Here is a 230,686-nt window from a genome sequence, read left to right as displayed (position 1 = left end):
GGTGGTTCTGCAGCAGCACGACCACATCGGCCTGGGCTACCGCGGCATCGAGGTCCTGCTCGGACTCCAGGTCACCTTCGCTGAGGTGCCAGGTGCTGACGTGGGGATCGTGGAAACGGATATCGGCGCGCTTAAGCCGCAGCCCATCGGCCACCGGCACTGCCGGGGACTCCCGCTGGTCAGCGATGTCCGGCTTATAGGTGACCCCGAGCAGCAGCACCTTCGCCCCGTTGAGCGCCTTGCCGTCCTCATTGAGGAGGTCACCGATGCGCTCGACCACGTAGTTCGGCATCGAATGGTTGATCTCCTGAGCAAGCTCGACGAACCGGAAGGGGTAGCCGAGGGTCTTCTTCACCTGGAAGCCGAGGTAGTTCGGGTCGATGGGGATGCAGTGACCTCCCACCCCGGGACCGGGGGTGAAGCGCTGGAACCCGAACGGCTTAGTGGAGGCACCCCGGATGACCTCCCAGATGTCGATGTCGAGATCGTGGCAGAACCGTGCCATCTCGTTGACCAGGGCGATGTTCACGTGCCGGTAGGTGTTCTCCAGCAGCTTCGCCGTCTCGGCCTCCTTGGTGCCGGCCATGGGCACCACGGTGTCGATGAAGCGCGAGTAGAACGCTGCGGCGGCTTCTGAGGCCTCGGGGGTGAGTCCGCCGACGAGTTTGGGCGTGTTGACGATGCCGTAGTGCTGCGAACCAGGGTCCACCCGCTCTGGAGAGTAGGCCAGCAGGAAGTCGTGCCCGTGGCGCAGCCCGGATTCTTCCAGCAGCGGCAGCACGACGCCGTCTGTGGTTCCCGGGTAGGTGGTGGACTCCAGCACGACCACGGTATCCGGGCTCAGGTGCGCCGCGATGGTCTTCGCTGTGGCCTCCACCGCCCGCAGATCCGGGCCTCCCTCATCGCTGAGCGGAGTGGGCACGCAGATGACAACGACGTCGGCATCGCCGATCACCGCGGGATCTGCGCTGGCCCGGTAGCCCTGCTCGATCATGGCGGCGACGTCGGCGTCGGAGAGATCATCGACATGCGAGCGCCCGGAGTTCAGCCGCTCGGCGAGCTCTGCAGAGATCTCGAACCCGGTGACGGCCACGCCGGCGGCGCAGGCCGCCTGGGCCAGCGGCAGGCCGACGTAACCTTGCCCGACGATGACGGCGTGCTGGGGGGAATCGGATTCAGTCACCAGTGCTCTCCTCCTGTGGGCGTGGTGCCGGAACGACGCGGTCGAGCATCGATGCCGTGCTGAGGCACCACACTACCGGGGTGATGGGCAGTATCCTGCGAAGCGTCGTGGCATGCACACCGCCCATCATCGGCATCTCCACTGAGGACACGACCTCCTGCTTGTACAGCAGGTCCCCGCTGCGCAGGCATGGAATGCTAAGTTCGGCAGATCGAGGAGTCGGCGCACACCGGCGTCGATCCCACCGCGACATCCGGCATCGCAGCCTCCGACGCCGCGGCATCCAGCATATGAAGGAGCCGATGTATGAAGGAGCCGATCATGAGCACCGGCAAGACGGTCCCGGGGAACCAGCCCGACGCACCAGCCCACGCCACCCGCCTGGCGAAGAACCTCAAGCCGCACTGGGTGTGGGCTATCGCTCTTGGATCAGCCGTCGGCTGGGGCGCCTTCGTCCTGCCCGCCGACTGGATGGACACGGCGGGACCTCTGGGCGCCCTGCTGGGATTGGCCATCGGCGGAGCGCTGATGATCGTCGTCGGCGTCAGCTACGGATTCCTCGCCAAAGTGTTTCCGGTCTCCGGGGGCGCCTTCGCCTACACGCTGGTCGGATTCGGGCGCACCCACGCCTATATCTGCGCCTGGTTCATGACACTGGGCTATGTCTCCATCGTTGCGCTCAACGCCTCAGCCCTGGGTCTGCTGGCGAAGCGAGTGGTGCCGCAGATCGCCGAGATCGGGTACCTGTACACGATCGCTGAGTGGGACGTATATCTGGGCGAGGTGCTCATCGCCACCGCCGCGTTGGTGATCTTCGCGGTGATCAACATCGGGGGAGGCGGAAACTCCGCCCGTCTGCAGTTCTACATGTGCCTGCTGATGCTCGGCGCCGTCGCGGTGATCTTCGTCGGCGTGCTGGCCTCACCGCAGGGGCAGGCCAGCAACATGGAACCACTGTTCTCCCCCGATACCGCTGCAGTGGCCGGAGTACTGGCTATTGTGGCGATCGCCCCGTGGGCGTTCATCGGTTTCGACAACATCCCCCAGACCGCAGAGGAGTTCAGCTTCTCAGCCTCGAAGGCGTTCCGGCTCATCGTGTGGTCGCTGATCGCCGCCACCCTGCTCTACCTGGCTATGATCGTCGCCACCGCCGCCGGTGCCCCGTGGCAGGATGAACTGGCGGAACAACCGCTGTGGCTGACCGCCGACGTCGTCTCCGGTGCACTGGGGCCGATCGGCCTGGTGCTGCTGTGCCTGGCCGCGTTCATGGGCATCGCCACGGGGCTCAACGGCTTCTATGTGGCTGGTTCCCGCGTGCTGCTGGCGATGGGCCGGGCGCAGATGATTCCCTCGGCATTCGCCCGGGTCCATCCGAAGCACGGCACACCCAGCGTGGGGATCTGGTTCGTGCTGGCGGTATGCCTGATCGCACCGTGGTTCGGGCGCACCGCGCTGAGCTGGATCGTGGACATGGCCTCGATCGGGTTCACCTTCGCCTTCGCCTACACCTGCCTGTGTGCCTACCGGATGTTCCGCTGGTCCGGTCAGCCCGAAGACGTCGAAGGTGCGGCCTCCACCCCGCGCAAGCTCGCCGCGGCCGCCGGCGTGGTGGTCGCACTGATCTTCACGGTGCTGCTGCTGGCACCGGGGTCACCGGCCCAGCTGACGATGCCGTCCTTCGTCGCCATGGGCGCGTGGATTCTGATCGGCGTGCTGTTCTTCATCTCCCGTCGTCGTCACCTGAAGAACGTCAGCGAAGACGAGATCGACACCGCAGTGCTGGGGGCACCGCGCCCACAGTGGCTGCGGGGAGGCTGAATACAGCTTCCGCACCAGAGCTCTTCCGCACTAGAGCTGAAGTCTGAGGAGCTCACTGCCCCACGGTGCGACGCGCTGACTCCGAAACCACACGATCAGCGAGCAGTGCTGCCGGGTCGATGAGCGGCTTCGGCGCGGATGCCGCATCCACGGCCAGGGGGATCTCCGTGCACCCGGCGATGATCACATCAGCGCCTGCAGCGGCCATGCGCTCGGTGACCTCCTGCACCCGCTGGCGTTGGCCTGCAGTCAGCGTCCCGGCTTTGACCGCGAAGATCGCTGACATCACCGTCTCCTGATCAGCGGGTTCGGGCTGTACGACATCTACCTCATGGGCCAGCAGGGCCTGTTGATACAAACCTGCTGAGAGCGTCGCGTCAGTGGCCAACAGCCCTACTGCACGTACATACGGCAGTGCCGCGATGTGGTCAGCCGTCACCTCGATGATGCTCAGACACTCAAGGTCCACCTGCTCACGGATACGTGGCAGAAACGCATGGGCACCGTTGCAGGCGATGACGTAGAAGGCCGCCCCCGCCTCCTGGAGTTTCCTCGCCCCCGCCACCAGGTAGGGGGTAGGGTCTTCTCCCCCGCGTGTCAGCGCCAGAGTACGGTCCGGGACGCGCGGATCAGCCCAGATCATTACCCGCAGATGTTCTTGGTCCGTTGAGGCAGGAGTGGCTGCAATGATCTTGGAATACAGATCCGCCGTCGCCGCCGGACCCATGCCGCCGAGGATGCCGACCACCGGCGACGGACTCACCGACGGCGCCTCACTGCTGGCTCGACCCGCCGTGTCATCGGCCTGCGCGACCCGCTCGGTATATCCAGGCGTCGTCGATGAGGGGGGTTGAGAGGATTGATCCATGCCCCAAGCCTAGTCGTCTTCCCGCCCGGCGCTCAGAGACAAGGAACCACTCGAGCCATCTCAGGAATCTCATCGACCATAAGACCCCCGATGATCTTCGACTGCATCAGGGCAAGATCACTTGGCCGCCCTTCCAGTGTTCCTCGGACCTCTCGGAAGCCCGGGTCTTCCAGAGAACCGTCGATCAGAAGGCCTGAAAGCTCTGGCTGCAGAGCATCGATGAGTGCCGCTGTGTCTCCCACCTCTGAGAACTCCACGTTGACTCGCAGCCGTCCTCCTGTGGGTTCTCTGCGCACCGGGCGCCGGTCGAGCTCCGCGTCCATGATCTGACCTGCGAGATAGGCTCCCCACGAAGGATCCCCATCTTCCGCCGTCAGGTCCACCTGCGGCTCGAGGGACAGCACACAGCACTCATCAGCAGTTTCTGTGGGTCTCGGGCACACCATACGGAGCGTCATGGAAACCAAGGGAGGAACGGTGTGCGCTATTCGACGAACAAGCTCCAGGACGTCAGGATGGAATGATTCCGAGACTTTTTGCACGCCGAGCACCGATGAGGTCACCAGCGCCGTCTCCTCTACACCTGCGCTCCGCCGCATCAGAGGACGGACTGCGACCACACGCCCAGCCACAACGTCGAAAGCGTATTCAGGGCCGGCGACGAACTCTTCGACAAGGAACCGCGCCCCCGGCCGCAGCCGTCGAGTGAGACGGTCCCACTGCTTCTCGAACGGCTGTGGCTCACGCACTGCCGTTGCTGAAGAAGAGTTGCGGGACCTCTGACTTGATTTCAGGAGCACGTCACCTGGCACCCCCGCGGCAAAACGCTCAGCGTCTGCTCGAGCCTCCGCATCGACGATGAGTGCTCTCGGCACCGGGACACCGGCGGCACGCAGTCTGTCATACCGATGGATGCGAGACTCGCAAAAGTGAATTCCCGCATGGGTCGACGTCGTTGATCGGCCCTCGTGAAAGGCAATAGTCCCACCGGTGGGGTCTTCTGCAAGAAACGTCTGTGGGCGCAGCCTCGTCGTGCTCAGGCCGCGATCGAGGGCTGCCGTTTCGAGCAGCACCGTTGCGGCCCCAGAGACTCTCTGCTCTCCGGGAGCTGCTGAGATAGCTGATCCGGAATGACTCATCGCATCTCCTGGAACTCTGCGGTGACCGGTTCGTTCGTGGGGACGACCATGACCATCGAAGGCCGGCGGCGTATCGGCCCAACCGTCGTCCCCGAGATCAGTCGCATGACCACCGGCGCCGGACCAGCGACGACTGCAGCGATCGGCACCTGCGCATCACCTTCAGCAGCAGTCTCCACCCCGCTGATCATGTGCCCCCGAAGCCCTAGACGTCGCGCCTGCCGGCTCAGCCAGCGGGCTGCCGTCCGAGCATCAGGAACTCCATCACACCTCACACGCACGCAGAGGTCATCAACCGGTGGCATAAGTTCCATGCCTCGCTCATCAGCAGCACGTTCGACGACACGCGCTGCTACCGGCTGCGTCGGCCCGACGAACGGTGCCTGGCTCGCCATCAAAGAGGCCAAGGCGTTGATTTCGCATACTCCCCCGCCCTGGCCCTCGACCGGCTGGGTGTGGTCTTGCATGAGGAAATCAACGCCTGCCTGGTGCAGTCCCGGAATCGCCTTCACCGCCCCGACTGCTGCCTGCAGCAGGCTGGGATGCGTCTGGTCGATGACCTCGATCGAGTCTCCGCCTTGGGAGATATTCGCAGCGGAGGCCAGCACCACCTCACGGCCCGCCGTAGGCACGGAACTCCAGGACAATTCCTGGCGCTGCAGCATGCGCTCGGCGGATCTGTCGGCCTTCATCAGCCGCGTCCGGGTATGGGTGCTCTGCAGGCGCAAGGCGTTCTTCGCCGCCACCAGCTCGGCCACGGAGCGTGTGCCGTCCCCGATCACCGAGGCCGGACGTCTGAGCACAACGGAGACCGCCTCACCGAATGCCACGTAGATGCGGTAGTCCTGTCCCTTCAGATGGCGTTCCACAATGAATGGGGCATCGTGCTGAGACCCAACGGTCAGCGACGAGATCGCTTCGCGCAGCTCCTGGGCATCAGAGATGTCAGTCACCACACCGCGCCCCTTACGACCCTTCTGGGGTTTCACCACCACGGGGTACTGCAGTGATTCGGCATACTCAACGGCAGCCTCTACCCCGGCTTGATCGAACACCCGGCCCTGGGCAGTGGGTACACCCGCGGCGAGTAAGAGACTCCGCGTGAGCTGCTTGTGGTCGCAGAGAAACTCGGAAACGGGAGATTCGGTATCAGCCAATGAGCGCCAGAAGGTCAGTTCGGCGCCCTGCTGATCCCAGGCCACAAAGTCCCCCCGCGTGTAACGCACAGTGCCCATACCCCGTCGGAGGGCTTCCTGCTGGAGCAGGAAGCTCGAGTAGGACAGGGAGGAGCCCGCAAGGTCGATCTGAGCATCATGATCGTTGACCGATAAGCCGTTCGGAGTCTGGGGCGGACTGAGTCGCGGGCTCCAGACACGCCGCCGGATCTTGTGAAGCACCTTGGGGTACTGAGAGACCCGGAGCCCGTCATCCTCGCGGTCGTGACGACACAGATCTGCCGCTGAGGAGATCAGCGCCTTCCGAACGGCTGCACTTTCCGGACCGTCCGGAAGAAGATGTCGCAACTGGGTTTCGACGTCCCTGCCTGCATGGAGCGTCCGGACGTCCCGCCGGAGCCTCCGTATCGCCTGGGTCAGGGCGCGCCAAGCCTGACGTTGCTGCTCCCGGTCACCAGGTGAATCCGTCGCCCCCATACCTTCGCCGATGACTTCCTCTCCCAGCGGAGTGCGTCCATGCAGACGTACCAGGAAAGTCGGCCCCTCTCCGGGGATGTCAGAATCTGTCGCATCGAACTCCACCGCATGGGCCCGCTCCACAGTGATCTCAGCTGCGGAGAAGTCCTGGCTGCGGAGTTCCGCAGTGCCGATGTCTTCGGCATCATCTGCTGCGAAGTGGTCTGCGGACAAGACCTCGATATGACGGCGAACGATCTCGCCGGCAAGGTTCCTGGGAGCCCCTTCCCCAGGGTGCTCGAAGAGCGCGAGAGTCGGCTTGGCCCGGACGATGCCGACCCAGTGATCATCCCCTTGCGTCGCAGTCAGGGGATCGCGGACGATCATCTGTACTTCGCAGACATCCAGACCAGGGAACGCAGCGGCAGCTCTCACAGCAGTCTCGGCATAGCCCTCAGCGAGGTCATCGGTGATGTCCTGATAACCCCGTCCCTTCCGAAGGACGACACCGAGGACCTCTCCATAGGCAACGAGGACGCGCAAGGACTGTCCGGCGGGTCGCTGTTCCACCACGATGGATCCATGTTCTCGAGAGAGCCTCCGCCAGGTGTCACGGAACCTCTTCTCATCTCCGGCCGGAATGAGATGCGGCTCTAACGTTTGGCACCTGAGTGAGACATCACCGAGACCTTGGGCGAAGGCCAGCGCCTCTGTCCCTCGGGTGAAGCTCTGAGGACTGCTGTCCGCGAGGAACACCGCCTTGCGTAATTGCGGAACTCCACGGCGAGTCAACATCACCTCTGCATTGCGTGGGCTCCGCGTCGTCACCAACGCGTTCTTCCCGGTGAAATGTGTGTAGGTCCCCCAGATGGTGGTCTGCAGACCACCACGTTGTGCCACGAAATAGGAGCGGTTAAGCCATATGACGTCGAAGCCGAGGGCCTCGAATTCCTCCGCCATACGCGAGGCATCCGGCTCCCTGTCCTCCGTGGGGATGTCACGTGACAGTTCGTGGGGGATAGGGCGTTCCGGGCGAGTATCAGTCCGCTCGGCCATCACGAGATCGACTAGAGCACCCCCCACATTGCGCGGTTCACCGTGGACAGGGAAATGATGCCCACCGATCCCGGGCTGACTGTTGAGCTCAAGAATGATGTGGTTCTGCGGTGAAGCCGGCTGCTCGAAGTCCTGCAGAAGTATGTCGACCCCTGAGACCGGAAGTCCCGGTATCGCAGCGGCAGCACCAGCTGCCACCTCAAGATAGGACGGATGAACCAGGTCGGTCACGTCTTTGCTGTCAGCACCAGTCGAGAAACCGCCCTTGTAATCGATGATGTAGTCCTGCCCATCTTCCAGCACAGACTGCAGTGTCAGACCAGACTTCTTCAGCCGGTTCAGTCGTGCTGAGTCGAACACGATAGGCCGGTTCGCCAAGTGCGGGTTCGTGCGACGTTGTCGGTTCTTCTCGCTGACGAGCTCCCTCAAGGTGCTCTGCCCATCCCCTGTCACATAAGGGGGAAGTCGGAGCGCCGCCGCTATACAGGTTCCACCGACGACGAGGAAACGCACTTCAGTCCCGCGAAAGTGCTCCTCCACGAGCACTCCCCCAGAACCCGAGTTGAACGCGTGTGTCCAGGCCTCCCGGAAGCCATCCTCAGTGTCGATATCAACAGTGACACCTCGCCCTTTAGTTCCTCGTACCGGTTTGACCACCACGGAAGACAGATTTCGAAAAAAATCTAACCCCTCATTGATATCTTGTTCGACATTAAATTGCTGACCCCGTGCAACGGATATTCCTGCAGACTGAAGAACTGTTCTTGTGACATCTTTGTCATCAGTGACCATGGCCGCCGTCTGAGCAGTGCGGGGAGAGCTCGTCACGTGAAAAGAAAGTTCTCCCCCAGCATGCTCTGTCACGAAGGAGTTCGCAGAGGTCCATTCCGAGGCGATTCCTCGCCGCTGAAGTTCGTGCCGCAAGATCAGTGAATTGATCCCGTGATGCGGATCGAAGTCGAACGTCGATTCCTCACCATCCCAGGACACACTGACGTCCCTCTGTGAGGCCCGCCGTAGCGGGACCCGTCCCGTCGGCCTCAGCCGCAGGGAGAAGTATGTGCCGTGCTCGTCAGTGCGCATGACGACGTTATCCAGAAAGGATTCTGGGTCGGATGAAAGACGCAGAGCCCGTTCATAGGAGTCAGGGTCCGCAGCTGCCAGGCGAATACGGATCTCTAGCCGGTTCCCGATGCGATGCAACCACACCTCATCCGCCGGTGCTGACGTTCCTGTCCCGTCCCAGCTGGTCCGGCCGCCGTTGAGAACGTCTCCAGCTCGTGTCTCTCCGCCGAGGCGAATGAGCACACGTCGACGATGAAAATCGACCGTGGTCTGCTCAGCATCAACCTGGGAAATCACGAGTCCAGCACCGGCAGCAACAGCACGAGACGCCGACAACCTCGGCAGGGCGGGCGACTGGAGCAGGACCAGCAGGCAGTTCTGATACTCTCTGGCGACGCTTCGCAGGTGATCGGTAGCCGTTCCACCGTCGAGCACTTCAGGCTCCGGAAGGCGCACGTCAGCTGCTGTCAACGGAACGACGTGGAGTGCCTGTGCCTGTATCGCGGAGTCTGACGTGCCCTGCCGCAGCGGGTGGAGGGCATGGCCTTCTGAGGCGAGTGACGTCGACGAAGCCACAACGATACGAGTCGTCGCTGTCCTCTGATCAACCGACATACGTGCTGCTCCTCCTGTCATGCTGGGCACCGGCACCCTGCGCTCTCGGCTTCTAGCGCAGATTTCCGGGTCTCAGGAATTATCCCGAGTGCGACGGATCGTCCGTGTGGGACGTTGCCGGAATCCAGACTCAGGAACAGTCTCCACCACACGCGACGTGACCCGATCGACCGACGCCCTGGGTGGCCCAGTATGTGCTGCCGCAATAAGAGCACGAACAGTATCTTCATTGCCGTGCATCAGCATCTCGACACGTCCATCGCTGCGATTACGGACCCAGCCATCAAGCTGACGGCGCTGAGCTTCATCGCGAATCCAACGTCGGTAGCCAACACCTTGAACTGCCGGGCCAGAGACGACGAGCCTCCATGAACGTGGGGACTGCGGAGAGGGCTGCTCAGCCCATGCCTTGACCACTCGATCCAAGCCTGTTGAGTGTGACGATTTCACCAACACCGCGTCCGCCTCCTGCAGTTCCTCAGGAAGCACCGCAAGCAGCTGGTCCACACTCATCATATGAGCACCGCGCTGAGCATCATCGAGTGCGGCCCAGAGAGAACTCATCAACGGTCCCATGAGGAATACCTTCTCCGCACCCGAGCGTGCGACTGCATCAGCCAAAGCACCATGCATTTCCGCCGCGTCAGGTCCGAGCTCCTGCATGTCACCGAGAACCAAGATCCGACGCCGATCCGCGTAGCGCCTGCCGAATCCCTCGATTGTTGCTCGCATAGACGTCGGGTTGGCGTTGAAGGACTCGTCGACGAGGGTGACACGACGGCCCCCCACTGTCATCTCCTGGGTCTCTCCACGCCCCTCAACCGCAGCGAATTCGGCAATGGCCTCCATGTATCGTGACCGGTCTCGACCCAGACCCTTCAGGACAGCGATCGCCGCCAGGCTGTTGAGCGCGTTGTGCTCACCTGTCATGCCGATCGAATAAGAGAACTCGTCACCATCGCAGGAAGCAGTAATCGCACCAGTGCCAGGCTCATAGCTCAGCAGGCGCACGTCAGCAGATTCGGAAGTGCCGTAGGTGATGATATGGCTGGTCTGTTCTCGGGCGACGTTGAGGATGACGTCCGAATGTGGTGCGTCGATATTGATCACCGCCACACCTTCTGCATCCAGTCCACGCAGGAGCTGGGACTTCGCCCGAGCTGTGTCCTCCATCGTCCCGAAGTCCTCAAGGTGCGCTTCCGCGATCGCGGTCACCACAACCACCTTCGGCGCAAGAATGCGCTCCGCGCCTGGCAGCCCAAGGCGCGAGACCTCGAAGACAGCTGAGTCCTCGTCACTCAGAGAGAACAGATTGGCACGGGCGGTCAGCAGATCGTTATGAGTCGTCCGGGCGATGTGCGTCCGCTCATGGGCACCAAGCGTGTGTGCCAGCAAACGCGATACCGTCGTTTTCCCGACGCTCCCCGTCACTGCCAGCACAGTCCCCTGGAAGAGTGCTCGGCGGGCCTGGGAGACCTGTTCCAGCGCACGATCCACATCGGGGACCCGAAGCATCGGGAAGGCCGAATCGGGGACTTCACCGGTATCCGGTACCAGCAACGCCACATGGTGGGGATCCACATCAGAGGCCGCAAGTCGCTTCAGGGACCGAAGCGGGTCCTTCGACGATGTCAAGACACTCGATTGAACCCGACGTCCGCGGCGCAGGACCCGCCGCACAGACAACAGCGCTTCCGGACGCCACTGAGGCTCTGGCATTCGCGTCCAGGTTCCGCCGAGCAGCTGGGCCAGATCGGCGGCATCTCCCACTGCTGCCCGACGTTCGGAGGTCACCGCAACCGGTTCTTCACTGCTCCGGTCCACGGACTGAACCCGAGAATCCGGCGCGCCCTCTGTCACAGCGGTCTTCAGAACAGAGGCTTTTGGAATAGGGGCTTTCGACGCCACGCTCGTCACGGTTGGGCTCCCCTGCGCCGAGGGAGCTTCAGTCGGAGTCCACTGCGCGGCGCCCTGGATGATGACGTCGAGAATATCGTCGAGCGCTCCGGCGAGAACCAGATCAGTTGACTCAAATTCGGGGCGTATAGACATCATCTCTACGAGGGCAGGCTCTTGTGTGTCAGCTGTGACGTCTGCGGGTATCACAACGTCGACGACGGCCCACCTGAGCTGCGGCACAGCGCGCACTGCACGAACGGCAACTCTGGACGCCTGCGACAACTCTCGAGGGCTCAGAGCCGAGGCATCCTCCGGAGCTGCCACCACAGTGAGGGCAGCTTCCTCCGTCGCCGCCACTCGAAGCCGCAGACCCGCAGGCCGCACCTGAACACACCAGCTGTCCTGGCCGGTGGGCAGCGTGGCAGGCAGGCTCTGCTCAGCACCGATGACTCGCGGCACTCCCCCTGGCTGATGACCATCCACCTTGAGCAGCGCCACATCTGCGGAGTGCTCGGCTCGGAACGTTTCCAGCTGCTCGACGTCACGGATACGACGGGCCGGCGGTCGAGGTACCCCCTGCCTGCGTAGTGTCTGCCGCTGCTGCATGTAGCGCCGCAGATGGCGATGACTCAGCAGCAGGTCGCTGCCTGTCGTACAGCCGGAGAACCACAGGTCAACGCCGTTATGAGATGCGCTGATGATGCGACCCCCGCGGGCCTGCACTGTGTAGTCACGCCTTTTCAGGTCTTCAACGAGCATGCCGAACAAGTCGACGCGGCCCGTCCTCGTCGAGATCGGCTGCGGAGTCTCCACGAGCTGAGCGACAAGCGGCTCGGTGCTGATTTCGGGTCGGGAATTCGCGTACTTCTGCTGCCATACCAACCCTCCGAGATCACGCGGTGTCCCATACACCGGGAAGGTCGAACCATTGATCGCCGCATCGGTGTTGATCTCCATCACATACGGGTCACCAGTGGAGCGTTCCACGAGGATGTCGGCACCGGCCCAGTCCATCCCCGGAATAGCAGCCACGGCATCAACCGCAATCTGTTTGAGCGCTGCGCTCGCGGTGTCAAAGCACTCCACCGAATCACCACCACTGGTGATCCCGTTGACGTCACGAACGACGATTCGCTGCCCCGCATCGATGACAGAGTCCCAGGACATACCCCGCCGACGCAGGTACCCCTCCGCCACATCATCCATGGGGATGGGGTGACGAGTCGTCGAAGGGTTCTTCTTGCGGAACTCATTCTTCGCGCGGACCAGTTCAGCGATCGTTGAGGAGCCGTCTCCCATGACGTTGGGAAGAATACGCCGAAAAACACCGACACACTCCCGATCATTGGCATGGACTCGGTACTCGAGTCCGTCGACGAACTCTTCGACAAGAACATCTCTGCCCTGTTGCCGGGCGCGGCGGTAAGCGGCCTCGAGGTCACGCGGTTCAGTGACATTGACTGTGACGCCGCGGCTCTGCAGACCATAGCGCGGTTTGACCACCACGGGGCGTCCCAATTCCTGCTGGGCGGCTACCGTGTCTGCTGCCGAGGTCACGAGCCGACCTGAAGGCACTCGTACCCCACCGCGTTCCATCAGCTCCTTGGCTAATGTCTTGTCTGCAACGATCGCTGTGCTGAGGCTGGACTCCGTGGCGCAATGCGCAGCGATAGGAATCCGTCGGTCTTCAAAGGTCGCCCAGACATCACGACCTGACAACCACTGCAACCTTGCTCCGTGGCGTGTGGCCGCAGCAGCGATGGCTAACGTGCCCAGATTCCTGTGCTGTTCTCCATGCTGACGGATGATCTCCAGCGATTCCGGGTCTGAGTACGAATTCGGGGCCTGTTCCTCAGCAGCCTTCCCATCTGACACAGGTCCAGACGGGTTCTCTGAATCTGATCGCATAAGACATGTCCTTTCATCAGGCCGCACCACGACGGCTCCATGCCGCCGAGCACGACGGGCAGCGCCTCCCGGCTATCCAGTCCTCGAATCGGATTCCACGATAGACCCCGGCACAGCGGCTGAGGTGATGAGTCGCTCTCAGCGGCTTCCGTGTGTCGCACATCTATGTCTCCGGACACCTCAGCCTAGACTCACCCACCAAGTAGAGAATGAAACTCTCGCGACACACTGACTCGAGGAGAAGTCCCGGACATGCGCGTCGAGACGCTGATCAACTCGTTGCCGACTAATGTCACCTTCGAATACGAAGGCAAGATGCGGACGATCTTCGGCGGTGTCTCCGTGAATCATCGAAGCACAGACCTTAAACACCGCTTCTTCGCCCTAACTCCGCGCACACTCCGGAAATTGCCGCCACGAGACGACGAGAACTGGGATGCTGCCTTCTCCCGGCTGATACGCAGGATGAGACGTCGCGGTGCCTCCGTCTCGTCGACTACGACCCAGTCACACGCAGGGTGACGGCCCAGATCGGCCAGGAACAGTTGGTTTACACAGTGGGCGCCGACGGGCGGCACATGGCGTTGAACAGCCTCGCCGTGATCGCTACATTACGTTCCTACCGTCTCCGGAACTGGCGGGCAGGAGTAGATGCCCAATCCACCTTCGGCGCATTAAAGGGCCGTGGTGAGACGACTGTAATCCAGACGTTTGAGGGTGGTGAGGTGACACTCATCGACGAGGCCTACAACGCGAACCCGGGATCGATGCGCGCTTCCCTTCGCGCTCTGGCGGACCGGCCTAGGCTGACCAGTGAGGGACGGAAGGTCGCAGTTCTAGGCGACATCCTCGAGTTAGGGAGTCACGCCCACGAACTTCACCTTGAGCTCGCTGAGGATATTCTGGTTGCGGCACCTAATGAACTTCATCTCTTTGGTGAAAACATGGGTGCTCTTCATCACGAACTTGCAAAACGCGGCGCCATTTCCCGCCACTATGACGATCTGGACGATCTCACGACAACGGTACGTTGGTACGGTCTCAGCTTCGCGCAGGTGATCTCATACTGGTGAAGTCCTCCCACGGCACCGGCCTGCATCACGTCGTCTCAAGCCTGCAGGCAGATACGCAACTGGACGACGTGGATGTTTCGCCACAGCCTCAGACAGCACCGGACTGACTCAGCGTGCACAGCATCGCCCGCTGACCGTCGATCCCTTCGTCCAGCAAAGTCTCTGCCAGCGCCGCGAGGCTGTCCGAAGCACCCTCAGCAACACCGCCGATCCGCCCCATCGCCTGGTCGGTGACGGCCACATCCAGCTGTACTCCGTTACGCGAGTATGTACTCAGTGCCTGGACCATGGCCTGCGGATCGACCGCACCTTCCAGTGCGATCTCCGCACGGATCGCCTCTGCCCGAGGTGCCTCGGACAGCTCCGGGATGCTGTGGTGCAGCAGCCTCTGTGCCACACGAGCTGCCACATCCGGTGCGGCCTCATCGTAGAGCCCCAGCCACGGGCGCTCCGAATACTCGGCGATCACCGCCCTGCGGGCCGGTGTCTCAGCAGTGTGGTCCGGGACCACCAGGTCCACTGCGCTGAGCGGCACACCCGGCACCGCCGCGGCCGCCCCCACCGCGATCTCCGACACACTGGAATGCACCATCTCGGTCACATCCACGATCTGCTCACCGGTGCTGTTCACCCCGTCAGCGAACAACAGCACCGCGAGCACCTCGCCGTCGAGGATCAGCGCCCGCAGGTACTGGCCCTTCGGCTGCTTCTCCACGATGAAGCGGTACCCGGGAGGCACGATCACCCGACCATCCTCGTCCACACCCGGCTCACGCAGCTCCGTCAGCGCGTAGGCCGCGCGCGTGTACCCGGGACGGTCCGCAGGCGGTGTGACGTAACTGTCCACCGCCTCAGCCAGCTGCTCCGCATCAGCGATCCCATCGATGACTTCACTCATGTTGTCACCGATCGCGGGCTTGATCATCACGGGGAACCCGACGCGCTCGGCATAACGACGCGCCGCCCGCCGGCTGCGCCCCACCGAGAACGTGGCCCCCTTGACCACCCGGTACCCAGCCTTCGACATCAGATCCCGGCGCATCCGCTTGTCCTGGGCGAAGGTCGCACCGGCCAGGGTTGTGTCCTGGGGCACTCCGTGGGAGAACGCGGTGCGCCCCACAGTGCCCTCCCCCTCGCCGACGAGCATCACCTGGCGCGGCAGCAGCACCACATCCAGCCCGGCCGCGAGCGCGGCCCGGTGCACCTCATAGCCGTCGCGCAGCGCATGGGGTATGGCAGCAGTCCCGGCATCCTGGGAGGTCATAGGTCGGTCCGTCCCTCTCTGAGCGATGTCCTTCTGAGCGCTGTTCTCAGTCATCCTCGTCCTCCGTGGCACCAGTCGAGGCCTCAGTTCCGGCCGTGCCCTGGGCATCGCGGATCTCGAAACCGGCGAAGGACTGATGCGGCAGATGCTCTGCCGCGTACGTCGTCGGCAGGGCGCGCTTGGGGCCGAGGATCAGCGACGCCACCAGCGCCGTCGTCGCAGCCGTCGGACCGCTGAGCACCGTCTCCATCGTCTTGTCATCGACGTTGCGCACCCAACCGGACACGCCGGTGTGCAACGCCCGCCGGCGCAGCCACCGGCGGTACCCCACACCGGTGACCTTCCCGCGGACCTGCACCTTCACCGTGATCTCCGCCGCCGGCTCATCGGCGGTACGGAGTCCGTAATGATCCACCACCGCGCGCATCAGCGTCCGCGCCACCGGCCGCGGCGTCCCATACATGGGGTACTCGCAGTTACCGATCGCGGCATGGGCATTGAGCTCACAGATCCCGGCGTCCTGCTCATCGAGCGGGCGCGTGTGGTCCTCCAGCAGGAAGTCCACACCGCAGTATTCCAGGCCCGGGATAGACCGCACCGTCTTCACACAGGCCTCAATGATGGAGGGATGCATCTCATCGAGCACATCGACTGAATCCCCACCCTGAGAGAGCGAACAGGTGTTGGCCAGCTGCACCCGGCGGCCCGGCTCCGGCACCGATTCCAGGGTCAGCCCGGCCCGGTGCAGCTCATACCGAGCAGCGGCGTCATACTTCGCCGGACGCGCCCACAGATGCGGATTCCGCCGGCGGGCGACGTTCTTATCGATCATCAGCTCCGCCACAGTGCGCTTGCCGTCGCCGAAGACCGAGGCCGGTTCACGCAGAATGGCCGCAACCACGCGGTCCCCGATCACCACGATGCGGTAATCACGACCGGAGACGTGCTTCTCCACAATGAAGTCCTGATTGCCCAGCTTCGAACCGGACATCAGCTCGAACGCGGCATCGAGCTGCTCATCATCCTGAATACCGGCGACCACACCGATCCCCCGGACACCCATCGCAGGCTTGACCACCACCGGATAGCCGATCCGCTGGGCGAAGGCCTTGGCCGTGGTGAAATCACCGTTGGTGAACGTCCTGCCCTGCGGCACCGGCACACCGGAGCGCTGCAGCTGCAGCCGGGTGCCCTCCTTATGCGTGCACAGCGCCAGAGACACCGCACTGGAGAGCGGGTTGCGGCTCCACTTGAACGGGATCGGCGGGTGCTCGCCGTCTGTGGCGGTGAAGGCACCCTTCGAATAGCGGATCGTGTTCAGCCCCAAGGCCAGCGCCTCACGCTCCAGCAGGTGCCCCTTGGAACCGTTGGGGCCCAGCGGGTGGAGGTTGTCGACGTCGTCGTAGATCGTCGGGCTCAGCCCCTCGTACTGGACGACGGGCTGAGCGGGGTAGCTGACCATGTTCTCGATCTCACCGACCATCGAGTTCAGCGTCAGCACCACCCCCAGACCCGCCGCATCAGGGTGGCCGAACTGACGGAACCCGGGTTCTTCCAGGTCCTCGGAGTCCTCGTCATCATCGCTGTCAGATTCGGCAGACTCGGCGGACGCGGCAGACACAGCTGCCGGCGCCGACGACGGCGTCTGCTCACCGTCATCATCGTCATCGGTGTCCTCCGACTCACGCAGCGCCCCATCAGCCACGCTTCGTTCCTCGGCGGCGTCGAGGCCCTCAGCAGCACCGGGCTCGTCAGCTGCGCGCTCACCTGCCACGGACAGGTACTCCACATCCGTCAGCGGCAGCGCGTTCTCCACCACAGCGATGACCCGCGCCTCGTCGATCCGCGGCAGAGCCAGGGCCAGATGCCGCAGCGAGCCCGCCGTCAGACGGCTGCCGCCGACCATACGGCTGAGGAAGATCTCCGTGTCCGGATGCCGCCTCAGCGCCTCCTCGGCCAGGTCCACTGCTGCCAACAAGCCACCGACCTGGGCCGGGCGGATGTTGATCGCCCGCAGCCCACCATCGGCGTCCAAGCGTTCGAGGCTGGCTTCGTCCCACACCGACTCATCACCCATGATGCGCACATCAAGCTGCGAGTCTTCAGGGATCTCGGCGTCGACGAGGCGCTGCAGCTGTGCCAGATGCAGCCCCTCGCTGGCGCGTACCGGCTCCTCGATGAGGATGGTGCCGGGCAGCGTACCCTCCGCTGCGGCGGCCACCACCAGGCGTACGAACTCCTCAGCCTCCGCCGGCTCCAGGCTGCGGTCGAAATCGATCCAGAGCTTATGCTGGCGCTGATCAGCCGCGATGCGCCGCTCCACAGTGTTCATCAGGCCCACAAAAGCCATCACACCGGTATCAGCAGCCTCCGGGCGCAGATTGATCCGTCGGTACCGGCCATCGGCCTCCGCACCCGCTTCCGGCCTCCACCGGGTGGAATCTCCCAGCCGCAGCGTCTCCGGGACACCGATGACCTCCTCACGCCGCTGCCCCAACAGCTGCGCCAAAGGCAGTCCATGGGCCCGAGAGAGCAGGTCCAACAGGGCGACCTCGACGCCGAGCAGAGTGCCGCGGAAAGGCCGGACATGCTCCGGATCCAGGGAGAGCTCCTCGGCCAGGGTGCTGAAATCCGCGGTGAGGTCACGCACGGCCTGCAGCGAACCGGCCAAATCCTGAAGGGGCAGCTCGAGACCCTCGAGCCGACGGGTCAGCTCCGTGAGATAGTTCCAGCTCGACTGCGGGGCATCACCGGTACGCCACCCGCGGGGCTGGCCCTCACCGAGCCCGACCACAGTGCTGCCGTCAGGCCTGTGGGCCGTCAGCTCGACGACGAAGTTGTACTTGGCCCCCCGCGTAGTGACCTCGGCGGGGACGCGGTACGACATCCCCCGGGCGCGGGAGATCCGGAGCGCGGACGATGAGCCGGGAACCGGCTCCTGAGTCACTGCGGGCTGTGAGTTATCCACCGTCGATACGCCTCTGTCACCTCGGGGTCCATGTGGTCGACTGAGCCTCCACGGCCGACGGCTGAGGAGCTGTTCTGCTGCGACGGGCCCGACCTGGCGGCTCGCCGCATCTTATCACCGGCGCGCACCGGCACCCCGGAGGGCATCCGCCGCGCGGGCCGCACGTGAGAGAGCCCGGCGGCCCAGACGACGCGCCCGGCGCAGCGCCTTCCGTCCGGTCCCGGCTGGCCCCCGGTCCGCGGGCGGCAGCACCTCAGCGGCGGCACGCCGACGCGCCTGGCGCACTCCCCGGGCCAGCACCGCACGTTCGGCACCGATCCGGGCGACGGCCTCGGCATGCAAGACGGCATCGTCTGTGGCCAGATGCGTGGCCAGCCCCGCGAGCGTGGAGTCCGCGTCCCCCGCCTCCTCCAACCACAGGAGCACACGCACTCCGCGGCGTTCGCAGTCGATGAGCAGCTCGACCGTCGCCTCATCCAGACCACCGTGCTCGGCAACAGTGACGACGATAGTCCGTACGCGGCCGAGAACCGGCGTGGCTGTGATCATGCGTGTACTCCCCTCACCCGTTCCACAGCTCCGAGAGATCCGCATCGGCCACCCGGCTGTGGTGCTCGCCCCACCACAGCGCCAGCAGCGCCAACCCGCGGATCACATGCTGACCGCCGGTGACCTCCAACTGCCGCTGCCAGTCCCCCGCCGAGCCCTCAACCAGCCGGGACCCCACCAACTGTGCAGCCGGGGAGTCCATCACCACACCGCGATACCAGCGGGCTGTCTCGATCGTCGCACCGCGGCGCTTATGCTGACGCACCCCGGTCAGATCAGCCGCCGTCGGAATCTCACGGAACTGCGGGTGGACCGCCGCCATCAGATCCGGGTACCACGCGCCGTCGCGCCTGGCCTCATGCGGCACGCTCAACGCACGCGAGACCACCTCATGAGACATGATCGGCACCGCCGTCGGACGTACAGAACCCAGCACTGCCGCCGGGGCCATGCTGATCCCCGGTAACGTACGGGTCAGGTACGCGGTGAGCGTAGCCCCCTGAGGATGCTCGGCATACCGCTCGGCGGTCTGCATGAAGTCTTCCCGCGCCCGGGCGGTCACCACCTCAGCGGCCTCAGGCCGCAGCAGCTGATGCACCGCACCGAGATATTTGCAGGCCCGGGCGAAGCGGTCCTCCACCAGCTGCGCACCGGTGGGCCGCCGGGCCAGCAGGGCGGCCTCATCGGCGAACCCGCCGCCGAGGAAAATCCCCCCGCCCAGGCCGTCGAGCACAGTGCCAGGCTGCGCGGCGAGCTGCCGAGCCACCGGCATCAGCCACACGTGGAAGGACGCCTGAAACCCCGTCGCCCGCGCATAGTCCAGAAAATCAGCGGCGAAGCCGTCCTGCCGACCGGTGACGATGCGCTGCTCGACGCCCAGCAGCCGGGCGATCCGCGCCCCGGTAAGCTCCTCCAAGGTATGCCCGATATCCGAACTGGTGGACCAAGCGCTCAACCGCCCGGCACCACCACTCTCAGCTGCCAGTTGCGCCGCCAACCCCGCCAGCATCCGGGAGTCCCGTCCACCTGAGAGCATCGGCTGCCACGGGGCATCGGCGATGGCGGCTACCTGCGCGCGCAGCGCACCGATGGTCTCCTCAGTGAACCCGCGGCGCCTGACCTGCTCCAGGCTCAACCCCGGCTCCGGGAGCACGTCTTCCCATTCCCACCCCGCCTGTTCCCGGCGGATCCTGACCTGGGGCTGACCACCGGGCGCCTCAGCGGAGTCGCCGAGGGCACCGATGCCGGCATCACCGCCGATACCAGCATCACCGCCGACATCGACCGTCACCGACTCCATCGGCGCGAGCCGCCGCACCCCTTCGACGGTGGTCCGCCCGGCCATCGGCGCCCCCGCACCCAAAATGGCCGCCCAGGCCGAGGCATCGGGCCGCAGCGCCGTGCTCGCAGTCCGCACGAGTGCTTCGAGATGCGTGGAAAACCAGACGGCGCCGTCGAGGATCTGCACATACAGCGGCTGCACACCCGAGATGCTGGCATGCAGGGTGAGCCTGCCCTCAGGACTGAGCACCACACCGGCGACGTCGGCGTCACGGGCGGCCTGCTGCCACGGCACCGGGGCCGTGGCCCACCGGTGCGGCGAGGGCGTCGCGGTGCTGAACATCCAGGCCTGCCCCTCAGCGGCGGGGCGGCGCACGATGCCGGCACCGACGAGTCTCAGGTGCAGGCTCTGATGAACTGCCGCGTCAGTCCCCAGTCCGAGGAACTCCGCCATCGCCCGGACACGGGCGGGATCACCGGCGCCGAGGACACCGCAGACACGCGTCGCTTCCGACACCGGTTCAGCGCTCAGCTCAGGGACAGCTTCGGAGACCGCATCAGACACGGCGGGACCCCAGCATCTCAGCTCCTCCCTCGGCCGACGGTTCACACCCCACGATTCGCACCCCACAGTTCACCGCGCTCACACAGCCGATCACACGTCAGACCGCCAGAGACATCCGACTGGGTATCCGACTAGAGATCCGGCCGGGCATCCGGCACTGAGAATCCGATGATCGCCATGCGGCGGTTGGTAGGATCCTAACAGTCCACATCCCCGGCACCGGAGGCTTCGACCCGGATGGCATCCACCCCGACGAACCCGTCACCCGAAGAGCCCTCCGACGCTCCAGGAGCCCCGGCAGCACGCGGAACCGTCGGTTCCGCCGCACAGGCCAAGAACCAACTGGCCAAGAAGGTGCTGCGCCGGTCGAAGAACGCCGTACGGCGCGCCGAGGAACAGCGCAAAGGCTGGCGGCGGAGCCTACGGCGCAGCAAACGGTTCCGCGAGGACTACTGGAAGTTCCTGCGCAAGGAGTTCCGCTGGGAGACCTCCTTCCGTCAGCGCCAGCCGCTGTGGTGGGGCCGCGGGTTCCTCTCCCGCTCCGCGACCCTCTACAACCTGGAGCAGAACGACCCCGGCGACTACGTCTCCGACGTCCAGCGCTACACGCGCACCCGGCACATGGTGCACCCGCACCTACAGGACGTGCTGCACAACAAATTCACCTTCTTCCTGCTGATGAGCCAGCTGGGACTCGACTCCGACACCGTCCCACTGCTCGGCGTCCACTACCGCGGTGACGTCCACGTCTTCCCCGGTGACGAGCAGATCCCGCTGGCCGATTTCCTCCGCGAGCACCTCGACGTCGGCCAGAAGGTCTTCGTCAAGCCCTTCCGCGGCGCCGAAGGCAAGAACGTCCGTGCCGTACGGCGCACCGGTGAGGACAGCTTCGTCATGGACGGCGAGCCCGCCAGCTTCGAGCAGGTCCACGATTGGCTCGCCGGACGGCCACGGCCGATGGCGATCGAGACCGCCGTCGCCCAGGCCCCGGCCCAGGCCGCGCTGAACCCGGAGGCCACCAACACCATCCGTGTGCTGACCATGCCGGACATCACCCGCGGCAAGGAGCCGTTCATCGTCATCGCAGTCCAGCGCATCGCCACGGCGAAGTCCAACCACGTGGACAACTGGACCCGCGGCGGGCTCAGCGCGGAGATCGACCTGGAGACCGGGAAGCTGGGCAAGGCCAGCCGCCTCCCCGACGGCCGTGAACTGGAGTGGTTCTCCGTCCACCCCGACGTCGGCTCGCAGATCGAAGGGGCCCAGGTGCCGTTCTGGGAGGAGACCAAAGCCCTGGTGCTCGAGGCCGCCCAACGGCTGAACTTCCTGGAATACATCGGCTGGGACATCATCATCAGCCCCACCGGACCGGTGATCCTGGAAGGCAACGTGAACTCCGGGATGAACGTGCTGCAGGTCCACCGCCCGCTGCTGACCGATCCGCGGGTGCGGCGCTACTTCGAGAAGCGCGGCGTTGTCTGAGCCGGTCAGAGGCAGTGGATACGATGGCCGGGTGAGCACCGCTGCGCAGAAATCCGCCCCGATGTCGTTGTCCCGTCGGCTCGTCCGCAAAGCACGGCAGCTGGCCCGGCGGGCTCGGCAGGACCCGCGCCTGCTGCGCCAGGACTACCGGCTGGCCAAACGCTATGCCGAGGACTACCGGAAATTCCTGCGCAAAGAGTTCCGGTGGGAGACCAGCTGGGACCAGCGCCGTCCCACGTGGTGGCGCCGCGGATTCCTCTCCCGCTCGGTCACGCTCTACGACCTCGAGCATAATGACCCACGGGACTATATCTCTGATGTGCAGCGCTATACGCGCACCAAATACATGGTCCACCCGGACCTGCAGGAGATCCTGGACAATAAGTTCAGCTTCTTCCTGCTGATGAACCAGTTGGGCCTGGATTCCGACACTGTCTCCCTGCTCGGGCTCTACTCCCGCGGGGCCGTGCACGTCTTCCCCCATGACGATCGCGTCCCGCTGCAGGAGTTCCTCGATGCCCGCGTGGAGGTGGGCAGCCGCATCTTCATCAAACCCGTCCAGGGCGCCGAAGGCCGCTGGGTGCGCGCCATCCGCCGCACCCCGGAAGGGTATGTAATGAACGGGGAACCCACTGAGGTCTCGGAGATCCGGGCCTGGATCGAGCGGCTGAAACGACCGATGCTCTTCGAAGCCGCCGTGGCCCAGGCCCCGGAGCAGGCCGCACTGAACCCGCAGTCGACCAACACCATCCGCATTCTGACCATGCCGGACCTCTCCCGCGGCAAGGAGCCGTTCATCCTCACCGCAGTCCAGCGGATCGGCACCGCCCAGTCCAACCACGTGGACAACTGGACCCAGGGCGGGCTGAGCGCGGAGATCGACGTCGAGACCGGCACACTGAGCCGCGCGGCCCAGCTTCCGGAGGACCGGACACCGGTGTGGTTCACCCACCACCCGGATTCCGGAGCCCGGATCAAAGGTGCGCAGGTGCCGCACTGGAAGGCGACCAAAGCCATGATCCTGGATGCGGCGAAGCGGCTGAGCTTCATGGAATACGTGGGCTGGGACATCATCATCAGCCCCAACGGGCCGGTGATCCTGGAGGCGAACATCAACTCCGGGATGAACGTGCTGCAGGTCCACCGGCCACTGCTGGCCGACCCCCGCGCCCGGGAGTATTTCCTGCGCCGGGGCGTCGTCCGTGCCCGCGACCTGCGCTGAAACTCCCCCGCTTCTGGCTCCTCCTCCGCACGTCCTGCCCATCCCGTGAGTACGGGCAGGCTCATCAAGCAGGCAGGCGCGGGGTGCGGGGAGGTTCCCGACGCCGATGCCCCGTGGCCTCGAAAGCGGCAGCGATGCGCAGCAGCCGCATATCGTCATAGGCGCGGCCGGCGATGGTGATCCCCACCGGCATACCGGTGTCCTCCATGATCCCCATCGGCACGGTCACCGTCGGGATGCCCAGATGCCGCCAGACCAGATTGCCGTGAGCGACCCACACACCGTTGCGCCAGGCCAGATCCGCCGAAGCCGGGTTGATATCAGCATCGGCAGGCCCGACGTCGGCCACCGCCGGGAACGCGATCACATCCAGTCCGAGATCATCCAGCCAGTCCTCGAAATCGATCCGGCGCGTGGCCTCCAGTCCGTGCAGCCCCTCTTCCATCCCCGGGATCTCGGTGAGCGAACTGATCGGATGGTTCCGGATGAACTCCGGGTAGGCGGCGATGTCATCTTCGAACTTCTCGTACCTGTCCGGCAGCGCCGCCGGGTCCGGTGGGAAGATCTGCGCACCGTCAACCAGCTGAAGACGGTCCAGGGCGGGATCGCCGTTGGCACGCAGGAAGTCATCCCAGGCGAAGGCCGCGAGGTCCAGCAGCTCCCGGCGGAGATAGTCCGGGCTCACCAGGCCGCGGGTGGCGATCGTCGGCTCACCGGGACGGTCCCCCTCATAGCGGCTGACCACCGGAAGGTCGGTCTGCTCCACGTCCGCTCCGTGGGCGGTGAGGTCAGCCCGGGCGGCGTCGAAGAGCGCCAGCACGCTGGGCCGCGGGTGGATCCGCCGGCCGGTGGGGCCGCCGATCCCGGGGTCCGATGCCGTTCCGGCCAGCTCATCGGCGCCTAAGAACATCGCCGGTGTTCCGATCCGCAGTCCCTCCAGCACCGCCGTCGGGGCGGACTGTGCCTGGTGCACCATCGTCGTCACCGATTCCGGTCTGATCTGCGAGGTCGCCGGCACGTTGAGCCAGGGCTGGGTGCGCCAGAAGTCCCCGTGCGTCTCAGCGTCATCGACGAGGAGGACCTCGAGAAGCTCACCCATATCGGTCATCGTGCGGGTGTGCGGGACCACCACATCCATCGTGGGCACCAGCGGCCAGTTCCCCCGGATCGAGAGCACACCCCAGGACGGCGTGTACGCGCAGAGTCCGTTGTTCGACGCCGGCCCCCGCCCCGAGGACCAGGTCTCCTCGGCCAGGCCGAAGGAGGCGAAGCTCGCCGCCGTCGCCGTGCCGGAACCGTTGGAGGATCCCGAGGCGAAGGCCGAGGTGAGGAAGTCGGCGCTGTACGGGCTCTCCGCCCGGCCATAGACTCCGCGCTGCATCCCGCCGTTGGCCATGGGCGGCATATTCGTCAGCCCCAGCAGCACTGCCCCGCCGGCCCGAAGACGCCCCACGGTGAACGAATCCCGCTGAGCCACGAGATCCGCGAAGGCCGGTGAGCCGGCGGCCACAGTGAGCCCCCGGGCCATGAAGCTGTCCTTCGCGGTGTAGGGAATGCCGTCCAGCGGCCCCAGAGTCTCGCCGCGGGCACGGCGGGCATCTGAGGCCCGGGCCGCGGCCAGCGCATCAGGATCCTCGACGACGACGGCGTTGAGCTGCGGACCAGTGCGGTCATAGGCGGCGATCCGCGCCTGATACGCCCGCACCAGCTCCTCACTGGTGACACGCCCCTCTTCCAGGGCCGCCCGCAGCTGCGGGATGGTCGCCTCGACGACGTCGAACTGTCCCGTCATCACTGACCTCCTGGCATCATCTGTGTTCTGGCCTCATCTGTGCTTCTGTCCCCGATGTTTCTGCCCCTGAACCCCGAGCGGCCGAGGCTGCTGCTGGGTGATGCAGTGGATACCGCCGCCGAAGCGGAAGATGTCCCGGGCATCGACCAGCTCAACCGCGCGGCCCGGGTAGGCCTCCGCCAGGATCTCCGCGGCGACGGCGTCCTGCGGGTCATCGAAGGCGCACAGCACCACCACACCATTGGCCACGTAATGGTTGATATAGGACCAGTCCACGAACTCCCCGTCCTCATCACGCAGAGCCTGTGGCGCGGGCACCTCGATGATCCGCAGCGGCTGACCCTCGGTCTCCCGGGCGCGGTCAAGCACTTCGCGCAGTTGCTCGCCGACCTCGAAATCCGGGTGGGCTGGGTCCTGCTGGCGGTGCAGCAGCAGGGCACCCGATTCGGTGAAGGAGGCCACGATGTCCACACGGCCGCGGGTGCCGAACTCGCCGTAGTCCCTGGTGAGCCCACGAGGCAGCCACACCGCCTGGCGTGTGCCCAACCGGGTATGGATCTCCGCCTCGACCTCCTGGCGGCTCCACTGTGGGTTGCGCCCGGGATCCAGTTGGACGGTGTCGGTGAGCAGCACGGTACCGCGTCCATCGACGTGAAACCCACCACCCTCGTTGACCAGCGTGCTCGGGATCCGCGGGACGCCGGCGAGCGGGGCCATCTTCCCGCCGACGGCGGCGTCGGCTTCCCAACGCGCCCAGCCCTGGGCACCCCAGCCGTTGAAGATCCAGTCCACGCCGTGCACCGCCCCGGCGGCATCGTGGACGAAGGTCAGACCCAGGTCCCGCATCCAGGCATCATCCAGGGCCACCGGCACCACAGTGATGTCCGCACCCAGCATCTGCTGGGCAGTCTCGAGATCCTCGGGATCTGCGACCACTGTGACCGGCTCGTAGGCGGCGATGGTCTGCGCGACCCGGACCCACGCGGCCCGGGCCCGGTCCAGGGACTCGTCCCCGAGTGCACCGAAGGTCTCATTCGCGGGCGGAAACGCCATCCACGTGCGCTCATGCGGCGCCCATTCCGGGGGCATCACAGGCCCGAAGGCAGTCATCCCTGCTCCTGTGCAGCCGAACTCAGCAGCCCCGCGACGGTCTCCGCCGTCTCACGGCCCTGTCGCAGCGCGCCGTCGACGTGCTGGTACCCCTCGGCCGCGAGGTCCGAACAGGCCCAGTGGATCGGCCCGACCGGCGTGGACTGATCCGCGCCGTAGCGGTGCAGTCCGCCGAGGGAATAGCTGGAGGCGTAGGCACCGCGGGTCCACTCTTCCGAGGCGAAATCCGATTCGAAGTACACGCTCGGGCTCAGCGCCTCCTCCCCCAGATAGCGGGCCAGGGACTCCAGAATCAGCCGCCGGCGCTCCTCGGGCGCCAACCGGAGCATCTCATCGGCAGACTCGTCAGAGACGAAACCGACAAGCGTGCCACGGGTGTCACCGTAGTTGGTGTTGTCATAGACCTCCTGGCACAGCTCGGCCGCACCGAACCCGGTGCCGGAGAGCCCCTTCTCCCGCCAGAACGGGGTTTCGTAAACCGCGTGGACCTTGATCACCAGGCCCATGGACTGGTGCTGGTGCATCTGCTGCTGCAGCCACGGCAGCGGCGGGTCGAAGGAGATCCGCGAGTACAGGTTCGGCGGCACCGCGAGGATCACCTTCCTCGCTACCACGGTGACCGTGTCGGAGACCAGGACTGCGCCCTCGGAGTCTCCGGCACTGCGCGTGATGCGCCGGACCGGCGAGTCCAGATGCACTGTCCCCGGTATGAGCCGATCAGCCAGCGCCTCCGAGACCGACTGCATCCCTCCTACCACCCGGCGGTCGAGGATGAAGTCCTCATCCACCAGGTGGGAGAAGCCGCCGGCCGAGGCGGCCATGAGCACGGCCTGCAGCGCGGAGAAGGCGTGGGCCGGTTTGGTCAGCATGCCTCCGGCGAGGAAGATCCCGATGTTCTCCCGGGCCGCGGCGTCATCACTCTGGGCGCGCAGCCATTCGGTGAAGGTGATCGTATCCAGCTCGCGGGCCCGCGGATGCGCCCAGGGCTGATGCGGGCCGATCTCGGCGGCGAGGTCATCCAGCGCCGCGATGATCCGGCGCATCTCCGCCTCAGTCTGCTCACCGGCGGGGAACATGTCCCCGGTGTATTCGTAGCGGGTGCCCTCAGCATCCAGGTAGACCGAGGCGCCCTCGCGGTACCGGGGAAAGGTCTGCATGCCCAGTTCCTCGAGCAGGCCCAGCAGCTCGGTCTGATCCGGTGACACCCATTGCCCGCCGATCTCCAAGAAGGCGCCGTCGATCTCGCGGGACCAGGTCCGCCCGCCGACTCGGTCACGCGCTTCCAGCACCACGACGTCGAGGCCACGGGACTGGAGCGTGCGGGCGGCCATGAGCCCTGCGGGACCGGCCCCGACGACGGCGACGTCGACAGTGAGGTCCGCGTCACTCGCGACGTCTGCGTCGACAGCGCTCTGACCTGTCTGGCCACCGGCCTGCATCACTCTCTGACTCATGAAAGGCCTCCTCCGTGAAATGAAGTGAGTTCATTTATTAGGGTGTAGCATGGCCGCGATCACACCAACCTGTCAAGCGGTCAGCACTGACGAGGCACGCGCCCCGCGTGGAACACCGAGAACAGGAGTCACCCCGTGCCGACACCACCCCGCCGCGGCCGAGGCCGCCCCGCGGCTCCGGTCCTCTCCCGCGAGCGCATCGCCGAGGCAGCCATCGGCCTCGTCGAGGAGAAGGACTACCGGCACCTGACCATGTCCTCGCTGTCTAAGCGCCTCGGCGTGTCCACCTCAGCCCTGTATAACCATGTCGCTTCCAAACGGGACGTCATGGTGCTCATCCAGGACCGGCTCAACGCTGAGATCGACTGCTCCGGCTTCGACGCCGCACCCTGGGACGAGGCCCTGCGCCTCTGGGCCCGCTCCTATCGGCGCTGCTATATCCGCCACACCGCGCTGATCCCCATCATGGCCGTGCTTCCGGTCGCCGATTCCCCGGAGACCCTGCAGATGTACGAGCGCGTCGCCCACGGCCTGGAGCAGGCCGGGCTCGACGGCGCCGCCGTCGTCGATGTGATCGTCGGCGTCGAGGCGCTGGTCTTCGGCGCCGCCTATGACGCCTCCGCCCCGGCCGACATCTTCGACCCCGGAAGCCTCGCGGAGCTGGCGCCGACCTTCACCCGCCTGGCCGCCGCCCGCGCCGAGGAGCCCGGGGACAGCGCAGAGAGGGCCTTCGAGCGCGCGCTCGAGGCCCTCATCCGCGGACTCGACGATCAGCTCAGCGCAGAGGTCACTGGCCCAGTGCGTGCATGACGTGCTTGACCCGGGTGTACTCCTCCACTGAATACAGCGAGAGATCCTTGCCGTAGCCCGAGTCCTTGAACCCGCCGTGGGGCATCTCCGCGACCAGCAGCACGTGAGTGTTGACCCAGACGCAGCCGAAGTCCAGCTCACGGGTCAGCCGCATCGCCGTGCCGTGATCCGAGGTCCACACACTGGAGGCCAGTCCGTAGGCCACCCCGTTGGCCAGGGCGACAGCCTCGGCCTCATCGCTGAAACTCTGCACGGTGAGCACCGGAGCAAAGGTCTCCTCCTGGATCAGCTCGTCATCCTGACGCAGCCCGGAGATCACCGTCGGGGGCACGAAGTACCCCGCACCACCGGCCTCCGGCACCCCGCCGGTGACCACAGTGGCATGGGCGGGCACCCGGGAGAGCTTCTCCCGCACCGTCTGGAAATGGCGGCTGTTGTTCAGCGGCCCGTAGTCGTTCTTCGACTCGTCCGCCTCACCGGTGGTCAGCTCGGCGGCGGCACGGGCGAGCATCTCGACGAACTCGTCGTGCACGCTGTGCTCCACCAGCACACGGGTCACCGCCGTGCAGTCCTGCCCGGCGTTGAACGTGCCGAACTCGACCAGCGCCTTCGCCGTCGCCTCGAGGTCCGCATCGGCGAAGACCACTGCCGGGGCCTTGCCGCCGAGTTCAAGATGACTCTGCTTCAGCCCGCGGGCAGCCGTGGCGGCGACCTGCCGCCCCGCCCGGACGGAACCGGTCAGCGAGACCATCGCCGGGGTCGGGTGCTCCACCATGAGCTGGCCGGTGCCGCCGTCGCCGAGGACGACGTTGACCACACCCGCGGGCAGGATGTCACCGAGCAGCTGCGCCATGACCAGCGTGGACTCCGGAGTGGTGTCCGAGGGCTTGAGCACCACAGTGTTGCCCGCGGCAAGTGCCGGGCCGAGCTTCCACACCGCCATCAGGAAGGGGTAGTTCCACGGGGTGACCTGCGCGACGACGCCGACCGGCTCACGGCGGATGTAGGAGGTGTGGCCCTCCATGTACTCCATGGCGGCCCGGCCTTCGAGCGTGCGGGCAGCACCGGCGAAGAAGCGCAGGTGGTCCACGCCCATCCCGATCTCCTCCTGGGTGATCATCCACCGCGGCTGGCCGGTGTTGCGGTGCTGGGCCTCGACGAGCTCCTCGGCGTGGGCCTCCACCGCGTCGGCGAAGTCCAGCAGGGCCTTCTGCCGCTCCGCCGGGGTTGTCCGGCCCCAGGTGGTCGCCGCGCGCTGGGCGGCAGCGAAGGCGGCGTCGACGTCGGCGGCGTCGGAGATCGGGGAGACGGCGACCTGCCGCCCGTCGGTCGGATTGATGATCTCGATCGTGTCCTGGCCGTGCGCCTCGACGAATGCGCCGTCGATGAAGTTCTGCAGCCGGCTGCTCATGGAGACCTCCTGGTCATACTTCGTTAAATGACGTATATTCATATTATTCTCCGATAAGGTGAGCTGCAACACGTCAGGACCGTCTGCTCAGACGTCTCCTGCCTCACCCCTGACCTGTCACCGGAAGGGAACCCATGACTTCGCTGATCATTCACCATGCGACCCTCCGGACGATGACCGAGGACGCCCGATTCGCCGCTGATGAGCCGCAGGCGCCGACCGCACTGGCCGTGACCGACGGGATCATCACCGCCCTGGGCAATGACGAGGAGATCCTCGCCCTGGCCTCCGCTGACACCGAGATCATCGACGCCGAGGGTGGCGTGCTGACTCCCGGGCTGATCGATTCCCATATGCACCCGGTCTGGGGAGCACAGCTCACCGACGGAATCGACCTCGGCGGGCTCTCCACGGTAGACGAGGTGCGCGAGGCCATCGCGACTGCGGCCGCGCAGCTGCCCGAGGACGCCTGGGTCCGCGGATGGAATCTGGACTATAAGGTCTTCAGCGAACACGGCGCAGAAGGTGGCGGCGCTGAGAGCGGTGCGCAGGTCTCTGGCGAACAGATCCGCGGCGACCTCTTCGATGAGGCCGCCGGAGGCCTGCCCGTCGCACTGGTGCTGATGGACCTGCACACCGGAGTCGGCAATGCCGCCGCACTGGCGGCAGCAGGCATCGACGGCACCGAAGAGTTCGAGGACGAGAGCCTCGTCGTCGTCGACGAACACGGCCGGCCCACCGGTGAACTGCGCGAGATCCCCGCCTATATGATGCTCATCGATGCTGCCCCTGCCTTAAGCCAGGCGGCCACGGTGGACCGCGTGGTCGAGGCACTGGGCCAGACCGCGGCCAGCGGCGTCACCACCGCCGGGGTGATGGATGGTCGGCCGCAGACCATCGAAGTCCTCGAAGCCGCCGAGAAGCAGCCCACCGGGCTCCCGGTGCGGCTGCAGATCGCCATGTGGCACCAGCCCGGCGACGACGATGCGGCTGTGGAGGAGCGCATCGGCCTGCTGGGCACCCGCGGGGCGCGTTTTGAGGTCTCGATGATCAAGATGTTCATCGACGGCGTCATCGATTCCGGCACCGCCTGGCTGCACACCCCTGACGCCGAGGGCGAATCCCAGCACCCCTTCTGGCCGTCGGTCCAGCGGTACCGCGAGGTCTCCCGGCGCTACCACCAGGCCGGGTTCCAGCTGGCCACCCATTCCTGCGGCGACGCCGGTGCCGCAGCCGCCGCGCGGCTCTACGCGCAGCTGGGTCCGCGGGTCACCGACGGGGCGCCCCACCGGGTCGAACACCTGGAGACCCTCACCGACGAGGACGTCGCGCTGCTCGCCGAGACCGGCACCGTGGCTTCGATGCAGCCGCTGCACATGCAGTGGCGGGAGGCCGACGGGTCCGATTCCTGGAGCCGCCGCCTGGCCGGCGAACGAGCTGACCATGCCTTTCGCGTCAAGGACATCATCGACGCCGGCGGGAAGATCTGCCTGGGGTCGGACTGGCCTGTCGCGCAGTACGACGCCCGGATCGGGATGGCCTGGGCGCGGCTGCGCCGTCGACCGGGGGATCCCCAAGCCCCTGTCTTCGAACCGGACCAGCGGCTGAGCGGCGAGGAAGCACTGCTGGGCTATACCCGGTGGGCCGCCGAGGCGCTGGGCCGGGCAGATCTGGGAGTGATCGCCGTCGGCGCCCGGGCTGACCTGGCCCTGTGGGAACGCGATCCGGTGACCACGGAGCCCGATGACCTGCTCTCCACCCGTGTGCTGCTGACCCTGATCGACGGCCTCGTCTCCCACCACGCAGAGGACTTCTCATGACCGGAACACCCCACTCAGCGCCCGGCAGCGACACCGGACACGAGCTGCCCGACATCGGCGCCGGCATCGGCGGGGCCTCCACGCTGCGGCGAACCCTCGGCCTGCCCTCGACGGTGATCTTCGGGCTGGCCTATATGGTCCCACTGACGGTGTTCACCACCTACGGCATCGTCACCACTGTCACCGGCGGACACCTGCCCACTGCCTACCTGTTCACTCTGGCCACGATGCTGGTCACGGCGCTGGCCTACGCGAATATGGTGAAGGCCTATCCCCTGGCCGGATCGGCCTATACGTATACCGAGAAGTCCTTCGGTCCGGGGCTCGGCTTCATCGCCGGATGGGCGCTGCTGCTGGATTACCTGTTCCTGCCGATGATCAACTTCATGGTCATCGGGCTGTACCTCAATGCGGCCCTGCCGCAGGTCCCCACATGGCTGGTCATCCTGGCCGCGATCATCCTGGTCACCGGGATGAACGTGCTGGGAATCAAGGTCGCAGCCGGACTCAATGGGCTGCTGCTGGCGGTCCAGGCGGTCTTCATCATCACCTTCGCGGTGATGAGCGCGCTCACGCTCTCCGGCGCGGCCGGCGTGGTGGACCCGCTGGCACCGTTCTACTCCGAGGGCATCTCCTTCACCGCCGTGGCGGCCGGCGCAGCGATCCTCTGCCTGTCCTTCCTCGGATTCGACGCGGTCTCCACGCTCTCCGAGGAGACGAAGAACCCGACGCAGACCATCCCGCGGGCCATCCTGATCTGCACGCTGGGAGCCGGACTGCTGTTCATCCTCCTGTCCTGGATCGGGCATCTGGTGCTGCCCGACTGGGAGAGCTTCACCGACGTGGACACCGCCAGTGTCGATGTGATGCGTGAAGCCGGCGGGGCGTTCCTCGTGGCGTTCTTCACCGCAGCCTACGTCTCCGGATGCATCGCCTCGGCGGTGGCTTCCCAGGTCTCGGTCTCGCGGATCCTGTTCTCGATGGGCCGTAACCGGCTGCTGCCGCCTCGGATCTTCGCGGTGCTGCACGGGCGGTTCCGCACCCCATACCTGGCGGCGATCGTCGTCGGCGTCGTGTCCCTGTTGGCACTGGTAGTTTCGCTGGATGTGGCGGCCTCGGTCATCAGCTTCGGGGCGCTGATCGCCTTCAGCGCGGTGAACCTGAGCGTGATCAAGCACTATGCGATCGATCAGCGGCGGTTCCGCGGCTATGACGCCGTGAAGTACGTGGCGCTGCCGAGCCTCGGCGTCGTGCTGTGCCTGTGGCTGTGGACCTCGCTGACCACGCTGACGTTCATCGTCGGCATCGGGTGGACATGCCTGGGGCTGATCTGGCTGCTGATCATCACCCGCGGGTTCCGCCGCCCAGTGCCCCAGCTCGATCTCCGCGAACAGGCCTGATCCCGGGGTTCTGGGTTCTGGGTTCTGGGTTCTGGGCTCTGGGCTCTGGGCTCTGGGACCGACCCACCCACTCCCCTCCCCATCGAGGGAGAGAATCTGGTCACGACACCCCGAGAACCAGGACCACTTTCTCTCCCTCGCTGCACCCATCCGCGCCACCCTCCGCCGAGGGAGCATATCTAGTCGCGACACGCCGGGCAGGGAGACCACTCTTGCTCCCTCGACGGCGGCGGCCAGCTCCACCCGTCGAGGGAGAGAAAATTACCGCGACACGCCGAAATTCGGAACCAGATTCTCTCCCTCGATGAGGGGTCCCCGAGCACAGTTCAGCGAAGGAGCAAGAGTTACCGCGACACGCCGGGTGGGCAGACCAGATTCTCTCCCTCGGTGGAGGGGAGCTGGGGCTGAGACTCAACCGGAACTATGAGCCCCACCCGCCACCGGGGCCGGAACAGTGGGAGACTCAGGACGGCTCAGCAGCTCATCGGTTCAGGAGTCGAAGCCGAGACCGACCTTGTCCATCGCCTTCAGCCACAGACTCGGCCGGCCGGTGGCGTCCTCACGCGCCCGTGCACCGATCGACAGCCGGATGCCCGCCCAAGCCAGCGGCTCAGGCGGGAAGGGCAGCGGACGACGACGCACCATCTGCAGCTGCGTACGCTCAGTGTCCTCGCCGGCGAGCCGATCCAGCATCACGTCGGCGGCGAAGCGCGTCGCACCGACGCCCAGCCCGGTGAAACCCACCGCGTAGGCCGTGCGGCCCCCGTGTGCCTGCCCGAACATCGCGCAGAACTGAGTCGACGTGTCGATCACTCCGGACCAGCGGTGAGTGAACCGGATCCCGTCCAACTGCGGGAACGTCTCACCGAAATGCCGCGCCAAGGTCTCAAACGTCTCCGTGCGGTCCTCCAGCTCCGGACCGATGGCCTTGCCGAAGTGGTATATCGCGTCATAGCCGCCCCACAGGATCCGGCGGTCCGGGGTCACCCGGTAGTAGTGGAACTGATTGGCGCAGTCTGAGACTCCGACGGCGGGGTCCCAGCCCAGCTGCTCCAGCTGCTGCTGAGTCAGCGGCTCCGTGGCCAACACATAGTCATAGACTGGGACCGTGTCCAGACGGGCCCTGCGCAAGGGGTTCGGGAACGCATTGGTCGCTATCGCCACTCGGCGAGCGCGGATCCTCGCCGCACCGGTCGTGGCCACCACATGCCCGCCCTCACGGCGCAGCGACTGCAGCCGTGTCCGCTCGGCGATCCGCACCCCGTGATCCTCCGCAGCATCGGCCAGCCCCCAGGCGAGCCGGGCCGGATCCAGCACCGCGCACTCCTCTGGGACGAATCGCCCCGCCAGATACGTCGGGGAATCAACCAGCTGCCTAGTCGCGGCAGCATCAAGAAATCCCGGCTCTTCAGGCTCCAGGTCAGGAATCTGGTGGTCACGGGTGGCGACGACGAGCGCCCCGCCGCGCGCGAAGCCGCAGTCGATCCGGTACCGCTCCACCGTCTCAGCGATCCCGGTCAGATTCTCCATCCCCAGCCGGTGGATGGTCTCGTACTCCTCAGGCCACCGGGCCCGGCCGTTGGCCTCGCCGTGGGTCAGACTGGCCTCGCAGAAACCGCCGTTGCGGCCTGTGGCGTGCTCAGCCAGACGGTCGGCTTCCACCAGCAGTACCCGGCGCCCCGGATCGCGCTCCACCGCGCGCAGAGCAGTCCACAACCCCGCGAATCCACCCCCGACGACGAGCAGGTCCGTCTCATGCTCACCGATCAGCGTGGCGCGCGGCTCCGGGCGATCCTCCGTGTCCAGCCACAGCGGCCGCAGCACGGAGTCATCCAGTCCACTCAAGGGCCAGGGCCGGGGAGAGTCTGCGGAGGTCACTGCTGCTCTCCGATGTAGCTCATGACGTGCTTGATGCGGGTGTAGTCCTCCAGCCCGTACATGGACAGATCCTTGCCGTAGCCGGAATGACCGAACCCGCCGTGGGGCATCTCGGAGAGGTACGGGATGTGCGTGTTGATCCACACGCAGCCGAAGTCCAGGTCCCGGGAGGCGCGCATGGCGCGGCCGTGATCGGTGGTCCACACACTGGAAGCGAGCCCGTAGACGACGTCGTTGGCCAGCTGCAGCGCTTGGGCCTCCGCCTCGAAGGACTGGACGGTGATGACAGGACCGAAGACTTCGTGCTGGATGAGGTCATCATCCTGACGGAGCCCGCTGAGCACCGTCGGCGCGTAGAACCAGCCCCGATCCCCCACAGTGTGGCCACCGGTGAGCAGCTGCACATGGCTGGGGCGAGAGTCCACGGCGTCGACGATCTTCGCCAGATGCTCCGGGTTGTTGATGGCGCCGTAGTCCGCTGCCTCATCCTCCGGACCGCCGACCCGCGTCCTCTGCGCGGCGGCCACCAGCGCCTGAGTGAACTCCTCGCGGATGCTCTCGGCCACCAGCACACGGGTGGCGGCGGTGCAGTCCTGCCCGGCGTTGAAGAACCCGGCGGCAGCGATGCCCTCAGCGGCCGCGGCGACGTCGGCGTCGTCGTAGACGATGACCGGGGCCTTCCCGCCGAGCTCCAGGTGGACGCGCTTGAGGTCATCCGCCGCGGCCCCGGCGACCTCCCGGCCGGCACGCACAGAACCGGTGATCGCGACCATGTCCGGTCGGTCATGGCCGACCAGAGCCCGCCCCGTGTCCCGGTCACCGCAGACCACGTTGAACACTCCGGGCGGGAGGAACTCCTGGCACAGCTCGGCGAACAGAGTCGAGCTGGCCGGGGTGGTGTCGCTGGGCTTGAGCACCACCGTGTTGCCGCCGGCCAGGGCCGGAGCGACCTTCCACAGCAGCATCGGCAGCGGATAGTTCCAGGGCGTGACCTGACCGACCACACCGACAGGCTCACGCCGAATGTAGGAGGTGTGGTCAGCCATGTACTCACCGGCGGCACGGCCCTCCAGCAACCGCCCGGCACCGGCGAAGAAGCGCAAATGGTCGATATTCGGCGGCATCTCTTCCGCGGCCGTCAGGTGTTCCGGCTTTCCGGTGTCCTGGGATTCGACGCGGACGAACTCCTCGCTGCGGGCTTCCAGCGCTTCGGCGATCTTCAGCAGCGCCTCACCGCGCTGCTGCGCAGTGGTGCGGCGCCAGGCGGGGAAGGCCCGGGCCGCAGCGGAGTAGGCGCGGTCGATGTCCTCCGCATCGGAGAGCGGCGCCTCGGCGTAGATCTCCCCGGTGTGCGGGGCGTAGACCTCGTAGCGCTTCCCGTGATGCGCGGGGACTGCTTCACCATCGATGACATTGTTCATCTGCTCTGTGGCCATGTGACCGAGCATACAGAAACAGGGTGCTGATTCATATGGTGTGAACCCTCACTGATTGCGGATTTCGCAGGATATTGAGGCTTACAGCGCGGATTCTCTTGAATGATTCGCATCCGCCGGGGAAGATGGTGGGCATGAACGATGACGCTCGCCTGCAGCACGCTGCGAAGAACCACCTCTGGATGCACTTCACCCGTCACGGCTCCTACGCGGAGGCGGACGTACCGATCATCACCCGCGGTGAGGGCTGCTATCTCTACGACAGCGCCGGCCGCCGCTACATCGACGGGCTCGGCGGGCTCTTCACCTCTCAGCTGGGGCACGGACGCCGCGACCTCGCCGAGGCCGGAGCTGCGCAGGCCACACAGCTGGAGTACATGCCGCTGTGGTCCTACGCCCACACACCCGCCCTGGAGCTGGCAGAACGCATCGCCGGCTATGCACCAGGGGATCTGAACCGGGTGTTCCTCACCAACAGCGGCAGCGAGGCTGTCGAGACCGCGTGGAAGCTGGCCAAGCAGTATTACCGCCGCACCGGCCGCCCGGGCAAGCACAAAGTGATCAGTCGCTTCACCGCATATCACGGCACCACGCACGGGGCGCTGTCCATCACCGGTATCGCCGGGCTGAAGCAGGACTTCGAGCCCCTTGTGCCCTCCACCGCGCACGTGGCCAACACCAACGCCTACCGCGCCCCGGAGATCACCTCCGGCGCACTCAACGTCACCGATGAGGCCTCGCTGGAGACCTTCGGCCGGTGGGCGGCCGATCAGATCGCCCACGCGATCGAGGCCGAAGGTCCGGAGACGGTGGCGGCGGTGTTCTTGGAACCGGTGCAGAACGCCGGCGGCTGCTTCCCGCCGCCTCCCGGGTACTTCCAGCGCGTGCGCGAGATCTGCGACGAATACGACGTGCTGCTGGTCTCCGACGAGGTCATCTGCGCGTTCGGGCGTCTGGGGCGTATGTTCGGTGCCGAGCGCTACGGCTACCAGCCTGACATCATCACCACCGCCAAGGGCATCACCTCCGGCTACGCTCCCCTGGGCGCGATGATCGCCACCGACGCCCTGATGGAGCCGTTCCTGGAGGACGGGGCCATGTTCGGCCACGGGTACACCTTCGGCGGTCACCCGGTATCCGCTGCGGTGGCCTTGAAGAACCTGCAGATCTTCGAGGACGAGAAGATCCTCGAGCATGTCCAGCAGAACGAGGAACGCTTCCGCTCCACTCTGGAACGCCTGAAGGACCTGTCCATCGTCGGCGATGTGCGCGGTGCCGGGTACTTCTACGGCATCGAGCTGGTCAAGGATAAAGAGACCAGGGAGTCCTTCAGCGCGGAGGAGTCCGAGCGGATTCTCTACGGCCACGTCTCCAAGCAGCTCTTCGCTGAGGGGCTCTACTGCCGGGCCGACGATCGCGGCGACCCCGTCATCCAGCTGGCCCCGCCGCTGATCGCCGACCAGCAGCTCTTCGAGGACATGGAACAGATCATCCGCAAGGTGCTGACGGAGGCCAAGGCGATGATCTGACGGGCCGCCCGGCTTCTGGCCCACCTCCTCAGTGCACGCTCTCAGTGAATACTCTCAGCGCACGCTCTCAGTGCATGTCTTCAGCGCACGATGGTCTTCACGATCGCCGTGGAGCTCTCCCCCGAACGGCGCAACACCAAGCCCACCACGGCCAGGGCCAGCAGGGTCAGCACCAGCATCACCGTGGACATCGCCGCGACCTCGGGCCGCAGCGCCACGCGCACCGAGCTGAAGATGTACACCGGCCAGGGGGTGTAGCCAGGCTGCTGGACGAAGCTGGAGAGGATCGTGTTGTCCAGGCTCAGCGTGAACGCCATCAGCGAACCGGCCAGGATCCCCGGCGAGGCCACCGGTAAGGTCACGCTGCGGAACGCCTGCCAGCGGGTGGCCCCGAGGTCTGCCGCCGCCTCCTCCAGACGACGATCAGCCCCGGCCATCCGAGCTCGGACGATGAAGGTCACCACGGCCACAGAGAACATCGTGTGCGAGACGATCAGCCGCACCATACCGTTGTTGAACGGCCCCAACCCGGCGTCGACCCCCAGGGTGACGAACCACGGCAGGAAGGCGATGCCGTCGACGATCTTCGGGGTGATCATGGTGACCGCGAGCAACCCCGTCAGTGCGGCCGCCCACCACAGACCGGCGCGCGCCCGGGCCAGGGCGATGCCGCCCAGGGTTCCCAGCACCGTGGCCAGCAGTGCGGTGCCGAGTGCGGCCTGCAGGCTGGTGATCACCGAGGAGACGATGACGTCGTTGTTGATCGCAGCCACATAGGACCGGAAGCCGAAGCCCTGCCAGGAGGCCAGCACCCGTCCGGTGTTGAACGAGTAGGCGACGATCACCGCAATGGGCAGAAACAGGAACGCGAAGACCAGCACACCCCAGACCCTCAGCCCGAGGTCCGTCTTCCGTATCCGTTCAGTCCGCGCCATCAGTGCCTCCCTTCCGCTGTCACACCGCGCTGCGTAGTGCTCTCGGCAGCACTCGGCGGCACCGCCAACGGTGTGCTGTTCCACCACGCAGCCAGCCGCTGCCCCGCCCACAGGGCCACGCCCACCACAGCGACCACCAACAATGTGGTCGCCATGAGGATCACGGCCATCGCCGCCCCCAGGGCCCAGTTCTGCGCGGTGTTGAACTGCGCGGCGATCAGCTGACCGACCATCGAACCACTGGCGCCACCGAGCACTGTCGCCGTCACGTAGTCACCGGTCAGCGGGATGAACACCAGCAGGCAGCCGGAGACCACTCCGGGCATCGCCAGCGGCAAGGTGACCTTGAGAAACGTCGTCCAGCGCGGGGCACCGAGGTCATAGCTGGCCTCACGCAGGGATCGTCCTGCCCGGTCGATGGCGACGAACAACGGCAGGATCATCAGCGGCAGGTAGTTATAGACCACACCGATCTGCACGGCAGTGCGCGTGTAGAGGACGTCGAAGGCCGAGTCGATCAGCCCGGCGCCGATCAGCCACTGATTGAGGAACCCCTCGGGAGACAAGGTGATCTGCCAGCCCAGCGTACGGACCAGGAAGTTCGTCCAGAACGGCACCAGCACCAGGGCGATGAGCAGCCCGCGCCACTTCGGCGGGACCTTCACCGCCAACCAGTAGGCGAAGGGCAGCGAGATCACCAAGCACAGCAGCGTGCCCAGGATGGAGATCCGCAGTGTGGCACCCAATGTGGTGATGAAAGCACCGCTGAGCGCCTCCCCATAGCGGTCGAAGCTCAACTGATCAGTGGCCACCGCGGTGAACTCATCGGGCTTATGACCGAAGCTGTAGAACAGCACCAGGAAGACCGGGATCACGAAGAAGAACAGCGCATAGGCCCAGGTGGGAAACGCCAGCGCACCGGGACCGAGTACCTTGTTAAACAACCGTCTCATGCCCCGCTCCTCGCCTGCGCGGCCCCGAGGATCTCGACCCGGGTCTGCTGCGCCTCGTTGTACTCCGAGGCTTCGAGACGATCGAGAACCTCCTGATCGGGGAAGATCAATCCCAAATCCTCCAACTCGGCCTGCCGCGCCTGATCCTCCAGACCACGGGTGCCGACGGGGTACCCGATGTAATCGACATTGGCGATCGCCGACTCGGGGGTGAGCATGTAGTTGATGAACGCATGCGCGGCATCCGGGTGCGGGGCGCCGGTGGCCACACACCAGTTGTCCATCCAGAGGTTCGCCGACGGCGTCGGGAAGACGAAGCGCCAGCTGTGCCCCTCACCGGCCTCCAGCATCCCCTGCCGCGCATCTCCGTTGAACGCCTGCAGCAGAGACACCGTCCCCTGAGCCATACCCGTGGCCGCATTGCCCAAATAGGCGCGGATATGCGGGGCCAGCTCAACGACGATCCGCCGGCACTCTGCGAGCTCGCCGTCATCCGTGGTGTTGAGGCTGACACCTTGGGAGGCGAGCGCGATGGAGCACACCTCCCAGGGATCCTCCAGCAGGGCGGTCCGCCCATCGGCCTCGTTCTGCGCGGCCTCGATGAAGTCGCTCCAGGATTCCATCGGCCGAGTGATGACTTCGGTGTCGTAGACGAACCCCGTGGTTCCCCAGGCCTTACAGATGGAGTAGGTGTTGTCCGGATCGAAGTACTGACCGGCGAACTCCGGATCCACGTGGGAGAAGTTCGGAATACGCTCCCTATCCAGAGGCTGGAGCAGGTTATGCTCGACCATCTGCGGGATCATCAGCCCAGTGGGCACGACGATGTCATACCCCGAAGTACCCCGGGCGGCGGCCAGCTTGGCGATCATCTCCTCGTTCGAGCCGAAGGCATCCACCTGCAGGACGAGGTCCTCGGAGTCCTTGAAATCGTTGAGCAGATCGGGGTCATCGTAGTCACCCCAGGTGTAGAGATTGAGCTTGTTCTCCACCGTGCCGTCCGGCGCGGGCGAACTGGCCATACGGTCCGTGCTGGCCGTGCAGCCGGTCAGCGCCCCGAGACCGAGTACGCCCATACCGGCCAGCAGATGCCTCCGGGACACCCGCTGGGCCACCCGACGGGCCACCGGCTCCGGGCCGAGGAAACGGATCGGCTCACTCATCGCCGAAAACCTGCACGGCATCGCCCTGCCAGCTCAGGCGCACTTGGGAGCCTTCCGGCATCGCCTCAGTGCTGTAGGCCGAGCCGCGCACCAGCATCTCCGCCCCACCCGGGGTGCGGATCAGGTGCTGCACCACATCGCCGAGGAAGGAGACGGCCACAACGCGCCCGACGACCGCGTTGACCTCCGGGGCGCTCTCGCCCCCGCGGGCCCCCGTAGTCTCTTCCGGCCTTGGAAGTTCCCGCCCTGGGAGTTCCCCGGCTGAGAACCGTCCGAGGGTGATCGCCTCGGGACGAATGGCTACAGTCGTCGTCGATACTTGAGTCGCCGGTGAGACCTCAGCCGTCGATGCCGTGGCAGTCGAGCTCTTCGTACTCGGCGCGAAGAGGAACTCACCGTCCGCAGAGGCGAGCATCCCCGCATCACGGCCCTGCCCGGTGACGGGAATGAAGTTCTGACGCCCAATGAACCCGGCGACGAAACGGCAGTTCGGTGCCGAGTAGATCTCCTCCGCCGTGCCCAGCTGACGGATCCGCCCACCCTCCATCACCGCGATCCGGTCGCTCATGGCCAGCGCCTCTTCCTGGTCATGGGTGACGAAGACGAAGGTGATCCCCAAGTCCTGGTGCAGACGGGTGAGCTCCAGCTGCATCTCCTCACGGAGCTTGCGGTCCAGCGCGGACATCGGCTCATCGAGCAGCAGCACCTGGGGCCGGTTGACCACGGCACGGGCCAGCGCGATCCGCTGCTGCTGGCCGCCGGAGAGCTGGTCGGGCTTGCGCTCGGCGTAGTCTTCCATCCGCACCAGGGCCAGGGCTTCCCGCACCCGCTCGCCGATTTCCCGACGGGGCACTTTGGCCTGCCGCGGCCCGTAGGCGATGTTGTCCGCCACGCTCATATGCGGGAAGAGCGCATAGGACTGAAAGACCGTGTTGACCGGCCGGCGGAACGGCGGCGTGCCGACCAGATCTGTCTCACCGAGAGTGATCCGTCCGCGCGTCGGTTCCTCGAACCCGGCGATCATGCGCAGCAGAGTGGTCTTACCGCAGCCGGAGGGACCCAGCAGGGAGACGAATTCGCCGGGTTCGACCTCAAGATCGAGATCTTCGATGGCGACGTGGTCGCCGAAGCGCTTCTGCACCCCGGAGATCACCAGTCGCCCGGCCGGGCCAGTCGAATCTGTGCGCATAGGTCCCCTCGTGTCGAACATGGGGCCTGCGCCCCGTCGATACCGGTGGTCTCACTGCCCGCTCAGGTGCTATGGAGGACGACCGGTGAGAGACAGAGTGCCACGGGGAGACGTGAACCACAAGAGGGAATTCGTCGCGAAACGAGAATTTAACAACAGATCCGATGGTACGTGATCCTCATATCGGATGAATCGAGGATCACAAGGTGTCTTCAGAACGTTTTCCGCATACGCTCAGCGCACACCCCAGCTGTAGGTCTGCTTCCGCAAGCTCAGGTACATGAAGGTCTCCGTCGCCGTCACCCCGTCAATGGTGCGGATCCGGTGGGAGAGGATGTCGAGCAGATGTTCATCCGACTCGCAGACCACCTCCACCAGAAGATCGAAGGCCCCTGCCACGATGACCACGTAGTCCACCTCGTCATAGGCCTCCAGCTGCTCGGCCACCGGCTCCAGCGGACCCTCCACTTTGATGCCGACCATCGCCTGCCGTGGGAACCCCAGCTCCAGCGGATTGGTTACGGCGACGATCTGCATCACGCCGCTCTCCAGCAGCTTCTGCACCCGCTGCCGGACCGCCGCCTCAGACAGTCCGACCGCCCGGCCGATCGTGGCGTAGGAGCGCCGACCGTCCTGCTGCAGCTGCTCAATGATGGTCTTCGAGACGTCGTCCAGCTCATCGGCGGCGACGGAATTCCTCTTACTCATGCAGCTATATTCTCAGACCCGAGGGCCGTATCTCCCGATCTGGCAGACCTCACCTCGAGGCTGCGCAACCCTGACCTGCAGCTACTCCTCCGCGCGCCCCTGCCTCAGGCACCCTCGATGCGCGCATAATAACCCCATGTCATCGTCGTCTTACCGTCTGCTGCTGCTCGGCGAGCTGCCCGCACCGCACCCCGCACGCCGCCGCGCATCTGCCGACAGGGCAGGGTCATCCGAGCTGCTCGACGCCGAGGCACGACTCCTCGACCTCGCCCAGTCAGCCGACACCCTCGTCCTGGGCAGAGTCCCCGCCGATGTCACCGCAGCAGTGCGCCATCGGGCACGCGGCCCGCTGGCTCGCCTGCGCCGCCGAGCTCGCCTGAAGCGAGCGGTGGACGGCTACGGTGCCCTCGGCGTCGACGCCGTCGACCTCGGCAGCCTGGTCGAAGATCAGGTGGGCGAGCAGACGGACGGGCAGACGGACAGTCAGGTGGACGGGCAGGGCTCAGCAGCTCCGGCCACCATGCAGCAGACCTCCGCGCTCATCAGCGCGCTGCACACCGGCGGCATCGTCAGCTTCGGCGGCAGTTCCCCGACGGCGACCCATCGGATCACGCTGCCCGCCTGGTGCGGCGCGCGGGATCTTCTGCTGCACAGCGCCCCGGCCCACCCGGACCGCGGGAACGCGCTGCCCACCTGCGCCGTCGACCGACAGGCCTGGAACATCGTTCTCACCCGGGACGGCAGCCACGACTCCGCGGCACCTGGATGGTTCCATATGGTCCAGCATCTGCTCGATCAGCAGGCGGATCTGGTCCTCGGCCTCGACCCCGGCTCGGGCTCTCGCGCCAACTCCGGCGCCAACTCCGGCGCCAGCTCCGGCACCAACGGAGCCGGCGACCACCGTCTGGTGCGCAGCCGACGTCGTTGGGCCCTGCGCCTGGGCTCGACGCCGACGCCCGGTGCCCGGCAGCCCACCGACGCCGGGGCGGGTTCGTACCTGAGCACCCGTGTGGGTTTCTGGTGTGTGCTGCAGATCGACCGCGCCCCGAGCCCCGAGCCTCAGATCACCCTGTCGATGATGCTGTACCCGGTACACCTCGACGACCTCGGCCTCCTGGCTCCCCTGCCTGATCTGGCCTCAGTCTCCCGGATCCGCGAGGAGCTGCAACACCGTGGCCTCAACGGCTGGACCTTCAGCCCACCGGCATGTCAGCTGGGGCAGGATCAGTGGGGACCGCATCTGCAGATGCCGCTGGGCACCTGGCAGGCCGACGGCCCTCCGGACCGGGCGGTCGGGCTGCTGCCGGAGGCAGAGGATCAGCCGCGGCAGGATCCGGATGAGACGGCGCCCTTCCGCGCGCACGCTGAGATCCGACGGGGACTCGAGGCCTTCTCTGCCTCACGCCACCTCGGAGCCTCACTCTGGGCCGAAGCGGCCGAACGCGGCGGCGCGCGGCTGCAGTGGGTCTCCAGCCGCATGGCGATAGCCCACACTGAGGCCGGGCCCCTGCTCATCGACGGCTATCTGGGGCACAGCTCCGCCCTGGGCGCGGGCATCTCCACAGATAAGCAGCAGACCCACCGGCTGCTGCGCCACGCCGGAGTCCCCGTGGCCGAGGCGGTCTCGGTGAGCTCCGCCGAGCAGGCCTGGACGGCGGCCGCCGCGATGCCCGGTGCCGTCGTGGTCAAACCTGCCGACCGGGAGAAGGGCGTCGGAGTGAGCCTCGGGCTGGAGTCCCGGGAGCAGGTGCATCAGGCCTATCACCTGGCCCGGCGCTACAGCCGCCGGGTGATCGTCGAAGAGTATGTCGACGTCGAGACCGAGCTGCGCGCTATGGCCTCTGATCAGAGCTGCGTGTCCATCACTGAACGCACCCTTCCGCAGGTCCTCGGTGATGGGATCTCGACGGTGGCGCAGCTGGTCACCGAGCGCAATGCCTACCGCAGCACGATCTTCAGCCTGGCAGGGATGGACGCCGTGCTCGATGACCCCGCCCTGGAGGTGCTCCGCGCGCAGGGCTTGGCAGCTGATTCGGTGCCGGACCGGGGCGAGCTGGTGACCGTGGGCGCAGTCGGCGGGCAGAGCAGCGGAGGAGATATCGCCGAGCTCTCAGATGTGGCGCAGCAGCAGCTGCGTGATACGGCCGTGGCTGCGGTCGCTGCGGTGCCGGGGCTTCGCTGGGGTGGAGTGGATCTGATGGTCGAACGCGGCACAGGCCGGGTCTTGGTGCTGGAGGTCAACTCGCGCGCCGGGTTCGGCAGTGCGACGTTCCCCTCCGCAGGCCGCGCACGCGACGTGGCCGGTCTGATCTGGCCGCTGCGGGTCGCCCATGCCGCCGAGTCCGGGCAGCCGGGGCACCACAGCGACGGCAGCACTGGTTCCGATAGCACCGGCTCACCCGGCAGCACCGGTTCTGACAGCACCGGTTCTGACAGCACTGACGGTGCGGCGCTCCCCGTACCTCACACGGCCCCGCACCCTGTGGCTGAACTTTCCGGTGCACCGAAGAAGAAGGCGCCGTTGCCCAGGATGCTCTTCGCCTACGCCGAGCAGAGGTCGATGACGGTGACCCGCCGCGGACCGCGGCTGCGTGAACTCAGCAGCGGCGCCCAGACCGTGGCACCGCGCCCGAGGCTGCTCACCTCACGCGGGCTCGGCACTGAGGATCTTGCCATCGCATGCCGCACGGTGGACCGTATCGGCCCGCTGCGCCAGCTGCTGCGGCACCAGGGTGTCCCGCTGGTGGCGGGGACCGTGGTCAGCGATCACCACGGGCTGAGCAAGACCGAGGGGTGGCGTGGCGGCGCCGCAGCAGCACCCGCGGAGACACCAGTGAAGGCACAGGCGAAGGCACAAGTGGAGGCACAGGCCGGGACGCCGACGTCGGGGTCGGCGTCGGGGTCAGCGCCACCCCGACCCCGGGACCTGCTGGCGACTCCCTACTCTGCTGCCTGGGGCGGCCGCCGGACCCGGCTGATCGACAACCCAGCGGCCTTCGACTGGGACCGCGCCACCCGCTGGATGGTCCAGCTACGCCCCGAGGGGCTCCGGCTGCGGCTGCTGAGCCTGCCGGACCGTGTGCTGACAGTGCTCCACCTGGCCGAATGCCCGGGAGGAGTAAAGCAGGTGTGGACCGCTGACGAGGCGCGGCCGTGCGCTCTGCCGGACAGAGTCCCAGACGACTTGTCAGACGGGGTGCCAAACGACTTGCCAGGCGGGGTGCCAGGCGGCTTGCCAGGCGGAATGCCAGACGGGGTGCCAGACAGGGCGCCGCACGGATTATCGGCCAGCCTGCTGGCCGAATGCTCGGCAGTGGCCCGTGCTGCGGTGTCCGCCGTCCCTCAGCTGCGCTGGGCGGCGGTCGACGTCGTCGTCACCTCAGGCTCACCGAGCACAACCGCTGACACCGCCGCGCCGGGGGTAGCTGGGCCGACCCGATCGGGGCCGACCCAGCTGCCAGCGGGCGCCACCGTGTTAGTGGAAGGCATGAGCATTGCTCCGACCCTCCACCCGCAGGACAGGATCATCGCCGGAGACCTCACCGTGTTCTTCGACCACCTGCTGGCCCCCACCACTACTTGACCGGCGTGGGTGGGAACGGGTTCAGGCCGTGGCCTGGTGGATGGTGGTGAGCTGGGACAGGACCTCCACAGTGCGCTCAGCGTCGAACTGAGCCGAGGGCCCATAGGACATCAGCATCTCGTGTGGAGCGCCGTCATCGCCCAGATGCACCACCGCATCGAGGCCGCGGTCAGCCGCGCGCTGAACATTCGACGGCGCGCCCGCCACAAACAGCGCCGGGCCGCCAGCCCCCAGAGCCTCCACCGCCGCGCGGATCGCCGTCTCCAGGCCACCCTGCACCGCAGCGGCATCGCCTTCCTCCACCTCGAAGGACACCGTCGCATAGCCGGCCTGACGGCCCAGCCCGAGGAAACTCTCCACTGCCGCACCGTGTGGGCCGATGAGCAGCCCCGCATCACCGGCCCCGCCGGCGGATTCAGGCCGGTCGACGACGAACCGCAGCCGCGCGCCGTCACCCACGTCCACGCCAACGTCCACGCGCACTGTGCTGCGGCCAGAGCCCAGCTGCGACCACCAGCCGCGGACGGACTCAACCCGACGCGAGGACAGCGCCATCGTCTCCCCCAGACCGTCGAGCTCCTCCTCAGCCAGACTCGCCGCGGTCTGCCGCACCTTCTCCGGGGCCACGAACGCCGCACCCAGACGCGCGACGGCCGCACGCACCTGATCCGGCGTCTCCGGGGCGAGCACCCACGATGCCCCGTACTGCCGCTGCGCCCAGGCCAAGTGCTCGGAGGCCTGGACGAGCCAGTTCTGCGTGGAGATCTGCGACCACTGGGCCTCCGGCATCGTATGCTCCAGCGCCCAATCCACCTCGGCGGCCTCGAACACGGAGACCTCATCGGTGAACAGCACCGCACGGAATCCGTAGGTCGATTCCCGCAGCAGCTCCACCGCACGGAACATGGCGCGATGCAGCCGCCGCGTCGCCCGGGTCATCACCAGGATCACCACCGGAACCTCGAAGAACGCCCGGGGACGCTGGGTCCCCAGCGGCGCGAAGTCCATCGTGGTGTCCACCGGGATCACCTGCTCGGACCACCGCGCCCGCGCCCAGGCCTCCAACCTGGCCGACCAGGATTCGGCGGGGACGACGGAGATGTCCTCGGAGATGTGCATCGCTGCTCTGCTTCCTGTCAGTGGAGTGTTTTCCCTGCTCGGCCTAGCGGTGACCGGCGATCTGCCGGACCAGAGCGTCGAGATCTTCGGCCTCTTCTGCGGAGAACACTCTGGTGAAGCGGCCGGTGCTGGCCATCTGCTCCTCGTCGAGCGCACCCGAATCCGGGGGCCGTACCCAGAAGCGGGAGCTTGCCGCCGTCTGTGCCGCGCGCAGCGCACCGGTGTGGAACCTCGCCCCGACGATGACCACCCGCCCGGGCCGCAGCGCACCGATCAGCTGACTCAGCCGCTGAGCCAGGTACTGCTGCCAGGCCGAGTCCGTCATGCGCAGCGCCTGCGCATCCAGGACCGTCACCGCAGCACCGGCCGCGTGAGCATCCGGGCGCTCCGCGACCTGCACCCAGGCGGTGGGACGTCGTGGTGTGCGCAGCCGCTCCGCCAGCTCGGCGGCAGTGGGCGCAGCCGCCGCATCGGTGCTGAGCAGCAGCGTCGGCCCGCTCAGCCGAGCCGGAGTGGCCAGGACGCGGTCCTGCGGCGGCTGGGCCGGGGCATGGACGTCGAGCGCAGCGAGCCGATCGATGTGCATCTGCGGGCGGAACGCGCGCGCGAACTCCTGGGCGCGCAGGGACTGCTCGAGGAACCGCTGCGGGTCCTTCCAGAGGGAATCCACGATCCCGGTGACCTGCTGCGGTGTGGCGTAAAGCGCGGCGTCGCCGAAGAGCTCCTTCATATACGGCGGCATGATGGCCACACAGCCCGCGGCCAACGCCTCCATCGCCGCACGCCCGAAGGCCTCCTTCAGATCCGGGTGATGCATATAGACCCAGAAGTCGATGCGCTGTAGAAAACGCATCGGGTCTTCACCGCCGAAGGGGATCACATGCCAATGCTCGGGGCGCCCGCGCAGAATCTTCTCCGCCGCCCACGCCCCGCCGAGGATCTCCACCCGGTACTTCTCGGAGTTCGGGTAGGCCGCCCGGATGTCACGGCGAGTGGCCGGCCACTTCCCCGGCTCCGGGCGGGAGTGGCGTCCGATGATCGGCACGTCCCCGAGGAATCCGGTGCGCTCCTGCACCCCCTCCGGGGTGCGGAAGATGTTGACCCAATCCTGGTCGCGCAGCGGCACGCGGGTGGTCTGCTCCAGCACGGTGCCGCGAACCACCGGGCCGATCGGTGCCCAGATCGGCTCCTTGCCGAAGAGCTCGCGCACCCGGCGGTCAGTGTCCTCCACCGGGTAGTGCCGGGTGCCGGCGGCGTCGACGGCGGCATGGTTGACCACGATGACGACCTCGTCGGCGCTGAGGTGATCGAACGTGGCCCGCGTGGACCAGATCACCGTGGGGTGCCTGATCACCAGCAGCTTCGCGTGCAGACGCTCGCGATGCGTGGCCACCTGCACATGCGGCAGGTCGAGGATCCCGCGGATATGTGCGCTCCACGGGTGAGGATGATTGGTGATGGTCCCGGCCGCGTGCACCAGCGCTGTGCTGATGCCTGCCTCGGACTGGGCGCGGACCTCCTCGGCGATGCTGCTGGTGGTCCCCCCGGGCAGACGGAAGTCCGAGAGCTGGATGACGTCGACGTCGTAGCGTCCGTCGGTGCGCTGCGGTGTGCTGGCCATGGGGACGTGAGCTCAGCCTCGCACGGTCTCTGCCGCAGTGTCCGGGCCGTGTTCCTGGTGCCCGCCGGACTCAGGCGCCCGCTGCTGTAAGGGCTGCCGCTGCGAGGCCTGCTGTTGTGAGGACTGCGCTGCGGAGACCCGCACACCGGGCATCTGCGTGAAGGTCTCCGTGAACAGTGACCGGCGACGCTGCACGGTGGCCTCGCGGTGGGCGGTGAGGAGCCGGCCCAGCTGCTGTTGCTGAGACGTGGTCGCAGAGAGTTCACCGCGCAGTGCTTCGACGATGTCCTCCGTGCTGGCACCACGTGGAGCAGGCTCGGCCTCGGCCTGCGCGTTCGGCCCCGGCGTGCGCAGCAGCAGGGCCCGATAGAGCACGACGGCAGCACCGGCGACCAGCCCCTGCGTGGCGAGCAGCATCACCAGCAGTCCCCAGGTATGCAGGCCGAACAGGAACAGGATGAGTCCGATCAGCGTGATCCCCGCCGCTGCGAGGATCACCCCGGCGAGCAGCTTCATCTGCCTGATCAGGCGACGGATCTCATCCATATGCTGCTGGTCCCTTCACCGTGAAAGCGTCTGATCGGCAGTGGAGCGGCTCACCGGGAGACGGCCTCGGCCTCGCGGCCCTGCCCCGTGTGCTCAGCGGCATCACTGCGCGCCTCGGCGTCGCGGCTGTGCGCATACGGTGAGTCCGTGTACTCGGCGTCCTTGTTCAGCTCCTCGACGAGCTTCTCGCGGCGTACCGCGAACACCTCCTCGAGGCGCTGACGACGACGCGCCCGGCGGGCCTTGGTCGGCCAGGTGACGATCAGCGCGATCAGCGCCATGATGACCACCAGGGCGAGCACGGCGATGGCGGCGTCGATCCAGAACTGCTCCGGGTAGAGGCGGATCAGCGTGTCCTCCGCATCGAAGGTCCAGGTGCCCTCGGCGAAGAAGATCCGGTGGAACCCGTCGAAGAAGTCCTGCCAGGCCAGGATCGCGAAGACGGCCAGGGCGATCATCAGGCCGAGGACGACCCACGCCCCGGCGAACACTCCGCGGGCAAACCCGCCCGGGCGCCACTTGCGCAGCATGAGCCCGAAGAGGACCGCCAGCAGGAGCAGCAGCACGCCGGCGGCCATCGTGATCAGCACGACGATCTTCACATCGGTCATGTGGCTGACCTCGGCGTCGGTGAACAGGGCCTCACCGTTGACCGAGAGCTCGGCCAGATAGCGGGAGTTCGCCGCGTTGGTCAGATAGTCCATGCCGTAGGAGCCGTAGACCTCACGGTCTCCGGTGGAGAAGGTGTCATCGCCGGGGAAACCGGGGCGGCGATAGGCGACCCACAGGAACACCGGGGAGGCGACCATGCGGATGGCGGCGACGACGAGCAGCACGGGCACGAAGATCGCCAGCAGCACCTGCAGGAAGCGGGAGATGCCCCGCTTGTCCTTGCGGACCTCCTCGTCGAGATCCTGATCGGTGATCTCCTCGCCGGTGCGGTGCCCGGCTTCTCGGTGCCCGGCCTCTCGGTGTCCGGCCTCGCGCTCATGCACCGGCGCCGCGGGGGCAGGTGCAGGGTAGGTTGCCGCAGCGGGCTCAGTGCGGTCTTCTGTCGCGGCCTCGGCGTGGTGGTCCGCGTCATTGTGAGCGGCGTGGTCGGCGTGGGAGTCAGCCTCCTCCGGCGCCTGGCGGTCCTGACGGTGACCCTGATCCACGGCGGAGAGATGCGCCGTGTCCTCTTCACTGGCGGGGCGTTCCTCGACCTCACCGGTGGCTGCAGCACGCTCATCGGCACTGATCGGGCGGGTGGCGTGCTCGGCGTCGTCGCCGTCAGTGCGGCTGATCGGGCGAGTGGCCTGGTCCTCCAAGCCGTCATCACCGACGGGCACGGGAGCGGGGACAGGCGTCGTGGCCTCAGAGTCGGGTCCGACCCCGGAATCAGTCTCCATCTCGGCCCCCGTCTCGGCCCCTGTCTCAGCCTCTGTCCCAGCGGCCGCCGCGGGCCATGCCTCAGACTCTGCTGCAGGCTCTGCCACCTGCTCAGCCGGTACCTGGGCTGCTTCGTCGAAGACCAGCGCGTCCTCATCGTCGAGGGAGTCTCCCGGCTCGACAGGCCGATCGGCCCCGGCATCGGGCGCCTGATCAGCGGGCGCCGGGCTCGGCTCAGGCTCCTGCTCGAAGACCATATCGTCCTCGGCGGAGACGTCCTCCTCCGCGCGGTCCTCACGCTCCCGGCGCTCGTCAGCCGGGACCCGGTGCGAATTCGCCGGGGCCGGAGCCGCATCCGGACGGTCCTCCGGGAAGGTCGCACCCTCATCGGCGAAGGCGCCGTAGTCCAGGCCGGACTCGAAGTCCTCACCCGCGCCGCGCCCGTGAAGGTCGCGGTGATCGTTCTCGCTCATGGATTCACTCCCCGTCTGCCGCAGCACGCATAGGTTCTCAGCATCGAGGGTACGCACCACAGCCCGTTGTGACCGGCTGATTCCTCGGAGTGCCGCGGAATCAGCGTGTGAGAATGCACTCAGCACCACCGGCACGAGGCTGCGCTCAGACCGTCAGCTCATGCTCCCCGGAATCATAGCGGCCCACGTCCCCGGTGACTCCAGCCCGATAGGCACGCCCCCCGAGAACCAGGGTATACGCCCAATAGGCGGCGAGCACCAACGCCCCGATGGTGATCTTGGCCCAGGACGGCAGCACCGGGCTCGGCGTCACGAACCCCTCCACCAGCCCCGAGATCAGCAGCACGATGACCAGACCGATCGCCACCGTGATCAGCCGACGCCCCTCCCGGGCCAGCGAGGTCAACCGCCGCATCTGACCCGGCGCCACCCAGGCCCAGCAGATCCTCAACCCGGCAGCTCCGGCGATGAAGATCGCCGTGAGCTCCATCAGCCCGTGCGGCAGGATGTTCACCCAGAACACGTCCCCGGCGTCCTGCTCGTACATCATCCCCGCTGTGATGCCGATGCTGGAGGCATTAATGAACAGGATAAAGGGCACCCACACACCTGTCACACCGAAGGCGACCATCTGCGCGGCGATCCACGCATTATTCGTCCACACCTGAGCGGAGAACGAGGAACTGGGATGCTCGGAGTAGTAGTTGACGAAGTCCTCCTCCGCCAGCTGACGGCGCATCTCCTCGGAGGCCAGCAGGTCGATGTCAGGGTGGGTCGCCGCCCACTGCCCGAACCACACGGCGACGAGCACGAAGGCCGCGCCCAGGATGAGCGTCAGCCAGCGCAGGCGGTAGAAGGCCGCCGGCAAGGTCTGCGCGAAGAAGTAGGCCACCGAGACGAAGACGTTCTCCCCCACGCCGGTCAGCTGCGTCCGGGCCCGGCCCAACCGCGAAGAGAGCCCCGCGGCCAGGGGTCCACCCGGGTCCACCGCCTGGACCATGGAGAGATGCGTGGAGGTGCGTTCATAGAGACGCAGCAGCTCGTCGGCCTCCTCGGCAGTGAGCCGCCGATGATCGGAGAGCTCGGCGAGCCGATCCCACTCCGATTGATGTACGGCGACGAACGCATCGGTGTCCACGCCGCTGAGACTACCGCAGAGCCGCTGCACCGTGGGCGGGGGGCCGGAAGGCATGTCTGACCCATACGTTAGCGTGATACTCATGAGCACAGTCGTCACCGGTGAGGCAGTCCGGCTTGATCTGCCGAGCGCCTCCGTGCTGACCCGCGGGCTCTCGGCGATGATCGACTGGTTCGTCCTGATGGTGCTGCTCTCGGTGACCACAGCGTTCTTCGGGGGAGCTGCTGAGGGCACCGGCTTCGCCACTGACCCGGCGATGGCCGCGGCAGTCATGCTCGGCACCACAGTGCTGGTCCTCGTCGTGCTGCCGGTCAGCGTCGAGACGCTCTCCCGAGGCCGTTCTTTGGGCCGGCTCATCATGGGCGTGCGGATCGTGCGTGACGACGGCGGCACGATCCGCCTGCGCCACGCCGTGATCCGCGGGCTGCTCGGTCCCCTGGAGTTCCTGATGAGCCTCGGGCTGATCCCCTTGCTGTGCGGGGTCTTCAGCGCGAAGGGCAAACGTCTCGGAGATATGGTCGCCGGCACCCACGGAATCCTCACCCGCCAACCGCCAGTGCCGCCGATGATGCTCCCGGTGCCGCAGCATATGAGCTCCTGGACCCAGGTGGTCGACGTCGGACGGGTCCCAGACCCACTGGCACTGCGGGTCTCGCGGCTGCTGCGCACTGCCGAGCGCGCCGGACGCGGGGGCAACCAAGTCGTGCTGCAGCGCACCGCCGATGCGCTCGCCGCCGAGGTCCGCCCCTATGTCTCACCTGCCCCGCCGCCCTCCAGCTCTCTGGACTTCCTGGTGGCGGTCACCGCCGAACGGCGCAACCGGGAATTCCGGCGGATGCGGCGCAACCAGCAGCGCGCCGATGAGCTGAACCGGCGGCTGCACCGGATGCCGTACTCCTGAGCTGCTCGGGGGTACCCGCAAGGTAATGGGTGTAGCCACAGCCCCGTCGTTCAGGACTTTCTGTGACGTCCTCAACCCTCGGCTCTGGCACCCCGCGATAGGGTGGGCGCAGACTGCGCGAGCCCCCGCCGGTGCTGTGATTCACCGGTTCCGCCGCCGGGTTTCCTCCCCGAGACGCGCAGAATGACCGTGCCTGTACCTCCACGAAGGAGCCCGCTGACGATGAGCCTCGAGCACCGCATCGCCGATATCTCTCTGCACGAAGCCGGCCGTCACCAGATTCGCCTGGCCGAGCACGAGATGCCGGGGCTGATGGCCCTGCGCGAGGAGTACGGCGACGCCCAGCCGCTGGCCGGGGCGCGCATCGCCGGCTCCCTGCACATGACTGTGCAGACCGCGGTGCTGATCGAGACGCTGACCGCGCTGGGTGCTGAGGTCCGGTGGGCCTCCTGCAACATCTTCTCCACGCAGGATGAGGCCGCCGCCGCCGTGGTGGTCGGTCCGCACGGCAGCGCAGAGGACCCCCAGGGGGTGCCGGTGTTCGCGTGGAAGAACGAGACGCTGGAGGAGTACTGGTGGGCTGCGGCGAAGATCTTCGAATGGCCCGGTGTCGATGAGGACGCCTCCCGCGGAGCGAATATGATCCTCGACGACGGCGGCGATGCCACCATGCTGGTGCACAAGGGGGTCGAGTTCGAGGCCGCCGGTGCGGTGCCCTCAGCCTCGGCAGATGACCCGGAGGAGTACCGGATCGTGCTGGAGACGCTGCGCCGCTCACTGGGTGAGAACCCGCAGCGCTGGACGCGGATCGCCGCACAGATCCGCGGCGTCACCGAGGAGACCACCACAGGAGTCAACCGGCTTTACCAGCTGGCCCGGGAGGACGCGCTGCTGTTCCCGGCCATCAACGTCAACGACTCGGTCACCAAGTCCAAGTTCGACAACAAATACGGGATCCGCCACTCTCTGCCTGACGGGATCATGCGCGCCACTGACGTGCTGCTCGGTGGCAAGACCGCCGTCGTCGCAGGATACGGCGACGTCGGCAAGGGCGCGGCCGAGGCGCTGCGCGGTCAGGGCTCCCGGGTGATCGTCACCGAGATCGACCCGATCAACGCGCTGCAGGCGGCGATGGACGGGTATCAGGTGGCGCGGCTCGATGACGTCGTCGGCTCGGCGGACCTGTTCATCACCACCACCGGGGGCAAGGACATCATCTCCGCCGAACAGATGCGGCAGATGAAGGACAAGGCGATCGTGGGCAATGTGGGGCATTTCGACAATGAGATCGATATGGCCGGCCTCGCCGCGCTGCAGGGCGTGCAGAAGGTGGAGATCAAGCCGCAGGTCCACGAGTGGGTGTTCCCGGAGGGTCACTCGATCATCGTGCTCTCCGAGGGGCGGCTGCTGAACCTGGGCAATGCGACTGGGCACCCGTCGTTCGTGATGAGCAATTCCTTCGCGAACCAGACCATCGCGCAGGTGGAGCTGTTCACCAAGACCGGCGACTACGCCGGTGCTGACCGCTATGACACTGATGTCTACGTGCTGCCGAAGATCCTCGACGAGAAGGTCGCGCGGCTGCACCTGGGAGCGCTGGGCGCGGAGCTGACCGAGCTGACCAAGGAACAGGCCGAGTACCTGGGCGTCGACGTCGCCGGGCCGTATAAGCCCGAGCACTACCGCTACTGAGGCAGTGACCGGCCCTGACCCACAGATCACCTCACCGAGGGAGAGAATCTGGTCCCGCCGATCGGCGTGTCGCAGCAAATTTCTCTCCCTCGATGGCTGGTTCCAAGTGACCCCTCCGTCGAGGGAGAGAATCTTGTGGCGCTCATCGGCGTGTCGCAGCAAATTTCTCTCCCTCGGTGAGGTGGCCGGGGGTGGGTGGTTCTTGAGGGAGCACAAGCTGTTGCGTGACCCGGGCCGGCCAGGCCGGAGAGTCAGTCGTCGCGGAGCAGGCGCAGATGTCCGCGGACCAGAGAGGCATCGGACTGCGGCGGCTCCAGGCGGCCGCGGGATTCGCGGGCCGCTGCCTGAGCTGACTCATCGCCGGGGGCCAAGCCCGACGACGGCGGCACCGTGGGATTTTCCTGCGTACGCACAGCATCTGCGACGGCGAGCAGATCATCAGGGGCCTCCGGCGGCGCGGAGGGGTAGTCCAGCCGCATCACCTCCCACCCGCGCGGCGCGCTGAGCGTATCCGCGTGCGGAGCACAGAGGTCATAGGTGTGCGGCTCGGCATAGGTGCTCATCGGCCCGACGACGATCGTCGAATCGCCGTAGCTGTAGGTCAGCGTGGCGACGGCGGGGCGATCGCATCCGCTGCGCGTGCAACGTCGTGAAGAATCCACAGTCCACTACTGTAGCCCGGCCGCCCTCGGGCCACGGGGCGATCACCCGCCGTGTCTGGCCCCACCACCGCGGATACCCGGCGCTCACGCGGATACCCAGTGTTCAGCCCACCACCAGGACCACGGAATCGCCCAGTCTCGCCAGGTCCGTGGAGCAACCCAGCCCACGAGACCGCTCAGTCCCCGAGGCGAACCGGCACGGAGCCGGCCGGGTCATCGACGGCGCGGACCGGCAGCATGCTGAAGGTATCGTCCTCACCGGTCAGCCGCAGTGAACCCACCACTTCAGTCGCAGGCTCCTCGAACACCACGGCCACGGGTTCATCCACCTCATCGACGGCGAACTGTTCAGCTTCCACTGTGGCCGCACCGCCGGTGGGGACCTCCACGCTCTGCGGCGCCGAGGTCTCCCCGTCCGCGCCCAGCACCCGGTAGGTGACTTGCGTGCCGGCCTCGGGCGCGAAGAGCCTCAACTGCGCCTCCACACTGTCCGGATCCACACCGTCCGGATCCGGCAGCACGACGCCGTAGCCGTCGCGCAGCGGGGTCGCACCGGCCAACCAGGCGAAGTCCAGCCGATCCTGCTCCCCCGGTTCAGTACCGTAGGACTTCACGGCCACATCGCTCGGGCCTTCTGTGGTGACGATGAGGTCGTAGGTGCCCGCCTCCAGTCCGGAGAGGTCGATGCTGTCGACGTCGCCGCCCTGCACACTGAACACCGAGGCGTTCTCCAACGGCACCGGGCCCTCATCGGAGTAGACCTGTACCTCCACTGTGGATTGGCCGGTGCTGGCTGAGCGGATCCACAGCTCTGTGGGGAACGCCGCAGAGTCCTCCTGCGAGTCCGCAGCCACGGGGATACCGGCCAAGACGTGCCGTTCGGCGTCGCTGGACGAGGACGGCAGGAACTCCACGCCGATCCCCGTGCCGTCGGAGGCTCGCGAGGACTGCAGAGAGGCACTCACCGGCGCCTGGGAGGCGTTGACCTGGACCCCGTTGACCGGGTCATCCCCGGCGATGGAAGCGATGTTGACGGTCCGGGTGCTCTGCGCGGGCACCACCTGGGTGCGGACTCCGGAGCCGGAGCGGGCGCCGTCGGAGTCATAGGCGGTGACCTCCACCGTGGCCTGCCGGTTCGAGGGATTGGCGAGCGTGAGCAGACCCGTGCCGCCCTCACCGATCTCGGGGCCGAAGAACCAGTGGCTGCGCTGCGGGGGCCGGCATTCGGCGGCGGCCGTGCCGGCCACCGGCCCGGAGTCGGCGGTGTAGAGGTACTGCGCCGCTCCGGCCAGTGTGGCAGCGGCGTCCTGGGTGTTCAGCCGCAGCAGCGGGGCCTCAGTCTCATCGGTCAGTGCGGCCGAATCATGCCGCCAGGAGGGGGAATCATCCTGCGGGTTCTCGGTCATCCCAGGGCTCAGTGCAGCGGTGTCGAGTTCCTGGTCCTGCTCATAGCCGTCCTGGCCGAGCAGTCCCAGCTCCGCACCGATATCAGCGTCAGCCTCATCAGACGATGAGCCCTCAGCCTCCCGGGGGCTGAGCACCACACCGCGTGCCTGCGCGGCGGCCGAATCATCACGGCTTCGGTAGTCCAGCAGCCCCTCAGTGCTGACCGAATCCGGCAGTCCGGGCATCGGCGGGCAGACCAGAGCGGTATCGGAGACGACGGCAGCGGTGTCCACCGGCGCGACGGCCCGGGGCTGGGCGACGTGACCGGAGACGTCCATCGCCAGCGATCCGCCGGCCACGGCGAGCACTCCGAGAGCGGCGGCCACGGCTCCGGCTCGCAGGCCCGGGGCGATCAGCGGAGTGCGCGCCGGTTCAGCTCCCTCAGGGTCCGCTGGCTCCGGCTGTTCGGGGGCTGGTTGTTCACTGTCTGGTTGTTCGGTGTCTGGCTGATCGGAGGCAGACTGGCCAGTGTCGGGGCGTTCGGCATCGGACTGGCTGGTGTCGGACTGTTCAGCATCGGGCTGACCAGTGGCGGACCGATCAGCGTCAACCCGTTCGGGATCCGGCTGATCACCCTCAGGCTCCTCACCCTCAGGCTGCTCCGCCTCAGGTGTCTCAGGCTCCTCAGCCGTCGGCTCCTCCACCGGTTCTTCGGCCGACCCCACAGCCGACCCCACAGCCGGTTCGTCGAAGACCGCGTCGTCCCCGAGCTGCTCATCAGCGACCACGTCCTGCGGTTCCGCCGCCTGGTGCTCCTCAGCAGGGCGGGCGTGCTCCTGACGACGCCGAGCGGCCTCCTCCTGCGAGGCCTGACGCCGCTGGGCACGCACCGCCTCACGCTGTTCACGACGGCGCTGTCGCTGCAGCTGGCGGATATGCCTGCGGACCTTCTTCGCGCTCATCAGTCCCTCTCCCCCGGCACCACCGGCAGCATCCGCATCGAACGGGGCAGCGGCACCGCCACAGCCACCATCAGCAGCAGGAACCCAGCCACTGCGATCAGCAGCGGCAGCTGGACCACGCTGCGGTGCCCAACACTGAGCTCACCGTCATCAAGATCCTCGGGCAGCACGAACCGCTGAGCCCAGGTGGTCTGTCCTTCCTCCTCACCCACGGATTCGACGCGGAGCTCCTCACCGTCGAGCTCGGCCCGCCACCCGGCGGCGGCCGCGGTGGAGAGCTGAAGCACCAGGGGCCCGGCGGCGTCATCCTCAGCCGCCACCTCTGCCAGAGTGCGGCCCTGCGCGTCCTGCGCCTGCGCGAGGTCAAGCTCCACCGCACCGGCGTCGCTGGGCAGCAGCGCCACTGTGGAACCCTGTGCATCGAGCACCCGCGCCCATGCGGTGTCCGCGCCGATCACCCCGGTGCCGAGCCCGGGAGCCGTCTGCTCCTGGTCGGCCGCGCGCCAGAACAGCCCGTCGTCGGTGGCACCGACGGAGACCACCCCGGGGGCGGTGTCCACGGCATCGGTCAGAGCCGTCTGCGCGCCGGAGGGCACCAGGACGAACCCGACGGCGAGCTCCTCCATGAGCTCCTCGGCCTCACCAGAACCCGGTGTCACCAGCGCGGCGATCAGCTGCGCCAACCGTTGCTGCCCCGGCGTCAGCTCAGCGCTCCACGCCTCCCCCTCGGCACCCAGCCGGGTGTCGGCCAGCAGCGGCGTGCCGCGGCCGCTGTCCGCACTGCGCACCGAGTCCAGAGTGCGGCCCTCCCCGGAGACCAGCTGACCGGAGACCCCACCCTCATCGGCCGCGAGCACCAGGGTACGCAGCTGAGCGGGGCCGAGCCCCTGATCAGCCGCCGTGGCCGGCACCTGACGCACTGTGCCCCCGAGCACCGGCGCCGGGGTCTCATCGACCGCGCTCAGCGGCTGCACGGCCGTGGAGTCGGCGATGATCCGCGGAGCCGCCCAGAATCCCAGGGAGGCGATGACGGAGAACACCAGCAACGTGGCGGTGACCGGGGTGATGACCCCGCCGACCCGCGGCAACGCCCGCGGCAGCCGCTGCAGCGAACTGATCGCCGCGGTCAGCACGCAGTACCAGATGACGACTACCACGGGCCCCAGCCCGACGGCCACCACCTGAGTGCCGTCCTGCCCCGCGGCGAGCACACCCAGCAGCGCCGACCACACCAGCGCACCCAGCAGCACCGCGGAGGACACCACGGTGGGAAGGTCTCTGCGCCCGGCGGTGAGGATGCAGAGCAGGGCGACCACCAGCAGCGGCAGTCCGATGACCAGGGCCAGGCGCAGCGCCCACCACTCACCGGCGAAGTACTCGGTCAGCCATCCGCCCGCCGCAGCCCCACCCACACCGGCGGACGGGTCGAAGCTGCGGTCGTGGCCGAGCAGCTGCTGCCACAGCGGGGCTGTGGGCGCGGCGACGAGCCGAGTCGGCGCCGAGAACAGCGAGGCCAGCACGTTGCCCCCGGCCGCCACCGCGGTCAGCAGCATCGGCACGCAGACCACCAGCGCCGGAAGCGGCACCAGCCAGAGCGGGCGGCCGCGGCCGCCCAGGCTCAGCGCGGCCACGACGGTGAGGACCAGGGCGAAGGGCAGCAGCGCCGGAGCGGAGGCGACGATGACGGCCAGCAGGAGCCCGGCCAGCGCCGCGTGCTCCCAGGAACCGGTCGAGGCGAGCTGCTGGGCACCCTGGCCACCCTGAGCCCGGCGTCCGGTGCGGGCGTGAGCCGGCCGCGGTCCGACGGCGCGCACCACCGCCAGCACCAGCACCGGCAGCAGGATGTGGACGATGACCGTACCGATCCGGCCCTCTCCCAGGGCGACGTGCAGAGTGGGCACTGAGGTCCAGAGCAGGGCTGCGACGATGCGCATCAGCGCCGCCGAGGTCCACAGCTTCGCCGCCCACCAGGAGGTCACAGCGGCCAGCGGCAGAGAGAGGATGGTCAGCCACACCAGAGCGGTGGAGGCGTGGCCGCCGGTGAGCGCCGAGAGGACCAGCAGCACCAGGTTGAACGGGTCGGCGGCGGCGAGCTCGCCGAGCTGGTCGGAGGAGACGAAGCTGACCGTCTGGGCGAAGACGGCGTCAGTACTGGAGGACACCGGCAGGGCCGCCCCGCCGATCAGTGCTTCTGCGGTCAGCAGGCTGCGATGAGCCAGCAGGGAGACTCCGGTCAGGGCCAGCAGTGTGAGCAGCAGCACCAGCCGGTCACCGGAGCGCCGGGAGGGCATCTCGTCGAATTCGCCGTCGGCGGCGCCCACGGCGAGCAGTGCGTCGTAGTTGTCCTCGCCGTCGGCGCGTCCTCCGGCGACACCGAAGCCCTGGGAGGCTGGTGCCACCGATTCGGAAGTGGCAATGCGACGGCGCAGCTCCCGCAGATCCGAGGAGCTCAGCTGCAGCGCGTCGTCCTGGGCTCGGCCGGTGCGGACCCGCTGCCGGGCGGCACGGCGTTCGGCCCGCACTGTCTGCTTCGACGGCAGCTCCTCGTCGAAGGAAGCCTGCCGGGCGGCCGCGGCACGGCGTCCGAACGCGGCGAAGCGCCGGGTATGGACGATGGCTCCGAGCCCGAGCAGGGCGCGCAGTGAGGCACCGGCCTGCCGCAGTCCCGCATCGGGTGCTTTGACCGCGGTGAGCCCGAGCAGGCGAAGCACCGCTGCCAGCCACATCCCCACCCAGAGCACCGGCGTCACCGGCACCGGTGCCTCGGCCAGTCGACGTCGGATCTGCCCGATCCGCTGCGCCGGCGGCAGGTACAGCATCCCGCCGAGCCGGTGCACTTCCTCACGCGGCGGCGGTGCGGTACGCCCGATCCGCGCCTGCGGGGCGAGGACGATATGGGCACCGGCCTCTCGGGCTCGCCGGGCGAAATCCCCGGCGGCATGGTCTTCGTCAAGGGTTGGGGCGAACCCGCCGAGGTCGCCGAAGAGGGCGGCATCGACGAGCATCCCGTGGGCGGAGACCGCGCTGGCCTCGTCGATGCCGTCGTACTGCCCCTGGTCCAACTCCCAGGGGTCGGTGGTGCTCATCGTCTCTCGGGACCGGGCCACGCCGAGACCGACGTCGACGAGCCGCGGACGCCTCTCGGTGCCTTCTGCCGCACCGTCCGCTTCCGCGTGGAGCTGCTTCGCCCCGACCACCCGGATCCGGGCATGGGTGTCCTCATCGGTGACGGTGAGCAGACGCTCCTCGAGCATCTCCAGCGCATCGGGGGCGGGCACGCTGCCCGCCGGGAGGATCCATAGCCACTGCCCGGCGGTGAAGCCTGACGGCAGCTGCCGTTCCAGTGTGCGCCACAGGCTGGTGACCGGGACGCCTGAGGGGCTGCGCCGCACGGATTGGGCGGCGTCACGGCGGTCAGCCAGCAGCTCCGAGCGTAGGGAGCGCGAGAGATCCGCCGCGCTGCGGTAGCCGGGCCCGGAGAGTTCGACGACGGCGTCCGGGCTCCTGCTCTGCGCGGCCAGCGCCTGCTGGGTATGCCGCAGCGCAGCACCTCCGGAAGCGGAAGCGCCGCCGTCGTGCAAGACGACGGCGGCGATTCTGTGTACGGAGGTAGCCTCGATCAGCCTGCCCGCTTCCGGAGCTTCCGGCGTTCACGCTCGGAGAGGCCGCCCCAGATGCCGAAGCGCTCGTCATTGGACAGCGCGTAGTCCAGGCATTCCTGACGCACGGTGCAGGCCCCGCAGACCTTCTTGGCGTCACGGGTGGAACCGCCCTTCTCCGGGAAGAAGGCCTCGGGGTCGGTCTGAGCGCACAGGGCGTCGACCTGCCAGGCCAGTTCCCCTTCGATCTCCTCGGCCGGCACCAGCGAGGGGATGCCCAACCAGGTGGTGTCCCGGGGTGCCTCGTGCCCAGCGCGGCGGGAAGGAGCCTCGCTGAGCGCGCGCTGCTCGGAGGCCTTCTCGGCCTCTTCGTGCGCGGTGAGGAATGCTGTGGCCTGGTCCTCCAGGCTCCGGCCGTGCTCCAGTTCCTGACCGGAGCTGGGATCCACCGGATCCACGAACCAGTCCGCGGGGACGTCGATCCCTGCTGCGGTGCCGGAACGGTGTGCAGAGCGGGTCATGCCCCGCTCTTCGTCGCTCAGCCGTTCTGCGTTCCCCATGAAGGGCCTCCCCCGGTCTGGTTCATCATCTCGTCGTCCGTGCTAGTCCGTATTACAGGGCGCGTTCCGCGCGCCGGACGTGGTGCGGGCTATGAAGCCCGATGTCACCCATAATTACACTGGCGTAAGTCACCATCCGTCAAGTGAGGGGCCCTCCCTCACAGAGACGGCAACGAGGAGGTCATGGCCATATGCCACCGTTGAATCTCGGACCGCACTCGGCGCCTGTGGCCGAGGATCACCCCGGCCTGCTGCGCCTGTTGGCCGCACGGCCCGGCCCGGCGCTGATCTGGCATGACCCGGATGCGACGTCGTCACCGCGCGTGGAGCTCTCGGGCCGTGTGCTGGAGAACTGGACGGTGAAGATGATCGGCCTGTTCACCCAGGAGGCAGATCTTCAGGCTGGGGATCTGGTCCTCATCGATGCAGCACCCCACTGGAAGGCCGCGGCCGCACTGCTCGCCGCCTCAGCACTGGGGTGCCAGGTGCGCCTGGTGTCCGGCTATCATCGGGCTGAGGCCGCAGAGCCGGCGCTGGTGCTCACCGATGCCCCGCAGCTGTGGGAACATGCCCAGGCGCTCGGCGAAGCCGAGTTGGCGGCCTTCTCCCCCGGGCTGCTCGATGCCTCCTACGAGGACGCGGTGGGGGAACCGCTGCCCAGCTGGGTGATCGACGTCTCCGCTGAGGTGCGACAGCAGCCGGATCAGCTGCTGATTCCACTGCCTGATATCGGGCTGCCTGACGTCACGCCGCCAAATGTCACGCGGCCAGATGTCACGCTGCCTGAGGCGGCCCGGTCCGATGCTGCTCCGGCCGGGCGCGTACCGGCGACACGGACAGGGTGCCTCGTCGTCGAGGATACGGCCCCGGGTCTCACCGACGGTGCCGGGTGGGCCGTGCGCCGTTGGTGGGACGATGATCTGCCCGCACTGATGCTGGGCACCTGGGCCCAGTCCGGGCGGGCGGTGCTGTGGCGAGGCGCCACCACTGATGCCGCCGGTCAGCCGCGCCCGCAATGGCGGCGCATGCTCGAAGAGGAGTCGGTGCCCTCCTCAGGGCCCTCCTCGGTTCCTTCCTCCCCCTCCTCGGCAGAACGGCCTTCCAGCCGCTGAGCCTGCGGCAGGCCGCGACCGCCCCGAGCTGACAGCTGCTCAGAGCCGACCAGACCCGCTCAGAGCTACTGTGCGTCACCGCCGGTGCGGAGGTCAGACTCACGGAGCTCAGACCCACGGAATTCAGACTCACGGAATTCCGGCCCACGGGAGCCACGCTCAGCGCGATCTCGGTGACGCATCTCCTCTGTGACCACCGGCAGGTCCCCGGTAAGCAGCTCACGGTCAGAGAGCAGATGCGGTCCGGCGTCGTCGGATTCCCCGGTGCCCGGCCCGGCGCTGGGAGTCTGGTCCCCGGTGAAGACCCACAGCTTATAGGCCACGAATCGGAAGGCCGTGGCCAAGACCAGACCAATGACGTTACCGGCGATGAACACCTCCGTCACCGAGTCCAGGCCCAACAGGTATTTGCTGATCCCCACACAGCCGGTCTGGATGCCCAACCCGATGGCGTTCATGAACAGGAACATCATCAGCTCCCGGGCTTTGGCCCCGGTCCTGCGGTGCCGGAAGGTCCAATACCGGTTCGCGACCCAGGAGAAGAGCGTGGCCACCACACCGGCGACGACCTTCGCCTTCAGCTGTGAATCGTCCATCGGCCCGCGGATGAGCCAGATGAACACGCCCGAGTCGATGATGAACGCCAACCCGCCGACGACGCCGAACTTCGCGAGCTCACGCCACAATCTGAGGATGAGGCCGCGGAGCCGCGTGACGAGCGTGGTGAGCATAGACGAAACCGCTTCTGTGTGGGAGTGCTGCGGAGGGGTGCCGCACCTGACGGACGCTCCGGCCACGAGCCGGATGCCGGTGCGGACGGAGGCCGCGGTGCATGAAAAGGAGGCACACATGGCACGGACCGCCGATGACGGGCGTCAGCACCTGCGACGATCCTTCATCCGGGCCTTCACCCAGTGTACGGATGTTCCTGAAGGAAGCCTGGAAGGCAGCCAGGAGGCCTACATCACCCCGGGCGATATGCGCTGATGATTTTGTCCTGGTGACACTCCTGGTGACACTGCGCTCATCACACTGCCGACAGCGCATCTGGTACCTCAGACGGTGCTTCCGACCCTCCAGGTGTGGTTTCCGACCCTCTCGGTGTGGTCGTCCGGCTGGTGTTCGGTCCGATGACTCATAATGAGGAACTGTGACTGACCCACCCCTTCCCTCTGACCTGCCCGATGAGCCCTCTGCCGGCACCGTTGCCCCGGCAGCGACGCCCCGCGACGGGCGCACCTTCCGCGTCGGGATCATCGGCGACGGGCAGCTGGCCCGGATGACCGCTCCGGTGGCCACGGAACTGGGCATCGAGCTGCATCTGCTCGCCGGGTCCTGGCTGTCCTCGGCCGCGCAGGTCATTCCGCGCACCATCATCGGTGATTACCGCCACACTGACGACGCCCTGCGGCTCGCTGAGCGTGTCGACGTCATCACCTTCGACCACGAGCACGTCCCCGCCGAGGTGCTCACCGCGCTGCAGGACGCCGGGGTGGCGCTGCACCCGGGCCCACAGGCGCTGCGTTACGCGCAGGACAAGCTGGCCATGCGTGCCGCCGTCGAGGATCTGGAGCTGCCCAACCCGCAATGGCGTCAGGTGAGCACCGCCGCTGAACTCACCGAGTTCGGTGACGGAGTCGGGTGGCCGGTGGTGCTGAAGACCCCGCGCGGCGGCTACGACGGCAAAGGGGTGCGAGTGCTGCACAGCGCCGCCGACGTCGAGGCCACCGCAGACTGGTTCGCCCGCGCCGCTGAGGAAGGCACCGGCCTGCTCGCTGAAGAGAAGGTGCCCTTCACCCGTGAGCTCTCCGCCCAGGTGGCCCGCTCCGCCACCGGTGAGATCCGCGCCTACCCGGTGGTACAGTCCGATCAGCGCGATGGTGTCTGCGATCTGGTCACTGCCCCGGCGCCTGCCACGGAGCCTGATCTGCTGGAACAAGCCGCTGAGATCGCTCTCACGCTCGCTGAGCGTCTGGACGTCACGGGCATGCTGGCTGTGGAGCTCTTCGAGATCTCTGACGGCGAGCGCCGTGGAGTGTTCGTCAATGAGTTGGCGATGCGTCCGCACAACTCCGGGCACTGGTCCATGGATGGGGCGGTGACCGGCCAGTTCGAGCAGCATCTGCGTGCTGTGCTCGGCCTGCCTCTGGGTGAGACCGGGTTGGTCACCGGAGACGGCGGGTTTACGGTGATGAAGAACATCTTCGGCGGCGCGGTGCCGCAGCTGCATACCGCCCTGGCCGAGGCGATGCGCCTGGCGCCCGAGGCGAAGGTCCATCTCTACGGCAAGGCCCCGCGTGCCGGGCGGAAGGTCGGGCATGTCACGATCGTCGGCGCGAGCCCGCAAGCCTCAGCCGCGCAGAGCCCTGCAGAGGCCGGTGCGCAGGCCCTGCAGCAGACACCTCACCAGGAAATACGTACCGCACAGGACCGTGCCACTGAGCTCGCCCACCGGCTGAGCGAAGGAGGAACCCCCTGATGAACTCCGTGCAGGAGCAGACCGAGACCCCGCTGGTCGGACTGGTGATGGGGTCGAACTCCGATTGGCCCACCATGCGCGCCGCCGCTGAGACCCTCGACGAGTTCGGCATCGCCTTCGAAGCCGACGTCGTCTCTGCCCACCGGATGGCCTCCGAGATGATCGACTACGGCCGTGCCGCCCATGAGCGGGGCCTGCGGGTCCTCATCGCCGGGGCCGGAGGGGCGGCCCATCTGCCGGGGATGCTGGCCTCGGTCACACCGCTGCCGGTGATCGGCGTCCCCGTGGCCCTGAAGCACCTCGACGGCATGGACTCGCTGCTCTCGATCGTGCAGATGCCCGCCGGAGTGCCGGTGGCGACCGTCTCCGTCGGTGGGGCCCGCAACGCCGGGCTGCTGGCGGTGCGCACGCTGGCGGCCGGCGGTGACGCCCTGGGTGAGCGGCTGCGCACGCAGATGGTGACCTTCCAGCAGGAGCTGGCCGAGGCCGCCCACGCCAAAGGTGCCATGTTGCGCGAAGAGGCCTCCGGCCTGTCCGCCTACCGCAGCCGAGGCGGCCGGTGACACGACCTCAGTACACCAGAGTCCCGGACCTTCGGCCCTCCGGGTACCGGGAGGGCGCCGACGTCGACGCGGACGGGAGCCAGGCAGCGCAGAGCCCGACCGCGCAGGGTCAGGTGGCGCAGGGTCAGGTGGCCGGGGTCCGCGAGGACGTGCTGCTCGACCCGGCTCGGGGCACCCAGGCCCAGCGCCGACGGCGGGCTCTGGTGCTGCTGCTGCTGACCCTGCTGGTTCCCGGTGGCGCGCAGATCGTGGCCGGGTCACGGCGGCTCGGCCGGATCGCACTGGCGGTGACCGTCGGTGTGTGGAGCACGGTGCTGCTGCTGGTGGTGCTGATGCTCGGCCTGCGGCGGCTGACCTTGAACCTGCTGGCCAACCCGTTCATGCTCGGGCTGCTGAGCGTGGTCTGCGTGCTGGTCGCCGTGGGATGGCTGCTGCTGTGGGTCGATACGATGCGGCTGATCCGCTTCCACCTGCTGGAGGGACGGTGGAAGCCCGGGCTCGCCATCGCCCTGGCTGTGCTGATGGTGCTGTCCTCGGGTGTGTTCTTCTACGGCGGCCACATCTTCAACCAGTCACGGGACACCCTGGGCGGGATCTTCTCCGCCGGGCCGCCGATCGACGCAGTGGACGGCCGGTACAACATCCTGGTGATGGGCGCCGATGCCGGAGAGGGCCGTGAGGGGCTGCGCCCGGACTCGATCCACGTGATGAGCGTCAACGCCGATACCGGGGAGTCGCTGATGATCTCGGTGCCCCGGAACCTGCAGAGTGCGCAGTTCCGGGAGGGCTCTCCGCTGTGGGACGTCTACCCGAACGGCTACGACTGCGGTGACGAGTGCATTATCAACTTCCTCTACGCCGACGTCATGGAGGACCACCCCGATCTCTACCCCGACGCCGAGGACCCCGGAGCCGAGGCGATGATGGATGCGGTCTCCGGCAGTGTGGGACTCGATATCCGGGGCTACGTGATGATCGATATGGACGGATTCAGCGATTTCATCGACGCGATGGGCGGTGTGGACATCGACTCCGGCGGCTGGGTGCCCTACCGGGGGCCGCGGGAGGACGGCACCTGGGGTGATGTGTGGCTGGCTCCGGGCGAGTACACGCTCTCCGGGGATCAGGCGTTGGCCTATGCCCGGTCCCGTGAGTTCTCCTCGGACTACAACCGGATCCAGCGTCAGCAGTGCATCCAGCAGGCGATGATCTCCCAGTTCAGTCCGCAGACGGTGCTGACGAAGTTCACCGATCTGATGCAGGCCGGTGAGCGGCTGGTGGAGACGAACCTGCCGCGGAATCAGCTCGGTTCCTTCCTCGACCTCGCCGTGGATGCCCAGGACCATGAGCCGCAGCGGCTGGTTCTCGGCGCCCCGGACTTCGGGGAGGCCTCGGATCAGTTCTCCACCTACCCGGACTTCGATCAGGTCCATCAGCGGGTGGAGGAGCTGATCGGTCAGGAGGAGGGTGGCTCCGGCTGGTTCGACTGGTTCGGCACCGGCTCTGCGCCATTGTCGGCACCGCTGACCGCCGCCGCCTCGGTGGGTACCGCGCTTCCTGCCTCATCGCTGCCCGTCTCACGGCTGGCCCCGGCAGTCCCGGCGGCTTCTCTGGAATCCCGTGACGCCCCTGCCGAGGACGAGCCGAACATCGAGGAGGACGTCCCGGAGCCGACCCAACCTGACGGCTCGGCACTGACCGCACAGTATCTGCAGCAGGCCCAGGACGCCGGGGAGACCCGGATCCTGGAGGAAGCCGCCCAGGGCAACTATGACTGCACGCCGGGCTGAGCTGATGAGGCTGCCTGCTGTGCAGCCGATGGTGTTGCCGACGGTATTGCCGTCGGTGCTGCCGATGGTCAACCCGGTACAGCATTACGCCTGGGGATCGTCGACGGCCTTCGCTGAGCGTTTCGGTTGGCCGGTGGATGAGCAGCCGCAGGCCGAGATCTGGATGGGGGCGCACCCGAAGGCGCCGTCGTCGGTCGTGCTCCCCGGTGCTGAGCCCAGTGCCGTATCCCTGGATCAGCTCTTGGAGGACCGGCCGGAACTGGCCGGGGCCTCCGGGCAGCTGCCGTTCCTGCTGAAGGTCTTGGCGGCGGCACAGCCGCTGTCCATCCAGACACATCCCACAGCGGCACGGGCTGCCGCCGGGTTCGCCGCGGAGGAGCAGGCGGGGGTGCCGCAGGAGGCCCCGGAGCGGATGTACCGGGATCCGCACCATAAGCCGGAACTGATCGTCGCGCTGGAGGACTTCACCGCGTTGTGCGGGTTCCGTCCGCTGCGCGAGTCCGCGGAGGATCTGTCCGCGCTGACTCGGCTCCTCCAGGCACAGGGCGAGTCCGAGGCCGCAGAAGTCCTGACGGGGCTTGTCGAACAGCTCTGCGTGCAGGTGGAGCCGGGGACGGTTCTGGAGCAGGTGGTCGCTGATGTGCTGGGGGCGCGGCGTCAGGAGTTCTGTGAGGTGGCCTCGGCGCTGGGGCGGGCTGTGGGTGCCTTGCCCGAAGGGCAGGCGCCGACGTCAGGTGTGCCAGAGTCCGATGCTTCGGTGCCCGATGCTTCGGTGCCCGGTGTCTCTGCGGCGGTCGTTGACACCGTACGCCGCGCGACGACGGCGTTTCCGGAGGATCCGGGGGTGGTGGTGGCGGTGCTGCTGAACCGGCTGGACCTCTCCCCCGGTGAAGCGCTGTACCTGCCGGCGGGGAACCTGCATGCCTATCTCCACGGTCTCGGTGTGGAGGTGATGGCGAGCTCGGACAATGTGCTGCGCGGCGGGCTGACGGCGAAACACGTCGACGTCGAGGAACTGTTGGAGGTCACCGACTGCGCGGTGCTGCCGACGCCGTACTGCCGGCCGGTCGCGGTCCAGCAGACTCCGGTCCGGCAAGTGTCCTATCGGCCAGACTGTGCGGAGTTCCAGCTCGATCGCTTCGACGTCCCGGCTGAGGCTTCATCAGCTGCGGTGGCATCGGCTGATGTTTCATCAGCTGCGACCGCCGATCACGCGGAGAGCACGGTGGTCATGGGCGCACTCGAGCTGCCCGCGGCGGCGGTACTGCTGTGCACATCGGGGACGGTGGAGCTGAGCGCTGCGGCCGGGGCCGAGGGCTCGACCCCGGAGCCGACACAGCACACGGTGAGGCTCCGCCCCGGGGAATCGGGGCTGCTCACCGCCGGGGCGCAGGTCACGCTGCAAGGGGTACCCGGGTCACAGGCCTTCCTCGCCCAGCCCGGGAATCCCTGAACCCTGGGCGCCTGCCCTTCCCGGAGGAAGGCTCAGACGGGCGGCCATGCCACCAATCAGCGGCGGGTGTAGGACTTCCATTTCCGGGCCTGGTGCTCGGCCTCCACGGTGCGCACAGTGCCGGACTTCGCCCGCATGACGATCGACTGCGTGGTCACCGTCTCACCGTGGTACCGGACTCCGCGCAGCAGATCACCGTCGGTGATCCCGGTGGCGGCGAAGTAGCAGTTGTCCGAGGTCACCAGCTGATCTGTGGTCAGAATGGCCTCAGGGTCATGGCCGGCATCCCGGGCGGCCTGGCGTTCCTCATCGTCCGCCGGTGCCAGCCGGCCCTGGATCACGCCTCCGATGGCGCGGATCGCGCAGGCGGTGACGATCCCCTCCGGGGTGCCGCCCACACCCATCAGTGCGTCCACACCGGAGCCCTCACGGGCGGCGGCGATTCCGCCGGCGACGTCGCCGTCCATGATGAACCGGGTCCGGGCCCCGGCGGCACGGATCTCGTCCACCAGCTGGCTGTGCCGGGGGCGGTCGAGCACGACGACGGAGAGCTGGCTGATCGACTTGCCCTTGGCCTTGGCGATCAGATGCAGGTTCTGCTTCACCGGCAGGCGCAGGTCCACCATATCGGCGGCCTCGGGGCCGGTCACCAACTTGTCCATGTAGAACACGGCTGACGGGTCGAACATCGACCCCCGCTCGGCCACCGCCAGCACAGAGAGTGCGTTGTTATAGCCCAGCGCGGTCAGTCGGGTGCCGTCGATGGGGTCCACGGCGACGTCGGCCTCCGGCCCGGACCCGTTGCCCACCCGCTCACCGTTGTAGAGCATGGGCGCCTCATCCTTCTCGCCCTCTCCGATGACGACCACGCCGTTGAGGTTGACCGTGTCCAGCAGGGATCGCATGGCATCGACGGCGGCACCGTCTGCTGCGTTCTTATCCCCGTGGCCGACCCAGGCACCGCCGGAGATGGCCGCGGCCTCGGTGACCCGGACCAGTTCCAGCGCGAGGTTCCGATCAGGTTCGGCATCGCCGACGGACAGGCGGGGTGAGAGCTCCGAGAACTCGGCTCCCGGGGAGGCCGGGGCATCCTGGGCGGTGTGGGTGGAGGGTGCGGACGATTCCTGGGACATAACGGTTCCTCTCGCCGTCAGGAGTGCGGCGTCATTGCCGCGGGGACTGGCATCTGTTGATCATAGTCGGCACGAGCAGGGGGCATCACTGCTCAGGTGACCTCATCGCCAAGGATGAAGTCGGCGCCGGTCTTCTCCCGGAGCGCTGCGACGTCGACTCCCGGGGCCAGCCGCCGCAGCACCAGGCCCCGCCACCGGCGGCCGTCATCGTGGGTGAGGGATTCGACGTCGAAGACGCAGAGATCGGTGACGATGCGGGAGACGACTCCCACGCCGGTGCGCGGAAGTGTGCAGGATTCCACGATCTTCGGTGAGCCGTCCTTCGCCACGTGGGTGGTCATGACGACGACTTTGTCAGTGCCGGCCACCAGGTCCATCGCCCCTCCCATCCCTTTGATGAGCTTGCCGGGGATCGCCCAGTTGGCGAGGTCACCGTCACCGCTGACCTGCATGGCGCCGAGGATGACGGCGTCGAGGTGGCCGCCTCGGATCATGGCGAAGCTCTGGGCGGAGTCGAAGGTCGCGGCGCCGGGGACGACGGTGACAGTCTGCTTACCGGCGTTGATGAGGTCGGCGTCCTCCTCTCCCTCATAGGGGTAGGGGCCGGTGCCCATGACGCCGTTCTCGGAGTGGAGCCAGACGCTGACGCCTTCGGGAATGTGATTGGCGACCAGGGTCGGCATGCCGATGCCGAGGGTAACGTAGTCGCCGTCGTGGAGCTCCTCGGCGGCGACAGCGGCCATCTCATCGCGGGTCCATGACATGGTCAGGTTCCTCCGTTCCGCCGGACGTGACCGCCCGGCCCAGCGTGTCAGCTCGTTTCTGCCGGGCGGGGCCGGGTGGTGCGCTGTTCGATCAGCTTCTCGCGGTCGGTGCACTGGATGAGCCGGTCCACGTAGACCGAAGGGGTGCGGACCCGGTCCGGGTCGATCTCCCCGGCTTAGACGATCTTCTCGGCTTCAGCGATGGTCGTCCGCCCGCAGGTGGCCACCAGCGGGTTGAAGTTCTCTGCGGAGAGCCGGTAGGTGAGGTTGCCCCAGGGGTCTGCCATATGGGCGTGCACCAGGGAGAGGTCAGTGGTGATGGCGCGTTCCATCAGATAGGTCTCGCCGTCGAAGACCTCCTGGCGCTTGCCCTCGGCGGCGACGGTGCCGACTCCGGTCTTGGTGTAGAAGGCGGGGATGCCTGCGCCTCCGGCACGCACCCGTTCGGCCAGGGTGCCCTGCGGGGTCAGCTCCACTTCGATCTCACCGTCCATATAGAGCTGAGCGAAGAGCTTATTGCCTCCCACGTATGAGGAGATGACGCGGCGGACCTGACCGGATTCCAGCAGCAGGCCGGGGCCGGCGCCGTCGATACCCATCACGTTGGACACCACGGTGAGGTCTCGGACCCCGGAGGCGACGACGGCGTCGATGAGGTCAGAGGGGATGCCGCTGAGGCCGAAGCCTCCCAGGGCGATGGTCATGCCGTCGAAGACGACGTCCCGGACGGCATCAGCGGCGTTCGGGCGAAGCACAGACACGTGGGGCTCCTCTCGTCACCCCCACCCTATCCGTGGAAACACAGTTGTGGGTGTGCTCCAGATGTGGGATGGCACTCACTGTGCAGGACTGCCGTCCACTGCCTCAGCTCAGGTCAGTTCGGGATCGACCTCGAAGTCGGGCTCGGTGACCTCACGGACGGAGTCCACGGTCACACCGGGCGCGAGCCGCCGCAGGACCATCCGCCGGGCTCCTGCGGGGTTCTCGGCATCGACGGGTTCGATGTCGAAGACGGCCAAGTTGGTGACGATCCGGTCCACCACGCCCACACCGGTGCGGGGTAAGGAGCATTCCTGAACGATCTTCGGCGTGCCGGACTTCGCGGTGTGGTCCATCACGATGATCACCCGCGGCGTCCCGGCGACCAGGTCCATCGCCCCGCCCATCCCCTTGACGAGCTTGCCGGGGATGGTCCAGTTGGCGAGATCGCCCTGGTCGGTGACCTCCATGGCGCCGAGGACAGCGGCTTGGACGTGGCCACCGCGGATCATGGAGAAGCTGGTGGCCGAATCGAAGATGGAGGCCCCGGGCAGCAGAGTGACGGTCTGCTTGCCGGCGTTGATCAGGTCGGCGTTCTCTTCTCCTTCGTAAGGGAAGGGACCGGTGCCCAGGATGCCGTTCTCCGACTGCAGGGTGATGTGGACGCCCTCGGGCAGGTGATTGGCCACCAGGGTGGGGATGCCGATGCCGAGGTTGACGTAGTCGCCGTCCTGGAGCTCGGCCGCGGCAACGGCAGCCATCTCATCACGTGTCCATCCGACCTCGGGACGCTGGGCCTCCTCCGGCGACGGCTGAGACTGCTCACCGGGCTGCTCAGTGCTGAATCCTGCCGGCGCTGGCCGCGGCCGGGTGGTGGTCTTCTCGATCAGTTTGGCTCGCCCGGAGGAAGGCACCAGGCGCTGGACGAACACCGAGGGGGTCATGACTCGGTCCGGACGGATCTCGCCCACCGGGACGATGTTCTCCGCCTCCACGATGGTGGTACGGCCACAGGTGGCGGCCAGATGATTGAAGTTTCCGGCGGTGAGGTTGTAGACGAGGTTGCCGTACTCATCAGCAGTATGGGCGTGCACCAGCGCGACGTCGGCGACGATGCCCTCCTCGAGCACGTAGGTCTCCCCGCCGAACTCCTGATGCTGCTTGCCCTCGGCGATCTGCGTGCCGACACCGGTCTTGGTGAAGAACCCGGGAATGCCCGCGCCTCCGGCGCGCATCCGCTCGGCCAGGGTGCCCTGCGGATTGAATTCGACGTCGACCTCTCCGGCGAGGAACATCTCGGCGAAGAGCCGGTTCTCCCCCACATAGGAAGCCATGATCTTCTTCACCTGGCCGTTCTCCAGGAGCAGGCCCAGGCCCGCGCCGTCGATACCCATGTTGTTCGAGGCGATGGTCAGGTCCTTCACCCCTGAGTCTCGGACGGCCTCAATCAGATCTGCGGGAATCCCGCACAGGCCGAACCCGCCGACGGCGAGGGTCATGCCGTCGAACAGCAGGCCCTCCAGAGCCTCTGCCGCACTGCTGTGTCGCTGAACCATTGATGCTCCTCTTCTCCGTTGCCTCGTGCAGGTCCTGTGCCGTCGAGCATGCTCGGTGACTCATACCCCGGCGCGGACGTCGTCCACTTGACCTTCGGCCAGCAGGTCCACGGCCTTCTCGCGCATCTCCACTTTGCGGACCTTTCCGCTGATCGTGGTCGGCAGTTCATCGACGATGACCACGTACCGGGGGATCTTGTACTTCGTCAGTTGCCCCGTGCAGTACTCACGCAGACCCTGAGCAGTCAACGGCTGCGCACCCTGGCGCAGTCGGACCCACACCATGAGCTCCTCGCCGTACTTCTCATCCGGGACGCCGATCACCTGGGCGTCGAGGATGTCCGGGTGGGAGTAGAGGAACTCCTCGATCTCCCGGGGATAGATGTTCTCACCGCCGCGGATGACCATGTCCTTCAGACGCCCTGTGACCTGCACATACCCATCCGAATCCATACGGGCGAGGTCCCCGGTATGCATCCAGCCCTCGGCGTCGATCACCTCGGCAGTCTTCGCCTCGTTGTCCCAGTAACCCTTCATCACCGAATAGCCGCGGGTGCACAGTTCACCGTCTTGATCGATGCCGAGGGTCTGTCCGGTGACCGGATCGATGATTCGGACCTCCACATGCGGACCCACCCGCCCCACGGTGCTGACTCGCCGGTCCAGGGAGTCATCGGTCCGGGTCTGCGTGGACACCGGGGAGGTCTCGGTCATGCCGTAGCAGATGGTGACCTCTTCCATGTGCATCTCTTTGATGACCCGGCGCATGATCTCCTCCGGGCACGGTGAACCGGCCATGATGCCGGTGCGCAGAGTACTGAGATCGAACTCGCTCAGCGTCTCCAGGCTCAGCTCGGCGATGAACATCGTCGGCACCCCGTAGAGGCTGGTGCAGCGCTCCTCCACCACGGCGCGCAACGTCGCCTCCGGCTCGAAGGAGGGCGCTGGGATGATGACGGCGGCACCGTGGGAGGTCGCCGCGAGGTTGCCCATCACCATGCCGAAGCAGTGATAGAAGGGCACCGGCACACAGATCCGGTCCTGTTCGGTATAGCGGCACACCTCGCCGACGAAGAACCCGTTGTTGAGGATGTTCCGGTGGGTCAGCAGCGCACCCTTGGGGAACCCGGTGGTGCCGGACGTGTATTGGATGTTGATGGGATCATCCGGTGACATCCCCGCAGCGACCTGCTCCAGCAGCTCGACGTCGAGATCAGCGGTGACCAGATCTTCCCATTCCGGAGTGTCCATGACGACGGCCAGCTCGACGGTACCGACCTCGCGCTGTGCCCGCGCCAGCATACTGGGATAGTCCTGATCCTTGAACTGCGGAGAACAGATCACAGCGGTCATCCCAGACTGTTCCAGCACATAGTTGAGCTCGTGCTGGCGGTAGCTGGGGTTGATATTGACCAGAATGGCGCCGATCTCCGCCGTCGCGTACTGGGTGAGCATCCAATGCCAGGAGTTAGGCCCCCAGATGCCCACACGGTCCCCCGCACGCACACCGGCCCGGTGCAGACCGACGGCAACACGGCGGACATCTTCGCGGAACTGAGCGTAGGTCCACCGCCGCCCGGCGGCGACATCGACGAGGACCTCCCGCTCTGGGAACCTCTCCGCTGTGCGGCGCAGGTTCTCCGAAATGGTCTCTTCGAGGAGCGGCACATCGATGGGGCCCTGATCATGGGCGACCGTGAGACGGCCGCCTTCCCCTGACTGGCTGCCGCTCAGCTGCTGATCCTGTGCCTGCATCGGTGGTCTTCCCTTCCGAGGTCGACGGACGCCGTCGCACCGCTTCCGGCCGTTCACAGTGACGGCCAGTTTCAGTTAACGGTGCTCAACTCACTCAACATTGCCCTCAACGTAGCATCAGGTGACCCAGCTCACAACAGCATCTCGCGCCTGCGGGGCGGAGACCCGCCGCTCAACTGAGCATCTGCGCCGCCACCGTCTCCCGCAGGATCTCCGACGTACCGCCGAAGATCGTCAGCAGCCGCACCGCCAGATACGCCTGAGCCACCGGATACTCCAGGATGTATCCGTAGCCCCCATGCAACTGCAGGCAGATATCAGCAGCCTCTTTGGCCCGTTCGGAGGCCCACATCTTGGCCTTGGAGGCGGCGACGACGTCGAGCTCACCGGCATTGAACCGGCGCACCGCTTCTGCCACATAGTGCTGGGTCGCCTCGAGGGTGACCTGCTGCTCCGCCAGGCGGAACCGGGTGTTCTGATACTCGGTCAGCGCAGCATCGAAAGTGCTCCGGTCCTTCACGTACTGCACAGTGTCCTGGAGCACCTGCCCACTGACCACCACCGAGGCCGCCGCGACGGCCAGCCGGCCCTGAGGCAGCAGGTGCTTGATCATCTCCAGCCCCTGCCCCTCCTGACCCAGGCGATTCCGCAGCGGCACCCGCACCTCATCGAAGAACAGCTCTGCCGTGTCAGAGGCCTTCAGCCCCATCTTGTCGAGCTGATTCCCTGCCCGGTACCCCGGGTTGCCCTCCTTCTCCACCAGGAACAGCGAGAACGAGTCCTCCGCCCCGCGGCCGGAGGACCCATCAGTGCGCGCGAGCACCAGTGCCCCGTCACCGGTAATGCCGTTGCCGATGAAGGTCTTCTGACCGGTGAGCAGGTACCCCTCGCCATCGCGGACAGCCTTGGTCCGCACAGCACGCAGGTCAGAGCCGGCTCCGGGCTCCGTCCACGCCACGGAAGTGACGAAGGAGCCATCGATGAATCGGGGCAGCCACGCCTCCTTCTGCTCCGGAGTGCCGTAAGTCATCACCGCCGGGAGCACCCAGTCGTCATGGAGGTGGAAGGCCAACGCCACGGCCAGGGCATCAGCCCGGGCCAGCTCCTCGTCCAGGACCATCCGGTACCGGTAGTCATCCAGCCCCATACCGCCGTGCTCCTCCGGCACCGCCAGCCCGAGCAGACCGTTCTCAGCGGCCGACTCCCATACGCTGCGGTCCATGCGATGCTCGGCATCCCAGCGCCGGTAGTGAGGCGTCACCTCGCGGGCGACGAACTCGCGGACGACCTCGCGGAACTCCTCGTGGATCTCCTCATAGAAGCCGGTGAACATGCTCATCCCTCTCCTGTCTCTGATGACTGCTCTGTCTGCCATGACCGTCATCGGCGTGGATCGCGGCACGGGCCATCGACCGCAGCAGCCGTGCGCTCTCGCCGGCCTCCTGACCGCCCGCCTGGCGTAAGTGCCGCATCGAATGCTCTGTCGAGTTGATCAGCCCGAACACCGCATGCACCCGGGTGCGCAGCTCCAATGCGCCTGCCTCGGGGTGGAGCTGGCGCAGCGCGGCGGACCAGATATCGACGTACTCACGCTGCATCCGCCGCACACGGCGTCGATCGTTGTCACCCAAACGCAGCAGCTCCTGCTCATGGATGCGGATGACGTCCGGGCTCTCCAGAGCGAAATCCACCTGATGGGCGATCAGCCGATCCAGCCGTGCCGCCGGATCAGACTCCTGCCCGCGGATGGTCCGACCGGCGTCGAGCAGCCGCTCTGAGACACCGAGCAGCAGCTGACCCAGCAGATCCTGCTTTCCGGCGAAATGCCGGTAGATCGCCTGACCGGAGACCCCTACCTCACTGCCGATCTCGTCCAGAGCCACCGCGTTGTACCCATAACGGCCGAAAAGCCGCCCCGCGGCGGCGAGGAGATCACGACGACGCTGTGCCTTCTCCGCCTGCCGCCGGGTCAGGGCTGCGGGGTAGTCGATCTCCGCCGGACCGGAGGCCGAGAAGTCGACCGTCTCCGCTCTGGACATCTGTGACCTCCCCCACTAGGTTGGACTTGAGTGAACGATGATTAACTCAAATCGATCAACTCAAATCTACGCCTCCGGGCACGATCCGTACAGCCCCGGTCACATCACCGTTCATGATCGATCCAGCCACGGCCAGCCCGAACCTCATCTCAGGACACCCGCCCATCTCACGACCCAGTGGAGGATGACCCACCCTATGGAGATCCTCTCCGGCATGACCGACACCCGCTCCGAGGAGTTCGGCGCCAACGCAGAGACGAACCGCGCGCTGGCCGCTGAGCTGCAGAAGAAACTGGATCAGGCCGCCCTCGGGGGGCCGGAGAAGTCACGGCGCCGCCACATCGAGCGCGGCCGCCTGCTCCCCCGCGAGCGCGTGGAGCGCCTGCTCGACGCGGGCAGCCCGTTCCTCGAGATCAGCGCCCTGGCCGCCGACGGCCTCTACGATGACGCCAGCCCCGGTGCCGGTCTCATCGTCGGCATCGGGCTGGTCCACGGGCGGCAGGTGATGGTGGTCTGCAATGATTCCACGGTCAAGGGCGGCACCTATTTCCCGATGACGGTGAAGAAGCATCTGCGCGCCCAGCAGATCGCTGAGGAGAACCGGCTGCCCTGCCTCTACCTGGTCGACTCCGGCGGGGCGTTCCTGCCGATGCAGGACGAGGTGTTCCCGGACCGTGAGCATTTCGGCCGCATCTTCTACAACCAGTCCCGGCTCTCCGCGCAGGGCATCCCGCAGCTGGCGGCCGTCCTGGGCTCCTGCACCGCCGGCGGCGCCTATGTCCCGGCGATGAGTGATGAGTCCATCATCGTCCGCAACCAGGGCACCATCTTCCTGGGCGGCCCGCCGCTGGTGAAGAGCGCCACGGGCGAGGTGGTCACCGCTGAAGAGCTCGGCGGGGCGAAGGTCCACACCTCAGAGTCCGGGGTCGCTGACCATATCGCCGAGGACGATGACCATGCCCTGCAGATCCTGCGCGATATCGTCGCCACGCTGCCGGCCCCTGGGCCGCGAGCCTGGCCGGTCCGTGAGCCGTTGGAGCCCCGGCGCGCGGCTGAGGAGCTCTACGGGATCATCCCCACCGATGTGAACCGCCCCTATGACGTCCACGAGGTGATCGCCCGGATCGTCGACGACGGCGCCTTCCACGAGTTCAAGCGCGACTACGGCACCACTCTGGTGACCGGTTTCGCGCATATCGACGGCCATCCGGTGGGGATCGTGGCCAATAACGGCATCCTGTTCTCCGAATCCTCCCTCAAGGGTGCGCATTTCATCGAGCTGTGCGACCAGCGCGGCATCCCGCTGCTGTTCCTGCAGAACATCTCCGGGTTCATGGTCGGCCGGGAGTACGAGGCCGGCGGCATCGCGAAGAACGGCGCGAAGATGGTCACCGCCGTCTCCACCACCCGGGTGCCCAAGATCACTGTCATCATCGGCGGGTCCTTCGGGGCGGGCAACTACTCGATGTGCGGACGGGCCTACTCGCCACGGTTCCTGTTCATGTGGCCCAACGCCCGGATATCGGTGATGGGCGGGCAGCAGGCCTCCTCCGTTCTGGCCACCGTCCGCCGGGACCAGCTCGAGGCCGCCGGTGAGGAATGGTCCTCCGAGGATGAGGAGGCCTTCAAGGCGCCGATCCGTGAGAAGTATGAGGAGCAGGGCATCCCCTATTACTCGACCGCAAGGCTCTGGGACGACGGGATCATAGATCCTGCCGACACTCGACGGGTGCTGGCGATGGCTCTGGAGACCTGCTCGCGGACCGAACTCCCCGACCCCGGCTTCGGCCTGTTCAGGATGTGAGGCACCGGTGACCACGACGAGCGACCCTTCCACCCCATTAACTGCACCCCCATCACAGGCGCCGGCATCCCAGGCGGCACCATCACAGGCACCACGCGGCCTGTTCTCGACTGTGCTGATCGCCAATCGCGGAGAGATCGCCTGCCGGGTGATCGAGACGCTGCACCGGCTCGGCGTCACCGCGGTGGCGATCCATTCTGAGGCTGACGCCGGGGCCAGGCATGTGCGCATGGCCGACGTCTCGGTCTGCGTCGGCCCGGCGGCTGCCGCAGAGTCATACCTGGATATCGAGGCGGTCATCGAGGCCGCTCGGCGCACCGGGGCGGAGGCGATCCACCCTGGCTACGGGTTCCTCTCGGAGAATGTCGCCTTCGCCCGGGCCTGCACGGAGGCGGGGCTGGCGTTCATCGGCCCGGACGCCCACGCCCTGGAGGTCATGGGCGATAAGATCCGCTCGAAGAACCACGTCGCCGAGGCCGGGGTCCCCATGGCCGACGGTATCTCCGAGCCGGGGCTGGACGATGAGGCGCTTATCGCCGCCGTCGCGGCGATGACCTACCCGCTGCTGATCAAACCTTCCGCCGGTGGCGGCGGCAAGGGTATGCATGTGGTCGAGCGCCCCGAGGACCTCCCCGAGATGCTGAAGACCGCCCGTCGGGTGGCGGCGTCCTCCTTCGGCGACGACTCGCTGCTGATCGAGCAGCTCATCCGTTCTCCGCGGCATATCGAAGTCCAGGTCCTCGCCGATGCCCACGGCTCCGTGGTGCATCTGGGGGAACGCGAATGCTCTCTGCAGAGGCGGCACCAGAAGGTCGTCGAGGAGGCCCCGTCCTCCCTGCTGGACGCTGAGACCCGCGAGCGCATCGGTCAAGCAGCTTGCGACACTGCGCGCAGCGTCGACTACCGGGGCGCGGGGACCGTGGAGTTCTTGGTCTCGGACGAGGACCCGGAGCGGTTCTACTTCATGGAGATGAACACTCGCCTGCAGGTCGAACACCCCGTGACGGAGCAGGTCACCGGTGTTGACCTGGTGGAGCAGCAGATCCGGATCGCCGCCGGACTCCCTATGACGCTGACCCAGGACGACATCGTCCTCCACGGGCATTCAGTGGAGGCCCGGGTGTATTCAGAGGTGCCGGAGGCAGGGTTCCTGCCCAGCACGGGCACCGTGCTGGCGCTGCGTGAGCCCTCGGGCGAGGGCGTCCGGGTGGACTCCGGGCTGCGGACGGGCACGGTGATCGGCACTGACTATGATCCGATGCTGGCGAAGATCATCACCTGGGGAGCCGACCGCGAGCAGGCTTTCGCCCGGTTGGAGCATGCACTGGGCGAGACCGTCGTACTCGGTGTCGAGACGAATCTGTCCTTCCTGCGTTCCTTGGCCGCCGATCCTGACGTCCGAGCCGGGCGGATGGACACCACGATGATCGACCGGATGGTCCCGCAGATGGCTGCCCCGGAGCCGGACGCCCAGCTCGCCGAGGCCGCCGCACTGTGGGTCTTCGGCGAGGATCAGGCGGCCGCTGTCGGCCCGGGACCGGCGGGATGGCGGCATGACGGCTGGCGAACTGGAGGCTCCGCGTGCCCGTCGTATCTGGTCCGCTACACCCCCGCGTCACCAGAAGCCCCGCCGGTCACCTATTCCGTGTTGCTGAACGGGTCCTCACAGGTGGAGGACCTCGGCCCCGCAAGCCCGACCACCGGCATCCTCGACAGCGCCGGGCCGGAGGGAGCCGGCCGGGTGGTGCGCCTCAGCAGGGACGGCACCTCAATGCCTTATGTGTTCGTCCGCGGAGCCACTGGTCCTGAGGGAGCCGAGGTGTGGGCCTGGTCCGCGGATTTCTCCGGGATGCTGACCGTTCTGGACCGCAGGGCCCAGACGCTGGGACGGTTGGCCCAGCTCGAGGCCGAACAGGTGACCGCCGCCCCTGAGGTAACCGCGCCGCTGCCGGGAACTGTGGTCGCCGTGGAGGCCGCCTCCGGGGAGACGGTCAGCGCCGGTGCAGGGCTGGTCACGATCGAGGCGATGAAGATGGAACACCGGCTCACCGCGCCGATGGACGGCATCGTACGGATCAGCGTCGACGTCGGGGAGACCGTCAGCCGCGGACAGGTGCTGGCCGCCGTCGAGGTGGCCGAGGCAGACCAGACAGCAGAAGCATCAGGTGGGCCGGCGGAGGAATCCGACGGCTCGCACGAGAGAGAGGCATGAGGACGATGACGGCAGAGTTCCAGCTCGACGAGGAGCAGCAGGCGCTGGTGGAGGCGGTGCGTGAGTTCACCCGGGAGGTGGTCGCCCCGGTCTCCGCCCAGCATGACCACGAACATTCGTTCCCTTATGAGGTCATCTCCCAGATGGGCGAGATGGGCCTGTTCGGGCTTCCCTTCCCCGAGGAGTACGGCGGTCAGGGAGGAGACTATTTCCATCTCTGCCTGGCGCTGGAGGAGCTGGCGAAGGTCGACCAGTCGGTGGCCATCACATTGGAGGCCGGAGTCTCTTTGGGCGCGATGCCGATCTACCGTTACGGCACCGAGGAGCAGAAGCAGGCCTGGCTGCCGAAGCTGACCAGCGCCGAGCAGCTGGCTGGGTTCGGCCTCACCGAGGCGGAGGCCGGTTCCGATGCCGGCGGCACCCGGACCAAGGCGGTGCTGGAGGACGGTCAGTGGGTGATCAACGGGACCAAGGAGTTCATCACCAATTCCGGCACCGATATCTCCACCCTGGTCACCGTCACCGCGGTCACCGGTGAGCAAACCCGCGAGGACGGCTCCGTGAAGAAGGAGATCTCCACCCTCTTGGTCCCCACCGACACTGAAGGCTTCACCGCCGAGCCGGCCTACGACAAGGTCGGGTGGAACGCCTCGGATACTCACCCGCTGACGCTGAAGGACGTGCGGGTACCGGAGGAGAACCTGCTGGGTGAGCGTGGCCGTGGCTATGCGAACTTCCTGGGGATCCTCGACGAGGGGCGGATCGCGATCGCGGCCCTGGCCACCGGCGCGGCTCAGGGCTGTGTCGATGAGTCGGTGCGCTACGCGAAGGAGCGGGAGACCTTCGGGGCGCCGATCGCGAAGAACCAGGCCATCTCCTTCAAGATCGCCCGGATGCAGGCCCGCGCCCACTCGGCACGGCTGGCCTATTACGATGCGGCGGCGAAGATGAACGCGGGGCTTCCCTTCAAGACCGAAGCCGCCATCGCGAAGCTGATCGCCGGTGAGGCGGCGATGGACAATGCCCGCGATGCCACCCAGGTGTTCGGCGGCTACGGATTCATCAACGAGTTCGTGGTCTCCCGGCATTACCGGGATTCGAAGATCCTGGAGGTCGGTGAGGGCACCACTGAGGTGCAGCTGATGCTCATCGCCCGCAGCCTGGGCCTGCTCTGAGAGGATACGCGATGAATGGACACGCGGAGAGCAACGAGCCGTCGAAGGTCATCGTCCAGCGGGGCCTGTACTTCGATGAGATCGAGGTGGGCACCGTGTACCGGCACGCGCCCGGGCGCACGGTGACCGAATCTGACAATGTCTCGTTCACCACGATGACGATGAACACCCAGTCTCTGCACTTGGACGCCCACTGGTCAGCTTCGCAGCCGTTCGGGCAGCCGCTGGTGAACTCCATGTTCACGCTGGCCACGCTGGTCGGCGCTTCGGTCGCCCAGCTCACTCAGGGCACGATCGTGGCGAACCTGGGCTTCGACACTGTGAAGTTCCCGCATCCTCTCTACCACGGGGACACCCTGTACTCGGAGTCGGAGATCCTGGAGAAGCGCGCGTCAGCATCGCGGCCAGGCCAGGGGATCGTGACGGTGCGGCACATCGGACGGAACCAGGAGGGCACTGTGGTGGCCGAGTGTGTCCGTCATGTGATGCTCTGGGAGTCTGCGGCCGCACCGAAGGGAGCCTCATGACCGATCGACCGCCGTTCGACCTGGGACCGAGCCTGCTGTTCTGTCCGGGTGATCGCCCGGAACGGTTCGCCAAGGCCGCTGAGCGCGCCGATGCCGTGATCCTGGATCTCGAGGATGCTGTCGCAGCCTCTGATAAATCAGCGGCACGTGCGCATCTGGCTGCCCACTTCGGTGTGGACGGTCCAGCTGGCCGGGACCGGGAATTGCGGCACCGCACCGTGGTGCGAGTCAATGCCGGTGATTCTGGGGAGCTGGCCGCAGACCTGCAGATGCTCGTGGGCACCGGAGTGGAGTTCGTGATGCTCGCCAAGACCGAATCAGCTGAGGATGTCGCCCAGGTGGCCTCAGTGTTGGGAGGTGTCGGGGTCATCGCCCTATGTGAGACGGCGGCCGGGGTGGTCGCAGCGGAGGAGATCGCGGCGCATCCGGCCACGGTGGCCCTGATGTGGGGGGCGGAGGACCTCATCGCCTCCATCGGCGGCAGCTCCTCCCGGCTTCCGGATGGCACCTACCGTGACGTGGCACGTCAGGCCCGGTCCCGTGTGCTGTTGGCTGCTGCGGCGTACGGCGCGGCGGGCATCGATGCGATCTATGCTGACATCGCCGACGTCGACGGTCTCGCCGCTGAATCCGCTGATGCGGTGGGCAGCGGGTTCGCGGCCAAGGCCTGCATCCATCCCTCCCAGGTGACGGTGATCCGCAGCGCCTACGCGCCCACTGAGGAGGAACTGGAGCACGCTCGGGCACTGCTCGAAGAGGTCTCCCAGCACGGGGGTGCCTTCCAGTTTCGCGGGGCGATGGTCGATGCGCCGCTGATCCGGCACGCTGAGCGAGTGGTTCAGCGCGCCGAGGCCACCGGAGCCGACTGAACGGTTCCCGGTGTCACCGGTGGTGCTGGGAGCCGGGCAGCGGTCGCTGTGAGGTACCGCGCCAGGCGCGGTAGGCCCAGACTGTCATCACGATCACCACTGTCCAGGCCACCGCGACAGCGATGCCGCTGAGCAGTTCTGGAGCGGAGACGAACGCGCCGATGGCTACGAGGGAGGCTTGCCCCGGGACCGAGGCGATCAGTGAGGCGACCACGAAGTCGCGCTGCCCGACCCCGAAGGCACCTGCCCCGTAGTTCAGCGGCCAATACGGCAGACCGGGCAGCAGTCGCAGCATGAACACCGCTTGGAATCCGGCTTCGGAGAGGTGCTTCTCCACACGAGGCCCATAGCTGCCGAGCAGTCTGGAGATGGTCTCGTGGCCGAGCCCGCGGGCTGCCCAATACGCACCCCAGCAGCCGATCATCACGCCGATGACGGAGAGGATGCTGCCCTCGACGACGCCGAAGAGCACTCCCCCGGTGATCGCCATGATGGAGACCGGGATCGGGGTCATGGCGATCACCGCGTTGAGGCCGACGAACCCGAACCGTGCGCCCCAGCCCAGCGATTCGATCCAAGCACGCAACGTGCCCAAAGACGGCAGGCTGACGTTGAAGGCGACCCAGACCATCCCCAGGGCCAGGAGGAGCAGCCCCGCTCCGCGCAGGACGGTGCCCCAGGCGGGGCCGTCGGCGTCGACGGCGGACCGCTGATCTTCTCGAGGGGTATCGCTCACCCCACTACTGTAGGCGGCAGGCCAGCCGGGGCACGAGTGATACGCGGTCTGCCGGGCAGCCGGTGTTCTGAGAGAATACCCGGGTGAACGAGTCCCGTACCCCTGAGCCTGATGAACCGCACGCCGAAGCCTCTCCTGAGCCGACCCCTGAGGGATCTGAGCCGTCGGCCTCAGAGGATGAGTCGGCGTCAGAGGATGAGCAGCCCACACCGCAGCTGACCCAATCCCAGGTCACCCGTCTGCGTCAGCCGTTGGTCGGGATGGTGGTGACCGTGGTGGTCACCTTCGCTGCTGTGGGTGCGTTTCTGATGATGAACCCGGAGCCGACCCCGGATGAGCATCAGCGTGATGAAGACGTCGTCGCCGAGGCATATTTCGCCGCTGGGACTGCGGATTTCACCCCGATCGCGCCTGAGGTCGCCGAAGGATGGACCGCGAACTACGCCCGCTGGGAGGGCTCGGGAGAACACGGCGTGCCGTATTGGGAGGCCGGGTACACCACCGATGAGGTGTCGTTCTTCGGCTTCACCCAGACCGACCATGCGAACCCGACGTGGTTGAGCGCCGAGATCGCCAATGCCTCCCCGGCAGGCACTACCGAGTACGCCGATGTCGAGTTCGATGCCTTTGAGGGTGAGGATGAGCGGCGCTATTTCGTGCTGGAGGGTGACGCCAATGAGGTCGATGGCACTACTGTGGTGATCAACACCGATGCCTCTGAGGAGGAGGTGGCCTCCGGGATGGAGGCGGTGGTCGAGTCCCTCGGCCAGGAGGTGGAACTCGACGGCGACGAAGACGGGGCCGCTGACGGCGAAGACGTCGTGGAGTCGGAGGTCCCAGAGGAGGACTGATGACCCAGCAGCCCGGCTCCATCGAGCCTTTGGCACCGGCTGATGTGTGGGAGATCCTGCGCAGCGGCAATGAGCGGTTCGTATCAGGGGCGGTGGATCACCCGAACCAGAACGCCGAGCGGCGCAGTTCATTGACTGAATCCCAGCACCCGATGGCGGTGATCTTCGGCTGCTCCGACTCGCGCTTAGCCGCAGAGATCATCTTCGACGTCGGGTTGGGTGATGTCTTCGTCGTACGCACCGCCGGTCAGGTGATCGACGATGCGGTGCTGGGTTCCCTGGAGTTCTCAGTGGAGGAGTTGAAGACGCCGCTGATCGTCGTGCTGGGCCATGACTCCTGCGGTGCTGTGAAAGCAACCATCGAGGCGACCTCTTCGGGCACCACTCCTCCGGGCTATGTGCGCAGCCTGGTCGAGCGCATCACTCCCTCGGTGCTGCACGCCCGGCGCAACGGTTTCGAATCGGTCAATGACACGGTCGAGGAGCACGTCAAGCAGACTGCCGACCGGATCGTCGACAGCTCCCGGGTGCTGCATACGGCTATGCAGGAAGGGCGCGTGGCGATCATGGGGGTCACCTACCGGCTCGCTGAAGGTCGCGCCGACGTCGTCTCCTCTCTCGGCGAGGTCTGAGCCGCACTCACCTCCGTCCGGTCAGTCGCCGGGGCGGTCGTCCCGGAGGATCTCGGGCGGCTCGTCGCCGTCTTCCAGCTCCACCGGTCCGTCGCAGCCCCATTGGTCCTGGTGCTCGCATTCGCCGGAGACGTGCCGGCTCGAGGCTCGCCAGATGTCAGCCTCGCCCGGTGACGACTCCAATACGGCCGTGCCCTCGATCTCGGTCCAGTCCTCACCCTCGAGACGGAACTCGGCCACGAACTCCGTTGTCACCGTCACCGGGAACCTGCCCGTCTCGGTATACACGTGTGAGGTCACAGTCTCGGTATCAGTCAGGTTCACCGGCTCACCGCCGGGCCCAACCTCCGGCAAGGGACCACCCGACTCAGAAGTGGCCGCCGTGGCCCCGTCACCATAGTCCCAATGAAACTCTGTCGGGGTCGCTCGGATCTCGACCTGCTCCCCCAGGACTTCCTGAGTGACCGTCTGCTGATCGACCTCAGCATAGATATTGGTATGGCGATCGACATATCCAAACCCGAGCAGATCGGGCTCGAACTCCACCGAGGCCGGCTCCATCCCCAACTCCGCGAACCCTTCGCTGACCTGCACGGCGTCCCTGACGTAGGCGGCCACGTTCTCCTCCGTGACAGGTGTCCCGGCCGGTGCAGGAACCGACACCGGAGCTCCACCGCCGTCCAAGCCTCGGAACAACGCAGAACCTGCCGACTCGCCGAAGACCGTACCTGCAAAATCGAAACCGGTCTCCACTTCCGGAACTTCAGAATCCTGCGCTCCAGGCTCTGACTCCCCTAGCTCAGGAGCCGCAGGAGCTGGTGGCTCATAATCACCAGGTTCCTCCAGCTCAGCGTTAGGACGGGCATCTACCTCGAAGGATGTGTCTTCAGGTGCCGCCTCAGACGGTGACCCGGAAATCTCGGTGCGAACATTCTGCCGTTCATGGTCTTCGGCGCCCCCTGCCCCGCTGTCCTGAGTCTGAGGCGGTCTGGGAACTTCCTCGCGCTCAACTTCGATACGCACATTTCTGTCATCGATATCGGCACGATGGCTGTCGAAGACAGACTCCGGCGACAAAGAGACCGACAGTACGAAGGCCAACATCTCGATCATTCTTCAGGCTCGTCCATGATCTCCAACTGCAGGACTGACCACTGACCATCGAAGGCAAGATCGGCCTCCATACTCAGATCAGATTGTCCTTCGACCTCTTCTTGAAGGCCCTGGTCCGTATACGACTCGAACGCACCAGACGTCAGAGAGAACGCGACGACGACGATCTCATCCGTATCGCCCCAGATGTCTGTCATGTTCACTGAATATTCGTCCTGCACCCACCACGCGTCCTGTTCGTATACTTCTGTCGTCACATCGATCTCGTTCTTGCAGATCGCGCAGTCTTCTCCCGACACCTCCCGAACAGGGCCCGTATCACCCGTGTTGCGCGCGTGGTGAAGTCCTGCCCACCAATACTCCAGCGCTGCCACAGCGCCCTCTTCGGTGTCTTCGAACATGGCATCGGGTTTCTCCGGTTCGGGCCAGTTCTCTGCCGGACCACTAGAAGACGCCGGAACAGGCTCACGAGAATCAGCGCCATCGTCACTGCTGTCTTCGTCGTCTGAGCGCTCTTCAGCGGCATCATCTTCAACCGAGTCCTCATCAACCGCTTCGGCAGGCGCGGTGGACTCAGCATCACTTTCATCGGGTTCGCCTTCATCCCCGCAGCTGATCAGTAGTAGGCCCAGCGCTACAGCCGATGCCGCGGTGCGCAGCCGCCAGGTCATAGTCCGCGTCTCCTGACGCCCTCTGCCACGAGTTCCCCTCACAGCAGCGCTTTCCTCAGTCATCCATCCCCCAAGCCAGTCACATCTGTGCTCACGTAGGTTCTGTGTCAATACCGCCGAAGAGTGTGACCACACCCGACACCCCGGTTCCATCGCAGGCACCTGACCTGTGGAGAAACGCCGGAGCACAGACACTCTGCCCTTGATAGATGTGACGCTTGCCATATCTGTCGCAGTCGAGTAACGTCTCAGCTCAGATCCAATTCATCCGATCAATTTTGTTGAGTCTCGCCCTTTGCTGAAGGAGCCGCGCAGTGACCACTCACCCCAGCGTCGAGTCACCACCACCCGCCTCAGACACCGAAAAGTCCCGGGCCTTCCTCCATCCGGGCCTGAAGGTGCCGTTCATTCTGATCGTGGCCTGCTTCGCCGCCTGGGGCCTCGCCGGAAACCTCACCGATCCCCTCGTCTCCGTCTTCGGCTCAGTGTTCTCTATGAGCGCGCTGCAGTCCTCGCTGGTCCAGTTCGCCTACTACGGCGCCTACTTCGCGCTGGCGATCCCCGCCGCGTGGATCAACGCCCAACTCGGGTATAAGGGCGGCGTCCTCATCGGACTGCTGCTGGCCGCCACCGGAGGCCTCCTCTTCTTCCCGGCCTCCCAGGTGATGACCTACACGATGTTCCTCATCGCCCTGTTCACCCTCGCCGCAGGCCTCTCGATCCTGGAGACCTCGGCGAACCCCTTCGTCATGGCCATGGGGCCGGAGCACAACGCCACCCGGCGGCTGAACTTCGCCCAAGCCTTCAACCCGGTCGGCTCGAACCTCGGGGTGCTGCTCGCGGCGATCTTCATCCTTCCCCACGTCAACCCGGCCACCGCCGAAGACCGCGCCGCGCTCACCCAGTCCGAGCTGGAGACCATGCAGTCGGCAGAGCTCCAGGCCGTCATGGGCCCCTACATCGTCCTCGCCCTGCTCTACATCGCCTTGGCCATCGCCATCGGCATGGCCCGCCTACCCAAGCACCGCCCCCTGATGGCCGACCCCAAGGGCGAGGCCCAGGTACTCCCCGGCAACCGGCTGGTACGCCTGATGAAGAACCGCCGCTACTCCTTCGGCGTGATCGCCCAGTTCTTCAACATCGCCGCCCAGACCTGCATCTGGACCTTCACCCTGCACTACATGATGGAGAACATCGGCGCCGACGCCACCGTCGCCGGATACTGGCTGCAGGCCTCGCTGCTGGTCTTCCTGGTCTCCCGCTTCGTCATGGTCGCCCTGATGGGCCGCTTCGACCCGCGCCGCCTGATGACCATCATGTGCATCGTCGGCGTCGGGCTCTCCGTGATCGCCGTGGTCTCCGGCAACATCATCGGCGCCGTGGCCATCGTGCTGCTCAGCGCCTGCATCTCGCTGCTCTTCCCGACCATCTACGGCATCGCCCTGCAGGGACTCGGCCCGGACACCAAGTACGGTGCGGCCGGACTGGTCATGGCCATCGTCGGCGGCGCGCTGGTGCCGCTGATCCAGGGATGGGTCATCGACATCTCCTCGGCACAGGTGAGCTACCTGGTGGTGACCGTCTGCTTCCTGGTGATCGTGGCCTACGGGTTCTACGTGCTGAAGGTCGCACCGCTGGCCAGCGAGGAACCACCGGCCGAGGCGGAGTCCGCCGGCCTCGACTCGCCCAGGGAGTGATCCTCCAGCAGGGGCTAGTCCTCCAGGTCGACGGCGACCTGCGCGAGGTGGGTATGCATCGCCGCCCGCGCGGAGACGGGATCACCGGCCGCCACGGCGTTGAGCACCGCTCGGTGCTCGTGGTGGGTGATCTCCAGCCGCCCCGAACGGTGGATCGACTGCCACATACGCATCCGCAGCGTCGGCCGCGAGAGCGCGTCCAGCAACGCAGTGAGGATGGGGTTCCGAGAAAGCTCCGCCAGCCGGAGATGGAATTCCAGATCCACTGCCAGGGCCGCCTCGTGGTCGACGTCGCGGATGGCCGGCTCCGCGGTCTCCAACAGGTCACGCAGCCCCTCCACGTCCTCCTCAGAGCGGCGCACAGCAGCGATACCGGCGGATTCGACCTCCAGGGACCGGCGCACCGTGTGCAGATCCTGTGAGGACTTCCCGCCCTGGATGCTGGTCCAGAACACCAGAGGCTGCAGCAGCAGATGCGGATCCAGGGAGGTCACCGTGGTCCCGGACCCTTGGCGGGTCTCCAGGATGCCCATCGCCACCAGGGCTCGAACACCCTCCCTGAGGGAGCCGCGGGAGACCTCGAAGCGTTCGGCGAGCTCCGGCTCGACGGGCAGCCTCTCCCCGGGGCTGATCTCCCCACTGACGATCATCCCTTGGATCCCCTGGACGACGACGTCGTGCTGGGACGGCCGGCGGCCTGATTCCGACGGGACACTCTGCTGACTCACCGGCTCCTCCTCCACAGGCGATGACCCTCGGCCGGAGCCGACGGGGATGACACAAGCGAATAGTAGACTAGACTCCAATACATCTGATGAATCAGGAGGTTCACGGTGAACACCATCACGTCGATCGATCTGATCGATCTCCGCTTCCCCACCTCGGAGAGCCAGGACGGCTCGGACGCGGTGAACAAGGATGCGGACTACTCCGCCGCCTACCTCCGCCTGGTCACTGATGACCCCGCCGTCTATGGCTGCGGGTTCACCTTCACCATCGGCCGCGGCAACGACATCTGCCTGCAGGCCGTCGAGGCCATGGCCTCGACCCTGATGAACCGCCGCGTGGCCGACCTGTGCGACCACCCCGGGGAGATCTACCGGGAACTCGCCGCTGACTCGCAGCTGCGCTGGCTCGGGCCGGACAAGGGTGTGGTCCACCTGGCCCGTGCCGCGGTGATGAACGCGATCTGGGATATGGCCGCCCGCCGGGCGAAGAAACCGCTCTGGCAGTTCGTCTGCGATATGGAACCCGAGGCGCTGGTCGATGCCCTGGACATGACCTACCTCTCCGATGCCCTGACCCGCCAAGAGGCGGTGACTATGCTCCAGCAGCAGCGCCCGCAGCACCGCGAACGCATCAGCACGCTGCAGCACGAGGGTTTCCCCTGCTACACCACCTCCGCCGGGTGGCTCGGCTATTCGGACGAGAAGCTCGCCCGGCTCTGCCGTGAGGCCCTCGACGAGGGCTACCGTCACATCAAACTCAAAGTCGGCGCCGACGCCGCCGATGACGAGCGCCGCCTGAGCATCGCCCGTTCGGTGATCGGCCCCGAGACCCACCTGATGATCGACGCCAACCAGATCTGGGACGTCCCCGAGGCGATCGCCCGCGTCCGTGCTTTGGCCCATCATGATCTGCTCTGGATCGAGGAGCCCACCAGCCCGGACGATGTCCTGGGTCACCGTGCCGTGGCGGAGGCCGTGCGTCCTGAGGGCATCGGAGTGGCCACCGGCGAGCACGGCATGAACCGGGTGCTGTTCAAGCAGCTGCTGCAGGCCGATGCGGTGGACTTCGTGCAGATCGACTCCTGCCGTTTGGCCAGCATCAACGAGATCATCCCCGTGCTGCTGCTGGCGAAGAAGTACGGCAAACCGGTGTGTCCGCACGCCGGCGGCGTCGGGCTCTGCGAGTTGGTCAACCACCTGGTGATGATCGACTACATCGCCGTCTCCGGGCCGGTGGAGGGCCGGGTGGCTGAGTTCGTCGATCACCTCCACGAGCACTTCGTGGATCCCAGCATCGTCCGCGACGGCGCCTACACGCTGCCCCAAGCACCGGGGTACTCCTCCGAGATCCGCACTGAATCCCTGGCGGCCTGGGCCTGGCCCCACGGTACGGAGTGGGTCCGGCGCACTCAGGAGGCACCGGCGTGATCCGCGGCCCGCTGACCCACCCGGGGCTGCTCGGCGCGCTGGCCGCGGCCGGGCACGGCTCGCAGGTGCTCATCGCCGATGCCCTGTATCCGCATGCCACCGGTGCCTCACGGCACGTCCCGCGGGTGTATCTGAATCTCACGGCAGGGCTGGTGCCCGCGGCGGACGTCCTGGGCCTGGTGGCTGAGACGGTGCACGTGGAGGCTGCCACCTTCATGCTCACCGCCGACGGCGGCACATCTGCGCCAGTGCGTGAGTTCCAGTCGCAGCTCCAGGACCGCCGCCATGGCAGCGGGGAGCACGTGGCGTGGTCCGGACTTCCCCGCAATGAGTTCTACGCTGCCTGCCGCGGCGAGGACCTCTGTCTGCTCATCGCCACCGGTGAAGTCCGGCCCTACGCGAACCTGCTGCTGACAGTGGGGGTGCCGTGATGATCGACGCGCATCTGCACATCTGGTACACCTCCGAGGTGAGCATCGGCTGGATCGCCGAGGCTGGCCTTCCCGCCCGCGCAGAGATCCCCGAGAGCCCGGCCGACCACCGGTTCATCCTCGTCGAGGCCGATGCTGACGATCCGGCACAGGAGGCTCAGTGGCTGATCCACCGTGCCCAGAACGACCCTCGCGTGTATGGGATCATCGCAGGCGTCGATCCCCGGTCCGCGCACGCCGCGCAGACGATCCGTCAGCTGGCGCAGGTACCGGATGTCGTGGGCATCCGTCATGTGCTCCAGGACGACGCGCTGCTGAGTGAGGCCGCAGAAGGTCCCGGGGGATCATCTGCCCTGCACCAGCTGCTGGGTGTCGTGGCCGAGGTCGGCCTGCCCTTCGACGCCTGCGTACGGGCCTGGGAGCTTCCCGCACTGACCCGAGTCCTCACAGATCACCCCGAGGTCACCGTCGTCTTGGACCACCTCGGCAAGCCACCGCTGCAGCAGGGAACGGCACTGGATCAGTGGTTCGAGGATCTCGCCCGGCTCGCGGAACTTCCGCAGCTGCGGTGCAAACTCTCCGGGCTCCCGGCGGAGGCCGCAGATCGGGCTGCCCTAGACGAGTTCACCGCACCGCTCATCGAGCACGCGATCGAGGTCTTCGGACCAGAGCGCTGTCTGACCGGCAGCGACTCCCCGGTCAGCGGGGAGGCCAGGGAATGGTTCTTTCGCCTTGACGGGCTGATCCCCTCACCCTGGCGAGAACAGATCACCGAGACCACGGCAGCACTGACCTATCGGAGGCGAGGATGACCAGCACCCACGAACCTAACGCCTCTGACACGGCACGGTCTGAGATTCTCCGCCGGCTTCCGGCCAAGGTCCGCACGGCGTTCAGCACGCTCGGAGTCGGCGCCGCGCAATTCGGCAACCTCGGGCGCCCCACCGAGGAGGACTCCTGTCTGCAGGCTGTTGAGCTCGCCTGGGAACGCGGCCTGAGGTACTTCGATACCGCACCGCACTACGGCCTCGGGCTCTCCGAACGACGTCTTGGCCGGGCTCTGGCGTCTCGGCCCCGCGAGGAATCCGTAGTCTCCACCAAGGTCGGGCGTCTGCTGCGGGAGAACCCCGCCCCCACCGGTTCCGATGCACACAATGGATTCCACGTCCCCGACGACCTGCTCCGGGTCAGGGACTACACCGCTGAGGGCACTCTGCGCAGTCTTGAGGAGTCCCTGCTCAGGCTGGGCACCGACTCCGTGGACATCGTCTGGATCCATGACCCGGAGGAGCCTGACGACCGCTTCGATGAGGCACTGACCGGTGCAGTGCCGGCCTTGGAGCGGATGCGGGACGAGGGGGTGATCAGTGCCTGGGGCGTCGGCTCCAAGGATGCGGCGATGCTGCGCCGCTTCGTCGATCATGCCTCCCCGGATCTGCTCATGGTCTCCGGCCGATACACACTGCTTGAGCAGGAGCAGATCGGGCTGATGTCGGCATGCCTGCGTGAACAGGTGGGCGTGGTCGCGGTCAGCGTGTTCAACTCGGGCCTGCTGGCCCGAGAAGAACCGCCTGCTGAGGCATGGTACGACTACGGTCCGGCCCCGCAGCACATGCTTGACCGCGCCCGAGAGCTGGCAGCCGTCGCCCGAGAGCACGCGGTCACGCTGCCGGGTGCCGCCCTGGCCTTCCCGATGCGGCATCCGGCGGTGGTCAATGTGATGGCCGGGATGCGCAGTCCGGCACATGTCCAGCGCAATCTGGACCTTTTCGACACCCCCATCCCCGAGGATTTCTGGAACGACCTGCAGGCACGCGGCCTGCTGAAGGAGGACGCATGAGACTGTTCAGACGCGGTGCCCGCGGGCAGGAGACACCGCTGGCCGAGATCGACGGCACACTCTACGATGCCTCACCGGTCGGCGACTTCGGCCCGGCGTTCTGGGCCGGAGACGGTCCGTCACGGCTGCGGACCCTGGTGGCCGAGGGCGCGCTGGCAGAGGTGGATCCACAGACACTGTCCCGATACGGCTCCCCCGTCACCGCACCCTCTGCGGTGATCTGCATCGGGCAGAACTATGCCGCCCATGCGGCCGAATCCGGTGCGGAGCCGCCGCAGCGGCCCATCATCTTCCTGAAGACCCCGAACACCGTGGTCGGACCGGATGATGAGGTGACGATCGCCCGGGGTTCTCAGAAGACCGACTGGGAGGTGGAACTGGGCATCGTCATCGGTGCACCGGCCGAATACTGCACCTCACGGGATGAGGCCGCGGCCTGCATCGGTGGTTACGTGCTGGCCAATGACCTCTCCGAGCGGACCTTCCAGCTGGAGGACTCCGGCGGACAGTGGAGCAAGGGCAAGTGCAGCCCCGGCTATATGCCGCTGGGCCCGTGGATCGCCACCGCCGACGAGTTCGATCCCTCCGACGTCCGGCTGCGTTCCTGGGTCAACGGCGAGCCCCGTCAGGACTCGCGCACCTCAGACATGATCTTCGACTGCGCCGAGATCGTCCGGGACCTTTCCCAGTACATGCGCCTGGAGCCCGGAGATGTCATCTCCACGGGCACCCCGCAGGGTGTGGCGCTCTCGGGTCGCTTCCCCTACATCGGCGACGGTGATGTGGTCGAAGTGGAGATCGAGGGGCTGGGCCGACAGCGTCAGCAGTACCGTCAGTGGGAGGAGACCCGATGAGTACACGTTTCACCGGACGGTCCGCAGTCGTCACCGGAGGCGCCTCGGGCATCGGGGCCGCCATCGCCGAGCTCCTTTCCCAGGAGGGTGCGACGGTCACCGTGCTCGATCTTGTCGCCCCTGACGCCGCCTCGACTGCGCACCGGTGGCAGCAGTGCGACGTCTCCGATACCGAGTCTGTGGAGCGTGCCGTCGCCGCGGCCGCTGAGGAGGCCGGTGGGATCGATATCGTGGTCAACAACGCCGGCATCGGCGCCCAGGGTGATGTCACCGCCAACTCCGATGAGGAGTGGATGCGCGCCTGGAACATCAACGTCGTCGGCATGGCACGGGTGGCCCGCGCGGCACTGCCCTCTCTGCGCCGCTCCGACGCCGCCTCGATCACCAATACCGCCTCCATCGCCTCCACTGCGGGCCTGCCCCAACGGGTGCTGTACTCGGCGACGAAGGGAGCGGTGCTGTCGATGACTCAGGCGATGGCCGCCGATCACGTCCGCGAGGGCATCCGAGTCAACTGTGTGGCTCCGGGCACTGCTGATACCCCGTGGATCGGCCGGCTGCTCTCCCAGGCGGAGGACCCGGCGGCCGAACGGGCCGCGCTGGAGGCTCGCCAGCCGCACGGCAGGCTTGTCAGCGCCGAGGAGGTCGCCCGCGCAGTCGCCTATCTGGCGGATCCACAGAACCGCTCCAGCGTGGGGGTGTGTCTGGCCGTCGACGGCGGGATGGATGCGCTGCGTCTGCGTCCGCAGTGAACTGAGACCGCGTAGCCGGTGGTCGCTGCTTCGCCGCTTCAGGGTAGTGCCGACTTCACAGTGGCACTACGAGGGGTGGCGACCACCGGACACCTCCATAGAATGGCCCTATGACTGAGAACTCAGCTGAGACCGAATACCGTATCGAGCACGACACGATGGGCGAGGTGAAGGTTCCCGCCCACGCGCTCTACCGCGCACAGACCCAGCGCGCGGTGGAGAACTTCCCGATCTCCGGGCGCACTCTGGAGCGCGCCCACATCGAAGCCCTCGCCCGGGTGAAGAAGGCCGCGGCCCGCGCCAACGTCGAACTCGGCGTCCTCGATCAGGAGCTGGCCGAGGCGATCGCCTCCGCCGCTGAGCAGGTCGAGTCCGGAGCCCTCGACGAGCACTTCCCCATCGACGTGTTCCAGACCGGCTCCGGGACCTCCTCCAATATGAACACCAACGAGGTGCTGGCCACGCTGGCTAACCGCTCGCTGAAGGCGAAGGGCTCGGACAAGGAAGTCCACCCCAACGACCACGTCAACGCGTCCCAGTCCTCGAACGACGTCTTCCCCACCTCAGTGCACGTGGCGGCCACCTCGGCACTGATCAATGACCTCACCCCCGCCCTGACCCACCTGGCCAAGGCGCTGGAGGCCAAGGCCGAAGAGTTCAAGGATGTGGTGAAGTCCGGGCGCACCCACCTGATGGATGCCACCCCGGTCACTCTCGGCCAGGAGTTCTCCGGCTACGCCGCGCAGATCCGCTACGGGATCGAACGCATCAACGCGGCCCTGCCGCGGGTGGCCGAGGTCCCGCTGGGCGGCACCGCCGTCGGCACCGGCATCAACACCCCGATCGGCTTCGCGGAGAAGGCCATTCGTCACCTGGCTGAGGACACCGGCCTGCCGCTGACCGAGGCCCGCGACCACTTCGAGGCCCAGGCCAACCGCGACGGTCTGGTCGAGGCCTCCGGCCAGCTGCGCACCATCGCCTACTCGCTGATGAAGATCAACAACGACCTCCGCTGGATGGGCTCCGGACCGAACACCGGTCTCGGCGAGCTGCGGATCCCGGACCTGCAGCCCGGCTCCTCGATCATGCCCGGCAAGGTGAACCCGGTCATCTGCGAATCCGCCATCCAGGTCTGCGCGCAGGTCATCGGCAATGACACCACTGTGGCGCTGTCCTCGACCAACGGAGCCTTCGAGCTCAACGTCGGCATCCCGGTTATGGCGGCGAACCTGCTCGAGTCGATCCGTCTGCTGACCAACACCAGCTACGTGATGGCCGATAAGATGATCTCCGGCCTGACCGCCGACGAGGAGCGCTGCGGCTTCTTCGCAGGGGCCTCCCCCTCTGTGGTCACGCCGCTGAACAAGCACATCGGCTATGAGGCCGCGGCGAAGATCGCCAAATACGCGGTCACCGAGAAGAAGACCGTGCGCGAGGCCGTCGTCGAGCTCGGTTACCTGGAGCGTGGTGAGCTCACCGAGGAGCAGCTGGACTCCGCTTTGGACGTGAAGTCCATGACCCAGCCCGGCTGATCAGTCTGCGCTGAACTGCCGACACCGGCACAGCACCACCGGCCCCGTTTCCCCGTCTCAGAACCCTGCCTGACACGGGGAAACGGGGCCGGTGCTGGTGTGTCATGGCGTCCCGGTGAAGAAGCGTGCCGGCGCCCCGGCGTCGACGGCCCAGCTGATGACCATGCGCTGATCGTCGTTGATCGGCTCCGGCAGCGCGGAGACCGGGAACCAGCCGACGTCGACGGACTCGTCATCATTGACCCTCGGAGTCCCGCCGAGAGGCTCCATCTCCAGGACCGTATCCAGGTATCGGCACTGATCACCGTGCGGGTACTGCACCAGGTGAGTGGCGAAGACCCCGGCCACGCGCACGGGGCGGGCCTGCACGGCCGTCTCCTCCTCGATCTCGCGGACCGCGCCCTCAGCTGGCTGCTCGCCGGGGTCGAGGATTCCGGAGGTCACCGTCCACCGGCCGGAATCGCTGCGCCGGACCATGAGCACTTCCGGCTCGGCTCCGCTGCGCCGGACCACCACGCCCCGGACCGCTGGGATCCACAGCTCAGCGGTGCCGATATGGGTGCGCAGCTCACGGATGAAATCAGGTGTGGGCACGGCGGGCTCCTCCAGACGCGATCATCTCTATCAGTTCACCATAGGACCGAAACCTCACCAGAGGACCAGAACCAACCCGGAGCCCACAAGCAGGAACGGGCCGAAGGGGATCCGGGTGCGGCGCCCGGCACGTCGGGTGAGTACCAACATGACGGAGACCACTCCACCGAGGAGGAAGGACAGCATCACAGCCGCGAGGACAGCGCCCCATCCGAGGAACCCGGTCCACAGCCCCAGACCAAGTACGAGTTTCACATCCCCCATGCCGATCGACGGCGGGTGAATCAGCTTCACCACAAGAAAACACGAGGACCACACCACACCGGCGAGCAGCGCACGGACCCAGGAGCCGATCTCATCACCGCTGGCCGCGACCACCAGCAGGAGCAGCACTGAGGCCAGCGTCCACGGGTAGACGATACGGTTCGGCAGGCGGTGCTCCCGCAGATCCACCACCGCCAGCGCCGCAGCACACACCGCAGAGCCCACCAGCCCCAGCAACAGCACCACAGCCCCTACGACGGCAGCACCGCCGGAGCTGAACATCTCACCGAGCAGTCCGATCACAGAGCTCACTCTAGGCCGCGGACAGCCGTGACGCCGGCGTCGGCTGCGGCGTTGTGGAATACGCCAGGGCATAGACAGGGCATAGACACCGGATAGACGGCGGCTGTGGAGGAGACTGAACAGCGCCCGGGACGGCATCCGGCGGTGCGGCGTGCTCGGTAGACTGGAAGCTCCGAACAGCTCACCAAGCAGTTCGCCGTCGGCCCTGACCCACCAGCACCGGGAGGCTTCTGTGGCCCGCACCCTCGACCCCACCCCTGGAGACGAGAGCCCCGGGGACTCCTGGGGCGCCATCGCCCGTGACGCCCGCAGCGGCACTCTGGGCATCATGACTCCGCTGCTGATCCTGCTGGCAGTGATGTGGGGGCTGCACGTGGTGAACTTCATCAGCGGCGGCTGGCTCAGCACCACGCTCGGTCTGCGTCCACGCAGCCTCGAGGGGCTGACCGGCATCCTCTTCGCCCCGGTGCTGCACGGCGGTTGGACCCACCTGATCGGCAATTCAGTGGCCCTGCTGATCCTCGGGGCGATCGCCGCCGTCGTCACCGGCAAGCTGATGAAGATCACCACTATGCTCTGGCTGCTCGGCACAGCGGTGCTCTGGGTGATCGGCACACCCGGAGTGCATATCGGCGCCTCGATCCTCGTCTACGGCTACGCCACCTTCCTGGTGGTCTATGGCTGGGCCGCGCGGCGTCCGCTGCCGATCCTCGCCGCCCTGCTGGTGCTGGCCGGTTACCTGGTGCCGTTCCTCATCGGGCTGCTGCCGCAGAGCGGCATCTCCTGGACAGGTCACCTGGCCGGTGCCGCCGGCGGAGTCATCGCAGCACTGGGCAGCACCCGGCAGATCCGTGCCGAGCGGGAACACCGCCGTGCCCTGAAATACGCCAAGAAGCTGGACAAATACCGCTGACCCCTCAGGCCCCGCTCCGCAGAGGGAACGAGGCCTGAGGGGTCACACCGGAGAGGCCGCAGACTGAGGGCCGGGGTCGGTCTCAGAGTCAGCGCCCTGTCAGCGCCCTGTCAGCGCCCTGTCAGTGCTCCGTCAGTGCTCTTCGAGCAGATCCGTCACCAGGGCGGCGATCCGCGAACGCTCCGAACGGGTCAGCGTCGTGTGGCCGAACAGCGGGTTGCCCTTGAGGATCTCCACCACCGCGGCGATCCCATCGTGCCTGCCCACCCGCAGGTTGTCGCGCTGAGCGACATCATGGGTGAGCACGATCTTCGAATGTTGCCCCATCCGGCTCATCACCGTCAGCAGCACATTGCGCTCCAGGGACTGCGCCTCATCGACGATCACAAAGGCATCGTGCAGCGAGCGCCCCCGGATGTGGGTCAGCGGCAGCACCTCCAGCAGTCCGCGGGAGACCACCTCGTCGAGCACGTTCTCCGAGACCACCGCACCCAAGGTGTCATAGACGGCCTGGCCCCAGGGGTTCATCTTCTCCGCCTCCGAACCGGGCAGGTAGCCCAGCTCCTGGCCGCCGACGGCGTAGAGCGGACGGAAGACGATGATCCGCTTATGCTCGTTGCGCTCCAGCACCGCCTCCAGCCCGGCGCACAGGGCCAGCGCAGACTTCCCCGTTCCCGCGCGGCCGCCCAGGGAGACGATGCCGACCTCGGAATCCCGGAGCATATCGATGGCCAGCCGCTGCTCCGCCGAGCGGCCGTAGAGGCCGAAGACGTCCGAATCCCCGCGCACCAGGTGGACCTCACCGTCGGCGTGCAGCCGTCCGAGCGCGGAACCGGTGCCTGACTGCATCACCAGCCCGGTGTTCGTCGGCAGGCCCTGCGCCTGCTCCAGCGTGGCCCGCTCCGTGGAGTACAGCGTGGAGAGCTCCTCATCGGTGACGCTCACCGTCTCCAAGCCGGTCCAGCCGGAGTCGGCCACCCATTCGTTGCGGTATTCGTCGGCGTCGAGCCCCATCGCTGAGGCCTTCACCCGCATCGGCAGGTCCTTCGACACCACGGTGACGTCGCGGCCCTCATCGGCGAAGCTCTTGGCCACCGCCAGGATGCGGGAGTCGTTATCACTGCCGCGGAATCCGTGCGGCAGCACCTCCAGGGATATGTGGTTGAGCTCCACCAGCAGTGTGCCGCCCTCCTGGTTCAGCGACACCGGCCGGTTCAGGGTTCCGTGGGTGATCCGCAGCTCGTCCAGCAGCCGCAGCGCGGACCGCGCATAGTAGCCCAGTTCGGAATCGTGGCGTTTGTGCTCCAGCTCAGAGATCACGACCACCGGGACGACGACGTCGTGTTCGGCGAACCGGGTGATCGCTCGGGGGTCGGAGAGCAGAACCGAGGTGTCCAGGATGTAGGTCTTCTGCGCGACAGCCCCAGCGACGACGGCATCGACGTCGTCGGTGGGTGAGAGGACCGGCTCGGCGGTCTCAGTGGCCAAGGCGTCCTGGGAGGTGCTGACAGCGGTCACGGTGACTCCAGACCCGGGGCGCACAGGCCCCGCGCATCGATCGGTGGTGGTCAGAGCGGCCGCGGGGCCGGTCCGACCCCTGCGCTCGATGTTCCGACGTCATCGGCATCGAAAGCCTCTCCGGTCAGGGGTGCTGACATCTTCAGCGTAGACTCGCCCGACCCCGTGGGCATCGACGACACAGCCACATGACGTGACAGCCGAGTGAATTCCCTGTGACACCCCGCCCCTCGGCACCGCTGCCGCACCTCGCCGTGACCTCTCATCGACTGCTCGCCGTCCGGTGCAGGACTGAGGTGCAGGAGTTAAGTGCAAGAGTTATTCGACTTATCCACCGAAGCGGCGTCCACGGCGCGAATAGTCGCGCAGGGCGCGCAGGAAGTCCACGCGGCGGAAATCCGGCCAGAGCGCCTCGCAGAAGTAGAACTCGGAATAGGCCGACTGCCACATGAGGAAGCCCGAGAGCCGCTGCTCCCCGGAGGTGCGGATGATCAGGTCCGGGTCCGGCTGGCCGCGGGTATAGAGCTTCGAGGAGATATCGGCCGGGCTCAGGCTCTCCGCAACCTCCCCCGGAGTGCGCCCGGCCTGGTCGGCTTCTCGCAGCAGCTCCCGCACCGCATCGACGATCTCCCGGCGGCCACCGTAGCCGACGGCGACGTTGACGTGCACCGCTGGGTCCTGCTGCGGACCGCTGATCTCATGCAGCCGGGCGGCCAAGGTCTGGGGCAACAGTTCCGGTGCACCGACCGGATGCACCTGCACCGGCCGCCCGCCGGGCCGAGACTCAGCCAGGCTGTTGAGCGTGTCGCCGATGATCTCGGTCAGCTTCTCCAGCTCCTCGGCCGAGCGGCTCATATTGTCCGTCGAGAGCATGTACAGGGTGACCGTGGGGATCTTCAGCTCCGCACACCAGCCGATGAACTCCACAATGCGACGGGCACCGGCGGCGTGGCCCTCAGATGTGGAGCCGCCTGCCAGCCGCGCCCACCGCCGGTTGCCGTCAACGACGACGCCGATGTGCTGCGGCATCCGCTCTTCCGGCAGCTCGCGCTGCAGCCGCGCCTCATAGGCGCGGTAGAGCAGATTCTGCAGCCGCATCTCGCCCCCTTTGTCTCCGAAACTCTCTTTCGCCTCTGAAGCTCTCTGTCACGTGCTGGCCTGCCTCATGGCTTCGAACGCCTCCACGGTACCGCGTGCGTCTGAGCCGCTGGCAGGACGGCGGTCCCCTGACACCATGAAGTTACTGACAGGTCATATGCGCAGAGTAGACTGCGGCCATGGCACCACTGGGCACTGATTCGCATGAGACGCTCTCCTCATCCGCCACCGATCACGCGAGCGAGCACATCCCAGAGGACGCCGTCGCCCCGGCGGATCGGCTCTTCGACTCCGATATCCCGATGAAGCCGAAGATGCGCGGCTGGCTGCATGCCGGGATGGTGCCCCTGGCCCTGGCTGCCGGCATCGTGCTCATCGTGCTCTCCCCCAGCGGTGCGCTGACCGCCGCCTCCACGATCTACGCGATCACCGGACTGCTGCTCTTCGCCGTCTCGGCCACCTACCATTTGGGCCGCTGGTCACCACGGACCGCGCTGCTGCTCAAACGGCTGGATCACACCAACATCATGCTCATCATCGCCGGCACCTACACTCCGCTGACGCTGGCCCTGCTCCCCGAGCCCAAAGATGTGATGCTGCTGAGCGGAGTGTGGATCGGCGCCCTGGGCGGAGTGGCCTTCCGCCTGTTCTGGACCACGGCGCCGCGTGCGCTCTACGTGCCGGTCTACGTGCTGCTGGGCCTGGCCGCTGTGATCTTCATCGGGGACTTCTTCGCCGCCAATACGGTCTCAGCGATCCTCGTATGCGTAGGCGGTGCCGCGTACATCACCGGGGCGTTCTTCTACGGGCTGAAGCGGCCGAACATCTCCCTGGAGTGGTTCGGCTTCCACGAGCTCTTCCACGCCTGCACCCTCGTCGGCTTCATCTGCCACTACATCGCCATCATGTTCGCCCTGCTCGGCGGCTGACCAAGCTGATCCTGCGCAGAGGCGACCTGCAAAGAAGCCACCAGCTCGGGTTCGTCGCCGACGGGCGGCAGGCACACCCTCGCCTCGGGAGCGTTGAGGCAGAGCCCGACGACGACATCGCCCGCACCCTGACCCGCTGTCTCCCCCGCGCTCTGACCCGCGCCGGTGTCGGTCTCCGGCTCGACGGGCACACCGTAGAGCGCACCGAGACGACGCACGGCCGCCCGGGACAAGCCACCTCCCGCGCCTGGGGATGCCGCACCGGCGGGGCTCAGACGCAGGGCGGCTGAACCCCGGGCGCGCCGCAGAGCGACCTGCAGACTCGCCCCGACCACCACCGGCGCCTTAGGCGCCACCAGTGGCAGATGCCGCAGCACCTCGGAGACCTCCAGCACCTGCTCTGCCTCCGCGTCAGTCACGGTGACGCCCAGGGCCTCCGCGGACTGCAGCGCGAACGCCAGGGCGGCGACGGGACTGGGCTCGGCGTCGTCCAAGGGAGCCGCCAACAGCGGGGCCTGCTGGGCGGTGCGCAGCAGGCCGTCCTCATCCAACGCTTCCAGCAGCACCGGTGTGCCGTCAGGCGCCCGGCGCAGGAACTCGGCGAGCGCACCGCTGAGCACCCGGTGTCCGCGGTCCCGCCAGACCGCTGCTTCCTGATGGTCGCTGACCGAGGCCAGGGCGAAGCAGGCCGAGGCCAGCTGCGACCAGTCCCCCAGCGTCCCGGGGTGGGGCTCAGCGGTCCCGGCGTAGGAGATCCGACGCACCTGCAGGACGCCTGCGCGCCCTGGTTCCTGGACGACGTGAAGCTCCCAGAGCCGCTGACCCAGACTCACCGCGAAGCTGACCAGTGCCTCATCCTCCAGGCAGGCTCCGGCCTCGGCCAAGGCCCGCACGGCCATCGCGTTCCACGCGGTGACGACCTTCTCGTCCCGGCTCGGCTGAGGCGCATCCTGCCGCTGGCGGCGCAGGTCCTCAGCCACCGGTTCCCAGAGGGCCCGGTCATCAGTTGTCAGCGGTGCGGCGAAATGCACCGTCCGAGGGGTGGCCCCGGTGGCCGCCGAGGCCTCCACCTGCTCGACCGGAATACCGGCGTTGAGCTCTACCAGCCGCTGGCCCTGCTCCTGAGTGAGCCCCACAGCCTGGGCGGTGGCGCGCAGCTGATCGTCGGTGACCACGTAGGTCGCCCCTTCAGCCGTGCTGCCGTCGGCTAAGTGGACATCGGCGTCGAGGGAGGAGGCGAGCAGGCCGTCATCGGTGAGCAGGCGCCGTCGCATCCATTGGGCGGTGGCCTGTGCGGTCCGCTCAGCATCGGTCCGGAGGTCCCGGACCCCGGGAGGCAGCCCGGCGGAAGCCAGCACAGATGCCGGCAGCACCGCCAGACGGGCATAGTGGCCCAGCAGCTGGGCGTTGTCCACCAGCATCTTCTCGAAATGCGGCAGCGCCCAGGCCCGATCGGTGGCGTAGCGGCTGAACCCGCCGTCGACCTGGTCACACAGCGCCGAGCGCCCCATCGCTGTCAGCGTCCGCGCCGCCTGGCCCGCGGCCTGCTCATCACCGCGGGCGGCCTGGTCCAAGAGCATGCCCAGCAGCGGTGAGGGCGGAAACTTCGGAGAACCGCCGTAGCCGCCGTAGTCACGGTCCTCGTCCTCAGCCAGCGCCGCCAGTGCCTGGTCGGCAAGCTCCCGGACCTGGTTCCCGGAACGGTCCTCCCCCGCCGCATCGGAGGGGATCACAGTGGCCAGTGCGGCCTGCTGCATGCGCTGACGCCCCAGCGCCTGAGCGATCTCCCCGGCCGAGCGCTCCACCTCCGCACGCCGGGTGGTCCAGGTCTGACGCACAGAGTCGAGCACCTCGGAGAACGAGGGCACGGAGCCGCGGCGGCGGGCCGGAAAATAGGTGCCGGCGTGGAAGACTCGCCCGTCCGGCAGCAGGAACACGCTCATCGGCCACCCGCCGTGACCGGTCAGGGCCTGAGTGGCGGCCATGTAGACCCCGTCGACGTCGGGGTGCTCCTCCCGGTCCACTTTCACGGCGACGAAGTCAGCGGCCAGCTGAGCGGCGATGCCGGCATCCCGGAAGCTCTCCTCGGCCATCACATGGCACCAGTGGCAGGCGGCGTAGCCGATGGAGACGAAGACGGGCACATCGCGTCGCCGCGCCTCGTCGAAAGCCTGCGCACCCCAGGGGAACCAGTCGACCGGATCCTGTGCATGCTGTCTCAGATACAGGCTGGAGGCATCAGCGAGACGAGAAGACATGACCCTACAGTAACGTGTCGTCGGTCACATCGGCAGAGGGGTGTTCACCGCTGCGGGAACACGAGCCCGGGGATGAGGCGGAGCATGAGGATCATGCCCAGCAGCTCCACCAGCGACTGCGCGACCACCACGACGGCGGCGATCTCCCACCCCAGGGGCAGCGCCAGGGCCAGCGGCAGCACGATAAACGAGTTGCGGGTGGCGAAGGAGAAGGCCAGCGTCCTGCGCACCGGCACCGGCAGGGCCCAGAGCGCGCCGAGCAGCATGGCAACGCCGACGGCCAGTACCAGGAACACCGCCGAGACCACGACCACCAGCGGCAGGGCGCCCGCGGCGGCGATGACCTCCTGCGCCTGGGAGGCCGCCACCGCCACGATCACCAGGCCCAGCAGCGGCACCGGCCACCCTGCCAGCCGGTCACGCCGGCGCGGGCCATCCACAGGCTCACGCAGGAGCGGTTCGACCAGGACCGCGGCGATCAGTGGGATGATCACCACAGCCGCCGCGGCCAGCCAAGAGGCACCCTCGACGAACAGGGCCCCGAGATCGGTCATCAGCCAGAGGTAGAGCGGCAGCAGCACCAGCTGCAGCACCAGGTTCAGCGGTGTCAGCGCCGCAGCCCGGGCCGTGTCTCCGCGGCCCAAGTGCGTGAAGGTCAGAAACCAGTCTGTGCACGGGACCAGCAGCACCAGCAGCAGGCCGATCTGCACCGGGCCGCCGTCGTCGAAGACCCTGGTCAGGGCGAAGGCCAGAACCGGCAGAAGCACGAAGTTGCCGGTGATGGCAGCACCCAGGAACCTACGGTCCGCCCAGGCACGGGGAATCTCGCGCAGCGGGGTCTGGGTGAAGGTGGTGAAGAGCAGCCCGGCCAGCATCGGCCAGATCAGCGCCTCTGCGTGATGCGCCAGGCGCGGCGCCAGGTGTCCGAGGGCCACTCCGAGCACGGCGGCACCGAGATAAAGCCAGACCTGGTGGCGCTCCAGACGTTCGCGGCGGCTCAAACCTCACGCTCCGCAGTGGGGTCAGGCGTGGGCATGGCACTCACCGGGAGACTTCACCGTGTTCGTCATCGGTGCCCTCAGGCTCAGTGAGCTCATGATCTGCACCAGCCTCAGCAGAGCTGACCCGATCAGAAGCAACCCCGTCAGGGCCGACCTCAGCCGCACCGGCTCCGCCGAAGCGCTCAGCGGCGGCGGCCTGCCGTGCCTGCAGCTGGGCCTGACTGATCTGCGCGGCAGTCACCTCGCCCGGGAACTCCGGTTCCTCCCCCTCGGCCTCGGCCTCCAGCTGGGCCCGGTACTTCATCCGACGCATCCGCTTGACCATGTCACGGATGACGATGATGAGCAGCACGACGATCAGCGCAGTGAAGAGGAACCCCTCGATACCTGGGGTGATATCCGATTCCTCCAGGCCATCGCGCAGGGCGGGGCCGTCGTCCTGGCCGCCGCCTCCGGGCCAGAAATCGGTCAGGAGCGGGAAATGAAGCACGGGGAGTCTCTCACCTTACGAGGAGATGGCGTCGCGAGTCACAGGAGATCCTGCGGCGAGGCCATTCTACGCACTCCGGAGAAGAGATCATCCTCGGGGGTCTGCGCCGGCACCCGGGATTCGATGAGCACATAGTCGTCAAAGGGCCAGATCTTGCGGATGAGGTCGTTCGGGGTGGCGAAGAAGAAGCTGTCCGGTGCCACCTGGGTACGGTGAGCCAGAAGTGCCCGGTCTCGGTGCTCCAGGAAGGCCCCGATGGGCACCTGAGTGGTGGTCTCATGGGATGCTCGCCACGGCATGTCTCCGTCCTCGAAGCGACGCAGCCGCTCCCCGAAGGGCGACTCCATGCCGGCCTCAACCATGGCCTCGTGGATGGCGCGGAACCGAGCCGGGTTGAAGGCCCGGTCGTAATAGAGCTTCAGCGGCTCCCACGGCTCCCCAGCGTCCGGGTAGAAGCTGCCGTCGCCGGAGCGCTCCCAGGCCTCGAGGCAGATGCGATGGCTCATGATGTGATCCGGATGCGGGTACCCGCCGTTCTCGTCATAGGAGATCAGCACATGGGGGCGGAACCGGCGGATCAGCCGCACCAGCGGGGCGGTGGCCTGCTCGATCGGCAGCGTGGCGAAAGTGCCGAAGGGCAGCGGCGGCATGGGGTCGCCGTCGGGCAGTCCCGAATCGGTGAAGCCGAGCCAGACATGCTCGACGCCGAGCGCCTCGATCGCCTCCGCCATCTCCAGGCGGCGCAGCCCGGTGAGGTCACGGTCGCTGTGCGGCGACTCTGCCGCGGGGTTGAGCAGGTCCCCGGCCTCACCGCCGGTGGCCGTGGCCACCATCACCTGCGCTCCGGCCGCAGCATAGGCCGCCATCATCGCCGCACCCTTGGAGGATTCGTCGTCCGGGTGGGCGTGGACGGCGAGCATCCGCAGCCCGGAAGACTCCGGGACTCCTGCGTCGAGGCCAGTCTCAGGGCCGGACTCGGGGCCATGCAGTGCGGCATGCGAGTCGGTGCGGACCACCTGTGCAGGATCGGTGGAGACAGAATCGGCGGAGACAGGGTGAGCGGAGGCAGGATCAGCGGAGACGGCGTCCGCCGATGCCTCAGCGGCCGTGCTCTCGGCGGGGCGGGGAGATGGGGTCACGGGCACTCCGATCAGGTCTTCTGCGATGGAACACGGTCCGAGGGTCAGGTCCGACACTCTAGAATAGTCGCGATGACGGACACGCCCACTCAGGACACCCTCGCCGCACGCTACGGCACCACCGGCTCCGGACCCAGTCCACGGACTCGGCGGTGGCTGATCATCGGCGCGCTGCTCGCGGCCGTCCTGGTGACCGTGTATTTCGCGATCGGCAATGCCGCCGGGCAACTGACCTATAAGGACGTCGGGTACACCATCCACTCGGACACGGAAATGACGGTGGACTACGAAGTCGCCAAGGATCTCGACGTCACCGCCCAGTGCATGATCCACGCGCTGGACTCCTCCTACGCCGTCGTCGGGGCGACCACGGTCACCATCGGCCCGGAGGACGAGGGCTCCGGCGCCGCAGACCGCAGCCGCTACTACCAGACGGACCTGCGGACCGAGTACCGGGCCGTCACCGGCATCGTGGACCAGTGCTGGGAGGTCGAGGGGTGAGAGTCGAGGGATGAGACGGGATTCGCTGCTCTACCGGATGCGCGCTCCGATCGCGCTGGCTCTGCTGGCGATGTTCGTCGCGGCCTTCGCCCTCACGCTCTGAACGAGGGACGCCGCCCCAGCCGGCACGTCGTCACGTTGAGGCGCCCCGGCTGAGCAACTATGCTTATCGGAACGCATCACGACCACCCCGCCAGGGGGCGCCTCGGGCAGAAGGTCCGGAGCCGTCCCACCTGTCAGGCGGGGTCTTTTTGCATGTATCGCAACGAGGAGAGACGACTGTGGCGACCAACGCTCACGAGACCGACGAGAACTCGCAGTGGCTGACCCAGGAGGCGTATGACCGGCTCAAGGCCGAGCTGGAGCACCTCAGCGGCCCGGGTCGCCAGGAGATCGTCGATCGCATCGAAGCCGCCCGTGAAGAGGGCGACCTCAAGGAGAACGGCGGCTACCACGCGGCCAAGGAGGAGCAGGGCAAGGCTGAAGCCCGTATCCGCTATCTCTCCGACCTGCTGGAGCACGCCTACGTGGGTGACGCTCCGGCCGACGACGGCGTCGTGGAGCCGGGCATGATGGTCACCGCGAAGATCGCCGGCAGCGAGATGACCTTCCTCTTCGGCAACCGGGAGATCGCCGGGGACTCGGACCTCGACGTCTACTCGCTGCGCTCCCCCATCGGTGAGGCCATCAACGGCCATAAGGTCGGCGATGAGCTCACCTATGCCGCGCCCAACGGCAAGGACATCCCTGTGACGATCGTCGCGGCACAGCCGTTCTCCGGCTGAGCTGGTCGAGCAGACTCCAGAGCCGGGCCAGGTGAGCGGTCGAACCGGCCCAGCTCAGCCCTGATCGTCCTCATTGACTTCGGCCACTAGTTGCGCTGCATGTTCCCTCAGGTAGCCGCGGAGCTCCGGCAGCGCGAACTCGACATGTCCGTGGACCGCAGAGGGTTGGATCATACCCGCACGGATGAGCCTGTCCCGATACACGCTGATGTAGTTCGGGGTTTCACCCATGCGCGTGCGCAGATCGGCGTATCTCGAGGGGCCATCATCGACGGACATATGCGTCAGAAACGTGCGGTCGACGGCTGAGAGGTCTCGCAGCGCCGGCGCGTGGACCAGCTCCCCCAACCGTTTCCGCGCTTTGGCCCTCCCCTGGGTCACGTGCTCTCTGGTCACCGGCCCTTCTCGGCCGACGCGCCAGGTATGAAATCCGACGAGCTGGATCATGAAGGGGTATCCGCTCGTCGCCCGCGCGCATTCCCACGCCACCTCTTCGGAGATGCTCCGGCCTCCTTCGGAGATCGTCTGCTGGAAAGCCGCCGCGACGTCCGCCAGCGGCACATGCTCCAGAACCGTGCGCTCCGCTCGACGCAGGAACGTGCTGACCTTGGGCCGCTGCGCGTTGTCGGCGATCATCTGCTCCACCGCCTGGGGAATCCCTGCCATCAGCAGGCCCACCGAGCGATCTTCCCGGATGAGGTGCTGGATGATCGCCGCCAGCTCATCCAACTCCTCTTGGCGGATGGTGTGGATCTCATCCACGGTGATGATGAGCCCGGTCTCTCCGTCGTGGCGGTCCATCGCGTCACACAGTGCGCCGATCTCATCACGGAGATCAGGCGCCTCACGCGGTGCACCCTCCATCCGGACATCACCGCCGGTTCCCAGGATGTTCAGTCCGACTCCCGAGATCCGGGATCGATCGGGACTGCCGAGCTGTTCTCGATGGTGCCTCACCGCACGAGTCAACCGTGTCAGCAGCCCAGGGGTCGCCGTCTCATCGACGACGATCCACCCGCGTTCCCGCGCGCGACGCCCCATCTCCGTGAGCATCACCGTCTTACCCGCACCTCGCGCACCAGTGACGAACTGGAGCAGGTAGGGAGAGCCGGCCCCGTCGTCCAGAGCTTCGTCGAGTTCCTCGAGAGCAGGTTCACGCCCCACGAGCACAGGGGGCGTCGCACCAGCAGTGGGTTTGAAGGGATTCCTCGACATTTAGCCTCCCTCTCAGGTGCCGCGCTGCCCCACCCTGCGCGCTGTTATCGTCGACGCACCTTTTGTGCGCTTTATATCTTTTATACCTTTTATATCTGTCGCGGCACAGACGCTGTGAGACGGCGAGATCCTGGTGGAGCGGCGGCAGGCAGGACTCAGTTCACCCCGCGTCAGTTCATCACGATGGGTTCATAGCCGGCGTGGCGGAGGTCGTCGAGCACCTGGTGGGAGTGCTCGGTGCCCTTGGTCTCCATGGTGATGGTGATCGAGACGTCTCCCATGGACAGCGCCCCGCCGATCCGTGAGTGATCGACGCCGGTGACGTTGGCGTCGGCGTCGGAGATGATCTTCGAGATCGTGGCCAGCTCACCGGGGCGGTCCTTGAGCATGAGCTTGACCGTCAGGAAACGGTCTGCGGCCGAGAGACCCCGCTGGATGACCTTGAGCATGAGCATCGGGTCGATGTTCCCGCCGGAGAGCACGGCCACCACGGAGCGTGGATTGAGGCCGAGCCCCTTGAGCTTGCCCTCCAGCAACGCCGCCACAGAGACCGCACCGGCGGGCTCGACCACCATCTTCGAGCGCTCCATCAGGAAGATCAGCGCCTGGGCGATCGAGTCCTCGCTGACGGTGACGACCTCGTCGACGAGCTCACGGATGATGTCGAAGGGGATCTGCCCGGGACGCCCGACGGCGATGCCGTCGGCGATGGTGCGCACACCCTTCAGCGGCACCACCGCATCAGCGGCGAGCGAAGGCGGGTAGGCGGCGGCATTGGCCGCCTGGACGCCGATCACCCGCACCGTACGGCCACGACGCGCCGCCTCCTGCTTGATGGCCACCGCAGTGCCCGCCAGCAGGCCGCCCCCGCCGATGCTGGTGATCACAGTGTCCACATCCGGCTGCTGATCCAGGATCTCCAAGCCGATGGTCCCCTGCCCGGCGACGACGTCCTCGTTATTGAACGGGTGGATGAACACCGCACCGGTCTCGGTGGCGAAGCGCTCGGCCTCGGCCAGAGCCTCATCGACGTTCGACCCGTGGAGCACCACTTCGGCCCCGTGGTCCCGGGTCGCCGCCAGTTTGGGCAGCGCCACACCGCGGGGCATGTAGACCGTCGCCCGGATACCGAGCTTCTTGGCCGCCAATGCGACCCCCTGGGCGTGGTTTCCGGCGGAGGCGGCCACCACACCGCACGCCTTCTGTTCCTCAGTGAGCCGAGCCATGCGCACATAAGCGCCGCGGACCTTGAAAGAACCGGCCCGCTGCAGGTTTTCACATTTCAGGTGCACTGTGGCGCCGGTCATCCGGCCCAGTGCACGGGAATGCTCCAAAGGGGTGCGGACGATGACGCCGTCGAGCAGCTGCTGGGCAGCCTCGATGTCCTCGAGCTGGACACTCATCTGTTCCAGGTGCTGCGCGGCCTCGGCAGCGGTGCTCTGCATCATCTCATCGCCCGTCCTGCTCGCCGGCCTCGCCACGGACTCCCTCCTCTTCATCACCGAAGTCGTCGGGCTCAGATCGGCGCGGACCCTCCGCGGAAGCCTCAGCGGCGTCCTCTGCCTCAGTTGAACCCGTCCGGCTCGATCCGCCTGAGCCCTCATCGGCCTGCTCTTCGGCGTCCTGGTGATGTCCGCGGGAATGGAAGCCGGCGGCCAGGCTGGGCACTGAGGCTTTGATCCGGTTCTTCAGCCCGGCTAGCTTCGCGCGCTCCTCAGCTTCCAGCTCCGCCTGCTCCACCTCTTGGATGGCGCCCTCTTCCTGGAGCCTGCGGTCCATCTCCATAGCTTCATCGTCGCGGCGCCATTCCTCATTGGCGATATAGCGCACCGCGCGGTTGAGGAACGCCAGCACAGGAACGGCGAACAGGGCGCCGACGATGCCCAGCAGCAGGGTGCCGCCGGTCACTGCGAGCACCACCGGCAGCGGATGAATGTTGACAGCCTTGCCCATCACGATCGGCTGGAGGACATTGGATTCGACCTGCTGGACCAGCAGCACCACGCCGAGCATGAGCAGAGCATTGACCAGACCGTTGGCCACCAGTGCCAGCAGCACTGCGATGGCCCCGGTAAGCACTGCACCGATGATCGGGATGAAGGCACCGAGGAAGACCAGCACGGCCACCGGCAGGGCCAAGGGCACTCCGAGGATCGCCGCCCCGACGCCGATGCCCACGGCGTCGACGGCGGCGACGAAGACCTGGACCCGCACGTAGGAGGACAGTGCCTGCCAGCCGCGGCGACCGGCCCCGTGGACAGCGGGACGGTGCTTGCGCGGCACGAAGTTCACCGAGAAGTCCCACATCCGGCGACCGTCGGAGAGGAAGAAGATCAGCGTGAACAGCGCGAGGATGAGCCCGGTGACGATGTTCCCGGCGGTGGAGCCGATGCTCATCGCCCCGCCCATGATGGCCCCGGAGTTGTCCTGGATCGTCGACTGCAGCTCCTGCAGCCAGGAGGTCAGCTGGTCTGAGGAGAGCTCCATGCCGAATCCGGAGGCGATCTCCTCAGCCATGTTCAGCAGTTCGGTGAGACCCTCAGTGACCTGTCCCGCCATGTCGGCGAAGCCCTGGACGATCTCCTGACCGACCAGGTAGAGCAGTCCGGCGACGAAACCGATGAGCACGATGATCGAGCTGATCGCCGCGAAGATCTCCGGGAACTTCAGCATCCGGAAGAAGTTGTGCACCGGGCGCATGAGCGTGGCCAGCAGGGCGGCGATCAGCAGGGAGATGATCACCAGGGAGACATAGGAGAGCAGCCAGATCATCACCCCGGTGAAGGCCAGGATGATCAGCACCCGCCAGGACCAGGAGGCCGCGATCCGCACGCCCCAGGGGATGTCCTCTTGGATGCGCTGCTCCTCGGACATCAGCTCCCGGCGCGGGACGGCAGGGTCCTGGCCATGCCGGGCCACACTGGCCCACCCCGGCCCATGGGCCGCCTCCGGGGTGTCGGCCTGGGCGGGCGCACCAGCGGGAACCTGCTCTCGTTCAGATGTCATGCGTACCATCCTGACACAGCATCAGAGGGTCCCCGAACCGACAGCAAGCGGGTCTGCACCGAACCCGATGGTTCGGTGCAGACCCGCTTGCTGTGCAGGGTGTGTGTCCGCTGTGTGTATCGCTGCGGTGTACGTCGTGCCGCGCCGCCGTCAGTCTCCCATGGACCGGATGATGGCGATGATGCGCAGGATCTCGATGTAGAGCCACACGATGGAGACCGTCAGACCGAAGGCCGCCGACCAGCCGTAGCGCTGGGCCACACCGGCCTTGACGCCCTCGTCGATGTTGGTGAAGTCCATGACCAGCGAGTAGGTGGCCAGCAGGATGGCCAGGGCGCCGATCGCCAAGCCGATCCACGGGCTGAACTCAGTGCGCAGACCGAACATGGAGCTGGTGCCGCCGAGCAGCATGAAGCCTAAGTTCACCAGGCAGAAGATGAGGTAGGCGGTCGCTGCCACCATGAACATCTTGGTCAGCTTCGGGGTGGCCCGGACCTTACCGGACTTGAACAGCGCCAGGATGGTGCCGAAGACGATCAGCGTGGCCACCACGGCCTGCACGACGATGCCGGGGAACTGCATCTCCAGAATGAAGGAGAAGGCACCGATGAACAGCCCCTGAGTCAGACTGTAGGCCAGGATCAGGGCCACATTGGGCTCGCGCTTGAAGGCGTTGACCAGGCCGAGGATCAGACCGCCGAAGACACCGACCAGCATCAGCGGGTACAGCACGGCCGGTGCGGTGACGCCCGCGGTGACCGAGACCCCGGCGCCCAGCATGACGACCACGAAGCTGATGAGCGTCTTGCGGATGACGTCGTCGAAGGTCATCCGGCCCATGTCCTGACCGGACGGCGAGGGCTGACCGTACATCTGGTGCAGCTGCTCGGCACCGGCCTGCTGGCCGTACTGCCCCGTCTGCTGACCGGGCATCCCGTGCTGCTGGGCGTAGGTCTGTCCCTGCGCGGGGTACTGGGTGTTCTCGGTGACGTGGCCCTGGCCGTTCAGAGTGAAGCTGCGCTGGCGCTTATTCTCGTTGAACTGGTCCGGGAAGGCCTGCGTGTTGAAGATCGGGTTGGACATATCTCGGGCCGTTCTCCTCAGTTGCCGGTTGCGGTCTCAGACCTGCACAGCAGTTCTGACCCGGGAGACCCGCGCGGGGCGGGACATCCGGCAGAGACTCTGCGCCTGATGCTCAAGTGTACCTATCGGCGTCGAAAGCGCCGAACGGCCAGGCCGGGTTTCTCCCCAGCGCGAACGCCGGTTCACCGTGCGTTCCACCATTGGTCGTGGCGTCCTGGCCCTACGTTACTCAGCGGTCATTACCTTGGGCATCATGTCTTCAGAGACGACAGCCCCCTGGGCATCACCCCGTGTTCGCACTGCTCCCGACTCTGTTCGCAGCACCAGACATCTGACGACCCTGACCGCGCTCACACTCGGGCTGAGCATCGCCGCTCCGGCCGCCGCGGCACCGCAGGCCGAGCAGGAAGCCACCGGCGACGCCGACTCCCCCGCCACTGCCCAGGCTGTGGCCGAAGGCGCCGCCGCCCATCTTCCGCCCTCCCCCGAGTCCGCAAATTTCGTCCCCGCCGACTCCGTCGACGGCACCCTGCCCGAGGCCGACGGCGAGGAGCTGGCCACTGAAGCTGAGGACTCCCCGCACCAGATCTTCGCCCTGGAGCACCCCGGAGGTGAGCAGTCGGCGCGTTGGACAGGCACTGTGGATCCTCAGCGTGAGGTCGCACTGCTCGTCTGGAACCCCGGGACTGAGCAGTGGGAGGAGGTCTCCCGCAGCACCGGCAGCGCACCGGAGCAGACGGTTCTGGAAGGCCCGGTGGATGAGTCCCACGCCCTCGACGGGCAGGCGCGTCTCGCCGTCGTCGCCGAGGACCCCTTCACCACCGGATCGGCCGAGTTCAGCATCCCCGGAGAAGAAGAGGTCACCGGGGATTTCCTCTCACCGGAGGACTACGACTTCAGCATCGCCCACGTCACAGACACCCAGTTCCTCTCCGAAGGCGCCGTCGACGAGACGCTGGATGCTGCCGCCCAGGACCGCTTCGCCGAGGCCTACCGTGCGCAGATGCAGTGGATCGCAGACAACGCGGAACAACGGAACATCGCCTACACCGGGCACACCGGTGACATCATCGAGAACTGGATGCTGCCGGGGATCCACTCCGAGGATCAGGCGCGCGAGGAGTTCGAGTTCGCCTCGCAGATGCAGAGCATCCTCGATGACGCCGGGGTGCCCAACGGCATCCTGCCCGGCAACCATGACAACTGGTGGGGCACCGAAGGCAACCACCTGTTCAACGAGTACTTCCCGGCCGAACGGTATGAGCAGGCCTCCCAGTCCTGGGAGAACGCCTCCTACGGCGGGCCGTGGCGCGAAGGCGACAATTCCGCCCATTACGATCTGTTCTCCGCCGGCGGCCAGGAGTTCATCGCCGTGCACCTGCCATACGGGCACACCCATGCGCAGCGCCAGTGGGCTGGGGAGATCCTCAGCGCCTTCCCCGACCGTGACGCCATCGTGCTCAGCCACGCCTATCTGCGTGCCTCGAATGCTCAGGATGCGGCGAAGCCTGACATCGGCGGCTACGGCGGAGGCGGGCTGCTGCTGCGGGAGCAGGTCGTCAAACCCCATGACAACGTCTTCCTGGTGCTCTCCGGGCATTACCACGGCACGGCGTGGCACGTGAACCGCCAGGGAGAGGGCGGGCCGGTGTTCGAGATGCTGGCGGATTATCAGAACTATGAGATCGACGGAGAGCGGAACACCGGCTTCCTGCGACTGCTGCAGTTCGACATGGATGCTGCCCAGATGACGGTGAACACCTATTCGCCCCGGCTGGATGAGCACGGAGCCATGGGCTATGACACCGGCAATCGCAGTTATCTGCCCGGCACCGATGAATTCACCGTCCCAGTGGATATCAGCACCCGGCAGACCACGGTCTCCACAGATCAGGTGCTGCTGGGCACGGATCTCGCAGAGGCCGCGGAGGAGGCTGAGACCCACCGTGAGACGGAGGCGCCCGAGCCGACGGAGGAACCGCAGGTGCCCCCGGAGCAGCCGGGGCCCTCAGCCTCGGCACCATCGATCGAGGATGTGACGGTGTCCCGAGGCGAGGAGATGGAGCCCCTGGAGATTCCGGCGACGGACAGCGCCGATGTCCAGGTGGACGGCCTGCCGGAGGGTCTGCACCTGCGCGATATCCAGGATGAGGCCGATGCCTCAGCAGAGCGTTCGATCGGCGGGGAGCCGGCCGAGGCCGGGGTGTTCGAGGTGACCATCACCGTCTACGGCGATGACGGCAGCAGCCACACCTCCACCTTCACCCTCACCCTGGAGGACTGAGCGCCCGGGTGTGTGGCTGTCGGCTGCGGCCGACAGCCACACACCCGCCAGGAGACCCAACGACTTCTCCGGGGAACGCAGGCAGGGACTCGACGTGGGCAACGTCCGTATGACCGAGAGACCCACCAGGTAGACTTATTTCACCTGCTTCGTTTATTTCACTGAGGAGTGCAGATGTCCACGATAGCCCAGCTGACTCCGGAACCTGCAGAGACCGAACTTGCCGCTACTGCACTGAGAGGACTCGCCGAAGCATTGGGGTCCGACGTTCCGATACAAGTGGGGAATTCCCACGGCAGCGTTGAAGTACCGCGCGCGGCCCTGACCGCACTCACGAAGATTCTCGACAGCTTTGCGCACGGCCAAGCGGTCACCGTTGTACCTTCCTCAGCCGAGTTAACCACCCAACAGGCCGCAGACCTACTCAATGTGTCTCGCCCTTTCCTCATCAGGCTTCTCGATTCGGAGCAGATCACCCATCGGATGGTCGGCAGCCATCGACGTATCGATGCCGCCTCACTAATCCACTATCTACGCAACGACAACGTCCGGCGCACCGATGCCGCTGACACCCTTGCCGCCGAGACTGTCGAACTCGAACTCACCTGATGGCCCAGGTCGTCGTCTATGACGCATGCGTTCTTTACCCCTCCACTCTGCGCGACGTGCTGATTCGGGTCGGCCTATCCGGACTCTGCCAGCCCAAATGGAGTCACCTCATTCTTGACGAGGTCTTCCGCAACCTTCGGACAAACCGTCCCGACCTCGATCAGACTCGCCTCGCCCGCACTCGTCAGCTCATGAACGACTCCATCCGCGACGTCATAGTCACTGGTGACGAAGACATCCTGCAAGGCATCAGCCTGCCTGACCCCGACGACCGCCACGTCGTAGCAGCTGCCATGAACGCACAAGCCACGCACATCATCACCAAGAACCTTCGGGACTTCCCCAGCGATGCCTTATCCACAGTTGGGATCACGGCACAACATCCTGACGACTTCCTCACCAACTTTCTCGACGCGGACCCCCACGCGCTTGACAGTGTGATCAGCGCCATCGCACATGCACGCACCAGGAGCCAGTCCGCTGAGGATGATGTCCTAGAAAGCCTGGCCATCGAAGCGCCCCGAACCGTGGCCCGAATCCGGCATCTCTGGCAGAGCCATGTGGACTGAAGGCGGCGATCGTTCAGGTCACCCAGGGTGCCCGGCGACACAGCCATTGGCGCGGCCTCACGGCGTACGGAGCAACGGACTTGCGATCCGAGCGAGTGTGGTACTGTCATTGCATGCACATGCAGGTAGATACTTCAGGAGCATCCCACGCGAGTGACATCAGCATCACGTGGGCGAAGGTCGCGGCCTTCGCCTCAGCGATGGACGCGAGTCTGGACAAGTGGCTGGGCAACACCTACCGGGTTGGGCTCACCGAGTTCCGTGCCCTGAGCTTCGTCAGCCAGACCTCGGAGAAGGAGCTGCGGGTCAACCATCTGGCCCAGAAGGTCGGACTGAACCAGACCTCGGCCACACGACTGGTCACCCGCCTGGAGACTAAAGGCTACGCACAGCGGGACGTCTGCGAGGACGACGGGCGCGGCGTTTACGCTGTCATCACCGAAGCCGGCGAGGACCTCCTGCGTGAGGCCAAAGGCCCCTACGCAGCGAGAGTGCGCGAGCTTCTGGAGAACAGCTCAACCCATTTCCCGCACCTCGACGCGGGGCATCTCAGCTACGCACTGCACGAGATCGAGTCGCTACTGACCACCTGAGCGCGGACTGATCCACCCTCCATCAGCAGCTCTCTCTACACTTATACCTGCATGTACATGCACTAATAAATCCCATGAAAGGAAACCCTTGTCATGACCACCCAGATCGATGTCTTCGTGGACTACGTCTGCCCCTTCTGCTTCCTGGTCGAACCAGCCATCGAAGAGGTCAAGCGTGACCGCGATGTCAACGTCACCATCCGCCCCTTCGAACTGCGCCCGGCCCCGGTGCCGACACTGCGTCCTGAGGATGAGTACCTGCCACGGGTGTGGCAGCAGTCGGTGTACCCGATGGCCGAGCGGGTCGGGGTACCCATGGCCCTTCCCTCGATCTCCCCGCAGCCGCGCACCGAGAAAGCCTTCATGGTTCTGCAACTGGCCCAAGAACAGGGCCTGGCTCAGGAGTACACCGAAGCGATGTTCGCAGCGTTCTTCCAGCAGGATCGCAACATCGGACTCGATGAAGTCATCATCGACGTCGCCACCTCCGTCGGCCTAGAGCAGACCGAGGTCGAGGAGGCCCTGAGCAGTGAGCAGCGCCGGCAGAGGCAGCGGGCTGATCACGACTACGCGGTGGGCACGGTGGGCCTGGATGTGGTGCCCGGCGTGGTGGTCGAGGGCCAGGTGCTGCGCGGTGTGCCCAGCGCGAGGCGGTTGAAGAAGGTCATCGACCAGCTCACCGACCAGAAAACCGAGCACACCGAAGCAACCCGTTCGGAGGCTCGATCATGAACACCACAGACACCGTACTGCGCTCGGTGATGGATCAAGCCATTGAAACATGCACCCATCACGTCAATGCCGGCGGGTTGCCGTTCGTCGGTGTTGTGGTCAATAAGGCCGGCCAGATGCTCTCCAGATTCGGAGTCAACCGCGTAGCCGAGACCGGTGATCCGATGGCCCACGCTGAGGTCGTCGCCATGCGCGAGGCCATGGCCACCCACGGGCTCGACACACTGACCGGCACGGTGCTGTTGGCCACAGGCGAGCCCTGCGGACTGTGCTATCGGTACGCGATCAATCACGGTATTGAGGCCATCTACGTCGCCGCCGACCGGGACGAGGCTGCCGCTTACGGATTCGACTACCTGGCCAGTTACCCCGCGTTCGGCGTCACCGACACCCGGCGCGACGCACTCCTCCAGCCCCTGCCAGTCGCACGGGCCATCGAACCCTTCACTCGTTATCTAACCCTCCACCCTTCCGGTCGCGCATCCCCGCAGCCGGACACCCCACCGAAAGGAACACCGCTATCATGAGCTGGCTCTTCTTAGGCATCGCGATCATCTTCGAGGTCGCCGTGGGCATCTCGGCAGGTAAGGCACAGGGCTTCACCAAACTCTGGTGGACCGTCTCCACCCTCGTCAGTGGCGCCATCGCTACTTTCTTCCTCAGCCTCGCCCTGCTGACCTTCGACGTCGGCGTCGGATACGCGCTGTGGACCTCACTGTCAGGCGTCGGGATTGTCATCGTCGGCGCCCTGTTCCTCTCCCAGCAGTTGACCTGGAGGAAGTTCGCGGGCATCGCCGTGGTCATCGGCGGCGTCGTCGGACTCAACCTCTCAGCAGCGGCCTAACCGGCCGCTGACCCCCAGATATTGAGATTCCTCAGTATTGAAAGGACCGAATCTATGACGACGGCACCAACACACACTCCGCCAGCCGAAACTGCGACGACGAAGGGTGGACCCTGGGCCGCTCTGATCATCGCCGGCATCTTCGAGGTCGGCTATGCCCTGTCCGTCAATGGCAGCGAAGGTTTCACCGATCCCCTGTGGTCCTCGATCGCCGTGGCGTTCTTCTTACTCACTCTGTTCTTCCTCAGTGTGGCGTTGAAGAGGATCGACGTCGGTATCGGCTATGCAGTCTGGGCTGGCATCGGAGCTATCGGCGCCGCCTTGCTTGGCCCGGTGTTCTTCGATGAGACCCTGACCCTGGTCAAGGGCTTCTGGCTCGCGGTCATCATCGGCGGTGTCATCTGGCTCAAACTCGCCGACAGCCCCGCGCTCACGAACGAGGCTGCCGACTCTTATCATCGGAGAACGCACACGACTGGAACCAGTCAATGAGCGTCAGGACTCGTTCGATGGCACCGGTTCAATGGCTGGCGCTGGTCACGATCAATGTGGCGCAGTTCAGCATCGCGATCCTGACCATCATCGTCGCCCAGACCGCAGGGGCGGCTGGGTACTCATGGGCCTTCAGCTTCAACGCAGCGATGGCCATCGCCGGAGTGCTCGTCGCGGTGACCGCACCACGCTGCTCCCGATGAGAACCCAGGACTTCTGGACCTCAGGAGTGCCCCCACTGGGATTCGAACCCAGACTGGACCGATTTTAAGTCGGCTGCCTCTGCCGGTTGGGCTATAGGGGCTGATCTGAGAACGGGGTGAGGGTGGCCCGCACCGTAAACAGGTGCGGGCCACCCTCACCCCATACCAGAACTCACACGCGGGGCCGCGCGGCGGCCTTCTTCTCGTCCTTCTTCTTGCCCGCCGCCTTCTCGAAGGCCTCGCGGGGCTGGTCGAGATCCCGCAGCTCGGTGAAGTCCCGGCCGAAGAGCAGTTCGTTCACCCAGCCGGTGGCGATGCGCACAGAACGCTCCACCGTCGGGATCGCCATGCCGTGGTAGCCACGGTGGGCCAACCAGGCCGGGAACCCGGCGAGCTTCACACCCTTGGGGTTACCCACGCCCTTGAACATGCCCAGCCCGGCCACAGCACCCAGGGACTCGTGGCGGTACTCATCCACCTGGCCCTGCCCGAAGCGCACAGCAGTCAGGTTCTGCGCCAGCTGCCTGGCCTGACGCAGCGCGTGCTGAGCGTTCGGCACGCAGAAACCGCCCGGCCCGGCCCCGGTGAGGTCCGGCACGGCGGCGACGTCGCCGGCTGCCCACGCGCCGTCGATGACGTCGCCGTCCTCGCCGACGATCTGCAGCGTGGCCGCCACGGTGATCCGGCCGCGCTCATCGATCGGGAACCCGGTGGACTTCGCCACGGAGTTCGCCGCCACACCAGCAGTCCATACCAAGGTGTCGCAGCCGAAGCGATCAGCCTCAGACTTATCCGCCATGTTGATCAGCTGCAGATCACCGTCCACCGCCGAACCCAGCGAGGTGTTCAGCAGCACCTCGATGCCGCGGCCGCGCAGGTGCTCCACCACGCCTTCGGCCTGGTCCTCCGAGACCTCCGGCATGATCCGGCCCATAGCTTCGACCATCACGATGCGCACATCGGACTGGCTCAGCCGCGGGTTGGCGTCCACGGCGGCACGGATGATGTCCTCCATCTCCGCGATGCACTCGATGCCGGCGAAGCCTCCGCCGACCACAGTGAAGGTCAGCGCACGGGCCTTGGCCGTCTCATCCGTCATGGTCGAGGCAGTCTCGACGCGCTCCAGGATGCGGTTGCGCAGGTACACCGCCTCTTCGATGGTCTTCAGGCCGACGCCCTGGTCACCCAGACCCTCGATGGGGAAGGTGCGGGTGGTCGCCCCGGCACCCATGACGATCTCCTGATACGGCACCTCGAGCGTCTCACCGTCATTGAGTTCGACAGTGGCCGAGCGCCCGGCGTGGTCCACTGAGACCAGCGAGCCGTTGAGCAGTTCGGAGTCACGCAGGTGGTCACGCAGGTTCACCACGGCGTGGCGGGCCTCGATATGGCCGCCGACGACCTCCGGCAGGAACGGCTGATATGTCATATAGGGCAGCGGGTCCACCACGGTGACGATGCCGCCGGCGTCCTTGACCTTCCTCTGGAGCTTCTGCGCAACGGTGAGGCCGACGTAGCCACCACCGACGACGAGGATCCGAGGCTTCTGGGAGAGCTTCTGAGAGAGTGCCATGAGTCTCATCCTAGCGAGATTGCGGCGACGGCGAGAATCGCTCAGCGGCGGCGGGATCTCAGGTGGACCGCCGCGCCGATCAACACCGCGAGGACCACCACTGCCGCACCGACGACGACGGCCGGACCCGCCCAGGCCTGGACGTCATCCGTGGCCGTGGCCTCGGGCATATCCCGCGGCGCACCGTCCGAGGTCGCGTCATCACTGGCGTCATCGGCGTCGTCGCCCTGCTGAGGGTCAGTGGCCTGCGCGGTCTCCTCGGCATCCCCTTCACCGTCTTCGCCGTCCTCGCCCTCGTCCCGACGGTGGACACGGATCCACTCCTCCAGGGACTGCTGCTCAGAGTCCTCGAGCTCCGGCACCTCAGTGGCGCCCACCGCCTCGCCGACGTCGAGGATTCCGCGACCGTAGACCGGATCACGGCCCTCAGCCGCACCCTCATCGGCCGCAGACGCGGTGGCCATCAGCCGTTGCCGCACCTCGGCGGCGGAGAGCTCCGGATGCGCGGCACGGACCAGCGCAGCCGCTCCGGAGACGATGGGCGCAGCACCGGAGGTCCCGGTCCACTCGGCGTAGCCGTCCTCGGGGATCGCTCCGACCAGCGGCTCCGCGGCCGCCGAGATGTCGATGGAGATCCCCTGAGAGGAGGCGTCCTCACTGACGCTGCCGTTCTCATCCACTCCGGCCACGGTCAACACTCCGGGCACTGTGGCCGGCGCGCCCACGCTCCAATGCCCGCTCATCCGGTTTCCCGCCGCGGCCACGATCAGCACATCCTCCTGCTCAGCACGCAGGAACGCCTCATCCCAAGACTCCGGCCACTGCTGGGCATCCGGCATGGAGAAGGACATATTGATGATGTCGGCGTCGTTCTCGATCGCCCAGTCCACCGCCTCGATGACCTGATCCTCCAGCTCGGTGCTGCCGTCATCGGAGATGGCCAGGTTCATCGACACGCTGAGGATCTCGGCCTCCGGGGCCACACCGACGACACCGGAGTCCTCCCGGGAGCCGGTGGGCTCACCACGGCCAGCCGCCAAGGAGGCCACGAGCGTGCCGTGTTCCTGGGCCACCTGCTCCACCGGTCCCCCGTCACCACCGGAGCCCGAGACGTCCGTGCCCGCGGTAACAGCGCCCTCGAGCACCGGGTGGGAACCGTCGACGCCGGTATCGAGCACTGCGATCCGCACGCCCTCACCGCGAGTGGTCTCCCAGGCCTCCTCCACTCCGTAGTCCTCCAACCAGTACTCGGAGTCGCGGAGCTCGTCGAGGGTTTCATCCGGCAGCTCCTCCGGGGCCACCGTCGCCGCCGGGGCGCCGGGGCCCACTAAGGAGGCCGCCACCACCGGCACGGCGAGAAGTACGGTGACCACCCGGCGCGGCCGCCGGGGGCGATGTGCATCTGGAGTCATAGGTGTCACGTCCGGTGGGTCCTGGATCTGCTCAGCTCTGCCGTGCTGCCGACAGGGCGATTCCGTCGAGAATGTCATGTTCGGAGGCGATCGCCGAATCCACACGCCCATCGGTGAGCACACGGAGCTGGGCCAGGATGGTCCGCCAGATCAACGCACCGGCACCGATCACGTCCACCCGACCCGGGTGCATGAACCCCTTGGCCGTACGCTGCTCACGGGTCGCGGCCAGCAGGTCACCGGCGGCTCGGGTGATGCACGGCAGATCCAGCTCAGCACCGTGGATGGCGGCGCGGTCATAGCTCTGCAGCCCCAGAGCCTGGGCCGTCACCGTGGTGATCGTTCCGGCCACACCGACCACGGTCTGCACCTCGGCCAGCGGTACGCGGCCGCCGACCTCCTCAAGGAACTCCCGCACCTGGGCCTCAGCTGCGGCGATCTGCTCCTGATCAGGCGGATCACCGTGCAAGTACCGTTCGGTGAAGCGCACACAGCCCATATCGGTGGACACCGCACTGTGGACCCCGGCTGCCGTGCCGAGCACGAATTCCGTGGAACCGCCGCCGAGATCGACGACGAGCACCCGCTGATCCTGGTCCCATTCCAGCACCGACGCCGCACCGGCGAAGGACAGCGCCGCCTCCTCCTCACCGGAGATGACCTCCGGGGAGACACCGAGACGAGCGCGCACCCCCTGGATGAACTCGTCCCGATTGCGCGCGTCGCGGGTGGCAGAGGTGGCCACGAAACGCACCCGCTGCGCACCGTGCTCACGGATCAGTGCGGCATACTCATCGAGAGCCGCGAAGGTCCGCCCCAGTGCGGCCTCGGAGAGCTCACCGGTGGCATCGACCCCCTCCCCCAGGCGAACCACGCGCATCTGCCGTTCGACGTCGCTCAGCGAAGCCCCGTCATCGGCGACGTCAGCGATCAGCAGTCGGATGGAGTTGGTTCCACAGTCGATAGCCGCGGTCCTCATCACTGGCTCTCCCGTCCCGGCGTGTTCTCCTCTGCAGAGCCTGATTCTACGGCTGCTTCTACGGCTGCCCGCTCCTGCTCGCGCTGACGCAGCAGCCGCACATGCCGGCTCAGATCCTCCGAGGGCACCTCGGCCTGCGCATCCCAGGAGTCGGCGCAGACGCACCGCTCCGGGCTGAAATCAGCGGCGATACGCTCCAAGGCCTCGTCCCCCAGCGGCGTGACTCCCGGGCCCACGGCCAGGGCATGACCCACCAGCACGTGCAGACATTTCACCCGCTCCGGGTACCCGCCGGCGCTGATCCCCTCGATCTCCCAGACCGGGTCCAGCCCAGCCAGCCCACGGATGCGCTCCCGCTCCGCCAGATAGTTCTCATGGGCGGCACGGTGCCCGGCCGCCAGCTCGGCGTCATCGACCAACCGCTGACTCATCTCGGCCATCACCCCGTCGGCCTCCAACCGGGAGACCGCTTGGGTCGCGGCAGGGTGGGTGAGGTAGAACGTCGTCGGGAAGGGGATCCCGTTGCTCAGCCGCGGCGCCGTGGCCGCCACCAGCGGGTTGCCACAGGTGCAACGTGCGGGGATCTCCACCACATCCCGCACAGGACGCCCCAGCTGCAGGCTGAGCGTGGTGAGATCGTCATCAGTGGGGGCGGTGTCGGGCATGAGGGTCTCCGAGGTGTCGGGGCGGACGGCTGCGCGCCGGGGTGCAGGTATGCGAGTTCATTCCGCCGCTGAGCGCATGACGGAGTCCCACAGCGCATCAGCCCAGGGCAGGTCGGTGCGCACCTCACCGGGCTCCTGGTTCTCAGGGACGTCGGTGCCGGCGTCGTCGAGGTCACCGACGATCTGATACCGCCGCTCATCGGGCATGACCAGGTTGATCCGCTCTCGGGCCTGCTGACGCACGTACTCCGGGTCATCCCAGCGGGCGATATCTGACTCCAGATCCTCTTGGCGCTGCTGCTCCTGGGCGATCTCAGCTTCCAACTCCGCGACCTCACCGCGCTGCTGGAAGTAGGTCCGCGCGGTGGGAACCATGAAGGAGATCACCACCAGCGCGACCAGCGTCAGCACGATCATCCGCCCGGAGACGGTGCGCTCCGGCACCGCGGTGCGCGCACTGACGGTGCGGTGTCCGCCGGACTGACGCTCGCGGCTGCGCTGCTCGGCCTGACGGCGATCACGTGCCGCACTCAGACGTGCCGGCACCCGGATCTCACCGGAGACCTGATCCCGTTCGGCGAGCCGGCGCTGCTGGGCGGAATGATTCCGCGCGGCACGGCGCCGGTCACGGTGTTGGCCACGGTGCTGGTCCTCATCGGCCACAGGCCTGAGCCTCCTTGCCTCGTCACCCTGCTCAGGGGCGGTCATCCGTCGTCTCTGCTGGCACAGCGCCTCACCCGAGGCTGGCCCCACCTGAGGGGCCCGCAGCACCTGCTGCTCTGAGAGCCGCTCAGCACCCGCTGCGCAATGCTCTGTGATCTCCAGGATAAGTCGTGCAGAGAGCAGCAGGGCCCCGCGACACCTGGGGGCGGTGTCACAGGGCCCTGTGCGTCGGCCGTGCGTGAAGCGGCGTGTCAGCCGTGCATGACGCTGTGCTCGCGAGCCTCAGCGCCGCGGCGGCTCAGGCCGAGAAGCGCGGAAACGCGGCAGTGCCGGCATAGGCTGCGGCGTCGCCCAGCTCCTCCTCGATGCGCAGCAGCTGGTTGTACTTGGCCACGCGCTCGGAACGCGCCGGCGCACCGGTCTTGATCTGTCCGGCGTTGGTGGCCACGGCGATGTCGGCGATCGTCGTGTCCTCGGTCTCACCGGAGCGGTGAGAGATCATCGTGGTGTAACGGTTGCGCTGGGCCAGCGCGATCGCTTCGAAGGTCTCGGTCAGCGAACCGATCTGGTTGACCTTCACCAGCAGCGAGTTCGCGGTCTCAGAGCTGACACCGCGCTGCAGGCGGTCAGGATTGGTGACGAAGAGGTCATCGCCGACCAGCTGGACCGCATCGCCGATCTGCTCGGTCAGCGTCTTCCAGCCCTCCCAGTCGTCCTCGTCCAGCGGGTCCTCGATGGAGACCAGCGGGTAGGCGCTGACCAGTTCGGCATAATAGGCGCTCATCTGCTCAGCCGACTTCTGCTGGCCTTCGAAGGTGTAGGTCCCCTCGGAGAAGAACTCGCTGGCGGCGACGTCCAGGGCCAGCGCGACATCGGCGCCGGGGGTGTATCCGGCCCGGGTGATGGCCTCGGAGATCAGGTCGAGGGCCTCGCGGTTGGAGTCGAGATTCGGGGCGAAGCCGCCCTCGTCGCCGAGCCCGGTGGAGAGACCGCGCTCCTTCAGCAGGGCCTTGAGCGCGTGGTAGACCTCGACGCCGGCTCGCAGGGCCTCGGAGAAGGTGGGCAGCCCGATGGGCGCGATCATGAACTCCTGGATATCGACGTTGGAGTCAGCGTGGGAGCCGCCGTTGAGGATGTTCATCATCGGCACCGGCAGCAGGTGAGCGTTGGGACCGCCGAGGTACTTGTACAGGGGCAGGTCGGAGGTGTCCGCGGCGGCCTTGGCCACGGCCAGCGAGACACCAAGGATCGCATTGGCGCCCAGGCTGGACTTGTTCTCCGTGCCGTCGAGGTCCAGCAGGATCTGGTCGATGGCCCGCTGCTCCGTGGCGTCCTGGCCCTCCAGGGCAGGCGCGATGACGTCGTTGACGGCGGTGACTGCGGCACTGACGCCCTTGCCGAGGTAGCGGGCGGAATCGCCGTCGCGGCGCTCCACAGCCTCGAACGCGCCGGTGGAGGCTCCGGAGGGAACGGCGGCCTGGCCGAAGCTGCCGTCGTCGAGGAGGACGTCGACCTCCACTGTCGGGTTGCCGCGGGAGTCGAGGATCTCGCGGCCGAACACGCTGGCGATCAGAGACATGAGAACTCCTTCTCGGGGGGTGGGTGTGAGGAGGTACGGAGTCGCCGTTGACACTCCCCACTCTATAACCACGTTTGTCCGAACTGTCTGCGAGATCCGAACTCTATAAGGCACGGATTTCGCAGAGGATTCGGATAAACGTGGGTGGGTCAGGATTTCTCCTGCTGTTTGATCCGCGCCCAGGCGGCTTCGATCTCTTCACGGGTGGCCGGCTGCGGATCCAAGGTGCCGTCTTCGGCGTAGACATGAGGGTTGCGACGGATGAGCTTCGCGGTGATCGCCTCGGCCACGGCATCAAGATCGAAGGCACCGCGCTCAGCCGCCAGCTGCGCATGCAGCACCACCTGCAGCAGCACATCCCCCAGCTCCGTACGGAACCGATCCTCACGCACGGGATCGCCGACGGGACCGGCCTCGATCTCCTCGACAGTCTCCTGCGCCTCCTCGATCAGATACCGGGACAGCGCCTCATGGGTCAGATCCGCCGTCCACAGACAATGTTCCCGCAGCTCCGCGATGACCTGGACCAATCGCACCATATGCGGCAGCGACGGCTCTGCGGCAGGTACCGCACCTGCTTCCGGCTCTGCGCTCACTGCCAGGCTTCGAGAATCAGGGCCGAGAGTGCCTCGCGCTCCTCGTAGCCGAGGAAGGCGGCCTCGATCGCGTTGATCTGGAAGTCCGCCAGCTCACCGAGCTCGTAGTCGAAGGCCACGGCCAGGCGCGCCAGCTCGCCGGAGAGCGTCACCCCGGAGACCAGCCGGTTGTCCGTGTTCACCCCCACGCTGAAACCCAGCTGGTAGAGCATGTCAAAAGGATGGTCCTCCAACGCCACGGCCTCCCCCTCGGGCGCGAAACCGTCCACGGCGCCGGTCTGCAGATTGGAGGTGGGGCAGATCTCCACGTGGATCCGCCGGTCACGCACCCACCGCGCCACCTCACCGAGACTGACCTCGACGGCCTCCTCGCCGTCTTCAGTCTCAGCGGACTCAGCCGAGACGGTGATGTCCTCAGCCACTCGCACACCGTGGCCCAGGCGCTGGGCACGGCCCGCCACCAGGGCCTGCCGCACCGATTCCACGCCGTCGGCCTCTCCGGCGTGCACAGTGGCCGGGAGCATCTGCTCGGCCAAGCGGGTGAACGCCGCTTCGAACCGCGACGGCGGGAACCCGGCCTCGGGACCGGCGATGTCGAAGCCGACGACACCGGCGTCGCGGCGACTGATCGCCAACTCGACGATCTCCTCAGCACGGTCCGACTGGCGCATCGCCGAGAGCAGCTGACCCACCACGATCAGCCCGTCCTTCTCCGCCACAGTCCGCATGCCGTCCTCAAGACCGGCCTGCACGGCGTCGACCGCTTCTTCCAGGCTCAGCCCCTCTGCCTGGTGCTGCTCGGGCGCCCACCGGACTTCGGCGTAGACCACACCGTCGGCGGCGAGGTCCTCCACATACTCCCGGGCGATCCGGCGCAGCGCCTCAGCAGTCTGCATCACCGCCGTAGTGTGGGCGAAGCCCTCGAGATAGCGCTCCAGCGAGCCGGAAGTTGAGGCCTGCACGAACCACGCGGCGAGCGCATCCGGATCCTGGGCGGGCAGCTCGTGGCCGATGGACTCAGCCAGGGAGATCAGCGTCGACGGACGCAGGGAGCCGTCGAGATGATCGTGGAGGGAGACTTTCGGAAGCTGACGGACCGTCTCCTCCAGCCGGGCGATGCGGTCGAGTACAGCGGGCTCAGCGGCAGGGCTCTCAGTCATATCAGCGAGTCTATCGACTCTGCCCGTCCCTAGGCTCCCCCGGGGCGTCTGCCCCGTCATCCAACTCGTCATTCACCTCGTCATTCACCTCGTCATTCACCCCATCACCCATCTCCTCATCTGCACCGCGCCGGCGCAGCCGGATCGGACGCTCCACCGGGATCGCCGAGGTGTCCATATAGCCATCCGGGTCGATGGGCACCCCGCGGCGATCCAGCCAGCGGGTGACCGCGCGGAAGATCAGATCGAAGCACCACCCCACGGCGATGGCGAAGGAGACGGCGACGACCACCGCCACCAGGATCGAATCGAACAGGGTCGAACCGATGTACCCCACACACAGGCTGTACCCGGCCCAGACCTGTGAGGCCACAAGATCGATCACCAGGAATCGGCGCTGCGAATAGCGCGTCGCCCCGGCCACATAGTTGATCGAGACCCTGGCACCAGGAATGAACCGGCCGACGAAGATCACCAGCGCCCCGCGCTTGTCCAGCTCATGACGGGCCCAGGCCAGGGCACGCTGAGGGGTGGGGCGCCGCATCCACCGGAACCGCTGAGTCCCGATCGCCCGTCCGATCCGATACGCCGTGAAGTCCCCCACCAGCGCACCGAATCCGGCGGTGGGCACGACCCAGTACCACGCCGGGACACCGGGTTCGCCGAGCATCGTGCCCAAGCCGACGACGACGGTGTCCGAAGGGAAGATGGGCACCACACCGTCGAAGCAGGCGATGGCGAACAGCCCCAGCATCGTCCACCACCCGCTGGCGGCGTCGAGCAGGGTGTCCTGGATCAGGTCAAGCCACTCTGCGAGCACGGAGGAACCGAACGGCTCAGAGCTCGTCGGCGGTGATCCGCCCGAGGATCAGGCTCTCAGCCGCGGCGCTCGCCTCATCGTCTGCCACATCCACGGCACCTTCCAGCGCGGCCTGGGCACGCTCGATACGGTGCTCCTCATCGGTGAGCAGCGTGAACAGCGGCTGACCAGCGGTGACCGTGTCTCCAGGCTTGGCGTGCATCCGCACCCCCGCCCCGGCCTGCACCGCGTCCTCCTTGCGAGCGCGTCCGGCGCCCAGCCGCCACGCGGCCAGCCCGACGGCCATGGCGTCCATCCGGGACAGCGTGCCGGAACGCTCGGCGGTGACGGTGTGCTCATGCGCCGCACGCGGCAGTTCGGCGTCCGGATCACCGCCCTGAGCAGCGATCATCCGCCGCCAGGTGTCCATCGCCCGGCCGTCACGCAGCGCCTCGGCCGGGTCCGCCCCTGAGACTCCGGCGGCGGTGAGCATCTCCTGGGCCAGGGCCACCGTCAACTCGACGACGTCGGCGGGGCCGCCACCGGCCAGCACCTCCACCGACTCCTCGACCTCCACCGCATTACCGGCGGTCAGCCCCAGCGGGGCCTCCATCGAGGTCAGCAGGGCCGTGGTTGCCACACCGGCGTCCGTACCCAGGGCCACCATGGTCCTGGCCAGCTCCTCGGCATCCTCACGGGTCTTCATGAAGGCGCCCGAGCCGACCTTGACGTCGAGGACCAGCGCGTCGGTGCCCTCGGCCATCTTCTTCGACATGATCGATGAGGCGATCAGCGGGATGGCCTCCACCGTGCCGGTGACATCCCGCAGGGCGTAGAGCTTCTTATCAGCCGGAGCCAGTCCGGCGCCGGCAGCGCAGATCACCGCGCCGACCTCATCGAGCTGGCGCAGCATCTCCTCATTGCTCAGCGAGGCACGCCAGCCGGGGATCGCCTCGAGCTTGTCCAGGGTGCCGCCGGTGTGACCGAGTCCCCGCCCGGAGAGCTGGGGCACCGGAACCCCGAAGCTGGCCACCAATGGCGCCAGGGGCAGGGTGATCTTGTCCCCGACCCCTCCGGTGGAGTGCTTATCGGCAGTGCGCCGACGGCGGCCATCAGCATCCTTCAGCGAGGAGAAGTCCATGCGCTCGCCGGATTCGATCATCGCGCGGGTCCACCGGGAGATCTCGGCACGTTCCATCCCGCGCAGCAGGATCGCCATCGCCAGTGAGGACATCTGTTCCTCGGCGATGCGGCCGTGGGTGTAGGCGTCGATGAGCCAGGCGATCTCCTCATCGGCCAACCGGCCGCCGTCGCGCTTGGTGCGGATCAGGTCGACGACGTCGAAGGTCTGCGTGCCGGGGGTGCTGTCCTGCGTCATAGGGTCCTCACTGGTCGGGTCCTGACAAGTTCGTTGCTCCGCTTTCGTTGCTCGGCTTCGTTGCTCCGCTTCGCGGCTCGGCTTCACGGCTCCGGGAGTGTCGGCTCCAGCGTTCGGGGCGTCACCGGGCGGTGGTCTCGCGGTGGTCTCAGTGCTGCTGCGAATCGACGTTCAGGCCCTGATGCAGGTCATCGTCCTTGCCCTGGTCCTTGCCCTGGTCCAGGTCCTTCGGACCGAAGGCCTGCGGGAGCAGCTCATCCATGGTCACCACACCGCGGGCGGTCCGCACGTACATGGTCTCGGCCGCGAATTCGTAGAGCAGCTGGCGGCATCGTCCGCACGGGGTGATCAGCTCCCCGGAGCCGTTGACGCAGACGAAGGCGGCGATCCGACCACCGCCGGACATCTGCAGCTGGCCGACCAGCGTGCATTCTGCACACAGTCCGACCCCGTAGGAGGCGTTCTCCACATTGCATCCGCTGACCATGGTGCCGGTGTCCAGCTTCGCGGCCGCGCCCACCGGATAGCCAGAATACGGCGCATACGCCTTGGTCATGGCGATGCGCGCCTGGGTGATCAGCGCATCCCAGTCGATGCGCCCGGCGTCGGCGGCCACGCGCAGGCTGCCGGTCATCTCGAAGTCATCATCGGTGGTGGGCCTACGGCCCCCGGCAGGGCTCACCCCGGCCTCACGGTGCTCATTCGCGCTCATGGCCCCATCCTACGTCTGCGCTGTCCTGCGTCTATGCCGTGAGACTCGCTGCCGTTCACCTCTGTGCCGCTGCCTGCTGGACCGGCCAGGCGAACACCGCGGACGGCAGCGCCCTCAGCAGCCCTGCCAGGGTCAGCTCTGACCCAGCAGGGTCAGCGCCGTGCCCAGCATGACCCGCACGCCCACGCCGATCGCCCGCTCATCGGGGATGTAGTCCCCGCGGTGCAGATCGTAGTCCTCACCGCCCGGAGCGCGGGTCCCCAGCCGGAACATCGCCCCGGGGCGCTCATGGGTCATCCACGCGAAATCCTCGCCGCCCATGGACTGCGGGGCCAGCAGCACCGCACCGTCCCCGAGGACCTTCCGTGCCGCAGACTCCACCACACTGATCTCGGCTTCGGCATTGTTCACCGGCGGGACACCGCGGACATGTTCGACGTCGACGTCGACGCCGAACGGCGCCGCGCATTGGGTGATGATCTCATCGAGCACATCCCCGGCGCGCCACCAGTCCTCAGCGTCGAGGATCCGCATGGTGCCGGTCAGCGTCCCGGAGGAGGGGATCGCGTTATGCGCGCTGCCGGCATGGATCTGCCCCCAGACCAACGAGACCGCCGAACGGACATCGATCCGCCGGGCGAGCACGTTCGGCGCAGTGGCGGCGATATGCGCCAAGGCGCCGACCACGTCCTCGGTCAGGTGCGGGCGGGAGGTGTGCCCGCCGCGGCCGGAGACCTCGATGCGGACCACATCGGCGGCGGAGGTGATCGCACCGATGCGCGTGCCGATCGACCCGACATCGATGCGCGGCTCACAGTGCAGCGCGAAGACCCGCGGCAGGGGCTCAACCACTTTCTGGGAGATGACCTCCAGGGCGCCGCCGGGCATCGTCTCCTCCGCCGGCTGGAAGATCACGCGCACCGTGCCGCCGAGACCGCCCTCGGTCTCAGCGTGCAGCCGGTGCAGGGACAGCGCCAGTCCGAGCATCACTGTGGTGTGGATGTCATGCCCGCAGGAGTGGGCGACGCCGTCGTTGACGGAGGCGTACTCCAGGCCGGTGAACTCCGTGATGGGCAGGGCATCGATGTCCCCGCGGAATCCGGCCACATGGGGTCCGGCGCCGACATCGACGTAGAGACCGGTGGTGGTGGGCAGCAGCTGCGGCTCCAGCCCGGCCTGCCGCAGCCACCGGGCGATCCGCTGTGTGGTCTGCAGCTCCTTCCAGGACAGCTCCGGGTGGGCATGCAGCTCACGCCGCATGGTCAGCAGCTGCTGCTCCAGCTCGGTCACCACCGCTGAGGGGTCAGAGGACATCAGAGTCTCCCTTCTCACGCAGAGCCTCCACGGCCTGCTTCACCGCCTGGGCGTGGTCAGTGGTGGTCACCAGCAGGGCGTCATCGGTATCGACCACGACGATGTCCTGCACCCCGATCAGCGCCACGACCCGGCGGGTGTCGCAGACGACCACCCCGGAGGACTGATCCGAATACACCCGAGCCTGATCCCCGAGCACGGTCATCTCGTCCTCGTGTTCGGCCGGGTTCAGCCGGGCGATCGCGGCGAAGTCTCCGACGTCGTCCCAGGTGAAGTCCCCGGGCACGACGGCGACGTCTCCGGCGTCGGCGGCCGGTTCTGCGACGGCATAGTCGATGGCGGTCTTCTTCAGCGACGGCCAGAGACGGGCCATGACCTCCTCGGCAGTGCGGTCTTCGGCCTCCCAGGCCTCGGCGATCTCGGTGAGCCCGGCGTGCAGCTCCGGCTCGGCCCGGCGCAGATGCTCAAGGATCAGGGACACCGGGGCGACGAACATCCCCGCGTTCCAGAGGTACTCGCCGGAGTCGACGTACTGCTGGGCCGTCTCCTCCCCCGGCTTCTCCACGAAACGCTCCACCTGGCGGGCACTCGGGGCGCCGTCGATCTCGAGCTTCGCGCCCCGCCGGATGTACCCGAATCCGGTGGAGGGGTAGGTCGGGGTGATCCCGATGGTGACGATCTTGCCGGTCGCGGCGGTGGCCGCGGCCTCCCGCACCGCCTCCTGGAAGGCGCCGACCGGTGCGATGACCTGATCGGCGGCGAAGGAACCCATGATGATCTGCGGGTCCCGGCGCGCGAGGATGGCCGCGGCGAGACCGATGGCTGCGGCCGAGTCCTTCGGAGAGGGCTCCAGGACGAGGTCGTGGTCATCAAGCTCGGGGATCTGGCGCAGCACGGCATCGCGGTGGACCTCACCGGTGACGACCATGACGCGCTCACCGGTCAGCGGAGCCATCCGCTCATAGGTGCCGCGGATCAGTGTGGTCCCCGAACCGGTGAGGTCGTGGAGGAACTTCGGCGCGTTGGCCCGCGAGAGCGGCCAGAGACGGGTTCCCACCCCTCCGGCGGGGATCACCGTATAGAAGCGGTCGAAGGGATCGGCGGGCGCCGCGGAGGCGTCTGCAGCACGCGGCTCGGCTGCCTCGTCTCGGAAAGTCACCTCTACAGGGTAGACGCCCCGAGGGCACCCTGCCCGGTGTGAGCGCGTAGGAGACAGCTGCCGCGGCGTCGGAACACCGCCGTTGGAAGGCAGGTGCCGCGGCGCAATATTGTCGTGATATTGCTGCCGCACACCAGCTGGTGCCGGAACAGGGCTGCTCGGTGTCGTACCCTTGTATCCGAGATCGCATTCGCACCGGCCTCGTACGGATCCGCACCGCCGTGCGATCACCGCGCCCAAGGGAGGGCCGGTGGGCGGCGAGCCGTATGACGCTGCAGGGAGGTAAGGAACTCGTGACGCAAACCAAGACAGGCGGGACCCTCTACCGGGGTCGCGAAGGCATGTGGTCGTGGGTCGTCCACCGGATCAGCGGAGTGGGAATCTTCTTCTTCCTGCTGGTCCACGTGCTCGACACCTCGCTCGTGCGGGTCTCCCCGGAGGCCTACGACGCCGTCATCGGCGCCTATAAGAACCCCATCATGATCGTCGGCGAGATCGGCCTGGTCGGCGGCATCGTCTTCCACGCCTTCAACGGCCTGCGCATCATCCTCGTCGACTTCTGGAAGCAGGGCACCCGGTACCACCGGCAGCTGCTCTGGGGCGTCATCGGCCTGTGGGTGATCACGATGGCCGCCTTCACCATCCGCCACCTGATGCTGTTCATCCAGGGAGCCTGATCATGACGACCACGAACTCCGAAGCAGTCCTGTCCGCGCAGGGCATCGAGGCCCCCCGTTCGGCCCGCATCGACCCCAAATACCTCCGCAGCAAGTCCGGTTCAGGCAGCTTTGAGATGGTTGCCTGGCTGTTCATGCGCGTCTCCGGCCTCGCACTGGTCGTGCTGATCTTCGTCCACCTGTGGGTGAACCTCATGGTCGGTGACGGCATCCACCAGGTCGACTTCGGCTTCGTCGCCGGGAAGTGGGCCAACCCGGTCTGGCAGTTCTGGGACCTGGTCATGCTGTGGCTGGCCATGCTGCACGGCACCAACGGGATGCGCACGATCATCGACGACTATGCCGAGAAGGACCGCACCCGTGTGGCGCTGAAGGGCATCCTGTTCATCGCCTCGGCGGTGATCATCACCCTGGGCACCCTGGTGATCTTCACCTTCGAGCCCTGCCTGACCAATGAGGCAGGCCAGCTGCTCGACGGCGCACCGGCCTTCTGCGAGAACATCTGAGTCGGCGCGGACCGGCGGTGAGCCGGACCCGCGCCGACAGGCATGAGGAAGCCCCGGAGCACCCGCACCCGCATCCGGCGGTCCAGCCTCGACGAGCACCCATCTTCAGACACCCGAGAAGAGAGAGCCTGAACTGATGCAGGTACATAAGTACGACGTCGTCATCGTCGGCGCGGGCGGCGCCGGGATGCGCGCCGCCATCGAATCCGGTCAGCGTGCGCACACCGCCGTGCTGACCAAGCTGTATCCCACCCGATCCCACACCGGCGCCGCGCAGGGCGGCATGTGCGCCGCGCTGGCCAATGTGGAGGAGGACAACTGGGAGTGGCACACCTTTGACACCGTCAAGGGCGGCGACTACCTGGTCGATCAGGACGCCGCGGAGGTGATGGCCAAGGAGGCCATCGACGCGGTCCTGGATCTGGAGAAGATGGGGCTGCCGTTCAACCGCACCCCTGAGGGCAAGATCGACCAGCGCCGCTTCGGCGGCCACACCCGCGATCACGGCAAGGCCGCCGTGCGCCGGGCCTGCTACGCCGCGGACCGCACCGGTCACATGATCCTGCAGACCCTCTACCAGAACTGCGTGAAGCACAACGTCGAGTTCTACAACGAGTACTACGTGCTCGACCTGCTCACCGTCGAAGAGGAGGCCACCCGCGAGGACGGCTCCACCTACCTGCAGAAGCGGGTGGCCGGCGTGGTCTCCTACGACCTCGCCAACGGTGAGATCCACGTCTTCCAGGCCAAGTCGGTGGTCTTCGCCTCCGGCGGGCTGGGCAAGATCTTCAAGACCACCTCCAACGCGCACACCCTGACCGGCGACGGCATGGCCATCGCCTACCGGGCCGGCATCCCGCTGGAGGACATGGAGTTCGTGCAGTTCCACCCCACCGGGCTGGCCGGACTGGGGATCCTGCTCTCCGAGGCGGCCCGCGGTGAGGGCGGCATCCTGCGTAACTCGGAGGGTGAGCGGTTCATGGAACGCTACGCCCCCACCATCAAGGACCTAGCACCGCGTGACATCGTCGCCCGGTCCATGGCCGAAGAGGTCCGTCAGGGCCGCGGCGCGGGGCCGAACAAGGACTACGTGCTGCTGGATCTGACCCACCTGGAGCCGGAGCACATCGACGCGAAGCTGCCGGACATCACTGAGTTCGCCCGCACCTACCTGGGCGTGGAGCCCTATACCGAGCCGGTGCCGGTGTTCCCGACCTGCCACTATGCCATGGGCGGTATCCCCACCACTGTGGACGCTGAGGTGCTGCAGGACAACGACACCATCGTCCCCGGCCTCTACGCCGCCGGTGAGGTCGCCTGCGTCTCGGTGCACGGGTCGAACCGTCTGGGCACCAACTCGCTGCTGGACATCAACGTCTTCGGCAAGCGCGCCGGCATCGCCGCCGCTGAGTACGCCTCCGGCGCGGAGTTCGTGGAGCTGCCGGAGACTCCGGAGTCCCGGACAGTGGAGATGCTCGACGTCGTGCGCAGCGGTTCCGGTGGTGAGCGCGTGGCGGCGATCCGTACGGAGCTGCAGGAGACCATGGACGCGAACATGCAGGTGTTCCGCTCCGAGGAGACCATCCGTGAAGCGCTCGACGTCATCGCCCGGCTGCGTGAGCGCTACCAGAACGTGCAGATCCAGGACAAGGGACGCCGTTTCAACCTCGACCTGCTCGAGGCTGTGGAGCTGGGCTTCCTGCTGGACATGGCCGAGGTCATGACCGTCTCCGCACTGCATCGGCAGGAGTCCCGTGGTGGGCACTACCGCGAGGACTTCCCGGACCGCGATGACGAGCGGTTCATGCTGCACTCGATGCTCTATAAGGACCCTGAGGCCGAGATGGAGGGCATCCGGGGCATCCGTTTCGACACTAAGCCGGTCGTCTTCACCCGTTACGAGCCGATGGAGCGTAAGTACTGATGAGCACCACACCAGACGTCGCAGAGCCCGCCTCCAAGGTCGACCTCCAGCAGAGCGAAGGCGGCGGCGAGGTTCCCAGCTTCGACATCACCCTGAAGGTCCGCCGCTACGACCCGGAGTTCTCTGAGGAGGCCCGCTGGGACGAGTGGACGATCACCATGTACGGCACCGACCGTGTGCTCGACGCCCTGCACAAGGTGAAATGGGAGATCGACGGTTCACTGACCTTCCGCCGCTCCTGCGCGCACGGAATCTGCGGCTCCGACGCGATGCGCATCAACGGGCGCAACCGTCTGGCCTGCAAGACCCTGCTGAAGGATCTGGACACCTCCAAGCCGATCACTGTGGAGCCGATCAAGGGCCTGCCGATCGAGAAGGATCTGATCGTGGACATGGAGCCCTTCTTCCAGTCCTACCGCGAGATCATGCCCTTCCTGATCAACAGCTCCCCGGCGCCGGCGGCCGAACGGCTGCAGTCTCCCGAGGATCGGCAGCGCTTCGATGACACCACCAAGTGCATCCTGTGCGCAGCCTGCACCTCCTCCTGCCCGGTGTTCTGGACCGACGGCCAGTACTTCGGTCCGGCCGCCATCGTCAATGCGCACCGGTTCATCTTCGATTCGCGTGACGATGCCGGGGATCTGCGCCTGGAGGTCCTCAATGACAAGGAAGGTGTGTGGCGCTGCCGTACCACCTTCAACTGCACTGATGCCTGCCCGCGCGGCATCGAGGTCACCAAGGCGATCGCCGAAGTGAAGCAGGCGATCCTCACCCGCGCCATGTGATCGACGGCGCGCTGCCAGCACCACCGTCAGAGGGCGGGCGAGGTACCGGATACCGGTCCTCGCCCGCCCCCGGTGCGTCTGCAGGGTGGATTCTCGTGCGAAGACGCCGTGCCTCATAGCCTCGTGCCAGATCTCGGTTGCAGAGAATGATGATCCGCGTAGAGAGCTATGACCCGTGTGCATGGGGCTCAGCAGGCGGGTAGATTCACGGGCCGGTGCTCCGCGGGACGCCTTTGGCCAGGAGGATCTTCTCCAGCAGATGCGGCCGCTGCAGCTCCTCCCATCCCCAGCGAGCCACCAAACGACCGGTGCGCTCCACCGCCTCCTGGCGCCGTTTCTCCTTCCACAGCACAGTCGCCGCGTCGTCGCCACTGATGCGCACGGAATCGAGATACTTGGCCTTGCCGTCGAACTCTCCGATGATGCGCCCACCTCTCCAGCCGAAGTCACCGTAGCGCCGGCCTGCATCGGTATCTATGACGACCTGCAGCTCGGGGTCTTCAAAACCGAGCTGCCGGATGACGGCTCGGGACATCGACTCCCCCGGCGATTCCGCGCGGGCGTCAGCGAAGTCGAGAATCCGACGGAACCGGGCCGCTGCTCGCTGCGAGGACGCCCACGGCATCCAGTCGAGAAGCTGGTCCACGCTCTGCGCCGGACCGCCGCCATACCGCCCGGCAAGGACGGCATCAGCGGCGACCATCGTCTCGGCGAAGGGCAGGCGCGGCAGGGTATCGGCGAGCGCCAGACCAAGCGACTCCACGTGATATCCCACAGCCGGTCCGTGCACGCCGGGCAGGGCCTCAGCACCCACCCTCTGGTGCTGGGAGATCCTTCCGGCTCCGGTCCAGCTCTGCTCGGCCACTCCTCCGGGCAACACGCCTAAATGACGGCGGAGTGGAATGGGAGACAGGTCCTTCTCCCGCAGCCTGCGGCCCAACCGCTGAGACCATTGAGTCATGAGCAGCTGCTGCTGACGCCGGTTCACCATCCCCAGCAGCGGCGGTGTGCTGCGGATGCCGACGTCGCCGCGGTGAGACGTCCGCTGGGTGACGGCCTCGGGCGTGGAAGCCAACGGAACCCCGTGCAGCAGCAGGGCGGTCTCTCGGCAGAAGACACGTGCAGGATCCCGCCACGCCGCCGCGGCGACCGCGAACTCGTACCGTTGCCACGGGGCCGCCGTGAGCCACCTCTCCAGCGGGGCATAGATTCCGCGGCGCAGACGAACCGCCTGCCCGGCCGCCGTCTGCGCGCTGAGCCGTGTCCCGGTGTGGCCGCCGTCGGGGTCTGCTTCGGCGATGAGCAATGAGAGGCGGGGCTCGGTGCGACGCGGTGGCGGTGGGGCATCCATGCCGTCCAGGATGGACGAATCCTGGGCACCGCTGTAAGCGGTGAGCCGCAGCCTGTGGAGAACTCGGAATCTGTGCACATACGGCATAGTCTCCTACGCGGATCATAGCCCTGTGCGCGCCCGATTCGGCAGAGAACTATGACTCGCGGAGAGAGGTCGGCACGACGGCGAGAGGCGCCGCGCAACGAGGGAGCCTCGGCTGGCCCTCAGCAGGACTGCGGCTACGCGCGGCGCTCCTGACGGCGGGCGGTGCCGATCGCGCCCCAGGCCGCGGCGAGGAGGATGACCAGGCTGAAGAGGTAGAAATAGAAGAACAGCCCCAGCACCGCGGCGAAGGAATCGAGAATCGGGTTCGCCGTGGAGCTCAGCAGCTGGCCGGAGAGCATCCGCAGCGTCGAGGCCCCGACGGCGGCGATCAGCACCGACTGCCACAGCACCGCCACCGGGATCACCACACGGGAGGCCATGCGCAGCAGCACCAGCGCCAGCAGCGCATCCATCACGAAGGTCACGATCGGGATCCCTGCCTGGCGCAGCAGCGCCATCAGCGCTCCCCCGTCCCAACCCACCAGCTCCAGCGCCCCCTGCACGGCGTCGGTGGTCAGCGCCCACAGACCGACGGTGGCCAACAGCAGCACCGCGACGATCAGCATCAGCCCCAGATCCCGCAGCTTCACGATGACGATGTTCTCCGCCATCAGCGGACGGTCGAAGATGGAGCGCACCCCCGAACGCAATCCGTGCAACCAGCTCAGCGACGTCACCACCAGTACGATCAGGGAGACACCCAGCGCTGCACTGAAACCCTGCTGCCGGAACAGCTCCTGCTGCGAGGCCAGCCCGCCCTGACCGGTGTCGATGAGGCCGGGCACGGCCGTATTCACCGCCAGGACAAGATCCTGCTGGAGCTGCTCGTTGCCACCGACCACGATTCCGGCGATGGAGAAACCGGCCACCAGCATCGCCGCCACAGAGAAGAACATCATGTACGCCGCGCCAGCGGCCATCACAGTGCCATAGTGGAAGAAGAACAGGTTGAGCGTGCGCACCAGCCGGGTGGTGTCCAGGTGTGTCAGGCCCCAGACGATCGCCGCGGGGATCAGCGCGCCGAGCCCCCGGCGCTCCCGGCGGATCCGGCCCAGGTTCATGCGGGCTTCGAGCTCACGCCGCCGCAGGTGGGGAAGGTCGGTGGGGTCCGGACGGGGCGTGACCTCCTGGCGGCTGTCGATCCGGCCGAGCCGGTTCTTCGCCGATTCGATCAGCGCATGATGCTGTGAGGTCCGCGGACGGATCCGTTCAGTCGCCCCCACCGGCACCGGTCCCCCACGCTCAGACCCCGAGCCGGGGCCCGGCCGCTCCTCTTCTCCCACCGCAGTCAGACCTGCGCCGGAGGCAGGAAGCCGATCTTCTCGTAGGCGGCGGTGACCACCGGATGTGCGGTCTGCCGGGCCTTGGCCGCCCCGCAGGCCAGCAGTGCATCCAGCTCCGCAGGATCGTCCAGCAGTTCCAGCGCACGGTCCCGGACAGGACCTAGAGCCGCGACGACGGCGTCGGCCAGCTCCACCTTCAAGTGCCCATACATCCGGCCCTCGAACTCGGCGACGAGCTGCTCGATGCTGCGGCCACTGATCGCCGAATAGATCGACAACAGGTTGGAGACCCCCGGCTTGTGTTCCCGGTCGAAACGGATCTCCGTGCCGTCGTCGGTCACTGCCGAGCGGATCTTCTTGGCGATCTGCCGATCGGTGTCCAGCAGGTTCACCAGGCCGTTCGGGGACTCTGCAGACTTGCTCATCTTCGCCGTCGGGTTCTGCAGGTCATAGATCCGGGCCCCGTTCTCCGGGATGAAGGGCTCCGGCACGCGGAACGTCTCGCCGAAACGGTGATTGAACCGCTGGGCCAGGTTGCGGGCCAGCTCGACGTGCTGCTTCTGGTCATCACCGACCGGCACACCGTGCGGCTGATAGAGCAGGATGTCCGCGGCCATGAGCATCGGGTAGGCGAAGAGCCCCACCCCGGCGGCATCTGATCCGGACTTCTGGGTCTTGTCCTTGAACTGGGTCATCCGGGAGGCTTCGCCCATCCCGGTCAGGCAGGTCATGATCCAGCTCAGCTGCGCGTGTTCGGGCACATGGGACTGCACGAAGAGCGTGGAGCGCTCCACGTCGATGCCGCCGGCGATGTACTGGGCAGCCGTGCGCCGGGTGCGTTCGCGCAGCACGGCCGGATCATGGGCCACGGTGATCCCGTGCATGTCCGGGATGAAGAAGTAGGCGTCGTACTTCTCCTGAGTTCTGGTCCAATTCGTCAGGGCGCCGATGTAATTGCCCAGGTGCAGCGAGTCCGCCGAGGGCTGCATCCCGGAGAGGACCCGCTCACGGCCTCCTGCTCCGACCCCCGGCAGCGCAGTCTGCGGTGCGGTGTCCTGACTCTGCGCGGTCTGACCCACGTGGTTCCGTCCTCTCGGTGCCTGCTCTTGATCGGTGAGGCCCGGCGGCGTCGCCGCGCCCCGGACTGCGCGGTGCTGTCCGCTGGGGCCTAGTCGTCGAGGCCGAGGGCGAACCCGGCTTCGAGATCGGCCTCACTGTGTGCCCGGAACGCCACCAGGGTCTCGGTGTCACGCAGGCCGGGGACTTTGGCGATCCGGTCCGGGATCAGCTGGGAGAGATCGTCGAAGCGGCGTCCCTCCACGATGGCCACCAGATCCCAGTTGCCGGTCACCGAGTACACCTCGCGGACCCCGTCGATGGCGACGATCTGCTGAGCCGCATCCACGATGGCGTCCTGATCGGTCTTGATCATCACGATCGCGGTCACCATATCTGCGGTCTCCTCATCCTCATCGTCCTTCTGGGCACGGCCTTATGCGGTATACGCCGTCGTCGCACCCTCCCAGCCTAGGCCCTCTCAGCTTAGGCGATAGTCGACCACCAGCGGGGCGTGGTCCGACCAGCGCAGCGAGTAGTCGGCGGCCCGGTCCACCCGCGGGTTCTCCGAGAGCTCGGCCAGCGCCGGAGTCGCCATGTGGTAGTCGATCCGCCATCCGGTGTCGTTGTCGAAGGCCTGACCACGGTAGGACCACCAGGTGTAGGGGCCGTCGACCTCTCCGGCGTGACGGCGGGCGACGTCGACGTAGCCGCAGACGCCGAAGAACTCGTCGAAGAACGCCCGCTCCTCGGGCAGGAACCCGGAGTTCTTCCGGTTGCCCTTCCAGTTCTTGATGTCCAGCTCCGTGTGCCCGACGTTGAGATCTCCGACGACGAGCACGTGGTCCTTCTGCGCGGCCAGCTGGGGCAGGTAGCGCTGCATATCGGCGAGGAAACGCATCTTGTGGTCCTGTTTGATGCTGCCGACCTCGCCGGAGTGTACGTAGACGCTGACCACGGTGAGCACGGAGCCGTCAGACAGGGGCAGGTCCACTTCGGCCCAGCGTCCCTGATCCTCGGTGTGCCCCGCCCCGATGCCGGTGCGCCGGGCACTGGGCTCGGCGCGGGTGACCACCGCGACCCCGGCACGGCCCTTGGCTGCGGCCTCCTCTTCGTGCAGATACCACTGCTGCCCGGTGCCCTCGGTCATCTCATCGATGAGCCGGCGGGTGATCGCGGCATCGGCCCGGACCTCCTGAAGGGCGAGGACGTCGATCTCCCGCTCAGCCAGCCACTCCCCCATGCCTTTGCGGTGGGCGGCGCGGATGCCGTTGACATTGACCGAGGCGATACGGGTCAGTCCTTTACCTTTGGGGTCGCGGACGACGTGCGGGCTGGTGGAGTGCTGTGTCTCAGCGGCGTCTGTCACCGGAAGGTCCTTCCTGCTGTGCGGTGGGCGTCCTGCTCGCGGCGCGGGTCACGGCCTGGGTAGCGGCGCGGTGAGTGGGTGCTGGTAGTGGGTGCGGAGGCGGGGCTGCCGCTCAGGGGACGACGCTGCCGGAGATCGTGCCGTCGTCGTCACCTCGTGAACGCCGTTGCCGCTGGGCGCGCTCCTGGCCTGCTGCCTGGTCTGCCGACTGGTCCGCTGCCTGCTCCGAGCCTTGCGCTGAACCCTGGGACGAGGAGCTGCGGCCCACCAGGTCGGCGAGCATGTCACGGCCGTTGTGGGCGGTCTGATCGATGGTGTCCAGGGAGCGGGCGACCATCTCGAGGTCCGCCTCCGCACCTTTCTCCAGCTCCTCGGCGATGACACGCTTCTGCACCTGGACGATCTTGAATGAGTGATCCAGCTTCAGGTTCCGGGTGTGGGTGTCCTCGTCGACGACGACGGTCCCGCCGCCGGAGGCCGAATTTCGTGCCGCCTGGTCAGCGCGGGCATGGTCGAGGGTTTCGCCGACTTTGCGGGCACCGCGGCGGACGAAGAGCACCACGCAGACCGCCAGCAGCAGCCAGCCTGCGGAGATCGCGGCGATGATCCATCCGATGACGTCGTTCTGGTTGGCGGCGAAGACGAGGGCCACCAGCAGCACAGTGATCATCACGGCGAAGGTCATGCTGGGCAGGCGCGGGACGCCGCCTCGGCCGGCACGGTCCGATCCCGCGCGCGCACCGGAGGGAGGCAGGGACTGAGAACTCATATCTGCGATTATCCCCGGCCCGGGGCTCAGCTGGCGAATCCTCCGCTGAGGGGTGCGCAGAAGGACGGTGCGCAGAGGGGCGATGCGCAGAGGAGCGGTGCAGAGCCCTGACGTCAGGGGCCACCCCAGATCCGCAGACCTGCCGAGCGTTGCGACCTCTCCCTCCCTCGACCCACCTGCCCGTCTGGACTAGGTTCGGTACATGGAGACTGACGTCATCGTCATCGGAGGTGGGTTGTCCGGTCTGGTCGCCTGTCATGAGGCCACCGACGCCGGGCACCGTGTGGCCCTGGTGGAACAGGAGTCCGAAGCCAACCTCGGCGGGCAGGCCCATTGGTCCTTCGGGGGGCTGTTCCTGGTGGACACGCCGATGCAGCGACGCTTCGGGGTCCGGGACTCCTTCGAGCTCGCCTGGCAGGACTGGCAGGGTTCCGCGGGATGGGACCGGCTACAGGGCGACCACCCCGAGGATCACTGGGCCCAGCAGTGGGGCCGCGCCTATGTGGAGTTCGCTGCCGGAGAGAAACTCTCGTGGCTGCGCAGCCACGAGATCAGGTTCACCCCGCTGGTGGGTTGGGCCGAACGCGGCGACGGCACGGCCACCGGCCACGGGAACTCCGTGCCGCGTTTCCACATCCCCTGGGGCACAGGCACCGGGGTCAGCGATCCCTTCGTCCGGCGGGCGCGGCAGGCTGAGGAGCAGGGGCTGATGCGGCTGTTCTTCCGGCATCGGGTCGATGACCTGCTCGTCGACGGCGGTGCCGTGGTCGGCGTCCGTGGGTCCGTGCTCGCCCCGGATGAGGCCCCGCGAGGTGTGGCCACATCCCGGGAGGTGGTCGGTGAGTTCGAGCTGCGCGGCCGCGCCGTCGTGATCGCCTCCGGAGGGATCGGCGGAGACCATGAAAAGGTGCGCCGGTGGTGGCCGTCCCGTCTGGGAACCCCGCCGCGGCAGATGATCTCCGGGGTTCCGGCGTCGGTGGACGGACGGATGCTGGAGATCGCCGAGGCGCGCGGGGCGCGGCTGGTCAACCGTGATCGCATGTGGCACTACACCGAGGGGATCCGCAACTGGAACCCGGTATGGCCGCAGCACGCGATCCGCATCCTGCCCGGGCCCTCGTCGATGTGGTTCGATGCACTCGGACGCCGGCTCCCCGCACCCGGGCTGCCGGGTTTCGACACGCTGGGAACGATGGAGCTGCTGCGCACCGACCCGCAGATCGCCGAGTTCGATCACTCCTGGTTCATCCTCAACCAGCGGATCATCGAAAAAGAGTTCGCCCTCTCCGGCTCCGAGCAGAATCCGGACCTCACCGACCGCGACATCCGGCTGCTGCTGCGCAGCCGTCTGGGCTCCGGGGCCGCTCCCCCGGTGGAGGCGTTCAAGGAGCACGGTGAGGACTTCCTCGTCGCCGAGGGCCTGGAGGAGCTGGTGGCGCAGATGAACGCTCTGCAGGGCCGCGACCTTCTCGATGCCGGGCAGATCCGCGCGCAGATCGAGGCCCGGGACGCCCAAGTGACCAACCCGTACAGCAAGGATCACCAGGTGATGGGAATCCATAACAGCCGGCGGTACCGCGGGGATCGGCTGCTGCGCACGGTGGCTCCGCATCGGATCCTCGATCCCCAGGCCGGGCCGCTGATCGCTGTGCGGCTCTCGGTGGTCACCCGCAAGACTCTGGGCGGCATCCAGACGGATCTGGAATCCCGAGTGCTCGACGGCGACGGCACCGTCGTGGAGGGCCTGTGGGCCGTCGGGGAGGCAGCTGGGTTCGGCGGTGGCGGTGTCCACGGCTACAACGCACTGGAGGGCACATTCCTCGGTGGATGCCTGTTCTCCGGCCTGATGGCAGGCCGCTCCCTGGTCAGCCGTCTATGAGCGCGACGACGCCGCGCACTACCGACGGAGGCTCTCCAGCGGGACACTCCCAGGCCCGGACGATGACGGCGCTGCTGGCGCCGCTGTTCGTCGCGCTGATGAGCATCAGCATCGTCAATGTCGCTTTGCCGGCGATCGAGACCGGGGTGGGCGCTTCGGCCGCTGATCTGCAGTGGGTGCTCTCCGGCTATGCCCTGGCGATCGGGGTTGCACTGGTTCCGGCGGGTCGCGCAGGCGATCTCTGGGGACGGCGACGGTTCTTTCTGCTGGGTGCCGGGCTGTTCGGGGCGGCGTCTCTGCTGTGCGCGGCGGCCCCGACACCGACGGTGCTCAACATCGGCCGGGTACTGATGGGGCTGGGCGCGGGCGTGCTGACCCCGCAGATCATCGGGATGATCCAGTCGCTGTTCGACGGGGCGGCGCGGGGGCGTGCCTACGGCCTGATGGGCACGGTGATCGGTGCGGCGGTGGCGTTCGGTCCGACGGTCGGCGGCGTGCTGATCGATGTGGCTGGAGATGATGCCGGGTGGCGTCTGACCTTTCTGATCAACGTGCCCGTCGCCCTGGCGGCCTGCGTGCTGGCGGTGCTCTGGCTGCCGCAGGATGCGCGTGGATCGGCCAGCCCGGGCCGAGGGATCGCCGGGCTGAAGGCGCTGGATCCGCTCGGGGTGCTCCTGCTGTGCACCGGTGTGCTGTTGGTGATGGTCCCGTTCCTGGGTGTCAGCGTGTGGGTCGGCGTGCTTATGGGCACCTGTGGTGTGGCGGTGATGACTCTGTGGGTCCTCTGGGAACGTCGGCTGGGGGCACGTGCTGATGCCAGCCCGATGGTTGATCTGAGGCTGTTCTCGGTGCCGAGCTTCACCCTGAATTCGCTGGTGCTGAGTCTGTATTTCACCGGGATGCCGGCAGTGTGGGCTGTGGTGGCGGTCTATGTGCAGCAGGGGCTCGGGTACAGCGCGGTGGTCGCCGGATTGGTCACACTGCCCAGCGCGGTGATGGTCATGGCGCTGTCGTCATCGGTGGGGCGCCGGGTCGAACGCCGCGGTGTGATCTTCCTGGTGGTGGGGACGACGGCGGCGGTGGCGTCGATGCTGCTCGTCGCCGTCGTGGGTTGGCTGGCGGACACGGTGTGGGGTGCGCCCGGGGTGCTGGCCGCCGTGGTGGCGCTGGTGGGGCTCTCACAGGCATTGATCATCCCCAGCGCGCAGACGCTGTCGATGGAGCAGGTGCCGACCTCCATGGCCGGTGCTGCGGGCGGGGTCGCTCAGACAGCGCAGCGGCTTGCCACTGCTGTGGGCATCGCAGTGCTCACTGCGGTGTACTTCGCCGCCGCGGAGAGCCAGGGCCACGCGGTGGGTCTCGTCGTCGCCGCGCTGGTGATCGCGGGGCTGCTGGCGCCCGCGGCCGTCACCGCATGGCTCATCGCTCACCGGCTGAGAGAGTCACCGCGGCACCGATGAGGCCCCGGCACCACGGGCGGGCTGCCACCTGAGTCCTCGACCGCACGCCGCGGACGCGAGGCCTGAGGCGGGCACTGCTCAGCTGCCCATCTCAGGCGTGCCGGCGGACCTCACACAGGTCCTTGGCCAGCACATACTTGGGCTTATCGGCGAAGATGATGCGGCGCACCTCGGAACTCTCCCAGTCCCGTTCCGCGGCGGCGTACTCCTCGGAGGTGCCGGCACGGCTGACGAACCAGGTCAGCTGGGTGTGGTCAGCGTCCAGCCACATCTGCTCGACGGCGAAGCCGAACTCTCGGCGTGCGGGGATGACCTCATCACGCAGGAACCTGAGGAACTCCTCGGCCAGGTCCGGGTCGATCGTGTACCGGCGCATCCAGGTGATGCGCTCCGGCTGGGTTCCACCGTCGGTGGTGTGCTGTGCGGTCATCTGCCGTCCTTCCCTAGGTTGTGTGATCAGCGGTTGTGCGATCAGCGCAGGCTGACGTTCTGGGCACCATCCTACGAACGCGGGGAGGTCTCTCCGTCATCTCCGCTGTGACCGTTGTATCCGCCGCGGTGCTGGCCAGCGCCGTACTCGCCGGCCTCATACTGCCCAGCCCCGTACTGGCCGGGGCTGTGCTGGCCGGGGCTGCTGTACTGACCCGCTCCATACTGGCCAGCGCCGTAGTTCTGCGTGCCGTAGTTCTGCGTGCCGTAGCCCTCTGCGCCGTAGGCGGCAGTCGGCGGGCCGTTGCTCGGCAGCGGCGATGACGCCTCGGCGGGGCGTCCCCAGGGAGTGCGGATCGCGACCACCAGCCACCAGATGTTCACCCCGAAGAACGCCAGGGTGAGGATGATCGAGACCACGGTGAGCAGCACCGGTCCCCCGCCTTCGGAGAAGGAGATCAGCCAGACGATCAGCATGAAGAAGCCCCCGAAGAGGTGCACCGCCCCGCCGAGCAGGAACCCCAGCAGCCCCACGATCCGCCCCCAGCCGGCGTCGAGGCGGAGCCCGATGATCGCCGCCGCATAGAACACTGCGCCGAGGATCACCGTGGCGACCGCCCCGAAGACCAGGAGCGCGAAGTCACCATCCAGAGTGAGGTTGCCGTTGGCGCCGCGGTAGGCGACGGTGTCACCCATCGAGTAACCCACAGCGCTGATCACCACGTACCGGGTGATCATATCGACGGCGTGAAGCACCAGGAACAGGCCCGCTGAGACCAGCGTGACCAGGCTGAGCCGACGGAATCTGCGCGAGGCCCGCCCCCGTCCGGCAGAGCCCTCCGACGGGGCACCCGACTGGCTCGACGCCTGCCCGGGAGGATGCCCCGGGGCGTACCCCTGACCATACCCACTCTGGTAGTGATGTCCGTTGGCCTGCTGCGTACCTTCGTGGGATGAAGACATACCCGATGCCGTCCTTTCGGTTCCCGTTCCCCTGGCCCCGCGGCACAGATCCGCCTCGTCAGCGGCCTCGCTGCGCACGCTAGGTGATGTGTTCCCCATCATAGGGGGCAGCGCTGACATCGCCTCCTGATACAGCGGACACCGGCGCACCAGCGAAAGACGGACCCGCGGGGACGGGCCATGCCGGGATCGCAGGCCGCACGCCGACTGTCGCACGCGCCGCAGCGATGATCCACCAGATGGTGGTGGCGACGTACCCCAGACCCAGCACTCCGCCGATCATCACGACCACCGCGGAGAACAGATACAACGGATCAGGCACCATCGCGAAGGCGAAGACCATGGCCGGCATCTCCAGCAGAGGAGCGGAGGTGACGACGCCGAAGAGCCCGAGCCCGGCCAGGACGAATCCGAGCACACGTGCCCACTGCTTCTCCCGAGCCATACCCACGGCCACCACACGGTAGAGGACGAGACAGACCGCCACCACGGCGACCAGCACGACGACACCGACCAGGGCGGGCAGGGCCATCACCAGCAGAAGCCCGTCTGCCTCCGAGGACTGCCGCCATCGGTCCTCACCCCAACGACCGGTGATCAGCCCGATGAACATGACGACCCCGAAGACACTGGCCAAAGTGGCACCCAGGCAGGAGACCGCCGACATCACCAGTGCCGGCTGTGCCGAACGAAGCGGCGGCCTGGCAGGCCGTGGAGGCCAGTAGGGCGAAACTGCTGCTGCGTCCATGCCGGTCTGCGCTGACACTGCCCCAGTCTGTTCTGCTTCCCACCGGCCGGCCTCGTAGAACCCCTGTGTCATCTGCCTCATCGCTCCTCTGTCATGTGATGCGCCCTCAGGACTCAGCCGGATCTCTGCCCGACTGAGTCCTCGTTATCTCGACGATGCTGGCAGAGACGGCACGTGCCCCGCTCCGGCTCTCCACAGGAGCGGAGTTCTCCACAAGGGGCCCCGATGCGCTGGACACCGCAGACGATCAGCCGGTATGTCCCGGTAGAGACACCACGGGCCCCGCCGAATCCGGCGGGGCCCGTGAGCTGATGCTCTCACTGCGTCATGACGCGATCGCAGCGATCACTCAGCGCTTGGCGCGGTCAGCGATGTAGGCGTTGGTGTCCTTGGAGAACGCGCTGATCAGCCACATCACATTGACCAGAATGAACAGCAGGGACGTCACCAGCACGATGATGCCCAGCGCACCGGCGGAGAGCAGCGCCCCTATCCCCGTCAGCGAGAACGCCATGGAGATGATGCCCAGAGCGCAGAACACGGTGCCGAGGATCCGTGCCCAGTTCTTCGCGTTCTTGAGCCCCAGCAGCACCACCAGGTATATGACCAGTCCCACCACGAGCATGAGGATCCCGCCGACGAGGGCAGACATCGTCATGAAGTCCAGCGCCTCCTGGGTGGCCTCCTGGCCCTGGGCTTCGAGCTGCTCACGGTAGAGCTGCTCGTCGTTGAGCACGACCATCGACAGTCCCGAGCTCAGCATGTAGGTCAGGAAAGAGACGATGGTGAGCTGACGGACACGGTCGAAGGACTTCGGCCGCTGCATCGGCCCCCCATAGGCGGCATGCGGGTCATAGGCCTCGGTCCCGAACTTCGAGCCAGCGACACCGGGCTGCTGGGCTCCCGGCTGCTGTGCTCCCGGCTGCTGGAATCCGGCCGGCCGGCTCTCAGGGTTCTCAGTCATCCTGCTCTCCTCCTCAGAAGCGATCTCTCGTCACATCCTGACACGATGTGCCAGGCGTCATTCGTATCTCAGGGCTTCGATCGGGTCCTTCTTCGCCGCACGGGCCGCGGGAAGAGTACCGGCAAGGAACGCGATACCCACCACCAGAAGGGTGATCACCGCGATCGAGATCGGGTCCACGGCGAAGAGCACCAGTCCGACCACATTGTCCAGAGGGCCACTGACCAGCACGGCATTGCCGATCACCCCGGTGGCGACACCTGCTCCGACACCGATGATCGAGCCCATGAGTCCGATGATGATGGCCTCCATGGAGAAGAGGCCGAAGACCTTGCCGCGGCTCATCCCCAGCGCCTTCATCAGACCGATCTCCCGGGTGCGTTCCTGCACCGACATCAGCAGCGTGTTGACGATGCCGAAGCTGGCGGCGACCAGTGCGATGACGGCGAATCCGCCCAGGACCCAGGTCACCGTATTGATGATGCCCTGGATCATGCCCAGCTGATCCTCGACCGTGAGTCCCATGAGGTCCTCGTCGCTGAGGGCCTCCTTGACACGGTCCTCCTCCTCGGCCAGGTTCGAGACCTCAGCCACGGCCATCATGTAGACCTCAGGCTGCGGTTCGTCGAGTCCGCCGAGTGCGACCTCGTTGATCTCCTCACTCAGCGCCTGCGAGGGTGTGGGCACTCCGCCGGTCTGGGAGACCGAGGGCTCGGAGACCCCGGAGATCACCGCCTCCACGGTCTGCGGCTGCTGAGCCATGTCCGTCACACCGATCTCCACAGTGTCACCGACGATGTCTGAGGGAGAATCCCCGCCCAGCGCTGAGACCCAGGAGTCGGGGACCGTCAGTTCCATCTCCGAGGAGTCCGGTTCCTCCCCGGCCACCATCTCCAAGGCGCGGCCGTCGATGGAGTCACCCATCCGGTTGACCGTCCACTGATCGCCGTCGCCGGATTCGATGTAGTCCACGTCCAGCATCGGCAGACCGATGACGGAGTCCACGCCGTCGATGTCGCCGATGGTCTCGAGGTCGTCGTCGTCCAGGGCGTCGGACCCCATCATGGTGGTCTGCGCCGGGCCCTCCTCGGCGTCGTACTCGGAGGGGCCTTCATCGTCGGCGCCCTGTTCCTGGGCCGCCTCCGCGGAGCCGACCACGTAGATCTCGTCCTCCTGGCCGAAGCCCTCGACCACGCGGTCGACGTACTTATTGATCCCGGCACCCATACCGAAGGTCAGGGTCAGCGCGAAGGCGCCGATGACGATGGCGATGACGGTCAGGAAGGTGCGCAGCTTCGAACGCAGCGTGTTCGACAGCGCTGTCTTGGTCACATCGAAGGACTTCATCGACGCCCCTCCTCATCTGCGCTGGTCTCGGTGGTGGTCTCGACACTGGGCCCGGTACTGGTCCCCGGGGTGGTGGCGGCGCGGGTCTCAGCCGCGGCACCGCCGTCGTCCGGCTCAGGCTCCAGACCGAGCTGAGAGGGGTCGAACGTGTCATCCGCCTCGTGCGGCGCGGCAAAGCTGCCGCCCTGACTGAGGACTCCGTGCTCCTCTGAGAGGATCTCACCGTCCTGCATGATCAGCCGGCGCGAGCACCGAGCGGCGAGATCGTCATCGTGGGTGACCACGACCAAGGTGATCCCGTGTTCGCGGTGCAGGCCGAAGAGGATGTCCTCGACGATCTCCGAGGTGGCGGTGTCTAAGTTTCCGGTGGGCTCATCGGCGAAGATCACCGACGGCCGGTTGACCAGGGCGCGGGCGATGCACACGCGCTGCTTCTGCCCTCCGGAGAGATCTTTGGCCTTGTTGCGGGACTTGTCCTCCATCTCCAGCTGGGTGAGCACCTCGAGGCCACGCTGCTCACGATCAGACTTGGACCATCCGGCGATCTTCAGCGGCAGCGTCACGTTCTCCAGCACGCTCTGGTGGGCGTTGAGGAAGAACTGCTGGAAGACGAAGCCGAAGGTCTCGTTGCGCAGCTCGGAGACCTCTTTGGTCTTCAGCTGGGAGACCGGCCGACCGTTCAGAGCCACCACACCGGAGGTGGGGGCGTCGAGCAGAGCGAGCAGGTGCATCAAGGTCGACTTCCCGGAGCCTGATTTGCCGACGATGGCCAGCGATTCGCCATCGTGGATCTCGAAGGTCAGGCCTTTGAGAGCATCGAACCGTGATTCCCCGCTGCCGTAGACCTTGACCAGGTTCTCCGTCTCGAGAACTGGAGTGGACATGATGTGGGGGTGTCCTTTCACCGGTGATGAGTTTCTGATGGTCATTCTTGCGGATGAACCCGGAGGTCACATCGGCCGTGAGGATGATCTCCCCGTCGGCTGCTGGGGGCATGCCGTTCGCAGGCACGGGTCACAGGCAGAAGTCACAGGCACAGACCGTCCTCCGCCCCGCGGAAGCAGACGGTCCGCGAGGTGACTGTGGTGACCTCATAACCGCCCTCGGCCTGCTCGATGGTGACCTCCCAGCGTTCCCCGCGCACCGAGTCATCGCGGAAACCGTCGACGTCGATGCCCCAGATCCCGGTTCCGTCCGCCTCTCCCGGACGGACCAGCATCTGCTCCAGGTGCTCGGAGCCCTCCCCTTCTCCGACGGCCCGTTGGGCGACACCCTCGGCCAGAGTCTGCGCATCCTCAGCCGGGGGCACCTCACTGAACTCGGCGGTGCGGTCCTGTTCATCGGCGAAGAACGCGAGGTACGCCGTATTGACCCAGCCGACGCCGTCGTCGGTCTCCACCTCAGCCCAGATCCCGGAGTCCACGTCACGCTCTCGACCAGTCAGAGTCAGCTCCGAGGTGGGAGCCGCGTTATCCAGCGTCTCAGCCTCAGGGTCCGGCAGCTGACGGATGTGCAGCACGTCATCGGCCTCGACACCGAAGACCTGGGCCACCGCACCATCTTCGGAGTAGAACGTGGCGGTGTCTTCACCGGGGAGCTCGGCATCATCGAGAGGATCGGCGGACTCCGAGTCCTCATCGGCGGTGCCCTCATCCTGAGAAGTCTCCCCGTCGTCCGGGGTCTCGTCTTCGGAGGCTTCGTCGTCCGCGGCTTCGTCATCCGGGGTCTCGGCGTCCGGGGTCTCGTCCTCAGGTGTCTCCGTGTCTTGGGCAGAGTCCGCGGTCTGATCGGGCGAGGGCTCAGCACCCTCCTCCGGGGCGTCGTCCCCACAGGCAGTGAGCAGCAGCGCCGCCACAGACCCCAGGGAGACCCAGGCCGCCGCCCGGGATCGTGTGGTCCTGAGCTGACCTGTCATGTGCTGAGTCCGCCTCCGATGGCTCACCCCGGTGTGGGTCGATAGGCTGTCGATCATGTCTGCTCCTCTCCGGACGTCCGATCCCGATCCCTCGCCGTCATCCACCCACAGTGCCCCTGACGGCGCCCCCGGTGAGGTCCCCGCCGTCCACGCCGAGCGGCTGAGGAAGGCCTACGGAGATTTCGCTGCGGTCGACGGCATCAGTTTCACCGTACCCCGCGGAGAGGCCTTCGGACTGCTGGGGCCCAACGGTGCCGGCAAATCGACGACGATGCGGATGATCGCCGCCGTCTCGTCCCGCACTGATGGTCAGCTGCGCGTGGCCGGGATGGACCCCCAGCTCCACGGGCCGAAGATCCGCGCCCGGCTCGGTGTGGTCCCCCAGCAGGACAATCTGGACGAGGAACTCACCGTCCGGGAGAACATCATCATGTACGGCCGGTACTTCGGCCTGCCTCGTCGGCACCTGTTCGCCAAGGCCGACGAACTGCTTGAATTCGCTCAGCTGACCTCGCGGGCCCGTTCTCGCGTAGAGGACCTCTCCGGTGGGATGAAGCGCCGGCTGACCATCGCCCGAGCGCTGGTCAATGACCCGGACATCCTGCTGCTCGACGAACCGACCACTGGCTTGGACCCGCAGGCCCGGCATGTGCTCTGGGATCGGCTCTTCCGCCTGCGTGAGCGGGGCACCACGTTGGTCCTGACCACCCACCATATGGATGAGGCGGAACAGCTGTGCAGTCGACTCATCGTCGTCGATCACGGGCAGATCATGGCGGAGGGCTCACCAGCAGGTCTCATCCGTGACCACTCGACCCGAGAGGTGCTGGAGCTGCGCTTCGGCACGGACCGCAACGCAGAGCAGGCGCAACAGCTCAATGACCGACTGCGCGGCGCCGACGTCGGCTTCGACCGCATCGAGGTGCTGCCCGACCGGCTGCTGGTCTACGCCGAGCACGCCGAGGCTGCTCTGGAGGCCCTGCACAGCAGCGACCGGCGTCCGTTGACCTCGCTGGTACGCCGGTCCTCCCTGGAAGATGTGTTCCTTCGGCTGACCGGTAGGAGCCTCATTGACTGAGCAGACAGATCAGCAGACGGACCATCACCCCGACCAGCACACCGGTCGACCCGCTGAAACTCACAGCCCGGCCGCGGACAAGGAGGCGCTGGCCCGGCGGGCCGGACGTCGCGGAGTGCTGTATCAGGCTGAGCACACGCTGCGCGGGATGCGCGCCTACGCCGGGGTGATCATCACCAGCTCCATCGGCGAACCGCTGCTCTACATCCTGGCGATGGGGCTCGGGCTCGGCGTGCTGATCGGCGAGAGCCCGGACATCACCGCCTACGGCGCGGATTCCTATCTGATGTACATCGCCCCGGCGATCCTGGCCTCCACAGTGGCGCTGACCGCTGCGGTCGAGTTCACCTTCCCGGTGATGGAGAAGTTCCGGTGGCGGCGCATCTACTACGGCGCGCAGGCCACTCCGCTCTCCCCCGCGCAGATCGCCTCGGGCCATATTCTGGCGGCCTGCTGCCGGTTCCTGCTCCACTGCGGACTGTTCCTGGTGGTGATGACGCTCTTCGGCGCCGTCGCCAGCCCCTGGGCTGTGCTGCAGGTCATCACCGCCACCCTGGGCGCCCTGGCCCTGGGGCTGCCGATCATGGCGTATATGGCCTCGCTGCGGGAAGAACGCGGGCATGCCTCCCTGATCCAGCGGTTCCTGGTCATGCCGCTGTTCCTGTTCTCCGGCACCTTCTATCCGCTGAGCAATCTGCCGGGGCCGCTGCAGCTCGTCGGATGGGTGTCCCCGCTGTGGCACGCCAATGAGCTCGGCCGGGTGCTCGCCTTCGGCCAGCCAAGCTCAGCACTGATGATCGCCGTACACCTGGCAGTGCTGATGCTGTTCTGTGCCGGGGGCTGGTACGCGGTGCTGTGGGTGTTCCGACGGAGGTTGGGGCCGAACGAGTGGCCCGGACGGACTCCGGGTGAGCGGTCACGACTGCGGAGGGAAGCCGCGATCGAAGCCCGCAACCTCGCGCAGGGCGCGGAAGGCTCCGCCGAGGATGCGGTGCTCTCAGTCCAGCCGCGGACAGGAGTGGGCGCCAACTGGTACTCCGGGAACATCCGCGCTGTCTTCTCCCGAGGGTTGGTCGCGATCCGCAACAACCGCGGCATCATCTTCCTCTCCGGCTTCTTGGAGCCGGTGCTCTTCCTCACCTCCTTCGGACTCGGGATCTCCCCGATGATCTCCGGAGTGGACGCCGTCGACGGCTCCCAGATGAGCTATGCGGCGTTCATCGCTCCGGCTTTGCTCGCGGTCTCGGCGATGAACGGGGCGATCTTCGACTCCACCTGGAATGTGTTCTTCAAGCTGAAGATCACCAAGCTCTACCGGTCGATGATGGCGACCTCGCTGGGCCCGCTGGATGTCGCCGTCGGGGAGATCCTGCTTGCCCTGTTCCGCGGCGGCATCTACGCGGTCGGGTTCCTCACCGTGCTGGTGATCTCAGGGCTGGTCTCTCCGGTCAGCGCGGTGCTGATGCTGGCCGCCGCCCTGTTCATCGCACTGGGCTTCGCCTCCTGCGGGATGGCGGTGACCTCCTATATGACCCGGTTCCAGCAGATGGACTGGCTGATGATGTTCCTCGCGCCAATGATGCTCTTCTCGGCCACGTTCTTCCCGATCGAGGTCTACCCCACCGGGGTCCAGTGGTTCATCCAGGCACTGCCGCTGTGGCACGGGGTGGAGCTGATGCGCGATATCGCCGCCTGGGACTTCGGGGCCATGACCGGGGTGCATATCGGCTACTACCTGGTGATGATCACCCTGGGAACGACGGCGGCCGCCGTGCGGATGCGAGCGCTGTTCCTGCGTTGAGGCACGAGAGACAAGTCACCCTACCCGCGGCGCCCCGGCGTGCGCCCGGCCCGCCGCAGCCCACGGCGCCCCAGCCAGCAACACAGCAACGCCGAGGAGCACCACACCTACCCAGACCGTCACAGTGGTCAGCCCCTGCCAGGTGACCACCAGATTCGGCACGACGGCGAGGTACAGCGCCGTCCACCCCAGCGGTATGCCCCACCGGCGGACCGGCAGCACGGGTCGAGGCCGTTCCAGAGCGGCCAGCTTCCAGGTCACCACCAGCGTGACGGCCACCGCCGTCAGCATCATCGGGATCCGGGTCCACCACCAGAGCGCCGAACCGGGCTCCGGGGCCCAGCCGAGCAGCCAGATCACCCCGTTGAGCAGGATGATCACCACCATATGCCATAGGTAGAGAGTCATGGCCCGGGAAGCGATCAGGGCCATCACCACCTGCACTGAGCGGCGCCGCGCCGCCGCGGCCAACACCGGGCGCAGCAGCTGGAACAGGGCCACCTGGGTCATTCCGATGCTCAGCAGCGGAAGCGTCGGCGGATTGAGGTTGATCAGCATATCGGCCGGATACCAGGTCCAGGTGGCCAACGCCGCGGTCACCGAGAAGCTCCCCACCGCAGTGAGCGCCCACCCCCACCAGCGCACCCGGTCCCAGCAGCCGTGGGCAAGCATCATGCCCAGCAGCTGCATCACCGGCCACAGCAGCCACATGTTCAGCAGACCCAGCATGTCCGCCCAGGTGCCGGCAGTACCGATGACGACGAGGCCATCGCCGGCGGAGCTCTGCTGACCAGCCCAGATCATCCGCAGGGTGTCCACGCAGATGATGCCCGCCACCATGACGCCGAGCACCGCCCATCGCCGCACGGCACTGGCGGTGGTGACCAGACGATATTGACGCCGTACGAACCCCTGGCAGATGAGGAAGGCCGCGAGGAACCACAGCGGATCCCCCGCACCCTCCAGTGCAGGGTCCAACATCTGGGCAGGAAGTCCGGTGAGCACCATGAGCAGGGTCAGCCCGGCCATCACCGTGTAGAAGATCGCCGCGGGAGGACCCAGCCGCAGGGTCCGCCGGCGCAGGTGGCGGGCGAAGTCATCCGTCGGCAGCTCGTCGAGAAGGTCGGTCGCCGAGCGCGCCGAGCGCATGGCCATATAGGCGCCGAAACCGCCGAGCAGGAAGAACAGCGGCATCACCTGCCCGAGCCAGGTGCCCACCGCGAAGAACCACAGCTCGGTCAGCGGGTTGGTCACCTCGAGCCGCTGGGCATTCCCCTCACCGACGGCCGGAGAATGGCCGCTTTCACCTGCTGAGCCGCCGATGCCGATCATCGCGGTGTGGATGGCGACGACGGCGAGCAGGCACAGCACCCGCGCCACATCCACTGAGAGATCCCGGGACCGCGCCGTGGGATCAGCCGGTCTCGCCGTCATTCCCCGTCTCAGGTCCGGCCTCGGGCTCGGGATCAGACTCGGCTTCGGTCTCCGGCTCAGGTTCTTCCTCCTCGCCGGCGATCATCAGGGCGTCACGGGTCAGTCCGAAGACCTCGGTCTGCTGAGCCGCCAGCTCCTGTGCCTGCTGAGCCGAGGTGAGGATGACCACTGTGAGCGTACGACCGTCCTCAGTGCGCACCTGCCAGGAGCCGGTCAGTACGCCCGGACTGGAACCGCCCTTGAACGCCAGCTCATCCCACCAGGCGTCCTCGATATCGGTCAGGCCCGGATTGCTGCCGAGGATCGCACTCAGCTGCTCATGCTCCTGCTCGGCCACAGCCAAGGCCTCATGCAGGGCCGCGACGTCCTCGGCGCTGGCGTACCACTCCGGTGGGGGTTCCTCCGCCGGATACCCCGCAGCGCCCTGAACGTCATCGGCATCGACGTCGAACGGCTCGTCGGCCAGCTCTGCGAGAATCTCCAGGCGCTGTGAGACATCGCTCTGGGCCCACTGCTCGGCCCCTTGGAACGCGGAGTCGCCCTCACCGAAGCGCAGGTGGAACATCTCACGGGTCGTCAGAAAGGGGGTGAGTCCCTCGGCCTCACCCAGCACATCGGCAGTCGCCTGCTCCACCGTCTCTCGGCCCAGGGCATCGATGAGCATATCCGTGGCGGTGTTGTCGCTGATCTCGATCATCAGCTGGGCCGCCTCGGCCACTGTGACCTGCGTTCCAGTGTCGGCATCCTGAAGCTCACCGCTCGGCAGCGACCGCAGCTCATCAGTCACCGTCAGAGCATCCGTCCAAGCCAGCTCCTCGGACTCGACCGCCTCGACCACAGCCCAGAGCACCGCCAGCTTCGCCACTGAGGCCAAGGGGGCAGGTTCGTCCTCCCCGGCGGCCAGGTGCACGGTGACATCATCCGCATCACCACCCGGGGAATCATCCGCATCACCGCCGACGTCACCACCCGGGGCATCAGAATTGCCACCGGATGCGGAGCCGGCCTCAGCGGCCGTCTCTGTGATCAGCACGCTCGCCTGGCCGGGCAGTGCCTCCAGCCGCTCTCCGATCTCCTCGTAGGAGGTAGCCTCCTGATGATCGGGCTGGGGCTCGGTGAAGAGCAGCGTCTCCACCAGTTCCTCATCGGTCAGCCCTACGTGCATCTGCAGAGCCGTGCCGACGTCGTCGCGGATCTCGGCCACCAGCTGCCGGTCCTCCGCCCCACCGTCAACCTCATAGATGCTCCACGGTGCTGTGGGCAGGAAACCTGTCTCGACGAGCTCAACCATCTGCTGAGCCGGGACATCGGCGAGGAACTCCTCCGCCAGCAGATCATCCCACAACTCCGCGGTGTTGGGAGTCTCCGCGTTAAGCACTGCGAGGATCTCCTCGGCGGCAGCACCGGCGGCAGTATCCGGAAGCTCCTCCGACGGCGGCGGGGGCTCTGGGCCCTGTGAGGCCTCCGGCTGCTGTGAGCTTTCCGACGGCTGAGACCGCTCACCCGTGGCCGATGCCTCGGAACCGTCAGTCGTCTCATCGGCACAGGACGAGAGCACCAAGGCCCCCAGGAGCAGCACCGCCTGGCCCAGGCCACGCCTGCCGCCCACTCTGGGGCTCGTTCTGGTGCTGCCGTCGCCGCGCCTCACAGACAGTTCCCCTCGGAGACCCCACGCCGGCAGATCTCGATGCTCTCCACCTCGGCCACAGAATAGGCCTCCCCCTCAGCCTGCAGATCTACCACCAGACGCACACCCAGTGCCGCATCGTCACCGGGCATGGTCAGGTCGATGCTCCACTGCTGGCTCTCATCCTCACGCTGCGATTCCGCCGGCGCCCCGGTCACGGTCCAATAGGGGTAACGGGTGTCATCGCGGCCGACTGTCGCCGCCCGTGCGGCGACCATGTCGACCAAGACCGCCGGATCCGCTGTGGGGCCGAGATCCGAGTAGTCCTCGGTGAGGTCCTCGCTTTCACCCAGGAACCCCAGATAGTAGGTGTTGACCCAGCCGACGCCGTCGTCCAGAGTGATCTCGGCCCACGGGTTCGAACCCAGCAGCCGCTCACGTCCGGCCAACTCTGCGGTCTCATCCGGGTCGAGCTGGGCGATCTGGTCCTCCACCACGCCGGGCAGGGCACGCACATTGAGCGAATCGTCATAAGCGACCCGGATGACCTCGCTGTGCACGCCATCCCGCGAGTAGTAGGTTGCCACTGATTGGCCGGGCAGCTCAGAATCCTCCACCGGTTCCACGCCATCGGGCAAGGGGGCACCGTCAGAGGAGTCATCAGAGTCCGGGGAAGCTGTGGAGTCTCCATCGGCATCTGTCTCGCCCTCGGTCTGTGTGGCATCCGGCTCGGCAGTTCGGGCCTCGTCGTCAGCGTCGCCATCACCGCGGCCGTCCTCACCGCCGCCGTCATCGCCATCGGGAGCGCTGTCCGGTGAGGCCGGGGACTGCCCCGTCTCCTCCGCAGGGTCGGCCTGCTCGGAGCCTCCGCAGGAGGCCAGCGGAAGCAGGCTGAGCATCAGCAGCATCGCTGCCGGACGACGGCCCTGCACCATTCCTGACCTCCTTAGCGGTTCAGCCGGCCTGCCTCTCGGCGGTCTCCACGACGTTGGCCAGCAGCTCTGCGCGGGTCATCGGCCCCACACCACCGGGATTCGGCGAGTACCAGGAGGCCACGTTCTCCACCCCCGGGGCGACATCGCCGAAGATCCTCGCGGTGCCGGTCTGCTCATCCACCTCACGGGTGACGCCGACGTCCAAGACGATCACACCGGCCTTGAGATCAGCCGGGTTGATCATGTGTTTCACCCCGGCGGCTGCGACCACCACATCGGCAGTTCGCAGCTGGGCGGCGATGTCCTCGGTTCCGGTGTGGCAGAGGGTCACCGTGGCATTGACCGCTTTACGGGTCAGCAGCAGACCGATCGGCCGGCCGATGGTCACCCCCCGCCCGACGACGACGACGTGCCGGCCCGACAGATCGATCCCGTAATGCGCCAGCAGGTCCACACATCCCTTGGGCGTGCAGGGCAGGGGGCTCGAGAGCTCCCCCGAGACCGAGGCGACCAGCCGCCCGAGGTTCATCGGGTGCAGCCCGTCGGCGTCCTTGGCCGGGTCGATCGCTTCCAGGACCTTCTGCGTGTCCAGATGTCCGGGCAGCGGCAGCTGGACGATGTACCCGGTACAGGCGGGATCCTCATTGAGCGCGGCCAGCTGATCCAGCAGCTCCTGCTCACTGACATCAGCGGGCAGCTGCACCTGCAGGGACTCGATCCCGATCTCCGCGCAATCTCGGTGTTTTCCGGCGACGTAGGTCTGAGAACCCGGGTCATCACCGACGAGCACAGTTCCCAGCCCGGGGGTGATACCGCGGGCCTTCAAGGAGTCCACCCGCGCGGCGAGGTCCTGCTTCAACGCTTTGGCCGTGGCCCGCCCGTCGAGGACCTGCGCGGTCTGAGTGTGTGTGCGCGCCTGCGGCATCACCACTCCTCAAGGCCGTCATAGAGCGGGAACGCCTCGGTCAGGCTGGTCACCCGGGCACGCAGCGCCTCCAGGTCAGCACCGGGCTTGAGCACCTCGGCGATGATGTCGGCGACCTCGGCGAACTCCGCGGCGCCGAAGCCGCGGGAGGCCAGCGCGGGAGTACCGATGCGCAGGCCGGAGGTGACCATCGGCGGGCGCGGATCGTTCGGCACCGCGTTGCGGTTGACGGTGATGCCGATCTCGTGGAGCAGATCCTCAGCCTGCTTGCCGTCGAGCTCGGACTCACGCAGATCCACCAGCACCAGGTGGACATCAGTGCCGCCGGTCAGCACGTTCACCCCGTGAGCGGTGACGTCCTCCGCCACCAGACGCTCGGCGAGGATCTGCGCCCCCTCGACCGTACGGCGCTGCTTCTCCTGGAACTCACCGCTGGCCGCGACCTTGAACGCGATGGCCTTGGCGGCGATCACATGCATCAGCGGCCCGCCCTGCTGACCGGGGAACACCGCAGAGTTCAGCTTCTTCGCGTGCTCCTCCTTGGCCAGGATGAGTCCGGAGCGGGGGCCGGCCAGCGTCTTATGCACAGTGGAGGTCACCACATCGGCGTAGGGCACCGGCGAGGGGTGCAGTCCGGCGGCGACGAGACCGGCGAAGTGGGCCATATCCACCCAGAGGATCGCTCCGACCTCGTCGGCGATCTCACGGAAAGCCGCGAAATCCAGCTGCCGGGGGTAGGCCGACCAACCGGCCACGATCATGTCAGGCCGCTCAGCCAGCGCCTGACGGCGCACCGCCTCCATATCCACCTGCCCGGTCTCGGCGTCGACCTCATAGGCGACGACCTCATAGAACTTCCCGGAGTGGTTGAGCTTCATGCCGTGGGTCAGGTGCCCGCCGTGGGCCAGGGAGAGGCCCATGAGCTTATCCCCGGGCTTCAGGAACGCCGTCATCACCGCCACATTGGCCTGCGCACCAGAATGGGGCTGGACATTGGCGAAATCGGCGTCGAAGAGCGCTTTGGCCCGCTCGATGGCGAGGTTCTCTGCGACGTCGACGAACTCGCAACCACCGTAGTAGCGGCGTCCGGGGTAGCCTTCGGCGTACTTATTGGTCAGCACCGAGCCCTGGGCCTCGAGAATCGCACGATGCACGAAGTTCTCCGAGGCGATCATCTCCAGAGTTCCGCGCTGGCGCCCGACCTCATCGGCGATCGCCTGGGCGATCTCCGGGTCGACCTCGGCCAGCGGCGCGGTGTGCAGGTTCTTCGGTGCTTCGCTCATTCTCAGCGGTCTCCTCGCGGGATCTGACATCGTGGTCAGGACGACCGATCGTCCACGCGGAAGTCTACCGGTGCCCGCTGACATCGGAGCTGAGCCGCGGCAGATGCGCTGTCATCCGATCGTCATGTCTCGTTATTGTGAGTTGCTCAGATCTGAGGCAGACTGGTGGCCATGAGCATCACCGCTGAGGAGACGGACTGGTCCGTCCTGCTGCGCGAACGCGGGCTGCGCGTGACGCGTCAGCGCCTGGCAGTGCTCGAGGCCGTCGCCGAACGCCCGCATCACCCGGCCGAGGCCATCCACGGCGCAGTGACCGCACAGCTGCCCAAGATCACCGTGCAGTCGGTCTACACCGTGCTGCACGATCTCACCGCACACCAGCTGCTGCGCCGCTTCGACCCGCCCGGCTCCCCCGCCTGCTATGAGACGCGGACCCAGGACAACCACCACCACGCCATCTGCACCCGCTGCGGGCGGATCGAGGACGTCGAGTGCGTCCACGGCTCTGCCCCCTGCCTCCAAGCCCCTGCCGAACTGGCGATGTCCGTGGAGGTCGCCGACGTCGTCTTCCGAGGGATCTGCCGGGACTGCGCGGCACAGGGCGACACCGGCGGCGGTAACACCGGCAGTGGCGGAACCGGACACGACAGCACCGTCTAGACCCTGACACCTCACCCGGTGGGATCCGCACCGATCCCGCCGGATGCGCCTGAGACCACCCGAATCCACCCAAGAAAGATCAACGAAAGGGAACAGTGATGACCACTGGCAACACCCCGCACGCGACCGGGTCCACGACCCAGGCCGGCATCCCGGCCGTCAGCGATCGCAACTCGCTGTCGGTCGGCCCAGACGGTCCGCTGCTGCTGCACGACCACCACCTGGTCGAGACCCTGGCGCACTTCAACCGGATGAACGTCCCGGAGCGCCGCCCGCACGCCAAGGGCGCTGGCGCCTTCGGCACCTTCGAGGTCACTGAGGACGTCTCGAAGTACACCAAGGCCGACATGTTCCAGCCCGGCAAGACGACCGAGACCCTGCTGCGCTTCTCCACCGTCGCCGGTGAGCTGGGGTCCCCGGACACCTGGCGCGACGTGCGCGGCTTCGCCCTGAAGTTCTACACCGAAGAGGGCAACTTCGACCTCGTCGGCAACAACACCCCGGTGTTCTTCGTCCGCGACCCGATGAAGTTCCCGCACTTCATCCGCTCCCAGAAGCGCCTGCCCAGCTCCGGGCTGCGCGACAACCACATGCAGTGGGACTTCTGGACCCAGAACCCGGAGACCGCGCACCAGGTCACCTACCTGATGGGTGACCGCGGCCTGCCCGCCTCCTGGCGCCGGATGAACGGGTACGGCTCGCACACCTACCAGTGGAACAACGCCGACGGCGAGCGCTTCTGGGTGAAGTACCACTTCATCAACGACGCCGGCTTCGAGACGATGACCAACGAGGAGGCCGAGAAGCTGGCCGGCGCCGACGCCGACTTCCACCGGCGCGACCTCTACGACGCCATCGAGCGCGGTGAGCACCCCTCCTGGACCCTGTACGTGCAGGTCATGCCGTATGAGGACGCCAAGACCTACCGGCTGAACCCGTTCGACCTGACCAAGACCTGGCCGCAGGCGGACTACCCGCGCATCAAGGTCGGCACGCTGACCCTGAACCGGAACCCGCAGAACTTCTTCGCCGAGATCGAGCAGGCCGCCTTCTCCCCGGCGAACATGGTGCCGGGCACCGGAAACTCCCCAGACAAGATGCTGCTGGGCCGTAACTTCGCCTACGCGGATGCTCAGCGGTACCGCATCGGCACCAACTTCCAGCAGCTGCCGGTCAACCGCCCGAAGAACGACGTCTACACGTACAACTTCGAGGGCAACATGTGGTACGACCACACCGGCGACCGCGCCGTCTACGCGCCGAACACCGTTGAGGGTTCGACCTGGTCGGACGAGGAAGGCCCGGTGGACAACGGCTGGGAGGCCGACGGTGAGCTGGTGCGCCAGGCCTACACCCTGCGCTCGGACGATGACGACTTCGGTCAGCCCGGGATCCTGGTGCGTGAGATCTTCGACGACGCCCAGCGCGACCGCCTGGTCGAGACCGTCTCCGGCGCCCTCTCCGACGGGGTGCAGGAGCCGGTGCTCTCGAACGCGATCCAGTACTGGAAGAACGTGGACGCGACGATCGGCCAGCGCATCGAGGATGCCGTGAAGAACGGCTGATCCAGGTCCGGTGAACTGCTGAACCAATCAGCCGAGCCCGCCCCCGGTCAGTGCAGCGACACTGACCGGGGGCGGGCTTTTTCCTGACCGGCCACCCCGTCATCGATGGAGCAAAATTCCCCACGACACGCCGAGGTGGAGCACCAATTTCTCTCCCTCCACGGGAGGCTCCCCGTCACCCCTCATCGAGGGAGAGAATCTGGTGGCGACACGCCGAAATCTGGAAGCAGAATCTCTCCCTCGATGGGTGGAGTGGCTGGGCAAGGATCAGGGCCCAGGCAGAGAGAAGCGACCCCCTCCCGGTCCATAGACCGGGAGGGGGTCGCTCTGATGCTGAGAGGATTCAGCAGGCGAGAAGCACAGGGAGCGGATCAGCTCTCCGTGTCCTCGTCCTCCTCCATCGGGTCTTCCGCTGCGTCATCCTCAGCAGCGTCGTCCTCCGCTGCGTCATCCTCAGCGGCATCGTCCTCAGCTGGGTCCTCGGCGCCGTTCTCCTCTTCTTCGACAGCCGTGTCGTCTTCGGCGGCGTCATCGGAGTCGTCACACGCGGTGGCACCGAACAGGGCCAGGCCACCGATACCCAGCACAGCGGCGAGGGAGCGGAACGTGTTCTTCTCGTCAGTGGTAGTGGACATGGGGGTCATACCTCCATCACTATCGTTTACGGTCTACGCAGAAACCACCAGGGATGATGATTTATCTGCGGGACGTCTGAACTTCCTCCAAACGCCTTACCCTCCACACCACCAGATCAAGAAGCCGAAGAAAAGCCGAGAGGCGGATCACTTTGTAAACTTTTACCCAGAGTTCAGCTGCGCGTAAGGTTGCTCCCACGCATCTGATTTCCCTGAACACCGACTGGACGCCATAGCCCGGCAGTGACAGACTCTCCGCAGGTCAACGGCTTGCGCGAGCAGCGTCATCCCGATATTCCGGTGCAGGCGGCGGGTTCACCTGGGTGTCATCATCCCCTGGGAAATCCTGCTCCAACGCCTGGCCTTCCACATCGACGTTCGGCAGAAGACGATCCATCCACCGGGGCAGATACCAGGCGGCATCCCCCAGCAGAGCCGTCACCGCAGGAATCAGCGTGGCGCGCACGGCAAACGCCTCGATCAGCACACCGACAGCCAGGCCGAATCCGATGGGACGGATCATCGCCAGATCCGCGAACACGAACCCGGCGAACACCGAGACCATGATGATCCCGCAGGCCACGACCACCGGCCCGCCCTGAGCGATTCCGCTGAGGATGGAGACCCGCGCGCTGCGCCCGCGAGCATAGGCCTCCCGCACTCCGGACATGATGAACAGCTGGTAATCCACGGCCAGACCGAAGAGCACCCCGCAGATGAGAATCGGCAGAAAAGCCAGCACCGGCCCCGGCTCCGTGACCCCGAAGAGATCCCGCAGCCAACCCCACTGGTAGACCATGACGACGGTGCCCAGACTCCCCAGCAGGGACAGGACATAACCGGCCGCCGCCAGGACCGGCGCGAGCAGAGAACGGAAGATCGCCAGCAGGATGACCACACAGAGCAGCACCACCAGCCCGACATAGAGCGGAATGGAACCCTGCAGCCGATCGGCGACCTCGATATTGGCCACCGTCTGCCCGGTGAGGCCCACACTCTCCGCGCCGTGGTCCTCAGCGAGTTCCGTCCGGTCATCGAGCAGCCGATCCACCAGGTCCGCGGTGGCGATGGCCTCCGGCCCGTCCTCCGGGACCACCTGGATCAGCCGCATCTGCCCGGCGTCGTCGCTGGCCACCGGCACCGCGCGAGCCACACCGTCGCGGGCGGTCAGCTCCTCGGCGAGTTCGATCCCCCGTTCGCGCTGGGCCGTCTCCCCCAATCCCTCGGGCAGGGTCACCAGGGCCAGAAGCGGCCCGTTCTCACCGGGGCCGAAGGTCTCACGGACCTCGTCATAGACCGTGTGGGCCGTCGAGCCCTCCGGCTCCGATCCCCCGTCGGGCAGACCTAAGCGCAGATCACCGGCGGGCACGGCCAGCGCACCGACGAGCAGCACCGGCACCAGGATCGCCGCCCACGGATGACGTGTGACCACCCGGCCCCACCCACGGTCCATCAGCCGCTGCTGCGCGTCATCGCTGAGCCTGCTGCGTTCGGCCTGGGAGAGCCGGTTCTGCTCCGGGGTCGGCAGCGGCGAACCGACGTCCTCCACGGTGAGGCTGCCTGGGCGCAGCCGGCGAGGCAGCAGCCGCAGCCCCAGCAGCGACGCTGCCGCCGGGCCCAAGGTGAGCACTGCCAGCACCACGATCGTCACGGTGAGCGAGGCGGCCAGCCCCATCACCGTGAGGAACGGAATGCCGGTGACGGCCAACGCCGCCAGGGCGATCACATTGGTCACACCCGCGAAGAAGATGGCGGAGCCGGCCGTACCCGAGGCCAGGCGGACAGAATCGGCGACGGCCATACCGCGCAGCAGATTCTGCCGATGGCGGTAGAGCAGCAGCAGCGTGTAATCGATGCCGAGACTCAGTCCGAGCATCAACGCCAGGACAGGGTCGGTCTCCGTGAGATCGACGACGGCCGAGAGCGCGAAGATCGCGGCCACGGAGATACCCACACCGAGGATCGCCAGGGCCACCGGCAGCCCGGCGGCCACCACTGTGCCGAGGGTGATCAGCAGGACCAGCCCGGCGAATCCGATGCCGATCACCTCGCCCGGGCCGAGGATCCCGGCGACGTCCTGCACCAGTTCCAGACTGTAGTCAGCATCGACACCGGCGGGCAGGGACTGCTCCACGGCGTCGATCACCCGCTGCTGCTGCTCGGACTCGATGGTGAACGCATCCTCGATCAGCTGGACGTTCATCATCGCCACAGTGCCGTCCTCGGAGACAGTTCGCGCCTGGGAGCTCAGCTGGGCCTCACGTTCGGCCAGCTCGACCTCATCGACCCCCTCCTGGTGCTGAGTCCAGCCCGCATCGATCTCCTCCTGCTGGGCGTCGAGCTCCTCACGCTGCTCATCGAGGGCCTGCTGCCCCTCGTCGAGCTCCTGCTGGGCCTCGAGCACCGGTGGGGTCTGCCCGCCGACCTGCTCGGCAAACTGGTCGAGCTGCTGCTGTTCGGCGTCGAGGTCGTCCTGGGCCTCCTCCAGCTCGTCACGCCCCTGGTCGAGGTCCTGCTGGCCCTGCTCCAACTCCTCAGCAGAATCCGTCAGTTCGGCACGGGCCTCCTCGACCTCGTCGTCGGCCTGATCGACCTGCTGCTGCTGAGCGAAGGGATCCTCGGCACCGCGCACCTCCTCAAGCTCTTCCAGCTCAGCGGTGAGATCAGCAATGCCTTCGCGCTGCTCAGCGGTGAACTGTTCGCCGTCCTCGGTGCTCAGCAGCACCAGTGCGGCGGCGCCGTCGAACTCTTCGATCCCGTCGCCGAGCTGGTCCATGACCCGCTCATACTCCGCATCGGGGATCTCATACCCGGCGTCAGCGCCGTCATAGAACGACGCCGCGGCCACCCCCGCGGCGACCAGCAGGGTGAGCCACAGTGCCAGGACGGTCTTGGCGCGACGGGCGCAGAGACCGCCGAGGCGGGCGAGCCATCGGGACATGCGGAGAACCTCGTCAGAGTCAGCAGATCAGACGTGCCTCCTCAGCCTACCGAGACCTCACCTACGTGGAGGCACCGCTGAGCCAAGCCCCAGCATCGATCAGCGGGTGAAGAGCTCAAGCAGCTCGTCCTGGGAGAGGATGTCTGCGGTGTCGGCTTCCTCGGGCACTTCAGCGGAGTCCCAGTCGGAGAAGCTGCCCTCGGCGGTGCCATCAGGCAGATCGAGGGTGAAGTCCAACAGTCGAGGCTCATCGTCGGCCTCGACCACCAGCTCCGTCGTCCCATCGGTGTAGACCCAGACCTCCTCACCGTCGCGCTCCTCTTCGGCGGCCTCCATGCTCCCGGAGGCCGCCGAGCGGGTCAGGGCGCGCACATCGGAGATGAACATCTCGATGGAGATATCAGCCAGCACGATCTCGGAGTAGTCGATGTACTGGTCTGCCAGCTCCTCCTCGAACTGCGCCGGGTCGATGCCCTCCGCGCGCAGCAGGTCCGCCGCGGCTTCGAGCTCATCCTCGCCGGAGACCAGAATCAGATCGTCCTGGAGGAGGTAGGTCGTCTCTGCCGCCCCTGCCTGCTCCTCGAAGACGGCGGGCCCCTCCAACGCCCCGTAGATGCGCTGGGTGATGTCATCACCGGCATCGATCTCGAGATCGTCCTGGAACTCTTCGTCCACATACCGTTCGCCGCTGTAAGGCATGGTCAAGGTGAGATCAACGCTCTCGGCGGCCTCCATGGAGGACCACATCTCCTCGCTGACATCGCTCCACCCCGGTGCCTGCTGGCCGGAGGCTTCCGAGTCCTCTTCCGTGTCCTCCTCGGCAGCATCCGGGTTCTCCGAGGCCTCCTGATCGGCGTCAGTGCCCTGATCTGAGGTGTCCTGATCTGAGGTGTCCTGATCTGCGGTGCCCTCGGCTTCCTCCTCGCCCAGGCCGAGGCACCCGGTGAGCGCCAGCAAAGAGAGCGAAAACAGGCCCAGCACACTGGTGAGCTTCGCGTCAGTCATCGTGTCCGGCATCGGTCACTCCTCCGTCCCCATCATGATGTGCTCCATGAACAGCTGCTGAAGTTCCACCTCGGTGACGGACTCGGAGGGTGCCTCCGGCAGCTGTGTCTCATTCCAGTCACTGAACGTGACGGTTCCGCCGTCGTAGGTGGCTGAGAGCAGGTAGGGCTCCTCCTCATCGGCGGAGACGACGATCTCCACCTCGTCATCGCCCTCTTCACCGTTGGTGTAGACGTGGGCCTCGAACCCGTCGCGTTCCTGGGTGCTGCCGTCGAGATCCTGCGTGCGGTCTCCCAGCACGTCACGAATCCCATCGAAGGGGTCCTTCATCGTCAGCCCACCGTTACCGGGAGATTCGACCCACTGACCCTCCAGCTCCGCGGCCATCTCCTCGGCCAGCGCCTCAGCGTCCAGCTCATCACCTGCGAGGTCACCGGCGCTGAGCGCCATGGCGTCGGTGACGATCGTGGCGTCCATATACGTCGAGCCATCGACCTGTACCGCCTGCACCTGCATCTCCTCGCCCATGGAGATGTCCATCTCGATGGCGGAACCGTCGACCGCACCCAACACCGTGGCGGTCACCTCATCACCCTCGTCCAGCCCGACATCGCTGAACACCGGGTCCGATTCGGCCTCCTCGAGGGCGGCTTGACCGATCAGGGCCCCGCCGTCGATGGTGACAGAATCGGCTTCCTCCATGGCGGTCCACACATCCTCTTCGATCTCCGAGAACTCCGGCGTGCCCCCACCGCAGGCGGTCAGCGCCCAGGCGACGACGCCGAGGAGTCCGGTGACTTTCGCGGCTGCCGAGAAGCGGGGATGCAGGTCCATCAGGTCAGACCCTTTCATGGGGTGAACGATGCGAAAAGCTATGCCTCAGTATGGTCTCAAGGTTCGGCCGTTTCACTGGGCACCGGCATACTGTCGATCAGAGTCTGGGTCACCTCATCCATCGTGAGCGTCTCCTCAGGGACCTCGGCCCCCTCGGTCTCGTCCCAGCCGGCGAACATCAGGCTGCTCTGTGCATCGTCGATGCTCAACAGACGCGGGGTCTCCTCCGCGGAGACGACGTAGGTGGATTCCCCGTCAGCAGAGGTGTATACCCACACCTCAGAGCCGTCGCGCTCCTCCGCCTCACCGGTCACCCCCTCGGGATCTTCGATGAGGGAGTCCTCCCACTGTTCGACCAGACTCTGCGGGGACATCGAGGCCATCTCCTCCGCGGAGCCAATGTCGATCCACCGATCGGCCAGCAGATCATCGATCAGCTCCTGGTCCACGAAGTCCGCATTCTCATGGGGTGAGCTCAGGGCCGTGATGTCAGCGAAGTCTTCGCCTTTCAGGTAGGTCCGCTCTTCTGCGGTGATGATGGTGAGATCGAGCGTGTCACCGATGCGGATCTGGGATTCGGTGGCGGAACCGTCCATGGCACCGGCCACAGAGATTTCAGCCACCGTCTCCTCGTCGATCTCCCCCTCGGAGTCTTCACCGGTGTCCTCGTCAGTGTTTTCGTCAGTGTTCTCGTCGATGTCTTCAGCGACCGCGGAGAAGTATTCCTCCAGCTGGGAGGCACCCAGGGGGCTGCTGCCCTGGATGGTCACAGATTCGGCCTCCAGCATCGACTCCCAGAGCCTGTCCTCGAGGTCGACGAACTCGGGAGCCTCGCCCTCTGCCAGGTCTTCAGTCAGACTCTCAGCGGGCTCGGCTCCTTCCTCATCCTCAGCGTCCTCGCCCGCGGCCCCCTCGTCCTCGGCCCCCTCGTCCTGCGACTCGCCGGACTCGCTCTCGCCGGAGTCGCTCTCCTGGGCCTCTTCAGCAGTCTCGGGGTTCTCAGCACCGTCCTCGTCGAGAAGGCCGCAGCCGCTGAGCAGCAGGCCGACGACGCTGAACACTCCGACGCTGAGCGCCCCGGTGTTGGGCGCCCCGTTCCTGGACACCCCGCTCCTGGACACCCCGACGCCGCACACTGAGCCGTCATGACCTCGAGACCAGCCGCACCGACCGCGCCGGGCCTGCCTCATGTCACTCATCGTCTCTCCTCTCAGGTGGTGCCCCGGTACGTTGCCGGGCACACCGGGGTCAGTGTCAGTACCCAGCCGGTACGGAGTCCTCCTCATCCCAGGGGTCTCCACCCGGGTCGCCGAAGTCCTCGCCGAATCCATCACCGGAATACCCGCCCAGACTGCGTATGACGATCTCCTCGAACTCCCACTCCGAGACCACCTCCGAAGGAACCTCGGGCACCTCTTCCTCGTTCCAGCCGCCCAGCTCCACCTGGCCCTCATCATAATCAGCACCGCTGAGCTTCGGCTCCTCATCGGCCGAGAAGGTGACGTCGACGCCCTCTGCGGAATAGGAGTAGAAGTAGCCATCTCCGCTGAGCTCCAACTCCCCGGCGACTTCGCTGAGCTCCTCATCGGCGTTCTCCTCAACGCTGTCGAGGATCTCTCCGACATCGGGCCAGTCGGTATAGGGGGCTGCGGAGGAGTCCGCCAGCCAGCGGTCATCGAGCTCCCGCTCCATCAGCTCGAAGTCCACATCCTCTGACCTCAGCGCCGGATCCTGCTCCACAGAGGCTTCAAGTGCAGTGAGTACGCCTGCCGAGCTCAGATAGGTCTCCCCGTCCACAGAACGCAGCGTCATCACCTCGTCCTCATCGAGCCGCACAGCAACCTCGACCGCTGACACATCCGGAGTACCGGCGAGCACCATCTCCACCGTGTCGGCCTCCTCCCACATCCCGTCGTTGACGAACTCGGGAGGGTAGTCACCGGCTTCACCGGCGATGCTGATCCGCACGCTGTCCTGGGCGAGCATATTGTCCTGGGCCTCTTCGAGCATCGCCTCCAGGTGCGGGATCTCATCGGGCCCATACTGAGGCGGACCGTCCTGGCCGTAGACCGGCTCCCCCAGGCTGACGCAGCCGGTGAGCACCACCGGCACGAACAGGACCCCGGCCACCGCGGCGCCGACACGTACCGGACCAGGACGTGACGCCGGCAACTGCGAGTCAGTGCGCGGACTCATGTCCGCGGCTCTCCTTCCAGAGCCTCAGGGTGAGTCTCAGCCTGAGGCTGCTGCGCCTCGCGATGGGCATCCCGCAGTCCGTAGTAGACCTCCGCATTGCGGCGCAGACCCTGGACCTCCTCCTCGGAGAGCTCCCGGCGGACCTTCGCCGGGACACCGGCGACCAAGGAACGCGGCGGCACCTGGGTCCCCTCCAACACCAGGGCCCCAGCGGCCACCAGGCTCTGCTCTCCGATCACTGCACCGTTCATCACTGTCGCACTCATGCCGATGAGGCAGTCATCACCGACAGTTGCTCCGTGCACCACGGCACTGTGGCCGACGGAGACGCCCGCACCGAGTGTGCAGGGGAAGCCGTCATCGGCGTGCAGGACGACGTTGTCCTGCAGGTTAGTCCCCGCACCGACGCGGATCGCTGCAGTGTCCCCGCGCACGGAGACCCCGTAGAAGGCCGAGGCGCCGTCAGCGAGCTCCACCTCTCCGCTGAGCACGGCGGTGGGCGCCAGGAACACCCCCTCACCGACCCGTGGAACGGCCCCGCGGATAGGGATGATGTGTGCCATTGGTGCGTCCTCTCCTCCGAAAGTGTGAGCGGGGCCCGGCAGGCTGCGAACCCGATGCCGACCGGCGGTGGCGCGGGGCGTCAGTACCCGTGCTCGGGGTCGGCGATGCCGATCGGTGTACGCCCCTGGCGCAGGCGCCGATGGTTCTCCAGGATGCGTTCGCGCAGCAGCGGGACGACCATCTCCGTGGTGTCCGCGGTGTGCGGGGTGATCAGGCAGTTCTCCTGCGCCCAGAGCGGGCTCTCCTCCGGCAGCGGCTCGGGGGTGGTGACGTCGAGACCCGCACCGCGCAGATGCCCCGAACGCAGCGCCTCCAACAGGGCGTCCTGGTCGATGAGGGCTCCGCGGCCCACATTGGCGACGACGGCTCCCTCGGCGAGCAGTTCCAGCTGGCGGGCACCGATCATATGCCGGGTGGCATCGGTGACGGCCGCAGCCAAGGCCAGTACGTCCGCCCCCTCGAGCACCTCGTCGAGGCGGTCTTGGCCGACCGTCTCATCGGCCCCGTCGAGCGGCGTGGGGGTGCGCCGGACCACGGTGACATGGGTGTCGAAGGCCTTATACAGCCGGACGATCTCCGCGGCCACACCGCCGGCCCCGACGACGACGCAGCGCAGACCGTTGAGCGAGACGCCGCCCTCTGTGCCCCAGCTGGTCGCACGGGCACGCTGCTTGAGATGCCTCAACGCCGCCAGGGTGAGCACCAGCCCATGCTCCCCCACAGGTGCCGCGTAGGCTCCCTTGGCGGAGGTCCAGGTGATCTGCGGATGCTCCCGCATCGTCTCCGAATAGGCCTCGATGCCGGCGCTGGGCAGCTGCACCCATTCGACCTGCGGATTCCGCCGCAGGACATCAGCGAGGTTCAGATCCGCGAACATCTTGGTCAGGACGATCCCCGTGGGATCCTGGTCCACGCCGACGAGTTCGGCACCCTGACTCAGCAGGCCCTCGACGAGCTTCTCCTCCCCCTCGGGCAGAAGATGGATACGGTTCGTCATGGCCCCTCCGTCCGTGCGATACGTCTCAGCTGGCCACCATCCTACGAGACTCACCCCGAGAAAGGCGCAGGAACCTCAGGGCAGGTGCGCGGCTCTCCGGTACCTATTTGATCCCTGAGCGCATGAAGCTCTGGACGAACTGCTTCTGCGCGGCGACGAAGAAGATCAGCAGCGGCATCACGATGATGAACGTGCCCGCCGTCAGCGAGGCATAGTCGATCCCGGACTCCGGGGCCATGAAACGCACCACCCCGACGGTCACCGGCCGTGAGTCCGTCGTCCGGGTCGCGATCAGCGGCCACAGGAAGTTGTTCCAGTGGAAGGAGACGGAGACCATAGCAAAGGCGACGATCGTCGAACGGCAGAGCGGGATGTAGACATGCCAGAGCACGCGCAACCGCCCCATTCCCTCCATCTCCGCGGCCTCGACGAGCTCCTTCGGCACTGTGAGGAACGACTGGCGCAGCAGGAAGATCGCAAAGGCACTGGCCGCATACGGAATACCGACGCCGAGGAGGGTGTCGTCGAGCCCCAGCCGGGCGATCATGCGGAAGTTCTCCGCGAGCATGATCTCCGGGTAGATCACCAGCTGGGCGAGAACCAGCACGAAGAGGAAGTCCTTGCCCGGGAAGCGGAACCGCGCGAACGCATAGGCCGCGAGCACACCGCAGGTGATCTGCGCGGCGGTCAGACCGATCACCAGCACCGCCGAGTTCCGGTAGTACATATCGAACGGGGCGGCGGACCACACCCGGATCACGTTCTCGACGGTCCAGCCGCTCCACGGGGAGAGATCCGTCGGCGATTCGCGAAAGGCCATGATCAGCACCAGCAGCAGCGGGAACACCCACACCAGCGCCATGATCCAGGCCATCAGCACCATCAGCCTCTGGCTCATCACGTCCTCCTCACCACGTTCTCCTGACTACCGCCACCGCGCTCATGCCATCCCATTCCTGCCGTCCCCACGACGACCTGCACACTTTCGCCTCTCCTCGCCGCTCAGCGATAGTGGATACGCCGGTCGAGCAGCCGGATCTGGATCACCGCGACCAGCAGCAGGATCGTCACCAGCACCACGGTGATGGCGGCTGAATACTCCGGACGGAACTGCCCGAATCCGGTCTGCCAGACGTAGTACAGCAGCAGGTTCGTCGAATCGTGCGGGCCGCCCTGAGTCATCACGAAGACGAGATCGACCTGTTTGAACGAGTTGGCTGTGGCCACCACACCGACGAACAGCGTGGTCGGCATCAGCAACGGCCAGGTCACCCGCCGGAAGAACGTCCACGCACTGGTGCCCTCCACACGGGCCGCCTCACGCAGCTGCGGATCCTGGGCCAGCAGTGCCGCCAAGTAGAACAGGACAAAGAGACCCGCCTGCTGCCACACCGCCACGACCATCATCGCCGGCAGCGCCGTGGCACTGGAGCCCAACCAGTTCAGCGTCGGCAGCCCCAGGAAACCGGCGATCCCATTGAGCACACCGAAGTTCGGCTGGTAGAAGTACACCCAGATCGACCCCGCCGCAACGATCGGCAGCACCGCCGGGGCCAGGTAGGCCACTCGCGCCAGAGCTTTGGCACGGACCACCTTGGCTCCGAGGATCGCCAAGCCGAGCGAGACCAGGATCGTGCTCGGCACGGTGACCGCCGTGTAGACCAGGTTGTTCGTCAGCGCCTGGTGGAAGACCCCGTCATCGAGCATCCTCTGAAAGTTCGCCGTGGTCAGCTCCCCGCCTCGTGAGGTGAGACTGGTGTAGGCCGACATCAGAAACGGCAGCACCGTGAAACCCAGCAGGATGATGAACGCCGGGGCCAATGCGGCATATGAGAACAGGGCATCTGCCCGGCCCCGCCGGTCACCGGTCATCTGCGCACCCTCAGCCATGCCGGGACTCAGCGGTACTCGTCGAGGGTCGAATCTGCCTGCTCCTGGGCCTCCTCCAGTTCAGCGCGCGGGTCGGCGCCGTCGGAGAGTGCCGACTGCACAGCATTGGTGGCGAAATCTCCGACCTCCTGCCTGCGGAAGGTGCCGAACTCGCGCTCGGCATCAGGCAGCTGGTCCTTCGCGACCTCAGCCTGCGGGAAGTCCTCGACGTACTCGGCCAGCGGCTCGGTCTCCCAGGCGTCCTCACGGGTGGCCACATAACCCGAGGCGACACCCCAGTCAGCCTGGATCTCCGGCGACGAGAGGAACTGCGCCAGCTCCACCGCCGCCTCCTCTTCCTCCTCCGAGAGGCCCTCCATCACATAGAGGTTGCCGCCTCCGGTGGGCGAACCGGGCTGCTCCTGCGTCGGCAGGGGCGCGACTCCGAAGTCGAAGTCCGCGTTCTCCCGGATGTTGGTGAGGTTGCCCGTGGTGGTCCAGACGATCCCGGTGTCACCGTTGGCGAACTCGTTGGGCAGGTTGCCCCAGTCCACCAGGCCCTCGGGTTCGATGCCCTCCTCCTTCAGCTCCACCCAGTTCTCCAGGGCGGTGACAACACCGTCTTCGTCGAAGTGGGTCTCGGTGCCGGTCTCGTCGTCGAGGACGACGCCGTTCTGGATGGCCATCGCCTCAAGCATCCAGATGGCGTGGCCGGTGGAGGGGATCTGGACACCCCACTGGGCGCCGCCGTCCTGCTGGACCTGCTGGCCGAACTCCACCATCTCGTCCCAGGTCTCCGGAGCGGTCTCGGGATCGAGTCCAGCCTCCTCGAAGAGCTCCTTGTTCCAGTACATGACGATCGTCGAGCGCTGGAACGGGATGGAGGCCACGGTGCCGTCGGGCAGGGTCGAGTTGACCATGAAGGCCTCCTCGAAGCTGTTGAGCCAGTCCTCGTCGTCGGTGATCTCCCCGATGGGACGGATGAGGTCTGAATCGTCGAGCGTCAGCAGGTCCGTGCTCAGCAGCACAGACAGTGCCGGCATGTTCCCGGCCTGGCTCGCAGACTGCACCGAAGCCAGCGTCTGATCATAGTCCCCGGAGTACACGGCCGTGACGTCGATATGCGAGTTCTCCTCCTCGAACTGCTCGATGTAGCCGTCGATGGTCTCCTCCAGAGGTCCGCCCACGGCGATCGGGTAGTAGAAGTCGATGGAGACCTGGTCCCCGTCCTCTGCCCCTCCCCCGCAGCTGGACAGGGCCAGCCCCAGGGCGGACAGGCCCGCGACGATGCTCAGATGACGACGATGCAGCATAGTGATCCCCTCGTGGATTCTCGGCGTATTCAGTGGTGGTGGGTGGATTGTTCGGTGTCTGATCAGCGGCAGGTGCCGCTCATCACGCGGCAGCCACGGCCTGGGTGATCCGCCGGCCCTCAGCGCGGCAGTACCAATGGGCAGCCTCTGCCGGTGCGCTCAGCAGCACCGTGTCATCGGCGGCCGCACCGTGATCAGGGTGGACTCTGGCAACGACTCTGGTGCCGTCGGAGAGCTCGGCGGCGATGATGCGGTCCGCGCCCAGGAGCTCATTGACCAGCACAGTGGCCCGGCCCAGGGCCAGCCGGGAGTCATCAGCGCGGGCAGACGTCGCCTCGGGTTCGACGAGCACCGACTCGGGCCGGACCCCCAGTGAGCCCCCGTCCTCGCGGATCTGCTGGGGAGCGAACTCGCGGAACTCGTCACGGAGGGCGATGATGTTCATCGGCGGAGATCCGATGAACCGGCCGACCGTCGTAGTGGCCGGCGCCCGGTAGAGCTCGGCGGGCGTGTCCAGCTGCTCGATCCGGCCTCCGGCGAGCATCAGGACGCGGTCGGCCATGGTCATCGCTTCGACCTGATCGTGGGTCACGTAGATGATCGTAAGATCCAGCTGCCGTTGGATGCGCTTGATCTCCGTGCGCATCTCCGCGCGCAGCTTGGCATCCAGGTTCGAAAGCGGTTCGTCCATGAGGATCAGCCGGTGGCCGCTGACCAGAGCCCGGCCCAGCGCGACCCGCTGGCGCTGCCCACCGGAGAGCTGGGCCGGGCGGCGGTCGAGCAGCTCGTCGAGGCCCAGCAGCGCGGAGGTCTCCTGAAGGCGCTGGCGGCGCAGATCCTTATCAGCACGGCGTGCCTGGAGTCCGAAGGTGATGTTCTGCGCGACGTCCAGATGGGGGAAGAGCGCGTAGTTCTGAAAGACCATCGCCAATTCGCGCTTCTCCGGTGCCACGCCGGTGACATCTTGACCGTCGATGGCGATGGCCCCTTCAGTCACCGATTCGAGGCCCGAGATCATGCGCAGCAGCGTGGACTTTCCGCAGCCGGAAGCACCCAGGATCGCGAGGAACTCCCCGCTGCCGATGGTGGCGTCGATGCCGCTGAGAACCTCGGTGACCTGGCCCCGCCGCCCCGGGAACGCCTTCCCCACACCCTGCAGACTGACCTCTGCCACCGGCACGCCTCCTCGTCTCACCCCGCGGGCCCGCGCACCCTGCGAGCCCGTCTATGCGAACAACCCGGCCGAGTATTCATGACAGTGATGACAGGACAGGGTCTAGAAGGTGTCCAGCAAGTGACGGGCCAGTGAGCAGGTCAGGTTGATCACAGTGACGGCCATGACGGGCGCCGAGGGTAACCCGCAGCGGCGACACATCACACACAGACGACGACATCCCGCCTCGAACGTTCCCCTCCCCCACCCAGCGGGACGATGAGAGGAGACGTTCGAGGCGGGATGCCTCGTCGCGCGCTGCCGGCGCTTAGCTCTTCAGATTCTCCAGAATGGCGTTGAGTGTGGCGGAGGGGCGCATGACCTCACCAGCCTTGGCGTCATCGGGGCGGTAGTAGCCGCCGATGTCCACTGAGCGGCCCTGGACGCCGAGCAGCTCCTCGACGATCTTCTCCTCGCCTTCGGTCAGCGCCTGGGCGATCGGGGTGAAGACCTCAGCCAGATCCGCGTCCTCGGTCTGGGAGGCCAACTCCTGGGCCCAGTACAGGGCCAGGTAGAAGTGCGAGCCGCGGTTGTCGATCGTGCCGAGCTTACGTCCCGGGGAGCGGTTCTCCATGAGGAACGTCGCCGTCGCCCGGTCCAGGGCTGAGGCCAGGACCTTCGCCCGGGGAGCCTGGGCCTGCTCGGCGTACTTCTCCAGGGAAGGGACCATCGCGAAGAACTCGCCCAGCGAATCCCAGCGCAGGTAGTCCTCCTCCAGCAGCTGCTCCACGTGCTTCGGCGCGGACCCGCCGGCACCGGTCTCGAACAGCCCGCCACCGTTGATCAGCGGCACGATGGAGAGCATCTTCGCCGAGGTGCCCAGCTCCAGGATCGGGAAGAGATCGGTCAGGTAGTCACGCAGCACGTTCCCGGTGACGGAGATCGTGTCCTCACCGCGGCGGATGCGCTCCACGGCGTGCTTGGTCGCCTCCACCGGGGACTTGATGAGCAGCTCGAGCCCGTCGGTGTCGTGGTCCTGCAGGTACTGCTCCACCTTCGCGATCAGGTTGGCGTCGTGCGCGCGCTCCGCGTCGAGCCAGAAGACCGCCGGGACGCCGGTCTCCCGGGCCCGGGAGACGGCCAGCTTCACCCAGTCGCGGATCGGCTCATCCTTGGTCTGGCAGGCCCGCCAGATGTCCCCGGCCTCGACCTGGTGCTCCATCAGCACGGCACCGGAGGAGTCCACCACCTGCACAGTGCCGTCCTCGGGGATCTGGAAGGTCTTGTCATGGGAGCCGTACTCCTCGGCCTTCTTCGCCATCAGACCCACGTTCGGCACCGTCCCCAGCTGGGTGGGGTCATAGGCGCCGTTGACCCGGCAGTCATCGATGACAGCCTGGTAGACACCCGCGTAGGAGGAGTCCGGGATGACGGCCAGCGTGTCGTCCTCCTCGTCTGAGGGGCCCCACAGGTGTCCGCCGTTGCGGATCATCGCCGGCATGGAGGCATCGATGATGACGTCGGAGGGCACGTGCAGGCCAGTGATCCCCTTCTGCGAGTTCACCATCGACAGCCGCGGCCCGTCCTCCTGGGCACGGCGGATCTCCGCAGCGATCCCCTCCCGGACGTCATCGCCGAGCTGCTCGGCACCCTTGAGGATCCCGGCCAGCCCGTCATCGGCCGACAGCCCGGCCTCGGCCAGCTGCTCACCGTACTTCTCGAACAGCGTCGGGAAGTAGGCCTTGACGATGTGGCCGAAGATGATCGGGTCCGAGACCTTCATCATCGTGGCCTTCAGGTGGGCGGAGAACAGGATGTCCTCCTCCTTCGCGCGGGCGATCTGCACGGCGAGAAACTCGTCCAGGGCCTTCGCGCTCAGGAACGTCGCGTCCAGGACTTCACCGGCCTGCAACGCGATCTCCTCCTTGAGCACAGTGGTCTCACCGGAGGAGCCGATCAGCCGCACCGAGACGGTGTCCTCCTTCTCCAGCACCACCGACTGCTCGTTGGAGGCGAAGTCATGCTCGCCCATCGTCGCCACATCAGTGCGGGACCCCTTGGACCACTGGCCCATGCGGTGCGGGTTCTTCCGCACATAGGCCTTCACGGACTTCGGGGCACGGCGGTCTGAGTTGCCCTCGCGCAGCACGGGGTTCACCGCCGAACCCTTGACCTTGTCATAGCGGGCCCGGACATCCTGCTCCTCCTGCGTGGCCGGAGACTCCGGGTAGTCCGGCAGGGCGTAGCCCTGGGACTGCAGCTCAGCGATCGCGGCCTTCAGCTGCGGCACCGAGGCGGAGATGTTCGGCAGCTTCACGATGTTGGCCGACGGGTCCTTCGCCAGCTCACCGAGCTCAGCCAGCGCATCGGACTCCCGCTGATCCTCACTGAGATAGTCCGGGAACTGGGAGACGATCCGCCCGGCCAGAGAGATGTCACGGGTCTCGACCTCGACGCCGGCCGGGGCGGTGAACGCCTCAAGGATCGGCTTGAACGAATAGGTCGCCAGCATCGGGGCTTCATCGGTGTGGGTGTAGATGATCTTCGTCATCGGTGTGTGGACTCCCTCGGTCTCGGGTGGACACCGCCTGACGGCACATCACGCACCGCGGCGGCATGGTCCTCTGTGTGGTCCTGCTGTCTCGGACTTCCTACGACAAATCTACCGGAGTGCTCCGGCGGGCTTCAGGTCACGCCTGAGATGCGTCACACCTCAGATGCGCCACACCTCAGATGCCCAATACGGCCCGGGCGATCATGAAGTACACGATCAGCCCGGTGGCATCGACGAACGTGGAGATGAACGGGTTGGCGAAGACTGCCGGATCCGCGCCGATCTTCTTCGCCAGCAGCGGCATCAGCCCGCCGACCGAGGCCGCCAGGACACAGATGGCGATGAGCGTGAGCCCGATCGTCCAGCCGATGTCCCAGCCGTAGATGGCCCCGGCGAAGGTGAAGCCCAGCACCCCCAGCGCCGAGCCCATCGTCAGCCCGACGCGCACTTCTCGCCAGGCGACCTTCAACGCATCCCGCGGGGAGACGTCGCCCAACGCCAACGCACGGGTCACCGTCGTCGCCGCCTGGTTGCCGGTGTTGCCGCCGGTACCGATCAGCAGCGGCACGAAGAGGCTGAGCACGACCTTCGACTCCAGGGTCTCCTCGAAGACGTCGAGCACTTGGACGGTCAGCGTGGCCCCGACTGCCAGCACGAACAGCCAGACGATGCGCGAACGCATGATCCGCAGCACCGGGGTAGAGAGATACGGACGGTGCAGCGGCTCGGCACCACCGTGACGGGCCGCGTCCTCAGACTCCGCCCGCTCCAGGATGTCCAGGGCGTCGTCGACGGTGAAGATCCCGACCACACGGTGCTCTTTGTCAGTGACCGGCATCGCCAGGTGTTTGCGATCGGCACAGAGGCGAGCCGCGTCCTCGGCGTCGTGATCGGCGTCCACCGAATCGGCCTCGGTCACCAGCTCCGCGATGGGCATCTCCGGCGGTGCGGCGATCAGCGAGCGCAGCGAGACCACGCCTTCGAGAAGCCGCTGCCGGTCAACCACCGGCAGGGTGTAGAGCGTCTCGGCGTCGTCACCGGCGCGACGGATCTTCTCCATCGCCTGCTCCACGGTCCAATGCTCCGGGATGGCCACGAACTCCGGGCTCATCTGACGCCCGATCGTGCCGGAAGGGTAGCCCAGCACGATGTTGGTCAGGCTGCGTTCGCGCGCAGAGAGCTGGCGCATCATCTTCCGCGCCACCGAGGCCGGCATCTCGTCCATCAGACGCACACGGTCATCGGGTTCCAGCGAGTCGAAGAAATGCGCGACGTCGGCGTCCTTGAGACCGTCGACGATCTCCGACTGCAGCGCCTGGTCCAGCATGTCGAAGGCCTCAACCGCGACGTCCTTGGTCAGCAGCCGGAACGTCACCGCGCGATCCTGGACCCCCAGGCGTTCGAGGAAGTCCACGACCTCACCCACCGGCATCTCCAGCAGCTCGGCGCGCAGCTCAGAGATCTTCTCATCGCGGATCAGATCGGCAAGCTCATCAAGCTTCACTGACACGGGGCATCACCCCTTCACAGGTTACGGGGCCGCCGGGTGTCCACAGCGGCGAGAGGCAGAATCGGCGGGATCTGGTGGCAGAAATCGGGATCAGTGAAAGAAATCGGGATCAGTAAAAGAAGTTCAGTGGAAGAAATGTCGCGCACCGGTGAGGTACATGGTCAGCCCGGCCTCCTCGGCGGCGGCGATGACCTCACCATCACGCTGAGACCCACCGGGCTGGACCACCGCACGGACCCCGGCGGAGATCAGCGTCTGCAGGCCGTCAGCGAAAGGGAAGAAGGCGTCCGAGGCGGCCACCGCCCCGCGGGCACGCTCCACGCCCTCACCGGCCAAGGTATTGGCCCGTTCCACCGCCAGCCGGCAGGAGTCCAGACGGTTGACCTGCCCCATCCCGATGCCGACGCTGGCCTGGCCCCGGGCCAGCAGGATGGCGTTGGACTTCACGGCGCGCACGGCACGCCAGGCGAAGGCAAGGTCTGCGAAGGTGTCCTCGTCGGCCGGTGCGCCGGCGGCAAGCTTCCAGGCCTGCGGGTCATCACCGGCGGCGTCGATGGCGTCGGCGGCCTGCAGCAGCATGCCGCCGGAGACCTGCTGGTACTCGATCCGATCCCGGCGGTGGCCCTCGGGCAGGCGCAGCAGGCGCACGTTCTTCTTCTCCGTCAGGATCTTCAAGGCCTCGGGCTCGAAGTCAGGGGCGACGATCACCTCGGTGAAGATCCCGGCGATCTCAGCAGCTGCCTCCGCGGTGAGCGTCCGGTTCGCGGCGATCACTCCGCCGAAGGCCGAGAGCGGGTCACAGGCGTGGGCCCGGCGGTGGGCTTCGGCGATATCGGCGCCGACGGCCACCCCGCAGGGGTTCGCGTGCTTGATGATCGCTACCGCCGGTTCGGTGAAGTCGAAGGCGGTGCGCACGGCGGCGTCGGCGTCGACGTAGTTGTTGTAGCTCATCGCCTTGCCGTGCAGCGTCGTGGCCTGCGCGATCCCCGCCGAGGCCTGTGCCTCGGCGTAGAGCGCGGCGGGCTGATGTGCGTTCTCCCCGTAGCGCAGCGCCGTGACCCGCTGCAGGGCGAGCCCGGCGAAGGGCGGGAACTGCACCGGACGCGCCCCGCCGCTGTGCGTGGTCTCCGGCACTTCCGCGGCGTCGAAGTCGTCGTCGAACTGCTGGGTGGTCCAGCGGGCCACAGCGGTGTCATAGGCGGCGGTGTGGGCGAAGGCCAGCGCGGCCAGCCGACGGCGGGTGCCCAGCGGGAAACCGCCCTGAGCGGCGGCCGAGACCACTTCGGAGTAGCGCAGCGGGTCCACCACGACCGTCACCGTCGCGTGGTTCTTTGCCGCGGCCCGCACCATCGAGGGGCCGCCGATGTCGATCTGCTCGACGATCTCCTCCTCGGAGGCGCCGGAGGCCACAGTGTCAGCGAAGGGGTAGAGGTTGCAGACCACGAGGTCGAAGGCGGAGATGCCCAGCTGACTCAGCTGGTCCCGGTGCTCCTCGCGCCGCCGGTCGGCGAGGATGCCGGCATGGATGCGCGGGTGCAGGGTCTTCACCCGGCCGTCCAGGCATTCCGGGAACTCAGTGACCTCGGCGACCTCGGTGACCGGGATGCCGGCCTCGGCGATGCGCCGAGCAGTCGAGCCGGTGGAGACCAGCTCCACGCCGTGTTCATGCAGCCCGCGGGCGAGATCCTCCAGCCCGGTCTTGTCGTAGACGGAGATCAGCGCCCGGCGGATCGGATGCCGCTCCTGGGCGCTGACGTGCTCAGCCTGTGCGGAACTGTGCTCCGTGGTCACACCTGACTCCTCATCTGCCGTGCCCTGATCTTCCATGCCCCGGGCCGACGGCGCACTCTGGGTGAAGACGGTCCTCGCCGAGTCTATCGGAGCGTTGCGAGGCCCCGAACCGCAGGCTGCGTGATGATCGGTGGTCGCCGGTAGCCGCCGGGGCAGCTCAGCCTTCGAACTTATACCCCAGGCCGCGCACTGTCACCAGGTGCTTCGGACTGGAGGGATCGGGCTCGATCTTGGCCCGCAGCCGCTTGACGTGGACGTCGAGGGTCTTGGTGTCGCCGACGTAGTCAGTGCCCCAGACGCGGTCGATGAGCTGACCTCGGGTGAGCACACGGCCGGCATTGCGCAGCAGCATCTCGAGCAGCTCGAACTCCTTCAGCGGCAGCGCCACAGACTCGCCGCCGACTTCGACCGTGTGCCGCTCCACGTCCATGCGGACCGGACCGGCGGCCACAGAGGCTTCGTCGAATGCTTCGCTCTCTCCTCCGCGGCGCAGCACAGCGCGCACACGGGCCAGCAGCTCACGGGATGAATACGGTTTGGTGATGTAGTCATCGGCGCCGAGCTCCAGCCCCACCACCTTGTCGATCTCCGAGTCTTTGGCCGTGAGCATGATGACCGGCACGGTGGAGCGCTGCCGGATCTGCCGGCACACCTCAGTGCCGGGCTGGCCGGGGAGCATCAGATCCAGCAGGACCAGATCCGCCCCCTCCTCATCGAAGAGCTCGACGGCACTGATACCGTCCTCGGCGACGGTGACCTCATACCCCTCCTTCTCCAACGTGTATGACAGGGCCTCGGAGAATGAAGCCTCGTCTTCGACGAGCAGGATCTTGGTCACGCGTGTCCTCCTTCAGCGGTCCGCTGGTCAGCGGGGCGATCTTGTGCGATGTGATCTTGTCCAGGGCGGTCTTGAGCGGTGTGGTGATGGGCGCTGTGATCATGGGTGCTGCGGTCTCTCCCGGCGCCGGATGCGGCACCGGATGGGGTGCCTGAGGCGCTGTCTGATGCAGTGCCTGATGCGGTGCCTGAGGCGCTGTCCACAGAGGCGACGAGCACCGACTCATCGATCTCCGGCAGACGGACCGTGAACGTGGAACCCTTGCCGACCTGGGACCACAGCTGAACCTCACCGCCGTGATTGGTCACCACATGTTTGACGATGCTCAACCCGAGCCCGGTCCCTCCAGTCTGCCGGGATCTGGCGGAATCGCCCCGATAGAACCGTTCGAACACCCGCTCCCGGTTCTCCGGGGCGATGCCGATCCCCTGATCCGTGATGGTCACCTGCGCAACGCCCTCGCGGGAGCTCAGCCCGATGCCGACACGGGTATGCTCCGGCGAATACCGCACCGCATTGTCCACCAGGTTGCGGAATGCCATCGTCAGCTGGTCGTGGTCACCGTGGACCGGCCGGGGCAGCGAGCCGCCCACGCGCAGTTCGATGTGCTTGGCCTCAGCCGGCAGCCGGGCCCGGTCCACGGCCTCATGGATGACGTCGTTGAGGTCAGTGGGCTCACCGGCGTGGACCACGTTCTTGCCCTGCACTCGGGAGAGTTCGATGATGTCCTGGACCAACGAGGCCAGCCGCTGCGACTCCTTGCGCAGCCGGGGGGCGAAACGCCGGACGGCCTCTTCGTCGTCGGCGGCGTCCTCGATGGTCTCGGTCAGCAGAGAGATCGCTCCGACCGGTGTCTTGAGCTCATGCGAGACATTGGCGACGAAATCGTGCCGCACCGCCTCTGTGCGGGTGAGATCCGTGCGGTCATCGGCCAGCAGCAGGATGTACTCATCCCCCAACGGGGCCACCCTCAGGTTGACCACGATGCTGGTGTCCTCCTGCAGGCCGCGCGGCAGTTCGTAATCGCGGTCGATGATCACCCCGTCGGCGCGCACCCGGCGGGTGAGCTCCAGCAGCTCACGGTGGATCAGCGTATGGCCGCGGACCAGGCCGAAGGCGTAGGCCGCAGGATTGGCCCGCACCACGCCGTCGACGGTGTCCACCACGATGTAGGCCAGCCCCAGGGAGGCCAGCACCTCCGCGGCACCGGCGGGGATGGCGGGCTCGTCGACGTCGATGCCGGCGGCCCGCTGGCGCTCACTGACCCGGAAGGCATACATGCAGGCCATGCCCAGCACAAGGCCCAGCAGGCCGACGATGATCAGCAGCGTCACGGAGTCCACGTCAGACACTCTAGGACGAGCGAGGGCTCGGCGTCGCCGTCGGACCCCTATGCAGGCTGGGGTTCACCCTCCATTCACCTGCCGATCACATCAGACTTCGCCGTCTGTTCATCTGGATGCGTCATCGTAGCCAGTCGGGGCTGGCAAGATGTCCCTAGAGGGTTCTGCCCAGAAACCCTGTTCACGTGCGGCCGAAGTGCTGCGCGACGACGACGAAAGGACACCGCCCGGTGCGCAAGATCTTTCAGGAAGACCTGCAGAACGTCGGCGACCTGCTCGTGGAGATCTCGCAGTATGTCACCACGGCGATGACCGACGCGCGGCAGGCCTTCGAGACCGCTGACGTCCAGCTGGCGGAGGAAGTCATCGCCGCTGACCGTCGAATCGACGCGATGCAGACTGACATCGACGAGCGGGCGATCGACCTGCTCGCGCTGCAGGGCCCGGTGGCCACTGACCTGCGCACTGTGGTCGGGGCGCTGCGGATGAGCGCCTCGCTGGAGCGCATGGGTGACCTCGCCCGGCACATCGCCCAGCTGGTGCGCCTGCGCTACCCGGACCAGGTGACCCCGGAACCGCTGCGTGCGACCTTCCAGAAGATGGCCCAGCACGCCATCGACATCTCCGAGCGGCTGACCGAGCTGCTGCGCACCCGTGACATCGCGCTGGTCGCGCAGATCACCGCGCTGAACGAGCAGATCAACGAGCTCCACGCCTCAGTGTTCGCCGCCCTCGCCGACCACGACTGGGCGGCCAACGCGGCGACCACGGCCGACTGCACGCTGGCCAGCCGCTACTTCGAGCGCTTCGGTGACCACGGCGTCTCCGTGGCCGCGAAGGTGCACTACCTGGTCACCGGCGAGTGGGACTCCCGCGGCTCCGAGGGCGAGGCCCGCTCAGCGATCTCCCCGGTGGAGTAAATACACTCTCTATCCGCTGGCCCCTTCAGGTACCGCTCTGCATCGGTATTTGAAGGGGCCAGCGCGATGCCTGGCTGATGACAGGCTGATGACAGGCTAGCGGCGTCCCTGGTTCGCCACTGCCGCGATGGCGTCCTGCGCGGCGTCCGGGTCCAGGTAAGTGCCGCCCGGGTTCAGCGGGGACAGGCCCTCATCCAGCCGGTAGTGCAGCGGGATGCCGGTGGGGATGTTCAGGCCAGCGATGTCCTCATCGGAGATGCCGTCGAGGTGCTTGACCAGCGCGCGCAGCGAGTTGCCGTGCGCTGCCAGCAGCACCGTCCGGCCCTCCTGTAAGTCCGGCACCACCGAGGACTCCCAATACGGCAGCATCCGCTCCACGACGTCCTTCAGGCACTCGGTGCGCGGGGCCTGTTCCCCCAGCTCCGCGTAACGCGGGTCACCGGCCTGGGAGAACTCGTCGTCGGCATCGAGCTCCGGCGGCGGCGTGTCGAAGGAGCGCCGCCAGGTCATGAACTGCTCCTCGCCGTACTCCTCACGGATGGCGGCCTTGTCCTTGCCCTGCAGCGCCCCGTAGTGGCGCTCGTTGAGCCGCCAGTTCCGCCGCACCGGGATCCACAGCCGACCGGCGGCCTCCAAGGAGAGGTGCGCGGTGGTGATGGCCCGCTGCAGCAGGGAGGTGTGCACCACGTCCGGCAGCAGGCCGTGCTCGGCCAGCAGCTGGCCGCCGCGGGCCGCCTCGGCGCGACCCTTCTCGGTCAGGGACACATCGACCCATCCGGTGAACAGGTTCTTCTCGTTCCAGTCGCTCTGCCCGTGGCGGAGCAGGATCAGCTCGTAGGTCATCGCTTACCATCCCTTCCGGATCGTCCCCGAAGCTGGTCTCCCCGGGGTGGTCTCACACGGCTCAGCCGCGTACTTCAGGTTCGACGTCGGCGAGGTAGACCGCAGCCATGATCACGCCGATCACCGGGAACAGGAAACTGAACGGGCTGCCGGGGAAGATGCCGAACAGCGTCAGCAGCACCGCACCGCCGGTCATGCCCAGCCAGAACCCCTTGCTGCGCTTGAAGGACATCTCGAACCGCTGGGCGTTCTTCGGCACGCACCGCACCAGCGCCAGCACTGCGACGCCGAAGCAGACGATGGCGAAGGCGGGCATGATCCAGAGCACGTCGAGGCATCGGACGATAGAGGTCAGTGAGTCCTGCTGGAAACACTGCCCGGAGAAGAGGAGCTGCATACTTCGATGCTAGCCGTTCGCCCCGGCGCCGTCAGACTCCGCCGCGGCCGCGCGCAGCGAGGTCACCAGATCCTCGAAGAGGTCGTCGACGTGCTCGATACCCACCGACAGGCGGATCAGCCCCTCCGGGACCGTGGGAGGCTCGTCAGGGTACCGGGCACGGCGTTCTGCCAGGGACTCCACTCCCCCGAGGCTGGTGGCCGGGGTCCACACGCGCAGCCCGTCGACGACGGCGTCGGCCAGCGGGCCCGACTCCAGCTCCACGGTGAGCACCGCGCCGAAGCCGAGTCGGGGCCGGCCGTGCTCGTCCGGGTCAGTGCCCAGCTGCACGGCGGCGCGTTCGTGCTGGGGATGCGAGGTCAGGCTGGGATGACGCACCTGGCGGATTCCCGGTTCCCCGGCGCGCAGGAGCCCCTCCAGACGCCGGGCAAGCTCGGCGGCATTGCGTTCGGCCTGATCGAGCCGGACCGCCAGGGTCCGCACGCCGCGTAGGGCGAGGAAGACATCCAGCGCACCGGGGGTCGCTCCGTGGAGGGCTTGGTGCTCCTTCATCCTCCGGTGCAGATCGGGGTCACAGGTGATGGCCGCACCCATGATCAGATCAGAATGTCCGGAGAGGAACTTGGTCACCGAGTGGACGACGACGTCGGCGCCGTGCTTCAGCGGCTGCTGGCGCAGCGGAGTGGCGAAGGTGTTGTCCACCACGGTGAGCATGCCGCGCCGTCGGGCCTGGGCGATCAGCTCCGGCAGGTCCGCGACTTCCAGCATCGGATTGGTGGGCGATTCCAGCCACAGCATCACCTGCTGCTCCTGCGCCTGGGCGAGGGCGGCGACGTCGGAGAGGGTGGTGAGGACCTGCTCGGTGTGGGCGATGTCCACCCGGTGGACGGTGAGCATACCGCGCTCGGCCATCTGCTGGGTCAGGCCGCCGAGCCCCTTATAGCTGTGCCGCGGCAGGATGAGATGTGCTCCGAGCGGGAGCAGGTGCAGCGCGGCGGAGATCGCGGCCATGCCGGAGGAGAAGAGCACAGCGGGCTGCGGCGTCACCGTGGCCTCGTGGGCGGTGACGACCATCCCCTGTCCGGACCAGGTGCTGCGGGTGCCGCCTTCCAAGGCGGCCAGTACCTCCTCCAGTGGCTCCCAGGAGGGAAGGCCCTCGCGGGCGTATTCGTACCTCGACTCAGCGCCGCGGCGGTGCACGAACGTGGAGGTGAAGTCGACCGGACGGTTGACCGGGGCACCTGCGGGGCGGCCGCCGTCGGGGTCATGGGCGCCGCGGCCTGCGGAGACGAGGAACGTGCGTTCGTGGGTCATAGTGTTCAGCGTAGACGAGCCGCCCTGGAGCTCGGCCCCAGGGACGCACCACAGCAGGATCGCGGTGACGAGCCAGCACAGCACCGGCGGCACGGTGATGTCACAGGGTGCCGATAGGCTGGGGAACGTGGATACGGACATGCGCGAGCGCGGCCTGTTCCTCGTCTTCGAGGGCGGCGACGGCGCAGGCAAGACGACCCAGCTGGACCTGCTTGAGCAACGCCTGCACGCCGAGGGGCACCCGGTGGAGCGCACCCGTGAGCCGGGTGGCACTGACATCGGCGAGCGCATCCGCTCCCTGGTGCTGGAGCACGGGCAGGGTGACGTGGATTCCCGTACTGAGGCTCTGCTGTTCGCCGCCTCGCGTGCCGCTCACGTCACCCAACGGATCCTCCCCGCCCTGGCCGCCGGGCGCACCGTGCTCAGTGATCGCTTCGTGGACTCATCCATCGCCTACCAGGGCGTCGGACGGGGGCTCGGGGTCGAGGACGTCGCCGGCCTCAACGCCTGGGCCACGCAGGGCCTGCGCCCGGACCTCACTGTGCTGCTCGACGTCGATCCGGAGGTCTCCGCGGCCCGGCGTACCGCGCGCGGTGAGTCCGCAGACCGGATGGAATCTGCGGACTCCACCTTCCACCGGCGCCTGCGCCAGGCCTTCCTCGACCGCGCTTCAGTGGATCCAGCGAGCTATCTGGTGGTGGATGCGAGCAGACCGGCGGAGGAGATCCATGCCGCCGTCCTCGGCAGGCTCCGGGAGGTGCGGCCTTGACCCAGCAGACGGAGCGGGACCAGCAGACTTCACATGCTGAGGGCACGCACCCTTTAGGCCCACAAGCTGTGGGCCAACACGCTGAGCAGGGCACGCAGGCTCGGACCGGCGGGAGGATGCCGCCGGGCTTCGCCGAACTGGTCGGCCAAGACTCGGTGATCGAGGAGCTGCGCACGGCGGCCGCCGCTGAGACACCGTCACACGCTTGGCTGCTCACCGGACCTCCCGGCTCCGGCCGGTCCAATGCGGCGCGCGCTTTCGCCGCGGCGCTGAACTGCGAGTCCGAGGACGCCTGGTCTCGCGGCTGCGGCTCGTGCCGGTCCTGTCAGCTCGTGGCCGCAGGCTCCCACCCGTCTGTCACCCTGGTCTCCACGGAGAACGTCTCCTACCGGATCGAGGATGTCCGGGCTCTGGTCACCACGGCTCAGGACCGGCCCCAGGGCGCCAGATGGCAGGTCATCGTCGTCGAAGATGCCGACCGGATGACTGAGCGAGCCACCAATGTGCTGCTCAAATCCATCGAGGAGCCGCCCCCGCATACGGTGTGGGTGCTCTGCGCCCCCAGTCCGGCCGATGTGCTGGTCACGATCCGCTCGCGCTGCCGCCAGGTGAGCCTGCGCATTCCACCGACGGAGGACGTGGCGGAACTGCTGCGCGCACGTGATGGGCTTGACGCAGACCAGGCGGCCTTCGCGGCCCGTGTCGCGCAGAACCACATCGGTGTGGCACGGCGTCTGGCCCGTGATCCCGAGGCCCGCCGTCGTCGTGAGGAGGTGGTGAGCCTGCCGATGCGTGTGCGCAGCGCCTCCGATGCGGTGCAGGCGGCTGGTCGGCTCGTGGGGATGACGCAGGAGGACGCCGACGCAGCCGCCGAGATCCGGCTGGCTGAGGAACAGGCCTCATTGCGCCGCTCGCTGGGTGTGGAGCCGGAGGAGAAGGTGCCGCCGAAGCTGCGCAGCCAGTTCAAGCGGTTGGAGGAGGATCACACCCGCCGCGCCAAACGGGCCGTGGCCGATGCCCTGGACCGTTCCCTGATCGATCTGACCGCGGTGTTCCGTGATGTCCTGAGCCTGAAGCTCAACACGAAGGGCACACTGATCAATGAGCATCTGCGTGCGGAGATCACCGGGTATGCGGAGTCTGTCTCTGCGGAGCAGGCGCTGCAGTGCTTGGATGCGATCTCTGAGGCCCGCACACGGATCGGTCAGAATGTGCCGCCGCTGCTGGCGATGGAGGCCCTGATGACACGGTTCTTACCCGGCGGCCGGCCAGGAGCTCGGCGATGAGGGGCCGGTTGTGGGCAGCACTGTTCGCTGCGATGGCCCTGACTCTGACCGCCTGCGTACCGTCCGGTGAGGACTCCGACGCCGATGAGCAAGGCGGGCAGGAGCCGGCGGCCCCTTCAGAAGAGCTCGCCGCCTTTTATGAGCAGTCTCTGACCTGGGAGGACTGTGAGGGGTCTCTGCGCTGCACACATGTCGAGGTGCCGATGGACTACTCCGATCCCGAGGGCGAGACCTTGGAGATCGCGATGGTGGCCTCCCTCCCCGAGGATGAGACCGAGGGGACCGAGGACTCCGATGGCTCAGATGGCTCTGATGGGGACGTCGAATACCTGCTGACGAATCCCGGTGGGCCGGGAGAGTCCGGCTATGACCTCGTCGCCGAGATGAGCGACTATGTGTTCTCGGCCCCGCTCCAGGAGCACTACGGGATCATCGGATTCGACCTGCGCGGCGTCCACCGCTCGGCACCGGTGGAATGCTTCACCGATGAGCAGATGGACGACTACCGGGAGCAGACGGAGACTGTTGATGAGGCTGAGGAGCTCGCTGATGAGCTTGAGGCTGCGCGTGAGGCGGCCCGTCAGGTCGGCGAGGACTGCCTGGAACGCACCGGTGAGTCTCTGGAGTTCGTGGACACTGAATCGGCGGCTCGGGATATGGACGTCATCCGCGCGGCCCTGGGACAGGAGACCCTGCACTACATGGGCTTCTCCTACGGCACCCATCTGGGGATCACCTACGCGGAGCTCTTCGGCGACCGTGTGGGCCGGTTCGTCCTGGACGGGATGATGGACACCTCGATCGACGGTCAGCAGCTCAGTCTGGCGCAGGCCCGCGGTTTCGACGCCGCTTTCGAAGACTTCGCCCAGTGGTGCGCCGGCCGTGAGTCCTGCCCGGTGGAAGGTGAGGCCTCGGACGTCGTCGACGCCGTCCAGGAGCTCTTCGCTCAGGTCGCCCAGGAGCCGGTGGCGATGCCATCGGACCGCACGCTGAGCGTCAGCGTTCTCGTCGAAGGGTTCATCCTGCCGATGTATGACGCCCAGGGGTGGCCGCTGCTCGAGCAGGCGCTGACCGCCGCCGTCGACGAGCAGGACTTCACGATGTTCCAGGCCTGGGCCGATGCCTCAGCCGGGCGCGGGCCGGACGGCAGCTATGACTGGCAGAACTCCATGGCGTTCAACGCGGTGATGTGCCTGGACTTCCCTGCCTCTGCCGACGACGAACAGATCCAGGACGACCTCGAGACCATGGCGCAGGAGGCGCCGACCTTCGGGCCCTATTTCGGGCATTCGGGCATCCTCTGCGGGGAATGGCCGTTCGAGGCCAGCGGGGAGCCGGAGGAGCCGCAGCTGGACGGCGTCGAGGAGATCCTGTTCATCGGCACCAGTGGAGATCCGGCGACCCCGGTGCGATGGGCCGAGGATATGCATCAGATGGTGCCGGAGTCCTCGCTGCTGGTCTACGAGGGTGAGGGGCACATCGCCTACGCCGCCGGTGACGAGTGTGTCGAGGAGATCGTGCATGGCTATCTCCTCGACGGTGAGCTCTTCGAGGGGCGCACCGAGTGCTGACTGTGCAGTCCCGCCGGCGCCGGACCGGCGCCGGCACGCAGCACCGATGCTGCCCCGTACCGGTGGCCCCTGCCTCGGTGGTGAGGAGGTTCCCGTCATACCGGGGCGAGCATGGTGATAAGACTCACGCGAACTCCTCGGGCGGGATAGACTGGAGGTGCTCGGCGGAGGTCGCCTCCTCAACCGAAGTGGGGCGGCGTTTCCGCAACGGTCACTGCCCGCATAAGGAGGCCCTTATGACCAATGCCCCACACTCCAACCAGCAGGCCGACCTCGGTGTGCTCTTGGGATACGACGGATCACCGCACGCTCAGCTCGCTCTCGAATGGGCCGCACGGACAGCGTCCGCGCGGGGCAGCAAGCTGACGGTGATGACGGCCTACACAGTGCCCTACGTCGTCTCCGGTATGGCCTCGGAGGCTGTGGATCCGCATGCTGACAGCCCCTCCCGCCGTGGTGCGGAGACCACCCTCGACGATGCCCGCAAGCGGTTGAGGGACCACGATGGTGTGGTCGACTACCGACTCGAGTACGGTGACGCCTCGGGGGTGATGCTGGATCTGTCCTGGCGCGCAGAGCTCGCTGTGGTCGGCAGCCGCGGGCGCGGCGGCTTCGTCGGTCGACTGCTGGGTTCGGTGGCCTCGGCCATCCCGGCGCACTCGAAGTGCCCGACCGTCGTCGTCGCCACCGAGGATGACGTTCTGCCCTCAACGGATCTTCCGGTCATCGTCGGCGTGGACGGTTCCGATCACAGCCGCACCGCATGCTTGGCGGCCGCCGACGCAGCACAGAGCCTGGGTGCTGAGCTGCGGATCGTGATGGCGCTGCCGCCGCTCGACGGCGCACTGCTGTGGTACCCGGAGCTCTCGGCGCGGCGCGATGAGGTCCGCGACCGCTATTCCACGTTCTCTCAGGAACAGCTCGACGGGATCCTCGAGTGGCTGCGCGAGCAGCGTCCCCAGGTGCAGTTCAGCTCGACACTGGAGGACGGCACTCCGGCGCAGGTGATGCTGGAGGCGACGAAGAAGGCCCAGCTGACCGTCGTCGGCACCCGCGGACAAGGCGCAGTCAGCGGCACTCTGCTCGGTTCGGTCTCGCGCAGCGTGCTGCACCGTGCACAGGGCCCGGTGATGGTGGTCCATGAGGACGACTTGAGCGCCTGATCGGCTGGAGCTGCCCGGCAGAACCTGACCCGCGGAGTCTTCGATGGAGTCTCCGACACCGCCGTCGGACCCACGGTTGGACGCCGCCGTCGTGGGTTCGGCAGATATCTGAATGGGTATGCACAGCGTCGCCTCACTGGTTTTGACCGGTGAGGCGACGACTGCGTAGACTCGCTTTCTGCGCGCTCGGCGTGGGGTATGTCTTGCCCTGTGATCGAGGGGCGCAGAGGCCGCCTTAGCTCAGTCGGTAGAGCGATTCACTCGTAATGAATAGGTCGCCGGTTCGATTCCGGCAGGCGGCTCCGCACGGGCCTCTGACCAGTGAAGACTCTGGTCAGAGGCCTTTTTCGTGCGCTGGTCCGTATGCACAGGACCCGGGTGCAGAGCCCGTCCGCAGGGTCCAGCACACACCCGGCACCCTCCATCGAGGGAGAGAAACTGGTCCCGGACACCGGCGTGTCACAGCAACTCTTGCTCCCTCGATGGTCGGTTCAGACAGCCCCTCCATCGAAGGAGAGAACCTTGCGCCCGACGTCGGCGTGTCGGGGCGAAAATCTCTCCCTCGATGGGGCTGGCGGGATGGGCGGGGTGAGAGTCGAGTGGTCCTGGGGAGCCGAGGGCCGGCCTACCCGCCCGCCCAGCGGGTGGGGGTCACCTCACTTCGGGGCCATGCGGATCGCGCCGTCCAGGCGGATGGTCTCACCGTTGAGCATGCGGTTGCCCAGAATGTGCTCCACCAAGGCCGCGTACTCCTCCGGCTCCCCCATCCGGGAGGGGAACGGCACCTGAGCACCCAGCGAGTCCTGCGCCTCCTGAGGAAGACCAGCCATCATCGGAGTGCGGAAGATCCCCGGGGCGATGGTCATCACGCGGATGCCGTGGCGGGCCAGCTCCCGTGCGATCGGGAGGGTCATGGATGCCACCGCACCCTTGGAGGCCGAGTACGCCGCCTGACCGATCTGCCCGTCGAAGGCCGCCACCGACGCCGTGTTGACGATGACGCCGCGCTCGGCATCCTCGCTCGGCTCGTTCTCGGCCATCGCCTCAGCGGCCAACCGGATCACATTGAAGCTGCCGATGAGGTTGATGTCGACGACCTTCCGGAAGGCCTCCAGCTCATGCGGACCGGAGCGTCCGAGGATTTTCTGGGGAGTGGCGACGCCGGCGCAGTTGATCACACCAGAGAGCGGGCCCAGCTCCTGTGCCCGTGCGATCGCCGCAGACACCTGATCAGCATCGGTGACGTCGGTCTCCACCAGTTCCACCCCTTCCGGAGCCGGTCCTCGCAGATCGGCCACGACCACCCGAGCCCCGCGGGCCAACAGCGCCTTCGCGGTGGCCTCCCCCAGGCCCGAAGCACCTCCGGTGATCAGAAAACTGCGTTCAGCGATGTCCATTCTCGAATCCTCCATGACCTCATCGTCGGGTGGGCTGTTCGTCCGGTGGGTGTTCCCGTTCACCGAGACTAGCGCAGTCCTCGCCGGAGGCTGAGCGGAAGAACGCCACTCAGGTGACGAACACCTCGCGGGCCCACACTCCGAAGCCGGTGAGCGCCGCACCCCAGACCACTACCGCCACGACGTTCCACCAGAACGTGCGACGGCGCTCCAACCCGGCAGCCGCCATGATGAAGGCGGTCAGCGAGATGGCCATGAGTGTCGGGGCCAGCAGCGCAGCCACCGGAATGCCGAACCGGTTCGTCCGGTCCAGGACCTTCTGCTGCCGCAACGTCATCTCCTTGCCCTGACGCCGTGCGGCAACACGGGCCCCGAGCGGCACGGCGACGATCAGCGCCAGCACGTTCCCCACCACACCGGCCAGCAGAGCGAACGGCCAGGGGAAGCCGAACATCGCCCCCAGGAATCCCGCTATATAGCTCTCCAGAAAGGGGATGGCGCCGATGATCACCCCGCCCAACGCTTGGAAGATCACGGGAAGATCGAAGAACCACTCGAAGAAATCTGCCATGCCGTCAGCCTATTCTCCAGGCGGGTGCACGGCATCGGCCGATCGGGCGATCTGCCATCTCCACCAGACGACGGAGGGCCACGCTGCCGCGGGCTCCCCCGAGCAGAGCACTCATCCTGGGCTGCGCTGATACGGTGCCTTCATGGATCTGCGAGTCGGTGCCTATGCGGTGATCACTGAAGGCGCCAGAATTCTGCTGCCGCATCTCAACGACGCCGTCGGCGTCGGGTGGACCCTGCCCGGCGGCGGGCTCGACCCCGGCGAACACCCCGAGGACGCTGCTGTGCGAGAGGTGCTGGAGGAGACCGGCTACGACGTCGAGCTGACCTCGACACTGGGGGTCCGCAGTTTCGTCGTCCCCGGCGAGAAGCGCCGACGTGAGCAGGACATGGGCCGCGAGCTGCAGATCCTGCAGATCATCTACCGAGCACGGATCACCGGTGGGTCACTGCGCGTCGAGGCGGACGGCTCCACTGATGACGTCGCCTGGCATGACCTGCACGCTGTGGACACCCTGCCGCGGGTGTCGTTGGTCGATCACGCACGCCGCCTGGCCGGGCTTCCCGTCGACCCCGAGGCGTCTGCACCGCAGGGCACTGTCTGAGACGCACCGGCCCCGCCCGCCACAACCGACGCACGAAGCCCGCCCACGAGGCGAACCTTCACCGGCCGACCCGCACGGCCTCTGCGGCCCGCAGCATCTCAAAGACCCGCTGGGCCCGTCGGGATACCGCCTCGACCTCCGCAGCCCCCAGCCTGACCATCGCCGCGGCCTCAGCGGTGGTGGCCAGGTGGTTGGCCGCACGGGACAACCCGGCGTGCAGCTCGGCCGCCTCACCGGGGATCTGCATGCCCTCCCCCGGGTGGGCGGCGTGGGCCTCGTGGCAGAGGGCACGCACCGTCTCCAGCTCTGCGGCGAGACGGTCCCCCAGCAGTACCAGCCGATGGTGGACGGCGTCGTCGGCGATACCTTCGATGACCTGGTGGTACCGGTCCAGGCCGCGGACGTAGCGGTCGTGGACGCGCCGCCACAGCCCGTGGCCGAGTTCTTTGTCCAGACGCCGGGCTCGCCGTCGTGCGCCGATCAGCCGTCCGATCACGGTGTGATCAGCACCTTTCCGATGTGCGTGCCGGAGTCGAAGTGCGCGTAAGCGTCCGCGGCCTGCGCCAACGGGTACGTGGAGTCGATGGGCACACGGATCTCTCCGGCTGTGACCATCGGCCAGATCTCTGCGCCGACGGCGGAGATGATACGGGCTTTGGTGTCAGCATCACGGCTGCGCAGAGTCGTGGCGGTGATCCGCAGCCGTTTGGCGAGCATCCGCCCGAGGTCGGCCTCTGCACGGCGTCCGCCCTGCAGCCCGATGATCACGAGGCAGCCGTCGTCGCTCAAGCAACGCAGGTTCTGGTCCAGGTATTTCGCGCCTACGACGTCGAGGACGGCGTCGACCCCGCGGCCGCCGGTGATCTCCTCGACGCGTGCCGCGAAGTCCTCCGCCCGGTGATCGATGACATGCTCGGCGCCGAAGCCGCGGGCGATCTCGATCTTCTCCGGCCCGCCGACGGTGGTGATCACTGTGATCCCCCGCGTGGAGAGCATCTGAAGCGCGAAGCTGCCGATACCGCCGGTGCCCCCGTGAACCAGCACCGTCTGCCCCGCACTCACATGAGCCTCGCCGATGAGGTTGGAATGCACGGTGGCCGCAACCTCGATGATCCCCGCAGCGTCGACGACACTGACACCTGCAGGAACAGGCAGGACATGGCGGGCATCGACGGCCACTTTCTCCGCACAGCCTCCTCCAGCGAGCAGGGCCACCACGTCCGTGCCGACGAGCGCCTGGACCGCGTCATCACTGCCGGGGCCTGCGGCGACGACCCGGCCGGAGACCTCAAGGCCGGGGATATACGTCACGCCTTCAGGAGGCGGGTACACTCCGAGCCGCTGCATGACGTCAGCCCGGTTCAGACCCGCCGCTGCCACTTCGATCAGCACCTGCCCGGGCTCGGGACGCGGATCGGGGACGTCATTGACGGCGATGACCTCAACTCCGCCGGTACCTTCATACTGGACAGCTCGCATATTCCTCCGTCCGCTGGTGCGTGTCTCCCAGCCTAACGGGCGCCGGAACACCGCGATTCGACCGCAGACCCCGCCGAACACTCACCTCCCCACCCCGACACCGCCTGCTGAGTCGATCACCTGGCGACTGCTCGCGTATAGTCATCACCTGGAGTCTTTCGCCGGCGGCACTCGGAGGCAGTTCAACGGGTGCCGGTGGAAAGGTTCAGGAGCGCTGTCCGAGCGGCCGAAGGAGCCGGTCTTGAAAACCGGTGTGCGGTAACCCCGTACCGTGGGTTCGAATCCCACGCGCTCCGCTGATGTCCTGAGTCGCGGCATCGTTGACAAACGGTGTCGCGGCTCAGTTTTTTGTGCGTGGGTTCGCTGGCGGGCCGGGTGGGGTTTGTTCTGCTGGTGGTGTGTGGGTTTGCGGGAGCTTGGTCAAGCCTGCGGGAGCTCACCTGCGTCGGCCCCGCCGGAGAGGTTTCAGACGACGGGGCCGACGTTCTCGGAACCCGGTGAGCAGAGACCCTACTCCACCTGGCTCCACCTCTATTTTACTCCCGGGCCCATCACACCGACCTACTGAAATCGGGGGTCACTTTGCAGTCATGAACCGGGGATTTTCTCCGGGGAGCGGCCCTTTCGGTGACTGAAACAGGGACGTGGATTCAGCAGACCCGGGTCACTGAGCCCGTCACAGCACTGAGGACCCCACCCGGCGATATACCGGACGGGGCCCTCAGATCATTTACCAGATCTCTGTGCCGCCAGAGTGCTTCGCGCCAGAACCCTGGCCTACGGCGCTCTGTGCTGAGTTTTCAGCCTCAGCTGGTTCCTCAGCCGCGACGCCCTGCGATGATGCTCCACAGGAAGGAGACGAGTACGCCTCCTCCGATCGCGGCGATCCAGGTGCCCAGGTCGAAGAACTGCTCATTGACACTGGCGCCGAACACTGATGAGGCGATGAACCCGCCCAGAAGTGCACCGAGGATACCGGTGAGCATAGTGACGATGATTCCGCCGGGGGCGTTCGGGCCGATAGCCCGGGCGATGGCACCGGCGGCCAATCCCAAGACGATCCATGCGATGATTCCCATTGTTCCTCCTCTGATCAAGGGTCGTGACGGCTCAACACTAGTCCTCCCCGACCCCGAAACAAGGCATTTGCAAGCCTCTGACCTGCGAATTCTCGTGATCACTGCGAGATCCGCATCACGTGGAGGCAGAATGGGTCCATGCGCAGATCACGACGTAGACCTCTGACCACTCTTGACGGCACCACCGCGGTCATCACCGGCGCGGGAAGCGGGGTCGGCCGTCTGCTGGCGCTGGGGCTGGCCGCACGCGGGGCGAAGATCGCCGTCTGGGATCTCGACGGCGAGGCCGCTGAGCGGACCGCCGCAGAGATCAGAGGTACCGACGGCGTCGCCGAAGCGTTCCGCTGTGACGTCTCGGACCGCGCCGACGTCGCCGCAGTCGCCGAGCAGACCCAGCGCGCTCTGGGGCCGGTGGGCATCCTGATCAACAACGCCGGCGTGGTCTCCGGCTCTCGGTTCGAGGACACCACGGCAGAACAGGTCCAGCGCACCTTCGGCGTCAACGCCCTGGCCCTGTTCTGGACCGTCCAGGCGCTCCTCCCCGAGATGCGCCGCCGCGACCGCGGGATGATCGTGAACATCGCCAGCGCGGCCGGGATCGTCGGGGTGGCGCGGCAGACTGACTATGCCGCCTCGAAGTTCGCCGCCGTCGGGTTCACCGAGTCCCTTCGCGCGGAGCTGCGTGCCGAGGACTCCGGTGTTCAGACCATGATCGTCTGCCCCTATTACATCTCCACCGGCATGTTCGACGGGGTGACCACCCGGTTCCCCGCCCTGCTTCCCATCACCGCCCCGGAGGACGCCGCTGAGAAGATTCTGCGCGGCATCGACGCCGGGCGGGCGCGGGTGGTCTTTCCGCCGGCAGTGCTCTCCACCTACGCGTTCCGGCTCCTGCCGGTCCCGGTGGCCGAGCGGGCGATGGATATCCTCGGCGTCAACCGCGGGATGGAGGGATTCCGCGGGCGCCAGCCGCAGCAGGGCACCGGGGTCAGGCAGGACCAGGAGCAGATGGGGTCACCACGTGGCCACACCCGCTGAGACGGCACCACCATCCGTCCCGCTGCGAGATGCGGCCTCGGTGGTGCTCATCCGTGACGGCGCCGCCGCCCCGGAGGCCTTCACACTCACCCGCGCCTCCACTATGGCTTTCTCCGCCGGAGCGACCGTGTTCCCCGGTGGTGGGGTCGACGACGCCGACACTCTGGAGGACTCCTTCTTCACCGACGTCGATCTCACCGGCTGGGCACGGGCCTTCGGCGACGGGGAAGAGACCGTGCGACGCCTGCTGGTGGCCGCCGTCCGGGAGACCTTCGAAGAGTGCGGTGTGCTGCTGGCGCGGGCTGAGCACGGCGGGTTCGCCGATCCGCAGGCCTTTGAGGCACACCGGTGCGCCTTGGAGGCTCACGAGCTCAGCATGAGCTCTTTCCTCACCGAGTCCGGGCTTCGGCCTGATTTCTCCCTGCTGCGCCCGCTGGCGCGCTGGGTCACCCCGGAAGATCAGCCGCGACGCTATGACACCCGGTTCTTCCTTGCGCGCCTGCCGCAGAACCAAGAGGCGGCACATACCACCGGTGAAGCGGTGGCGGCTGACTGGATGAGCCCGCATCAGGCCTTCGAACTGTTCCGCAACGGGCGCACAGACCTCATGCCGCCGACCTGGTCCCAGTTCCGGGAGCTGGGCAGGTTCGCCAGTGCGGCAGCGGCGATGGCCCCTGGAGTCGGCCAGCCGGTCCCCCAGGTTCGGCCGGTGACGGTGCCGGGCTCACAGCCGCGGAAGGTCCGCTTCCCCCACGATGCCGACTACTACGCGGACTCCCCCGCCCACCGTGGGCTCACTCCTGGTTCTTGAACACGACCAGGAACTTATGGGCTTCCTCGCGGGTCAGCGGGGAATGGGCGGCCAGCAGCTCGGAGGCCTGTTCCAGCTGGTCGTCGCGGAGCAGCGCGTAGAGCTGGTCATGCACCCAAGGCTCGAGGTCCTCGTGGGAGAGGCTGATCTTCTCCTCACCGCGCTGGACCTCCAGGTGGAAACCGCCGAGGTCCTGCTGCGGACTCTGCATCCATTCCTCGGGCACCGTGAGTTCGGCGTCGTGATCGAAGCCGGATTCCTCCATGAGCCGCCGGGCGGCGTCATCGACGTCTTCTGGAGTCTCTGAGCTGGGCGCGCCGGCTGAGTTCTCATCGGGCTGTGAGCCGCCGGTGCTTCCGGCCGGCTCGGCCGCCGTCGGCTGAGCATCGTGTGATTCGGCGCCTTCTGACTCAGAGACCCCGTCGATGACGTCCTCGACGTATTCGTCCTGCACACCCTCGTGCCGGGATGAGCCGCTCACCGCAGAATCCGAGGCAGAGGGCTCTTCCTCAGCTGCGTCCTCGGGGCCGAGGGGGTCCTCGTCGTCGCGGTGCTCGCCTGTCTGCGCTGCGGCGATGCCGTCGATGCTGGGCGATGACGTCGTCTCGTCCTGTAAGTGCAGTTCGGAGGGGGTCGGCTGCGGGTAGGCGTGCAGCGCCTGCACTGCGATGATGCAGTCCTGGATCTTCGCTCCGGTGGCCTGGCGGAACAGGGCCAGCGCCCGGCGCCCGTCATCGGCGGCGATCGCCTGGTAGACGTCCTTGTGCTGCTCATCGGTCAGCGTCTTCGCGGCCATCCGCGCGTTCTCCGGGGTGACCGCATCTTTCAGCCGCTCATTCATGCGCTGTGCCTGGCGCTGCATCAGCGCGCGCACCAGGAGGAACAGCAGGACTCCGACAGCGGCAACGACGAGAAACTCCACGCGCCATAGTCTAGTGGACCAGCCGTAGTCAGTCCCGCGGCAGCGCGACGGCGGCCAAGGCGGTGGCCACCGCGACCAGGCCCAGCACCATCCCCACAGTGCCCGGCCAACCCGCCAACGCCAAGAATGTCCCGCCGAGGAATCCGAAGATCGAGGAGCCCGCGTAGTAGCCCAGGTTGTACAGTGACGCCGACTGCGCCCGTCCGCCGACCGCCCGGACGCCCGCCCATCCGGCAGCGACCGAATGGGCACCGAAGAACCCGGCGGTGAAGACCACCGTTCCGGCGACGATGGCGAGCAGGTGCGGCACCAGGGTCAGCGCGACCCCGGCGAACATGACCCCGGATGACCCCAGCAGCACCTGCTTGCGGGAGTAGCGGGCAGCGAGTCTCCCGGCCCGCGGCGAGGACCAGGTCCCGGCGAGATAGGCCAGGAAGACGAAGGAGACCAGCCACAGCGGCAGCCCGAACGGTTCACCGGCGAGGTGGAACCCCACGTAGTTATACATGGCCACGAACCCGCCCATCAGCAGAAATCCCTGCAGATAGATGATCCACAGCTCTTTGACGCGCAGGTTCGCGGTCAGGGCCGTCACAGCGGCCCGCATCCGGAACGGGCTCGGAGCGAACCCTTGGGCCCGCGGAGCCCATCGCAGAAATGCCGCCACACAGCCCACCGCCAGCGCGGTGACGGCGAGGATCCCGTACTCCCATCCGAGCTGTTCACCGACCGGGGCAGCGATGAGCCGACCGGAGAGTCCCCCGACCGTCGTTCCGGAGACGAAGGTTCCGGCAGCCACTACCGAGGCTCGGGGGTGTACCTCTTCGGAGAGGTAGGCCACCGCCAAGGCCGGGACTCCGCCGAGCATGAACCCTTCGATGCCGCGCATGATCAGTGCGAGTTCGAAGCTGGGCATCGCCACTGAGGCCAGGGCGAAGAGACAGGCGAGCGAGACTGCGGCCACCATAGCGGGCTTTCGGCCCCGCACATCACCGATATAGGACCACGGGATGACACCGATGGCGAGTCCCAGAGTCGCCGCGGAGATCATCAGGGCCGCGGCGTCAGCACTGACCTGTTGGTCGGCGGCGATCAGCGGCAGCAGTCCCTGCGGAGAATACAGCTGCGCGAAGGTGGCCACTCCGATGAAGAACAGGGCGACGAGCAGTCGACGGTATGCCGGGGAGCCGGGCTGCAGTCCACCGCTGTCAGGGGTGGGGGCGGCGTCCTCAGTCATCACCGTTCAGCCTACGCCCCGGGCTGGACGATCCGTCCGACCCGCTGGCCGAACGTGGGACCGGTGTCCCTGCCCGGTACCGCCGTAAGCTGACGCTATGTCAGATTCCGTTGAGCCTGCTCGTGCCACATCTACCGGCACCTCGAATCTGCCTCGCGCCGCACTCATCATTCCCGTCTACAACACTGGTGCGGTGCTGCGCGAGACGCTGGACTCCGCGCAGGCTCAGACGTACCCGAACCTGGTGATCGTCGTCGTCGACGACGGCTCCACAGATCCTCTCACGTGCCAGCTGCTCGATGAGCTCACTGACAGCGTCACCTCCCACCGAGCAGACGGCACTGATCTGGTGCTCTTGCGGCAGCCCAATCGGGGGCTCTCCGCTGCCCGTAATACTGGCTTTGCCGCTGCGCAGGGCCAGGGCGCCGAGTTCGTGATGCCGTTGGACAGTGATGACCTCATCGGTGAGCGGTACGTAGCACGTGCCGTGGAGGTCATGCTGACAGACCCCGAGATCGCCGTGGTCTATGCACGGGCAGAGCTGTTCGGTGCAGCCTCGGGTGAATGGCAGCTTCCGGAGTTCGACTGGTCCACATTCCTGGTGCACAACCTCATCTACTGCAGCGCTCTGTTCCGCGCCGCAGACTGGATCGAAGCCGGGGGCTTCGACGAGAGGATGCGCGTGGGCCGAGAGGACCACGACTTCCTGTTGAAGGTCCTCGGCCGCGGTGGGCGGGTGCACCAGTTGAAGACGGTCGAGTTCTTCTACCGCATCCGCCCGGACTCGATGAACGCCACATTGGCGCAGAGCCGCAGCGACCTCATCGACGTCCACTCTCGGATCTTCCGAAACAACCTCTCAACCTATGAAGCTCATGCTGAGGACCTGTTCAGGTTCATCTTCGACCAGCATGATCAGATCCGTGACCTCCAGCACCGGTATGCCGCACTGGAGCGTATGCGCACCAGTCACCCGCGCCTCGTGGCCTGGGCAAAAAGCCTGCGCGGCGCGGCCCGTCGAGTGCTGAGGCGCTGAGGGTGACGTCCTGGTCTGGGCGGATCACCGCGTCCCTGGCCTACGATGTTGACCGTGACTATCGATCTCTGCGCTTCTTTCAAGGCCTATGACGTCCGCGGCCTGGTCGGTGAGACCATCACCGTGGACACCGTCCGAGCGGTCGGCGCCGCCTTCGTGGACGTGCTCGGGCTGGCTGGGCATCAGGTGCTCGTCGGCGGTGACATGCGCCCGTCCTCACCGGGGTTCGTCGAGGCCTTCACTGACGGGGCCAGGACGCGCGGGGCCGACGTCGTCGACATCGGGCTCATCTCGACTGACATGCTCTACTTCGCCTGCGGGACCCGTCAGGCGCCGGGCGTGGTGTTCACCGCCAGCCATAATCCGGCCGAATACAACGGGATGAAGATGGCCCGGGCCGGTGCGGTGCCGATCTCCGGGGACACCGGCCTGGCGGAGATCCGCGATGCCGCGCAGGCGTACCTGGAGGCGGGAGCCGCGCAGATCCCGGCCGCTGAGCGCCGCGGGGAGCTCGAGCAGGTGGACCTGCTGGGTGCCTATGCGCAGTATCTGCGCCGGTTGGTCGACCTCAGCGGTATCCGCCCGCTGAAGGTCGTCGTCGATGCGGCGAACGGGATGTCCGGGCTGACCACCCCGGCCGTGCTGGGTGAGGAGATCCTTGAGGCGCTGCCCCTGGAGCTGGTGCCGATGTACTTCGAGCTCGACGGCACGTTCCCGAACCATCCGGCGAACCCGCTGGAACCGGAGAATCTGCGGGATCTGCAGGCGGCAGTGCGTGAACACGGTGCCGATATCGGCCTGGCCTTCGACGGCGACGCCGACCGTTGCTTCGTCGTCGACGAACGCGGCGAACCGGTCTCTCCCTCCGCGGTGACCGCTCTGGTCGCTCGGCGGGAGATCGCCCGGGCCCGTGCTGAGGGTGAGGAGACTCCGGTCATCATCCACAACCTGATCACCTCCCGTGCGGTGCCGGAGCTGGTGGCGCGCGAGGCAGGACGTGCCGTGGAGACCCGGGTGGGTCATTCCTATATCAAGGCGGTGATGGCGGAGGAGTCGGCCGTCTTCGGCGGGGAGCACTCGGCTCACTACTACTTCCGGGACTTCTTCAACGCGGACACCGGGATGCTGGCGGCGATGCATGTGCTGGCCGCCCTGGGCACTCAGGAGCTGCCGTTGTCCGAGCTAGCAGCCGAGTACAACCCCTACGTGGCCTCGGGCGAGATCAATTCGCAGGTGGAGGACAAGGACGCCGCCATCGCACAGGTGGTGGAGGTCTTCCACCCTGAGGCCCCTGAGCTCCTGGCGGGCCAGGGCGCGGCGGGGACACAGGTGGGGCGGATGGATGGGACCACCATCTCCGCAGCGGACGGCACCTGGTGGTTCAACCTGCGGCCGTCGAATACGGAGCCGTTCCTGCGCTTCAACGGCGAAGCCCGGGACCAGGCCACGATGGAGGCGCTGCGGGACCGGGTGCTGGGGCTGGTGCGAGGCAGCTGACCTGAGCGGTCTCACTGCCCCGAGGCGACTGTCCACCGTATGTCATAGCCCCCTGCAGAAACCGGAGCTCAGAGAGCTCTGATCCCCGCAGGGGGCTATGACATATGGATCACTCGGGCTGAGGTGCCATGCGCCAGCACCCCAGCACAGCTCAGGCAGTGGAGGTCTTCACGCGCCGGCGCAGCTCGTCGAGTTCGGCGACGATGGAATCCGGCAGCGAGTCCCCGAACCGGGCGAACCAGTTCTCGATGTCGGCCAGCTCCTCTGCCCATTCCTGACCGTCGACCTTCAGCGCGTCGTGGAGATCCGCCTCAGTGATGTCCAGGCCGGTGGTGTCCAGCGCCTCAGGGGTAGGGGTGAACCCGATAGGAGTCTCCTGCGCCTCCGCGGTGCCCTCGATCCGCTCGACGACCCACTTCAGGACACGGGAGTTCTCGGCAAAACCGGGCCAGGCGAAGCCGCCGTCGCGGTTACGGCGGAACCAGTTGACCAGGAAGATCTTGGGCAGCTTGTCTGCCTCGGCCTCCCCCGAGACCCGGACCCAGTGGTTGAGGTAGTCGCCGGCGTCGTAGCCGATGAACGGGAGCATGGCCATCGGATCCCGACGGACCTGACCCACTGCCCCCTCGGCGGCGGCCGTGGTTGCCGAGGACAGAGTGGCACCGAAGAAGATTCCGTGGTTCCAGTCGCGGGACTCGGTGACCAGCGGGACGGTGGTCTTACGACGACCACCGAAGAGGATCGCATCGAGCTTGACCCCGTCCGGGGCGAAGTACTCCTCGGCAAGCATGTCGGTCTGGTCGATCGGGGTGCAGAACCGGGCGTTGGGGTGCGCTGCGGGAGCCTCGGAATCCGGTGTCCAGTCCTGGCCGCGCCAGTCGACGAGGTGCTCCGGAGTCTCCGGGGTCATCCCTTCCCACCACACGCCGCCGTCGTCGGTGAGCGCGCAGTTGGTGAAGATGGAGTTGCCCTTGGCGATAGCACGCATGGCATTGGCATTGGTGTGCCATCCGGTACCCGGGGCGACGCCGAAGTAACCGGCCTCCGGATTGACCACGCGGAACTCGCCCTCCTTACCGGGGCGAATCCAGGTGATGTCATCACCGAGAGTCTCGGCGGTCCATCCTTCAAGGGTGGGATCGATCAGCGCGAGGTTGGTCTTGCCGCAGGCCGAGGGGAACGCCCCAGAGATGTAGTAGCTCTTCCCCTGCGGACTGGTGAGCTTGAGGATGAGCATGTGCTCGGCGAGCCAGCCTTCGTCGCGGGCCATCACCGAGGCGATGCGCAGCGCGTAGCACTTCTTGCCGAGCAGAGCGTTGCCGCCGTAACCGGAGCCGTAGGACCAGATCTCACGGGTCTCGGGGAAGTGGACGATGTATTTCTCGTCGTTGCAGGGCCAGGGGACATCCTGCTGGCCAGGCGCCAGAGGTGCGCCCACAGAGTGCACTGCGGGAACAAAGAAGGCGCCGAGCTCGTCGATCTTCTTCAACACGTCAGTGCCGATGCGGGCCATGATGCGCATCGAAGCCACCACATAGGCGGAATCGGTGATCTCGACCCCGAACTTCGGGTCCTCGGCGTCAAGGTGGCCCATCACGAAGGGGATCACATACATGGTGCGGCCGCGCATACAGCCGTCGAATACCCCCTGCAGGGTCTCGCGCATCTCGGACGGTTCACACCAGTTGTTGGTGAATCCGGCGTCGCGTTCCTGCTCCGAGCAGATGAACGTGCGCGACTCCACACGGGCGACGTCGGCCGGGTCGGAGAAGGCGGCGAAGGAGTTGGGGAAGTCTGGGCTGGTCAGTCGGGTCAGCGTGCCGGCCTCGACGAGCTCGTCGGTGAGCTGCCGGTGCTCCTCTTCGCTGCCGTCCACCCAGTGGATCTTCTCGGGCGTGGTCAGTTCGGCGATCTCGGCGACGAAGCGGAGCAGGCGCTCGTTCTTCGTCGGGGCATTGCCCGCGATGTCCGCACCGGGCTCCATTGCGACGGTGGTGGCCATTCTTTCCCTCCATTGGGCGACTCAGATGATGCACGCTCCCCCAGTGTTGCCCGCGAGCGGACCGGCAACGGCTCGACATTGAACCGTCACGGGCGACGTCCACCTCATCGTGGCCGCCGCACTCTGCCAAGCAGAGAGGAGACATGTACCTCAACTGTAGCGTTCATCCTGCGCTCGCGTGCGCTGGAGTCTCACACTCTGACCAGCGTGTGAGGCACATCTCATACCGGAGGGGAGGCTGTGGAAGCCATCAGTCGATTTGGCCCACCGCGCCGCGCACGTGTAATGTAGACGGAGTCGAAAGCGCCGATGGCACTTTCTGCGACAACTCAAGATGCGCCTATAGCTCAGCTGGATAGAGCGTCGGTCTACGGAACCGAAGGTCTGGGGTTCGAATCCCTATGGGCGCACTCATCAGAAATTAAGCCTCGATCCCTGGAATGATAGGGATCGAGGCTTTTTCTATATCGCGCGGCAAGTAGCTCACAGGGGCCTACTAGTGACTTGACAAGGAACTTTGCACCGACTTTTACTGGCTGCACATGAGCACCTACACGGTCACTGCCCATCACTGGCTCGGCTGACGAGACCCACGGTTCCGCCTGAGAGTCTGCAGGCAACTTCTGCACGCGCAGCTCTCGACAGGGGAAACTCACGTCGAGAGGATTCCGAGGCGCAGTCACGACACAAGACACCACGGGGCGGCCTCCCCAGCGGGAAGGCCGCCCCGTCGTTGTGCTGTCACGGATTCCGGACCGCCGTATGCGGCAGCCCGGACCAGGCTCAGTTCTTGCCGTCGCCCTTGAGGCCCTCGACTGCCCCCTTGACTGAGTCCTTCGCGTCTTCGACCTTGTCCTTGATCTTGTCGCCGAAGTCCTTGGCGTCGGCCTTGCCCTGATCGACCTTGCCCTCGGTCTCGCGCTCCTTGTCGCCGGTGACCTTACCGACAGTCTCCTTGGCCTGGCCGCCGAGCTTGTCAGTGGCGTTGTCGAACTTGTCTGCTGCGCCCATGGTTCCTCCGTTGTCGTTGGCGAAGAGGAGGGGACGCTGCCCCACCCTCAGTCCTTCCGACCCTACTGCATCAGAGCCTCCGAAACGCCGCTGACCTGGGAATCGCGGATTCATCCTCACCGCTGGCGGAGCAGGGTCAAGAGCCGATCAATGCCCGGACCACCCTGACGGCGGCCAGACCGTGACGAAGACTCTTCCCACGACGTCCTCACGGTCGACGAAACGGGCGCACCCGTCCTCTGCCTCATCCGAGCCGAGCCCTCGGCATCCTATGACCGAATCCGCCGAGTTAGAACGATGGTCACCCAACACCAGCAGCTGATCCTCTGGCACAGTGACCGGCCCGAAGCAGCGCATGGACACAGGCTGGCTCTCGCAGTCCTCCTCACCGGGAGTGAACGGCAGGTCCTGGTAGATATAGGGCTCCTCGAGAGGTTCTCCATCGACGGTGATACGGCCCTCGTCGTCGCAGCACTCGATCTCCTCACCGGGCAGCCCGATGACACGCTTGACAAGGGCCTGTTCATTGGACGGGCCCAAGCTCGTCATATCTCCGAAGGCCCTCACGGCATCTCCCAACCGCGATGGTTCAGGACTGGGTAAGTCACCTTCCCAGGCGGCATCCGCGTTGAAGACAACGATGTCCTGACGCCCCGGCATCTCGTCCGAGGAATACGCCGTGCGATCAGCCAGCATCCGATCCCCCACTTCCAAGGTGGTCTCCATCGAGCCCGAAGGCACTGCATATACCTTCACCCAGAAATGCTGAATCACCGAGAGCACCACGAGTGCCACCAGCATGTTGAGCAGCAGACTCACCGCGAAGGGCAGCCGACGACGAGCGCCGTCCCGGTTGCCCTTATCTTCACGCTCTCGACGACGCTCCCGACGAGTACCGGCCTCAGACGTTCGGGCCGTGTATCCGGCGTCGCGGCGAGGAGAGTCGGGTTCCACACGACTGCTCGACCCCTCAGTCACTTCGGACCTCCTCACCGCGCCTCAGTGACGCGTGTTCATTAGCTGAGCTTCGGCTGCGTTTCGGTGACGGAACACGTCCGAGCATACGCGTCACCTGCACCGCCTCCTGCGCCCCGCTCTCGGCTCACCCCGACAACTCCCCCCGCGAGGATGCGATCAATGCCTTGTGCCCACAGATAAACACAGATATTCTCAGAATTAACCACAGGATGACGTGCCGACGGGGCACTCCCCTCCGATGACGGACCGCCCTGACCAGGAGGTCTCACGATGCCGCTGCTGGCCACTGAGCGCCATGACCGCATCCTCGGACGCCTGCGCCGCGACGGCACCGTCACCGTCGCCCAGATCGCCGAAGACTGCGAGGTCACCGCAGAGACCGTCCGCCGTGACTTCGACCGGCTGGCACGTGACGGCGTACTGCGGCGGGTCCACGGCGGCGCGATCCCCGCCGCCACGAACCCCTCACGCGCCGAAAGCTCCTGGAAGGAACGCCAATCCCGCCGCGCCCCGCAGAAGCGCGCCATCGCCGCGGCCGCCCTGGACTACCTCCCCGCCGCAGAGTCCGCAGGGATCATCCTCGACGCCGGCAGCACCACGGAGATGCTCGCGGATCTGATGCTCGCCGAGGCCTCCGACTCCCACACCCCCCGTTCGCGCTACCTGCTCACCGATGCGGTGCCGATCGCAGGAAAGCTCGCCGACGTCGAGGCCTTCGACGTCGAGACTCTGGGCGGCCGCGTGCGCCGGCTCACCGGAGCCGTCGTTGGTGACGCCGCCGTCGAGACGCTCAGGCGACGCCGCTGCGAGGTTGCCTTCATCGGCACCAATGGCATCGACGCCGACTTCGGGCTCTCCACTCCGGACCCTGCCGAGGCCGCCGTGAAATCAGCGATGATCCGCGCCGCCCGATCGGTGGTCCTGCTCGCCGACTCCTCCAAACTCGACCGGTGTTCGCTAGTCAGCTTCGCCAACCTCCAGGAGGTCTCTGTGCTCATCACCGATGCTGATCCCATGCCCCCGCTGCGCGCGGCTCTGGAGACGGCCGGAGTCACGGTCATCCGGGCGGTGGCGGCATGATCCTCACCCTGACCCCCAACCCCAGCCAGGACAAGACCGTCGAACTGCCCGCCGCCCTGACCCCCGGGGCTGTCCAGCGGGCCACCGGTGCCACTGCCGAACCCGGCGGCAAGGGCGTGAACATCTCCCGTGCCCTGTGTGCGGCGAACAGCGCCAACCTCGCCGTGCTCCCCGGCGATGCCGGGGATCCGGTCCTGACCGGGCTCACCGACGCCGAAGTCACCTACCGGGCGTTGCCGCTTGGCCAGCCGCTCCGCACCAACATCACCATCACCGATCCGCAGGGTGTCACCACCAAGATCAACGAGCCGGGCCCTCAGTTCGACGCCGAGGCGGCAGCGGCTCTGCGCGCGCTCACCGTGGACTGTGCCACCGGTGCCGCCTGGGCCGCGCTGGCCGGTTCGCTGCCTCCGGGCATGCCGCAGGACTTCTACGCCCAGCTCATCGGGGAGCTGCGGCGGCGCCTCGGTGCTGAAGCCCCGAAGATCGCCGTGGATTCCTCCGGCACCGCGTTGGCTGCCGCCGTGACCGCGGCTCCCGAGCTGATCAAACCCAACGCCGAGGAACTGCTGGAGCTGGCCGGAACCCTGAGCGATGAGACCTCCGGCATCGGCGCCGATGCCCTGGAGGAGGACCCTGTCGAGGTGCTGCGCCTCGTCCGCATGGTCCAGGACCACGGAGTACAGACCGCCCTGGTCACCCTCGGCGCATACGGGGCCCTGCTAGTGCCGCCGAAGGGCTCCGCAACGCCGGTGCTCCGGGCCACCGGGCCCGCCGTCGTCGCGCGTTCCACCGTGGGGGCCGGTGATGCCTCGCTGGCCGGGTACCTGCTGGCCGATGCCTCCGGCGCCGGTGCCGAGGAAGCTCTGCGCCGGGCCTCCGCGCAGGGGCGCGCCGCCGCCGCCCTGCCAGGTTCGGTGATGCCCACCCCCGATGACCTCGATCTCACGGCAGTGGTCATCGAGCCATTCAAGGACGAGCCATTCCAGCACGAGCCGTTCGGCGTCAAACCCTCCGAGGAACCGTCCGACGGCCCACAAGACCCCAGCCCCGACTCTCTCGCGAACGAACTGTGAGGACACCATGAGCAGCATGATCACCACCGACCTGGTCAGCCTCGACACCCTGCGCGCTGCTGATAAGCACGACGCGATCCGTGCCCTGGCTGCGATGGTGCAGTCCGCCGGACGCACTGACGACGCCGAGGCACTGGCCGCCGACGCCTGGACCCGCGAGCAGAAGTCCGCGACGGGTATGCCCGGCGGCGTGGCGATCCCACACTGCCGCACCGCATCGGTCCAGGAGCCCACGCTGGCCTTCGCCCGTCTGCCCGAGCCCCTCGATTTCGGTGCCAAGGACGGCCCCGCAGATCTGGCGTTCTTCATCGCCGCCCCCGACGGCGCCGACTCCGACCACCTGAAGATCCTCTCCGCCCTGGCCCGCTCATTGGTCCGCAAAGACTTCGTGGCCTCTCTGCGTGAGGCCGAGGACGCGCAGAGCGTGGTGGACCTGATCGGTTCCGCCGTCGACGGCGCACTGAAGCCCAAGGAGAAGAAGCCCGCAGACGAGCCGGCCCCGGCCGGAGACACGGGAACCGACGCGGGAACCGGTGCGAGTTCCGGCGCCAGCGCAGGTGCTGGTGCTGGTGCCGCTGGGGCCACATCAGCAGCCGCCCAGGAGACGACGGCCGGTCAGAGCCCTGCCGTGCGGCGGCTCGTCGCCGTCACCGCCTGCCCCACCGGCATCGCCCACACCTATATGGCCGCGGACGCCCTCGCCCTCGCCGCCGAGGAGATGGGGGTGGAGATCGAAGTCGAGACCCAGGGCTCCTCCGGCTCGTCAAAGCTGTCTCAGTCCACGGTCAACGCCGCGGAGGCCGTGATCTTCGCCGCCGACGTCGATGTCCGGGACAAGCAGCGTTTCGCCGGCAAACCGGTGATCGCGGTGCCGGTCAAGCGGGGTGTGGACGAGCCGCAGCAGCTCATCGAACGTGCCCTGCGCGCGGCGAAGGACCCGCACGCCAGTGTGGTCACCGCGGAGACCGGTGCCGAGGGCAGTGATGAGGACGACGAGCAGGAGCGCTTCGGCAAGAAGGTCCAGCGTGTGCTGATGACCGGTGTCTCCTACATGATCCCCTTCGTCGCCGCCGGTGGTCTGCTCATCGCGCTGGGCTTCCTGCTCGGCGGGTACAACATCACCGACGTCGCCGATGACATCGCCGCGAACTCCACCCTGTGGAACCTGCCGGCGGAAGCGGACCTTCCGGATCCGTTCCGCGGGTTCGGTGTGCTCGGCGCCTACCTCGGCTCCGTGTTCTTCGTCATCGGCGGAGTCGCCATGGGCTTCCTCGTCCCCGCACTGGCCGGATATATCGCCTACGGCATGGCGGATCGTCCGGGAATCGCCCCGGGCTTCATCGCCGGTTCTGTGGCTGCCGGGATGGATGCCGGGTTCATCGGAGGTATCGTCGGCGGTGTGCTCGCCGGTGCGGTGGCCTACTGGATCAAACAGCTCTCGGTGCCGCGGTGGCTGGCCGGGCTGATGCCTGTGGTCATCATCCCGCTGGTCGCCACCATCATCTCCTCCGGCCTGCTCTACCTGTTCCTCGGCGGACCGATCGCAGCGCTGACCGGTGCCTTGGAGAGCTGGCTGTCCGGAATGACCGGTACTGCCGCGATCCTGCTGGGCATCGTGCTGGGCCTGATGATGTGCGCCGACCTCGGCGGACCGATCAACAAGGTGGCATACTCCTTCGCCGTGGCCGGACTCGGTGCGGGATCGATCGCCGAGAACCCGACGCCGTTCCTGATCATGGCCGCAGTGATGGCCTCGGGCATGGTGCCGCCGCTGGGCCTGGCCCTGGCCACCTTCGTCGACCGCAAACTCTTCACCGTCGCCGAACGGGAGAACGGCAAGACCGCCGTGCTGCTGGGTGCCGCGTTCATCTCTGAGGGCGCGATCCCCTTCGCCGCCGCAGACCCGCTGCGCGTGCTGCCGGCCGCAATGCTCGGCGGTATGACCACCGGGGCGCTGACCATGGCCTTCGACGTCACCTCCCAGGCCCCGCACGGTGGGGCGTTCGTGTTCTTCGCGATCGACTCCTTCGCGCTCTTCGCCCTCTCCGTGGTCATCGGCGCGGTGGTGACGGCCACTGTGGTGGTGCTGCTCAAGCGCTTCACCCGCCGCACCCCGGAGGGCTCGCCGGCGGCCGTTGCCACAGCCTCCGAGCCGCAGGCAGCCGCTGTGGCCTGACTTCCCTCGAATCCCTTCCACCTCGGCGACCCAGCGGTGATAGATTCTGGTCACACTCACGGTCTCCGGGGAATCCGGGATGACCCCTCCGTCGATCCCTGTGCTGAACCTGAGTACCGACACCCCGTGCCGAAGAGGAGCCCTCTGCTATGAGCACCCCCGAGCTGACGACCCAGTACTCCGGCGTCGGCGTCTGCCCCGGACGCGCCGTCGGGCCGGTCCTCTCGATGCCCGAACCTCTATCCACTCCCGCTCAGACCCCCCGTGACCCGGAGGTCAGCGCGGAGCAGGCCGGTGAGACGATCGCGGCAGCGACGGCGGCCGTGGCGTCCTCGCTGAAGGCTCGCGCCGCCGAGGCCGAGGGTGACGCGGCCGGCGTGCTGGAGGCCACCGCGATGATGGCCACGGACTCGATGCTGCTCAAGGGCGCGAAGAAGCATCTGGCCGAGGGGGCGAACACCGAGCGGGCCTTCTGGGACGCGGCCGAGGAGGTCACCGCGATGTTCGCCAAGCTCGGCGGGAAGATGGCCGAGCGGCAGCGCGACGTCCGTGACGTGCGTGATCGGGTCATCGCCGAGCTCCGCGGGGCCACTGCGCCGGGCATCCCCCACAGTGACCAGCCCTTCATACTGCTGGCCGAGGATCTGGCCCCGGCAGACACGGCCACATTGGACCCGGCGCGGGTCCTCGCCCTGGTCACCGCCGAGGGCGGCCCGCAGTCGCATACCGCGATCATCGCCCGCTCTTTGAACCTCCCGGCTGTGGTGGCCGCCCGCGGTGTGCTGGACATCCCTGACGGCACGGAGGTCCACGTCGACGGCGGCGCCGGGCGGGTGGACACGGCGGTGACCGAAGAGCTGCGCGCCGAAGTCGACGCCTATGCCGCACGGCGGGCCCAGATCGCCGCCTTCGACGGCGAGGGTCGCCTGGCCGACGGCACGGCGGTGCCGCTGCGCGCCAATGTGGGCAACGGTGCTGATGCCCGGGCCGCGGCGGAGCAGCTGGCCCAGGGGGTGGGGCTGTTCCGCACGGAGTTCCTGTTCTTCGACCGCGACGCCGAACCCGGGCATGAGGAGCAGGTGGCGGCCTACCGGGAGGTCTTCGAGGCGTTCTCCAGAGGCGGCGCTGAGGAGTCCGCCGCCGGTCAGGTCAACGGCGGTGAGGGCAGTTCCGCGCCGAAGGTGGTGCTGCGCACCCTCGACGCCGGAGCCGATAAGCCCCTGCCTTTCCTCACCGACACCGAGGAACCGAACCCCGCACTCGGTGTGCGCGGCTTCCGCACCAACCGCACCGCCCCGGGGGTGCTGGCCCGGCAGCTGGCCGCCGCCGCGGAGGCTGCCGCGGCAGTGCCCGACGTCGAGGTCTGGGTGATGGCGCCGATGATCTCCACCGCGGATGAGGCCGCGGCCTTCCGGCAGCTGGCCGAAGAGGCCGGGCTCGCCACGCCGGGAGTGATGGTCGAGGTGCCGGCCGCGGCGCTGGCTGCCGACCGGATCACCGCGGAGGTGGACTTCGTCTCCATCGGCACCAATGATCTGACCCAGTACACGATGGCCTCGGACCGGATGCTGGGTTCGCTGGCTGAGCTCAATGACACCTGGCAGCCGGCGGTCCTGGAACTCATCGGCGCCACGTGCCAGCGGTCCGCCGGTCCGGTCGGTGTCTGCGGCGAGGCCGCCGGTGACCCGGTGCTGGCGCCGGTGCTGATCGGGCTGGGGGTGACCTCCCTATCCATGAGCCCGGCCTCGCTGGCTGATGTGGCCGCAGTGCTGCGTTCGCTGACCAAGGAGCAGACCCAGGAGCTGGCCGCAGTGGCGGTGGCTGCACGCTCGGCGGCTGAGGCGCGGGCCGCCGTCGTCGAGCGTCTTGAGGTGCTGGCTGAGCTGGGCCTGGGCTGAGGCGCGGCCCGCTCGGAGGTGTGCGGATGACGCCGGGGCGTCTCGCCCCACCGCTGTGCCGCGAAAGGCCGTAGACTCTACCGCAGAGACGAGCATCCCGACCCCGTCCAGAAGGAGCATCTGTCATGGCAGAGAGGACCGCGACGATCGGCTCGAAGGCTGGGCTGCACGCCCGTCCGGCGGCAGTCTTCGCAGAGGCCGCCGGTGAGCAGCCGGTGGAGGTCAGCATCGCGAAGGCTGACTCTCCGGAGGAGAAGTTCGAGGCTGGAAGCATCCTGGGCCTGATGGGCATCGGCGCCGAATACGGCGAGAAGGTGGTGCTCACCGCTGAGGGCGAGGGTGCCGAGGCCTCGCTGGACAAGCTGGTGGAGATCCTGGAGACCGAACAGGACGACTGACCCCACCCACACACGTTTATCCGGACTGTTTCGGGAATCCGACTGCTATAAGGCACGGATTCCCGAAACAGTCCGGATTTTTGTGCGGTGGAGGGGGTTGGTTCAGCTCCAGAACTCGGTGAGCCTGGCGTCACGGCCGTCCAGCTGCGCCCACGGGCCCCCGACGGCGAAACGCGCCAGCCCCGCCGTGGGGAATGAGCCCGCCATCTGCAGCACCGGCTGCTCCGCCGAATCCACCGAGGCCAGGCGCATGCACAGCTCCTGGACACCCGGCATATGAGCGACGACGAGCAGTGTGCGCACCGTCTCCGGTGTCTCGTTGATCACCGAGAGCATGGTCGAGGGGTCGGCCAGGTACAGCCGCGAATCCAGGTAGGGAGTGGAGGCGTCCTCACCGAGTTCATGGCACACCCAGACCGCCGTCTGCCGGGTCCGCATCGCGTCGGAGCAGAGGATATGGTCAGCGTGAAATCCGCTGGCCGCCAGGGCTCGGCCAACCTCTCGGGCCTGCGCGGCACCGTGCTCAGTCAGTGTGCGGGCGGCGTCGTCGCCGTCGAAGGTGTGCCCGGCCTGGGCATGACGCAGGATGAGCAGTTCAGCGGAATCCGTCATGTTCCCAGGGTATCGGCCGTGCGGAGATGCCCGGCAGATACAGGGCCACGCAGCTCAGCCGGGGCAGATGGAGAACGTGCAGTTCACGTGATGCCGCTCAGATGCTGTATTCGGGCGCAGCCCACACCACGACCTCAGGGTGCTCGTAGAACCGGTACCCCTGCCCACGCACTGTGCGCACCGTATTAGCCAGCCGGCCCAGCTTGGAGCGCAGCCGACGGACGTGGACGTCGATGGTGCGCTCATTGGGCATCTGCTCCGGTTCGGTATTGCGCCAGAGCGTGTGCAGCAGCTCCTCGCGGCCGACGGTCCGGGTGCCGTTCTCCACCAGGTAGTTCAGCAGCTCGAACTCCTTATAGGTGAGGCTCAGCGGCTCTCCGTCGAGCTTGACCTCCCGGCGGGAGAGATCGATCAGCACTCCGACGCTGCTCGGGGCCTGGGGCGCGGCCACCGCGACGGGTTCGGCGGCGCGCTGGGTGACCGTGGGGTCTCCGAGTGCCTGACGCACGACGTCGAGGTCCCCGCCCTCGGCTGCCGCAGAGGCCATCGCCATGGCGATGTGGACCTGCGCGTCGCCGGAGAGCGTCTCGACATAGTCGCGGAGCTCGGAGGCGATCTTGTGCAGGGAGGTTCCGGCGGCGGAGGCGGCGTCCTCGTCGAGACCGACGTAGACCACGAATCCGCGGGCGATGACATCAGGCTGGACCATCTGGGGACCCCCTCCGTGATGAGCCATCACCGGCACGGGGGCGTCGGAGCCGCGTGTGCGGCCGCGGTCCGGGGTGCTGCGTGCACGCCGGGCGAGCTCTGCTCGGCGCGCGGCGTTGCGCACCGAGATATGCACGTACCCGGGGCCACCGGCCTGTTCCTGATGAGCGGACATATCACTCGGTTCTGTTCGACAAGAGGCGTTCGGCTGGGACGTCTCGGGGCCGTCTCAGCGCTGCATCTCCCAGAGTCGCCGTCACATTCGAGATTTGCAAGAAATATTAGAGCCTGCATTCCATATAATGAGACAAACCCCGGGTTTGTGACAAGTTCCACATATCGGGCGTGTATAAGCACAGGCCCCGCGGCGGACTCAGCGGATCACTCCGCCAGTCCGTAGAGGCGGTCACCGGCGTCACCGAGGCCGGGCACGATATAGGAGTTCTCGTCGAGCCCCTCATCGATCGCGCCGAGGAAGAGCTCGACGTCGATGTCACCGATCTCCCGCTCTAAGCGCTCGATACCCTCGGGGGCGGCCAGCAGGCAGATGCAGCTGACCCGTGCGGCATTGCGCTGAGTCAGAAAGCGGATCGATTCGGCCAGAGTGCCTCCGGTGGCGAGCATCGGGTCCAGCACGAAGACGTGACGGCCGGTCAGGTCCTCCGGCAGCCGCTCGGCGTAGGTGATGATGTCCAGGGTCTCCTCGTTGCGCGCCATCCCCAGGAAACCCACTTCAGCGGTGGGGATCATCGCCGTCATACCCTCGAGCATCCCCAGACCGGCCCGCAGAATCGGCACGACCAGCGGCGTGGGGCCCGCAAGCTGGGTGCCCTCGGTCTCAGTGACCGGTGTGGATATCCGCACCCGCTCAGTGGCGATCGTCGCACTGGCTTCGTAGGAGAGCAGCGTGACCAGCTCGCCGGTGAGCTGGCGGAAGTGATTCGAGCTCGTCTCCACCCGGCGCAGCTGGGTGAGCTTATGAGCGATCAATGGGTGTTCGACGACCTGTACGCGCATGGCTCCAAAGTACCAGCAGCGAGAGGGCCGCTAGGCTGGGCGGTGATGGACCGCTCCCCCGATCCCACCTGGGATGATCGCACCTGGGATGACCACGCCTGGGATCCCCGCGACGACGGCGTCCAGCGCCGCCTCATCAGCCGGTGCATGGAGCTGGCCGAGCAGGCCGCCGAGGCCGGCGATGTTCCCGTCGGCGCGCTCATCCTCGGCCCGGACGGTGCTGTCCTGGCCGAGGGCTTCAACACTCGGGAGGCTGAGGCCGACCCGGCCGGCCACGCGGAGATCATCGCCCTGCAGCGGGCAGCCCGCGCCACCGGCTCCTGGAGGATGGAGGACTGCACGCTGGCTGTCACCCTCGAGCCCTGCCCGATGTGCGCCGGAGCCATCGTGCAGACGCGGGTGCGCACGGTGATCTTCGGCGCCTGGGATGAGAAGGCCGGGGCGGCGGGCTCGGTGTTCGACGTGCTGCGCGAGCCGCGGCTCAACCACTGGGTGGAGGTGCACCCGGGCGTGCTCGCCGCGGAGTGCGCGGCCCAGTTGGGTGAGTATTTCGCGGGCCACCGCCATTGAACGCTTCTGCGTCTTCCGGTATTCACCTGCCCGTGAGAGTCTGACGGTGGACCGACGACGCTCCCGGACCATAAGGAGATCACGATGATGAAGGCGCTGCAGTACGTAGAGGTCGGCAAGGCCCCTGAGGTGCGTGAGGTACCGATCCCTGAGCCCGGCCCGGGAGAGGTTCGCCTGCGCGTCACCGCGGCGGGAGCCTGCCACTCCGATTCCTTCGTGATGAGCCTGACCGAGGAGCAGTACGGCCAGTTCGGGTACCCGCTGCCGATGACGCTGGGCCATGAAGGCGTCGGCGTCGTCGATGCTCTCGGCGCCGGGGTGACCACCGTGGCCGAAGGCGACGCCGTGGCCGTCTATGGACCCCAGGGCTGCGGCCGGTGCTACTCCTGCACCCAGGGCCGCGAGAACTACTGCCCGCACGCCGCCTCGTTAGGCATCACCCCTCCAGGACTGGGCTGCGACGGCGCGATGGCTGAGTACATGGTGGTGCGTGACCCGCGGGTGCTCATCCCGCTGGGCGAGCTGGACCCTGTGGCCGCCGTCGGGCTCACCGATGCCGGGCTCACGCCCTACCACGCGGTCAAGGGGTCTCTGGGCCGGTTGGGCCCGGGCAGCGTGGTCGTCGTCATCGGTGTGGGCGGCCTGGGGCATGTGGCGCTGCAGCTGCTGCGCGCGCTGACCCCGGCCACTGTGATCGCGCTGGATATCTCTGATGAGAAGCTCGCATTCGCCAAGGAGAGCGGGGCGCACTATGCCTTCCGTTCGGATGCGCAGGCCCCCGAGCAGGTGGCGCAGATCGCCGGCTCCCGTCCGTTGGCGGCGATCTTCGACTTCGTCTCGAATCAGCCGGTGGCGGATATGGCCTGGTCGATGGCCGGGTTCGAGACCGATGTGGTGATGGTCGGTGCCGGTGCGGTGAAGAGCAGCCTAGGTCTGCTGGCTCAGCCGTGGGGTTCGCGTGCTCGCGCACCGTACTGGGGCACTCGCCCGGAACTGATGGAGGTGCTGGATCTGGCCCGCACGGGGCAGGTCCACGTGGACACCACCGTATTCAGCCTCGACGACGGTCCGGAGGCCTACCGTCAGCTGCACGACGGCGAGCTGCGCGGCCGCGCCGTCGTCGTCCCCTGACCGGTTCCGCGAAGCAGGGCCCCGGGCTTGCCACCGGAGCATCCCGGTGACTCCTTGCTACAGTGACGGCGTGCTCTCCGATGACCTGACCCGCGCTGAGTCCCAGATCACCCGCCACCCTGACTACCCTGAGCCCGGTGTGGTGTTCCGCGATATCACCCCGCTGCTGGCCGACGGCACCTCCCTGCGTGCCGTGACGGATGCGATGTATCGGCCGTTCGCCGGCGGCTTCGACATCGTGGCGGGCGTGGAAGCGCGCGGCTTTCTGCTGGCCGGGACGATCGCCTCGCTGGCAGGCACCGGCGTGCTGCCCATCCGCAAGGCGGGGAAGCTCCCGGATCCGGCGGCATCCATCGAATACACGCTGGAGTACGGATCGGCACGCATCGAGGCGCCGGGGGTGCTGTTCCCGGGTGCGCGGGTGTTGGTCGTCGATGACATTCTCGCCACCGGTGGCACGTTGGCGGCGTCGCAGCAGCTGGTCCGTGAGCTCGGCGGTGAGCTGGTCGGCACCACGGTGATCCTGGAACTCGACGGGCTCGGCGGCCGTGAGACCGTGGGGGATCACGTGCATTCGGTCTTCACCGCAGCACTCTCGTGAGGCCTCAGCCGGCGGGGTTCGTCCGTCCGGCAGAGGTTGACGATCACTCGATGGTGTGCGCCGTGGAGCGGGCGGCGGCGGAGATGTTCTTGGCCTATGATCTGGTGCGCATCACCGAGGATGAGCCGGTCGATGCGGCCTCGTTCCGGGCGCATGTGGAGGCGGGGACGGCCTATGTGTGGGAGTCCGACGGCGACGTCGTGGGCTACCTCCTGCTCGAGGTGAAGGATGATGCGGCGCATATCGAGCAGGTGACCGTGCATCCGCGGGCGGCAGGACAGCGGATCGGGGCCGCACTTATCGACTGCTCAGAAGCTTGGGCTCATGAGCATGGGCTGCGAGCGCTGACGCTGACGACGTTCTCCGAGATTCCCTGGAACGGGCCCTATTACCGACGGTTAGGGTTCGCAGAGGTGGCCCCGGACGAGCAGGGACCGGAACTCGCCGCACAGGTGAAGTACGAGGCCTCACTGGGGCTCACGGCTCGTCCGCGTATCGCAATGCGCCGGGCAGTGAGCCGAGCCGTCGACGACCTTCCCTGAGAACGCGGCGATCATCCGCATATCCGTACCGACAGGAAACGCCTCCGAACCGGGGCTCGGAGGCGTTCCTTCAGGTCCCGATACAGGACAACGGCGGTGACGGTGGGATCGCGCATCACAGTCAGGGCATTATTCGACAGAGTGCGGTCGGCATTGAACGGCTCGCGGCGCTGATCAGTACCCGCAATGCGGGCGCGAACTCCCCGGTCCTTACGCGGATCACAGAGTCGGCCAGCCTCGATACCGAGAACAGACCGAGCCATCACCTCCGCGTCGATCTCATCCCTTGTCTCCCCGTCATCACCGTTTACGTGCTGACGTCGGCAACGATTCGACGCCCCGACAGTCAGCTGCCTGACGCACTCCGGAGAGCCGTGCGTCAGAGGAGCCGATGGCCTCAATCGTGATGAGCACATTCAAGAACCCCGTTGGTGTGTCAACTCACCGACGCCGCCTCGCCGGATCCCCCAAAGGTGTCGTCAGAAAACTACCAAGTGAATAACCAGCACCAACACAGCCAGCGCCAGGCCCGTCAGTGAAGCGTCCTGGGCTTCGTTCCGCTTCGAGGAGCAACGGCTGCGCGAGAATCGATTCAACCCCTTCGATGGATCAGGACCAGTGCGACACCCCTGGGGTCCAGGGCATATCGCGCGCTCACTCCTATGGCCGGAGCTGTCGCAGCGGCAGTTTCAGTCGCACGGGGTGTCACGCGTCGATGTTCTGGGCACAAAGCCCGTGCGCCACAGCGAACTGAGTCTGGTTCAGGTACGAATGCCGCGCCCCGTAGTGCGGCGTTCTTGCCCGGCTGGCCGCAAGGATTGCCACAAGGTCAAGAGCCCCGCTCCTCCAGTTCGCGAATCACCGACAACAGGACGAGCTGGCCGTAGCCATCCCTTGGGTGACGTGGTCACCTAGGCTCAAGGGCATGCAGATGACTGTTCTAGGCGCCAGGGACTACCGCACGGTCAGGTGAAGGTCTCACCTATCCGTGCATCGGTGCTGGCCCCTCAAGAACTGCGGGTCTGTGCCTACAGCGCCGCTGGAGCCACTGAATGGACGACATTAGTCCTTCTCCTTGACCAGGCTACCGAAGTCGACGCCAGGAGCCTACTGTTTGCCAATGAAGTACTCGTCACCAGCGACACTCACGCCAGCAGCGAATCGAGACGGACGGAAATCTGCCAGAAGGGCATCGTGGGAGCCACCTTCGATTTCGTCGACAGCTAACCTTCCAAATAGGGGTCCGAGAGTCATGCCACTGTGGGTGACTGTGCAGTAAACATGCTGTTCATCATCAAGATGTCCGATAATGGATAGGCCGTCTTTGGGGAAGCTCCGACCGCTGAGGATGACCTCATCGACGGAAACCGGCCGACCGAACAGCTCCGCCAATTCCTGCTCCATAGTGTCAGTCACTTCAGCAATGACTTCGGGAGACGCGCCTTCTTCTGCACGGTTTTCCACATGGGGCACTTGCACCCACATGCGTCCGTCGTGACGGGGTCGCACATTGATGCGGTCCGAGACGACGATATGCCTGAGCCCCAGGTCCGTCGGCTCGCTCAGCCCCAGGAAACTGTGCGTTCGCGCGCTGGGCCGAGTCAGGTCAGCCATTGGCACCGTGTAATCCGAGTCCTGAGCAAGTCGCATCGAATCGGCCCCTGCGGCCAAAAGGACCCGATCGAAGGTTTCCCACCCATCGTCCGTGCGGATCGTCGCTCCAGTGCCAGTACTCGCAAATTCCAGTACCTCACGTCGCATGATCGGCACTCCTGCACGCCGCAGAGCCGTGACCAGCTGCTCGTTCAAGATGTCGGTATCGACGTAGCCCTCATCTGGGTAGAACAACCCCGTGGCCACCGAGTCAGGCCAATCGACAGCGGGCTCCATGACCGCGAGCCGCGCACGGTTCACCTGCTCCACGGAATAGTCGTACTTCTCAGCGTCGTTCAGTCGCGCTTCGACAGTCCGCGCACCGTCCGAGGAAAAGTCCACCAGGATGTTCCCACACAGATTCAACCACTGCGCCTCGGAGGGGAGCTCTCGCTCGAATCGGCGATGTTCTGCTACCCCAAGGGCGTTGAGTTTCTGGTAAGAGGCCGGGAGCTTGTTGTTCGCATTGATCCACGCGAACGAGCGGTGGCTTGCCCCGGCGAATGGGGAGTCTTTGTCGAGGACGGCAACTTCGTGACCACGTTGAGAAGCTTCCCAAGCCGCAGTCAACCCTAGAACTCCCGCGCCGATCACACCGATTCGCATCACACGCACTCCCTTCGACTCAACCATGTCACCTCGCGAGCAACGAAAGCCCCGCCTGTCTAGAACACACTTCGTTGAACGTTATGACCTTTACTATTGCATCATAACCTTCATAGTGACTAGCATCACAGCATGAAGCGACCTAAGCACACCCTCATCCGTGACTGGGTAGTCGAACGGATTCGTAGCGGCGACTTCGTTGAAGGTCAACGCATCCCCACAGAGAAACAGCTCATGGAACGGTTCGGCGTCAGTCGGGCTCCGGTACAGCAGGCGATGCGCACCCTCGAGCAAGCCGGCGTGGTCGTGCGTCGAGGCGGCGCAGGGACATTCATCTCCTCTGCCAGAATTCACTCTCCGCTCATGGACTTTCTGCGCCTGGACCGGGACCAGCCCGAAGAACACGGAGACCACAAGGTTCTCCGAACCCGCGTGTGCTCAGCATCGTCGATCCCCTGGGTAACCCCGATCTTCCCTGGCGATACCCCGATCGCCCTCCTCACGCGCGTTAAGGTCCACACCTCGGGCCGTCCCATCGTGCTCGAACGGGCCGCGATTGACCTGACCATAGTCCCCGAGGTTCTGGAGCAGGACCTGGCCGCTATGGCAACGATTCCTTACTACAACTCCCTGGGCATGAAGCTTCAGAGAGCTCACACCCAACTCACCGCAGAGATTCTGCCCTCCGAGGACGCGGCTGTCCTCGAGCTTGACCCTGCGATACCAGTCATCCGGCAATTCCGGACTCTCTACACATCCTTCGACCGTCCGCTCGAAGCACTCCAGATGGATATCCACCCCCAGCACTTGACCTTGGAGGTAAACGAAATTGCACGCTGACACTAGCGGCCTGAACAGGAAACCGAACCTGTCACCAGTTCCTGCATCAGCCCCCATTCCCGACGGCGGGGGCTGGCGCTACGTCGGCAAGCAGCAAGGCGACCGGAACCGGGAAGCGACGGCGAAGCGCACGGGCAAGCGTCGAGGCTACGAACCGAATCTCGGCACCAGCTACGTTCACACGGTCATCGATGACAACTCCCGCGTCTCCTACCCCGAGATTCACGCGGACGAGAACGCTGTCACCGCGATCGGAGTGCTTGAGCGCGCTGTCGCCTGGTTCTCGGAGCACGGCGGACCGTCGAACGGGTGCTGTCCGACAATGGTTCTGCTTACAAGTCCTTCGCCTGGCGTGATGCCTGCGCGAGGCTCGGCATCACGCACAAACGGACGCGACCGTATCGGCCGCAGACGAACGGGAAGATCGAGCGTTTCCACCGCACCCTCGCGGACGGTTGGGCTTACGCCCGGTTCTATGAGTCCGAGGGCACGCGGCGCGACGCGCTACCGGGCTGGCTGCACTTCTACAATCATCACCGGCACCACTCCGCGATCGGCGGCGCGCCCATCAACAGACTCAACAACGTCCCCGGACATCACACCTAGCTCTGGGCCTCGCCGAGGCGCGCTTCGGGCGTGAGCTCGGCGCGGAGACCGCCGCCGGTCGCAGCCCGGGCAAGAGCGCGACCCAGCGCAGGTGCCTGCTTGAACAAATTGTGACCGGCCACAAAAAGGACAGAGCCTGCCTCCCACACGGCCACGCTGTCCTCACTCCACGGGAGGTCGGTCACCCAGCAGTGAAGGAAGTCGCGCGGCTCTGGGTGGAGACCGGGCAGCGCCCGTGTCACATATTCGCGTGCGCGTTCGTCCAGCGATCGAATCGCCGCCGGGTCGATGAAAGTTCCGTCGTCGCGGACGCCGACGGTGTCGCTGAGTCCGACCGAATAGCTGCTGTTGCCCGGTAGCGGCGTCGCGTAGACGCCGACTTCGCCGAAAACGCCGCTGCTGTCCTGCAGGCACGCGACTCGTTCCGGGGCGGCGGCTTTCACGTCGAAGGTCAGCCTGACGTGTGCGGCAAGGCGAACCGGCAGCGACAGGCCGACGCTGCGAGCCAGGCGGGCGGTTTCGCGGCCGGCGCACACGACCACCCTGGAGTAGACAGCCCGGTCGGTGACGCTGCGCACCTCGACCGTCCCGTCGGCGCGGGGATCGATGGAGATGACCTCACCGGTGGTGACCGCATCTGCGAGGGCGCCCGTGAGTGCCGTGATCGCGGCTCGGGTGCGGATCGCGCCGCCCGACTCGTCGAGCACCGCTGGACCCGAGTACCCAGCGAGCAGCGGCATCCGCTGGGCGACCTCGGCCGCGTCGATCTCGTGCGCTTCCACGCCGCCGACCTGGTCGAGCACCCGCAGCCGCGCCAGGGCGCTGTCCCCGATCGCCAGGACACCGTCTGATGAGACCAGCTCGACGTCGAAGTGTTCGGCCCACTCATCCCATACGCCGCGGCTTTCGCGCGCGAAAGCGACGAGTCGCGGGTCGTCGTGGGCATGCCGGAAGATCCGCGCCTCGCCTGCGGACTGACCCGTCCCGGGCAGACCTGCCTCGTACAAGCGCACCGGCACGCCCTGCTCTCGTAGCGCGTACGCCGTCGACAGACCGACGATCCCGCCCCCGATCACTGCTACCTCGGGTGAACGCGTCGTGGCAACGCCGTCGTCAGTTCCTGTCATCGCGGTTCCCCGATCTGTTGGTGATTAGCGATAGGCCGCAAGAGAAGGGGCCGCTGCCACGACGTCAGCGGGCTGCGTAAGCCCGAAGTCACCGCGCGCAGCGACCCCTCCTTTCTCTGGGCCAGTACTCCCGGTCTGTGGTGTCAGGCGGGGAGTTTGGAGCCCAGGACGTCCAATTTCTCGATCGTAGGCTCGCTGAACAGTTTGCCCGTCTGCTCGCCGAGAGCGGCAGCGACTGCGCCGGACAGGTGCGCGTCGCGGCCGGCATCATCGGGGAACACGTCGAAGATCCCGAATGAGGACGGGCCGAGACGGATCGCGAACCACGCGGTGGTCGCCGGCTCTTCCTCAACAAGCGCACGGCCGCTGTCAAGGAACTCCTTCACGTCGTCCTCCTTGCCGGGCAACGCGTCAAACCTGACCAGCAATCCCTTGGTCACACTCATGATGTCTCCTCTTCCTTTGTTGTGGTGCCCGCGAGTTGGGACACGATCGCCTCGGAAAACGCCGGCAGGTCCTCCGGCGAGCGGCTGGTGATGAGATTCTTGTCGACCACGACCTCCTGGTCGACGACATTCGCGCCGGCATTGCGCAGATCCGTGCGGATGCTCGGGAAGGACGTCAGGGTGCGACCGGTGGCCACGCCGGCCTCGATCAACGTCCAAGGCCCGTGACAGATCGCCGCCACGGGCTTGCCACTCTCGACGAAGTCGCGGACGAAGGAAACGGCGTCCTTGTCGACCCGGAGCTGGTCGGGGTTCACCGTGCCGCCGGGAAGCAGCAGGGCGTCGTAGTCGCCCACCGAGGCGTCGGCGACCAACCCGTCGACGGTGAACGTGCCCGCTTCATCCAGGTCGTTCTTACGGGCCTTGATCTCGCCGTCGTGGATCGAGAGGACCTCGGTCTGAGCGCCTGCCCGTTCCAGTGCTTCGCGGGGTTGCTCGAGCTCGACGCGTTCGACTCCGTCCGCGGCGAGGATCGCGACTTTCCTGCCCTGCAGATCTGCTGCCATTTCAGTTTTCCTTCTTTCCGTTTGACATGCCGGGCTTGATGAGGACCTTGGTCCAACCCTTGGACCTGGCGTCGAAGTTCTTGTAGGCGTCGGCGGCTTCGTCCAACGAGATTTCGTGGGAGACGATCCAGGAAGGGGTCGCCTTGCCGGCCGCGATCAAGTCTCGCAGCTGGCGGTTGTACCGCTTGACCGGGGCTTGACCGTTGCCCATGGTCTGCCCCTTGAACCAATGTGTGCCGAAGTCGATGACTGCCTTGCCCTGCTTGGCCAATTCGCTCTTGGCCCCCGGGTCCTGGGGGACGAACACGCCAACGGTGCCGATTCCTCCGGTGAAGCGCACCGCGTTGATGAGCATGTTCAGCGTGGCGGCGGTGTCCTCGTTGCCCTGGGGATCGTGGGCCTGGTAGCCCACGCATTCGCAACCACGGTCAGCTCCGAACCCCATCGTCTCGTCCAGCACAGCCTGCACGGGGTCGACCTTGGAGTCGTCGATGGCAATCGCACCGATCTGCTCGGCCAGCGCGAGCCGGTCAGGGTGGCGATCGACCACCATCACCTTTGCTGCGCCCTTGATCATCGCGGACAGGGCGGCCATCAATCCGACCGGACCCGCCCCAGCGATCACAACGCTGTCGCCGGGTATCACGCCGGCCATCTCGGTGGCGTGGTAGCCGGTGGGGAAGATGTCAGAGAGCATGACGTAATCGTTCTCCCGCTCCTCCGCATCCTCGCCCAGGCGCAGCGCGTTGTGGTCACCGAAAGGCACGCGGAGCAGCTCCGCTTGGCCACCGCCATAGGGACCCATGTCGGCGAACCCATAGGCCGCTCCGGCGAATGATGGTTCGGGCTGGGTGGTGAGACAGTAGTTGGTCAGGCCGCGTTCGCAGTTCTTACAGAATCCGCACGAGATGTTGAACGGGAGCACAACCCGGTCTCCGACCCTGACCTTCTCCACGCCACTACCGACTTCGATGACCTCCCCCATGTTCTCGTGACCGAACGTCCGGCCTACTTCGAAGGAGGTCCGCCCCTCGTACATGTGGAGGTCCGAGCCGCAGATGTTCGTCGTCGTTACCCTGACCAGGACATCGGTGGGTCGCTCGATCTTCGCGTCCGGGACGTCCTTCGTGCTGACCTGACGGGGTCCCTCGTACACCACTGCTTTCATGTCTACTCCGATCCGATTGTGTTGCTCGATGTCTTTCTGGCAAGGCCTCTCCGACGCCGACCCCATCGCTAGTGGCGTGTCTCGTAAATAGTTAGGCCGTCCAGGGGTAGAATGGAGTATGTC

At 66.7% G+C, this 230,686-nt stretch carries 197 protein-coding genes, 4 tRNA genes and 3 pseudogenes (1 of these 204 cut by a window edge); 80 read left to right on the top strand and 124 right to left on the bottom strand.

What is annotated here, in order from left to right; translation table 11 throughout:
- A protein-coding gene (locus RIL96_RS05030) for a nucleotide sugar dehydrogenase (RefSeq protein WP_310547909.1) crosses the window boundary here: on the bottom strand, positions 1–1,183 show its 5' portion. The gene continues 95 nt to the left of window position 1, outside the view; 1,183 of the gene's 1,278 nt are visible here — the first part of the coding sequence; it begins with the start codon at positions 1,181–1,183; the stop codon falls past the left edge of the window.
- A 306-nt stretch (positions 1,184–1,489) separates the two neighbouring features.
- On the opposite strand from RIL96_RS05030, the gene RIL96_RS05025 reads away from it, so the two are divergent.
- The gene (locus tag RIL96_RS05025) at positions 1,490–3,001 is read left to right on the top strand and encodes an APC family permease (protein ID WP_310547908.1); all 1,512 of its coding nucleotides are present in this window, start codon (positions 1,490–1,492) and stop codon (positions 2,999–3,001) included.
- 52 nt (positions 3,002–3,053) lie between these two features.
- On the opposite strand, the gene cuyB is transcribed toward RIL96_RS05025, so the two are convergent.
- The 3 genes from cuyB to RIL96_RS05010 are packed head-to-tail and all read right to left on the bottom strand — an operon-like array spanning position 3,054 to position 6,873.
- The gene (cuyB, locus tag RIL96_RS05020; RefSeq protein ID WP_310547907.1) at positions 3,054–3,869 is read right to left on the bottom strand and encodes a cysteate racemase; all 816 of its coding nucleotides are present in this window, start codon (positions 3,867–3,869) and stop codon (positions 3,054–3,056) included.
- 32 nt (positions 3,870–3,901) lie between these two features.
- Entirely contained in the window at positions 3,902–5,008 is a 1,107-nt protein-coding gene (locus RIL96_RS05015; RefSeq protein ID WP_310547906.1) for an ATP-grasp domain-containing protein, read from the bottom strand.
- Complete coding sequence (locus RIL96_RS05010) at positions 5,005–6,873, bottom strand: ATP-binding protein (protein WP_310547905.1); 1,869 nt, start codon at positions 6,871–6,873, stop codon at positions 5,005–5,007. The genes RIL96_RS05015 and RIL96_RS05010 overlap by 4 nt, the downstream gene beginning before the upstream one ends.
- Positions 6,874–6,882: 9 nt before the next feature.
- Here RIL96_RS05010 and RIL96_RS05005 point away from each other — a divergent pair, with 9 nt between their 5' ends.
- Positions 6,883–7,296, top strand: a complete 414-nt coding sequence (locus RIL96_RS05005; protein ID WP_310547904.1) for a hypothetical protein — start codon at positions 6,883–6,885, stop codon at positions 7,294–7,296.
- Positions 7,297–9,447: 2,151 nt separating this feature from the next.
- On the opposite strand, the gene RIL96_RS13420 is transcribed toward RIL96_RS05005, so the two are convergent.
- The gene (locus tag RIL96_RS13420; RefSeq protein ID WP_510186586.1) at positions 9,448–12,870 is read right to left on the bottom strand and encodes a Mur ligase family protein; all 3,423 of its coding nucleotides are present in this window, start codon (positions 12,868–12,870) and stop codon (positions 9,448–9,450) included.
- Between the two features lie 830 nt (positions 12,871–13,700).
- Between RIL96_RS13420 and RIL96_RS04990 the strand changes: the two genes are divergently transcribed.
- Positions 13,701–14,255 carry a glutamate ligase domain-containing protein gene (locus RIL96_RS04990; protein ID WP_310547901.1) on the top strand — a complete coding sequence of 185 codons (555 nt, stop codon included), beginning with the start codon at positions 13,701–13,703 and terminating at the stop codon, positions 14,253–14,255.
- A gap of 88 nt (positions 14,256–14,343) precedes the next feature.
- Here the strand turns inward: RIL96_RS04990 and RIL96_RS04985 are convergent, their stop codons facing one another.
- The 4 genes from RIL96_RS04985 to RIL96_RS04970 form a co-directional block, all read right to left on the bottom strand.
- The gene (locus RIL96_RS04985; RefSeq protein WP_310547900.1) at positions 14,344–15,573 is read right to left on the bottom strand and encodes an ATP-binding protein; all 1,230 of its coding nucleotides are present in this window, start codon (positions 15,571–15,573) and stop codon (positions 14,344–14,346) included.
- Entirely contained in the window at positions 15,566–18,487 is a 2,922-nt protein-coding gene (locus RIL96_RS04980; protein ID WP_310547899.1) for an acylphosphatase, read from the bottom strand. The genes RIL96_RS04985 and RIL96_RS04980 overlap by 8 nt, the downstream gene beginning before the upstream one ends.
- A 114-nt stretch (positions 18,488–18,601) precedes the next feature.
- Positions 18,602–19,036 (bottom strand): hypothetical protein, encoded by a 435-nt coding sequence (locus tag RIL96_RS04975; RefSeq protein WP_310547898.1) that lies wholly within the window; start codon positions 19,034–19,036, stop codon positions 18,602–18,604.
- Between the two features lie 13 nt (positions 19,037–19,049).
- Positions 19,050–20,834 (bottom strand): asparagine synthase-related protein, encoded by a 1,785-nt coding sequence (locus RIL96_RS04970; RefSeq protein ID WP_310547897.1) that lies wholly within the window; start codon positions 20,832–20,834, stop codon positions 19,050–19,052.
- 285 nt (positions 20,835–21,119) lie between these two features.
- Between RIL96_RS04970 and RIL96_RS04965 the strand changes: the two genes are divergently transcribed.
- Both RIL96_RS04965 and RIL96_RS04960 read left to right on the top strand, forming a co-directional pair.
- Complete coding sequence (locus RIL96_RS04965; RefSeq protein WP_310547896.1) at positions 21,120–22,364, top strand: sugar-transfer associated ATP-grasp domain-containing protein; 1,245 nt, start codon at positions 21,120–21,122, stop codon at positions 22,362–22,364.
- A 31-nt stretch (positions 22,365–22,395) separates the two neighbouring features.
- The gene (locus RIL96_RS04960) at positions 22,396–23,586 is read left to right on the top strand and encodes a sugar-transfer associated ATP-grasp domain-containing protein (RefSeq protein WP_310547895.1); all 1,191 of its coding nucleotides are present in this window, start codon (positions 22,396–22,398) and stop codon (positions 23,584–23,586) included.
- A 64-nt stretch (positions 23,587–23,650) separates the two neighbouring features.
- Here RIL96_RS04960 and RIL96_RS04955 read toward each other — a convergent pair whose 3' ends face one another.
- The 3 genes from RIL96_RS04955 to RIL96_RS04945 are packed head-to-tail and all read right to left on the bottom strand — an operon-like array spanning position 23,651 to position 27,927.
- The gene (locus tag RIL96_RS04955) at positions 23,651–25,378 is read right to left on the bottom strand and encodes an amidase (RefSeq protein WP_310547894.1); all 1,728 of its coding nucleotides are present in this window, start codon (positions 25,376–25,378) and stop codon (positions 23,651–23,653) included.
- 33 nt (positions 25,379–25,411) lie between these two features.
- Complete coding sequence (locus RIL96_RS04950; protein ID WP_310547893.1) at positions 25,412–26,488, bottom strand: agmatine deiminase family protein; 1,077 nt, start codon at positions 26,486–26,488, stop codon at positions 25,412–25,414.
- On the bottom strand, positions 26,485–27,927 hold the full coding sequence (locus tag RIL96_RS04945) for a flavin monoamine oxidase family protein (protein ID WP_310547924.1): 1,443 nt from the start codon (positions 27,925–27,927) through the stop codon (positions 26,485–26,487). The genes RIL96_RS04950 and RIL96_RS04945 overlap by 4 nt, the downstream gene beginning before the upstream one ends.
- A 150-nt stretch (positions 27,928–28,077) precedes the next feature.
- Between RIL96_RS04945 and RIL96_RS04940 the strand changes: the two genes are divergently transcribed.
- Complete coding sequence (locus RIL96_RS04940; protein ID WP_310547892.1) at positions 28,078–28,752, top strand: TetR/AcrR family transcriptional regulator; 675 nt, start codon at positions 28,078–28,080, stop codon at positions 28,750–28,752.
- On the opposite strand, the gene RIL96_RS04935 is transcribed toward RIL96_RS04940, so the two are convergent.
- Complete coding sequence (locus tag RIL96_RS04935) at positions 28,730–30,163, bottom strand: aminobutyraldehyde dehydrogenase (RefSeq protein WP_310547891.1); 1,434 nt, start codon at positions 30,161–30,163, stop codon at positions 28,730–28,732. The genes RIL96_RS04940 and RIL96_RS04935 overlap by 23 nt on opposite strands.
- Positions 30,164–30,336: 173 nt before the next feature.
- On the opposite strand from RIL96_RS04935, the gene RIL96_RS04930 reads away from it, so the two are divergent.
- A complete protein-coding gene (locus tag RIL96_RS04930) occupies positions 30,337–31,983 on the top strand; it encodes an amidohydrolase (RefSeq protein WP_310547890.1) in 1,647 nt (548 codons plus the stop codon).
- Positions 31,980–33,383: an APC family permease gene (locus RIL96_RS04925; protein ID WP_310547889.1), complete on the top strand. Its 1,404-nt coding sequence runs from the start codon at positions 31,980–31,982 to the stop codon at positions 33,381–33,383. Before RIL96_RS04930 ends, RIL96_RS04925 begins: the two co-directional genes overlap by 4 nt.
- 489 nt (positions 33,384–33,872) lie before the next feature.
- Here RIL96_RS04925 and RIL96_RS04920 read toward each other — a convergent pair whose 3' ends face one another.
- Both RIL96_RS04920 and RIL96_RS04915 read right to left on the bottom strand, forming a co-directional pair.
- Positions 33,873–35,228, bottom strand: a complete 1,356-nt coding sequence (locus RIL96_RS04920) for an NAD(P)/FAD-dependent oxidoreductase (protein ID WP_310547888.1) — start codon at positions 35,226–35,228, stop codon at positions 33,873–33,875.
- Between the two features lie 29 nt (positions 35,229–35,257).
- Positions 35,258–36,697, bottom strand: a complete 1,440-nt coding sequence (locus RIL96_RS04915; protein ID WP_310547887.1) for an aminobutyraldehyde dehydrogenase — start codon at positions 36,695–36,697, stop codon at positions 35,258–35,260.
- 134 nt (positions 36,698–36,831) lie between these two features.
- Here RIL96_RS04915 and RIL96_RS04910 point away from each other — a divergent pair, with 134 nt between their 5' ends.
- Positions 36,832–38,226 carry an aspartate aminotransferase family protein gene (locus RIL96_RS04910; RefSeq protein WP_310547886.1) on the top strand — a complete coding sequence of 465 codons (1,395 nt, stop codon included), beginning with the start codon at positions 36,832–36,834 and terminating at the stop codon, positions 38,224–38,226.
- An 80-nt stretch (positions 38,227–38,306) separates the two neighbouring features.
- On the opposite strand, the gene RIL96_RS04905 is transcribed toward RIL96_RS04910, so the two are convergent.
- The 5 genes from RIL96_RS04905 to RIL96_RS04885 all read right to left on the bottom strand — a co-directional run bounded on the left by RIL96_RS04905 (position 38,307) and on the right by RIL96_RS04885 (position 43,174).
- Positions 38,307–39,161, bottom strand: coding sequence for an ABC transporter permease (locus tag RIL96_RS04905; RefSeq protein WP_310547885.1), 855 nt, complete (start codon positions 39,159–39,161; stop codon positions 38,307–38,309).
- Positions 39,161–40,114: an ABC transporter permease gene (locus RIL96_RS04900; RefSeq protein WP_310547884.1), complete on the bottom strand. Its 954-nt coding sequence runs from the start codon at positions 40,112–40,114 to the stop codon at positions 39,161–39,163. Before RIL96_RS04900 ends, RIL96_RS04905 begins: the two co-directional genes overlap by 1 nt.
- Positions 40,111–41,277: a polyamine ABC transporter substrate-binding protein gene (locus RIL96_RS04895; protein ID WP_310547883.1), complete on the bottom strand. Its 1,167-nt coding sequence runs from the start codon at positions 41,275–41,277 to the stop codon at positions 40,111–40,113. Before RIL96_RS04895 ends, RIL96_RS04900 begins: the two co-directional genes overlap by 4 nt.
- On the bottom strand, positions 41,270–42,466 hold the full coding sequence (locus RIL96_RS04890) for an ABC transporter ATP-binding protein (protein ID WP_310547882.1): 1,197 nt from the start codon (positions 42,464–42,466) through the stop codon (positions 41,270–41,272). The genes RIL96_RS04895 and RIL96_RS04890 overlap by 8 nt, the downstream gene beginning before the upstream one ends.
- Before the next feature lie 234 nt (positions 42,467–42,700).
- On the bottom strand, positions 42,701–43,174 hold the full coding sequence (locus RIL96_RS04885) for an Lrp/AsnC family transcriptional regulator (RefSeq protein ID WP_310547881.1): 474 nt from the start codon (positions 43,172–43,174) through the stop codon (positions 42,701–42,703).
- Positions 43,175–43,310: 136 nt separating this feature from the next.
- Here RIL96_RS04885 and RIL96_RS04880 point away from each other — a divergent pair, with 136 nt between their 5' ends.
- A complete protein-coding gene (locus RIL96_RS04880) occupies positions 43,311–46,757 on the top strand; it encodes a hypothetical protein (RefSeq protein WP_310547880.1) in 3,447 nt (1,148 codons plus the stop codon).
- A 21-nt stretch (positions 46,758–46,778) separates the two neighbouring features.
- Here RIL96_RS04880 and RIL96_RS04875 read toward each other — a convergent pair whose 3' ends face one another.
- The 5 genes from RIL96_RS04875 to RIL96_RS04855 all read right to left on the bottom strand — a co-directional run bounded on the left by RIL96_RS04875 (position 46,779) and on the right by RIL96_RS04855 (position 53,025).
- Entirely contained in the window at positions 46,779–47,876 is a 1,098-nt protein-coding gene (locus RIL96_RS04875) for a hypothetical protein (protein ID WP_310547879.1), read from the bottom strand.
- 43 nt (positions 47,877–47,919) lie between these two features.
- On the bottom strand, positions 47,920–49,497 hold the full coding sequence (locus RIL96_RS04870; protein WP_310547878.1) for a glycosyltransferase: 1,578 nt from the start codon (positions 49,495–49,497) through the stop codon (positions 47,920–47,922).
- Positions 49,498–49,509: 12 nt separating this feature from the next.
- Entirely contained in the window at positions 49,510–50,043 is a 534-nt protein-coding gene (locus RIL96_RS04865; protein WP_310547877.1) for a hypothetical protein, read from the bottom strand.
- 50 nt (positions 50,044–50,093) lie between these two features.
- Positions 50,094–51,887, bottom strand: coding sequence for a TIGR01906 family membrane protein (locus RIL96_RS04860; RefSeq protein ID WP_310547876.1), 1,794 nt, complete (start codon positions 51,885–51,887; stop codon positions 50,094–50,096).
- 145 nt (positions 51,888–52,032) lie between these two features.
- Positions 52,033–53,025 carry a stage II sporulation protein M gene (locus RIL96_RS04855; RefSeq protein ID WP_310547875.1) on the bottom strand — a complete coding sequence of 331 codons (993 nt, stop codon included), beginning with the start codon at positions 53,023–53,025 and terminating at the stop codon, positions 52,033–52,035.
- Between the two features lie 82 nt (positions 53,026–53,107).
- Between RIL96_RS04855 and RIL96_RS04850 the strand changes: the two genes are divergently transcribed.
- Both RIL96_RS04850 and ahcY read left to right on the top strand, forming a co-directional pair.
- Positions 53,108–53,926, top strand: coding sequence for an RDD family protein (locus RIL96_RS04850; protein WP_310547874.1), 819 nt, complete (start codon positions 53,108–53,110; stop codon positions 53,924–53,926).
- Positions 53,927–54,148: 222 nt separating this feature from the next.
- Entirely contained in the window at positions 54,149–55,618 is a 1,470-nt protein-coding gene (gene ahcY / locus RIL96_RS04845) for an adenosylhomocysteinase (RefSeq protein WP_310547873.1), read from the top strand.
- 251 nt (positions 55,619–55,869) lie between these two features.
- Here the strand turns inward: ahcY and RIL96_RS04840 are convergent, their stop codons facing one another.
- The 4 genes from RIL96_RS04840 to RIL96_RS04825 form a co-directional block, all read right to left on the bottom strand.
- A complete protein-coding gene (locus RIL96_RS04840) occupies positions 55,870–56,280 on the bottom strand; it encodes a DUF3499 domain-containing protein (protein WP_310547872.1) in 411 nt (136 codons plus the stop codon).
- A 176-nt stretch (positions 56,281–56,456) separates the two neighbouring features.
- Positions 56,457–58,628: a DUF5719 family protein gene (locus tag RIL96_RS04835; RefSeq protein ID WP_310547871.1), complete on the bottom strand. Its 2,172-nt coding sequence runs from the start codon at positions 58,626–58,628 to the stop codon at positions 56,457–56,459.
- On the bottom strand, positions 58,628–62,209 hold the full coding sequence (locus RIL96_RS04830; protein WP_310547870.1) for a hypothetical protein: 3,582 nt from the start codon (positions 62,207–62,209) through the stop codon (positions 58,628–58,630). The genes RIL96_RS04835 and RIL96_RS04830 overlap by 1 nt, the downstream gene beginning before the upstream one ends.
- Positions 62,210–62,247: 38 nt before the next feature.
- Positions 62,248–62,787 carry a WhiB family transcriptional regulator gene (locus RIL96_RS04825; protein WP_310547869.1) on the bottom strand — a complete coding sequence of 180 codons (540 nt, stop codon included), beginning with the start codon at positions 62,785–62,787 and terminating at the stop codon, positions 62,248–62,250.
- Positions 62,788–62,978: 191 nt separating this feature from the next.
- Between RIL96_RS04825 and RIL96_RS04820 the strand changes: the two genes are divergently transcribed.
- Positions 62,979–63,899 (top strand): hypothetical protein, encoded by a 921-nt coding sequence (locus RIL96_RS04820; RefSeq protein WP_310547868.1) that lies wholly within the window; start codon positions 62,979–62,981, stop codon positions 63,897–63,899.
- A gap of 65 nt (positions 63,900–63,964) precedes the next feature.
- On the opposite strand, the gene RIL96_RS04815 is transcribed toward RIL96_RS04820, so the two are convergent.
- The gene (locus tag RIL96_RS04815; RefSeq protein ID WP_310547867.1) at positions 63,965–64,630 is read right to left on the bottom strand and encodes a GtrA family protein; all 666 of its coding nucleotides are present in this window, start codon (positions 64,628–64,630) and stop codon (positions 63,965–63,967) included.
- Between the two features lie 118 nt (positions 64,631–64,748).
- On the opposite strand from RIL96_RS04815, the gene RIL96_RS04810 reads away from it, so the two are divergent.
- The 5 genes from RIL96_RS04810 to manA all read left to right on the top strand — a co-directional run bounded on the left by RIL96_RS04810 (position 64,749) and on the right by manA (position 70,184).
- Positions 64,749–64,886 (top strand): hypothetical protein, encoded by a 138-nt coding sequence (locus RIL96_RS04810; protein ID WP_310547866.1) that lies wholly within the window; start codon positions 64,749–64,751, stop codon positions 64,884–64,886.
- Positions 64,887–65,178: 292 nt separating this feature from the next.
- Positions 65,179–66,378, top strand: a complete 1,200-nt coding sequence (locus tag RIL96_RS04805; RefSeq protein WP_374761851.1) for a 5-(carboxyamino)imidazole ribonucleotide synthase — start codon at positions 65,179–65,181, stop codon at positions 66,376–66,378.
- Positions 66,378–66,941 (top strand): 5-(carboxyamino)imidazole ribonucleotide mutase, encoded by a 564-nt coding sequence (gene purE / locus RIL96_RS04800; RefSeq protein ID WP_310547864.1) that lies wholly within the window; start codon positions 66,378–66,380, stop codon positions 66,939–66,941. Before RIL96_RS04805 ends, purE begins: the two co-directional genes overlap by 1 nt.
- A complete protein-coding gene (locus tag RIL96_RS04795) occupies positions 66,938–68,731 on the top strand; it encodes an LCP family protein (protein WP_310547863.1) in 1,794 nt (597 codons plus the stop codon). The genes purE and RIL96_RS04795 overlap by 4 nt, the downstream gene beginning before the upstream one ends.
- Before the next feature lie 4 nt (positions 68,732–68,735).
- Positions 68,736–70,184, top strand: coding sequence for a mannose-6-phosphate isomerase, class I (gene manA, locus RIL96_RS04790; protein WP_310547862.1), 1,449 nt, complete (start codon positions 68,736–68,738; stop codon positions 70,182–70,184).
- Between the two features lie 56 nt (positions 70,185–70,240).
- Here manA and glpX read toward each other — a convergent pair whose 3' ends face one another.
- From glpX to RIL96_RS04750, 8 genes and pseudogenes are all read right to left on the bottom strand, one after another.
- Positions 70,241–71,317, bottom strand: coding sequence for a class II fructose-bisphosphatase (glpX, locus tag RIL96_RS04785; RefSeq protein WP_310547861.1), 1,077 nt, complete (start codon positions 71,315–71,317; stop codon positions 70,241–70,243).
- Positions 71,318–71,409: 92 nt separating this feature from the next.
- Positions 71,410–72,081, bottom strand: a complete 672-nt coding sequence (locus tag RIL96_RS04780) for a 3-oxoacid CoA-transferase subunit B (protein ID WP_310547860.1) — start codon at positions 72,079–72,081, stop codon at positions 71,410–71,412.
- 47 nt (positions 72,082–72,128) lie between these two features.
- Positions 72,129–72,842 (bottom strand): annotated as a pseudogene (locus RIL96_RS04775) (CoA transferase subunit A).
- A gap of 108 nt (positions 72,843–72,950) precedes the next feature.
- Positions 72,951–73,727, bottom strand: a complete 777-nt coding sequence (locus RIL96_RS04770) for a CoA transferase subunit B (RefSeq protein WP_374761850.1) — start codon at positions 73,725–73,727, stop codon at positions 72,951–72,953.
- A 30-nt stretch (positions 73,728–73,757) separates the two neighbouring features.
- Positions 73,758–74,396 (bottom strand): annotated as a pseudogene (locus tag RIL96_RS04765) (CoA transferase subunit A); the annotation flags it as partial.
- Between the two features lie 60 nt (positions 74,397–74,456).
- On the bottom strand, positions 74,457–76,151 hold the full coding sequence (locus RIL96_RS04760; protein ID WP_310547859.1) for an AMP-binding protein: 1,695 nt from the start codon (positions 76,149–76,151) through the stop codon (positions 74,457–74,459).
- A 172-nt stretch (positions 76,152–76,323) separates the two neighbouring features.
- On the bottom strand, positions 76,324–77,484 hold the full coding sequence (locus RIL96_RS04755) for an acyl-CoA dehydrogenase family protein (protein WP_310547923.1): 1,161 nt from the start codon (positions 77,482–77,484) through the stop codon (positions 76,324–76,326).
- Positions 77,465–78,190: a TetR/AcrR family transcriptional regulator gene (locus RIL96_RS04750; RefSeq protein ID WP_310547858.1), complete on the bottom strand. Its 726-nt coding sequence runs from the start codon at positions 78,188–78,190 to the stop codon at positions 77,465–77,467. Before RIL96_RS04750 ends, RIL96_RS04755 begins: the two co-directional genes overlap by 20 nt.
- 214 nt (positions 78,191–78,404) lie before the next feature.
- Here RIL96_RS04750 and RIL96_RS04745 point away from each other — a divergent pair, with 214 nt between their 5' ends.
- The 5 genes from RIL96_RS04745 to RIL96_RS04725 all read left to right on the top strand — a co-directional run bounded on the left by RIL96_RS04745 (position 78,405) and on the right by RIL96_RS04725 (position 84,777).
- Positions 78,405–79,994 carry a carboxyl transferase domain-containing protein gene (locus tag RIL96_RS04745; protein WP_310547922.1) on the top strand — a complete coding sequence of 530 codons (1,590 nt, stop codon included), beginning with the start codon at positions 78,405–78,407 and terminating at the stop codon, positions 79,992–79,994.
- Positions 79,995–80,106: 112 nt separating this feature from the next.
- Entirely contained in the window at positions 80,107–82,206 is a 2,100-nt protein-coding gene (locus RIL96_RS04740) for an acetyl/propionyl/methylcrotonyl-CoA carboxylase subunit alpha (RefSeq protein WP_310547857.1), read from the top strand.
- 5 nt (positions 82,207–82,211) lie between these two features.
- Positions 82,212–83,381 carry an acyl-CoA dehydrogenase family protein gene (locus tag RIL96_RS04735; RefSeq protein WP_310547856.1) on the top strand — a complete coding sequence of 390 codons (1,170 nt, stop codon included), beginning with the start codon at positions 82,212–82,214 and terminating at the stop codon, positions 83,379–83,381.
- Between the two features lie 11 nt (positions 83,382–83,392).
- Positions 83,393–83,908 (top strand): MaoC family dehydratase, encoded by a 516-nt coding sequence (locus RIL96_RS04730; RefSeq protein WP_310547855.1) that lies wholly within the window; start codon positions 83,393–83,395, stop codon positions 83,906–83,908.
- Entirely contained in the window at positions 83,905–84,777 is an 873-nt protein-coding gene (locus tag RIL96_RS04725; RefSeq protein WP_310547854.1) for an HpcH/HpaI aldolase/citrate lyase family protein, read from the top strand. The genes RIL96_RS04730 and RIL96_RS04725 overlap by 4 nt, the downstream gene beginning before the upstream one ends.
- A gap of 13 nt (positions 84,778–84,790) precedes the next feature.
- Here RIL96_RS04725 and RIL96_RS04720 read toward each other — a convergent pair whose 3' ends face one another.
- Positions 84,791–85,513, bottom strand: a complete 723-nt coding sequence (locus RIL96_RS04720; RefSeq protein WP_310547853.1) for a TVP38/TMEM64 family protein — start codon at positions 85,511–85,513, stop codon at positions 84,791–84,793.
- A gap of 83 nt (positions 85,514–85,596) precedes the next feature.
- Here RIL96_RS04720 and RIL96_RS04715 point away from each other — a divergent pair, with 83 nt between their 5' ends.
- Together RIL96_RS04715 and RIL96_RS04710 are read left to right on the top strand one after the other, a co-directional pair.
- Complete coding sequence (locus RIL96_RS04715) at positions 85,597–86,364, top strand: DUF4245 family protein (protein ID WP_310547852.1); 768 nt, start codon at positions 85,597–85,599, stop codon at positions 86,362–86,364.
- Positions 86,364–86,996, top strand: coding sequence for a carbonic anhydrase (locus RIL96_RS04710; protein ID WP_310547851.1), 633 nt, complete (start codon positions 86,364–86,366; stop codon positions 86,994–86,996). The genes RIL96_RS04715 and RIL96_RS04710 overlap by 1 nt, the downstream gene beginning before the upstream one ends.
- A gap of 21 nt (positions 86,997–87,017) precedes the next feature.
- Here RIL96_RS04710 and RIL96_RS04705 read toward each other — a convergent pair whose 3' ends face one another.
- Together RIL96_RS04705 and RIL96_RS04700 are read right to left on the bottom strand one after the other, a co-directional pair.
- Positions 87,018–87,659 (bottom strand): hypothetical protein, encoded by a 642-nt coding sequence (locus RIL96_RS04705; RefSeq protein WP_310547850.1) that lies wholly within the window; start codon positions 87,657–87,659, stop codon positions 87,018–87,020.
- A gap of 446 nt (positions 87,660–88,105) precedes the next feature.
- On the bottom strand, positions 88,106–88,780 hold the full coding sequence (locus RIL96_RS04700; RefSeq protein ID WP_310547849.1) for a DUF6318 family protein: 675 nt from the start codon (positions 88,778–88,780) through the stop codon (positions 88,106–88,108).
- A gap of 314 nt (positions 88,781–89,094) precedes the next feature.
- Here RIL96_RS04700 and fucP point away from each other — a divergent pair, with 314 nt between their 5' ends.
- Positions 89,095–90,477 carry an L-fucose:H+ symporter permease gene (gene fucP / locus RIL96_RS04695; protein ID WP_310547847.1) on the top strand — a complete coding sequence of 461 codons (1,383 nt, stop codon included), beginning with the start codon at positions 89,095–89,097 and terminating at the stop codon, positions 90,475–90,477.
- Positions 90,478–90,491: 14 nt separating this feature from the next.
- On the opposite strand, the gene RIL96_RS04690 is transcribed toward fucP, so the two are convergent.
- Positions 90,492–91,205, bottom strand: a complete 714-nt coding sequence (locus tag RIL96_RS04690) for a FadR/GntR family transcriptional regulator (RefSeq protein ID WP_310547846.1) — start codon at positions 91,203–91,205, stop codon at positions 90,492–90,494.
- A gap of 105 nt (positions 91,206–91,310) precedes the next feature.
- Here RIL96_RS04690 and RIL96_RS04685 point away from each other — a divergent pair, with 105 nt between their 5' ends.
- From RIL96_RS04685 to RIL96_RS04655, 7 genes are all read left to right on the top strand, one after another.
- Complete coding sequence (locus RIL96_RS04685; protein WP_310547845.1) at positions 91,311–92,633, top strand: enolase C-terminal domain-like protein; 1,323 nt, start codon at positions 91,311–91,313, stop codon at positions 92,631–92,633.
- Entirely contained in the window at positions 92,630–93,064 is a 435-nt protein-coding gene (locus RIL96_RS04680) for an RbsD/FucU domain-containing protein (protein ID WP_310547844.1), read from the top strand. The genes RIL96_RS04685 and RIL96_RS04680 overlap by 4 nt, the downstream gene beginning before the upstream one ends.
- Positions 93,064–93,876, top strand: a complete 813-nt coding sequence (locus RIL96_RS04675; RefSeq protein ID WP_310547843.1) for an amidohydrolase family protein — start codon at positions 93,064–93,066, stop codon at positions 93,874–93,876. Before RIL96_RS04680 ends, RIL96_RS04675 begins: the two co-directional genes overlap by 1 nt.
- The gene (locus RIL96_RS04670) at positions 93,873–94,904 is read left to right on the top strand and encodes an aldo/keto reductase (protein WP_310547842.1); all 1,032 of its coding nucleotides are present in this window, start codon (positions 93,873–93,875) and stop codon (positions 94,902–94,904) included. Before RIL96_RS04675 ends, RIL96_RS04670 begins: the two co-directional genes overlap by 4 nt.
- Positions 94,901–95,758: a fumarylacetoacetate hydrolase family protein gene (locus RIL96_RS04665; RefSeq protein WP_310547841.1), complete on the top strand. Its 858-nt coding sequence runs from the start codon at positions 94,901–94,903 to the stop codon at positions 95,756–95,758. Before RIL96_RS04670 ends, RIL96_RS04665 begins: the two co-directional genes overlap by 4 nt.
- Positions 95,755–96,510 carry an SDR family NAD(P)-dependent oxidoreductase gene (locus tag RIL96_RS04660; protein WP_310547840.1) on the top strand — a complete coding sequence of 252 codons (756 nt, stop codon included), beginning with the start codon at positions 95,755–95,757 and terminating at the stop codon, positions 96,508–96,510. The genes RIL96_RS04665 and RIL96_RS04660 overlap by 4 nt, the downstream gene beginning before the upstream one ends.
- Positions 96,511–96,620: 110 nt before the next feature.
- Positions 96,621–98,042 carry a class II fumarate hydratase gene (locus tag RIL96_RS04655; RefSeq protein ID WP_310547839.1) on the top strand — a complete coding sequence of 474 codons (1,422 nt, stop codon included), beginning with the start codon at positions 96,621–96,623 and terminating at the stop codon, positions 98,040–98,042.
- 102 nt (positions 98,043–98,144) lie between these two features.
- Here the strand turns inward: RIL96_RS04655 and RIL96_RS04650 are convergent, their stop codons facing one another.
- Together RIL96_RS04650 and RIL96_RS04645 are read right to left on the bottom strand one after the other, a co-directional pair.
- Entirely contained in the window at positions 98,145–98,636 is a 492-nt protein-coding gene (locus tag RIL96_RS04650; RefSeq protein ID WP_310547838.1) for an NUDIX hydrolase, read from the bottom strand.
- Between the two features lie 54 nt (positions 98,637–98,690).
- Complete coding sequence (locus RIL96_RS04645; protein WP_310547837.1) at positions 98,691–99,203, bottom strand: prepilin peptidase; 513 nt, start codon at positions 99,201–99,203, stop codon at positions 98,691–98,693.
- Positions 99,204–99,435: 232 nt separating this feature from the next.
- On the opposite strand from RIL96_RS04645, the gene RIL96_RS04640 reads away from it, so the two are divergent.
- Positions 99,436–100,116: a rhomboid family intramembrane serine protease gene (locus tag RIL96_RS04640; protein WP_310547836.1), complete on the top strand. Its 681-nt coding sequence runs from the start codon at positions 99,436–99,438 to the stop codon at positions 100,114–100,116.
- 132 nt (positions 100,117–100,248) lie between these two features.
- On the opposite strand, the gene phoH2 is transcribed toward RIL96_RS04640, so the two are convergent.
- Both phoH2 and uppS read right to left on the bottom strand, forming a co-directional pair.
- Positions 100,249–101,634 (bottom strand): RNA 5'-3' helicase PhoH2, encoded by a 1,386-nt coding sequence (phoH2, locus tag RIL96_RS04635; RefSeq protein WP_310547835.1) that lies wholly within the window; start codon positions 101,632–101,634, stop codon positions 100,249–100,251.
- Between the two features lie 327 nt (positions 101,635–101,961).
- The gene (uppS, locus tag RIL96_RS04630) at positions 101,962–102,732 is read right to left on the bottom strand and encodes a polyprenyl diphosphate synthase (RefSeq protein ID WP_310547834.1); all 771 of its coding nucleotides are present in this window, start codon (positions 102,730–102,732) and stop codon (positions 101,962–101,964) included.
- Positions 102,733–103,034: 302 nt separating this feature from the next.
- Between uppS and trhA the strand changes: the two genes are divergently transcribed.
- Positions 103,035–103,661, top strand: coding sequence for a PAQR family membrane homeostasis protein TrhA (gene trhA / locus RIL96_RS04625; RefSeq protein WP_310547921.1), 627 nt, complete (start codon positions 103,035–103,037; stop codon positions 103,659–103,661).
- Here the strand turns inward: trhA and RIL96_RS04620 are convergent.
- From RIL96_RS04620 to mca, 4 genes are read right to left on the bottom strand one after another with little or no spacing between them, the layout of a single operon-like run.
- The gene (locus RIL96_RS04620; RefSeq protein ID WP_310547833.1) at positions 103,625–105,919 is read right to left on the bottom strand and encodes a thioredoxin domain-containing protein; all 2,295 of its coding nucleotides are present in this window, start codon (positions 105,917–105,919) and stop codon (positions 103,625–103,627) included. The genes trhA and RIL96_RS04620 overlap by 37 nt on opposite strands.
- Positions 105,920–105,963: 44 nt before the next feature.
- Positions 105,964–106,920 (bottom strand): arsenic resistance protein, encoded by a 957-nt coding sequence (locus RIL96_RS04615; RefSeq protein WP_310547832.1) that lies wholly within the window; start codon positions 106,918–106,920, stop codon positions 105,964–105,966.
- A gap of 40 nt (positions 106,921–106,960) precedes the next feature.
- Positions 106,961–107,410, bottom strand: coding sequence for a hypothetical protein (locus RIL96_RS04610; RefSeq protein WP_310547831.1), 450 nt, complete (start codon positions 107,408–107,410; stop codon positions 106,961–106,963).
- A 38-nt stretch (positions 107,411–107,448) separates the two neighbouring features.
- Entirely contained in the window at positions 107,449–108,330 is an 882-nt protein-coding gene (mca, locus tag RIL96_RS04605) for a mycothiol conjugate amidase Mca (RefSeq protein WP_310547920.1), read from the bottom strand.
- A 291-nt stretch (positions 108,331–108,621) separates the two neighbouring features.
- On the opposite strand from mca, the gene RIL96_RS04600 reads away from it, so the two are divergent.
- Both RIL96_RS04600 and greA read left to right on the top strand, forming a co-directional pair.
- The gene (locus RIL96_RS04600) at positions 108,622–109,050 is read left to right on the top strand and encodes a DUF4307 domain-containing protein (RefSeq protein ID WP_310547830.1); all 429 of its coding nucleotides are present in this window, start codon (positions 108,622–108,624) and stop codon (positions 109,048–109,050) included.
- 281 nt (positions 109,051–109,331) lie between these two features.
- Positions 109,332–109,835, top strand: a complete 504-nt coding sequence (greA, locus tag RIL96_RS04595; RefSeq protein WP_310547829.1) for a transcription elongation factor GreA — start codon at positions 109,332–109,334, stop codon at positions 109,833–109,835.
- 54 nt (positions 109,836–109,889) lie between these two features.
- On the opposite strand, the gene RIL96_RS04590 is transcribed toward greA, so the two are convergent.
- From RIL96_RS04590 to RIL96_RS04575, 4 genes are all read right to left on the bottom strand, one after another.
- Positions 109,890–111,050 (bottom strand): BREX system ATP-binding domain-containing protein, encoded by a 1,161-nt coding sequence (locus RIL96_RS04590; RefSeq protein ID WP_310547828.1) that lies wholly within the window; start codon positions 111,048–111,050, stop codon positions 109,890–109,892.
- Positions 111,051–111,220: 170 nt separating this feature from the next.
- Entirely contained in the window at positions 111,221–112,495 is a 1,275-nt protein-coding gene (gene ilvA / locus RIL96_RS04585) for a threonine ammonia-lyase (RefSeq protein ID WP_310547919.1), read from the bottom strand.
- A 4-nt stretch (positions 112,496–112,499) separates the two neighbouring features.
- Positions 112,500–114,056, bottom strand: a complete 1,557-nt coding sequence (locus RIL96_RS04580; protein WP_310547827.1) for an AI-2E family transporter — start codon at positions 114,054–114,056, stop codon at positions 112,500–112,502.
- Positions 114,057–114,206: 150 nt separating this feature from the next.
- The gene (locus RIL96_RS04575) at positions 114,207–115,139 is read right to left on the bottom strand and encodes a Bax inhibitor-1/YccA family protein (protein ID WP_310547826.1); all 933 of its coding nucleotides are present in this window, start codon (positions 115,137–115,139) and stop codon (positions 114,207–114,209) included.
- 253 nt (positions 115,140–115,392) lie between these two features.
- On the opposite strand from RIL96_RS04575, the gene RIL96_RS04570 reads away from it, so the two are divergent.
- The 9 genes from RIL96_RS04570 to RIL96_RS04530 all read left to right on the top strand — a co-directional run bounded on the left by RIL96_RS04570 (position 115,393) and on the right by RIL96_RS04530 (position 121,465).
- Entirely contained in the window at positions 115,393–117,423 is a 2,031-nt protein-coding gene (locus RIL96_RS04570) for a metallophosphoesterase (protein WP_310547824.1), read from the top strand.
- A 174-nt stretch (positions 117,424–117,597) separates the two neighbouring features.
- A complete protein-coding gene (locus tag RIL96_RS04565) occupies positions 117,598–118,032 on the top strand; it encodes a helix-turn-helix domain-containing protein (protein WP_310547823.1) in 435 nt (144 codons plus the stop codon).
- Complete coding sequence (locus RIL96_RS04560; protein ID WP_310547822.1) at positions 118,032–118,601, top strand: PIN domain-containing protein; 570 nt, start codon at positions 118,032–118,034, stop codon at positions 118,599–118,601. The genes RIL96_RS04565 and RIL96_RS04560 overlap by 1 nt, the downstream gene beginning before the upstream one ends.
- A gap of 113 nt (positions 118,602–118,714) precedes the next feature.
- Positions 118,715–119,194, top strand: coding sequence for a MarR family winged helix-turn-helix transcriptional regulator (locus tag RIL96_RS04555; RefSeq protein ID WP_310547821.1), 480 nt, complete (start codon positions 118,715–118,717; stop codon positions 119,192–119,194).
- Positions 119,195–119,287: 93 nt separating this feature from the next.
- The gene (locus RIL96_RS04550; protein ID WP_310547820.1) at positions 119,288–119,926 is read left to right on the top strand and encodes a DsbA family oxidoreductase; all 639 of its coding nucleotides are present in this window, start codon (positions 119,288–119,290) and stop codon (positions 119,924–119,926) included.
- Positions 119,923–120,453 carry a nucleoside deaminase gene (locus RIL96_RS04545; RefSeq protein WP_310547819.1) on the top strand — a complete coding sequence of 177 codons (531 nt, stop codon included), beginning with the start codon at positions 119,923–119,925 and terminating at the stop codon, positions 120,451–120,453. The genes RIL96_RS04550 and RIL96_RS04545 overlap by 4 nt, the downstream gene beginning before the upstream one ends.
- Positions 120,450–120,770: a DMT family transporter gene (locus RIL96_RS04540; protein ID WP_310547818.1), complete on the top strand. Its 321-nt coding sequence runs from the start codon at positions 120,450–120,452 to the stop codon at positions 120,768–120,770. Before RIL96_RS04545 ends, RIL96_RS04540 begins: the two co-directional genes overlap by 4 nt.
- A 54-nt stretch (positions 120,771–120,824) precedes the next feature.
- Positions 120,825–121,262 (top strand): DMT family transporter, encoded by a 438-nt coding sequence (locus tag RIL96_RS04535; RefSeq protein WP_310547817.1) that lies wholly within the window; start codon positions 120,825–120,827, stop codon positions 121,260–121,262.
- A gap of 17 nt (positions 121,263–121,279) precedes the next feature.
- Positions 121,280–121,465: a hypothetical protein gene (locus RIL96_RS04530; protein ID WP_310547816.1), complete on the top strand. Its 186-nt coding sequence runs from the start codon at positions 121,280–121,282 to the stop codon at positions 121,463–121,465.
- A 27-nt stretch (positions 121,466–121,492) separates the two neighbouring features.
- Here RIL96_RS04530 and RIL96_RS04525 read toward each other — a convergent pair.
- From RIL96_RS04525 to RIL96_RS04460, 14 genes are all read right to left on the bottom strand, one after another.
- Positions 121,493–121,566 (bottom strand) — tRNA-Leu (locus RIL96_RS04525).
- A 71-nt stretch (positions 121,567–121,637) separates the two neighbouring features.
- Complete coding sequence (locus RIL96_RS04520) at positions 121,638–123,038, bottom strand: NAD(P)/FAD-dependent oxidoreductase (protein ID WP_310547815.1); 1,401 nt, start codon at positions 123,036–123,038, stop codon at positions 121,638–121,640.
- A 41-nt stretch (positions 123,039–123,079) separates the two neighbouring features.
- On the bottom strand, positions 123,080–124,450 hold the full coding sequence (locus tag RIL96_RS04515; protein WP_310547814.1) for a S8 family peptidase: 1,371 nt from the start codon (positions 124,448–124,450) through the stop codon (positions 123,080–123,082).
- Between the two features lie 31 nt (positions 124,451–124,481).
- Positions 124,482–125,429, bottom strand: a complete 948-nt coding sequence (locus RIL96_RS04510; RefSeq protein WP_374761848.1) for a Ppx/GppA phosphatase family protein — start codon at positions 125,427–125,429, stop codon at positions 124,482–124,484.
- The gene (locus tag RIL96_RS04505; protein WP_310547812.1) at positions 125,429–126,094 is read right to left on the bottom strand and encodes a DUF501 domain-containing protein; all 666 of its coding nucleotides are present in this window, start codon (positions 126,092–126,094) and stop codon (positions 125,429–125,431) included. Before RIL96_RS04505 ends, RIL96_RS04510 begins: the two co-directional genes overlap by 1 nt.
- Before the next feature lie 57 nt (positions 126,095–126,151).
- Positions 126,152–126,802 carry an FtsB family cell division protein gene (locus RIL96_RS04500; protein WP_310547811.1) on the bottom strand — a complete coding sequence of 217 codons (651 nt, stop codon included), beginning with the start codon at positions 126,800–126,802 and terminating at the stop codon, positions 126,152–126,154.
- A gap of 253 nt (positions 126,803–127,055) precedes the next feature.
- Positions 127,056–128,336, bottom strand: a complete 1,281-nt coding sequence (eno, locus tag RIL96_RS04495; protein ID WP_310547810.1) for a phosphopyruvate hydratase — start codon at positions 128,334–128,336, stop codon at positions 127,056–127,058.
- Between the two features lie 149 nt (positions 128,337–128,485).
- Complete coding sequence (locus RIL96_RS04490) at positions 128,486–128,932, bottom strand: MazG nucleotide pyrophosphohydrolase domain-containing protein (RefSeq protein WP_310547809.1); 447 nt, start codon at positions 128,930–128,932, stop codon at positions 128,486–128,488.
- The gene (locus tag RIL96_RS04485; protein WP_310547808.1) at positions 128,929–130,092 is read right to left on the bottom strand and encodes an adenosine deaminase; all 1,164 of its coding nucleotides are present in this window, start codon (positions 130,090–130,092) and stop codon (positions 128,929–128,931) included. Before RIL96_RS04485 ends, RIL96_RS04490 begins: the two co-directional genes overlap by 4 nt.
- 10 nt (positions 130,093–130,102) lie before the next feature.
- Positions 130,103–130,912, bottom strand: a complete 810-nt coding sequence (locus RIL96_RS04480) for a DedA family protein (protein ID WP_310547807.1) — start codon at positions 130,910–130,912, stop codon at positions 130,103–130,105.
- Positions 130,913–130,928: 16 nt separating this feature from the next.
- Positions 130,929–132,269 carry a thymidine phosphorylase gene (locus tag RIL96_RS04475; RefSeq protein ID WP_310547806.1) on the bottom strand — a complete coding sequence of 447 codons (1,341 nt, stop codon included), beginning with the start codon at positions 132,267–132,269 and terminating at the stop codon, positions 130,929–130,931.
- Between the two features lie 148 nt (positions 132,270–132,417).
- Positions 132,418–132,903, bottom strand: coding sequence for a cytidine deaminase (locus RIL96_RS04470; RefSeq protein ID WP_310547918.1), 486 nt, complete (start codon positions 132,901–132,903; stop codon positions 132,418–132,420).
- 210 nt (positions 132,904–133,113) lie between these two features.
- Positions 133,114–134,295, bottom strand: coding sequence for an amidohydrolase (locus tag RIL96_RS04465; protein ID WP_310547805.1), 1,182 nt, complete (start codon positions 134,293–134,295; stop codon positions 133,114–133,116).
- On the bottom strand, positions 134,285–135,370 hold the full coding sequence (locus RIL96_RS04460) for a mannose-1-phosphate guanylyltransferase (RefSeq protein WP_310547917.1): 1,086 nt from the start codon (positions 135,368–135,370) through the stop codon (positions 134,285–134,287). Before RIL96_RS04460 ends, RIL96_RS04465 begins: the two co-directional genes overlap by 11 nt.
- A 350-nt stretch (positions 135,371–135,720) precedes the next feature.
- Between RIL96_RS04460 and sdhC the strand changes: the two genes are divergently transcribed.
- The 4 genes from sdhC to RIL96_RS04440 all read left to right on the top strand — a co-directional run bounded on the left by sdhC (position 135,721) and on the right by RIL96_RS04440 (position 139,346).
- Positions 135,721–136,131 (top strand): succinate dehydrogenase, cytochrome b556 subunit, encoded by a 411-nt coding sequence (sdhC, locus tag RIL96_RS04455; protein WP_374761847.1) that lies wholly within the window; start codon positions 135,721–135,723, stop codon positions 136,129–136,131.
- Positions 136,132–136,133: 2 nt separating this feature from the next.
- Entirely contained in the window at positions 136,134–136,637 is a 504-nt protein-coding gene (locus tag RIL96_RS04450) for a succinate dehydrogenase hydrophobic membrane anchor subunit (protein WP_310547803.1), read from the top strand.
- Between the two features lie 136 nt (positions 136,638–136,773).
- The gene (sdhA, locus tag RIL96_RS04445; RefSeq protein WP_310547802.1) at positions 136,774–138,561 is read left to right on the top strand and encodes a succinate dehydrogenase flavoprotein subunit; all 1,788 of its coding nucleotides are present in this window, start codon (positions 136,774–136,776) and stop codon (positions 138,559–138,561) included.
- Complete coding sequence (locus tag RIL96_RS04440; RefSeq protein ID WP_310547801.1) at positions 138,561–139,346, top strand: succinate dehydrogenase iron-sulfur subunit; 786 nt, start codon at positions 138,561–138,563, stop codon at positions 139,344–139,346. Before sdhA ends, RIL96_RS04440 begins: the two co-directional genes overlap by 1 nt.
- Positions 139,347–139,551: 205 nt before the next feature.
- Here RIL96_RS04440 and RIL96_RS04435 read toward each other — a convergent pair whose 3' ends face one another.
- The 6 genes from RIL96_RS04435 to RIL96_RS04410 form a co-directional block, all read right to left on the bottom strand.
- Positions 139,552–140,697, bottom strand: a complete 1,146-nt coding sequence (locus tag RIL96_RS04435) for a hypothetical protein (RefSeq protein WP_310547800.1) — start codon at positions 140,695–140,697, stop codon at positions 139,552–139,554.
- 221 nt (positions 140,698–140,918) lie between these two features.
- The gene (locus tag RIL96_RS04430; RefSeq protein WP_310547799.1) at positions 140,919–142,007 is read right to left on the bottom strand and encodes a YihY/virulence factor BrkB family protein; all 1,089 of its coding nucleotides are present in this window, start codon (positions 142,005–142,007) and stop codon (positions 140,919–140,921) included.
- A 65-nt stretch (positions 142,008–142,072) separates the two neighbouring features.
- The gene (gene trpS / locus RIL96_RS04425) at positions 142,073–143,101 is read right to left on the bottom strand and encodes a tryptophan--tRNA ligase (protein ID WP_310547916.1); all 1,029 of its coding nucleotides are present in this window, start codon (positions 143,099–143,101) and stop codon (positions 142,073–142,075) included.
- A gap of 134 nt (positions 143,102–143,235) precedes the next feature.
- On the bottom strand, positions 143,236–143,517 hold the full coding sequence (locus RIL96_RS04420) for an Lrp/AsnC family transcriptional regulator (RefSeq protein ID WP_310547798.1): 282 nt from the start codon (positions 143,515–143,517) through the stop codon (positions 143,236–143,238).
- Between the two features lie 87 nt (positions 143,518–143,604).
- Positions 143,605–144,492 (bottom strand): exodeoxyribonuclease III, encoded by an 888-nt coding sequence (locus RIL96_RS04415; RefSeq protein ID WP_374761846.1) that lies wholly within the window; start codon positions 144,490–144,492, stop codon positions 143,605–143,607.
- A 112-nt stretch (positions 144,493–144,604) separates the two neighbouring features.
- On the bottom strand, positions 144,605–145,261 hold the full coding sequence (locus tag RIL96_RS04410; RefSeq protein ID WP_310547797.1) for a hypothetical protein: 657 nt from the start codon (positions 145,259–145,261) through the stop codon (positions 144,605–144,607).
- A 202-nt stretch (positions 145,262–145,463) separates the two neighbouring features.
- On the opposite strand from RIL96_RS04410, the gene RIL96_RS04405 reads away from it, so the two are divergent.
- Both RIL96_RS04405 and RIL96_RS04400 read left to right on the top strand, forming a co-directional pair.
- Positions 145,464–147,140, top strand: coding sequence for an FAD-binding dehydrogenase (locus RIL96_RS04405; RefSeq protein WP_310547796.1), 1,677 nt, complete (start codon positions 145,464–145,466; stop codon positions 147,138–147,140).
- Positions 147,137–148,600, top strand: a complete 1,464-nt coding sequence (locus RIL96_RS04400; RefSeq protein WP_310547795.1) for an MFS transporter — start codon at positions 147,137–147,139, stop codon at positions 148,598–148,600. The genes RIL96_RS04405 and RIL96_RS04400 overlap by 4 nt, the downstream gene beginning before the upstream one ends.
- Before the next feature lie 91 nt (positions 148,601–148,691).
- Here the strand turns inward: RIL96_RS04400 and RIL96_RS04395 are convergent, their stop codons facing one another.
- The 7 genes from RIL96_RS04395 to RIL96_RS04365 all read right to left on the bottom strand — a co-directional run bounded on the left by RIL96_RS04395 (position 148,692) and on the right by RIL96_RS04365 (position 154,966).
- Positions 148,692–149,030, bottom strand: coding sequence for a hypothetical protein (locus tag RIL96_RS04395; RefSeq protein ID WP_310547794.1), 339 nt, complete (start codon positions 149,028–149,030; stop codon positions 148,692–148,694).
- 71 nt (positions 149,031–149,101) lie between these two features.
- On the bottom strand, positions 149,102–149,992 hold the full coding sequence (locus RIL96_RS04390) for a hypothetical protein (protein WP_310547793.1): 891 nt from the start codon (positions 149,990–149,992) through the stop codon (positions 149,102–149,104).
- A 79-nt stretch (positions 149,993–150,071) separates the two neighbouring features.
- On the bottom strand, positions 150,072–150,821 hold the full coding sequence (locus RIL96_RS04385) for a hypothetical protein (protein ID WP_310547792.1): 750 nt from the start codon (positions 150,819–150,821) through the stop codon (positions 150,072–150,074).
- Between the two features lie 268 nt (positions 150,822–151,089).
- Positions 151,090–151,704, bottom strand: a complete 615-nt coding sequence (locus RIL96_RS04380) for a hypothetical protein (RefSeq protein ID WP_310547791.1) — start codon at positions 151,702–151,704, stop codon at positions 151,090–151,092.
- Positions 151,705–151,761: 57 nt separating this feature from the next.
- Positions 151,762–153,051, bottom strand: coding sequence for an ABC transporter permease (locus RIL96_RS04375; RefSeq protein ID WP_310547790.1), 1,290 nt, complete (start codon positions 153,049–153,051; stop codon positions 151,762–151,764).
- The gene (locus RIL96_RS04370) at positions 153,048–153,935 is read right to left on the bottom strand and encodes an ABC transporter ATP-binding protein (RefSeq protein ID WP_310547789.1); all 888 of its coding nucleotides are present in this window, start codon (positions 153,933–153,935) and stop codon (positions 153,048–153,050) included. The genes RIL96_RS04375 and RIL96_RS04370 overlap by 4 nt, the downstream gene beginning before the upstream one ends.
- Before the next feature lie 143 nt (positions 153,936–154,078).
- Positions 154,079–154,966: an SH3 domain-containing protein gene (locus RIL96_RS04365; protein ID WP_310547788.1), complete on the bottom strand. Its 888-nt coding sequence runs from the start codon at positions 154,964–154,966 to the stop codon at positions 154,079–154,081.
- Positions 154,967–155,021: 55 nt separating this feature from the next.
- Here RIL96_RS04365 and RIL96_RS04360 point away from each other — a divergent pair, with 55 nt between their 5' ends.
- The gene (locus tag RIL96_RS04360; protein WP_310547787.1) at positions 155,022–156,044 is read left to right on the top strand and encodes an ABC transporter ATP-binding protein; all 1,023 of its coding nucleotides are present in this window, start codon (positions 155,022–155,024) and stop codon (positions 156,042–156,044) included.
- The gene (locus tag RIL96_RS04355; protein WP_310547786.1) at positions 156,037–157,845 is read left to right on the top strand and encodes an ABC transporter permease; all 1,809 of its coding nucleotides are present in this window, start codon (positions 156,037–156,039) and stop codon (positions 157,843–157,845) included. Before RIL96_RS04360 ends, RIL96_RS04355 begins: the two co-directional genes overlap by 8 nt.
- 15 nt (positions 157,846–157,860) lie before the next feature.
- On the opposite strand, the gene RIL96_RS04350 is transcribed toward RIL96_RS04355, so the two are convergent.
- From RIL96_RS04350 to glyA, 5 genes are read right to left on the bottom strand one after another with little or no spacing between them, the layout of a single operon-like run.
- Positions 157,861–159,279 carry an acyltransferase family protein gene (locus tag RIL96_RS04350; RefSeq protein ID WP_310547785.1) on the bottom strand — a complete coding sequence of 473 codons (1,419 nt, stop codon included), beginning with the start codon at positions 159,277–159,279 and terminating at the stop codon, positions 157,861–157,863.
- Entirely contained in the window at positions 159,260–160,888 is a 1,629-nt protein-coding gene (locus RIL96_RS04345) for a serine hydrolase (protein WP_310547784.1), read from the bottom strand. The genes RIL96_RS04350 and RIL96_RS04345 overlap by 20 nt, the downstream gene beginning before the upstream one ends.
- A gap of 35 nt (positions 160,889–160,923) precedes the next feature.
- Positions 160,924–161,841 carry an SH3 domain-containing protein gene (locus tag RIL96_RS04340; RefSeq protein ID WP_310547783.1) on the bottom strand — a complete coding sequence of 306 codons (918 nt, stop codon included), beginning with the start codon at positions 161,839–161,841 and terminating at the stop codon, positions 160,924–160,926.
- 19 nt (positions 161,842–161,860) lie between these two features.
- Positions 161,861–162,766 carry a bifunctional methylenetetrahydrofolate dehydrogenase/methenyltetrahydrofolate cyclohydrolase gene (locus RIL96_RS04335; RefSeq protein ID WP_310547782.1) on the bottom strand — a complete coding sequence of 302 codons (906 nt, stop codon included), beginning with the start codon at positions 162,764–162,766 and terminating at the stop codon, positions 161,861–161,863.
- Entirely contained in the window at positions 162,766–164,049 is a 1,284-nt protein-coding gene (gene glyA / locus RIL96_RS04330) for a serine hydroxymethyltransferase (RefSeq protein WP_310547781.1), read from the bottom strand. Before glyA ends, RIL96_RS04335 begins: the two co-directional genes overlap by 1 nt.
- Before the next feature lie 171 nt (positions 164,050–164,220).
- Here glyA and RIL96_RS04325 point away from each other — a divergent pair, with 171 nt between their 5' ends.
- Both RIL96_RS04325 and RIL96_RS04320 read left to right on the top strand, forming a co-directional pair.
- Positions 164,221–164,709: a Fur family transcriptional regulator gene (locus RIL96_RS04325; protein ID WP_310547780.1), complete on the top strand. Its 489-nt coding sequence runs from the start codon at positions 164,221–164,223 to the stop codon at positions 164,707–164,709.
- Positions 164,710–164,807: 98 nt separating this feature from the next.
- Positions 164,808–166,274, top strand: coding sequence for a catalase (locus RIL96_RS04320; RefSeq protein WP_310547779.1), 1,467 nt, complete (start codon positions 164,808–164,810; stop codon positions 166,272–166,274).
- Between the two features lie 371 nt (positions 166,275–166,645).
- Here the strand turns inward: RIL96_RS04320 and RIL96_RS04315 are convergent, their stop codons facing one another.
- The 17 genes from RIL96_RS04315 to RIL96_RS04235 form a co-directional block, all read right to left on the bottom strand.
- Complete coding sequence (locus RIL96_RS04315; protein WP_310547778.1) at positions 166,646–166,909, bottom strand: hypothetical protein; 264 nt, start codon at positions 166,907–166,909, stop codon at positions 166,646–166,648.
- 262 nt (positions 166,910–167,171) lie between these two features.
- A complete protein-coding gene (locus tag RIL96_RS04310; RefSeq protein ID WP_310547777.1) occupies positions 167,172–169,850 on the bottom strand; it encodes an MMPL family transporter in 2,679 nt (892 codons plus the stop codon).
- Positions 169,851–169,949: 99 nt separating this feature from the next.
- Positions 169,950–170,867, bottom strand: a complete 918-nt coding sequence (locus tag RIL96_RS04305) for a hypothetical protein (RefSeq protein ID WP_310547776.1) — start codon at positions 170,865–170,867, stop codon at positions 169,950–169,952.
- A 3-nt stretch (positions 170,868–170,870) separates the two neighbouring features.
- Positions 170,871–171,707, bottom strand: coding sequence for a hypothetical protein (locus RIL96_RS04300; protein ID WP_310547775.1), 837 nt, complete (start codon positions 171,705–171,707; stop codon positions 170,871–170,873).
- A gap of 38 nt (positions 171,708–171,745) precedes the next feature.
- Entirely contained in the window at positions 171,746–172,795 is a 1,050-nt protein-coding gene (locus tag RIL96_RS04295) for a hypothetical protein (RefSeq protein WP_310547774.1), read from the bottom strand.
- Between the two features lie 148 nt (positions 172,796–172,943).
- Positions 172,944–173,885, bottom strand: a complete 942-nt coding sequence (locus RIL96_RS04290; protein WP_310547773.1) for a hypothetical protein — start codon at positions 173,883–173,885, stop codon at positions 172,944–172,946.
- A complete protein-coding gene (locus tag RIL96_RS04285; protein WP_310547772.1) occupies positions 173,882–174,448 on the bottom strand; it encodes a gamma carbonic anhydrase family protein in 567 nt (188 codons plus the stop codon). The genes RIL96_RS04290 and RIL96_RS04285 overlap by 4 nt, the downstream gene beginning before the upstream one ends.
- A gap of 80 nt (positions 174,449–174,528) precedes the next feature.
- Positions 174,529–175,446 carry an NAD(P)-dependent oxidoreductase gene (locus RIL96_RS04280; RefSeq protein WP_310547771.1) on the bottom strand — a complete coding sequence of 306 codons (918 nt, stop codon included), beginning with the start codon at positions 175,444–175,446 and terminating at the stop codon, positions 174,529–174,531.
- Positions 175,447–175,549: 103 nt separating this feature from the next.
- Positions 175,550–176,344 (bottom strand): carbohydrate ABC transporter permease, encoded by a 795-nt coding sequence (locus RIL96_RS04275; protein WP_310547770.1) that lies wholly within the window; start codon positions 176,342–176,344, stop codon positions 175,550–175,552.
- Positions 176,345–176,448: 104 nt separating this feature from the next.
- The gene (locus tag RIL96_RS04270; protein WP_310547769.1) at positions 176,449–177,336 is read right to left on the bottom strand and encodes a carbohydrate ABC transporter permease; all 888 of its coding nucleotides are present in this window, start codon (positions 177,334–177,336) and stop codon (positions 176,449–176,451) included.
- An 8-nt stretch (positions 177,337–177,344) separates the two neighbouring features.
- A complete protein-coding gene (locus RIL96_RS04265; protein WP_310547768.1) occupies positions 177,345–178,628 on the bottom strand; it encodes an ABC transporter substrate-binding protein in 1,284 nt (427 codons plus the stop codon).
- Positions 178,629–178,710: 82 nt separating this feature from the next.
- On the bottom strand, positions 178,711–179,802 hold the full coding sequence (locus RIL96_RS04260) for an ABC transporter ATP-binding protein (RefSeq protein WP_310547767.1): 1,092 nt from the start codon (positions 179,800–179,802) through the stop codon (positions 178,711–178,713).
- Between the two features lie 307 nt (positions 179,803–180,109).
- Positions 180,110–182,332: an NADP-dependent isocitrate dehydrogenase gene (locus RIL96_RS04255; RefSeq protein ID WP_310547766.1), complete on the bottom strand. Its 2,223-nt coding sequence runs from the start codon at positions 182,330–182,332 to the stop codon at positions 180,110–180,112.
- A gap of 178 nt (positions 182,333–182,510) precedes the next feature.
- A complete protein-coding gene (gene mgtE / locus RIL96_RS04250) occupies positions 182,511–183,845 on the bottom strand; it encodes a magnesium transporter (RefSeq protein WP_310547765.1) in 1,335 nt (444 codons plus the stop codon).
- Between the two features lie 123 nt (positions 183,846–183,968).
- On the bottom strand, positions 183,969–185,672 hold the full coding sequence (gene purH, locus RIL96_RS04245) for a bifunctional phosphoribosylaminoimidazolecarboxamide formyltransferase/IMP cyclohydrolase (RefSeq protein ID WP_374761845.1): 1,704 nt from the start codon (positions 185,670–185,672) through the stop codon (positions 183,969–183,971).
- Between the two features lie 121 nt (positions 185,673–185,793).
- Complete coding sequence (locus RIL96_RS04240) at positions 185,794–186,474, bottom strand: response regulator (protein ID WP_310547763.1); 681 nt, start codon at positions 186,472–186,474, stop codon at positions 185,794–185,796.
- A complete protein-coding gene (locus tag RIL96_RS04235; RefSeq protein WP_310547762.1) occupies positions 186,471–187,817 on the bottom strand; it encodes a sensor histidine kinase in 1,347 nt (448 codons plus the stop codon). Before RIL96_RS04235 ends, RIL96_RS04240 begins: the two co-directional genes overlap by 4 nt.
- Before the next feature lie 230 nt (positions 187,818–188,047).
- On the opposite strand from RIL96_RS04235, the gene phoU reads away from it, so the two are divergent.
- On the top strand, positions 188,048–188,737 hold the full coding sequence (gene phoU, locus RIL96_RS04230) for a phosphate signaling complex protein PhoU (protein ID WP_310547761.1): 690 nt from the start codon (positions 188,048–188,050) through the stop codon (positions 188,735–188,737).
- Between the two features lie 96 nt (positions 188,738–188,833).
- Here the strand turns inward: phoU and RIL96_RS04225 are convergent, their stop codons facing one another.
- The 3 genes from RIL96_RS04225 to RIL96_RS04215 form a co-directional block, all read right to left on the bottom strand.
- Complete coding sequence (locus tag RIL96_RS04225) at positions 188,834–189,580, bottom strand: phosphoglyceromutase (RefSeq protein ID WP_310547760.1); 747 nt, start codon at positions 189,578–189,580, stop codon at positions 188,834–188,836.
- Between the two features lie 61 nt (positions 189,581–189,641).
- On the bottom strand, positions 189,642–189,977 hold the full coding sequence (locus RIL96_RS04220) for a DUF2516 family protein (protein ID WP_310547759.1): 336 nt from the start codon (positions 189,975–189,977) through the stop codon (positions 189,642–189,644).
- Between the two features lie 9 nt (positions 189,978–189,986).
- The gene (locus tag RIL96_RS04215) at positions 189,987–191,291 is read right to left on the bottom strand and encodes a trans-sulfuration enzyme family protein (RefSeq protein WP_310547758.1); all 1,305 of its coding nucleotides are present in this window, start codon (positions 191,289–191,291) and stop codon (positions 189,987–189,989) included.
- A 64-nt stretch (positions 191,292–191,355) separates the two neighbouring features.
- Here RIL96_RS04215 and tmk point away from each other — a divergent pair, with 64 nt between their 5' ends.
- From tmk to RIL96_RS04190, 5 genes are all read left to right on the top strand, one after another.
- Positions 191,356–192,060, top strand: coding sequence for a dTMP kinase (gene tmk / locus RIL96_RS04210; RefSeq protein WP_310547757.1), 705 nt, complete (start codon positions 191,356–191,358; stop codon positions 192,058–192,060).
- Positions 192,057–193,346 carry a DNA polymerase III subunit delta' gene (locus tag RIL96_RS04205; protein ID WP_310547756.1) on the top strand — a complete coding sequence of 430 codons (1,290 nt, stop codon included), beginning with the start codon at positions 192,057–192,059 and terminating at the stop codon, positions 193,344–193,346. Before tmk ends, RIL96_RS04205 begins: the two co-directional genes overlap by 4 nt.
- Positions 193,343–194,917, top strand: a complete 1,575-nt coding sequence (locus tag RIL96_RS04200; protein WP_310547755.1) for an alpha/beta hydrolase — start codon at positions 193,343–193,345, stop codon at positions 194,915–194,917. Before RIL96_RS04205 ends, RIL96_RS04200 begins: the two co-directional genes overlap by 4 nt.
- A gap of 236 nt (positions 194,918–195,153) precedes the next feature.
- Positions 195,154–196,080 (top strand): universal stress protein, encoded by a 927-nt coding sequence (locus tag RIL96_RS04195; protein ID WP_310547754.1) that lies wholly within the window; start codon positions 195,154–195,156, stop codon positions 196,078–196,080.
- A 229-nt stretch (positions 196,081–196,309) separates the two neighbouring features.
- Positions 196,310–196,382, top strand: a tRNA-Thr gene (locus RIL96_RS04190).
- A gap of 354 nt (positions 196,383–196,736) precedes the next feature.
- Here the strand turns inward: RIL96_RS04190 and RIL96_RS04185 are convergent.
- Both RIL96_RS04185 and RIL96_RS04180 read right to left on the bottom strand, forming a co-directional pair.
- Positions 196,737–197,477 (bottom strand): 3-hydroxyacyl-CoA dehydrogenase, encoded by a 741-nt coding sequence (locus RIL96_RS04185; RefSeq protein WP_310547914.1) that lies wholly within the window; start codon positions 197,475–197,477, stop codon positions 196,737–196,739.
- Between the two features lie 109 nt (positions 197,478–197,586).
- On the bottom strand, positions 197,587–198,048 hold the full coding sequence (locus RIL96_RS04180; protein WP_310547753.1) for a hypothetical protein: 462 nt from the start codon (positions 198,046–198,048) through the stop codon (positions 197,587–197,589).
- A gap of 142 nt (positions 198,049–198,190) precedes the next feature.
- Between RIL96_RS04180 and RIL96_RS04175 the strand changes: the two genes are divergently transcribed.
- Positions 198,191–198,652, top strand: a complete 462-nt coding sequence (locus tag RIL96_RS04175; RefSeq protein ID WP_310547752.1) for an NUDIX hydrolase — start codon at positions 198,191–198,193, stop codon at positions 198,650–198,652.
- 58 nt (positions 198,653–198,710) lie between these two features.
- Here the strand turns inward: RIL96_RS04175 and RIL96_RS04170 are convergent, their stop codons facing one another.
- A complete protein-coding gene (locus tag RIL96_RS04170; RefSeq protein ID WP_310547751.1) occupies positions 198,711–199,148 on the bottom strand; it encodes a hypothetical protein in 438 nt (145 codons plus the stop codon).
- Positions 199,145–200,131 carry an NAD(P)H-quinone oxidoreductase gene (locus RIL96_RS04165; protein ID WP_310547750.1) on the bottom strand — a complete coding sequence of 329 codons (987 nt, stop codon included), beginning with the start codon at positions 200,129–200,131 and terminating at the stop codon, positions 199,145–199,147. The genes RIL96_RS04170 and RIL96_RS04165 overlap by 4 nt, the downstream gene beginning before the upstream one ends.
- A gap of 208 nt (positions 200,132–200,339) precedes the next feature.
- Between RIL96_RS04165 and RIL96_RS04160 the strand changes: the two genes are divergently transcribed.
- Positions 200,340–200,427: transfer RNA gene (locus RIL96_RS04160), tRNA-Ser, on the top strand.
- A 522-nt stretch (positions 200,428–200,949) separates the two neighbouring features.
- Here the strand turns inward: RIL96_RS04160 and RIL96_RS04155 are convergent.
- Positions 200,950–201,210 carry a GlsB/YeaQ/YmgE family stress response membrane protein gene (locus RIL96_RS04155; RefSeq protein ID WP_310547749.1) on the bottom strand — a complete coding sequence of 87 codons (261 nt, stop codon included), beginning with the start codon at positions 201,208–201,210 and terminating at the stop codon, positions 200,950–200,952.
- 138 nt (positions 201,211–201,348) lie between these two features.
- Between RIL96_RS04155 and RIL96_RS04150 the strand changes: the two genes are divergently transcribed.
- Both RIL96_RS04150 and RIL96_RS04145 read left to right on the top strand, forming a co-directional pair.
- Positions 201,349–202,248 (top strand): SDR family oxidoreductase, encoded by a 900-nt coding sequence (locus RIL96_RS04150; RefSeq protein WP_310547748.1) that lies wholly within the window; start codon positions 201,349–201,351, stop codon positions 202,246–202,248.
- Positions 202,232–203,059, top strand: a complete 828-nt coding sequence (locus RIL96_RS04145; protein WP_310547747.1) for an NUDIX hydrolase — start codon at positions 202,232–202,234, stop codon at positions 203,057–203,059. The genes RIL96_RS04150 and RIL96_RS04145 overlap by 17 nt, the downstream gene beginning before the upstream one ends.
- On the opposite strand, the gene RIL96_RS04140 is transcribed toward RIL96_RS04145, so the two are convergent.
- Together RIL96_RS04140 and RIL96_RS04135 are read right to left on the bottom strand one after the other, a co-directional pair.
- A complete protein-coding gene (locus RIL96_RS04140; RefSeq protein ID WP_310547746.1) occupies positions 203,043–203,981 on the bottom strand; it encodes an ICP22 family protein in 939 nt (312 codons plus the stop codon). The two genes, RIL96_RS04145 and RIL96_RS04140, sit on opposite strands and share 17 nt — an antisense overlap.
- 28 nt (positions 203,982–204,009) lie before the next feature.
- Complete coding sequence (locus RIL96_RS04135; RefSeq protein ID WP_310547745.1) at positions 204,010–205,218, bottom strand: MFS transporter; 1,209 nt, start codon at positions 205,216–205,218, stop codon at positions 204,010–204,012.
- Between the two features lie 97 nt (positions 205,219–205,315).
- Between RIL96_RS04135 and RIL96_RS04130 the strand changes: the two genes are divergently transcribed.
- A complete protein-coding gene (locus RIL96_RS04130; protein WP_310547744.1) occupies positions 205,316–206,254 on the top strand; it encodes a glycosyltransferase family 2 protein in 939 nt (312 codons plus the stop codon).
- A 45-nt stretch (positions 206,255–206,299) separates the two neighbouring features.
- Positions 206,300–207,751 carry a phosphomannomutase/phosphoglucomutase gene (locus RIL96_RS04125; protein ID WP_310547743.1) on the top strand — a complete coding sequence of 484 codons (1,452 nt, stop codon included), beginning with the start codon at positions 206,300–206,302 and terminating at the stop codon, positions 207,749–207,751.
- Between the two features lie 151 nt (positions 207,752–207,902).
- On the opposite strand, the gene RIL96_RS04120 is transcribed toward RIL96_RS04125, so the two are convergent.
- A complete protein-coding gene (locus tag RIL96_RS04120) occupies positions 207,903–209,735 on the bottom strand; it encodes a phosphoenolpyruvate carboxykinase (GTP) (RefSeq protein WP_374761849.1) in 1,833 nt (610 codons plus the stop codon).
- A gap of 354 nt (positions 209,736–210,089) precedes the next feature.
- On the opposite strand from RIL96_RS04120, the gene RIL96_RS04115 reads away from it, so the two are divergent.
- Positions 210,090–210,163 (top strand) — tRNA-Arg (locus RIL96_RS04115).
- Positions 210,164–210,536: 373 nt separating this feature from the next.
- On the opposite strand, the gene RIL96_RS04110 is transcribed toward RIL96_RS04115, so the two are convergent.
- Positions 210,537–210,809 (bottom strand): CsbD family protein, encoded by a 273-nt coding sequence (locus RIL96_RS04110; protein WP_310547741.1) that lies wholly within the window; start codon positions 210,807–210,809, stop codon positions 210,537–210,539.
- Positions 210,810–210,911: 102 nt separating this feature from the next.
- Positions 210,912–211,742: a signal peptidase I gene (lepB, locus tag RIL96_RS04105; RefSeq protein WP_310547740.1), complete on the bottom strand. Its 831-nt coding sequence runs from the start codon at positions 211,740–211,742 to the stop codon at positions 210,912–210,914.
- A gap of 270 nt (positions 211,743–212,012) precedes the next feature.
- Here lepB and RIL96_RS04100 point away from each other — a divergent pair, with 270 nt between their 5' ends.
- The 5 genes from RIL96_RS04100 (at position 212,013) to RIL96_RS04080 (ending at position 218,370) form a co-directional block, all read left to right on the top strand.
- The gene (locus RIL96_RS04100) at positions 212,013–212,822 is read left to right on the top strand and encodes a DeoR/GlpR family DNA-binding transcription regulator (RefSeq protein WP_310547739.1); all 810 of its coding nucleotides are present in this window, start codon (positions 212,013–212,015) and stop codon (positions 212,820–212,822) included.
- Entirely contained in the window at positions 212,819–213,898 is a 1,080-nt protein-coding gene (locus RIL96_RS04095; protein WP_310547738.1) for a 1-phosphofructokinase family hexose kinase, read from the top strand. The genes RIL96_RS04100 and RIL96_RS04095 overlap by 4 nt, the downstream gene beginning before the upstream one ends.
- A gap of 7 nt (positions 213,899–213,905) precedes the next feature.
- Positions 213,906–216,074 (top strand): PTS fructose transporter subunit IIABC, encoded by a 2,169-nt coding sequence (locus tag RIL96_RS04090; protein WP_310547737.1) that lies wholly within the window; start codon positions 213,906–213,908, stop codon positions 216,072–216,074.
- Positions 216,075–216,223: 149 nt separating this feature from the next.
- Positions 216,224–217,972: a phosphoenolpyruvate--protein phosphotransferase gene (gene ptsP / locus RIL96_RS04085; RefSeq protein WP_310547736.1), complete on the top strand. Its 1,749-nt coding sequence runs from the start codon at positions 216,224–216,226 to the stop codon at positions 217,970–217,972.
- Positions 217,973–218,097: 125 nt separating this feature from the next.
- Positions 218,098–218,370 (top strand): HPr family phosphocarrier protein, encoded by a 273-nt coding sequence (locus tag RIL96_RS04080; RefSeq protein ID WP_310547735.1) that lies wholly within the window; start codon positions 218,098–218,100, stop codon positions 218,368–218,370.
- A 102-nt stretch (positions 218,371–218,472) separates the two neighbouring features.
- Here RIL96_RS04080 and RIL96_RS04075 read toward each other — a convergent pair whose 3' ends face one another.
- The 3 genes from RIL96_RS04075 to upp all read right to left on the bottom strand — a co-directional run bounded on the left by RIL96_RS04075 (position 218,473) and on the right by upp (position 220,707).
- The gene (locus RIL96_RS04075) at positions 218,473–218,982 is read right to left on the bottom strand and encodes a SixA phosphatase family protein (protein ID WP_310547734.1); all 510 of its coding nucleotides are present in this window, start codon (positions 218,980–218,982) and stop codon (positions 218,473–218,475) included.
- A 97-nt stretch (positions 218,983–219,079) separates the two neighbouring features.
- Complete coding sequence (locus RIL96_RS04070; protein WP_310547733.1) at positions 219,080–219,865, bottom strand: winged helix-turn-helix domain-containing protein; 786 nt, start codon at positions 219,863–219,865, stop codon at positions 219,080–219,082.
- A 206-nt stretch (positions 219,866–220,071) separates the two neighbouring features.
- Positions 220,072–220,707 carry a uracil phosphoribosyltransferase gene (gene upp, locus RIL96_RS04065; RefSeq protein ID WP_310547732.1) on the bottom strand — a complete coding sequence of 212 codons (636 nt, stop codon included), beginning with the start codon at positions 220,705–220,707 and terminating at the stop codon, positions 220,072–220,074.
- Between the two features lie 45 nt (positions 220,708–220,752).
- Here upp and tadA point away from each other — a divergent pair, with 45 nt between their 5' ends.
- The 4 genes from tadA (at position 220,753) to RIL96_RS04045 (ending at position 223,551) form a co-directional block, all read left to right on the top strand.
- On the top strand, positions 220,753–221,277 hold the full coding sequence (gene tadA, locus RIL96_RS04060) for a tRNA adenosine(34) deaminase TadA (protein WP_310547731.1): 525 nt from the start codon (positions 220,753–220,755) through the stop codon (positions 221,275–221,277).
- A gap of 84 nt (positions 221,278–221,361) precedes the next feature.
- Positions 221,362–222,408: an NAD(P)-dependent alcohol dehydrogenase gene (locus RIL96_RS04055; RefSeq protein ID WP_310547730.1), complete on the top strand. Its 1,047-nt coding sequence runs from the start codon at positions 221,362–221,364 to the stop codon at positions 222,406–222,408.
- A 70-nt stretch (positions 222,409–222,478) separates the two neighbouring features.
- A complete protein-coding gene (locus RIL96_RS04050) occupies positions 222,479–223,009 on the top strand; it encodes an adenine phosphoribosyltransferase (RefSeq protein ID WP_310547729.1) in 531 nt (176 codons plus the stop codon).
- Between the two features lie 50 nt (positions 223,010–223,059).
- Positions 223,060–223,551 (top strand): GNAT family N-acetyltransferase, encoded by a 492-nt coding sequence (locus RIL96_RS04045; RefSeq protein ID WP_310547728.1) that lies wholly within the window; start codon positions 223,060–223,062, stop codon positions 223,549–223,551.
- Between the two features lie 1,107 nt (positions 223,552–224,658).
- On the opposite strand, the gene RIL96_RS04040 is transcribed toward RIL96_RS04045, so the two are convergent.
- Positions 224,659–225,837 carry an NAD(P)/FAD-dependent oxidoreductase gene (locus RIL96_RS04040; protein ID WP_310547727.1) on the bottom strand — a complete coding sequence of 393 codons (1,179 nt, stop codon included), beginning with the start codon at positions 225,835–225,837 and terminating at the stop codon, positions 224,659–224,661.
- 105 nt (positions 225,838–225,942) lie between these two features.
- Here RIL96_RS04040 and RIL96_RS04035 point away from each other — a divergent pair, with 105 nt between their 5' ends.
- Both RIL96_RS04035 and RIL96_RS04030 read left to right on the top strand, forming a co-directional pair.
- Entirely contained in the window at positions 225,943–226,650 is a 708-nt protein-coding gene (locus tag RIL96_RS04035; RefSeq protein ID WP_310547726.1) for a GntR family transcriptional regulator, read from the top strand.
- 55 nt (positions 226,651–226,705) lie between these two features.
- Positions 226,706–227,256 (top strand): annotated as a pseudogene (locus RIL96_RS04030) (DDE-type integrase/transposase/recombinase); the annotation flags it as partial.
- Here the strand turns inward: RIL96_RS04030 and RIL96_RS04025 are convergent.
- The 4 genes from RIL96_RS04025 to RIL96_RS04010 form a co-directional block, all read right to left on the bottom strand.
- Positions 227,253–228,383, bottom strand: coding sequence for an NAD(P)/FAD-dependent oxidoreductase (locus tag RIL96_RS04025; protein ID WP_310547725.1), 1,131 nt, complete (start codon positions 228,381–228,383; stop codon positions 227,253–227,255). The pseudogene RIL96_RS04030 and the gene RIL96_RS04025 overlap by 4 nt on opposite strands.
- 143 nt (positions 228,384–228,526) lie before the next feature.
- Entirely contained in the window at positions 228,527–228,829 is a 303-nt protein-coding gene (locus RIL96_RS04020) for a putative quinol monooxygenase (protein ID WP_260073655.1), read from the bottom strand.
- On the bottom strand, positions 228,826–229,395 hold the full coding sequence (locus RIL96_RS04015) for a type 1 glutamine amidotransferase domain-containing protein (protein ID WP_310547724.1): 570 nt from the start codon (positions 229,393–229,395) through the stop codon (positions 228,826–228,828). Before RIL96_RS04015 ends, RIL96_RS04020 begins: the two co-directional genes overlap by 4 nt.
- A gap of 1 nt (position 229,396) precedes the next feature.
- Complete coding sequence (locus RIL96_RS04010; RefSeq protein WP_310547723.1) at positions 229,397–230,563, bottom strand: glutathione-independent formaldehyde dehydrogenase; 1,167 nt, start codon at positions 230,561–230,563, stop codon at positions 229,397–229,399.
- Positions 230,564–230,686 lie beyond the last annotated feature (123 nt).

Source organism: Nesterenkonia aerolata (assembly GCF_031470965.1).
In the GTDB taxonomy this organism is placed as follows: Bacteria; Actinomycetota; Actinomycetes; order Actinomycetales; family Micrococcaceae; genus Nesterenkonia; species Nesterenkonia aerolata.
This window is presented reverse-complemented; position numbering and strand designations above follow the sequence as displayed.

Bases quoted from the DNA above. Each gene is read 5' to 3' on its own strand.
- RIL96_RS05005 (WP_310547904.1), top strand. From the start codon at position 6,883: ATGACGGCGAACGATCTCGCCGGCAAGGTTCCTGGGAGCCCCTTCCCC.
- uppS (WP_310547834.1), bottom strand. From the start codon at position 102,732: ATGCGGCTGCAGAATCTGCTCTACCGCGCCTATGAGGCGCGGCTGCAG.
- RIL96_RS04055 (WP_310547730.1), top strand. From the start codon at position 221,362: ATGATGAAGGCGCTGCAGTACGTAGAGGTCGGCAAGGCCCCTGAGGTG.
- RIL96_RS04315 (WP_310547778.1), bottom strand. From the start codon at position 166,909: ATGTCCACTACCACTGACGAGAAGAACACGTTCCGCTCCCTCGCCGCT.
- RIL96_RS04045 (WP_310547728.1), top strand. From the start codon at position 223,060: ATGGTGTGCGCCGTGGAGCGGGCGGCGGCGGAGATGTTCTTGGCCTAT.
- RIL96_RS04150 (WP_310547748.1), top strand. From the start codon at position 201,349: ATGCGCAGATCACGACGTAGACCTCTGACCACTCTTGACGGCACCACC.
- RIL96_RS04735 (WP_310547856.1), top strand. From the start codon at position 82,212: ATGACGGCAGAGTTCCAGCTCGACGAGGAGCAGCAGGCGCTGGTGGAG.
- RIL96_RS04545 (WP_310547819.1), top strand. From the start codon at position 119,923: ATGAACACCACAGACACCGTACTGCGCTCGGTGATGGATCAAGCCATT.
- RIL96_RS04015 (WP_310547724.1), bottom strand. From the start codon at position 229,395: ATGGCAGCAGATCTGCAGGGCAGGAAAGTCGCGATCCTCGCCGCGGAC.
- RIL96_RS04665 (WP_310547841.1), top strand. From the start codon at position 94,901: ATGAGACTGTTCAGACGCGGTGCCCGCGGGCAGGAGACACCGCTGGCC.
- glyA (WP_310547781.1), bottom strand. From the start codon at position 164,049: ATGAGCGAAGCACCGAAGAACCTGCACACCGCGCCGCTGGCCGAGGTC.
- RIL96_RS04405 (WP_310547796.1), top strand. From the start codon at position 145,464: ATGGAGACTGACGTCATCGTCATCGGAGGTGGGTTGTCCGGTCTGGTC.
- RIL96_RS04075 (WP_310547734.1), bottom strand. From the start codon at position 218,982: ATGACGGATTCCGCTGAACTGCTCATCCTGCGTCATGCCCAGGCCGGG.
- RIL96_RS04280 (WP_310547771.1), bottom strand. From the start codon at position 175,446: ATGACGAACCGTATCCATCTTCTGCCCGAGGGGGAGGAGAAGCTCGTC.
- sdhC (WP_374761847.1), top strand. From the start codon at position 135,721: ATGACGCTGCAGGGAGGTAAGGAACTCGTGACGCAAACCAAGACAGGC.
- eno (WP_310547810.1), bottom strand. From the start codon at position 128,336: ATGTCTCTGATCGCCAGCGTGTTCGGCCGCGAGATCCTCGACTCCCGC.
- RIL96_RS04375 (WP_310547790.1), bottom strand. From the start codon at position 153,051: ATGAAGTCCTTCGATGTGACCAAGACAGCGCTGTCGAACACGCTGCGT.
- RIL96_RS04560 (WP_310547822.1), top strand. From the start codon at position 118,032: ATGGCCCAGGTCGTCGTCTATGACGCATGCGTTCTTTACCCCTCCACT.
- RIL96_RS04135 (WP_310547745.1), bottom strand. From the start codon at position 205,218: ATGACTGAGGACGCCGCCCCCACCCCTGACAGCGGTGGACTGCAGCCC.
- RIL96_RS04255 (WP_310547766.1), bottom strand. From the start codon at position 182,332: ATGACGAAGATCATCTACACCCACACCGATGAAGCCCCGATGCTGGCG.
- ptsP (WP_310547736.1), top strand. From the start codon at position 216,224: ATGAGCACCCCCGAGCTGACGACCCAGTACTCCGGCGTCGGCGTCTGC.
- RIL96_RS04500 (WP_310547811.1), bottom strand. From the start codon at position 126,802: ATGACCGCCCCTGAGCAGGGTGACGAGGCAAGGAGGCTCAGGCCTGTG.
- RIL96_RS04400 (WP_310547795.1), top strand. From the start codon at position 147,137: ATGAGCGCGACGACGCCGCGCACTACCGACGGAGGCTCTCCAGCGGGA.
- RIL96_RS04555 (WP_310547821.1), top strand. From the start codon at position 118,715: ATGCACATGCAGGTAGATACTTCAGGAGCATCCCACGCGAGTGACATC.
- RIL96_RS04985 (WP_310547900.1), bottom strand. From the start codon at position 15,573: ATGACTGAGAACAGCGCTCAGAAGGACATCGCTCAGAGAGGGACGGAC.
- RIL96_RS04125 (WP_310547743.1), top strand. From the start codon at position 206,300: ATGTTGACCGTGACTATCGATCTCTGCGCTTCTTTCAAGGCCTATGAC.
- RIL96_RS04710 (WP_310547851.1), top strand. From the start codon at position 86,364: ATGACCCAGCAGCCCGGCTCCATCGAGCCTTTGGCACCGGCTGATGTG.
- RIL96_RS04975 (WP_310547898.1), bottom strand. From the start codon at position 19,036: ATGATCACAGCCACGCCGGTTCTCGGCCGCGTACGGACTATCGTCGTC.
- RIL96_RS04100 (WP_310547739.1), top strand. From the start codon at position 212,013: ATGCCGCTGCTGGCCACTGAGCGCCATGACCGCATCCTCGGACGCCTG.
- RIL96_RS04885 (WP_310547881.1), bottom strand. From the start codon at position 43,174: ATGAGTAAGAGGAATTCCGTCGCCGCCGATGAGCTGGACGACGTCTCG.
- RIL96_RS04360 (WP_310547787.1), top strand. From the start codon at position 155,022: ATGTCTGCTCCTCTCCGGACGTCCGATCCCGATCCCTCGCCGTCATCC.
- RIL96_RS04380 (WP_310547791.1), bottom strand. From the start codon at position 151,704: ATGACTGAGAACCCTGAGAGCCGGCCGGCCGGATTCCAGCAGCCGGGA.
- RIL96_RS04290 (WP_310547773.1), bottom strand. From the start codon at position 173,885: ATGAGTCCGCGCACTGACTCGCAGTTGCCGGCGTCACGTCCTGGTCCG.
- RIL96_RS04010 (WP_310547723.1), bottom strand. From the start codon at position 230,563: ATGAAAGCAGTGGTGTACGAGGGACCCCGTCAGGTCAGCACGAAGGAC.
- RIL96_RS04390 (WP_310547793.1), bottom strand. From the start codon at position 149,992: ATGTCTTCATCCCACGAAGGTACGCAGCAGGCCAACGGACATCACTAC.
- cuyB (WP_310547907.1), bottom strand. From the start codon at position 3,869: ATGGATCAATCCTCTCAACCCCCCTCATCGACGACGCCTGGATATACC.
- RIL96_RS04265 (WP_310547768.1), bottom strand. From the start codon at position 178,628: ATGCTGCATCGTCGTCATCTGAGCATCGTCGCGGGCCTGTCCGCCCTG.
- RIL96_RS04225 (WP_310547760.1), bottom strand. From the start codon at position 189,580: ATGACCTACGAGCTGATCCTGCTCCGCCACGGGCAGAGCGACTGGAAC.
- glpX (WP_310547861.1), bottom strand. From the start codon at position 71,317: ATGTCCCAGGAATCGTCCGCACCCTCCACCCACACCGCCCAGGATGCC.
- RIL96_RS04895 (WP_310547883.1), bottom strand. From the start codon at position 41,277: ATGAGTGAGCCGATCCGTTTCCTCGGCCCGGAGCCGGTGGCCCGTCGG.
- RIL96_RS04220 (WP_310547759.1), bottom strand. From the start codon at position 189,977: ATGCAGCTCCTCTTCTCCGGGCAGTGTTTCCAGCAGGACTCACTGACC.
- RIL96_RS04505 (WP_310547812.1), bottom strand. From the start codon at position 126,094: ATGCCCGACACCGCCCCCACTGATGACGATCTCACCACGCTCAGCCTG.
- RIL96_RS04070 (WP_310547733.1), bottom strand. From the start codon at position 219,865: ATGTCCGCTCATCAGGAACAGGCCGGTGGCCCCGGGTACGTGCATATC.
- RIL96_RS04510 (WP_374761848.1), bottom strand. From the start codon at position 125,429: ATGAGGACCGCGGCTATCGACTGTGGAACCAACTCCATCCGACTGCTG.
- RIL96_RS04890 (WP_310547882.1), bottom strand. From the start codon at position 42,466: ATGCGCACAGATTCGACTGGCCCGGCCGGGCGACTGGTGATCTCCGGG.
- RIL96_RS04825 (WP_310547869.1), bottom strand. From the start codon at position 62,787: ATGGGGAACGCAGAACGGCTGAGCGACGAAGAGCGGGGCATGACCCGC.
- RIL96_RS04590 (WP_310547828.1), bottom strand. From the start codon at position 111,050: ATGTCGAGGAATCCCTTCAAACCCACTGCTGGTGCGACGCCCCCTGTG.
- RIL96_RS04655 (WP_310547839.1), top strand. From the start codon at position 96,621: ATGACTGAGAACTCAGCTGAGACCGAATACCGTATCGAGCACGACACG.
- RIL96_RS04755 (WP_310547923.1), bottom strand. From the start codon at position 77,484: ATGTTCACCGGCTTCTATGAGGAGATCCACGAGGAGTTCCGCGAGGTC.
- RIL96_RS04820 (WP_310547868.1), top strand. From the start codon at position 62,979: ATGCCACCGTTGAATCTCGGACCGCACTCGGCGCCTGTGGCCGAGGAT.
- RIL96_RS04675 (WP_310547843.1), top strand. From the start codon at position 93,064: ATGATCGACGCGCATCTGCACATCTGGTACACCTCCGAGGTGAGCATC.
- RIL96_RS04325 (WP_310547780.1), top strand. From the start codon at position 164,221: ATGAGCATCACCGCTGAGGAGACGGACTGGTCCGTCCTGCTGCGCGAA.
- RIL96_RS04365 (WP_310547788.1), bottom strand. From the start codon at position 154,966: ATGACAGGTCAGCTCAGGACCACACGATCCCGGGCGGCGGCCTGGGTC.
- RIL96_RS04910 (WP_310547886.1), top strand. From the start codon at position 36,832: ATGAACGATGACGCTCGCCTGCAGCACGCTGCGAAGAACCACCTCTGG.
- upp (WP_310547732.1), bottom strand. From the start codon at position 220,707: ATGCGCGTACAGGTCGTCGAACACCCATTGATCGCTCATAAGCTCACC.
- RIL96_RS04955 (WP_310547894.1), bottom strand. From the start codon at position 25,378: ATGACGGGACAGTTCGACGTCGTCGAGGCGACCATCCCGCAGCTGCGG.
- RIL96_RS05025 (WP_310547908.1), top strand. From the start codon at position 1,490: ATGAAGGAGCCGATCATGAGCACCGGCAAGACGGTCCCGGGGAACCAG.
- RIL96_RS13420 (WP_510186586.1), bottom strand. From the start codon at position 12,870: ATGGAACGCGGTGGGGTACGAGTGCCTTCAGGTCGGCTCGTGACCTCG.
- RIL96_RS04180 (WP_310547753.1), bottom strand. From the start codon at position 198,048: ATGGCAGATTTCTTCGAGTGGTTCTTCGATCTTCCCGTGATCTTCCAA.
- RIL96_RS04435 (WP_310547800.1), bottom strand. From the start codon at position 140,697: ATGGATGCCCCACCGCCACCGCGTCGCACCGAGCCCCGCCTCTCATTG.
- RIL96_RS04750 (WP_310547858.1), bottom strand. From the start codon at position 78,190: ATGTCCAGAGCGGAGACGGTCGACTTCTCGGCCTCCGGTCCGGCGGAG.
- ahcY (WP_310547873.1), top strand. From the start codon at position 54,149: ATGAGCCTCGAGCACCGCATCGCCGATATCTCTCTGCACGAAGCCGGC.
- RIL96_RS04730 (WP_310547855.1), top strand. From the start codon at position 83,393: ATGAATGGACACGCGGAGAGCAACGAGCCGTCGAAGGTCATCGTCCAG.
- RIL96_RS04905 (WP_310547885.1), bottom strand. From the start codon at position 39,161: ATGGCGCGGACTGAACGGATACGGAAGACGGACCTCGGGCTGAGGGTC.
- RIL96_RS04780 (WP_310547860.1), bottom strand. From the start codon at position 72,081: ATGTCATGGACCCGCGATGAGATGGCCGCTGTCGCCGCCGAGGAGCTC.
- RIL96_RS04935 (WP_310547891.1), bottom strand. From the start codon at position 30,163: ATGAGCAGCCGGCTGCAGAACTTCATCGACGGCGCATTCGTCGAGGCG.
- RIL96_RS04350 (WP_310547785.1), bottom strand. From the start codon at position 159,279: ATGACGGCGAGACCGGCTGATCCCACGGCGCGGTCCCGGGATCTCTCA.
- RIL96_RS04215 (WP_310547758.1), bottom strand. From the start codon at position 191,291: ATGACCCACGAACGCACGTTCCTCGTCTCCGCAGGCCGCGGCGCCCAT.
- RIL96_RS04165 (WP_310547750.1), bottom strand. From the start codon at position 200,131: ATGCGAGCTGTCCAGTATGAAGGTACCGGCGGAGTTGAGGTCATCGCC.
- RIL96_RS04760 (WP_310547859.1), bottom strand. From the start codon at position 76,151: ATGCAGGCACAGGATCAGCAGCTGAGCGGCAGCCAGTCAGGGGAAGGC.
- RIL96_RS04385 (WP_310547792.1), bottom strand. From the start codon at position 150,821: ATGAGGCAGATGACACAGGGGTTCTACGAGGCCGGCCGGTGGGAAGCA.
- RIL96_RS04475 (WP_310547806.1), bottom strand. From the start codon at position 132,269: ATGACGCAGGACAGCACCCCCGGCACGCAGACCTTCGACGTCGTCGAC.
- purE (WP_310547864.1), top strand. From the start codon at position 66,378: ATGAACTCCGTGCAGGAGCAGACCGAGACCCCGCTGGTCGGACTGGTG.
- RIL96_RS04275 (WP_310547770.1), bottom strand. From the start codon at position 176,344: ATGAGCCAGAGGCTGATGGTGCTGATGGCCTGGATCATGGCGCTGGTG.
- RIL96_RS04945 (WP_310547924.1), bottom strand. From the start codon at position 27,927: ATGCAGGCCGGTGGCCAGACAGGTCAGAGCGCTGTCGACGCAGACGTC.
- RIL96_RS04270 (WP_310547769.1), bottom strand. From the start codon at position 177,336: ATGGCTGAGGGTGCGCAGATGACCGGTGACCGGCGGGGCCGGGCAGAT.
- RIL96_RS04090 (WP_310547737.1), top strand. From the start codon at position 213,906: ATGAGCAGCATGATCACCACCGACCTGGTCAGCCTCGACACCCTGCGC.
- RIL96_RS04520 (WP_310547815.1), bottom strand. From the start codon at position 123,038: ATGGCACTCTCTCAGAAGCTCTCCCAGAAGCCTCGGATCCTCGTCGTC.
- RIL96_RS04745 (WP_310547922.1), top strand. From the start codon at position 78,405: ATGACCGACACCCGCTCCGAGGAGTTCGGCGCCAACGCAGAGACGAAC.
- RIL96_RS04305 (WP_310547776.1), bottom strand. From the start codon at position 170,867: ATGCCGGACACGATGACTGACGCGAAGCTCACCAGTGTGCTGGGCCTG.
- RIL96_RS04535 (WP_310547817.1), top strand. From the start codon at position 120,825: ATGACGACGGCACCAACACACACTCCGCCAGCCGAAACTGCGACGACG.
- RIL96_RS04575 (WP_310547826.1), bottom strand. From the start codon at position 115,139: ATGTCCAACCCGATCTTCAACACGCAGGCCTTCCCGGACCAGTTCAAC.
- RIL96_RS04915 (WP_310547887.1), bottom strand. From the start codon at position 36,697: ATGGCCACAGAGCAGATGAACAATGTCATCGATGGTGAAGCAGTCCCC.
- RIL96_RS04025 (WP_310547725.1), bottom strand. From the start codon at position 228,383: ATGACAGGAACTGACGACGGCGTTGCCACGACGCGTTCACCCGAGGTA.
- RIL96_RS04410 (WP_310547797.1), bottom strand. From the start codon at position 145,261: ATGAGTTCTCAGTCCCTGCCTCCCTCCGGTGCGCGCGCGGGATCGGAC.
- RIL96_RS04300 (WP_310547775.1), bottom strand. From the start codon at position 171,707: ATGAAAGGGTCTGACCTGATGGACCTGCATCCCCGCTTCTCGGCAGCC.
- RIL96_RS04335 (WP_310547782.1), bottom strand. From the start codon at position 162,766: ATGCCGCAGGCGCGCACACACACTCAGACCGCGCAGGTCCTCGACGGG.
- RIL96_RS04470 (WP_310547918.1), bottom strand. From the start codon at position 132,903: ATGACCGGCAGCCTGCGCGTGGCCGCCGACGCCGGGCGCATCGACTGG.
- RIL96_RS04670 (WP_310547842.1), top strand. From the start codon at position 93,873: ATGACCAGCACCCACGAACCTAACGCCTCTGACACGGCACGGTCTGAG.
- RIL96_RS04450 (WP_310547803.1), top strand. From the start codon at position 136,134: ATGACGACCACGAACTCCGAAGCAGTCCTGTCCGCGCAGGGCATCGAG.
- RIL96_RS04530 (WP_310547816.1), top strand. From the start codon at position 121,280: ATGGCACCGGTTCAATGGCTGGCGCTGGTCACGATCAATGTGGCGCAG.
- RIL96_RS04900 (WP_310547884.1), bottom strand. From the start codon at position 40,114: ATGAGACGGTTGTTTAACAAGGTACTCGGTCCCGGTGCGCTGGCGTTT.
- RIL96_RS04870 (WP_310547878.1), bottom strand. From the start codon at position 49,497: ATGGCCAGCACACCGCAGCGCACCGACGGACGCTACGACGTCGACGTC.
- RIL96_RS04930 (WP_310547890.1), top strand. From the start codon at position 30,337: ATGACCGAGGACGCCCGATTCGCCGCTGATGAGCCGCAGGCGCCGACC.
- RIL96_RS04965 (WP_310547896.1), top strand. From the start codon at position 21,120: ATGGCATCCACCCCGACGAACCCGTCACCCGAAGAGCCCTCCGACGCT.
- RIL96_RS04200 (WP_310547755.1), top strand. From the start codon at position 193,343: ATGAGGGGCCGGTTGTGGGCAGCACTGTTCGCTGCGATGGCCCTGACT.
- RIL96_RS04925 (WP_310547889.1), top strand. From the start codon at position 31,980: ATGACCGGAACACCCCACTCAGCGCCCGGCAGCGACACCGGACACGAG.
- RIL96_RS04850 (WP_310547874.1), top strand. From the start codon at position 53,108: ATGAGCACAGTCGTCACCGGTGAGGCAGTCCGGCTTGATCTGCCGAGC.
- RIL96_RS04035 (WP_310547726.1), top strand. From the start codon at position 225,943: ATGAAGCGACCTAAGCACACCCTCATCCGTGACTGGGTAGTCGAACGG.
- RIL96_RS04130 (WP_310547744.1), top strand. From the start codon at position 205,316: ATGTCAGATTCCGTTGAGCCTGCTCGTGCCACATCTACCGGCACCTCG.
- RIL96_RS04095 (WP_310547738.1), top strand. From the start codon at position 212,819: ATGATCCTCACCCTGACCCCCAACCCCAGCCAGGACAAGACCGTCGAA.
- RIL96_RS04040 (WP_310547727.1), bottom strand. From the start codon at position 225,837: ATGGTTGAGTCGAAGGGAGTGCGTGTGATGCGAATCGGTGTGATCGGC.
- RIL96_RS04815 (WP_310547867.1), bottom strand. From the start codon at position 64,630: ATGCTCACCACGCTCGTCACGCGGCTCCGCGGCCTCATCCTCAGATTG.
- RIL96_RS04395 (WP_310547794.1), bottom strand. From the start codon at position 149,030: ATGACCGCACAGCACACCACCGACGGTGGAACCCAGCCGGAGCGCATC.
- RIL96_RS04370 (WP_310547789.1), bottom strand. From the start codon at position 153,935: ATGTCCACTCCAGTTCTCGAGACGGAGAACCTGGTCAAGGTCTACGGC.
- manA (WP_310547862.1), top strand. From the start codon at position 68,736: ATGAGGCTGCCTGCTGTGCAGCCGATGGTGTTGCCGACGGTATTGCCG.
- RIL96_RS04340 (WP_310547783.1), bottom strand. From the start codon at position 161,841: ATGGTGCAGGGCCGTCGTCCGGCAGCGATGCTGCTGATGCTCAGCCTG.
- RIL96_RS04440 (WP_310547801.1), top strand. From the start codon at position 138,561: ATGAGCACCACACCAGACGTCGCAGAGCCCGCCTCCAAGGTCGACCTC.
- RIL96_RS04860 (WP_310547876.1), bottom strand. From the start codon at position 51,887: ATGAGCGAGAACGATCACCGCGACCTTCACGGGCGCGGCGCGGGTGAG.
- sdhA (WP_310547802.1), top strand. From the start codon at position 136,774: ATGCAGGTACATAAGTACGACGTCGTCATCGTCGGCGCGGGCGGCGCC.
- RIL96_RS04540 (WP_310547818.1), top strand. From the start codon at position 120,450: ATGAGCTGGCTCTTCTTAGGCATCGCGATCATCTTCGAGGTCGCCGTG.
- mca (WP_310547920.1), bottom strand. From the start codon at position 108,330: ATGCTCGCCGTCCACGCCCACCCGGACGACGAATCCTCCAAGGGTGCG.
- RIL96_RS04660 (WP_310547840.1), top strand. From the start codon at position 95,755: ATGAGTACACGTTTCACCGGACGGTCCGCAGTCGTCACCGGAGGCGCC.
- RIL96_RS04620 (WP_310547833.1), bottom strand. From the start codon at position 105,919: ATGTCTTCTCGTCTCGCTGATGCCTCCAGCCTGTATCTGAGACAGCAT.
- RIL96_RS04880 (WP_310547880.1), top strand. From the start codon at position 43,311: ATGTCATCGTCGTCTTACCGTCTGCTGCTGCTCGGCGAGCTGCCCGCA.
- RIL96_RS04080 (WP_310547735.1), top strand. From the start codon at position 218,098: ATGGCAGAGAGGACCGCGACGATCGGCTCGAAGGCTGGGCTGCACGCC.
- RIL96_RS04725 (WP_310547854.1), top strand. From the start codon at position 83,905: ATGACCGATCGACCGCCGTTCGACCTGGGACCGAGCCTGCTGTTCTGT.
- ilvA (WP_310547919.1), bottom strand. From the start codon at position 112,495: ATGCAGAGCACCGCTGCCGAGGCCGCGCAGCACCTGGAACAGATGAGT.
- RIL96_RS05015 (WP_310547906.1), bottom strand. From the start codon at position 5,008: ATGAGTCATTCCGGATCAGCTATCTCAGCAGCTCCCGGAGAGCAGAGA.
- tadA (WP_310547731.1), top strand. From the start codon at position 220,753: ATGGACCGCTCCCCCGATCCCACCTGGGATGATCGCACCTGGGATGAC.
- RIL96_RS04310 (WP_310547777.1), bottom strand. From the start codon at position 169,850: ATGTCCCGATGGCTCGCCCGCCTCGGCGGTCTCTGCGCCCGTCGCGCC.
- RIL96_RS04565 (WP_310547823.1), top strand. From the start codon at position 117,598: ATGTCCACGATAGCCCAGCTGACTCCGGAACCTGCAGAGACCGAACTT.
- purH (WP_374761845.1), bottom strand. From the start codon at position 185,672: ATGGAAGATCAGGGCACGGCAGATGAGGAGTCAGGTGTGACCACGGAG.
- RIL96_RS04515 (WP_310547814.1), bottom strand. From the start codon at position 124,450: ATGACTCCAGATGCACATCGCCCCCGGCGGCCGCGCCGGGTGGTCACC.
- RIL96_RS04875 (WP_310547879.1), bottom strand. From the start codon at position 47,876: ATGCACATCTCCGAGGACATCTCCGTCGTCCCCGCCGAATCCTGGTCG.
- RIL96_RS04320 (WP_310547779.1), top strand. From the start codon at position 164,808: ATGACCACTGGCAACACCCCGCACGCGACCGGGTCCACGACCCAGGCC.
- RIL96_RS04485 (WP_310547808.1), bottom strand. From the start codon at position 130,092: ATGACTGAGAGCCCTGCCGCTGAGCCCGCTGTACTCGACCGCATCGCC.
- RIL96_RS04580 (WP_310547827.1), bottom strand. From the start codon at position 114,056: ATGACATCTGAACGAGAGCAGGTTCCCGCTGGTGCGCCCGCCCAGGCC.
- RIL96_RS04185 (WP_310547914.1), bottom strand. From the start codon at position 197,477: ATGGACATCGCTGAACGCAGTTTTCTGATCACCGGAGGTGCTTCGGGC.
- trhA (WP_310547921.1), top strand. From the start codon at position 103,035: ATGAAGCCGAAGATGCGCGGCTGGCTGCATGCCGGGATGGTGCCCCTG.
- RIL96_RS04810 (WP_310547866.1), top strand. From the start codon at position 64,749: ATGGCACGGACCGCCGATGACGGGCGTCAGCACCTGCGACGATCCTTC.
- RIL96_RS04120 (WP_374761849.1), bottom strand. From the start codon at position 209,735: ATGGAGCCCGGTGCGGACATCGCGGGCAATGCCCCGACGAAGAACGAG.
- RIL96_RS04950 (WP_310547893.1), bottom strand. From the start codon at position 26,488: ATGACTGCCTTCGGGCCTGTGATGCCCCCGGAATGGGCGCCGCATGAG.
- RIL96_RS04700 (WP_310547849.1), bottom strand. From the start codon at position 88,780: ATGACCTGGCGGCTGCGCACCGCGGCATCGGCTGTAGCGCTGGGCCTA.
- RIL96_RS04570 (WP_310547824.1), top strand. From the start codon at position 115,393: ATGTCTTCAGAGACGACAGCCCCCTGGGCATCACCCCGTGTTCGCACT.
- RIL96_RS04285 (WP_310547772.1), bottom strand. From the start codon at position 174,448: ATGGCACACATCATCCCTATCCGCGGGGCCGTTCCACGGGTCGGTGAG.
- RIL96_RS04805 (WP_374761851.1), top strand. From the start codon at position 65,179: ATGACCGCTCCGGTGGCCACGGAACTGGGCATCGAGCTGCATCTGCTC.
- RIL96_RS04020 (WP_260073655.1), bottom strand. From the start codon at position 228,829: ATGAGTGTGACCAAGGGATTGCTGGTCAGGTTTGACGCGTTGCCCGGC.
- RIL96_RS04175 (WP_310547752.1), top strand. From the start codon at position 198,191: ATGGATCTGCGAGTCGGTGCCTATGCGGTGATCACTGAAGGCGCCAGA.
- RIL96_RS04865 (WP_310547877.1), bottom strand. From the start codon at position 50,043: ATGGATGAGATCCGTCGCCTGATCAGGCAGATGAAGCTGCTCGCCGGG.
- RIL96_RS04600 (WP_310547830.1), top strand. From the start codon at position 108,622: ATGACGGACACGCCCACTCAGGACACCCTCGCCGCACGCTACGGCACC.
- RIL96_RS04550 (WP_310547820.1), top strand. From the start codon at position 119,288: ATGACCACCCAGATCGATGTCTTCGTGGACTACGTCTGCCCCTTCTGC.
- RIL96_RS04420 (WP_310547798.1), bottom strand. From the start codon at position 143,517: ATGGTGACCGCGATCGTGATGATCAAGACCGATCAGGACGCCATCGTG.
- RIL96_RS04155 (WP_310547749.1), bottom strand. From the start codon at position 201,210: ATGGGAATCATCGCATGGATCGTCTTGGGATTGGCCGCCGGTGCCATC.
- RIL96_RS04835 (WP_310547871.1), bottom strand. From the start codon at position 58,628: ATGAGCGCGAAGAAGGTCCGCAGGCATATCCGCCAGCTGCAGCGACAG.
- RIL96_RS04465 (WP_310547805.1), bottom strand. From the start codon at position 134,295: ATGTCCTCTGACCCCTCAGCGGTGGTGACCGAGCTGGAGCAGCAGCTG.
- RIL96_RS04195 (WP_310547754.1), top strand. From the start codon at position 195,154: ATGACCAATGCCCCACACTCCAACCAGCAGGCCGACCTCGGTGTGCTC.